The 227,123-nt window shown below is 68.8% G+C and carries 229 protein-coding genes, 3 pseudogenes and 1 riboswitch (2 of these 233 only partly in view); of the genes and pseudogenes, 113 read left to right on the forward strand and 119 right to left on the reverse strand.

Annotated elements, in window-relative coordinates; translation table 11 throughout:
* The 7 genes from HUN07_RS21630 to HUN07_RS21660 form a co-directional block, all read right to left on the reverse strand.
* Positions 1–441 carry the 5' portion of a WXG100-like domain-containing protein gene (locus tag HUN07_RS21630; protein ID WP_114718677.1) on the reverse strand. The gene continues 387 nt to the left of window position 1, outside the view, so only the first 441 of its 828 coding nucleotides appear in the window; the start codon lies at positions 439–441; its stop codon lies beyond the left edge, outside the window.
* On the reverse strand, positions 441–755 hold the full coding sequence (locus HUN07_RS21635; RefSeq protein ID WP_254622629.1) for a WXG100 family type VII secretion target: 315 nt from the start codon (positions 753–755) through the stop codon (positions 441–443). Before HUN07_RS21635 ends, HUN07_RS21630 begins: the two co-directional genes overlap by 1 nt.
* Positions 748–1,287: a YbaB/EbfC family nucleoid-associated protein gene (locus HUN07_RS21640; RefSeq protein WP_174912655.1), complete on the reverse strand. Its 540-nt coding sequence runs from the start codon at positions 1,285–1,287 to the stop codon at positions 748–750. The genes HUN07_RS21635 and HUN07_RS21640 overlap by 8 nt, the downstream gene beginning before the upstream one ends.
* 78 nt (positions 1,288–1,365) lie before the next feature.
* The gene (locus tag HUN07_RS21645; RefSeq protein WP_174912657.1) at positions 1,366–2,157 is read right to left on the reverse strand and encodes an ESX secretion-associated protein EspG; all 792 of its coding nucleotides are present in this window, start codon (positions 2,155–2,157) and stop codon (positions 1,366–1,368) included.
* Between the two features lie 164 nt (positions 2,158–2,321).
* Positions 2,322–3,134 (reverse strand): alpha/beta fold hydrolase, encoded by an 813-nt coding sequence (locus HUN07_RS21650; RefSeq protein ID WP_174912659.1) that lies wholly within the window; start codon positions 3,132–3,134, stop codon positions 2,322–2,324.
* Between the two features lie 102 nt (positions 3,135–3,236).
* Positions 3,237–4,421 carry a L,D-transpeptidase gene (locus tag HUN07_RS21655; protein ID WP_174912662.1) on the reverse strand — a complete coding sequence of 395 codons (1,185 nt, stop codon included), beginning with the start codon at positions 4,419–4,421 and terminating at the stop codon, positions 3,237–3,239.
* A 52-nt stretch (positions 4,422–4,473) separates the two neighbouring features.
* Positions 4,474–5,577, reverse strand: a complete 1,104-nt coding sequence (locus HUN07_RS21660) for a UDP-N-acetylmuramate dehydrogenase (RefSeq protein WP_441346784.1) — start codon at positions 5,575–5,577, stop codon at positions 4,474–4,476.
* Between the two features lie 23 nt (positions 5,578–5,600).
* Between HUN07_RS21660 and HUN07_RS21665 the strand changes: the two genes are divergently transcribed.
* From HUN07_RS21665 to HUN07_RS21675, 3 genes are read left to right on the forward strand one after another with little or no spacing between them, the layout of a single operon-like run.
* On the forward strand, positions 5,601–6,104 hold the full coding sequence (locus HUN07_RS21665; RefSeq protein ID WP_114718671.1) for a DUF2505 domain-containing protein: 504 nt from the start codon (positions 5,601–5,603) through the stop codon (positions 6,102–6,104).
* Positions 6,105–6,149: 45 nt separating this feature from the next.
* Positions 6,150–6,656: a DUF2505 domain-containing protein gene (locus HUN07_RS21670; RefSeq protein WP_114718670.1), complete on the forward strand. Its 507-nt coding sequence runs from the start codon at positions 6,150–6,152 to the stop codon at positions 6,654–6,656.
* Between the two features lie 5 nt (positions 6,657–6,661).
* Positions 6,662–7,441 (forward strand): class I SAM-dependent methyltransferase, encoded by a 780-nt coding sequence (locus HUN07_RS21675; protein ID WP_114718669.1) that lies wholly within the window; start codon positions 6,662–6,664, stop codon positions 7,439–7,441.
* Between the two features lie 89 nt (positions 7,442–7,530).
* Here HUN07_RS21675 and HUN07_RS21680 read toward each other — a convergent pair whose 3' ends face one another.
* A complete protein-coding gene (locus tag HUN07_RS21680; protein ID WP_174912665.1) occupies positions 7,531–8,142 on the reverse strand; it encodes a type IV toxin-antitoxin system AbiEi family antitoxin domain-containing protein in 612 nt (203 codons plus the stop codon).
* 140 nt (positions 8,143–8,282) lie between these two features.
* Here HUN07_RS21680 and HUN07_RS21685 point away from each other — a divergent pair, with 140 nt between their 5' ends.
* The gene (locus HUN07_RS21685; protein WP_174914946.1) at positions 8,283–9,026 is read left to right on the forward strand and encodes an LmeA family phospholipid-binding protein; all 744 of its coding nucleotides are present in this window, start codon (positions 8,283–8,285) and stop codon (positions 9,024–9,026) included.
* A gap of 7 nt (positions 9,027–9,033) precedes the next feature.
* Here HUN07_RS21685 and deoC read toward each other — a convergent pair whose 3' ends face one another.
* Positions 9,034–9,711, reverse strand: a complete 678-nt coding sequence (deoC, locus tag HUN07_RS21690; RefSeq protein WP_174912667.1) for a deoxyribose-phosphate aldolase — start codon at positions 9,709–9,711, stop codon at positions 9,034–9,036.
* Positions 9,712–9,748: 37 nt separating this feature from the next.
* Here deoC and HUN07_RS21695 point away from each other — a divergent pair, with 37 nt between their 5' ends.
* Both HUN07_RS21695 and purU read left to right on the forward strand, forming a co-directional pair.
* Complete coding sequence (locus HUN07_RS21695; protein ID WP_114718666.1) at positions 9,749–10,591, forward strand: class I SAM-dependent methyltransferase; 843 nt, start codon at positions 9,749–9,751, stop codon at positions 10,589–10,591.
* Positions 10,592–10,608: 17 nt separating this feature from the next.
* On the forward strand, positions 10,609–11,496 hold the full coding sequence (gene purU, locus HUN07_RS21700; RefSeq protein WP_174912669.1) for a formyltetrahydrofolate deformylase: 888 nt from the start codon (positions 10,609–10,611) through the stop codon (positions 11,494–11,496).
* Positions 11,497–11,518: 22 nt separating this feature from the next.
* Here the strand turns inward: purU and HUN07_RS21705 are convergent, their stop codons facing one another.
* From HUN07_RS21705 to HUN07_RS21725, 5 genes are all read right to left on the reverse strand, one after another.
* Positions 11,519–12,553, reverse strand: a complete 1,035-nt coding sequence (locus HUN07_RS21705) for an alpha/beta fold hydrolase (RefSeq protein WP_174912672.1) — start codon at positions 12,551–12,553, stop codon at positions 11,519–11,521.
* 12 nt (positions 12,554–12,565) lie between these two features.
* Complete coding sequence (locus HUN07_RS21710; protein WP_114718960.1) at positions 12,566–13,327, reverse strand: MerR family transcriptional regulator; 762 nt, start codon at positions 13,325–13,327, stop codon at positions 12,566–12,568.
* An 89-nt stretch (positions 13,328–13,416) separates the two neighbouring features.
* Positions 13,417–14,409: an IS481 family transposase gene (locus HUN07_RS21715; protein ID WP_174912675.1), complete on the reverse strand. Its 993-nt coding sequence runs from the start codon at positions 14,407–14,409 to the stop codon at positions 13,417–13,419.
* A 125-nt stretch (positions 14,410–14,534) separates the two neighbouring features.
* The gene (locus HUN07_RS21720) at positions 14,535–15,470 is read right to left on the reverse strand and encodes an AurF N-oxygenase family protein (protein ID WP_174912678.1); all 936 of its coding nucleotides are present in this window, start codon (positions 15,468–15,470) and stop codon (positions 14,535–14,537) included.
* Positions 15,471–15,650: 180 nt separating this feature from the next.
* Positions 15,651–15,944: a DUF2516 family protein gene (locus HUN07_RS21725; protein ID WP_114718662.1), complete on the reverse strand. Its 294-nt coding sequence runs from the start codon at positions 15,942–15,944 to the stop codon at positions 15,651–15,653.
* 155 nt (positions 15,945–16,099) lie between these two features.
* On the opposite strand from HUN07_RS21725, the gene HUN07_RS21730 reads away from it, so the two are divergent.
* Positions 16,100–17,497 carry a flavin-containing monooxygenase gene (locus HUN07_RS21730; RefSeq protein WP_174912680.1) on the forward strand — a complete coding sequence of 466 codons (1,398 nt, stop codon included), beginning with the start codon at positions 16,100–16,102 and terminating at the stop codon, positions 17,495–17,497.
* An 81-nt stretch (positions 17,498–17,578) separates the two neighbouring features.
* Here HUN07_RS21730 and HUN07_RS21735 read toward each other — a convergent pair whose 3' ends face one another.
* The 3 genes from HUN07_RS21735 to HUN07_RS21745 all read right to left on the reverse strand — a co-directional run bounded on the left by HUN07_RS21735 (position 17,579) and on the right by HUN07_RS21745 (position 20,249).
* The gene (locus HUN07_RS21735; RefSeq protein WP_114718660.1) at positions 17,579–18,457 is read right to left on the reverse strand and encodes a heparin-binding hemagglutinin; all 879 of its coding nucleotides are present in this window, start codon (positions 18,455–18,457) and stop codon (positions 17,579–17,581) included.
* Positions 18,450–18,932 carry a helix-turn-helix domain-containing protein gene (locus HUN07_RS21740; RefSeq protein WP_254622631.1) on the reverse strand — a complete coding sequence of 161 codons (483 nt, stop codon included), beginning with the start codon at positions 18,930–18,932 and terminating at the stop codon, positions 18,450–18,452. The genes HUN07_RS21735 and HUN07_RS21740 overlap by 8 nt, the downstream gene beginning before the upstream one ends.
* A 105-nt stretch (positions 18,933–19,037) precedes the next feature.
* A complete protein-coding gene (locus HUN07_RS21745) occupies positions 19,038–20,249 on the reverse strand; it encodes a DUF445 domain-containing protein (protein ID WP_174914948.1) in 1,212 nt (403 codons plus the stop codon).
* 234 nt (positions 20,250–20,483) lie between these two features.
* Between HUN07_RS21745 and HUN07_RS21750 the strand changes: the two genes are divergently transcribed.
* From HUN07_RS21750 to HUN07_RS21795, 10 genes and pseudogenes are all read left to right on the forward strand, one after another.
* Positions 20,484–21,230 carry a TetR/AcrR family transcriptional regulator gene (locus HUN07_RS21750; RefSeq protein ID WP_114718659.1) on the forward strand — a complete coding sequence of 249 codons (747 nt, stop codon included), beginning with the start codon at positions 20,484–20,486 and terminating at the stop codon, positions 21,228–21,230.
* A gap of 41 nt (positions 21,231–21,271) precedes the next feature.
* Entirely contained in the window at positions 21,272–21,625 is a 354-nt protein-coding gene (locus HUN07_RS21755) for a DUF4873 domain-containing protein (RefSeq protein ID WP_114718658.1), read from the forward strand.
* A 77-nt stretch (positions 21,626–21,702) separates the two neighbouring features.
* A complete protein-coding gene (locus HUN07_RS21760; RefSeq protein WP_114718657.1) occupies positions 21,703–23,076 on the forward strand; it encodes an ABC1 kinase family protein in 1,374 nt (457 codons plus the stop codon).
* Between the two features lie 131 nt (positions 23,077–23,207).
* Positions 23,208–24,068 carry a MurR/RpiR family transcriptional regulator gene (locus HUN07_RS21765; RefSeq protein ID WP_217487154.1) on the forward strand — a complete coding sequence of 287 codons (861 nt, stop codon included), beginning with the start codon at positions 23,208–23,210 and terminating at the stop codon, positions 24,066–24,068.
* A gap of 143 nt (positions 24,069–24,211) precedes the next feature.
* Positions 24,212–25,759 (forward strand): tyrosine-protein phosphatase, encoded by a 1,548-nt coding sequence (locus tag HUN07_RS27310; protein WP_302675463.1) that lies wholly within the window; start codon positions 24,212–24,214, stop codon positions 25,757–25,759.
* Positions 25,756–26,783 (forward strand): annotated as a pseudogene (locus HUN07_RS21775) (ABC transporter substrate-binding protein). The gene HUN07_RS27310 and the pseudogene HUN07_RS21775 overlap by 4 nt, the downstream one beginning before the upstream one ends.
* A complete protein-coding gene (locus tag HUN07_RS21780; RefSeq protein ID WP_174912686.1) occupies positions 26,767–28,431 on the forward strand; it encodes an ABC transporter permease in 1,665 nt (554 codons plus the stop codon). The pseudogene HUN07_RS21775 and the gene HUN07_RS21780 overlap by 17 nt, the downstream one beginning before the upstream one ends.
* Positions 28,432–28,463: 32 nt before the next feature.
* Positions 28,464–29,570, forward strand: a complete 1,107-nt coding sequence (locus tag HUN07_RS21785) for an ABC transporter ATP-binding protein (RefSeq protein WP_174912689.1) — start codon at positions 28,464–28,466, stop codon at positions 29,568–29,570.
* Positions 29,567–30,127 (forward strand): histidine phosphatase family protein, encoded by a 561-nt coding sequence (locus HUN07_RS21790; RefSeq protein ID WP_174912692.1) that lies wholly within the window; start codon positions 29,567–29,569, stop codon positions 30,125–30,127. Before HUN07_RS21785 ends, HUN07_RS21790 begins: the two co-directional genes overlap by 4 nt.
* Before the next feature lie 35 nt (positions 30,128–30,162).
* Positions 30,163–31,026 (forward strand): polyphosphate kinase 2 family protein, encoded by an 864-nt coding sequence (locus HUN07_RS21795; protein ID WP_174914949.1) that lies wholly within the window; start codon positions 30,163–30,165, stop codon positions 31,024–31,026.
* 7 nt (positions 31,027–31,033) lie between these two features.
* Here HUN07_RS21795 and HUN07_RS21800 read toward each other — a convergent pair whose 3' ends face one another.
* Together HUN07_RS21800 and HUN07_RS21805 are read right to left on the reverse strand one after the other, a co-directional pair.
* Positions 31,034–31,255, reverse strand: a complete 222-nt coding sequence (locus tag HUN07_RS21800; protein ID WP_114718651.1) for a hypothetical protein — start codon at positions 31,253–31,255, stop codon at positions 31,034–31,036.
* A gap of 86 nt (positions 31,256–31,341) precedes the next feature.
* Complete coding sequence (locus HUN07_RS21805; RefSeq protein ID WP_302675464.1) at positions 31,342–32,382, reverse strand: NAD(P)-dependent alcohol dehydrogenase; 1,041 nt, start codon at positions 32,380–32,382, stop codon at positions 31,342–31,344.
* 197 nt (positions 32,383–32,579) lie between these two features.
* On the opposite strand from HUN07_RS21805, the gene HUN07_RS21810 reads away from it, so the two are divergent.
* Positions 32,580–34,112, forward strand: coding sequence for an endoglycoceramidase I (locus HUN07_RS21810; RefSeq protein ID WP_174912697.1), 1,533 nt, complete (start codon positions 32,580–32,582; stop codon positions 34,110–34,112).
* Between the two features lie 84 nt (positions 34,113–34,196).
* On the opposite strand, the gene metE is transcribed toward HUN07_RS21810, so the two are convergent.
* The 5 genes from metE to HUN07_RS21835 form a co-directional block, all read right to left on the reverse strand.
* Positions 34,197–36,485 carry a 5-methyltetrahydropteroyltriglutamate--homocysteine S-methyltransferase gene (gene metE / locus HUN07_RS21815; RefSeq protein WP_114718648.1) on the reverse strand — a complete coding sequence of 763 codons (2,289 nt, stop codon included), beginning with the start codon at positions 36,483–36,485 and terminating at the stop codon, positions 34,197–34,199.
* Between the two features lie 115 nt (positions 36,486–36,600).
* A complete protein-coding gene (locus HUN07_RS21820) occupies positions 36,601–37,497 on the reverse strand; it encodes a 3-hydroxybutyryl-CoA dehydrogenase (protein ID WP_114718647.1) in 897 nt (298 codons plus the stop codon).
* Between the two features lie 90 nt (positions 37,498–37,587).
* Positions 37,588–38,877, reverse strand: coding sequence for an isocitrate lyase (aceA, locus tag HUN07_RS21825; RefSeq protein WP_114718956.1), 1,290 nt, complete (start codon positions 38,875–38,877; stop codon positions 37,588–37,590).
* Positions 38,878–39,347: 470 nt separating this feature from the next.
* On the reverse strand, positions 39,348–40,187 hold the full coding sequence (locus tag HUN07_RS21830) for a hypothetical protein (RefSeq protein ID WP_174912700.1): 840 nt from the start codon (positions 40,185–40,187) through the stop codon (positions 39,348–39,350).
* Between the two features lie 274 nt (positions 40,188–40,461).
* Positions 40,462–40,746 (reverse strand): hypothetical protein, encoded by a 285-nt coding sequence (locus HUN07_RS21835; protein ID WP_147283448.1) that lies wholly within the window; start codon positions 40,744–40,746, stop codon positions 40,462–40,464.
* A gap of 109 nt (positions 40,747–40,855) precedes the next feature.
* On the opposite strand from HUN07_RS21835, the gene HUN07_RS21840 reads away from it, so the two are divergent.
* The 11 genes from HUN07_RS21840 (at position 40,856) to uca (ending at position 53,809) form a co-directional block, all read left to right on the forward strand.
* Positions 40,856–41,530 carry a DUF998 domain-containing protein gene (locus tag HUN07_RS21840; RefSeq protein ID WP_174912702.1) on the forward strand — a complete coding sequence of 225 codons (675 nt, stop codon included), beginning with the start codon at positions 40,856–40,858 and terminating at the stop codon, positions 41,528–41,530.
* A gap of 53 nt (positions 41,531–41,583) precedes the next feature.
* Positions 41,584–42,033 (forward strand): hypothetical protein, encoded by a 450-nt coding sequence (locus tag HUN07_RS21845; RefSeq protein ID WP_254622632.1) that lies wholly within the window; start codon positions 41,584–41,586, stop codon positions 42,031–42,033.
* A gap of 40 nt (positions 42,034–42,073) precedes the next feature.
* Entirely contained in the window at positions 42,074–42,433 is a 360-nt protein-coding gene (locus HUN07_RS21850; RefSeq protein ID WP_254623039.1) for a YciI family protein, read from the forward strand.
* Positions 42,434–42,441: 8 nt separating this feature from the next.
* Positions 42,442–43,704: an RNA polymerase sigma factor gene (locus tag HUN07_RS21855; RefSeq protein ID WP_174912708.1), complete on the forward strand. Its 1,263-nt coding sequence runs from the start codon at positions 42,442–42,444 to the stop codon at positions 43,702–43,704.
* Between the two features lie 44 nt (positions 43,705–43,748).
* Positions 43,749–45,158, forward strand: coding sequence for an acetate metabolism transcriptional regulator RamB (gene ramB, locus HUN07_RS21860; RefSeq protein WP_114718641.1), 1,410 nt, complete (start codon positions 43,749–43,751; stop codon positions 45,156–45,158).
* 209 nt (positions 45,159–45,367) lie between these two features.
* Positions 45,368–46,636 (forward strand): urea ABC transporter substrate-binding protein, encoded by a 1,269-nt coding sequence (gene urtA / locus HUN07_RS21865; protein ID WP_174912710.1) that lies wholly within the window; start codon positions 45,368–45,370, stop codon positions 46,634–46,636.
* A gap of 39 nt (positions 46,637–46,675) precedes the next feature.
* Complete coding sequence (gene urtB, locus HUN07_RS21870) at positions 46,676–47,560, forward strand: urea ABC transporter permease subunit UrtB (protein WP_174912713.1); 885 nt, start codon at positions 46,676–46,678, stop codon at positions 47,558–47,560.
* Positions 47,557–48,654: an urea ABC transporter permease subunit UrtC gene (urtC, locus tag HUN07_RS21875; RefSeq protein ID WP_174912716.1), complete on the forward strand. Its 1,098-nt coding sequence runs from the start codon at positions 47,557–47,559 to the stop codon at positions 48,652–48,654. Before urtB ends, urtC begins: the two co-directional genes overlap by 4 nt.
* The gene (gene urtD, locus HUN07_RS21880; protein WP_174912718.1) at positions 48,651–49,478 is read left to right on the forward strand and encodes an urea ABC transporter ATP-binding protein UrtD; all 828 of its coding nucleotides are present in this window, start codon (positions 48,651–48,653) and stop codon (positions 49,476–49,478) included. The genes urtC and urtD overlap by 4 nt, the downstream gene beginning before the upstream one ends.
* A 2-nt stretch (positions 49,479–49,480) precedes the next feature.
* Positions 49,481–50,173: an urea ABC transporter ATP-binding subunit UrtE gene (urtE, locus tag HUN07_RS21885; protein WP_174912721.1), complete on the forward strand. Its 693-nt coding sequence runs from the start codon at positions 49,481–49,483 to the stop codon at positions 50,171–50,173.
* 48 nt (positions 50,174–50,221) lie between these two features.
* Entirely contained in the window at positions 50,222–53,809 is a 3,588-nt protein-coding gene (gene uca, locus HUN07_RS21890) for an urea carboxylase (protein ID WP_174912724.1), read from the forward strand.
* On the opposite strand, the gene HUN07_RS21895 is transcribed toward uca, so the two are convergent.
* The 7 genes from HUN07_RS21895 to HUN07_RS21925 form a co-directional block, all read right to left on the reverse strand.
* Positions 53,799–55,445, reverse strand: a complete 1,647-nt coding sequence (locus tag HUN07_RS21895) for a class I adenylate-forming enzyme family protein (RefSeq protein WP_174912727.1) — start codon at positions 55,443–55,445, stop codon at positions 53,799–53,801. The two genes, uca and HUN07_RS21895, sit on opposite strands and share 11 nt — an antisense overlap.
* 5 nt (positions 55,446–55,450) lie before the next feature.
* A complete protein-coding gene (locus HUN07_RS21900) occupies positions 55,451–56,164 on the reverse strand; it encodes an ABC transporter ATP-binding protein (protein ID WP_174912730.1) in 714 nt (237 codons plus the stop codon).
* The gene (locus tag HUN07_RS21905) at positions 56,161–56,937 is read right to left on the reverse strand and encodes an ABC transporter ATP-binding protein (RefSeq protein ID WP_174912733.1); all 777 of its coding nucleotides are present in this window, start codon (positions 56,935–56,937) and stop codon (positions 56,161–56,163) included. Before HUN07_RS21905 ends, HUN07_RS21900 begins: the two co-directional genes overlap by 4 nt.
* Positions 56,934–57,980: a branched-chain amino acid ABC transporter permease gene (locus HUN07_RS21910; RefSeq protein ID WP_174912735.1), complete on the reverse strand. Its 1,047-nt coding sequence runs from the start codon at positions 57,978–57,980 to the stop codon at positions 56,934–56,936. The genes HUN07_RS21905 and HUN07_RS21910 overlap by 4 nt, the downstream gene beginning before the upstream one ends.
* The gene (locus HUN07_RS21915; protein ID WP_174912738.1) at positions 57,980–58,855 is read right to left on the reverse strand and encodes a branched-chain amino acid ABC transporter permease; all 876 of its coding nucleotides are present in this window, start codon (positions 58,853–58,855) and stop codon (positions 57,980–57,982) included. The genes HUN07_RS21910 and HUN07_RS21915 overlap by 1 nt, the downstream gene beginning before the upstream one ends.
* A gap of 16 nt (positions 58,856–58,871) precedes the next feature.
* Positions 58,872–60,065, reverse strand: coding sequence for an ABC transporter substrate-binding protein (locus HUN07_RS21920; RefSeq protein ID WP_174912741.1), 1,194 nt, complete (start codon positions 60,063–60,065; stop codon positions 58,872–58,874).
* Positions 60,066–60,205: 140 nt separating this feature from the next.
* The gene (locus tag HUN07_RS21925; RefSeq protein WP_114718629.1) at positions 60,206–61,006 is read right to left on the reverse strand and encodes a TetR/AcrR family transcriptional regulator; all 801 of its coding nucleotides are present in this window, start codon (positions 61,004–61,006) and stop codon (positions 60,206–60,208) included.
* A gap of 169 nt (positions 61,007–61,175) precedes the next feature.
* On the opposite strand from HUN07_RS21925, the gene HUN07_RS21930 reads away from it, so the two are divergent.
* From HUN07_RS21930 to HUN07_RS21940, 3 genes are read left to right on the forward strand one after another with little or no spacing between them, the layout of a single operon-like run.
* A complete protein-coding gene (locus HUN07_RS21930; protein WP_174912744.1) occupies positions 61,176–62,060 on the forward strand; it encodes an SDR family NAD(P)-dependent oxidoreductase in 885 nt (294 codons plus the stop codon).
* Complete coding sequence (locus HUN07_RS21935; RefSeq protein WP_174912747.1) at positions 62,057–62,626, forward strand: carboxymuconolactone decarboxylase family protein; 570 nt, start codon at positions 62,057–62,059, stop codon at positions 62,624–62,626. The genes HUN07_RS21930 and HUN07_RS21935 overlap by 4 nt, the downstream gene beginning before the upstream one ends.
* Before the next feature lie 28 nt (positions 62,627–62,654).
* Positions 62,655–63,356: a GTP pyrophosphokinase gene (locus tag HUN07_RS21940; protein WP_114718953.1), complete on the forward strand. Its 702-nt coding sequence runs from the start codon at positions 62,655–62,657 to the stop codon at positions 63,354–63,356.
* An 8-nt stretch (positions 63,357–63,364) separates the two neighbouring features.
* Here HUN07_RS21940 and HUN07_RS21945 read toward each other — a convergent pair whose 3' ends face one another.
* On the reverse strand, positions 63,365–63,925 hold the full coding sequence (locus tag HUN07_RS21945; protein WP_174912750.1) for a sugar O-acetyltransferase: 561 nt from the start codon (positions 63,923–63,925) through the stop codon (positions 63,365–63,367).
* A gap of 207 nt (positions 63,926–64,132) precedes the next feature.
* On the opposite strand from HUN07_RS21945, the gene HUN07_RS21950 reads away from it, so the two are divergent.
* A complete protein-coding gene (locus HUN07_RS21950) occupies positions 64,133–65,752 on the forward strand; it encodes an MFS transporter (RefSeq protein WP_174912753.1) in 1,620 nt (539 codons plus the stop codon).
* 81 nt (positions 65,753–65,833) lie between these two features.
* Here HUN07_RS21950 and HUN07_RS21955 read toward each other — a convergent pair whose 3' ends face one another.
* Positions 65,834–66,691, reverse strand: a complete 858-nt coding sequence (locus tag HUN07_RS21955) for an SDR family oxidoreductase (protein WP_174912756.1) — start codon at positions 66,689–66,691, stop codon at positions 65,834–65,836.
* A gap of 118 nt (positions 66,692–66,809) precedes the next feature.
* On the opposite strand from HUN07_RS21955, the gene HUN07_RS21960 reads away from it, so the two are divergent.
* Positions 66,810–67,199 carry a winged helix-turn-helix transcriptional regulator gene (locus tag HUN07_RS21960; protein WP_114718623.1) on the forward strand — a complete coding sequence of 130 codons (390 nt, stop codon included), beginning with the start codon at positions 66,810–66,812 and terminating at the stop codon, positions 67,197–67,199.
* Between the two features lie 36 nt (positions 67,200–67,235).
* Positions 67,236–68,120 (forward strand): alpha/beta hydrolase fold domain-containing protein, encoded by an 885-nt coding sequence (locus HUN07_RS21965; RefSeq protein ID WP_174912759.1) that lies wholly within the window; start codon positions 67,236–67,238, stop codon positions 68,118–68,120.
* A gap of 20 nt (positions 68,121–68,140) precedes the next feature.
* Here the strand turns inward: HUN07_RS21965 and lpdA are convergent, their stop codons facing one another.
* Together lpdA and HUN07_RS21975 are read right to left on the reverse strand one after the other, a co-directional pair.
* The gene (gene lpdA / locus HUN07_RS21970; RefSeq protein WP_174912762.1) at positions 68,141–69,544 is read right to left on the reverse strand and encodes a dihydrolipoyl dehydrogenase; all 1,404 of its coding nucleotides are present in this window, start codon (positions 69,542–69,544) and stop codon (positions 68,141–68,143) included.
* 142 nt (positions 69,545–69,686) lie between these two features.
* Positions 69,687–69,839 carry a hypothetical protein gene (locus tag HUN07_RS21975; RefSeq protein WP_174912764.1) on the reverse strand — a complete coding sequence of 51 codons (153 nt, stop codon included), beginning with the start codon at positions 69,837–69,839 and terminating at the stop codon, positions 69,687–69,689.
* Positions 69,840–70,585: 746 nt separating this feature from the next.
* On the opposite strand from HUN07_RS21975, the gene HUN07_RS21980 reads away from it, so the two are divergent.
* Both HUN07_RS21980 and HUN07_RS21985 read left to right on the forward strand, forming a co-directional pair.
* Entirely contained in the window at positions 70,586–72,631 is a 2,046-nt protein-coding gene (locus HUN07_RS21980; RefSeq protein ID WP_174912767.1) for a prolyl oligopeptidase family serine peptidase, read from the forward strand.
* 67 nt (positions 72,632–72,698) lie between these two features.
* Positions 72,699–73,751 (forward strand): alpha/beta hydrolase, encoded by a 1,053-nt coding sequence (locus tag HUN07_RS21985; RefSeq protein WP_174912770.1) that lies wholly within the window; start codon positions 72,699–72,701, stop codon positions 73,749–73,751.
* A gap of 83 nt (positions 73,752–73,834) precedes the next feature.
* Here the strand turns inward: HUN07_RS21985 and HUN07_RS21990 are convergent, their stop codons facing one another.
* Positions 73,835–73,978 carry a hypothetical protein gene (locus tag HUN07_RS21990; protein ID WP_174912773.1) on the reverse strand — a complete coding sequence of 48 codons (144 nt, stop codon included), beginning with the start codon at positions 73,976–73,978 and terminating at the stop codon, positions 73,835–73,837.
* A 126-nt stretch (positions 73,979–74,104) separates the two neighbouring features.
* Positions 74,105–74,917, reverse strand: a complete 813-nt coding sequence (locus HUN07_RS21995; RefSeq protein ID WP_114718952.1) for an alpha/beta hydrolase family protein — start codon at positions 74,915–74,917, stop codon at positions 74,105–74,107.
* Positions 74,918–75,037: 120 nt separating this feature from the next.
* On the opposite strand from HUN07_RS21995, the gene HUN07_RS22000 reads away from it, so the two are divergent.
* Positions 75,038–75,988, forward strand: a complete 951-nt coding sequence (locus HUN07_RS22000) for a TIGR03621 family F420-dependent LLM class oxidoreductase (protein WP_174912776.1) — start codon at positions 75,038–75,040, stop codon at positions 75,986–75,988.
* Positions 75,989–76,067: 79 nt separating this feature from the next.
* Positions 76,068–76,268: a PspC domain-containing protein gene (locus tag HUN07_RS22005; protein WP_174912779.1), complete on the forward strand. Its 201-nt coding sequence runs from the start codon at positions 76,068–76,070 to the stop codon at positions 76,266–76,268.
* An 85-nt stretch (positions 76,269–76,353) separates the two neighbouring features.
* Here the strand turns inward: HUN07_RS22005 and groL are convergent, their stop codons facing one another.
* The 3 genes from groL to HUN07_RS22020 all read right to left on the reverse strand — a co-directional run bounded on the left by groL (position 76,354) and on the right by HUN07_RS22020 (position 79,671).
* Entirely contained in the window at positions 76,354–77,979 is a 1,626-nt protein-coding gene (gene groL / locus HUN07_RS22010) for a chaperonin GroEL (protein ID WP_114718616.1), read from the reverse strand.
* A 258-nt stretch (positions 77,980–78,237) separates the two neighbouring features.
* The gene (locus HUN07_RS22015; protein ID WP_174912782.1) at positions 78,238–78,759 is read right to left on the reverse strand and encodes a DUF6764 family protein; all 522 of its coding nucleotides are present in this window, start codon (positions 78,757–78,759) and stop codon (positions 78,238–78,240) included.
* A gap of 132 nt (positions 78,760–78,891) precedes the next feature.
* Positions 78,892–79,671, reverse strand: coding sequence for an HAD-IIA family hydrolase (locus HUN07_RS22020; protein ID WP_114718614.1), 780 nt, complete (start codon positions 79,669–79,671; stop codon positions 78,892–78,894).
* A gap of 155 nt (positions 79,672–79,826) precedes the next feature.
* On the opposite strand from HUN07_RS22020, the gene HUN07_RS22025 reads away from it, so the two are divergent.
* From HUN07_RS22025 to HUN07_RS22035, 3 genes are all read left to right on the forward strand, one after another.
* Positions 79,827–80,294, forward strand: a complete 468-nt coding sequence (locus HUN07_RS22025) for an SRPBCC family protein (RefSeq protein WP_114718613.1) — start codon at positions 79,827–79,829, stop codon at positions 80,292–80,294.
* 91 nt (positions 80,295–80,385) lie between these two features.
* Complete coding sequence (locus HUN07_RS22030; RefSeq protein WP_174912785.1) at positions 80,386–81,099, forward strand: phosphatidylserine decarboxylase; 714 nt, start codon at positions 80,386–80,388, stop codon at positions 81,097–81,099.
* Positions 81,100–81,146: 47 nt separating this feature from the next.
* Complete coding sequence (locus HUN07_RS22035; protein ID WP_114718611.1) at positions 81,147–81,935, forward strand: CDP-alcohol phosphatidyltransferase family protein; 789 nt, start codon at positions 81,147–81,149, stop codon at positions 81,933–81,935.
* A gap of 76 nt (positions 81,936–82,011) precedes the next feature.
* On the opposite strand, the gene HUN07_RS22040 is transcribed toward HUN07_RS22035, so the two are convergent.
* On the reverse strand, positions 82,012–82,881 hold the full coding sequence (locus tag HUN07_RS22040) for an endonuclease domain-containing protein (RefSeq protein WP_174912790.1): 870 nt from the start codon (positions 82,879–82,881) through the stop codon (positions 82,012–82,014).
* A 175-nt stretch (positions 82,882–83,056) separates the two neighbouring features.
* Between HUN07_RS22040 and HUN07_RS22045 the strand changes: the two genes are divergently transcribed.
* The 3 genes from HUN07_RS22045 to HUN07_RS22055 all read left to right on the forward strand — a co-directional run bounded on the left by HUN07_RS22045 (position 83,057) and on the right by HUN07_RS22055 (position 88,053).
* On the forward strand, positions 83,057–85,243 hold the full coding sequence (locus HUN07_RS22045) for an AAA family ATPase (protein ID WP_174912793.1): 2,187 nt from the start codon (positions 83,057–83,059) through the stop codon (positions 85,241–85,243).
* Between the two features lie 17 nt (positions 85,244–85,260).
* Positions 85,261–86,574 carry a hypothetical protein gene (locus tag HUN07_RS22050; RefSeq protein ID WP_174912795.1) on the forward strand — a complete coding sequence of 438 codons (1,314 nt, stop codon included), beginning with the start codon at positions 85,261–85,263 and terminating at the stop codon, positions 86,572–86,574.
* A gap of 96 nt (positions 86,575–86,670) precedes the next feature.
* Complete coding sequence (locus tag HUN07_RS22055; RefSeq protein ID WP_174912798.1) at positions 86,671–88,053, forward strand: hypothetical protein; 1,383 nt, start codon at positions 86,671–86,673, stop codon at positions 88,051–88,053.
* On the opposite strand, the gene HUN07_RS22060 is transcribed toward HUN07_RS22055, so the two are convergent.
* Positions 88,006–88,365: an NUDIX hydrolase gene (locus tag HUN07_RS22060; protein ID WP_254623040.1), complete on the reverse strand. Its 360-nt coding sequence runs from the start codon at positions 88,363–88,365 to the stop codon at positions 88,006–88,008. The two genes, HUN07_RS22055 and HUN07_RS22060, sit on opposite strands and share 48 nt — an antisense overlap.
* A gap of 260 nt (positions 88,366–88,625) precedes the next feature.
* On the opposite strand from HUN07_RS22060, the gene HUN07_RS22065 reads away from it, so the two are divergent.
* The 6 genes from HUN07_RS22065 to mnhG are packed head-to-tail and all read left to right on the forward strand — an operon-like array spanning position 88,626 to position 94,785.
* Positions 88,626–91,463, forward strand: coding sequence for a Na+/H+ antiporter subunit A (locus tag HUN07_RS22065; RefSeq protein WP_114718606.1), 2,838 nt, complete (start codon positions 88,626–88,628; stop codon positions 91,461–91,463).
* On the forward strand, positions 91,460–92,026 hold the full coding sequence (locus HUN07_RS22070; protein WP_174912804.1) for a Na(+)/H(+) antiporter subunit C: 567 nt from the start codon (positions 91,460–91,462) through the stop codon (positions 92,024–92,026). The genes HUN07_RS22065 and HUN07_RS22070 overlap by 4 nt, the downstream gene beginning before the upstream one ends.
* The gene (locus tag HUN07_RS22075; RefSeq protein WP_174912807.1) at positions 92,023–93,624 is read left to right on the forward strand and encodes a Na+/H+ antiporter subunit D; all 1,602 of its coding nucleotides are present in this window, start codon (positions 92,023–92,025) and stop codon (positions 93,622–93,624) included. The genes HUN07_RS22070 and HUN07_RS22075 overlap by 4 nt, the downstream gene beginning before the upstream one ends.
* Positions 93,621–94,193, forward strand: coding sequence for a Na+/H+ antiporter subunit E (locus HUN07_RS22080; RefSeq protein ID WP_114718603.1), 573 nt, complete (start codon positions 93,621–93,623; stop codon positions 94,191–94,193). The genes HUN07_RS22075 and HUN07_RS22080 overlap by 4 nt, the downstream gene beginning before the upstream one ends.
* Positions 94,190–94,450, forward strand: coding sequence for a monovalent cation/H+ antiporter complex subunit F (locus tag HUN07_RS22085; protein ID WP_114718602.1), 261 nt, complete (start codon positions 94,190–94,192; stop codon positions 94,448–94,450). Before HUN07_RS22080 ends, HUN07_RS22085 begins: the two co-directional genes overlap by 4 nt.
* Positions 94,447–94,785: a monovalent cation/H(+) antiporter subunit G gene (gene mnhG / locus HUN07_RS22090; RefSeq protein WP_114718601.1), complete on the forward strand. Its 339-nt coding sequence runs from the start codon at positions 94,447–94,449 to the stop codon at positions 94,783–94,785. The genes HUN07_RS22085 and mnhG overlap by 4 nt, the downstream gene beginning before the upstream one ends.
* A gap of 16 nt (positions 94,786–94,801) precedes the next feature.
* Here the strand turns inward: mnhG and HUN07_RS22095 are convergent, their stop codons facing one another.
* The 5 genes from HUN07_RS22095 to HUN07_RS22115 form a co-directional block, all read right to left on the reverse strand.
* On the reverse strand, positions 94,802–96,133 hold the full coding sequence (locus HUN07_RS22095; protein ID WP_174912810.1) for a phosphatase PAP2 family protein: 1,332 nt from the start codon (positions 96,131–96,133) through the stop codon (positions 94,802–94,804).
* 24 nt (positions 96,134–96,157) lie between these two features.
* Complete coding sequence (locus tag HUN07_RS22100) at positions 96,158–97,276, reverse strand: glutamate--cysteine ligase (RefSeq protein WP_114718599.1); 1,119 nt, start codon at positions 97,274–97,276, stop codon at positions 96,158–96,160.
* Between the two features lie 100 nt (positions 97,277–97,376).
* The gene (sodC, locus tag HUN07_RS22105) at positions 97,377–98,087 is read right to left on the reverse strand and encodes a superoxide dismutase[Cu-Zn] (protein ID WP_174912812.1); all 711 of its coding nucleotides are present in this window, start codon (positions 98,085–98,087) and stop codon (positions 97,377–97,379) included.
* Positions 98,088–98,149: 62 nt separating this feature from the next.
* Positions 98,150–98,734 carry a LytR C-terminal domain-containing protein gene (locus tag HUN07_RS22110; RefSeq protein ID WP_174912815.1) on the reverse strand — a complete coding sequence of 195 codons (585 nt, stop codon included), beginning with the start codon at positions 98,732–98,734 and terminating at the stop codon, positions 98,150–98,152.
* A 72-nt stretch (positions 98,735–98,806) separates the two neighbouring features.
* Complete coding sequence (locus HUN07_RS22115) at positions 98,807–99,133, reverse strand: DUF3263 domain-containing protein (RefSeq protein ID WP_174912818.1); 327 nt, start codon at positions 99,131–99,133, stop codon at positions 98,807–98,809.
* Positions 99,134–99,356: 223 nt separating this feature from the next.
* On the opposite strand from HUN07_RS22115, the gene HUN07_RS22120 reads away from it, so the two are divergent.
* The 3 genes from HUN07_RS22120 to HUN07_RS22130 are packed head-to-tail and all read left to right on the forward strand — an operon-like array spanning position 99,357 to position 101,024.
* On the forward strand, positions 99,357–99,962 hold the full coding sequence (locus HUN07_RS22120; protein WP_174912821.1) for a peptide deformylase: 606 nt from the start codon (positions 99,357–99,359) through the stop codon (positions 99,960–99,962).
* Entirely contained in the window at positions 99,949–100,209 is a 261-nt protein-coding gene (locus HUN07_RS22125) for a putative acetyltransferase (RefSeq protein WP_174912824.1), read from the forward strand. The genes HUN07_RS22120 and HUN07_RS22125 overlap by 14 nt, the downstream gene beginning before the upstream one ends.
* A gap of 14 nt (positions 100,210–100,223) precedes the next feature.
* Positions 100,224–101,024, forward strand: a complete 801-nt coding sequence (locus tag HUN07_RS22130; protein WP_174912827.1) for an exodeoxyribonuclease III — start codon at positions 100,224–100,226, stop codon at positions 101,022–101,024.
* On the opposite strand, the gene HUN07_RS22135 is transcribed toward HUN07_RS22130, so the two are convergent.
* Both HUN07_RS22135 and HUN07_RS22140 read right to left on the reverse strand, forming a co-directional pair.
* Positions 101,025–101,378, reverse strand: coding sequence for a GNAT family N-acetyltransferase (locus HUN07_RS22135; protein WP_114718592.1), 354 nt, complete (start codon positions 101,376–101,378; stop codon positions 101,025–101,027). It lies immediately after the preceding gene.
* 91 nt (positions 101,379–101,469) lie between these two features.
* A complete protein-coding gene (locus tag HUN07_RS22140; RefSeq protein WP_114718591.1) occupies positions 101,470–101,829 on the reverse strand; it encodes a GNAT family N-acetyltransferase in 360 nt (119 codons plus the stop codon).
* Positions 101,830–102,019: 190 nt separating this feature from the next.
* On the opposite strand from HUN07_RS22140, the gene HUN07_RS22145 reads away from it, so the two are divergent.
* From HUN07_RS22145 to thiD, 3 genes are all read left to right on the forward strand, one after another.
* Positions 102,020–102,976 (forward strand): alpha/beta hydrolase, encoded by a 957-nt coding sequence (locus HUN07_RS22145; protein ID WP_174912830.1) that lies wholly within the window; start codon positions 102,020–102,022, stop codon positions 102,974–102,976.
* A 47-nt stretch (positions 102,977–103,023) separates the two neighbouring features.
* Entirely contained in the window at positions 103,024–104,007 is a 984-nt protein-coding gene (pip, locus tag HUN07_RS22150; RefSeq protein ID WP_174912833.1) for a prolyl aminopeptidase, read from the forward strand.
* A 381-nt stretch (positions 104,008–104,388) separates the two neighbouring features.
* Entirely contained in the window at positions 104,389–105,240 is an 852-nt protein-coding gene (thiD, locus tag HUN07_RS22155; protein WP_174912836.1) for a bifunctional hydroxymethylpyrimidine kinase/phosphomethylpyrimidine kinase, read from the forward strand.
* Here thiD and HUN07_RS22160 read toward each other — a convergent pair whose 3' ends face one another.
* The 9 genes from HUN07_RS22160 to thiO all read right to left on the reverse strand — a co-directional run bounded on the left by HUN07_RS22160 (position 105,241) and on the right by thiO (position 112,513).
* Complete coding sequence (locus tag HUN07_RS22160; RefSeq protein WP_114718949.1) at positions 105,241–105,426, reverse strand: hypothetical protein; 186 nt, start codon at positions 105,424–105,426, stop codon at positions 105,241–105,243.
* Positions 105,427–105,500: 74 nt separating this feature from the next.
* Complete coding sequence (locus tag HUN07_RS22165) at positions 105,501–106,370, reverse strand: adenylate/guanylate cyclase domain-containing protein (protein ID WP_174912839.1); 870 nt, start codon at positions 106,368–106,370, stop codon at positions 105,501–105,503.
* Positions 106,371–106,434: 64 nt separating this feature from the next.
* Entirely contained in the window at positions 106,435–107,892 is a 1,458-nt protein-coding gene (locus HUN07_RS22170; protein WP_174912841.1) for a M20/M25/M40 family metallo-hydrolase, read from the reverse strand.
* Positions 107,893–107,990: 98 nt separating this feature from the next.
* Positions 107,991–108,743, reverse strand: a complete 753-nt coding sequence (locus tag HUN07_RS22175; RefSeq protein ID WP_174912844.1) for an ABC transporter permease — start codon at positions 108,741–108,743, stop codon at positions 107,991–107,993.
* Complete coding sequence (locus HUN07_RS22180) at positions 108,740–109,705, reverse strand: ABC transporter ATP-binding protein (RefSeq protein ID WP_174912847.1); 966 nt, start codon at positions 109,703–109,705, stop codon at positions 108,740–108,742. Before HUN07_RS22180 ends, HUN07_RS22175 begins: the two co-directional genes overlap by 4 nt.
* Positions 109,706–109,815: 110 nt before the next feature.
* Complete coding sequence (locus HUN07_RS22185; RefSeq protein ID WP_254622633.1) at positions 109,816–110,280, reverse strand: pentapeptide repeat-containing protein; 465 nt, start codon at positions 110,278–110,280, stop codon at positions 109,816–109,818.
* A gap of 184 nt (positions 110,281–110,464) precedes the next feature.
* Entirely contained in the window at positions 110,465–111,214 is a 750-nt protein-coding gene (locus HUN07_RS22190; protein WP_302675465.1) for a thiazole synthase, read from the reverse strand.
* 1 nt (position 111,215) lies between these two features.
* Entirely contained in the window at positions 111,216–111,425 is a 210-nt protein-coding gene (gene thiS, locus HUN07_RS22195) for a sulfur carrier protein ThiS (RefSeq protein WP_114721831.1), read from the reverse strand.
* An 11-nt stretch (positions 111,426–111,436) separates the two neighbouring features.
* Entirely contained in the window at positions 111,437–112,513 is a 1,077-nt protein-coding gene (gene thiO, locus HUN07_RS22200) for a glycine oxidase ThiO (protein ID WP_174912849.1), read from the reverse strand.
* A riboswitch (TPP riboswitch) is annotated at positions 112,513–112,634 on the reverse strand. (Overlaps the previous gene by 1 nt.)
* Positions 112,635–112,660: 26 nt before the next feature.
* Here thiO and thiE point away from each other — a divergent pair.
* A complete protein-coding gene (thiE, locus tag HUN07_RS22205; RefSeq protein ID WP_114721736.1) occupies positions 112,661–113,353 on the forward strand; it encodes a thiamine phosphate synthase in 693 nt (230 codons plus the stop codon).
* 19 nt (positions 113,354–113,372) lie between these two features.
* Here thiE and HUN07_RS22210 read toward each other — a convergent pair whose 3' ends face one another.
* Both HUN07_RS22210 and HUN07_RS22215 read right to left on the reverse strand, forming a co-directional pair.
* Positions 113,373–113,807 (reverse strand): hypothetical protein, encoded by a 435-nt coding sequence (locus tag HUN07_RS22210; RefSeq protein ID WP_114721830.1) that lies wholly within the window; start codon positions 113,805–113,807, stop codon positions 113,373–113,375.
* Positions 113,808–113,823: 16 nt separating this feature from the next.
* Positions 113,824–115,071, reverse strand: a complete 1,248-nt coding sequence (locus HUN07_RS22215; protein WP_174912851.1) for a glycosyltransferase 87 family protein — start codon at positions 115,069–115,071, stop codon at positions 113,824–113,826.
* Between the two features lie 206 nt (positions 115,072–115,277).
* On the opposite strand from HUN07_RS22215, the gene HUN07_RS22220 reads away from it, so the two are divergent.
* A complete protein-coding gene (locus HUN07_RS22220) occupies positions 115,278–115,667 on the forward strand; it encodes a phage holin family protein (protein WP_174912854.1) in 390 nt (129 codons plus the stop codon).
* 9 nt (positions 115,668–115,676) lie between these two features.
* On the opposite strand, the gene HUN07_RS22225 is transcribed toward HUN07_RS22220, so the two are convergent.
* Entirely contained in the window at positions 115,677–116,198 is a 522-nt protein-coding gene (locus tag HUN07_RS22225) for a winged helix-turn-helix transcriptional regulator (protein ID WP_174912856.1), read from the reverse strand.
* A 58-nt stretch (positions 116,199–116,256) separates the two neighbouring features.
* On the opposite strand from HUN07_RS22225, the gene HUN07_RS22230 reads away from it, so the two are divergent.
* The 3 genes from HUN07_RS22230 (at position 116,257) to HUN07_RS22240 (ending at position 118,886) form a co-directional block, all read left to right on the forward strand.
* On the forward strand, positions 116,257–117,645 hold the full coding sequence (locus HUN07_RS22230) for an MFS transporter (RefSeq protein WP_174912859.1): 1,389 nt from the start codon (positions 116,257–116,259) through the stop codon (positions 117,643–117,645).
* Positions 117,642–118,388: an acyl-CoA thioesterase gene (locus tag HUN07_RS22235; protein WP_174912862.1), complete on the forward strand. Its 747-nt coding sequence runs from the start codon at positions 117,642–117,644 to the stop codon at positions 118,386–118,388. Before HUN07_RS22230 ends, HUN07_RS22235 begins: the two co-directional genes overlap by 4 nt.
* 87 nt (positions 118,389–118,475) lie before the next feature.
* On the forward strand, positions 118,476–118,886 hold the full coding sequence (locus tag HUN07_RS22240) for a pyridoxamine 5'-phosphate oxidase family protein (protein ID WP_114721724.1): 411 nt from the start codon (positions 118,476–118,478) through the stop codon (positions 118,884–118,886).
* Positions 118,887–119,018: 132 nt separating this feature from the next.
* Here the strand turns inward: HUN07_RS22240 and HUN07_RS22245 are convergent, their stop codons facing one another.
* The 3 genes from HUN07_RS22245 to HUN07_RS22255 all read right to left on the reverse strand — a co-directional run bounded on the left by HUN07_RS22245 (position 119,019) and on the right by HUN07_RS22255 (position 124,015).
* Positions 119,019–119,756, reverse strand: coding sequence for a class F sortase (locus tag HUN07_RS22245; protein ID WP_254622634.1), 738 nt, complete (start codon positions 119,754–119,756; stop codon positions 119,019–119,021).
* Positions 119,757–119,876: 120 nt separating this feature from the next.
* On the reverse strand, positions 119,877–122,573 hold the full coding sequence (locus HUN07_RS22250) for an SdrD B-like domain-containing protein (RefSeq protein ID WP_174912865.1): 2,697 nt from the start codon (positions 122,571–122,573) through the stop codon (positions 119,877–119,879).
* A 602-nt stretch (positions 122,574–123,175) separates the two neighbouring features.
* On the reverse strand, positions 123,176–124,015 hold the full coding sequence (locus HUN07_RS22255) for an NUDIX hydrolase (protein ID WP_174912867.1): 840 nt from the start codon (positions 124,013–124,015) through the stop codon (positions 123,176–123,178).
* Positions 124,016–124,172: 157 nt separating this feature from the next.
* Between HUN07_RS22255 and HUN07_RS22260 the strand changes: the two genes are divergently transcribed.
* From HUN07_RS22260 to HUN07_RS22270, 3 genes are read left to right on the forward strand one after another with little or no spacing between them, the layout of a single operon-like run.
* Complete coding sequence (locus HUN07_RS22260) at positions 124,173–125,522, forward strand: hypothetical protein (protein WP_174912870.1); 1,350 nt, start codon at positions 124,173–124,175, stop codon at positions 125,520–125,522.
* Positions 125,522–126,502, forward strand: coding sequence for a glutamate ABC transporter substrate-binding protein (locus tag HUN07_RS22265; RefSeq protein WP_174912872.1), 981 nt, complete (start codon positions 125,522–125,524; stop codon positions 126,500–126,502). The genes HUN07_RS22260 and HUN07_RS22265 overlap by 1 nt, the downstream gene beginning before the upstream one ends.
* Positions 126,503–126,526: 24 nt before the next feature.
* On the forward strand, positions 126,527–128,776 hold the full coding sequence (locus HUN07_RS22270; RefSeq protein WP_174912875.1) for a serine/threonine-protein kinase: 2,250 nt from the start codon (positions 126,527–126,529) through the stop codon (positions 128,774–128,776).
* Here HUN07_RS22270 and HUN07_RS22275 read toward each other — a convergent pair.
* The 4 genes from HUN07_RS22275 to pta all read right to left on the reverse strand — a co-directional run bounded on the left by HUN07_RS22275 (position 128,709) and on the right by pta (position 134,129).
* The gene (locus HUN07_RS22275) at positions 128,709–129,002 is read right to left on the reverse strand and encodes a hypothetical protein (protein WP_114721716.1); all 294 of its coding nucleotides are present in this window, start codon (positions 129,000–129,002) and stop codon (positions 128,709–128,711) included. The genes HUN07_RS22270 and HUN07_RS22275 overlap by 68 nt on opposite strands.
* A gap of 2 nt (positions 129,003–129,004) precedes the next feature.
* Positions 129,005–130,774: an aa3-type cytochrome oxidase subunit I gene (gene ctaD, locus HUN07_RS22280; RefSeq protein WP_114721829.1), complete on the reverse strand. Its 1,770-nt coding sequence runs from the start codon at positions 130,772–130,774 to the stop codon at positions 129,005–129,007.
* Positions 130,775–130,860: 86 nt separating this feature from the next.
* Positions 130,861–132,051 carry an acetate kinase gene (locus tag HUN07_RS22285; RefSeq protein WP_174912878.1) on the reverse strand — a complete coding sequence of 397 codons (1,191 nt, stop codon included), beginning with the start codon at positions 132,049–132,051 and terminating at the stop codon, positions 130,861–130,863.
* Positions 132,048–134,129 carry a phosphate acetyltransferase gene (pta, locus tag HUN07_RS22290; RefSeq protein ID WP_114721712.1) on the reverse strand — a complete coding sequence of 694 codons (2,082 nt, stop codon included), beginning with the start codon at positions 134,127–134,129 and terminating at the stop codon, positions 132,048–132,050. Before pta ends, HUN07_RS22285 begins: the two co-directional genes overlap by 4 nt.
* Before the next feature lie 39 nt (positions 134,130–134,168).
* On the opposite strand from pta, the gene HUN07_RS22295 reads away from it, so the two are divergent.
* Positions 134,169–134,678, forward strand: coding sequence for a nitroreductase/quinone reductase family protein (locus tag HUN07_RS22295; RefSeq protein ID WP_114721710.1), 510 nt, complete (start codon positions 134,169–134,171; stop codon positions 134,676–134,678).
* Between the two features lie 75 nt (positions 134,679–134,753).
* On the opposite strand, the gene HUN07_RS22300 is transcribed toward HUN07_RS22295, so the two are convergent.
* The 4 genes from HUN07_RS22300 to HUN07_RS22315 all read right to left on the reverse strand — a co-directional run bounded on the left by HUN07_RS22300 (position 134,754) and on the right by HUN07_RS22315 (position 137,704).
* Entirely contained in the window at positions 134,754–135,356 is a 603-nt protein-coding gene (locus tag HUN07_RS22300) for a suppressor of fused domain protein (RefSeq protein ID WP_174912881.1), read from the reverse strand.
* Between the two features lie 48 nt (positions 135,357–135,404).
* Complete coding sequence (gene fgd / locus HUN07_RS22305) at positions 135,405–136,418, reverse strand: glucose-6-phosphate dehydrogenase (coenzyme-F420) (protein WP_114721706.1); 1,014 nt, start codon at positions 136,416–136,418, stop codon at positions 135,405–135,407.
* A 75-nt stretch (positions 136,419–136,493) separates the two neighbouring features.
* A complete protein-coding gene (locus HUN07_RS22310) occupies positions 136,494–136,979 on the reverse strand; it encodes an RDD family protein (RefSeq protein ID WP_174912884.1) in 486 nt (161 codons plus the stop codon).
* On the reverse strand, positions 136,976–137,704 hold the full coding sequence (locus HUN07_RS22315; protein ID WP_174912887.1) for a hypothetical protein: 729 nt from the start codon (positions 137,702–137,704) through the stop codon (positions 136,976–136,978). The genes HUN07_RS22310 and HUN07_RS22315 overlap by 4 nt, the downstream gene beginning before the upstream one ends.
* Before the next feature lie 152 nt (positions 137,705–137,856).
* Between HUN07_RS22315 and HUN07_RS22320 the strand changes: the two genes are divergently transcribed.
* Complete coding sequence (locus HUN07_RS22320; RefSeq protein WP_174912890.1) at positions 137,857–138,861, forward strand: alpha/beta hydrolase; 1,005 nt, start codon at positions 137,857–137,859, stop codon at positions 138,859–138,861.
* Positions 138,858–139,673 carry an HAD-IIA family hydrolase gene (locus tag HUN07_RS22325; RefSeq protein WP_114721828.1) on the forward strand — a complete coding sequence of 272 codons (816 nt, stop codon included), beginning with the start codon at positions 138,858–138,860 and terminating at the stop codon, positions 139,671–139,673. Before HUN07_RS22320 ends, HUN07_RS22325 begins: the two co-directional genes overlap by 4 nt.
* An 11-nt stretch (positions 139,674–139,684) precedes the next feature.
* Here HUN07_RS22325 and HUN07_RS22330 read toward each other — a convergent pair whose 3' ends face one another.
* The 5 genes from HUN07_RS22330 to HUN07_RS22350 form a co-directional block, all read right to left on the reverse strand.
* Positions 139,685–140,827 carry a serine hydrolase domain-containing protein gene (locus tag HUN07_RS22330; RefSeq protein ID WP_174912895.1) on the reverse strand — a complete coding sequence of 381 codons (1,143 nt, stop codon included), beginning with the start codon at positions 140,825–140,827 and terminating at the stop codon, positions 139,685–139,687.
* Between the two features lie 143 nt (positions 140,828–140,970).
* On the reverse strand, positions 140,971–142,320 hold the full coding sequence (locus tag HUN07_RS22335) for a bifunctional adenosylcobinamide kinase/adenosylcobinamide-phosphate guanylyltransferase (protein ID WP_174914956.1): 1,350 nt from the start codon (positions 142,318–142,320) through the stop codon (positions 140,971–140,973).
* 92 nt (positions 142,321–142,412) lie between these two features.
* A complete protein-coding gene (locus HUN07_RS22340) occupies positions 142,413–143,636 on the reverse strand; it encodes an O-succinylhomoserine sulfhydrylase (RefSeq protein WP_174912897.1) in 1,224 nt (407 codons plus the stop codon).
* Complete coding sequence (locus HUN07_RS22345; protein ID WP_174912900.1) at positions 143,633–144,064, reverse strand: rhodanese-like domain-containing protein; 432 nt, start codon at positions 144,062–144,064, stop codon at positions 143,633–143,635. The genes HUN07_RS22340 and HUN07_RS22345 overlap by 4 nt, the downstream gene beginning before the upstream one ends.
* 79 nt (positions 144,065–144,143) lie before the next feature.
* The gene (locus tag HUN07_RS22350) at positions 144,144–144,566 is read right to left on the reverse strand and encodes an Rv0361 family membrane protein (RefSeq protein WP_174912901.1); all 423 of its coding nucleotides are present in this window, start codon (positions 144,564–144,566) and stop codon (positions 144,144–144,146) included.
* A 312-nt stretch (positions 144,567–144,878) separates the two neighbouring features.
* Between HUN07_RS22350 and HUN07_RS22355 the strand changes: the two genes are divergently transcribed.
* Positions 144,879–146,258, forward strand: a complete 1,380-nt coding sequence (locus HUN07_RS22355) for an FAD-dependent oxidoreductase (protein WP_114721692.1) — start codon at positions 144,879–144,881, stop codon at positions 146,256–146,258.
* Between the two features lie 89 nt (positions 146,259–146,347).
* Positions 146,348–147,106: an amidohydrolase family protein gene (locus tag HUN07_RS22360; protein WP_174912904.1), complete on the forward strand. Its 759-nt coding sequence runs from the start codon at positions 146,348–146,350 to the stop codon at positions 147,104–147,106.
* Between the two features lie 23 nt (positions 147,107–147,129).
* Here the strand turns inward: HUN07_RS22360 and HUN07_RS22365 are convergent, their stop codons facing one another.
* A complete protein-coding gene (locus HUN07_RS22365; protein ID WP_254622635.1) occupies positions 147,130–147,840 on the reverse strand; it encodes a GAP family protein in 711 nt (236 codons plus the stop codon).
* A complete protein-coding gene (locus tag HUN07_RS22370; RefSeq protein WP_174912907.1) occupies positions 147,830–148,012 on the reverse strand; it encodes a hypothetical protein in 183 nt (60 codons plus the stop codon). The genes HUN07_RS22365 and HUN07_RS22370 overlap by 11 nt, the downstream gene beginning before the upstream one ends.
* A 109-nt stretch (positions 148,013–148,121) precedes the next feature.
* Here HUN07_RS22370 and HUN07_RS22375 point away from each other — a divergent pair, with 109 nt between their 5' ends.
* Positions 148,122–149,360 (forward strand): sensor histidine kinase, encoded by a 1,239-nt coding sequence (locus HUN07_RS22375; protein WP_174912910.1) that lies wholly within the window; start codon positions 148,122–148,124, stop codon positions 149,358–149,360.
* A pseudogene (locus HUN07_RS22380) lies at positions 149,357–150,012 on the forward strand (response regulator). Before HUN07_RS22375 ends, HUN07_RS22380 begins: the two are co-directional and overlap by 4 nt.
* Before the next feature lie 17 nt (positions 150,013–150,029).
* Here the strand turns inward: HUN07_RS22380 and HUN07_RS22385 are convergent.
* Positions 150,030–150,512, reverse strand: coding sequence for a DUF456 domain-containing protein (locus HUN07_RS22385; RefSeq protein ID WP_174912912.1), 483 nt, complete (start codon positions 150,510–150,512; stop codon positions 150,030–150,032).
* 1 nt (position 150,513) lies between these two features.
* Entirely contained in the window at positions 150,514–151,728 is a 1,215-nt protein-coding gene (purT, locus tag HUN07_RS22390) for a formate-dependent phosphoribosylglycinamide formyltransferase (protein ID WP_174912915.1), read from the reverse strand.
* A gap of 41 nt (positions 151,729–151,769) precedes the next feature.
* On the opposite strand from purT, the gene HUN07_RS22395 reads away from it, so the two are divergent.
* A complete protein-coding gene (locus HUN07_RS22395) occupies positions 151,770–152,195 on the forward strand; it encodes a hypothetical protein (RefSeq protein ID WP_174912918.1) in 426 nt (141 codons plus the stop codon).
* On the opposite strand, the gene HUN07_RS22400 is transcribed toward HUN07_RS22395, so the two are convergent.
* Entirely contained in the window at positions 152,192–152,908 is a 717-nt protein-coding gene (locus HUN07_RS22400) for an alpha/beta fold hydrolase (RefSeq protein ID WP_114721676.1), read from the reverse strand. The two genes, HUN07_RS22395 and HUN07_RS22400, sit on opposite strands and share 4 nt — an antisense overlap.
* A 4-nt stretch (positions 152,909–152,912) precedes the next feature.
* On the reverse strand, positions 152,913–153,293 hold the full coding sequence (locus HUN07_RS22405) for a VOC family protein (protein ID WP_114721674.1): 381 nt from the start codon (positions 153,291–153,293) through the stop codon (positions 152,913–152,915).
* A gap of 130 nt (positions 153,294–153,423) precedes the next feature.
* On the opposite strand from HUN07_RS22405, the gene HUN07_RS22410 reads away from it, so the two are divergent.
* The gene (locus tag HUN07_RS22410) at positions 153,424–154,524 is read left to right on the forward strand and encodes a CaiB/BaiF CoA transferase family protein (RefSeq protein ID WP_174912921.1); all 1,101 of its coding nucleotides are present in this window, start codon (positions 153,424–153,426) and stop codon (positions 154,522–154,524) included.
* Between the two features lie 60 nt (positions 154,525–154,584).
* On the opposite strand, the gene HUN07_RS22415 is transcribed toward HUN07_RS22410, so the two are convergent.
* The gene (locus tag HUN07_RS22415) at positions 154,585–155,460 is read right to left on the reverse strand and encodes an alpha/beta fold hydrolase (RefSeq protein ID WP_174912924.1); all 876 of its coding nucleotides are present in this window, start codon (positions 155,458–155,460) and stop codon (positions 154,585–154,587) included.
* Positions 155,461–155,528: 68 nt separating this feature from the next.
* Complete coding sequence (gene yczR, locus HUN07_RS22420; protein ID WP_174912926.1) at positions 155,529–157,010, reverse strand: MocR-like transcription factor YczR; 1,482 nt, start codon at positions 157,008–157,010, stop codon at positions 155,529–155,531.
* Positions 157,011–157,072: 62 nt separating this feature from the next.
* Here yczR and HUN07_RS22425 point away from each other — a divergent pair, with 62 nt between their 5' ends.
* From HUN07_RS22425 to HUN07_RS22445, 5 genes are all read left to right on the forward strand, one after another.
* Positions 157,073–157,294 carry a hypothetical protein gene (locus HUN07_RS22425; RefSeq protein ID WP_254622636.1) on the forward strand — a complete coding sequence of 74 codons (222 nt, stop codon included), beginning with the start codon at positions 157,073–157,075 and terminating at the stop codon, positions 157,292–157,294.
* 155 nt (positions 157,295–157,449) lie between these two features.
* Positions 157,450–157,629, forward strand: a complete 180-nt coding sequence (locus HUN07_RS22430) for a hypothetical protein (protein WP_174912931.1) — start codon at positions 157,450–157,452, stop codon at positions 157,627–157,629.
* Positions 157,630–157,697: 68 nt separating this feature from the next.
* Positions 157,698–158,960: a helix-turn-helix transcriptional regulator gene (locus tag HUN07_RS22435; protein ID WP_174912933.1), complete on the forward strand. Its 1,263-nt coding sequence runs from the start codon at positions 157,698–157,700 to the stop codon at positions 158,958–158,960.
* A 140-nt stretch (positions 158,961–159,100) separates the two neighbouring features.
* Positions 159,101–160,189: an S-(hydroxymethyl)mycothiol dehydrogenase gene (locus tag HUN07_RS22440; RefSeq protein WP_174912934.1), complete on the forward strand. Its 1,089-nt coding sequence runs from the start codon at positions 159,101–159,103 to the stop codon at positions 160,187–160,189.
* Positions 160,186–160,818, forward strand: a complete 633-nt coding sequence (locus tag HUN07_RS22445) for an MBL fold metallo-hydrolase (RefSeq protein ID WP_114721664.1) — start codon at positions 160,186–160,188, stop codon at positions 160,816–160,818. The genes HUN07_RS22440 and HUN07_RS22445 overlap by 4 nt, the downstream gene beginning before the upstream one ends.
* Positions 160,819–160,903: 85 nt before the next feature.
* Here the strand turns inward: HUN07_RS22445 and HUN07_RS22450 are convergent, their stop codons facing one another.
* The 5 genes from HUN07_RS22450 to HUN07_RS22470 all read right to left on the reverse strand — a co-directional run bounded on the left by HUN07_RS22450 (position 160,904) and on the right by HUN07_RS22470 (position 164,318).
* Positions 160,904–161,515, reverse strand: coding sequence for a CG0192-related protein (locus tag HUN07_RS22450; protein WP_174912936.1), 612 nt, complete (start codon positions 161,513–161,515; stop codon positions 160,904–160,906).
* Positions 161,516–161,586: 71 nt separating this feature from the next.
* A complete protein-coding gene (locus HUN07_RS22455; RefSeq protein WP_174914960.1) occupies positions 161,587–162,582 on the reverse strand; it encodes a heme-dependent oxidative N-demethylase family protein in 996 nt (331 codons plus the stop codon).
* An 8-nt stretch (positions 162,583–162,590) separates the two neighbouring features.
* On the reverse strand, positions 162,591–163,475 hold the full coding sequence (locus HUN07_RS22460) for a PDR/VanB family oxidoreductase (protein WP_174914962.1): 885 nt from the start codon (positions 163,473–163,475) through the stop codon (positions 162,591–162,593).
* A 2-nt stretch (positions 163,476–163,477) separates the two neighbouring features.
* The gene (locus HUN07_RS22465; RefSeq protein ID WP_174912938.1) at positions 163,478–163,921 is read right to left on the reverse strand and encodes a dimethylamine monooxygenase subunit DmmA family protein; all 444 of its coding nucleotides are present in this window, start codon (positions 163,919–163,921) and stop codon (positions 163,478–163,480) included.
* 19 nt (positions 163,922–163,940) lie between these two features.
* Complete coding sequence (locus HUN07_RS22470) at positions 163,941–164,318, reverse strand: cupin domain-containing protein (protein WP_174912940.1); 378 nt, start codon at positions 164,316–164,318, stop codon at positions 163,941–163,943.
* 289 nt (positions 164,319–164,607) lie between these two features.
* Here HUN07_RS22470 and glnT point away from each other — a divergent pair, with 289 nt between their 5' ends.
* The 7 genes from glnT to HUN07_RS22505 all read left to right on the forward strand — a co-directional run bounded on the left by glnT (position 164,608) and on the right by HUN07_RS22505 (position 171,337).
* Complete coding sequence (glnT, locus tag HUN07_RS22475; RefSeq protein ID WP_174912941.1) at positions 164,608–166,008, forward strand: type III glutamate--ammonia ligase; 1,401 nt, start codon at positions 164,608–164,610, stop codon at positions 166,006–166,008.
* Between the two features lie 36 nt (positions 166,009–166,044).
* Positions 166,045–166,941 (forward strand): class II glutamine amidotransferase, encoded by an 897-nt coding sequence (locus HUN07_RS22480; RefSeq protein ID WP_174912942.1) that lies wholly within the window; start codon positions 166,045–166,047, stop codon positions 166,939–166,941.
* Positions 166,929–167,624, forward strand: coding sequence for a protein glxC (locus HUN07_RS22485; RefSeq protein ID WP_174912945.1), 696 nt, complete (start codon positions 166,929–166,931; stop codon positions 167,622–167,624). Before HUN07_RS22480 ends, HUN07_RS22485 begins: the two co-directional genes overlap by 13 nt.
* A gap of 25 nt (positions 167,625–167,649) precedes the next feature.
* Entirely contained in the window at positions 167,650–168,999 is a 1,350-nt protein-coding gene (locus tag HUN07_RS22490) for an FMN-binding glutamate synthase family protein (RefSeq protein ID WP_174912948.1), read from the forward strand.
* A gap of 156 nt (positions 169,000–169,155) precedes the next feature.
* Positions 169,156–169,803 carry a helix-turn-helix domain-containing protein gene (locus tag HUN07_RS22495; protein WP_114721646.1) on the forward strand — a complete coding sequence of 216 codons (648 nt, stop codon included), beginning with the start codon at positions 169,156–169,158 and terminating at the stop codon, positions 169,801–169,803.
* Between the two features lie 16 nt (positions 169,804–169,819).
* Positions 169,820–170,197, forward strand: a complete 378-nt coding sequence (locus tag HUN07_RS22500; protein WP_114721644.1) for a VOC family protein — start codon at positions 169,820–169,822, stop codon at positions 170,195–170,197.
* Between the two features lie 90 nt (positions 170,198–170,287).
* Positions 170,288–171,337: an iron-siderophore ABC transporter substrate-binding protein gene (locus HUN07_RS22505; RefSeq protein ID WP_174912950.1), complete on the forward strand. Its 1,050-nt coding sequence runs from the start codon at positions 170,288–170,290 to the stop codon at positions 171,335–171,337.
* Here HUN07_RS22505 and HUN07_RS22510 read toward each other — a convergent pair whose 3' ends face one another.
* On the reverse strand, positions 171,338–171,889 hold the full coding sequence (locus tag HUN07_RS22510; RefSeq protein ID WP_174912953.1) for a GbsR/MarR family transcriptional regulator: 552 nt from the start codon (positions 171,887–171,889) through the stop codon (positions 171,338–171,340).
* 144 nt (positions 171,890–172,033) lie between these two features.
* Positions 172,034–173,398: an ammonium transporter gene (locus tag HUN07_RS22515; RefSeq protein ID WP_174912956.1), complete on the reverse strand. Its 1,365-nt coding sequence runs from the start codon at positions 173,396–173,398 to the stop codon at positions 172,034–172,036.
* Between the two features lie 194 nt (positions 173,399–173,592).
* Between HUN07_RS22515 and HUN07_RS22520 the strand changes: the two genes are divergently transcribed.
* The gene (locus tag HUN07_RS22520; RefSeq protein ID WP_174912959.1) at positions 173,593–174,795 is read left to right on the forward strand and encodes an NAD(P)/FAD-dependent oxidoreductase; all 1,203 of its coding nucleotides are present in this window, start codon (positions 173,593–173,595) and stop codon (positions 174,793–174,795) included.
* Between the two features lie 83 nt (positions 174,796–174,878).
* Here the strand turns inward: HUN07_RS22520 and HUN07_RS22525 are convergent, their stop codons facing one another.
* Positions 174,879–176,168 (reverse strand): adenylosuccinate synthase, encoded by a 1,290-nt coding sequence (locus HUN07_RS22525; RefSeq protein ID WP_174912962.1) that lies wholly within the window; start codon positions 176,166–176,168, stop codon positions 174,879–174,881.
* A 357-nt stretch (positions 176,169–176,525) separates the two neighbouring features.
* On the opposite strand from HUN07_RS22525, the gene HUN07_RS22530 reads away from it, so the two are divergent.
* Positions 176,526–177,200 carry a hypothetical protein gene (locus HUN07_RS22530; RefSeq protein ID WP_114721632.1) on the forward strand — a complete coding sequence of 225 codons (675 nt, stop codon included), beginning with the start codon at positions 176,526–176,528 and terminating at the stop codon, positions 177,198–177,200.
* 27 nt (positions 177,201–177,227) lie between these two features.
* Positions 177,228–178,007, forward strand: coding sequence for a site-2 protease family protein (locus HUN07_RS22535; RefSeq protein WP_174912965.1), 780 nt, complete (start codon positions 177,228–177,230; stop codon positions 178,005–178,007).
* Positions 178,008–178,070: 63 nt separating this feature from the next.
* Here HUN07_RS22535 and HUN07_RS22540 read toward each other — a convergent pair whose 3' ends face one another.
* A complete protein-coding gene (locus HUN07_RS22540; protein ID WP_114721628.1) occupies positions 178,071–178,376 on the reverse strand; it encodes a chorismate mutase in 306 nt (101 codons plus the stop codon).
* Positions 178,377–178,448: 72 nt separating this feature from the next.
* Positions 178,449–179,363 carry an aminotransferase class IV gene (locus HUN07_RS22545; protein ID WP_174912968.1) on the reverse strand — a complete coding sequence of 305 codons (915 nt, stop codon included), beginning with the start codon at positions 179,361–179,363 and terminating at the stop codon, positions 178,449–178,451.
* Between the two features lie 111 nt (positions 179,364–179,474).
* On the opposite strand from HUN07_RS22545, the gene HUN07_RS22550 reads away from it, so the two are divergent.
* The gene (locus tag HUN07_RS22550; protein ID WP_114721822.1) at positions 179,475–180,437 is read left to right on the forward strand and encodes a DUF389 domain-containing protein; all 963 of its coding nucleotides are present in this window, start codon (positions 179,475–179,477) and stop codon (positions 180,435–180,437) included.
* Positions 180,438–180,453: 16 nt separating this feature from the next.
* Here the strand turns inward: HUN07_RS22550 and HUN07_RS22555 are convergent, their stop codons facing one another.
* Positions 180,454–181,410 (reverse strand): helix-turn-helix transcriptional regulator, encoded by a 957-nt coding sequence (locus HUN07_RS22555; protein ID WP_174912970.1) that lies wholly within the window; start codon positions 181,408–181,410, stop codon positions 180,454–180,456.
* 62 nt (positions 181,411–181,472) lie between these two features.
* Here HUN07_RS22555 and HUN07_RS22560 point away from each other — a divergent pair, with 62 nt between their 5' ends.
* Both HUN07_RS22560 and HUN07_RS22565 read left to right on the forward strand, forming a co-directional pair.
* Entirely contained in the window at positions 181,473–181,937 is a 465-nt protein-coding gene (locus HUN07_RS22560; RefSeq protein WP_114721774.1) for a pyridoxamine 5'-phosphate oxidase family protein, read from the forward strand.
* Complete coding sequence (locus tag HUN07_RS22565; protein ID WP_174912973.1) at positions 181,934–182,857, forward strand: SDR family oxidoreductase; 924 nt, start codon at positions 181,934–181,936, stop codon at positions 182,855–182,857. The genes HUN07_RS22560 and HUN07_RS22565 overlap by 4 nt, the downstream gene beginning before the upstream one ends.
* 18 nt (positions 182,858–182,875) lie before the next feature.
* On the opposite strand, the gene HUN07_RS22570 is transcribed toward HUN07_RS22565, so the two are convergent.
* From HUN07_RS22570 to HUN07_RS22580, 3 genes are read right to left on the reverse strand one after another with little or no spacing between them, the layout of a single operon-like run.
* Positions 182,876–183,802: a cation diffusion facilitator family transporter gene (locus HUN07_RS22570; RefSeq protein WP_174912976.1), complete on the reverse strand. Its 927-nt coding sequence runs from the start codon at positions 183,800–183,802 to the stop codon at positions 182,876–182,878.
* Between the two features lie 60 nt (positions 183,803–183,862).
* Positions 183,863–185,008 carry an FUSC family protein gene (locus HUN07_RS22575; RefSeq protein WP_397484674.1) on the reverse strand — a complete coding sequence of 382 codons (1,146 nt, stop codon included), beginning with the start codon at positions 185,006–185,008 and terminating at the stop codon, positions 183,863–183,865.
* Positions 184,995–185,411: a DUF3151 domain-containing protein gene (locus tag HUN07_RS22580; RefSeq protein WP_114721620.1), complete on the reverse strand. Its 417-nt coding sequence runs from the start codon at positions 185,409–185,411 to the stop codon at positions 184,995–184,997. Before HUN07_RS22580 ends, HUN07_RS22575 begins: the two co-directional genes overlap by 14 nt.
* 92 nt (positions 185,412–185,503) lie before the next feature.
* Between HUN07_RS22580 and HUN07_RS22585 the strand changes: the two genes are divergently transcribed.
* Complete coding sequence (locus tag HUN07_RS22585; protein ID WP_114721618.1) at positions 185,504–186,028, forward strand: Rv0361 family membrane protein; 525 nt, start codon at positions 185,504–185,506, stop codon at positions 186,026–186,028.
* 96 nt (positions 186,029–186,124) lie between these two features.
* Here the strand turns inward: HUN07_RS22585 and fbaA are convergent, their stop codons facing one another.
* Positions 186,125–187,162 carry a class II fructose-bisphosphate aldolase gene (fbaA, locus tag HUN07_RS22590; protein WP_114721616.1) on the reverse strand — a complete coding sequence of 346 codons (1,038 nt, stop codon included), beginning with the start codon at positions 187,160–187,162 and terminating at the stop codon, positions 186,125–186,127.
* 183 nt (positions 187,163–187,345) lie between these two features.
* Here fbaA and HUN07_RS22595 point away from each other — a divergent pair, with 183 nt between their 5' ends.
* Together HUN07_RS22595 and HUN07_RS22600 are read left to right on the forward strand one after the other, a co-directional pair.
* Positions 187,346–188,077, forward strand: coding sequence for a VTT domain-containing protein (locus HUN07_RS22595; RefSeq protein WP_429516178.1), 732 nt, complete (start codon positions 187,346–187,348; stop codon positions 188,075–188,077).
* A 2-nt stretch (positions 188,078–188,079) separates the two neighbouring features.
* Positions 188,080–188,742, forward strand: a complete 663-nt coding sequence (locus HUN07_RS22600; RefSeq protein ID WP_114721614.1) for a DedA family protein — start codon at positions 188,080–188,082, stop codon at positions 188,740–188,742.
* Positions 188,743–188,749: 7 nt separating this feature from the next.
* Here HUN07_RS22600 and HUN07_RS22605 read toward each other — a convergent pair whose 3' ends face one another.
* From HUN07_RS22605 to HUN07_RS22620, 4 genes are read right to left on the reverse strand one after another with little or no spacing between them, the layout of a single operon-like run.
* Positions 188,750–189,871 carry a glycoside hydrolase family 76 protein gene (locus HUN07_RS22605; RefSeq protein WP_174912981.1) on the reverse strand — a complete coding sequence of 374 codons (1,122 nt, stop codon included), beginning with the start codon at positions 189,869–189,871 and terminating at the stop codon, positions 188,750–188,752.
* Between the two features lie 34 nt (positions 189,872–189,905).
* Positions 189,906–190,604, reverse strand: coding sequence for a TrmH family RNA methyltransferase (locus HUN07_RS22610; RefSeq protein ID WP_174912984.1), 699 nt, complete (start codon positions 190,602–190,604; stop codon positions 189,906–189,908).
* Complete coding sequence (locus HUN07_RS22615) at positions 190,601–191,248, reverse strand: DUF6636 domain-containing protein (RefSeq protein ID WP_174912987.1); 648 nt, start codon at positions 191,246–191,248, stop codon at positions 190,601–190,603. The genes HUN07_RS22610 and HUN07_RS22615 overlap by 4 nt, the downstream gene beginning before the upstream one ends.
* 32 nt (positions 191,249–191,280) lie before the next feature.
* Complete coding sequence (locus tag HUN07_RS22620; protein ID WP_174912990.1) at positions 191,281–192,075, reverse strand: SDR family oxidoreductase; 795 nt, start codon at positions 192,073–192,075, stop codon at positions 191,281–191,283.
* Between the two features lie 99 nt (positions 192,076–192,174).
* Here HUN07_RS22620 and HUN07_RS22625 point away from each other — a divergent pair, with 99 nt between their 5' ends.
* Positions 192,175–192,621: a hypothetical protein gene (locus HUN07_RS22625; protein ID WP_174912993.1), complete on the forward strand. Its 447-nt coding sequence runs from the start codon at positions 192,175–192,177 to the stop codon at positions 192,619–192,621.
* On the opposite strand, the gene HUN07_RS22630 is transcribed toward HUN07_RS22625, so the two are convergent.
* Positions 192,618–193,355: a lysoplasmalogenase family protein gene (locus tag HUN07_RS22630; protein ID WP_174912996.1), complete on the reverse strand. Its 738-nt coding sequence runs from the start codon at positions 193,353–193,355 to the stop codon at positions 192,618–192,620. The two genes, HUN07_RS22625 and HUN07_RS22630, sit on opposite strands and share 4 nt — an antisense overlap.
* A gap of 151 nt (positions 193,356–193,506) precedes the next feature.
* Here HUN07_RS22630 and HUN07_RS22635 point away from each other — a divergent pair, with 151 nt between their 5' ends.
* The gene (locus HUN07_RS22635) at positions 193,507–193,953 is read left to right on the forward strand and encodes a MarR family winged helix-turn-helix transcriptional regulator (protein ID WP_114721604.1); all 447 of its coding nucleotides are present in this window, start codon (positions 193,507–193,509) and stop codon (positions 193,951–193,953) included.
* 19 nt (positions 193,954–193,972) lie between these two features.
* Positions 193,973–195,220, forward strand: coding sequence for an MFS transporter (locus HUN07_RS22640; protein WP_114721602.1), 1,248 nt, complete (start codon positions 193,973–193,975; stop codon positions 195,218–195,220).
* Positions 195,221–195,413: 193 nt separating this feature from the next.
* Here the strand turns inward: HUN07_RS22640 and galK are convergent, their stop codons facing one another.
* Both galK and galT read right to left on the reverse strand, forming a co-directional pair.
* A complete protein-coding gene (gene galK / locus HUN07_RS22645) occupies positions 195,414–196,589 on the reverse strand; it encodes a galactokinase (protein WP_174912999.1) in 1,176 nt (391 codons plus the stop codon).
* Positions 196,586–197,701 (reverse strand): galactose-1-phosphate uridylyltransferase, encoded by a 1,116-nt coding sequence (gene galT, locus HUN07_RS22650; RefSeq protein WP_174913001.1) that lies wholly within the window; start codon positions 197,699–197,701, stop codon positions 196,586–196,588. Before galT ends, galK begins: the two co-directional genes overlap by 4 nt.
* Positions 197,702–197,854: 153 nt before the next feature.
* Between galT and HUN07_RS22655 the strand changes: the two genes are divergently transcribed.
* Together HUN07_RS22655 and HUN07_RS22660 are read left to right on the forward strand one after the other, a co-directional pair.
* Positions 197,855–198,364: a hypothetical protein gene (locus HUN07_RS22655; protein ID WP_174913004.1), complete on the forward strand. Its 510-nt coding sequence runs from the start codon at positions 197,855–197,857 to the stop codon at positions 198,362–198,364.
* Between the two features lie 358 nt (positions 198,365–198,722).
* The gene (locus HUN07_RS22660) at positions 198,723–199,889 is read left to right on the forward strand and encodes a DUF7927 domain-containing protein (RefSeq protein WP_174913007.1); all 1,167 of its coding nucleotides are present in this window, start codon (positions 198,723–198,725) and stop codon (positions 199,887–199,889) included.
* A gap of 191 nt (positions 199,890–200,080) precedes the next feature.
* On the opposite strand, the gene pyrE is transcribed toward HUN07_RS22660, so the two are convergent.
* The 7 genes from pyrE to HUN07_RS22695 all read right to left on the reverse strand — a co-directional run bounded on the left by pyrE (position 200,081) and on the right by HUN07_RS22695 (position 205,659).
* Entirely contained in the window at positions 200,081–200,614 is a 534-nt protein-coding gene (gene pyrE / locus HUN07_RS22665) for an orotate phosphoribosyltransferase (protein WP_114721592.1), read from the reverse strand.
* Between the two features lie 84 nt (positions 200,615–200,698).
* Positions 200,699–201,262, reverse strand: coding sequence for a LemA family protein (locus HUN07_RS22670; RefSeq protein WP_254622638.1), 564 nt, complete (start codon positions 201,260–201,262; stop codon positions 200,699–200,701).
* Between the two features lie 79 nt (positions 201,263–201,341).
* Positions 201,342–202,019, reverse strand: coding sequence for a hypothetical protein (locus HUN07_RS22675; RefSeq protein WP_174913010.1), 678 nt, complete (start codon positions 202,017–202,019; stop codon positions 201,342–201,344).
* Positions 202,020–202,072: 53 nt separating this feature from the next.
* Positions 202,073–202,960: a DUF5666 domain-containing protein gene (locus tag HUN07_RS22680; RefSeq protein WP_174913013.1), complete on the reverse strand. Its 888-nt coding sequence runs from the start codon at positions 202,958–202,960 to the stop codon at positions 202,073–202,075.
* Between the two features lie 70 nt (positions 202,961–203,030).
* Complete coding sequence (locus tag HUN07_RS22685) at positions 203,031–203,624, reverse strand: TetR family transcriptional regulator (RefSeq protein ID WP_254622639.1); 594 nt, start codon at positions 203,622–203,624, stop codon at positions 203,031–203,033.
* Positions 203,608–205,173, reverse strand: a complete 1,566-nt coding sequence (locus HUN07_RS22690; protein ID WP_174913016.1) for a DHA2 family efflux MFS transporter permease subunit — start codon at positions 205,171–205,173, stop codon at positions 203,608–203,610. Before HUN07_RS22690 ends, HUN07_RS22685 begins: the two co-directional genes overlap by 17 nt.
* A gap of 102 nt (positions 205,174–205,275) precedes the next feature.
* Positions 205,276–205,659, reverse strand: coding sequence for an RNA-binding S4 domain-containing protein (locus tag HUN07_RS22695; RefSeq protein ID WP_174913018.1), 384 nt, complete (start codon positions 205,657–205,659; stop codon positions 205,276–205,278).
* Between the two features lie 265 nt (positions 205,660–205,924).
* Here HUN07_RS22695 and HUN07_RS22700 point away from each other — a divergent pair, with 265 nt between their 5' ends.
* From HUN07_RS22700 to HUN07_RS22710, 3 genes are all read left to right on the forward strand, one after another.
* Positions 205,925–207,547 (forward strand): flavin-containing monooxygenase, encoded by a 1,623-nt coding sequence (locus tag HUN07_RS22700; RefSeq protein WP_174913021.1) that lies wholly within the window; start codon positions 205,925–205,927, stop codon positions 207,545–207,547.
* A gap of 178 nt (positions 207,548–207,725) precedes the next feature.
* On the forward strand, positions 207,726–208,670 hold the full coding sequence (locus HUN07_RS22705; RefSeq protein ID WP_114721576.1) for an esterase/lipase family protein: 945 nt from the start codon (positions 207,726–207,728) through the stop codon (positions 208,668–208,670).
* Between the two features lie 136 nt (positions 208,671–208,806).
* Entirely contained in the window at positions 208,807–209,385 is a 579-nt protein-coding gene (locus HUN07_RS22710; RefSeq protein ID WP_174913023.1) for a DUF1707 SHOCT-like domain-containing protein, read from the forward strand.
* Positions 209,386–209,444: 59 nt separating this feature from the next.
* Here the strand turns inward: HUN07_RS22710 and clpB are convergent, their stop codons facing one another.
* Positions 209,445–211,997 (reverse strand): ATP-dependent chaperone ClpB, encoded by a 2,553-nt coding sequence (gene clpB / locus HUN07_RS22715; RefSeq protein ID WP_174913026.1) that lies wholly within the window; start codon positions 211,995–211,997, stop codon positions 209,445–209,447.
* Positions 211,998–212,241: 244 nt separating this feature from the next.
* On the opposite strand from clpB, the gene HUN07_RS22720 reads away from it, so the two are divergent.
* The 5 genes and pseudogenes from HUN07_RS22720 to HUN07_RS22740 all read left to right on the forward strand — a co-directional run bounded on the left by HUN07_RS22720 (position 212,242) and on the right by HUN07_RS22740 (position 217,753).
* Entirely contained in the window at positions 212,242–213,405 is a 1,164-nt protein-coding gene (locus HUN07_RS22720) for an FAD-binding oxidoreductase (RefSeq protein ID WP_174913029.1), read from the forward strand.
* Positions 213,406–213,858: 453 nt separating this feature from the next.
* The gene (locus HUN07_RS22725; RefSeq protein ID WP_174913032.1) at positions 213,859–215,076 is read left to right on the forward strand and encodes an ABC transporter substrate-binding protein; all 1,218 of its coding nucleotides are present in this window, start codon (positions 213,859–213,861) and stop codon (positions 215,074–215,076) included.
* Positions 215,077–215,291: 215 nt separating this feature from the next.
* Positions 215,292–216,046 (forward strand): annotated as a pseudogene (locus HUN07_RS22730) (NmrA/HSCARG family protein).
* Positions 216,047–216,081: 35 nt separating this feature from the next.
* Complete coding sequence (locus HUN07_RS22735) at positions 216,082–216,852, forward strand: FAD-binding oxidoreductase (RefSeq protein ID WP_114721568.1); 771 nt, start codon at positions 216,082–216,084, stop codon at positions 216,850–216,852.
* Between the two features lie 172 nt (positions 216,853–217,024).
* Positions 217,025–217,753, forward strand: a complete 729-nt coding sequence (locus tag HUN07_RS22740) for a hypothetical protein (RefSeq protein WP_174913035.1) — start codon at positions 217,025–217,027, stop codon at positions 217,751–217,753.
* A 60-nt stretch (positions 217,754–217,813) separates the two neighbouring features.
* Here the strand turns inward: HUN07_RS22740 and HUN07_RS22745 are convergent, their stop codons facing one another.
* From HUN07_RS22745 to HUN07_RS22760, 4 genes are all read right to left on the reverse strand, one after another.
* On the reverse strand, positions 217,814–219,391 hold the full coding sequence (locus HUN07_RS22745) for an AMP-binding protein (RefSeq protein WP_174913038.1): 1,578 nt from the start codon (positions 219,389–219,391) through the stop codon (positions 217,814–217,816).
* Between the two features lie 145 nt (positions 219,392–219,536).
* On the reverse strand, positions 219,537–220,361 hold the full coding sequence (locus tag HUN07_RS22750; protein ID WP_174913041.1) for an SDR family NAD(P)-dependent oxidoreductase: 825 nt from the start codon (positions 220,359–220,361) through the stop codon (positions 219,537–219,539).
* Between the two features lie 25 nt (positions 220,362–220,386).
* A complete protein-coding gene (locus HUN07_RS22755) occupies positions 220,387–221,220 on the reverse strand; it encodes a mycofactocin-coupled SDR family oxidoreductase (RefSeq protein ID WP_174913044.1) in 834 nt (277 codons plus the stop codon).
* Positions 221,220–222,029, reverse strand: coding sequence for a mycofactocin-coupled SDR family oxidoreductase (locus tag HUN07_RS22760; RefSeq protein ID WP_174914968.1), 810 nt, complete (start codon positions 222,027–222,029; stop codon positions 221,220–221,222). The genes HUN07_RS22755 and HUN07_RS22760 overlap by 1 nt, the downstream gene beginning before the upstream one ends.
* A 253-nt stretch (positions 222,030–222,282) precedes the next feature.
* Between HUN07_RS22760 and HUN07_RS22765 the strand changes: the two genes are divergently transcribed.
* The 5 genes from HUN07_RS22765 to HUN07_RS22785 form a co-directional block, all read left to right on the forward strand.
* Positions 222,283–223,461 carry a Rieske 2Fe-2S domain-containing protein gene (locus HUN07_RS22765; RefSeq protein WP_174913047.1) on the forward strand — a complete coding sequence of 393 codons (1,179 nt, stop codon included), beginning with the start codon at positions 222,283–222,285 and terminating at the stop codon, positions 223,459–223,461.
* Positions 223,462–223,503: 42 nt separating this feature from the next.
* On the forward strand, positions 223,504–224,685 hold the full coding sequence (locus HUN07_RS22770; protein WP_114721560.1) for a hydroxylase: 1,182 nt from the start codon (positions 223,504–223,506) through the stop codon (positions 224,683–224,685).
* Positions 224,686–224,714: 29 nt separating this feature from the next.
* Entirely contained in the window at positions 224,715–225,647 is a 933-nt protein-coding gene (gene bphC, locus HUN07_RS22775) for a biphenyl-2,3-diol 1,2-dioxygenase (protein WP_174913050.1), read from the forward strand.
* Between the two features lie 201 nt (positions 225,648–225,848).
* On the forward strand, positions 225,849–226,640 hold the full coding sequence (locus tag HUN07_RS22780; protein WP_114721558.1) for an IclR family transcriptional regulator: 792 nt from the start codon (positions 225,849–225,851) through the stop codon (positions 226,638–226,640).
* A gap of 37 nt (positions 226,641–226,677) precedes the next feature.
* A protein-coding gene (locus HUN07_RS22785; RefSeq protein ID WP_174913052.1) for an alpha/beta hydrolase crosses the window boundary here: on the forward strand, positions 226,678–227,123 show its 5' portion. 490 nt of this gene lie beyond the right edge of the window; 446 of the gene's 936 nt are visible here — the first part of the coding sequence; it begins with the start codon at positions 226,678–226,680; its stop codon lies beyond the right edge, outside the window.

Raw genomic sequence — 227,123 nt, forward strand, 5'->3', positions numbered from 1 at the left:
GGTTACCTGGGTGGCTATCTCGGCTGCGGGGATGGCCGCCGCGCTCGCACCGAACGTTCCGGCCGCGGCCGCGAGGAGCGACGCAATCTCCACCGCGAGCAGGCCCAATGCGGCGATGATCGAGAGCTTCGCGTGTTCGACGTCGGCGGCGGTGCTCTCGCACGAGTCGGCGAGTTGACGGCACGCGGCGGCGAGTTCCTCGACCGAGGCCCCGACCTCGCGCCATCTACCGGCGACGGCGTCGTTCACGTCTCCGGTCAGGGCGTCCAACGCCGGCTGGATGGACCGAGCACCGTCGGCGCCGGCCCGATCGAGGCGGACGGCGGCGAGCTCCCACGCGTCGGACAGTCGACGCAGCGACGTCTCGTCGGCCTCCGGCCAGTCCTGCCCGACCGCGACCGAGGCGACGGTTCGCAGCGAACCGGGGATCTCGATGCCCATCAGTGACCGCCCCCCAGCGTGCCGGCGAGTCCGCTATCGGTCTGCTCGAACACCTCTGCGGTGTCCCGCAATCCGCCCGCGACGCCCGCGAACACCTCCGCGACGTGCCGCAGCGCGGATCGGGCACCGTCGGCGCCCGGAACGTACATGGACGCGAATGCCGTTCCGGGAGCATCCGTTCCCCAGCTCGCGCCCTCCGTGTCGAGAGTCGAGGCGAGCTCGCTCAGCGCATCCGTGAGCCGGTCGGCGAGGACGTCGAAGTGCGGCGCGGCACCGCGCAACTGCTGCGGGTCCACCCGCATCTCGTCAGCCACGGTGCGCCTCTCTCATGATCGGTTCCCGCCAGTCGTGGAGGTCATCGTCCTGGGCCGGAATACTCGGATGCTCGGTGCCGGCGGCGAACTCGGTCGCCACCGTCGGCACCAGGTTCCGGATACTCGGCGCCCCGGCGACCAGGTCGGGCAGGTCCGGGAAGTCAGCGGTCAGCGCAGCGACCGGCGCCATCAGTTCCGCGATGCGCGCTCGCACCTCGGCCACCGCGGTCCGGGCGGTGTCCGCGAGGACATCAGCGAGCCGTGCGGGCGTCGTTCGCGTGAACGTCGACGGATCGAAGTCCACCGCCACCACCGCCCCGGACGAGTCGACCGTCACCCGGACCAGCCCGTCGGGCGACTCCGCCTGGGCGGTGGTGTTCGCGACAGCCCCCTGCGCTGCCGCGAGTGCCTCCGTCTGCTCGTGCAGCCCCGCGAGCAGGGCATCGACCTGCTCCTGCAGCGCGGCGTTGCGCCCCCTCGACTGCTCGCGCGCGGTGCCTCGAGCGTCGGCCCGAATACCGTTGTCGGTCATTGCTTCCCTCCCGATCTTCCCCTTCGCTGTCTATAGACGCGGGCGTGAGGGAATCGGTTCCATCGGGCCGAGAAGTCGTCAGCGCACGGGCTCGCGGGTACGGATCGTCTCCACCAGGCGCTGTATCTCCCCCGCCAGATCCACGGTGGCTGCCGGTGCGACGACGACCGCACCGGTTTCGCGCATCGTGTAGCGGCCGTCGCCGTCGAAGTCGAGCCAGTGCAGCCCGATCCCGTCGGCCGTGGGACGACCGTCGTACGCGACGCCCGCAAACGCGGTGATCTCACCGATGCCGGTGCGGGGGCGTCGCAGCAGCCCCAGCGCCTCGTCACGTAGGCGGGTGGCGCCTGCCGAGACGAGAAGAGGACCACCGGCGGAATCGAGGTCGCTGCGACGGAAGCGCAGTTCGCTGCGGGATCCGGCCGGGACCGCGGGAAGTGCGGCCGCGACGGCATTGGGGATCTGTACCGATGAGGCCCCGTGGATCAGCACGTCGCCGCCGGTGTCGGCGTCGACACCCGGCAGCTGGATCGCCAGTGTTGCTCCGGTGCCGCGAATTCCGGCGTGCATGCGTATCCGGGTCGCGAGTCCGGCACCGGCGAACCCGGCCACTTCGAGCCGGATGTCGGGCTCGGCGAGCACCGTCAGGTGGTGGTGAAGGGTCTCGGTGACTCGCGGCGCCCAGCGCTGTGCGGCCGCGCGGCGCTGCCGATCCAGGTCGTCCCGGTCGTCCGCGGTCGGCCGGAACCGCAGCGGGTACGGCAGCCGGTCCCGCCCCAACTGTCTCCACAGGACCTCGAACTCGAGGCCGGTGAACCGCCAGCTCGAGTCACTCCCAGTCCGACCACCGGCAGATTCGCCGAATCCCACCCCGTCACCCCTCCCCGAGTGCACAAGCGTCGCCCACGGAAGACGTCGCCCACAGACAATAGACGCGCCGGTACCCGAGACGGTTCCACGCGATCGGCACGAGCCCACTCCTTCTCGTTGCGGGCGGGAATCCGCAGGATCGGCCGAGGAATGGGCACTCAGGCTCACAGCGCCGCCGCGGCCCGCTCGATCGCGTACGACACCTGTCCCGGCTGCGACACCAGCACCGCGTGTGAGGCGCCGGGGATGTCGGTGATCTGTGCACCCGCGCGTTCGGCCATGAATCGCTCGGACGCGGGTGGGATCACGCGGTCCTGGCCGGGGATCACCGCCCAGGTCGGCAGATGCTGCCACGACGGGTCCCGTGTCGGCTCGAGGTTCGCAGACAGTGCGATGGACCGCTGGTGGGCAATCATGTCGGCTGCGGTGGCGTCGGAGACGTCCTGGCAGAAGGCCTCGTGGAAGCGGCTCGGGTCGATGTACCCGTCGATGTTCTTGCCGATGGGGTTGGTCGTGTCGTCGACCACCTTCACCTGCAGCACCGGCGGCACCAGTTGACTACCGGGGAACGTGAGCGGGTTGAGCGCCGCCATCGCCGGTTCGCCCTGCGCCGGAATGAATCCGGACACGTAGACCATTCCGACCACGTTCGGCGAATGGGTGTTGGTGATGACGACACCGCCGTACGAGTGCCCGACCAACAGCACCGGGCCCGGGATGTCCGCGAGGGTCTTCTCGATCGCGGCCGAATCGTAGGCCGGTCCGCGCAGCGGATTCGACGGCACCACAACGTTGTACCCGCGCCCTCGCAGTTCGGCGGCGACCGGGTCCCAGCTCGTGGTGTCCGCGAACGCGCCGTGCACCAGCACGACGGTCGGCACGGGCTTGGCGGCAGCCGGCGACACCCCCACTGCCAGAACCGCTGCGAGTGCGAGCACGCACATCGCTGTCAACGTCCGAATCCTGCGCATTCTCACGGCGGATCTCCTCGCGTCGGAAGTCCTTCGACTTTCCCACGCCGCCAACACAGGTCAGGACGGTTCGGCCCAGCCGAGACTCAGCCGTGCCTCACCCGAGATTCAGGTGAGCGCCGACATCGACAGCCATGTCGGCCAGTCGATGGCCCAGTCGTAGACGTCGCCGTCCGCGGCCGAGAGGTCGATGCGGGTGCCGGTGACCTCCACCGGATCGCCGTACATCGCTGTGCCGAAGTACTCCTCGGCGTCCGACAGCGACAGGTTGATGCACCCGTTCGTCACGTTCGATGCGCCCTGGACCCCGACCGTGGCCGGATTCGCGTGAATGAACTCGCCGTTGTTGGAGATCCGTACCGCCCAGCGCTCACGGACGTTCTCGTAGTACGGCGGATTGGACATCAGGAAGTCCTCGTGCTTCTCGGTGACGACGTGGACGCCGCTGCGGGTGACGTTGCGGTCCTCGTTGCCCTCGCCGTAACTGACGGGAATGTCCATGATCGTGACACCGTCGCGGACCACCTGCATGCGATGGCTCGGGGCGTTCGCCTTGACGATCTGGCTGCGGCCGATGGAGAAGTTCAGGCTCACGTCGCCCGCGCCGTAGGCGCCCCCACCGAAGTCGACGCCGTACAGATCGGCATCGACGTTGACGGTCGTGCCGGGCACCCAGTAGTTCGCCGGCCGCCAGTGCGCCCGCGCGCCACGGTCGTCGGGCAGCCACGCCCACGCGCCGGGAGTCGGCGGATTCGTGGTCACCTTCAGTGCCTTCTCGACGGCGGCCTTGTCCGCAATCGGTCCGTCGAACTGGAGGATGATCGGAGCCCCGATGCCGACGACCTGACCGTCGGCGATATTGGTGCGCACCGACGTCGTCGTCACCGGGTCCACGGTCGTGAACGACCCGGCGACCGGGACGGACTTACCGTCCGAACCGACTGCGGTGCCTGTCCACGTGTAGGTGCTGCCGTAGCCGAGGGGTTCGGTCACGGTGAAGGACTGACCGTCGGGGCTCAGCGCACCCTGCACCACCTTGCCGGTGGCATTGGTGAGCGCGACGCCCTGCAGCGTGCCGCCGTCGACACGGATCGAGACCGGTTCGACGGGGTTGACGCCCTTCGCGCCGGAGGTCGGCGTCTGGACCACCTCCGCCACGGGGGCGGCCTCGGCCTTGCTGTCCGTGGCGCCACCCGTAGCGATGGTGCAGCCCGCGAGCAGCGTCACACCCAGCAGGACGGCGACCACCGCCAGCAAACGCGTCCGAATTGACCGAATCCCCTGATCATGCACGGATTCAACGGTACTCGCCGCACGGTAGTGGCTTTCGTCACTCAGACATCGATCAGATGACGACGCCCACCGTGACGGGCTCCGGTTCGAGGCGCACCCCGAACGCGGACTCGACACCGTCCCGGACAGTTCGGGCCAGGTCCACGAGGTCACCCGTGACGGCCTGCCCGCGGTTCGTCAGGGCCAGGGTGTGCTTGGTGGACAGGCGAACCCGCGACTCGGCACCCGGGTAGCCCTTGCCGAACCCGGCACGCTCGATGAGCCAACCCGCGGACAGCTTGGTCAGCTTGGTGCCGGCCGCCCCGGGGAACTGCGGGATCCGCACGTCCGCACCGACCTTCGCCCGGATCGCGTCGAGAATCGTGGGCAGGCTCACGTCCGGGACCACCGGATTGGTGAAGAACGACCCGGCGCTCCACGTGTCGTGGTCGTCGGCGTCGAGCACCATGCCCTTGCCGCGGCGCAGGCCGAGGACCACGTCGCGCACCTCGGCGGTGGGCCGTCGCTCGCCCTCCTCGGCGCCGAGAGACGACGCCAGTTCGCGGTACGCGAGCGGTGCGCTCGAGCCGTCGGGCCGGACGGTCATCTCGACGGCCAGGACCAGCGCGTCGTCGCGGTGCTTGAGGACGCTGGTGCGGTATCCGAGGCCCAGCTCGGACGGCTCCGCCCAGTGCACGTCGCCGGTGGTGCGATCCAGCAGCTGCACGCGTCGCAGCAGCGAGCCCACCTCGACGCCGTACGCGCCGACGTTCTGCACCGGAGTCGCCCCGGTCGAGCCGGGGATCCCGGACAGGCACTCGAGCCCGCCGAGGCCCGCGGCGACGGTCTTGGCGACGACGTCGTCCCACACGGCACCGGCCTGCGCGAGCACGGTCTCGTCACCGAGCTCCACCCCGGCGTCGGCGACGCGGACCACGACGCCGGCGAACCCGTCGTCGGAGATCACCAGGTTGGATCCGCCGCCGAGGATCAGCGTCGGCACCTGCGCGTCGTCGAGGGCGCGGACGACGTCGACGAGGGTCCGGGTGGACGGGCATTCGGCCAGTACCGCGGCGGGGCCGCCGAGCCGCAGGGTGGTCAGGGTCGACAGCGGCACCTGCTCGGACAGCTGGGCGCCGGCGTCGACGAGGCGCCCCCGGATGAGTGGATCCAACACGTGGAAACGGTAGCGTGCCGTCCATGGCCCGACACATCGAGCATTCCGCGCAATACCCCCAGCCCGTCGCGACGGTGCACGCCGCACTCACCGACGAGGGCTACTGGCACGCCCGTCTGCAGCAGGTCGGCGGGCCCGGCGCGAAGCTCGACAAGGTCACCGTCGGTGACGGCACCATCGACGTGGCGATGACGCAGGCCGTCCCCGCCCAACATCTGCCGTCCGTCGTCACCAAGATCCGTCCCGGTGACCTGATCATCACGCGTACCGAATCGTGGGGTGCACTACAGGGCGACCGGGCCGTGGGCACCTTCTCCGCCGAGGTCGAGGGCGCTCCCGGGCAGCTGCGCGGCACCATGACGCTCACCGCGGACGGCAGTGGATCGCTGCTGGTCATGGAGGGTGAGGTCGAGGTCAAGATGCCGCTGATCGGCGGCAAGATCGAGTCGGTCATCGCCGGTCAGGTCCTCGAACTCCTCGACGCCGAGGAGGACTTCACCGGCCAGTGGACATCCTCGGCCGGGTAGCCGCTTTCTCCAACGGACCGGGCACCAGCCGGTAATCTGCCGGTCATGGCCCGTCGTATCGACTACTCCGCCAGGTTCGACCACCCTGCCGAGCTGGTGTACGCCGCGCTGGGCAACCCGGACTACTGGGAAGCGCGGATGGAAGAGATGCGCAAGTACGCCGACAACGCAGGGAACCTCGTCTCACACGAGGTCCACGACGGCGGCATCGACCTGGTGCTGCACCACGTGCTGCCCCGCAAGGACCTGCCGGAGATCGCGCAGACCGTGCTGAAGAAGGACCTGATCATCACCCGCAAGGAGCGGTACACCCCGTTCGGTGACCCCGTGACCGGCACCTACGAGGCCTCCATTCCGGGCGGACCGGGCAGCCTCACCGGCACGATCGAACTGTTCGGCACCGACACCGGGTCCACGCTGCGCACGTCGTCGGAGGCGAAGGTGTTCATCCCGTTCGTCGGCGGCAAGCTCGAGCAGCTGATGCTGGTGAACCTGGTCGACCTGTTCCGCACGGAAGCCGAAGTCACGGCCACCTGGCTCGCCCGGCAGTAACCGGCGTGCGTGAAGGTAAACCCGTCGGCGTCATCACCCGCGGCACCACAGGTATCAATCGGCTGCGCCGAAGCGACCGCTGGCTCGTGCACAGCCCCGCCGTCACGAGGATGCTGCGTGACGCCCCCGACCCGCTGATCGTCGACCTCGGCTACGGCGCGATGCCGGTCACCACGTACGAGATGGCGTCCCGCCTGCGGACGGTGCGCCCCGACGTCCGCGTCGTGGGGCTCGAGATCGACCCGGACCGGGTGGTCGAGGGCCGCGACGGCGTGAGCTTCGCGCGCGGCGGCTTCGAACTCGCCGGCCTGCGACCCACCCTGATCCGCGCGTTCAACGTGCTGCGCCAGTACCCCGAGGACGCCGTCGACGAGGCGTGGGGCCGGTTGCGCGCCGGTCTCGCGCCCGGCGGTCTGATCGTGGACGGCACGTGCGACGAACTCGGGCGCCGCTGCGCGTGGGTGCTGCTCGACCGCGACGGCCCGCGCTCGCTGACGCTCGCCTGGGATCCGTTCGGCGTGGACCGGCCCAGCGACATCGCCGAGCGCCTGCCCAAGGCGTTGATCCACCGCAACGTCCCGGGCGAACGCATCCACGACCTGCTCGTCACCGCCGACCGCGCCTGGGCGACCGCCGCCGGGCTGGCGCCGTTCGGCCCACGGGTGCGGTGGCGGGAGACACTGCATCTGCTCGCCGACCTCGGCGTCCCCGTCGCACCCCAGCGCCGCCGCCTGCGGGACTGCGTCCTCACCGTGCCGTGGAGCTACGTCCGACCCGGGCGGTAGCGCGTACGGTTCACCCGCCGATCGCCGGCATCACCGATCGCGAGCTATGCAGACTCGCAACGGAACTCGCCGATCACGATGCCGCGACGCTACCGGCACGACCCCAGCGCGTGCTCGATCCGCTCGGCGACCTGTTCGGGCCGGCCGTCGCATTCGGCGCGCAGGCGTTCGGGGTCGATGCGGCCGATCGCGACGCCGTCGCTGACGACCTCGTCGAACAGGTCCTGCGCAATCCCGCCGGTCGCGAGGTCGAGTGCGGTGCACAGCGGGGTGGTGATGCCGAACGTCCCGGTCTGTTCAGTGTCCTCGGGTCGCAGTTCCCGGCGGTGCAGCGCAAGCCGGCGGGTGGGTGCGGGTGCCGAGCCCGTCGTCGACAGGTGCACGAAGCTGGGGTGCAGGTGGCCGAGGCCGTGCAGTTCTGCGGCGCTCTGATGCGAGACCACCGCGGCGCCCTCGAACCACGCACACCACTTGGCGTACTCCTCGAGGTCGGTGCGCGGGAATGAGGCGAGCCGGAACAGATCCCGTTCGATCCGCAACCAGGACCCCTCGGCCAGGCGGCCGCCGATATCCTCGGCAGTGCAACCAAGACGCAGCGCCTGCCCGGTCGTGAAATACCCCGCTTGCCGGAGCGCAAGACGACGCAGATCCTCACCCGCCTCAGGGGTGGGTTCTCGCCGCGGATCTGTCCAGCCCGCCATGCAGCAACAGTACTGCGCGGATATGCAGCGGATCACAGTTTTGGCGGAGCCGGTGTCCATACCGATCCCCCATTCACAGAAACCGTTCAGAGTCTTCGGGGAGAATCCTTCTCATGTCGGCACCAGTGAACGCACCCCAGATGCCCACGCCCCCGAAGCCCAAGCGGCGCAAGGCGGTCATGATCTCGCTGATCGTGGTCGCAGCGCTGGTCGTCGCACTCGTCGGCGGTGAGCTGTTCCTGAGGCAGCGCGCGACCAGTTGCATGGAGTCGCAGTTCCAAAGCCAGCTGGGCTCCGACGTGAACGTCAGCCTCAGCTGGAAGCCGGTGCTGTGGCAGATGGTGGGCAAGGACGTTCCGTACGTGAAGATCGACAGCTCCGGCTCGTCGTTCGGCCCCGCTCAGGGGATGGAGGTGCACGCCCGCGCCAACGACATCAAGATCACGGACTCCCCCGACAGCAGCGGCACCATCGGCAGTTCCAGCGCCGATGTCACGTGGTCGACGGCTGGGATCCTGGCAACCGTGCAGTCGCAATCGCTGGGCAACCTGGTCAGCTCGGTGACCTCCGATCCCACAGCGGGGACGCTGAAGTTCGCCGTCGGTCCGGCGGGACTAGCAGACCTGACGGTGCGCCCGTCGGTGCAGAACGGCGGGGTCGTCGTCGAGACGGTAGGCGCGGAGATCCTCGGACTCGGCCTGCCCACGGCGCTCGTCGACGGGATCGTGCAGACCCTGACGGACAGCCTGCAGCAGTACCCGCTGGGCATGGCCCCCACGTCGCTGACCGTCACGGACAACTCCGTCGACCTGAACCTCGAGGGCGGTCAGTACGTGATGCCGCCGCAGGACCCCAACGCGCAGAGCGGCTGCAGCCTGCTCTGACGTCCGGTCAGGACTGGTCCGGCAGCCCGTCGAGCACGGCGCGGGTACCGGACAGTCCCAGCCGGGTGGCGCCGGCCTCGATCATGGCCAGCGCCGCCTCGGCGGTGCGGATGCCGCCGCTGGCCTTGACGCCGAGCCGACCTCCGACCGTCTCGGCCATCAGGCGCACCGCCTCGACGCTCGCACCGCCCGCGGGGTGGAATCCGGTGGACGTCTTGACGAAGTCGGCGCCCGCCAACTGGGCGGCCCGGCAGCTTTCGACGATCGCCTCGTCCGACAGGGCGGCCGACTCGATGATCACCTTCAGCACGGGTCCCGGGCCGATGGCCTCACGAACGGTGAGGATGTCCGCGAGGACCGCGTTGTACTCGCCGGCGACGGCGGCCCCGATGTCGATCACCATGTCGACCTCCGCGGCACCCTGTTCGACCGCGAGGCGCGCCTCGGCGCCCTTGACCAGCGAATGATGCTTACCGGAAGGGAATCCGACGACGGTCGCGACCGCCGGTCCACCCCCCTCGGTCCGCAGCGGCAGCATCGACGGCGACACACACACCGCGTACGCGCCCAGTTCGCGGGCTTCCGCGACCAGCGCCCGGACATCGGCGTCGGACGCCTCCGGTTTGAGCAGCGTGTGGTCGACCATGGCGGCGACTCGGGACCGGCTGAGCGCGATGTCGGACATGCCCCGAAGCTTGGCACAGCTCGTTAGCATCGGTCGTATGGCAGGCACGCACGCCGAGGAGATAGCCGCGACGTTCGACGCGGCCGCCGCCGACTTCGACCTGGTGGCCCCCGATGTGTGGGGTCCGGCGGGGCAGGCGCTGGTGTTCCAGGCCCGACTGAGTCCGGGTGACACGGTCCTCGACGTCGGTAGCGGCACCGGTGCCTCCGCGCTGCCCGCGGCCCTCGCCGTCGGCCCCACCGGGCTGGTCCACGCGGTCGACCTCTCCGACGAGATGCTCGAGCGCGGCCGGGTGAAGGCGTCGGACCGGGCGCTGCTCAACATCGAGTTCGTGTGCGCCGACGCCACCACGTGGGAGCCGCCGAGCACCGTCCCCGACGTCGGCTACGACGCCCTGCTCAGCTCGTACGCGGTGTTCTTCCTGCCCGAGATGGATCAGGCGTTCGCACGGCTGTGCGGTCTGGTGCGTCCCGGGGGCACCGTCGGCGTCACGGCCTGGCAGGACACCGCGCTGCGCGAGTACGCGACGACGTTCCTCGACGCGCTCGGACGGCACCTGCCCGAGCCGCTCCCCGACCGCACCACCGAGATGGAGCCGGCGCAGCGGATCGACAGCACCGACAAGCTGGGCGCGTGGCTCACCGACGCCGGCACCGAGGCGGTCGAGGTGCGCGCACTGTCGAACCTGATCCCGGCGACCGAGGAGTTCTGTTGGAACTTCGTGCTGGGCAGCGGGTTACGCGCAACGCTCACCGGCCTGGCGCCCGACGTGGTCGACCGGGTGCGACGCGAGTTCATGAACCTGATCACCGACCGCGAACTGCACACCGTGGACGCCACGACGCTGGTCGGTACGGCGAAGGTCGTCGGGTTTCCCTGACCTGAGAGACTGGGCCCATGAGTTCAGCTGCCTCGACCGACGACCGTCGTTACGTCTTGTCTCTGGGTTGCCCCGACCGCACCGGCATCGTGGCCCGCATCTCCGCGTTCCTCGCCGAGATCGGCGGCTGGATCGTCGAGGCCGCGTACCACGCGGACGCCGATACCGGTTGGTTCTTCACCCGGCAGGCGGTGCGTGCGTCGTCGATCAGCCTGAGCCTCGAGGAGATGCGCGAGAAGTTCGCGGTGGTGGCCGCCGAGCTGGGTCCCGAGACCGAGTGGACGCTCACCGACACCGGCGAGCGCAAGCGCGTCGTGCTGCTGGTCAGCAAGGAGGGCCACTGCCTGCACGACATCCTCGGCCGCGTCGCCGCCGGTGAGCTGCAGTGCGAGATCGCTGCTGTGATCGGCAACCACCCGGACCTCGAGCGGGTCACCAAGCGCCACGGCGTCGACTTCCACTACGTGTCGTTCCCGAAGGATCCGGCCGAGCGCGGTCCCGCGTTCGAGCAGGTGCGCAAGCTGGTCGACGAGCACGACCCGCACGCGGTGGTGTTGGCCCGATTCATGCAGGTGCTACCCGCGGAACTGTGCGAGCACTGGGCCGGCCGCGCGATCAACATCCATCACAGCTTCCTGCCGTCGTTCGTCGGCGCCCGCCCGTACCACCAGGCGTTCACGCGCGGCGTCAAGCTGATCGGCGCCACGTGCCACTACGTGACGGCAGAGCTCGACGCCGGCCCGATCATCGAGCAGGACGTCATCCGCGTCGATCACACCGACGAGGTGGCGGACATGGTGCGTCAGGGCCGCGACATCGAGAAGCTGGTCCTCGCCCGCGGCCTGCGGTGGCACCTGGAGGACCGCGTCCAGGTGCACGGCCGCAAGACCGTCGTCTTCAGCTGACGGACGCCGGTTGACGCCGCAGTCAGTTCGAGTTGCGCAGGCGCTCGACCTCGGCGTTGAAGTCGGCGACGGCCTCGACCGACGTCATGTGACCGATGCCCTCGAGCACTATCAGCCGGTCGAGGTGCTCGGCGTCGTCGAGGGCCTGCGCCAGGCGGCGGGCGTGTGACGGCGGTGTGAGCCGGTCCGCGGTGCCGACCATGACCGTGGTCGGCACCGTCAGGTTCTTCAGGCCGTCCTTGATGTCGAGGGTGCTCAGCGCCGCGCCCCATCCACCGCGGGTGCGGGGATGACACCCGGTGACGATGCGTTCGCAGAACGCCACCTCGGCGGGTGTCGCGCCGGGCGCCATCGCGACGTACTTGATCGCGCGCGTGGTCATCGGGGACGCCGGCATCGGCATGGCCGATCCGAGGACCGCCCGGCCCACGGGCACCGGCATCCGCGGAAAGCGTTGCGGCAGTGGGATGACCGTGGTCTCGGCGACCAGGCTGTCGGTGCCGGTGCTGGCCAGCAGCACGGAACTGGCGTACCGATCCACCTGCTCGGGGTACTTGCCGGCCCATGCGACGATGCTCATGCCGCCCATGCTGTGCCCGACGATCTCGGCCTTGCGTCCGTCGCGCACCGTGGCGGCGAGGACGGCGGCCAGGTCGTCGGCGAGGACGTCGGGGCTCAGCGGAATCCGACCGATGTCACTGCGGCCGTGACCGCGCTGGTCGTAGGCGATGACGCGGTACTTCTCGGCGAGCGCGTTGATCTGCGGATTCCAGAAGTCGGACGAACACGTCCAGCCGTGGCTGAGCACGATCGGATCGGCGTCGGGCGATCCGTAGGCCCGCACGTGAAGCTCGGTGCCGTCGGCGCTGGTGACCGGGACGATCTCCGGTTCGATCCCCGGAGTGGCGAACAGCGCTGCCTCGTCTCCGGGATCTGCTGTCGCCGACGCGTTCCGCGCCCGCGCCGCAACCACGGCACCACCCGCGAGTGCTACCGCTCCCACGGCACCGATCGACGTCCACAGCGCCTTGTGCGACTTCCGTGCAGCCACTTCCACTCCCCTGTTCCTCTAGCCGGCGCGCGTCGAGTCCGACTCGGGCGCAACCTGTTCGAGCTGACTCGCGGCTTTCGCGAGCGCTTTCGAGATCTGTTCCTCCATCGCCTCGGCGAACAGCGCGTGCACCGCGTCGTGCGCGAGCGGGCGCACCTGGTTCACCAGGGCCGCAACCTCCGAGACCGTTGCCGGGTCGAGGTCGAGCGTGCCGCCCTCGGGGGCGAGGTACCGGTCGGAGACCAGTTCGACGAACCGGGCCGCGACATCACCGAGATCGCGGCGGACCGCCTCGGTCTGCTCGAGAATGTCGGCGAGTGGGACCCCGGCGTCGACGAGGACCTGGGCGGCCTCCATGAGCCGCGGGTTGGCGACGGAGTAGTCCTTGCCGGCCTTCGCGAGGACACCCAACTGGGTGCCGAGCGCGATGTTGGCCTCGGTGGTCTGCTCGCCGAACATCCGGCGCAGTTCCGACATCGTCAGTTTCGCGGCTCGACGGTACTTCTTCCACCGTCCGCCCGGGTCGTCGGTCTCGAGAACGTCGCGGACCTGCAGTCCGTACTGGGCGGCGGTGAGCAGTTCACTGATGGTGGCGAACGTGTATCCACGGTCGAGCATCCGGCTGATGAGATTGAGCCGCGCCAGGTGCGACTCGTTGTACCAACCGGCGCGCCCCTCCTTGCGCGGCGGCGGCAGCAGACCACGATCCTGGTAGACCCGCACATTCCGCACGCTGACACCGGCCTCGCGAGCGAGGTCGTCGATGCGGTATTCCTTCATGTTCCGCCTTCCCCACTGGGACCGCGACGGCGTCAGCGGTTCCGGCGCGGTCGACGGTGTGGGAAATTCTATCGCGGTGAGCGTGGGCACTAGATGTACTGCCCATGGACGTTGATCAACCTGCTGAAGGGAACGTTCCTGCCGATGGCGGAGTGCTGCCGGTGGTGATTGTAGGTGTGCAACCATCCCGGCAGTGCTGCCCGTCTGGCCTGTTCTGACTGGTAGTGGCGGGCGAAGGCCCATTCGGCGGCCATGGTGCGGTGGAAGCGTTCGATCTTGCCGTTGGTTTGAGGCCGGTACGGGCGGGTGCGTTTGTGGATGACCGCGAGCTCGGTGCAGGCCTGCTTCCACAGGTGCGAGCGGTAGCAGCCGCCGTTGTCCGACAGGACCCGTTCGACCGTGACGCCGCGGGCGGCGAACCACGACACTGCCCGTCGTAGCACTCCGACCGCGGTGGCGGCGGTCTCGTCGTCGTGGATCTCGGCGTAAGCGACGCGGGAATGGTCGTCGATCACGGTGTGCACGAATGCGTGCCCGAGGAGGACATCGCGATGGCGGCTGCGTTTCGTGCCGGGAGTGGTCTTGCGGTTCTGCCAGCCCTGTGGACGCCCGACGTAGCGCCAGCCACCACCGTTGGGGATGTTGCCGAGTTTCTTGACGTCGACGTGGATCATCGAACCCGGATACGGGTGTTCGTAGCGGCGGATCACTTCGCCGGTGCGGATGTCGATGTGGGACAGGCGATTGAGTCGGCAGCGGACCAGGACGGCGTGCACGGTCGAGGCCGGCATGTCCAGCCGCGACGCGATCGCTTGCGGGGACAGTCGGCGTCGCCACCGCAGATCGACGATCTTGCGTTTGGTCGGTTCCGGAGTGCGATTCGGGCTCCGGTGCGGCCGGCTGGATCGGTCGACCATGCCGGCCTCGCCCATCTCCTGATAGCGGCCCGCCCATCTCTTGGCGGTCGGCCAGGACACGTTGAAGTGTTCCGCGGCCGTGCTGATGGGCCAGCCCTCGTCGACGATGCGGCGGGCGAGCAGCAGTCGCCCGCGTGGGGTCAGTGGTGCGTTAGCGTGGACCACGAAGGTCTCCTGTCGGTGAGTGGGTGTCTAAGCAACTCCACTTCACGACAGGAGACCTTCTTCGTTCAACGACCGGCTACAGCGTGTCGTCGCAATCGTTCAACCAACCTGCCTGGGCAGTACAACTAGATGACGTGCGCCCGGCGCAGCAGCGCCTTCGACGGTCCGCCGATCAGCCCGCACTCGTCGAGGAACTCGACGGTCTTGCGGGAACCCTCGCGGATCATCTCGTGGTAGTGCGCGTTGTTCCTCGCCGCCAGCTTGGCTTCGTCGACATCGAGTCCGGCCGCCGCGTAGACCTGCTCGTTCACGAGGCACGTGACGATGAAGTACGCGGTGACACCCAGCACCAGACGCTGATAGGCGCGCTTGGGACGCGACAACGTCCTGACTCGTCGGACGGTCTCCTCGCGCGCGAACTTGATGTGCCGGGCCTCCTCGAGCACATGAATCTTGCTCACGGTCCGCGTGATCGGCTGCACCCGCTCGTCCTTCATGAAGTCGCGCTGCATCATGTCGAGGATCTCCTCGGCGAACAGCGTGCCGCCGTAGGCGAGTGATCCCGAGGCCGTCGACTTGAACAGCCGGGCGGAGTTGAGGATCCACCGCTTCGGCCGGTACGACGGGATACCGAAACGCTGCGCCGAGCGCGCGAACATCGTGGAGTGGCGGCACTCGTCGGCGATCTCGTTGAGCGCGAACTGCACGTGCGGGGTGGACGGATCGTGCGAGTAGATGTCACGCAGCAGCATCTGCATGAGGATCATCTCGAACCAGATCCCGGTGCCGGCGACGCTCGCCGCCTCGTGCTGGGTGAGGGTGATCCGCTGCTCCTCGGTCATCCGCTCCCACAATTCGGTGCCGTACAGGCTGCACCACTCGGGGGTCATGCCGTAGAGATCCTCGGGGACGGGCGCTTGCCAGTCGACCTCGACGAGCGGGTCGTACGACTTGCGCGCGGCCGACGCGAGCAGTCGCGCCGCGGTGTCCTGCCGATCCCCCACCCGCATGTGACGAGACTGCCAGGCTTCGGCGGACTCCCGGTGATGAGTGATCGACATCGTCAACTCCTGCTCGGGCCGGCGTTCGCACTCGTCGCGTTCACGCAGGTCATACGCTGGGAAAAGAGGCGGGACACGCCCGCATCCGGGCACGAATCGACGATAACACTGTCACAATGAGCATTGTCAAGGTTTATCTGTAACTTATCGTCAACAGATGGTTGGAGCGGGAGCGGACGGCTACCAGCGAGGTCCACGCTGGATGTCGTCGACCCGCGGGCGGACGTCGACGAGGTACACGCAGATGGCGACCACTCCGATGAGTCCGAGCATGTTGACTGGGCCGAACAGGAACACCACGAGCAGGGCGGCCACCAGGATGCCGAGCCAGATCGGCTTGCTCAACTTGTCCACCGCAGTGAACGCGTCCTTGCGCTGCCGCGCCGCATGAAAAATCGCGAAGGCAGCCCCGGCCAAGGCAACCAGCTTCAGCGCGAACAGGATCAGACCGATGAGACCGCCAGCGATAGTCACGATTCCATTCTACGGAGCCGTCGCCGCGCCGTCCCCCGCACCGTGAGGTACGAAATCGCGGGAGGCGGCCGGCCGATGACGAAGGCGCCCGCCGGATGCTGTGGCACATGACACACTGATGGGTACCGGCGCGACCAACAGGATCGGCAGGCGTCATGGCACCCACTCCACGCAGCGCGGCCACCGACAACTCCGCACAGACCTTCGACGCGGACGCCTGCGTCGTCGGGGCGGGTCCCGCGGGCCTGGCCGCAGGCAAGGCGATGGCCGACCGAGGCATCACATTCGACTGGTTCGAGAAGGGGTCGATGGTCGGCGGCCTGTGGCGCATCGACAACGACAACGACGACTCAGCGGCGTACGAGACCCTGCACCTCAACAGTTCGCGGCCGCTGACCCAGTACCCGTCGTACCCGATGCCCGAGCACTGGCCCGACTTCCCGCACCACACCCTGATGGCGCAGTACTTCCAGAAGTTCGCCGAGGACAACGGACTCGTGGAGCGCATCACGTTCCGATCGCCGGTGACGCGGATCGAACCGCTGCCCGGTGACGGACTCCCTGGCCGTCAGGGGTGGGCGGTCACGACCGACGGCGGTCGGACCCGCACCTACCGCTCCGTGTCGGTGGCGACCGGACACCACGGTGTGCCCAAGCAACCGCAGTTCGCCGGCTCGTTCTCGGGCCGGTCCCTGCACGCGCACGAGTACGTGGAACCGTCGATGTTCGAGGGCAGGGACGTCCTCGTCGTCGGCGTCGGCAACTCAGGGATGGACATCTCGTGCGAGGCGTCGCGGGTGGCCCGCAACGTGTACCTGTCGACGCGGCACGGGGTTCATGTGATCCCGAAGTACGCCTTCGGTCGGCCCATCGACCAGTTCACGTCCCCGCTCTTCGCGTACATCCCCTTTCCCGTGGAACGCAAGCTCTACGAGATGCTCATCCGGCTCAGCACCGGCCGGCCGCAGGACCGCGGGCTCCCGAAGCCGGACCACCGGCTACTGAGCGCGCACCCCACGGTGTCCTCGGAGCTGTACGACCGGGTCGGGCACGGCGACATCACGATCAAGCCCGACGTCGACCGTCTCGACGGCGACAGCGTTCGTTTCGTCGACGGCAGTCGCGAGCACGTCGACGTCGTCGTGTACGCGACCGGTTACCGGGTGTCGTTGCCGTTCCTCGCCCCGGACGTGTACGACCCCGCCGGAAACTCGATGCCGCTGTATCAACGGGTGCTGACGCCGGATCGGCCCGGCCTGTTCTTCATCGGCTTCATCCAGACGGTGGGATCGAACATTTCGCTGGTAGAGCTCCAGTCGGACTGGGTGGGCGATCTGATCACGGGAGCCTCGCAGCTCCCGTCCGACGCCGAGATGCGGGACTGGATCGCTACCGATCAGGCCGCGCTCGCGCACCGATACGTCCGGTCCGAGCGCCACACGATGCAGGTCGATTTCTGGCGCTATCGGCGCGCGCTGAAGGAAGCCCGGTCCCGGAAGAAGAACCCGACGCTGGTCGAACGTCTCACCCGCCCGCTCCTCGGCCTGCGTTGACGACGAACCCGGGGCGCCTCGACAGAGGCGCCCCGGGTTCGTTGCGAGAGTCCGGAGGGCGCGACGACCCCCGGAGAAATATCAGTCCGTGGTCTTCTTCGTCGGAGCCTTCTTGGCGGCCGGGGCCTTCTTCGCGGCGGCAGCCGGGGTGGTCTTGGCAGGGGCAGGCTTGGGAGCCGCAGCCTTGGCCGGCGCAGCCTTCTTCGCCGCGGGTGCGGGCGTGGCCTTCTTCGCGGGAGCCGGGGTGGCCTTCGGTGCTGCGGCCTCGACCCGCCCGGCGGCAGCCTCCGACGTGGCCTCCGCACGCTCACCGGCGCCCACGACGCGGCTGGCGACCGAGTCGCCGGTCTCGGACAGGCGTTCCGCGACGCTGTCGCTGGTCTCCGACAGCACCACGGCAGCCTCGTCGGCGGCGTCGCTGATGCGGCCGGCCGCGCGACCGGCGAGCTTGGCGGCCTGCTCTCCGAGTTCGCGGGTCTGACGAGCCACGGTGCCGAGTGCTTCCTCGGTCAGTTCGACGGCGTCGCCGAAGACGGCCTCGGCGCGCCCCAGCTGCTCCTCGACGGCCGGCTGCTTGCGGATGCGGTCGACAGTCTCCTCGCCGCGCTCGGCCAGAGAGACGTACAGGTCGGACGCCACCTTCAGGTACGCCTCGGCGACCTTGCGCAGCTCGTCGGCGGTGAAGCGCTCGCGCAGCTCGGCGAGCTCCTCGGGCAGCTCGGACGGCAGCGCGGCGAGCCGCTCGCGCAGCTGCTCGACGCCCTCGGACACCTCGCCGGGCAGGTTGGCCCAGCGCTCGCGGGCCTCCTCGATGCGCTCGGACATGTCGGTGTTGGTGTTCTCGGCGCGCGAGCGCACCTGGGACACGACGTCGGCGACGGCCTGGACCACGAGGTCACCGGTACCGACGGCGGCGTAGAACGGGGTCTTCACGTTTTCGATGATCTTCGGATCAGTCATTCTCGGATCTCCTGTCGAGTGGATCTGCGATCTCGTGCTCTTCGTCGTCCGAGTCGGCCACACCCCCCGGAGCCTGATCGGCGGATTCGGACTGTTTCGGGTCGTTCTCGCGACAGAACGACTCGTAGATCTCGAGGAGCACCTGCTTCTGCCGCTCGGTGATGGCACCGTCGGCCAGTAGCGCGTCCCGGACCGGGCTGTGTGGGCGTTGTTCGAGGAATCCGGCCTGCATGTACAGGACCTCGGACGACACCCGCAAACCCTTCGCGATCTGAGCGAGGACGTCGGCGGACGGCTTTCGCAGTCCGCGTTCGATCTGACTCAGATAGGGATTGCTGACGCCGGCGAGTTGTGCGAGCTGACGTAAGGACACCTGCGCCGCTTCCCGCTGTGAACGGATGAAGCTGCCGATGTCCTGAGCAGCGTTGCTCACGACTCGCGCGGCACCACTCATGTCGTCGGGCTCGTCGGCCATCAGTACTCCCTGTTCTGTGCGCAAACCCCACGGTAGAACAGGGTGCTAACAATTGCAAGCACTTTGCTAGCACTTGCCTCGAGGTGTGCCGGAGAGCGGCCCCGATCAGCCGAACATGAGCTGCGAGATCGTGTAGATCGCCAGGCCCGCGAGGGCACCGACCACGGTGCCGTTGATGCGGATGAACTGCAGATCCCGACCGACCTGCAGCTCGATCTTGCGGCTCGCCTCCTCGGCATCCCACCGCTGCACGGTCTCGGTGATGATCGCGGTGATCTCGTCGGTGTAGTTCTCGGCGACGTACCGGGTGCCGGAGAGCAACCAGCCGTCGACCTTGGCGCGCAGCGTGGCGTCGTCCCGGAGGCGCTCACCCAGGCTCGCGACGTTCTCGGCGACCTTGCGGCGCAGCGTGCTGTCGGGGTCGTCGACGGATTCCATGATGAGCCGCTTGGTGACCCGCCATGTCGCGGCGGCGAGTCCGGTGATCTCCTCGCGGCCCATGATCTCGGCCTTGATCGACTCGGCCTTCGCGATCGTGGCCGGGTCGTTCTGGAGGTCGTCCGCGAAGTCGATCAGGAAGCGGTTGGCCGCCAGCCGCACCTCGTGTTCGGGGTTGGACCGGACCTTCCACGTGAACTCGACGAGCTCGCGGTAGATCTTCTCGCCGAGCATCGCGTCGACGAACTTGGGCGACCACGACGGCGAATCCCGGCTGATGATGCGGTCGATCGTCTCCTGGCTGTTCAACGCCCACTGGTGCGCGCGCTCGGCCAGCAGGTCCAGCAGCGGCATCTGCCGGTTCTCGCGCAGCAGCTCGGCGAGGACCTTGCCGATCGGCGGCCCCCAGTCGGGCTCGGCGATCCGTCGGACGATGGTGTTGTCGATGATCGCGGTGACGTCGTCGTCGTTGAGGACCTCGACCACGCCGCGCAGCAGGGTCGCGGTTTCGGCCGCGACGCGCTGTGCGTGCGCGGGCTCGGCCATCCACGTGCCGACCCGCAGTGGGATCTGCGCGTTCTCGACCTTCGCCGACACCACCTCGGGGGCCAGGAAGTTGTCGCCGACGAAGTTGCTGAGGCTCTCCCCCAGCTGATCCTTCTTCCGTTTGATGATCGCGGTGTGCGGGATCTTCAGCCCCAGCGGATGCCGGAACAGCGCGGTCACCGCGAACCAGTCGGCGAGCGCGCCGACCATACCGGCCTCGGACGCCGCCCTGACGTACCCGACCCACGCGCCCGCACCGCGGGACTCCTGCCATCGGCAGAAGAGGTAGACGACGGTCGCGAACACCAGGAATCCGGTCGCGATCGCCTTCATCTTCCGGAGGTCGCGACGTTTGGCGTCGTCGTCGAAGACGCCGGCGAACGTGGACGCGGATGACGGCACCGGCCGCGGCCGCTTCTCGGACGGAAGCGGGGCCGGGGGCGACTGCACGGGCTGCACGGGCTGCACACTCGTCATTGTGCCGAAATCCGTGATCACACCGCGGAGATAGACGTCACTCCTACCTGTCGGCACATTAAGCTGACCTTCTGGATCAACCCCGAACGGATGTGGCGAAACCCAGTGCCGAAGCAAACCGCAGATCTACAGACAACCGAGTCCGAGACGACCGGCAAGAGCGAGAAGCCCGACGGGCGCAAGCGTCGTTGGCGCGAACACAAGATCGCGCGCCGCGAGGAACTCGTGGACGGCACGATCGCGGCCATCCGCTCCCGGGGCCGCGACATCGGCATGGACGACATCGCGTCGGAGATCGGCGTCTCCAAGACGGTGCTGTACCGCTACTTCACCGACAAGAACGACCTCACCAGCGCGACCATGATGCGATACGTCGAGACGATTCTCGCGCCGCGCATGTACGAGGCGATCGGCGAGGATCTCGACGAGTACGACCTCACTCGTGTCGCGATCTCGGCCTACGTCGAGACGGTCGCGGCGGACCCGGACGTCTATCTGTACGTGATGGCCAACAGCTCGGGGCCCAATCGCGATGTGGTCGCCGACTCCGAGCGGATGATCGCGGAGCTGCTCGCGACGGTGCTCGGCGAGCGGCTGCGGAGCATGGACATGGACTCCGGCGGATCCGTGCCGTGGGCGTACGGCGTGGTGGGTGCGGTCCAGCTGGCGACGCACTGGTGGATCTCGAACAAGTCGATGTCGACGGACGACCTCATCGACTACCTGGTGATGATGACGTGGGGCGGCATCGCGGGCATCGCGGCGTCCAACGGGTCGCCGGCGCGGTTCAAGTCGGTGCCGCATCCGCTACGCGAGAAGCCGGACCAGACCGACTGATCAGATCTTGTGTTACCGCCGGTAACAAGTATTCTGGCGGTGTGACCGACTTCACCGACCCGCGCGACGAGCACCACGACGACGAACCGGCCGGCTACCGGGGCCCCGCCCAGGTCACCGTCGGCGGGCATCGTCCCGTCATCGTCGACGTCGAACTCTCGGGCAACTTCGAGCCCATCAGCGGTCGGTTCGTGTGGCGCGGGCGCGTCCGCGAACTGACGGCCGCGCTCGGTGGCGACGTCGCCGTGCCCGCCGGGACGGAATTGACGATCGGCACCGCGGAGGGCACCGGCGTGGCCGCGGTCAGCGACCTGGACCTGTGGGGCAGCCACATGGTCGACGGGCTGACCCGGCCCCCTTTCCCCGTCATGGAGGACACCGAGGGGCTGCTCTAGTGTGACCTGTTGCACGCAGGCACAGCACCCGCCGAGGCACCCCTTCCGCCGTCGCTTCTCGCATCCGGAGGTCTTCGTTGGCCGACAAGGTTCCCACGTCCCGCCTCGTGCGGGGCTCGAAGTTAGGCCAGGTCGCCGCCGGTCGCGCCATCCGTAGCGCCGGCACCCGGGTGTCGATGGTCGGCCGGTCCGAGGAGGTCCGCGCGCGCCTGGCGGAGAAGTCCGCGATCGCCGCCGCCGACCAGCTCGTCACGGTCCTCGGGAGCATGAAGGGCGTGGCGATGAAGCTGGGCCAGATGCTGTCGATCCTCGATCTCGACCTCGTTCCCGAGGAGCACCGGGAGGAGTTCCAGCGCAAGCTCGCGGCACTGCGGGATCAGGCGCCGACGACGTCGTTCGAGACGATGCGCGATGTGATCGAGGCCGACTACGGACGCCCCCTCGGCGACGTCTTCGCGGAGTTCGACCCCGAGGCCGTGGCCGCCGCGTCGATCGGTCAGGTCTACCGGGCCCGGCTGCACGACGGCCGCGACGTCGCGGTCAAGGTGCAGTACCCGGGCATCGACGCCGCGATCCGCGCCGACATGAAGAACCTCACGATGTTCCTCAAGATCTGGAAGTCGACGGTTCCGACGTTGTCGACGCCCGCGCTGCTGAACGAGTTGCGCCTCAATTTCGAGGGCGAGCTGGACTACGAGCGCGAGGCACTCACCCAGCGCAAGATCGCGCAGTTGTACGCGAACCACCCCTTCATCGCGGTCCCGGACAGCGTTCCGGAGCTGAGCACCCACCGCGTGCTGGTGAGCGAGTTCTTCGGCGGCACCGGTTTCGCCGGCATCCGCGAACTCCCCCAGCGGGAGCGAAACCGGATCGGCGAGATCATCTTTCGCTTCTACATCGGTTCGCTGTACCGCTATCACGAGTTCTGCGGAGACCCGCATCCCGGAAACGTGCTGCTCGGGGACGACGGCCGTGTGGGGTTCGTGGACTTCGGACTGTTCAACAGCATGGACGCCGAGCACGTCGAGTTCGAGAAGAGCTGCCTGCGCGCGGCGACCGAGGGCCGCAAGGACGACCTGCACGCGCTGATGGTGCAGCGCGGTGTCATCTCTCCTGCGGCGGAGGTGACGCCGGACGAGTGCCTCGACTACGTCTACGCCGCTGCGGAATGGAACCTGGTGGACGCCGACATCGCGATCACCCCGGAAATGGCGAGCACGGGCTTCCTGCTGGCGATCGACCCGCGCGCGTCGGAGTTCTCGGGCATGAAGACCCAGAGCCTGCCTCCCGAGCATCTGTTCTCGAGGCGGGCCGATTTCCTCACGTTCGGGGTTCTGGGCCAACTCGACGCGAGCGCCAACTGGCACCGCATCGGCCGGGAGTGGGTGTACGACGATCCGGCGGCCACCGAACTCGGTGCGGCCGAGGAGCAGTGGAGACTCACCCTCTGACGCGTCCCGGCGGACGAACGTAGCACGAACGGAAGATTGCCTTCCGGTGAAGTCCGTCCACCGCTGCTCCGCGGCCCCACGGCGTCCACTAGCGTGACCAGTCGCTCGCAGCCGGACACACGGGAGGCCCAATGCTGCAACACATGTCGGGTGGCGTGGAGACGCCGCAGAGTCCCACCCTCGCACGGATCCGGGCAGGTCTGACGACCCTCGGCCCGCGCGAGCAACTCGTGGCCCGGGCGATCCTGTCCCGACCGCAGGCCGTGGTGGACATGTCGACAGCCGAGTTGGCCGCGCTGTCGGGGACGTCGCCGGCGACGGTGATCCGCGGGTGTCAGCGTCTGGGGTTCCGCGGATTCCAGCACCTGCGCCTCGAACTGGCGCGGGTGTCGTCCAGCGAGTCGGGGACTCCGTCGACACCGTTGGACGAGGCCTTCTCGGCGGCGAGCGACGCTCTGGTGGCAACTCGCGCGAACGTCGACGGCGACGCCTTCGACCGGGCCGTCACGTCGCTGATTCGCGCCGACCGGGTTCTCATGCTCGGAAACGGGTTCTCCTCCCCTCCCATCCAGGACGCGGCACTGCGCTTCGTCACCGCGGGTCGCAGTGTCGAGGCACCCGTCGACATTCTGGCCCAACAGTTCTCGGCTCGACTCCTCGCGGCCGGTGACACCTGCCTCGCGGTGAGCTACTCCGGCGCGAACACGCACACGCTGCGGGCCTGCACGGCGGCAGCCGACCGCGGCGCGACGGTGATCGCGGTGACCAGCTACGCGCATTCCCCCTTGACACGTCTCGCCGACCCCGTCCTATGGGCCGGAGCCGGTCTGCGCGAGAACGACGCCGATTCGTTCGCCAGCCGGATCAGCCAGTCCGTCATCCTGTACGCGCTGCACCGCGCGATCCTGTGCCACCCCGAGTCGAGGCCACTGGACTCCGCGGCGCGTGAGGTGGTCGCCGACGCACTGAGCGAAGATCTGCCGTCGGCGTGACGGGGGCCGCGGCCCATTGTTAATCGAGCCGACTCCGTCTCGTCGCACGACGCGCGTCGAGCGTTCAGCCCCGCCGACCAACATCACCTTCCGTGAAACGTCGTTCCAAACCTGTTGGAGCGATGGAAGAGGAAGGGTGGACATTGATTCCGATCGATGCGCCGGGCACGTACAACGTGCGCGACGCCGCTTGCGGCCCGGTGGGATCCGGCAGGCTTTTCCGCTCCGCAGCGCTCGACCGACTCGAGCCGGCCGGCGTGGACGCCCTGCTGTCGACGGGCATCCGCACCGTCGTGGATCTGCGTGACGAATCCGAGAAGAACCCGAGCTCGACCGCACGGTCCTGGAACGTCGTCGGGATCCCGTTGTACGACCCGGCGTTCGGCGCCCCGTCGCACGGGGACATCGATTCGGTGTATCGCGGACTTCTCCACGACCGCGGTCACCGGATCGTCGACGCGCTGCGGGCGATCGCCCAGTCACCCGGGCCAGTTCTGGTCCACTGCACGGCCGGCAAGGATCGCACCGGTCTGGTGGTGGCCGTCGCTCTCACCGCGGTCGGCTCACCTGAGGCGGACGTCCTCGCCGATTACGCGTTGTCCGGCAACCAGGTTCGTCCGCACCGCGAGAAGGCCGCGCGGCAGTTGCTGGCGCAGCGGGAACTCGACGAGCACGAACGGCAGCAGAGCCTGGAACTGCATCTCGAGTCACCTGCCCCCGCACTCGAACGCGCGCTGGCCGAACTCCGCGACGTGTACGGCTCGGTGGACGACTACCTGCGCGCCCACGGCTTCACGGACACCGATCTCGCGGCGCTGCGGGATCGCCTGTGCGGCGGGCAACGGCTGACCGTGCTCCACGTCTCCGACGTACACGCGACCGCGAGCGGTGCGCTGTACCGGCGCGTCGACGGCACCGACCGTCTCCGGCAGGTGACGGACACCGTCCTGGGCTCGGCTCTTCGGCCCGACGCGGTCGTGATCACCGGAGATCTCTGTCAGTCAGGAGAATTCGACGCCTATCCACGACTGGCCGAGGCCGTCGAGGACATGCGCGCACGACTCGGCTGCCCGGTCCTGCCGGTACCCGGAAACCACGATCACCCCGATCTGTTCGCAGCCACGTTCGGCGCCGACCGCGTCGTCGAGGCCCGCGGATATCGAATCGTGGGTCTCGACACCAGCACCGGGTCGCTTCCGGACAGCGAGATCGACTGGCTCGTCGCCACTCTCGCTGAACCCACTGCCGCGGGGACGGTCCTCGCGATGCACCATCCCCCGATCCGGGCCGCCGCGGCCGCGCTCGTGGGCCGCGAACTCGCCGCACCCGAGCGACTCGCATGCGCCCTGCGCGGCACCGACGTCCGGGTGATCCTCGCCGGGCACTTCCACCACCCGATGAGCGGGGCCCTCGGCGACATCCCGGTCTGGGTGGGAGGTTCCCTGGCCTACCTGCAGGACACCGGCGCCAGCGCAGGCACGGTGGTCGGCCTGGACTCGCCGTCGTTCTCGGTTCTGCGTCTCGACGACCAGGGTTCGAGTTGCGTGCCGATTCCCCTGACCGACCCGGACGTGCTGTTCCGGGCCGCACCCGGAACGACCGTCGTCCCCGAGCGTCGCCGTCGCCCCGTTCCCGCTGCACTGCCCTACGACCCACCGTTCCAGAAACAGCCGATCAGGAGTTCGAAATGACCCGTCTTCGTAAAGTTCTCGCCGGCGTCGCCCTCGGTGCGACCGTCGCCTCCGTCGCCGCCTGCTCGGAGCCCGAGGCGCCCGCCGCCGCGCCGTCCGAGTCCGGTTCGGGCAGTGGATCGCTCACTGTCTACACTTCCGAGCCTCAGGCCAAGATCGACGCGATCGCCGCGGCGTTCGAAGAGGAGAACCCGGGCATCGACGTCCAGATCTACCGCGCCGGGACGGGCGACCTGAACGCCCGGATCTCGTCCGAACGCGCCACCGGCAAGATCGGCGCGGACGTGCTCCTCGCCGCCGACGCCCCCACCTTCGAGGGGTTCAAGAAGGACGACCTTCTGCTGCAGTACACACCGGCGGACGCGTCGTCGCTCGACCCGAACGTCGTCGATCCCGACGGCTTCTACGTGGGTACCCGCATCATTCCGACGGTGATCGCGTACAACACCGGTGCGGTGTCCGCCCCACCCACCTCGTGGAAGGAGCTGGCCGATCCGCAGTACGCCGGCAAGATCACTCTCCCCAATCCGGACGTCTCGGGAGCCGCGGCGTTCAACACCGCGGTCTGGATGAGCACCGACTCCCTCGGCGAGGCCTGGATCGAGGGCCTCACCGCCAACGATCCGGTGGTGGCCGAGAGCAACGGCCCGGTGGCTCAGGCCGTCGCGGCCGGCACCCAACCGATCGGTGTCGTCGTCGACTACCTGGTGCGTGAACTCGCGGCGAAGGGCTCCCCCATCGCTGTGTCCTACCCCACCGACGGTGTCCCGTACATCACGCAGCCGGCCGGCATCTTCAAGGACTCCGACAACGCGGCCGCGGCGAAAAGTTCGTGGACTTCCTGGTCGGCAAGAAGGGCCAGGAACTCGCCGTCTCCCAGCAGTACCTGCCGGTCCGCGGTGACGTCGGCACGCCCGCGAACGCTCCGAGCCTGGACAGCCTCACGCTGCTGACCCCGAACCTGCAGCAGATCACCGAGATCCAGGCCGACGCCGTCAAGAAGTTCAATGCCCTCGTCAAGTAGTTCGACCAATGCCGTTGCCCGGACCCGTCCCGGGCAACGGTTCGATTCGACGACGGTACCGCGGATAGTCCTGTGGCTGTTCGCGGGCGCCCTCATCGTTGCGCCGCTCGTCGCTGTCGTCGCTCTCGGTCTCGGCGGCAACCACGTCGGTGAACTCGTCGACGGCGGCATCGTCACCGCGGCCCGCAACAGTGTCGTTTCCGCCGGCCTCTCTGCGGTGCTCGCCGTGCTGGTCGCGACGGCGATGGCACTGTCGCTGGATCGCACGGACCTGCCCGGCCGCCGGGTGCTGCGCCTGATCCTGTTGAGCCCGTTGCTCATTCCTCCCTTCGTGGGTGCGATCGCGTGGACCGGCCTGTTCGGGCCCAGTGGCACGATCAACAAGTTGTGGACCGGTGCGTTCGGTGGTCCGCTGTGGAACATCTACGGCGGCGACGGGGTGGTGTTCCTGCTGACCGTGCACTCGTATCCCATGGCCTACCTGATCATTTCCGCGGCGCTGCGCAAGGTGCCGGGCGACCTCGAGCAGGCCGCCCGCATCGCCGGCGCCTCGCCGTGGCGGGCAGCGCTCACGGTGACGCTGCCGTTGCTCCGCCCCGCGCTTCTCGCGGCGTTCACCCTCACCGCCGTGTCGAACCTGGCCGATTTCGGCATCCCGGCCCTCGTCGGCCTGCCCGAGCGCTATGTCACCCTCTCGACGATGGTGTACCGCTACATCCAGTCCGGCACCGTCGACAGTCCCCTCGAGGTGGTGTCGACCATCGGGATCGCGCTGCTCGTGCTCGCCGCCGCTGCCGTCTGCATCGACCGCCTGCTCTCGCGGCGCGCGCAACAGCTCGACGGCCCCGTGACCGAGGGACAGTTGCTGCCGTTGGGCGCCGCCCGGATCCCGACCACCGTCGCCGTGTGGGTGGCGGGCCTCGCCCTGACACTGCTGCCGATCGCGGCGCTCGCGACCCAGGCCCTCCTGCCCGCACCGGGAGTCCCACTGACCTGGGACAACCTCACGATCGACAACCTCGTCAACGCCGTCACCGCGCCGGGAACGTTGGTAGGGGTGCAGAACTCGGTGATGCTGGCAGTGGGAGCGGGTGTCGTGTGCGCGGTCGCCGGACTGGCCGTCGGAGTGCTCACGACGCGGACCCGCAACCGGAGCAACGTCGGCCTCGACCTCGTCGTGATGCTGCCGCAGGCTATGCCGGGACTCGTCATCGCGGTCGGCTGGCTGATCATCGCCCGCTACACCGGCCTCTTCGACACCGTCTGGGTGATCCTGTGCGCCTACGTGACAGCGTTCGTCGCGATCGTGGTCCAGGCGGTCCGGGGGCCGTTGACGTCGACCCCCACCGCGCTGGAGGAGGCCGCCCGGATCTCGGGGGCATCCCAGGTGCGGGCGCTGCACGACGTGCCGTGGAAGATGGCGGTGCCGGCCGCGATGACCGGTGGCGTCCTGGTGGCGTTGACCGCGGTCCGTGAACTCACCATGTCGGTCCTGCTCGTCGCGCCAGGAACCCAGACACTCGGAGTGTCGATCTTCAACCTGCAGCAGGCCGGCGACTACAACGCCGCGTCCGCGCTGTCCCTGATCGTGGTGGCCGTCGGTACCGCGGCCCTCGGTATCGCGGCGTCCACCCGCCATTCCCACTGACCCCGACCGACGAAAACGGAGGCCCCACAACCATGTCCGCGATCTCACTGAAGGGCGTCGAACTGGCGTACCCGAACGGCACCGTAGGACTGCGCGGCGTCGACCTCGACGTCGAGGACGGCGAGTTCGTCGCGCTGGTCGGGCCGTCCGGCTCCGGAAAGACCACGCTGTTGCGGACGATCGCCGGATTCCTCCGTCCCACTGCAGGCACGGTGCGATTGGGTTCGCAGGTCGTCGCCGGCGCCGGTCGTTCGGTGCCCCCGGAAGGACGTGGGCTGGGCATGGTCTTCCAGCAGCACGCGATCTGGCCGCACCGCAGCGTCGGCCGCAACGTCTCCTACCCTCTCGAGATGGCCGGCGTGCCGCGGTCCGACCGGTCCCGGAAGGTGGCGGGCGTGCTGGACATGGTGGGACTCTCCGGATACGAGAATCGTAATCCGGCAACACTTTCCGGTGGACAGCGGCAGCGGGTGGCACTCGCGCGGGCGCTGGCGTCCGAGCCTCACGCCCTGCTGCTCGACGAGGCACTGTCGGCGCTGGACGAGCCGCTGCGGGACCGCCTTCGACTGGAGCTGCGGACCCTGACCCGGGCGGCCTCGCTCACGGTCGTGCACGTGACCCACGACCGCGCCGAGGCCCTGGCGCTCGCCGATCGAGTCGTCGTCCTCGACGGTGGCGCCATCGCGCAGGTCGGGACACCCGAGGAGTTGGTCTCGCAGCCGGCCTCGACGTTCGTCGCGCGTTTCCTGTCCGACGCCAACCTCGTCGACGGACGGGTCGGCGACGGATGCTTCGACGCCGACGAGTTCCCGTTCCGGGTGGATCTCACCAGACTCGGGCCCACAACTCCCGGGCGCGGCACCCTTGCCGTCCTACCCGGCGACATCGATCTCACCCCCGCAACCACGGACGGCGCGGGCATCGTGATGTCCTCACTGTTCGGGCGGGACAGCTCCGATGTCATCGTCACCCAGCACGGCAAGGACTTCCGTTGCTCGGTCCGGGGTATCCGGCCGGCGGTGGGCGATCGGGTGTCGCTCGCGGTACGACGCGCGTTGTTCTACCCGGCACCGTCGGAGGTCGACGGCGAGCGCCCCACCGACATGTCGTGCGCCGACGCTCTGAAGGTCTCGGGATGAGCGGCACCGCCGTCGCGCTGGTGCGGCACGGCCGCACGGACTGGAACCGCACCGACAGACTGCAGGGGTCGAGCAATGTCCCACTCGACGATGTCGGCCGGCAGCAGGCACGCTCCGCCGCGCGCGTGCTCGGCGCCGACGGTTGGGGCGCGATACTCGCGTCGCCCCTGCGCCGGGCGGCCGAGACCGCCGCGATCATCGGGCTCGAACTCGGGCTGGGACGGGCCGAAACGAGCGAACTCCTCGTCGAGCGAACCTACGGTCTCGCCGAGGGCCTCACCCGGGAGCAGGCGCTGAGAGCGTGGCCGGACGGCGTGTTCCCCGGCCAGGAGTCGACGGAGTCGCTCACCGCCCGAGGCCTGTCCGCGCTCGACGCGATCGCGCGCACGCAGCGGGGCGAGCCGGTGATCGTCGTTGCGCACGGCGCGCTCATCCGTGCGACGCTCACCGCCCTGATGCCGGCCCCGGCACCGCGGATCCTCAACGGTTCGGTGACCACCCTGGCCCACACCGAGGGCCGATGGGCCGTGCGCGAGATCAACCTCGTCGAAGCGTGAGCCGCACACCCCTGCCTGTGGCACAGTTCGGATTCATGGGAGCGGACTCGCAGAGCGCACTGTGGACCACACCGGCGGCCGAGGCGCTTCGCGCCGGACCGCACACGAAGGTCGCGAAGATCGACGCCAAGACCACCCCGGGCTTCACCGGCAACAAGGCCGACGGCGAGCGGATGCTCGAGGAACGCGGCGCGGCGCTGTCGGCGCTGCAGGAGAAGCTGTACGCCAACGGCCGCTTGGGAGACAAGCGTTCGGTGCTGCTGATCCTGCAGGGCATGGACACCGCGGGCAAGGGCGGCATGGTCCGGCACGTCATCGGCCATGTCGATCCGCAGGGCGTCGACCATGCCGCGTTCGGGGTGCCGACGCCGGAGGAGAAGCGCCACCACTACCTGTGGCGGATCAACAAGGCCCTCCCCCGCGGCGGCCAGTTGGGGGTGTTCGACCGGTCCCACTACGAGGACGTCCTGGTGGTTCGTGTCCACGACCTCGTGCCACCGGAGGTGTGGCGCGGACGCTACGACGAGATCAACCAGTTCGAGCGCGAACTGGTCTACAGCGGCACGACGTTGGTGAAGGTCGCGATGTTCGTCTCGCTCGACGAGCAGAAGGCGCGACTCGCCGAGCGCCTGGAGCGTCGCGACAAGTACTGGAAGTACAACCCGGGCGACGTCACCGAGCGTGCGCTGTGGCCGCAGTACCAGCAGGCGTATCAGGCGCTGCTGGACAAGACGTCCACCGAGTACGCACCGTGGTACGTCGTGCCGTGTGATCGCAAGTGGTACAGCAGAATTGCGGTGACGGAACTGTTGATCGACGCACTGTCCCGGCTCGACCTGGACTGGCCCGAGGCAGAGTTCGACATCGACGTCGAGAAGGAGCGCCTGGCGCGCTCCTGACGACCGTCTACAGCATGTGCGGCGTGCTGTGGTGCACCTTGTGGTCGTGGTGGGTGACCCCGCCGAAGATCAATGCCGATCCGGCCAGGCACAGGAAGCTGACCAGCCCGGCGATCAGGGCCCATCCCGCGAATCCGCCGCCTGCGGCAACGAGGAACAGTCCGAGCGTGGCGATGCCGACCAGGGCCAGTGCGTATCCGGCCCACCCTGCGAAGTCGTTCAGAGTCATCTGATGCTCCCTCCTCGATGTCGGGCTTCGAGGTCTGTGACACGAAACTACGCCGCATCGAGGAGGGGCAACAGGTACGGCAAATATCAGAAAGTGGCCGCGTCGATCACGAACCGGTATCGCACATCGCTGGCGACGACGCGGTCGTAGGCCTCGTTGATCTTCTCGGCCGGGATCACCTCGATCTCCGCACCGATGCCGTGCGCGGCGCAGAAGTCGAGCATCTCCTGAGTCTGCGGGATGCCGCCGACGAGCGAGCCCGCGAGGCTGCGCCGGTTCTTGAGCAGCGAGAATCCGCGGACGCTGATCGGATTCTCGGGCAGCCCCAGCTCGACGAGGGTGCCGTCGACCGCGAGCATCGACAGGTACCGGTCCATGTCGAGGTTCACCGACACGGTGTTGAGGATCAGGTCGAACCGGCCGCGCAGCGTCTTGAAGGTCTCCTTCTCCGCGGTCGCGTAGTAGTGGTCGGCGCCGAAGCGCACGCCGTCGTCCTTCTTGCTCAGCGACTGACTGAGCACGGTCACCTCGGCGCCCATCGCGTGCGCGATCTTGACGCCGATGTGGCCGAGACCGCCCAGGCCGACGATCGCGACCTTCTTACCCGGGCCGGCACCCCAGTGGGCGAGCGGCGAGTACAGCGTGATGCCGGCGCACAGCAGCGGTGCCGCGACATCGAGCGCGAGGCCGTCGGGGATCGACAGAACGAACTCTTCGTTCACGACGACGTGCGTGGAATATCCACCGGCCGTGCGCTTTCCGTCACGACCGACGGTGTTGTAGGTGTCGACGACGCCGTTCTCGCAGTACTGCTCCTCACCGGCCTTACAGCTGGCGCAGGCGCGGCACGAGTCGACGAAGCAGCCGACGCCGACGCGGTCACCGACGGCGTGCCGGGTCACCTCGGATCCGACCTCGGTGACGATGCCGGCGATCTCGTGGCCCGGCACGACGGGATAGCTGGTCGCACCCCACTCGTTGCGCGCGGTGTGGATGTCCGAGTGACAGATACCCGCGTACTTGATCTCGATGAGGACGTCGTGCGGACCGACGTCACGACGTTCGATGGTGGTCTTCTCGAGGGGCGCGTCGGCAGAGTTCGCGGCGTAGGCGGAGACGGTAAGCATGCGTACATGCCTACCCGTCATCGGGGAGTGACACACATCGGGCGCCGCCGGAAATCCACTGACCTGCGCCGATACCCCGGGACCAATTCCACCGAAACGCCCCGCACGCGACTTCCGCCGCTCTAGCATCGCCACAACTGAACAGTTGTCCACATCTTGCCCGAGAGTTTCTCACCCAACGTGAACCGAGGGATCGAATGTGTAAACCTGGCTCAGCGTTCGCAGCGGTCATCGCGGCGTCCGCGCTCTTCCTCACCACGGGCGGCACGGCCGCCGCGCAACCACCGTCCACGCCCGCGACCGCATTGCACGCCGAGGGGACGCAACTCGTCGACGGCTACGGCCGGACGGTGCTGCTGCACGGTGTCAACAACGTCGACAAGGATGCCCCGTACCTGCCGCCGGGTGAGACCCTCACGTCCCGAGACGTGGACATGCTCGTCGAGCACGGCTTCAACACGGTAAGGCTCGGGACCTCATTCGACGCGCTCATGCCCGCCCGGGGGCAGATCGACGACGCCTACCTCGACCGGATCACCGGAGTGGTCGACGCACTCACCGCGCGCGGCATCCACGTTCTGCTCGACAATCATCAGGACGGGCTCTCGAAGCCGTGGGGCGGCAACGGATTCCCCGCGTGGGCGATCGAGTCGCGGCCGGAGGCATGGGAACCGAATCCCGGCTTCCCGCTGTACTACGTGATGCCGAGCATGAATGCCGGCTGGGACGAGGTCTGGAACAACACGCACGGCGCGCTCGACTATCTCGGCACCGCGCTCGGCGCACTGGCCGCGCGAGTGGAGGGCAAACCGGGCGTGATGGGCATAGAACTCATGAACGAACCCTGGCCCGGCTCGCCGTTCCTGACCTGCTTCCCCAACGGGTGCCCCGACTTCGACCGCAAGTACCAGGGCGCGATGCAGAAGCTGACGGATGCCGTCCGCGCCGAGAATCCGACGATCCCCGTGTACTGGGAGCCGAACGTCACGTGGAACCAGATGATGCCGTCGAATCTGTTCAACCCGCCTGTGACACCAGCTGTCGCCGGCCCCGACACGGTCTTCGCGCCGCACGACTACTGCATCCCCAGCCAACTTGCCATCTATCTCGGGCTGCCCGAGGCCCTGCGCAGCCTCTGCGTCCCACAACAGGACCTCACGTGGTCCCACATCGACGCGATCACTGCGCGCGCCGACATCCCGACCGTGGTCACCGAGTTCGGCGACGGCGACGCGACCGTCCTCCGGAACACCCTCGCGCGCGCCGACGAACGCTTCATCGGCTGGCAGTACTGGCATTTCGGGTCGAACAACGTCACCGACCCGTTCCTCGGCGACGTCGGCCGGCAGCTCGTTCGGACCTACCCGCAGGCCACGGCGGGCGATCCCGGTCGGATGATCTTCGACGCCGACAACGGCGACTTCGCCTACCGGTACACGCCGCGGGTGGCGACGCGGCCCACCGAGATCTACGTCTCCGACCTGCACTACCCCGACGGCTACGAGGTGCAGGTGGACGGCGGACACGTGACGTCCGCGGCCGGTGCCCGCATCGTCACCGTCGCCGCCGACGGCAGTGGACCGGTGACCGTGAAGGTCCACCGGCCCGGGTCGCCGGGGGCCGAGGTGCCGGACGGGCCGATCAGCACGGGATCGTCGGGCAGCACCGGGTCACTCGGTAGTTCCGGGTCATCCGGCAGCGCCGGGTCATCCAGCAGCGCCGGGTCCTAGCCGCAGCGTCACCGCAGAGAAGACAGCGCACCGGGACCGGACCCGCAGACGGTCCGGTCCCGGTGCACTGCTCGATCGGCGCGCCTACCCCTGCGCGGCACGCCGCCGCAAGCGCCGGGCCGCCGCAACCAGGTTGCGCAGCGACGGCTCGAGCTGCCAGTAGTGGCGGGTCTTGAGCCCGCCGTCGGGGTTCGCCCACAGCCGGTCGAGGTCCACCGATTCGGCGGCCTCGGTGAGCAGGGCGTCGAGTTCGTCGATGTCGGGGATCCGCGCCGAACGGCTCTCGTACACACCGGGTCCGACGCCGTGCGTGAGCGCCTTCTCCTTGATCGCGTCGAGTACCCAGCCGATCGAACGCGTCGCGACGATCGCGGTGACGTCGGCGTCGAGTCGCTCGATCGCGTCGACCACCGACCGCTGGCCCGAGTACGTCAGGTGCGTGTGGATCTGCGTTTCCGGCTTGGCACCGCCCGTCGCGAGACGGAACGCGTCGACCGCCCAGTCCAGGTACTCCTTGCGCCCGGTTTCCCGCAGCGGCAACAGTTCCCGGATGGCCGGCTCGTCGACCTGGATGATCGCGATGCCCGCGGCCTCGAGGTCGGCGATCTCGTCCCGGATCGCGAGCGCCAACTGGTCCGCGGTCTCGTGCAGCGGCTGGTCCTGGCGCACGAACGAGCGCGCCAGCATCGTGACCGGACCGGTGAGCATGCCCTTGACCGGCTTGTCGGTGAGCGACTGCGCGTACGAGATCCACTCCACCGTCATCGGCTCGGGCCGCCGGACGTCGCCGTACAGCACCGGCGGGCGCGTGCACCGCGAACCGTACGCCTGCACCCAGCCGTTGTGGGTGAACGCGTAGCCGTCGAGCAACTCCGCGAAGTACTGGATCATGTCGTTGCGCTCGTGCTCGCCGTGCACGAACACGTCCAGGCCGATGTCCTCCTGCAACGCGATGGTGCGGGCGATCTCGTCCTGGATGCGCTTGTAGTACTCGTCCCAGCCGAGACGCCCCTGGCCCAGGTCGTAGCGGGCCTGACGGATCGCATCGGTCTGCGGGAACGAGCCCAGTGTGGTCGCGGGCACCGACGGCAGGTTCAGCCGGGCCTGCTGCGCGACGCGACGCTCCTCGTATGGTGCGCGGACGCGGTGCGCGGACGTGATCGCATTGACCCGCGCCCGGACGTCGTGCTTCTGCTTGAAGTGCACCGAGGTCGGCTTCTTGCGCCAACGGTCCGACGGACCCTCGGTGAGCGCCTTCGCGAGCGAGACCACCTCGCCGACCTTCTGCTTCGCGAAGGCGAGGCGGTCGGCGACGTCACCGGGCATGTCGTACTCCATGAGCACGTCGTACGGGACGTGCAGCAGCGAGCACGACGTCGACACGACCAGATCCGGGACGACGTCCTTGATCTGGTTGAGGTAGGTCAGGGTGTTGAACCGGTCGACGCGCCACACGTTGCGGCCGTCGACGATGCCGGCGTAGATCCGCTTGCGCCTGATGCCGGGGATCTTCGCGAGTTCCTCGGCGGTGATGCGGCCGTTGATCAGGTCCAGGCCGAGCGCCTCGACGGGGGTGGCGGCCAGGATCGGCAGCGCGTCGCCGAGGTGTCCGTACGGTCCGGTGACGAGGATGCGCGGACGCAGCGGGGCGTGTGCGAGCGTCTCGTACGTGCGGCCGAGCGCTGCCAACTCCTCGGGGGACCGGTCCTCGGTGAAGCACGGCTCGTCGAGCTGGATGCACGTGGCACCGGCCTTGGCGAGCTGCGCGAACAGCTTCTCGTACTGCGGCAGGAGCTGATCGAGCAGATCGAGGGTCGTGAACCCCTCCTGGGTGGATCCGGGTGCGATCTTCGACAGCAGCAGCAGCGAGATCGGCCCGAGAACCACCGGTCGCAGCTCGATACCGAGCGCCTTGGCCCGCTCGAACTCGTCGAACAGCGTCTCCGAATGCAGTTCGAAGGTGGTGCGCTCGTCCAGCTCGGGCTGACGGTAGTGGTAGTTGGTGCCGAAGAAGCGCACCAGCTCGAGCGGCGGGAAGTCGGGCCGGCCGCGAGCCATCGTGAAGTAGAAGTCGAGTGGGTCGAGCTCACCCTGCAGCGGGGCGAAACGCTCCGGGACCGCACCGAACAGCAGCGCGTTGTCGAGCACGTGGTCGTAGTACGAGAACGTGTTGCCGGGAACCTGCGTCAGCCCGGTGGCGGCCAGCTCGCTCCACGTCTGCTCCTGCAGTTCCTGTGCGACGGAGACGAGTTCGGCCTTGGTGCCGGTCCCGTGCCAGTAGGCCTCGAGGGCCCGCTTGAGCTCGCGACGGGGCCCGATGCGGGGGTATCCGAGGACGCTGGATCCGTACCCGGCGGTGTTTGCGGCGGACATGCGGATCGACCTTTCCCTTCAAGCACCTTGCGCCCGTACGCCTTTTCCGCTGCCGAGAGTGCGGAGAAGGCGCACGGGCGCCGAGGAGCGGGCTGGTGTTGCCGTAAAGTGCTGTCTAGCTTGCCTTTTTGGTGACACGGCCGTTGTCGGCGTATTCGTAGAAGCCGGCACCCGACTTCTTGCCGACGAGCCCTGCCTCGACCATCCGCAGCAGCAGTGGCGGGGCCGAGTACAGCGGCTCCTTGAACTCCTCGTACATCGAGTCGGCGATCGACTTGACGGTGTCAAGTCCCACCAGATCGGTCAGCGCGAGCGGACCCATCGGGTGCGCACATCCGAGCACCATCGCCTTGTCGACGTCTTCCTTGGTGGCGAAGCCGGACTCCACCATGCGGATCGCGGAGAGCAGGTACGGCACCAGCAGGGCGTTGACGACGAAACCGGAACGGTCCGCCGAACGCACGACCTGCTTGCCGAGCAGCTCACTCGCGAACGCCTCCGCTCGCTCCGACACCGCGGGGCTGGTCTTGAGCGTGGTGACCAGCTCGACGAGCGGAAGGACGGGCACCGGGTTGAAGAAGTGCATGCCGATCACACGCTCCGGCGCCTTGGTGGCGATACCCAGCTTCATGATCGGGATGGACGACGTGTTCGACGCGAGCACCGCGTCCGGGTCCGTCACGATCGAGTCGAGTTCGGTGAAGATCTCACTCTTGATCTTCTCGTCCTCGACGACGGCCTCCACTACGAGCTGCCGGTCGGCGAAGTCGCCGAGATCGGAGGTGAAGCGCAGCCGCCAGGCGGCCTGCTCCCGCTCCCGCTCGGTGATCTTGCCACTGCTCACTCCGCGATCGAGCGAGCGCAGGATGCGCGAGCGTCCTGCCGCCGCGAGTTCGCGGGTCTGCTCGAACACCAGCACGTCGACGTGTGCACGGGCGCACACCTCGGCGATTCCGGAACCCATGATGCCGGCGCCGATCACGCCGACGCGCTGAATCTTTTCGCTGGTCACGTCAGCTCCTTTTCGGATAGTGGAGGTCGGGTCCCTCGGGAGGGATCAGCGTGGAGGACACCCCGCCGATCCCTCCCTCGGGGCGAGGGCCTAGTGGAACTGGCCCTCTTCGGTGGAGCCCTTCAGGGCAGCCGTGGAGGTGTTCGGGTCGACCGTGGTGGCGATGCTGTCGAAGTAGCCGGCGCCGACCTCACGCTGGTGCTTGATGGCGGTGAAGCCGCGCTCCTCGGCAGCCTTGAACTCGCGCTCCTGCAGGTCGACGAAGGCGGTCATGCCCTCGCGGGCGTAGCCGTGAGCCAGGTCGAACATGCCGTAGTTGAGCGAGTGGAAGCCGGCCAGCGTGATGAACTGGAACTTGAAGCCCATCGCGCCGAGCTCCTTCTGGAACTTCGCGATGGTCGAGTCGTCCAGGTGCGCCTTCCAGTTGAAAGACGGCGAGCAGTTGTAGGCGAGCAGCTGGTCCGGGAACTCGCTGCGGACGGCCTCGGCGAACTTCTTCGCGACCTCGAGGTCCGGCACACCGGTCTCCATCCAGATGAGGTCGGAGTACGGGGCGTAGGCCTTGGCGCGAGCGATGCAGGGCTCGATGCCGTTCTTGACGCCGTAGAAGCCCTCGGCCGTGCGGGTGCCGTCGAGGAACTCGCGGTCACGCTCGTCGACGTCGGAGGTCAGCAGCGTGGCGGCCTCGGCGTCGGTGCGGGCGATGACGACCGTCGGGACGTCGGCGACGTCGGCCGCGAGACGAGCCGAGGTCAGGGTGCGGATGTGCTGCTGGGTGGGGATGAGCACCTTGCCACCGAGGTGGCCGCACTTCTTCTCCGACGCGAGCTGGTCCTCCCAGTGCGAACCGGCGACACCGGCCGCGATCATGGCCTTCTGCAGCTCGTAGACGTTGAGCGCGCCACCGAAGCCGGCCTCGCCGTCCGCGACGATCGGAGCGAGCCAGTTGTCGACCGAGGTGTCACCCTCGACCTTGGCGATCTCGTCGGCGCGCAGCAGCGCGTTGTTGATGCGGCGGACGACCTGCGGCACGGAGTTGGCCGGGTACAGGCTCTGGTCCGGGTAGGTGTGGCCGGAGAGGTTCGCGTCGCCGGCGACCTGCCACCCGGAGAGGTAGATGGCCTTGAGGCCCGCACGGACCTGCTGGACCGCCTGGTTGCCGGTGAGGGCGCCCAGCGAGTTGATGTAGTCCTCGTTGTTCACGAGATCCCAGAGGATCTCGGAGCCGCGGCGGGCGAGGGTGGCCTCTTCGACCACGGTGCCCTGGAGCTTGACGACCTGCTCCGCGGTGTAGTTGCGGGTGACGCCCTTCCAGCGCGGGTTGGTGTCCCAGTCCTGCTGGATCTGCTCGGCGGTCTTCGGAGTACCGGTCGTCGACATCGAAAGCTCCACTTCTTCTCTGCTGCTTTGCCCGGTACGGATGTACTGCTTCACATCGTTGCCAGGCCGTTCGGATGTACAAACCGACAATGACACAGACGAAAACCGCCGTCTACCTGTTGCTAATGCCAATCTTCGCTAGCTTTTCATTTCAATCTGCAAAGCTTGCTAATTTTTGCAGAGCCAAGCAGTTGCTTGGGTTACCGCCGAGTAGGTACCGAAAGTTACCCGCAAGTAGGCATCTACCTCGGGGTTCGCCGGCGATTCCCGGCGGCAAGCGGAACGTGAAATCGGACACGTGGGCACCGACACAGACGGACGTCCCCGGCCGGGTTGCGAAGGATCCTGTGAGGGCAATCACAGGGTTGCGAAGATGTTCCGTACGTCGGAACGATCGAAAACGAGGGTTACAGATACTTTTCCGAGGGGGTCCGTGGGGTCGGTGGGGCCGGTGGGGAGCCCTCGAGGCCCTAGCGACCCGGTTCGCTGCCGACGATCGCAACTCTTGCGAAGCCGTAGCGGGCGTCGAGCGGCCTCGCCGACGGCGTCATCTCGTAGGCGTGGGGTCCGAACTCGGCACATTCGATGACGGCCGACCCCGACACGATCGGCGACAGGCGGGTCACCTTCCACCGGGTGTGGACGAGTTCGCCGGTATCCGCCGTGTCGGCGCCGGAGGCCGCGGCGTTCCGCAGAATCAACTGTTCGTTCCAGCTCTGGTGGGCGAGCCAATCGGGCGTCAACTGCGTCCTCTGCGATCCGCAGTCGGCGAGATCGACGGTGCCGACGATTCCTCGGCCGCCGCCGTCAGCCGGAGCGATCGCGAAACCCATCCCGCCGACACCGTTGACGAGCTCGAGTTGGGCCTGCGGAATGCTCGGCAGCCGGAAGATGTCCTGGCCCGCCTGATCCTCGATCGGCGTGCCGGCGAGGATGTCGGACGTGTAGGCGCTCTCCTCCCGGCTCCCGGGGTGGAGACAGCTGCACGACAGCCCGGCGAACAGGCGACCGAACGGGTCCTCGACGTCGTTCGAGTCGGTGGACAGCGGATCGACGATCCACACCGCGATCCGAGGCCGCTCCGGGACGATCAACGGTTCGGGCAGCAGCGCCCGTGCGAAACGCCGGTTGATGTCAGTGGTCAGAACGAGCCAGCGGGCCGTCACCGACGCCGCGCTGAGCTCCCCCGCCTCGTCGCCCGCTCCCGCCGCAGAGTCTGTCGGCGTGATGTCGTCCTCGCAGAACGGCGGGGCAAGGAGCGTCGGCTGGGCGAGCCCGCTCGGCGAGCGGCGCTTCGAGGTAAAGATCATCGTGACCTCAGACGAACCTGGTCGAGTGGCGGTCCCGCATCTGTGGAACCTCGGCCTCCGGACAGGGAGCAGCACACGCCCTGTTCAACGGGGGCGAACGTGAGCCGGCGACGCCCGTCGTGCGGCAGGCGTCCACATCGTTCCGCTCGGGACGTGCAGGCCCTCCCCGCGCGACCCAAACTGCCTCGCAACCAATGCTTTACGAAAACGTGCATTTGGCTGTCGCCCAGCATTTTCCAGGATCACCGAGATGTCAAGACTTGTTCCTGAAACGTCATAATCGGTCTGTTCGGGAGTCCCGGTCCGGTTTGTTCGGTTGCGCCGCGAGCGGGGTGTCCCCACGCCGAGCGGACGGCCCGGTCACGGCGCCGAAAGGTCGCTCGTCACGGATGTACCAGACCACCCACGTCACCGGGAAGAACAACCCGGACCCCGCCGCCGGAATCGGTCGTTGTCCGCGTCGGTGCGCGCCCGTCGACGTCAACCCGGCGAAGACGAGCCAGACGACGACTACGACGCCTGCCGCCGCCACCACACCTACAACCCCCGGAGCTCCCATGCGCCCACCCTACGAGTCTCCGCGAAGAAAAGTTGTCGAGTGATGTCGAAAGGCGGCGTCGTGCTCCGAGGTAGCAGCGAATGACGAGATACGAGGAGAGGAAAGAACGATGACCGCGATCGATCACGCGGCACCTGCCGCACATCCGACAGCCGGACAGAGCCGGCGCCTGCTCATGTGCGGCGTGGTGGCGGGGCCGCTGTACCTCACCGTGACAGCCGCCCAACTGCTCACCCGCGACGGCTTCGATTCGGCCCGACACCCACTGAGCCTGCTGAGCCTGGGCACGTTCGGGTGGATCCAGATCGCCAACTTCGTCGTGGCGGGTGTCTTGTTCTTCGCCGGTGCCCTCGGAATGCGACGAGTCATGGTCGGGGGTGTCGGCCGGACGTGGGGACCACGACTGATCGGATTCTTCGCCCTGACCCTGGTGTGGGCGGGAGTGTTCGTCCCGGATCCGTCCGACGGATTCCCGACGAATTCGTCTGTCGAGGCCGCGCCCACCATGCACGGGATCCTGCACAGCGTCGCACCGGTCCTCGCGTTCCTCGTGCTCATCGCCGCGTGTGTCGTGTTCGCGCGCAGGTTCTTTCGCCAGGGCCACCGCGGCTGGGCCGTGTACAGCGCCGGCGTCGCCCTCGCACTGCTCGCACCGGACGTCCTCATCGGCCGCACCGGATTCACCGTCGCCCTCGCTGCCGCCGCGGTCGTGGGTTGGACGTGGGTCTCTGCGATTGCCCTCCACCTGGCGCGATCCGCCGGCCACCACCGCGGTCGCGCATGACCGGTCACCCGCGACCCGATTTCCGTATCGACCGAACCCGAAAGGACACGACGATGACCGAGCAGGATATGACCCGGCAGGTGCCCCAGCCGTCTGCCGAACTGAACGCCCTCGACAGGCTCGTGGGCACGTGGCGCGTCACCGGCGGCGCCGAAGGAACCGTCACGTATTCATGGATGGAGGGCGGCTACTTCCTCGTGCAGAACGTCGATCTCGAGCAGTTCGGCGAAGCAGTCACCGGCACCGAATTCATCGGCAACCTGCGCCCCTTCGGCGAGGAGCGGAGTACGGACGTGGTGTCCCGCTTCTACGACAACCAGGGCAACACGCTCGACTATGTCTACGATCTTGTCGGTGACACGCTGACGATCTGGGGCGGGGCGAAGGGTTCGCCCGCGTACTTCCGTGGGACGTTCTCCGCCGACGATTCGGTCCTCGACGGCGGGTGGATCTACCCCGGAGGGGGCGGGTATCCGTCGACCATGACCCGGATCGCACGTTGAATCGATGCGCTTCGACGGAGGGGAGCCGATTGTGAAGTACATGCTTCTGGCCTACACCAACCAGGCCGACTGGGAATCCGTGGACGTCACGAGCACCGAGTTCCAGGAGATGTGCGCGTTCTACGAGAACCTCGAGAGGGAACTCACCGAGACTGGCGAACTGGTTATGACGCAGGGCCTTTCGGACCCTTCGCTGACCAAGACGGTGCGCAGGGTGAACGGGACTCCGGTCGCCTCCGACGGACCGTACGCCGAGTCCAAGGAGGTGCTGGCGAGCTTCTCGATCATCGAGTGTGAGTCGCACGACCGCGCACTCGCCATCACGGCCCACATCGTGGACGCCATCGGTGACACGGTCGAACTGCGACCGGTCATGGAGGGCGACCCGGCCGAGATCTGAGAACCCGGATGGCCGATCCGCGCATCGAGCACCTGCTGCGTGACCTCGCGCCGCAGGTGCTCGGCGCGCTGGTACGCCGCTACGGCCGCTTCGACGTCGCGGAGGACGCGGTGCAGGAGTCGTTGCTCGCCGCAGCGCTGCAGTGGCCGAGCGAGGGCATACCCACCGATCCCCGCCCCTGGTTGATCCGGGTCGCCTCGCGGCGGATGATCGACCAGCTCCGCAGCGACCAGGCACGTCGGCGACGGGAGGAGACCGCGGCACTGCAGACGACGGCACAGGACGTGCTCGCGCCACCGGCCGACGTCGGCCCATCGGCCGGCGAGGACGACTCGCTGACGGTGCTGTTCATGTGTTGTCACCCCGCGCTGAGCACCATGTCGCAGATCGCGCTCACGCTGCGGGCGGTGGGCGGTCTGACCACTGCCGAGATCGCTGCGGCGCTCCTCACTCCGGAATCCACCGTCGGCCAACGGATCAGTCGGGCCAAGACACAGATCAAGCGCTCCGGTACGCCGTTCGCGATGCCCGAGGACCACGAGCGAACCACGCGTCTCGGCACCGTCCTGCACGTGCTCTATCTGATCTTCAACGAGGGCTACACCAGTACCTCGGGCCCGAATCTGCAGCGAGTCGAGCTGTCGAGCGAGGCGATCCGGCTCACGCGCGTCGTGCATCGTGTGTTACCCGACGACGGTGAGGTGTCCGGGTTGCTCGCGCTGATGCTGCTCACCGACGCACGCCGGGCAGCACGCACCGGTGGCAACGGTCGCCTGATCCCGATGGCCGAACAGGACCGATCCCGGTGGGACCGCGAACTCGTGGACGAGGGCGTCTCGATCGTCACGACCGCGATGTCGCAGACCGCTGTCGGTCCCTACCAACTGCAGGCCGCCATCGCCGCGTTGCACGACGAGGCACCCACGGCGGAGGACACCGACTGGAAGCAGATCCTCGGCCTGTACGTGCTGCTCGAGTCGATGACGGACAACCCGGCGACAACCCTCAATCGGGCGGTTGCCACCGCGATGGTCCGTGGACCCGAAGCGGGCCTGCGCGTGCTCGACACTCTCGCCGACGACGCCCGCCTCGCGCGTTCGCACCGACCCGACGCGGTCCGCGCCCACCTGCTGGAACGTCTGGGTGACACCGTCGGGGCCGCGGTCCACTATCGGTCCGCCGCCCGCAAGACCACCAGCATCCCCGAGCAGGAATACCTGCGGGCACGTGCGGCTCGACTGGCGGAAACGCCCGATCCGGACATGTGTTAAGACGAACCTTTGCACGATTAGCAGCACGCTCGTACCCTGGCGTCATGTCCAAGACCTTCGTCGGCGCCCGTCTGCGACAGCTCCGGACCGAGCGCGGGCTCAGCCAAGCCGCGCTCGCGAAGACCCTGGACATCTCGGCCAGCTACCTCAACCAGATCGAGCACGACGTCCGCCCGCTGACGGTGCCGGTGCTGCTGCGGATCAGTGAGGTGTTCGGGGTCGACACCACGTTCTTCTCGTCGCAGGACGACACCCGTCTGATCGCCGAGCTGCGGGAGGTGGCGCTCGATGACGACATGGGCATCGACGCGGACGCGCAGGAGATCGCGGAGATGGTCTCGTCGCACCCGGGCCTGGCGAAGGCGATGGTCAACATGCACCGCCGATACCGCAACACCACCGCGCAGCTGGCCGCGGCGACCGAGGACCGGTACAGCGACGGTAGCGGCAGCGGCTCGATCACGATGCCGCACGAGGAGGTGCGCGACTACTTCTACCAACGGCAGAACTACATCCACGACCTCGACACCGCGGCCGAGGAGCTGACCGCCCGGATGCGGTTCCACCGCGGCGACATCGCCGAGGGCATCGCCCGCCGGCTCGAGAACATCCACGACGTCCAGATCGTGCGCCGCATCGATCTCGGCGAGAACGTGCTGCACCGGTACGACCCCGAGACCCGGCTGCTCGAGATCTCCCCCGCCCTGTCGGGCGGGCAGCAGGTGTTCAAGTTCGCGACCGAACTCGCGTATCTCGAGTGCGGCGACCTGCTGCGCAAGCTGGTGGACGAGGGCAACTTCACCTCCGACGAGGCCCGCTCGCTCGCGATGCTGGGCCTGGCGAACTACTTCGCGGCCGCGACGGTACTGCCGTACGGCCAGTTCCACGAGATCGCGGAGGACTTCCGCTACGACATCGAGCGGCTGTCGGCGTTCTACGCGATCAGCTACGAGACGATCTGCCACCGCCTGTCGACGCTGCAGCGGCCCAAGCAGCGTGGGGTGCCCTGGTCGTTCGTCCGGGTGGATCGCGCCGGCAACATGTCGAAGCGCCAGTCCGCCACCGGTTTCCACTTCTCCTCCAGTGGCGGCACGTGCCCGCTGTGGAACGTGTACGAGACCTTCGCGTATCCCGGCAAGATCATGACGCAGATCGCGCAGATGCCCGACGGCCGCAACTACCTGTGGGTGGCACGCACGGTGGAGCGTCGCGCGTCGCGCTACGGCCAGCCGGGCAAGACGTTCGCGATCGGCCTCGGCTGCGAACTGCGGCACGCGCCGCGCGTCGTCTACGCGGACGGCCTCGACCTCGGTGGCGAAACCGCGACACCGATCGGCGCGGGCTGCCGCGTGTGCGAGCGGATGAACTGTCCGCAGCGGGCGTTCCCTCCGCTCGGCAAGGATCTCGACATCAACGAGCACCGTAGCTCGGTGTCGCCGTACACGATTCGCTGATCTACCAGCGCACTTCCCGGCAGCACGGCCGCTTCCGTCAGGCCGCGTGAGCAGCTGTTCATGCGGGTGTAACAACCGACACGAACTCGTCACCGACAGACATTCCGGCGCAATAACTTCCGCATACCGTGTGCGATCACGGATACAGCGTTGTATTCGCACCTCTTCGGGACAGCTCGGCGTCACATCATCGACGGAAAGGCTCGTTCATGCCTACGTTCTCCAAGCGCACCCTCGCCGCCCCCGCTGCGCTCGCGGCGTTCGGTCTGGTTCTGACCGGCTGTGGCAGCAAGGCGTCGGACACCTCCGCCGGCGGCAGCACCTCCGCGGCCTCCTGCGTGGACACCTCCGGCAACACGGTCAAGGTCGGGTCGCTGAATTCACTGTCGGGCACCATGGCGATCAGCGAGGTCACCGTCCGAGACTCGATCGCCCTCGCCGTGGAGGAGATCAACAACGCCGGCGGCGTACTGGGCAAGAAGATCCAGATCGTCGCCGAGGACGGCGCGTCGGAGCCGACCGTGTTCGCCGAGAAGGCCGAGAAGCTCATCAGCAGCGACTGTGTCGCAGCGGTTTTCGGCGGTTGGACGTCGTCGAGCCGCAAGGCGATGCTGCCGGTGTTCGAGGACAACAACGCGCTGCTCTACTACCCCGTCCAGTACGAGGGCCTCGAGGACTCCCCCAACATCTTCTACACCGGCGCCACCACCAACCAGCAGATCGTGCCGGCGCTGGACTACCTGAAGGAGAAGGGCGTCAAGTCCCTCTACCTCGTGGGCAGCGACTACGTGTTCCCGCAGACCGCGAATCGCATCATCAAGGCCTACGCCGCGGCCAACGGCATCGAGATCAAGGGCGAGGACTACACCCCGCTCGGCTCCACCGACTTCTCCACCATCGTCAACAAGGTCCGCACCGCGAACGCCGACGCCGTGTTCAACACCCTCAACGGCGACTCCAACGTCGCGTTCTTCCGCGAGTACTCCAATGTGGGCCTGAAAGCCGCTGACATGCCGGTGGTCTCGGTGTCCATCGCCGAGGAGGAAGTGGGCGGCATCGGCGCCGCGAACGTCGAGGGCCAGCTGACGGCGTGGAACTACTACCAGACGGTGGACTCGCCGGAGAACAAGAAGTTCGTCGACGCCTACAAGGCCAAGTACGGCGCGAACAAGCCGACGTCCGATCCGATGGAGGCGGCCTACACGTCGGTGTACCTGTGGAAGAACACCGTGGAGAAGGCGAATTCGTTCGGTGTGGCCGACGTCCAGGCCGCCGCTGACGGCGTCACCTTCCAGGCGCCCGAGGGTCTCGTCACCATCGACGGCGACAACCACCACATCACCAAGACCGCCCGCATCGGCGAGATCCGCGACGACGGTCTGATCTACACCGTCTGGGAGTCCGACGGCCCGATCCAGCCCGACCCGTACCTCGCGAACTACGACTGGGCGAAGAGCCTGTCCGGCGCCGGTAGCTAGCTCGCAACGTACAACGACGACGAGGGAGGGCGGGCACCGATGGATGTCGTTATCGGGCAGCTGTTCACCGGCCTGAGTATCGGGTCGATCCTGCTACTGGCGGCATTGGGGCTGTCGCTGACGTTCGGCCAGATGGGCGTGATCAATATGGCCCACGGCGAGTTCATCATGGCCGGCTCCTACACCGCTTACGTGGTGCAGCAGGTCATTTCGAGCGCCGGAGCCTCACTGCTGATCTCGCTGGTGGTCGGCTTCGTGGTGGGCGGCCTGATGGGTGTCCTGCTCGAGGCCACGCTGATCCGGCGGATGTACCACCGTCCACTGGACACGCTGCTGGTGACGTTCGGCGTCGGGCTGGTGTTGCAGCAACTGGCGCGGGACATCTTCGGCGCCCCCGCCGTCAATGTGGTGGCGCCGTCGTGGCTGTCCGGTGGCGTCGAGATCCTCGGGGCGGTGGTACCCAAGACCCGCATCTTCATCCTGGTCCTCGCGATCGTCGCGGTCGCGGTCCTGTCGTTCGCGTTGGCGAAGACGTCGATGGGGCGGCGGATCCGCGCGGTGGTCCAGAACCGCGACCTCGCGGAGACCAGCGGAATCTCCTCACGCCGAACCGATGTCACGACCTTCTTCATCGGCTCCGGCCTGGCCGGCGTCGCCGGTGTGGCGTTGACGCTCATCGGCTCCACGAGCCCGACCATCGGCCAGTCGTACCTGATCGACGCGTTCCTCGTGGTCGTGATCGGCGGGCTCGGCCGGATCGCGGGCGCGGTGGTCGCGGCGTTCGCGCTGGGCATCCTCAACTCGTTCATCGAATACTCCACCACCGCGTCGATCGCGAAGGTGATCGTGTTCGTGCTCATCGTCATCTTCCTGCAGGTCCGCCCGCAGGGGCTGTTCGTGGCCAAGACTAGGAGCCTCGTATGACCGTGCTCAGTCGTTATCGGGCCTTGGTAGGGTTCGCCGTCGCGGCGGTGGCACTGTTCGCCGTCGCACCGGCCCTGCTCTCCGACTTCAGGCTCAACCTGCTGGCCAAGTTCCTGTGCTTCGCGATCGTCGCGGTCGGAATCGGATTGGCCTGGGGCCGTGGCGGAATGCTCACCCTGGGCCAGGGCGTGTTCTTCGGCCTCGGCGCGTACATCATGGCGATGCATCTCAAGATCGCCGACGCCGAACTGCGCGGCGATGCGGTACCGGACTTCATGCAGATCGCGGGCATCCGCGAACTGCCCGGCTACTGGCTGCCGTTCACGTCGCCGCTCACCACCATCGCCGCGATCCTCGTCGTCCCCGCCCTGGTCGCGTTCCTGCTGGGGATCGGGGTGTTCAAGCGCCGGGTCAAGGGCGCGTACTTCGCGATCCTGTCGCAGGCCCTCGCGGCGGCGTTCGCGATCCTGCTGATCGGACAGCAGTCGATCGGCGGTTCCAACGGACTCAACCGTTTCCGCACGTTCTTCGGCTTCAATCTGGCCGATCCGGCGAACAAGCGGATGCTGTTCTTCATCGCGGCCGCCGCGCTCCTGGTGGTGGTCGCCCTCACCAGGCAGCTGATGAACTCGCGCTACGGCGAACTGCTGGTCGCCGTCCGCGACCAGGAGGAGCGGGTCCGGTTCCTGGGCTACGACCCCGCCAACATCAAGGTCGTCGCGTACACGGTCGCCGCGTTCTTCGCAGGTATCGCGGGCGCGCTGTTCGTGCCGATCGTCGGCATCATCTCCCCCGCCGATGTCGGCATCGTGCCTTCGATCGCGTTCCTCATCGGCGTCGCGATCGGCGGTCGCACCACGCTGCTCGGCCCGGTGCTCGGCGCGATCGGCGTCGCGTGGGCCCAGACGACGCTGTCCGAGAACTTCCCGTCGGCATGGACGTATGCGCAGGGCCTGCTGTTCATCGTCGTGATCGGCTTCTTCCCCGCCGGGATCGCCGGTGTCGCGACGTTGCTGCGGCGCCGCACCCTCGTCACCACACCGCTACCGGACCCCGAATCCGAACCCGCCCGCGAGATGGAGGCCGCGCGATGAACCTCACCCGCCACCAGCCGGCACTCGGCGGCAACGCCGGAATGTCCAGCCAGTACCTCGAGATCCGCGACCTGCGGGTCACGTTCGACGGGTTCACCGCCGTCGACGGCGTGGATCTCACCCTCCTGCAGGGTGATCTGCGCTTCCTCATCGGCCCCAACGGTGCTGGCAAGACCACCCTGGTCGACGCCGTCACCGGGCTGGTCCCGGCCTCCGGTTCGGTCACCAAGTCCGGCGTCGAGTTGCTCGGGCAGAAGGTGCACAAGATCGCACGGCTGGGAGTGGGCCGAACCTTCCAGACGGCATCGGTGTTCGAGGAACTCACGGTGCTGCAGAACCTCGACATCGCCGCCGGGGCCGGACGTTCGGCGCTGACGCTGCTGCGCCGCCGCAAGTCCGTCCTGCCGCAGATCGAGGAGGCTCTCGAGACGATCGGCCTGACCCAGCTGCGTTACCGCAAGGCCGGGATCCTCGCGCACGGCCAGAAGCAGTGGCTCGAGATCGGCATGCTGCTGGTGCAGGACGCCGACGTGCTGCTGCTCGACGAACCGGTCGCCGGAATGAGCCACGACGAGCGTGAGGAGACCGGAAATCTGCTGCGCCGCATCGGCGGTGAACGGACCGTCGTGGTCGTCGAGCACGACATGGACTTCATGCGGGCGTTCGCGACATCGGTAACGGTGCTGGCCCGAGGCAAGGTGATCGCCGACGGCAGCGTCGAGGAGATCCAGGCCGATCCCATGGTGCAGCAGGTGTACCTGGGTACCACCGCTGCCGCAGCCCAAACCGCGTCCGCTGCCGCGAGAGTCCTCGAGGAGGCCTGATCATGCTGGAGCTCATCGATATCCACACCGGGTACGGCCGCACCGAGATCGTCCACGGCGCCTCGGTGTCGGTGCCCGCCGACGGCGTGGCCGCCGTGATGGGGCACAACGGCGCCGGCAAGACGACGCTGCTGCGGGCCGCCGTCGGGCTCGCGAAGATCGCGTCGGGCAAGGTCCTGCTGGACGGCGAGGACATCACGAGGCTGCGTCCGAGCGCCCGGGTGGCGCGCGGGCTCGCCTACGTCCCGCAGGGCCAGCAGTCGTTCGGACAGCTCACGTGCGCGGAGAACCTGCAGGTGGTGGCGGACGGCCGCAAACGGGGCAAGGCCCTGATCGACGAGCAGCTCGCGCTGTTCCCGGCGCTCGAATCGCTCCTGGGCCGCCGGGCCGGGCTGCTGTCCGGCGGCCAGCGACAGCAGCTCGCGATCGCCCGGTCCCTCATCACCGAGCCGCGGGTGCTGGTGCTCGACGAGCCGACCGAGGGCATCCAGCCGTCGGTGGTCGCCGAGATCGAGGCCGCGATCGTCGAACTCACCCGGCGGGGCAACCTCGGAGTCCTGCTGGTGGAGCAGCACATCGGGTTCGCGCTGCAGTCCGCCGAGCGCTACTACATCCTCGAGTCCGGCCGCATCACCTCCACCGGCGTCGGCGGTGCCGGCGCCGAATCCGTCGTGCGCACCGCCATGGCTATCTGACGAGCCCACCCGGAGCCACTCTCCCGAACCGATCGAAGGAGCCCTCCCGTGTCCCACGGCTTCGACACCCTTCTCGTCGCCAACCGCGGCGAGATCGTGTGCCGCATCATGCGATCCGCACGCACGCTCGGCCTCAAGACCGTGGCCGTGTACTCCGACGCCGATGCGTCCGCGATGCACGTCGAGATGGCCGACGCCGCCGTCCGACTCGGCCCAGCACCCGCCGCGGAGTCCTACCTGCGCACCGATCTGGTGATCGACGCCGCGCTCGCGAGCGGCGCCGGCGCCATCCACCCCGGCTACGGGTTCCTCTCGGAGAACGCCGAATTCGCGGCCGCCGCCGAACAGGCCGGAATCGCATTCGTCGGCCCCACCCCGGAGCAGTTGCGGGTGTTCGGCAACAAGCACACCGCCCGGGAGGCGGCGCGGGCCGTGGGCGTCCCCCTGGTGCCGGGCAGTGGACTGCTCGCGACGATGGACGACGCACTGGCCGAGGCCGACCGCATCGGATACCCGGTGATGCTCAAGGCCGTCGGCGGGGGCGGCGGCATCGGAATGCAGGCGTGTTTCACCCCGGCCGCACTCCGCGGGGCGTACGAGACGGTGCAGCGCCTGTCCGCGGCGAACTTCTCGTCGTCGGGAGTGTTCCTGGAGCGCTTCGTCGCCCGTGCCCGGCACGTCGAGGTCCAGGTGTTCGGCGACGGCGGCGGCCGCACGCTGAGCCTCGGCACCCGCGACTGCTCGCTGCAGCGACGCCACCAGAAGGTGGTCGAGGAGGCGCCGGCGTCGGGCCTGCCCGATCCCGTGGTGGACCACCTGCTGCGCTCGTCGCGCGAGCTCGCGTCGTCGGTGCACTACCGGTCCGCGGGCACCGTCGAGTTCGTGTACGACGTGGACCGCGGCGAGGCATCGTTCCTGGAGATGAACACCCGTCTACAGGTGGAACACCCGGTCACCGAGGAGGTCACCGGCATCGACCTGGTGGAGTGGATGCTGCGGCTGGCGGCCGGCGACACCCGGATGCTCGACGGCCTGCCCGACTCGGGCCCCGCAGTCACCGGGCACGCCGTCGAGGCCCGCGTGTACGCCGAGGATCCCGGTCACGACTACCGCCCGAGCGCCGGCACGCTCACCGCCGTCCGGTTCCCCGCCGCCGCGCGGATCGAGACGTGGGTCGACACCGGTACCGAGGTGAGCGCGCACTACGACCCGATGATCGCGAAGATCGTCACCCGGGGAGCCACCCGCGAGGACGCCTTCGCGAACCTGGGCGCCGCGTTGACCGAGACCCATCTGTACGGCGTGCAGACCAATCTGCCGCAACTGCGCCACGTCTGTGCGGGGCCGGTCACCGAGTACACCACCGCATCCCTCGCGGACCTGCCGTCGACCGGGCCGCGCATCGACGTGCTGCGCGCCGGGACGATGACCACGGTGCAGGACCTGCCGGGCCGGATCGGCCTGTGGGAGGTCGGTATTCCGCCGTCGGGTCCGATGGACGACCTGTCGCTTCGGCTCGCCAACACCGCGGTCGGCAATCCGGTCGGCGCGCCGGGCCTCGAGTGCACGCTGCGGGGTCCGCGTCTGGTGTTCTCCGCTCCGGCGACGGTGTGTGTCACCGGCGCCGACGTCCCGGTGACCGTCGACGGGCTTGCCGTGCCGATGTGGGAGCCCGTGACGATCACGGCGGGCGCGACCCTCGACATCGGCTCGCCCGCGGACACCGGCCTGCGCACCTACCTCGCGGTGCGCGGTGGCCTGGACGCCCCGCTGTTCCACGGCAGCGCCTCGACGTTCACGCTCGGCGGCTTCGGCGGCATCACCGGCAAGGCCGTCGCGACCGGGGACGTGCTGGGCATCCTCGATGCCACCGATGTCCTCGCCGACCCGGCACCGGTACCGTCCGACTCCCGCCCCGAGTTCACCCACACGTGGCACCTCGCGGTCACCGAGGGGCCGCAGCCGTCGCCGTCGTACTTCACCGACGCGGACATGACCCAGTTCTACGGGACCACCTGGACCGTCGCGAGTCACGCGAACCGCACCGGTATCCGTCTCGACGGCCCCAAGCCCACGTGGTCGCGCCCCGACGGCGGCGAGGCCGGGCTGCACCCGTCGAACCTGCATGACAACCCGTACAGCGTCGGCGCCCTCAACGTCTCGGGCGACACCCCGATCCTGCTGGGCCCGGACGGACCCAGTCTCGGCGGGTTCGCGTGCCCGCTCACCGTGGTGAGCGCGCACCGCTGGAAGATGGGCCAGATCCGGCCGGGCGACGCGGTGCGCTTCGTGCCGGTACCCGACGAGGCCGCCGATGCGCTGCGGCGATCGGATGCGGATCGGTCGAAGGATGTTCCCGCCGTGCGCATCTCACGCGGCGACGGCGGCGTCCTCGGTCGCACGCCGGAGGGCGAGGACCGCCCCGCCGTGGCGTATCTGCGGGGCGGCGACGACAACATCCTCGTCGAGTACGGACCGATGGCGCTCGACCTGGGCCTGCGGATGCGGGTGCACGCGCTGTCGGAGGCGCTGGCGCAGCTGAAGGTGTCGGGCCTGATCGACGTCACCCCGGGCGTGCGGTCGCTGCACCTGCACTTCGATCCCGATGTGCTGCCGCAGTACCGGGTCCTCGGGCTGCTCCGGGAACTCGAGGAGCAACTGCCCGCGACGCACGACCTGGTGGTCCCGAGCAGGACGGTGCGACTGCCGTTGTCGTTCGACGACCCGTCCATCGCCGAGGCCCTCGACCGCTACCGCAGCGGAGTGCGTGAGAGCGCTCCGTGGTTGCCGTCGAACACCGAGTTCATCCGGCGGATCAACGGACTCGACAGCGTCGACGCCGTGCGCGAGGCCGTGTTCGACGCCGAGTACCTGGTGCTCGGCCTCGGCGACGTGTATCTCGGTGCTCCGCTGGCGGTCCCGCTCGATCCACGGCACCGCCTGGTGACCACCAAGTACAACCCGGCCCGCACGTGGACGCCGTCGGACGCGGTGGGCATCGGCGGCAAGTATCTGTGCGTGTACGGCATGGAGTCGCCCGGCGGCTATCAGCTCATCGGGCGGACCGTCCCGATCTGGTCGGGCTACCGGCAGCACGCTCCGTTCGAGGCGGGCAAGCCGTGGCTGTTCCGGTTCTTCGACCGGATCGTGTGGGAGCCGGTCACATCCGAACAGCTCACGGAGGCCCGGGCCGAGTCGCGAGCGGGCCGGTTCGACGCCGACATCAGCGAGGGCACGTTCGCGCTCGCCGACCATCTGCGATTCCTGGAGGCGAACGCCGACTCGATCGCGCAGTTCGAGGCGCGGCAGAGCGCGGCCTTCGAGACGGAGAAGCGTGCGTGGCACGCGGCCGGCGAGTTCGACCGGACCGAGACCGCGCCGGCGCCCGAGCCGGAACCGGCCACCGTCGACGTCCCACCGGGTGCGGTGGTGGTGGAGGCGCCGATGGTCGGCAACGTGTGGCGGGTGGAACTGTCACCCGGACAGCAGGTCTCGGCCGGTCAGCCGGCGGTGATCCTCGAAGCGATGAAGCTGGAGATGCCGGTCCCCTGCCCCGGGTCGGGCACCGTCCTGCAGGTGCTCACGGTGCCGGGCGCCAAGGTGGCGCCCGGGACACCGCTGGCCGTCATCGGCTGAGCTGCTCCTCGGCCAGCACCTTGACCTCCCCCTTGGCGACCTTTCCGCCGGGCGCCAAGGGGAGATGGTCGACGGTGACGACGTGCTCGGGGATGTACTCGCGGGTCACGCCCTGCTCGGCGAGCCAGGACGACAGCTCGGTCGCGGCGAGCGCGCTGCCGTCGGCGGTGACCACCACGGCACACACCTTCTCGCCGAACAGCGCGTCGTGCACACCGACCACGGCCACCATCACGATCGCCGGGTGGGCGCGCACGAACTCCTCGACCTCGACCGCCGAGATGTTCTTGCCGCCGCGGATGATGATGTCCGCCTTGCGACCCACGACCCGGACCCGTCTGGTGGCATCGATCTCGACGATGTCGCCCAGCAGCATCCAGCCGTCGTCGGTGTACAGCTCGGTGTTGGCCGCGTCGTCGTCCCAGTAGCCGTGGCACATGAGCGGACCGTTCACGCCGGGCTGGCCGCGTCGCTCGTCGCCCAGCACCTCGACGCCGGCGTCGTCGAATACCCGGACCTGCATGTTGTCCAGCAGGTGCCCGCAGGTGCGCAGGCGGGTGTCGGCGTCGTCGTCGACGGTGGTGACGCTCACCGCGCCGGTCTCGTTGGAGCCGTAGAACTGCAGTACCGCCGCCCCGGTGCGCTCCTCGAACGCCAGGGCCTCCGAGTACGGCACCGCCTCACCGCCGGTGAACATCGCCCGCAGTGCGCTCAGGTCCGCCTCGCGGCCGCGGTCGGAGCGCAGCAGCATCTTGAACTGCGTACTGACACAGTTCAAGACGGTCACCCGTTCCCGCTCGAGCAGGTCGATCATGGTGTCCGCGTTGAACCGCTCGAGCACCACATTGGGTGCGCCGAGCAGCGTCGGCAGGAAGTGCGACGTCCACAGTCCGAATCCGAACGGCGCCGGGACCGCCCCGAAGAAGACGTCGTCGCCGGTGATGTTGCCGGCGCGCCCCGCCACCTCCGAGAACGCGATCCAGCGGTGTTCGGTCTGCGTCACCAGCTTGGGCAGACCGGTCGTGCCGGACGTGGAGTTGAGCATCGACACGTCCCGGATGCCGAAACGCGGACTGGTGGCGTCGAACCGGCGTTCGCCCACCGCGATCGGGCGCCCGGCGGCGTCCTCGACCACCACCGATCCCAGATCGTCGACGTAGACGACATACTCGGGCCCGCCGGTGCGCTCGCGCAGTTCGGTGACGAGCGGGGCGATGTCCTGGCCGCGCATCGTGCGCGCGGTGACGAGGACCCGGCAGTCGGCGCGGGTCGTCAGGTGCGCCACTTCCTTGATCCCCGAACGCGATCCGATGCCCACGGCGATCCGGCCGGTCCGGTACGCGGCGCACAGCGCGGCGTGGAACACCATGGTGTCGGGCAGGTACAGCGCGACCGCGCCTGGTTCGCCGTCGCTGTCACGGTCGGCCAGCGCCGCCAGCGCGGACGCGATCCGGTCGGCCGTCGCGTCGTAGCTGGCCCACGAGATGCGGGCGTCGGGTGTGATGAACGCGAGGTGGTCGGGGATGGTGAGCGCCCAGTGCCGCACGAGCTCACTGACGCTGAGGTCGGCGAACTTCTCGGGAGCGGTGGCGAATTCGCCGACCGCGATGTCGAGTGTCGTGGTGATGTTCCCCATCGGACTCACTTTCCCACCGTCGTTTCCAGGAGGCCCATCGACTGCTTGTAGGCGGCGTCGAGCGAGTCCGCATCGGACCGGGTGTCGATGATCCGGCCGCGCTGCATCACGTAGCCGCGCTGCACCACCGACTCGAGCGCGGCGAGCGCGGGCTCGGCGACCAGCACCGTGACGCCGTCCGCTGCGAGATCGCCCACGAGCGACCGCAGTTCGGCGACGATCTTCGGAGCGAGACCGGTCATCATCTCGTCGAGCAGCAGGACCTTCGGCGTCGACAGCAGTGCCCGGCCGAGCACCAGCATCTGCTGCTCGCCGCCGCTGAGCACACCCGCGTAGCTGCGCGCACGTTCACGCAGCACCGGGAACCGCTCGAACGCCGACTCGATTGCGTCCTTCTTCAGGCCCTGCAGGTCGGCGCCCACCTGGAGGTTCTCGAGCACCGACATCTTCATGAACAGCTGCCGGCCCTGCGGGACGTACGCGAAGCCCTCCCGCACCCGCTGCAGCGCCGACATCGAGTCGACCCGGCGACCGTCCACCGCCACCTCACCGGTCCCGCCCACCGAGCCGTAGACGGCCCCGAACAGGCTGGACTTGCCGGCACCGTTGGGTCCGACGATCGCGGTCACCGTGCCGGGCGTGGCCGTGAACGAGACGCCGTCGACCGCGACGGCCGACCCGTACCGGACCCGCAGGTCCTTCACGTCGAGCGTGGTCATGAGTTTTCCTCTCCTGCCCCGAAGTACACCTCACGCATCGCGTCGCTCGCGAGACATTCGGCGGGTGCGCCGTGGAAGGCGACCGAGCCGAAGTCCAGCAGCACGACGGTGGTCGCGAGTTCGGCGATGAGATCGACGTTGTGGTCGACCAGCACCACGCCGCGGCCCTGCGCCTGGATCTTGCGCACCGCGCCGGCGATTGCGGCGATACCGGTGTGGTCTGCACCCGCGAACGGCTCGTCGAGCAGCAGGACCTGCGGGTCGGTCGCCATCGCGCGTGCCACCTCGACCAGACGCTGGCCGCCCAGGCTCAGTTCGCCGCACGCACTGGTGGTGTCGTCGATCGCGTATTCGTGCGCAACGGCGCGGGCACGGTCGCCGGTGGCGTCCCAGTTCTCGAACGGACCCTTGAGCGCCCACCACAGCGAGTGCAGCGGCGTGCGCATCCGCCGCCCGTACAGCGCGGGCACGATGTTCTCGACCGCGCTCAACTCCAGGGCCAACTGCGGGTGCTGGAAGGTGCGCGACAGTCCCTGCCGCGCCCGCTTCTCACTGGCACCGGTCAGCGTCCGACCTGCCAGCGTGACGGTGCCGGCGTCGGCCCTCTGCGTGCCGAAGATGCAGTCCACCAGCGTGGTCTTGCCGGCGCCGTTGGGGCCGACGAGCCCGACGACCTCACCGGGCGCGACGGTGAACGAGACGTTGTCGACGGCGCGGACGCCGCCGTAGTTCTTGGTGAGCCCGGAGACCTCGAGCAGCGCGCTGCCGGTCATGAGCGATCACTTCCTTCCTCGACCGAGCCGGACTTCGTGGAACCGGTGAGACGACCGAATGCAGCGGAGACCCAACCGATCACGCCGCCGGGGGCGATGACGAGGATCAGCAGCACGGCGATCGCCAGCAGCAGCTCGCCACTGCCCTGGTAGCCGGGCATGTTGAGAGTCACGATCACCACGATCAGCGCACCGAGCGGGGCACCCCACGCGCTGTTGCGACCGCCGATGATCGGCATGAAGATCGCGAGGAACACGATGCTCAGCGTGAACGTCTCGGGCGTGACCGCCTGCACCGAGACGGTGAACAGCGAGCCGCCAGTCGACGCGATGGCGGCACCGATCGCCAGCGCGATCACCGTCAGGTGTGCCGGATTGACGCCGGACGAGCGCGCCGCGTTCTTGTTGTCGCGCGCCGCGCGCAGCGTCAGACCCCACACCGACTTGCGAAGTCGGTCGACGATCACCGCGATCGCGCAGACGAACAGGATCGCGAGCACCACCAAGGTGTACCGCGGCGGCTGCCAGCCGAACAGCGTGACCGCCTCCACACCCGAGATGCCGGCGGAGCCGCCGGTGAAGCTGGGCCTGTCGATCAGCCAGTGCTCGAACGCGATTCCGAACAGCAGCGTCACGGCGGCGAGGTAGAAGCCGGACAGCTTCTGCGTCGCGAGCGCCAGGATCACCGCGACCACCGCGGCCACCAGGGACCCGATCACCCAGCCCCACCACATCGACAGCCCGGTCTTCACCGAGATCAGCGCGACGGCGTACGCGCCGATCGCGGCGTACGCGCTGTAGGCCATCGACAGCGAGCCGGCCATCACGAACGGGATGTACATGCCCAGTGCGATCAGCGAGTACGTCGCGGCGAGGAACACCAGGTCCTGCCGGTACAGGCTCGGGCCCATCCACAGCAGGACGCCGGCGACCACCGCGAGGGTGATGCCCACTTCGACGGCAATGTTCTTCAGTGAGCGGTTGGTCCGCGCGGATCGGGCCGGCGCGGCCGATTCCGACTTCCGTGACGTGTCGGTCAGCATCAGACGCGCACCTTCCTCGAGAGCATGCCCTCCGGCCGGAAGGCGAAGAACACCAACGCGATCAGCAGGATCGCGGTCTGTGCGGCGCTGGCACCGAAGTAGTACGGCGCGAACACCTGGACGAAGCCCAGCAGCATGCCGCCGATCAGCGGCGCCCAACTGCGGCCCGTACCGCCGATCACCAGGGCGATGAACGCCGTCAGCGTCCACGACAGACCGCTGGTGAACTGCACACCGGCCTTGGACGCGAACAACAGTCCGGCGATCGCAGCGATCAGGCCCGCGACGGTGAACGCCACCAGACGCACCCGGTTGACCGGCAGCCCCAGCACGCGAGCCGCCTCCGGGTTGTCGCCCACCGCGCGCAGCAGCCGTCCGGTCTGCGAGGTCTGCAGCCACACACCGACCGCGACGAACACGATCGCGGTGCCGGCGATCAGCACGATCGACGAGCTGTCGACGGTGGCGCCGGCGACAGTGACGGCCTGGAAGTCGAAGAGCTTCTGCCCCGGCAGCGGGGTGCGGCCGAAGATGGTGCCGGCCAGCTGCTGCACCGCGAACAGCACCGCGGTGACAGCGACCAGTGCGGGCAGTTCACCTCGGCCGGACCGCTTCTGGACCTGCTGGACCACGAGCTTCTCGGTGATCACCGACAGCGCCATGCCGACTGCAAGGCCGAGCAGCAGCGCGAGCCACAGCGGGACACCGTAGTCGACCACCACGAAGCTGCAGGCCATGGCGGCGGCCATCGCGTACGGGCCCATCGCGAAGTTGAAGAAGTCCGCCCCCACCACCACGAGATACATACCCAGGGCGATGAGTGAGAAGAACGCGCCGATCTCGAGAGCGGCGAGCCAGAGTTGTGCGTCAGTCATGCTTGTGTCTCCTTCGTCAGCCGCACGGAGGCTGGTAGGACGCCCACGGCCCGTCGGGCTTGTTGTCGGGCCCGAACTCGACGAGCACCAGGCCGCACAGGCTGTCGGGCGCGAGGTGGTCGTCGGGGCCGTACGACAGCGTCAGGCCCTCCTGGCCGAACGTCGCGGGGATCCCCGACACCTGCTGCAGTGCGTCGCGCACCTTGTTGCGGTCGGTGTGGTCGCCGGCGATCTCGAACGCGCTCTCGAGCATCATCACGGCGTCGTACGCCTGTGCGTCGTACGCGGTGAGCTGATAGTCGGCGCCCTTGACCCTGCGCACCTGCTCGGTGAACGCGGCTGTGCGCGTGTTGTTCTCGCTGAGGCTGCCCATGTAGACCATGCCGGTGAGCGCACCGGGGTCGGCCAGCGCCCACGACTTGGGCTGGTTGCCGATCGACGCGAGCGAGAAGCGCTGCGCCTGCGGATAGATCTTCGCGAGCGTGTTGTGCGCGAGGATCTCGAAGTGCCCGCCGATGCTGGCGACGAGGATCGCGTCGGGCTTGGTCCCGGTCACGCGCGAGGCTTGTGCGGTGAGGTCGGCGGCGTCGACCGGCGCCTTCTCGACGGCGGTGACGTCGGCGCACTTCTCGAGCGCGGGCCGCAGCGTCTTGATGATGCCGTCGATCGAGGCGCTGGCGTCGCCGATGATGCCGAGCGTCTTGTAGCCCATCGTCTCGAACGCGCCGCAGTACACCTCGGCGTACTGCTTGAGAGAGTTCGGGATCATGAACGCGTAGCCGTTGTCCGGCGCGTTCGCGAACGCGTCGGACAGGACGACGGGCGCGATGGCCGGGATCTCGGACTGCTGCAGCACCGACTTGGCCTGGATCACCGAGCCGGAGCCGGTGGCGAGGAGCACCGCGCTCGCGCCCTGGTCGACCAGCTTGCGGATGATCGACGGCGTCTTGGTGGGGCTGGACTCGTCGTTCTCGACCACCAGCCGGACCGGCTTGCCGTTGATGCCGCCTGCGGCATTGATGAGGTCGACGGTGAGCCGGACCGTGCTGCCGGCGATGGTGCTGTACGACGCACCCGGACCCGTCGAATCCTCGTCGAGGCCGATCACGATCTCGTCGGGCGACATCTCACCCGCGGACGCGCACCCCGCCACGCCCAGCGTTCCCACTGCGGCGGCCACCGCCAACGCGACGACCCTTCCGATTCTCACAACCGACTCCCGTCTCGCCCGCCAGACCTTCAAGCGTTTGGTCAATCAAGCAAGTGCTTGATTGACGATTCGGGGCAGAAGTATGCCCCGGGTCACATTCGGAAGTCAATGCGGGGAGATCCCCCTGATGGAGACCGAGGTCAGTTGCCCCGCAGCAGACGCAGTTCGCGGATCGCTTCCTTGAGCTCGTCGACGTCGCGCTGCAGGTCGGCCAGCTCCGAGACGTTCACCGCATCCACCGCATCCACCGCATCGACGGCGGCCGCGGTGCCCGCAGCCCCCGCCGAGGCCACCGCAGCCCGCTCCGCAACCTCCGACGAGCGGACCGGGCCCGGGGCGGCCTTGGCCGACGCCGAACCGGCGGGCCCGCCGGCGGCGAAGCCGTCGAGGAACACCGCGATCAGGTCGTGGCGCAACCGCTCGGCATCCTGCGCCAGCGAGGCGCGGTTGAATCGCACCGTGGACCACACGGATTCGCGGAGCATGCGATGGAAATGCCGGGGGTCGATGTCGGTGCGGAACTCTCCGGACTCCACGCCGAACGCGATGGCCTCGGCCCAGTAGTTGTGGGCGCGGCGCACCGCGGTGGAGATCGGACTGTCCGCCGGCTGCGACGACAGCGCGCTCTCGTTCTGGTAGATCTCCGTGGCGAACGGGTGGTCGGCGGCGGCCTCGAACGAGACCGCGACCATGTGGTCGAGGCGCTCACGTCCGGTCTCGCCTGGAACCATCGCCGCCTCGTAGCGTTCGTTGAGGTCGTCGACGAACGCGATCACGATCTCGAAGACGATCGCGTCCTTGGAGCCGAAGTAGTGGTAGAGGCTGCCGGAGAGGATGCCGACCTCGTCGGCGATGTCCCGTACGGTGGTTCCCGCGACGCCACGCTCGCTGAACAGCTTCGCCGCGTGGAACAGAATCTCTTCCCGTCGGGTCGATGCCACCTGACGTCTCCCCTCTTCGCGGCACGGATGCAGTCCTCATCCGACACCGATCGAACGCTTGCTTGACGCCGGTATGGTACACGGCCGGTCGTATTGCCGAACAGATCCGACCGGCGATGTTAGCTTTTTCCTACCGAGCAGTAACCGAGGGTGGGGTTGGGCGGTCACGATGATCAGTGCAGGTGAGCGGCGGGGACTGGAAGAGCAGCTGACGGGTCGTCGGGTGCTCATCACCGGCGCGGCCCGCGGCATCGGGGCGTCCCTGGCCCGGCGGCTGCACGGGCGCGGCGCCCGCGTCGCACTCCTGGGCCTGGAACCCGAACTCCTCGAACAGGTCGCGACCATGTGCGGCGGGGCGCCGTGGCGGGTCTGCGACGTCCGCGACCGCGAGCAGATGGAGGCGTCCGTCGCCGCGCTCGTCGACGAGCTGGGCGGACTGGACGTCGTCGTCGTCAACGCCGGTGTCGCGGCGCAACTCCCCCTGCTCGGCGGCGATCCCGCCGTCATGGACCGGACCGTCGAGGTCAATCTGCTGGGCGCGTACAACACGGTGCGTGCCGCCGGCCCGCACGTCGCGCATCCCGGCGGGTATGCCCTGTTGGTGGCATCCGCCGCCGCCGGCGTGCAACTGCCGATGATGGGCGCGTACGCGGCCTCGAAGGCGGCGGTGGAGGCGCTCGGCAACACGCTGCGGATCGAGACGCGACACCTCGGGATGCGGGTCGGCGTCGCGTATCTCGCCGAGATCGACACCGACATGACGGCGATCGGGTTCGGCACCGAGGCCGCCCGCAGCGTCGGACAGCTGGGTCCGTTCACCCGCGTGGTGCCTCTGTCGGTGGCGGTCGACGCGTTCGAGCGCGGCATCGCCGGGCGTCGCCGCCGCGTCTACGCGCCGCGTTGGGTGGCGACGACGATGCGGCTTCGTATGCTCGTCCAGAGATTGATCGAACTGCGCCCCCAGCCGCGGATCGCGCAGGCCCTGGACATGGCCCGCACCGAGCACGCACGGCTGACCACCGAACTACCGGACCGAGCCGGGGAGGCCGAGTGACCGCATACGACGAGAAGACGGGCAAGAACACCGCACCGCGGGTACCGCCGGGACGGTTCCGGGAACTCGGGCCGGCCAACTGGGCGGTGTGGCGAGTCCTGTCGCTCGGCTCCGGCACGAAGGACGCCAAGCTCTTCAGCACCCTCGGCCGCACCGGCGGGCTGTTCCGCGGCTGGCTGCACTACTCGGGTGTCCTGATGCTGCTGCCCGGCACCAAACTGTCGCGGTTCGAGATCGAGTTGGTGGTGCTGCGCGTCGCACACCTGCGGGAGTCCCGGTACGAGATGGATCACCACATCCGGCTCGGCCGCAAGGCCGGGATCACCCCGCAGATCCTCGACCGCATCCTCGTCGGCCCCACCGACCCGGACTGGTCGCCGCGGTACCGAGCAATGCTCGCGGCCACAGATCAGCTCCTGACCAGCAAGAACCTGGACGAGCCGACCTGGGCGGCGCTGGCCGCGCACCTCGACGACCGCCGGCTCGTCGAGTTCTGTCTGCTCGTGACGCAGTACGACGGCCTGGCCACCACGATCGACGCCCTGCGGATCCAACCAGACTTCTGACCACCCGACCGGTGGCACACTGGTGTCCGTGGACCCTGAGCAACTACGGACCGATTTCTCCCGCTTCATGATGTCGTACCGATTCGGTATCGCTCAGCTGATGACGAGGGTCAAGGTTCTCGAGGACGAGTTCACCCACATCAATCGATACAACCCCATCGAGCACGTCACGTCCCGCGTCAAGACGCCGGAGAGCATCATCCGCAAGGCGCAGCGCATCGAGTGCCCGCTCACCCTCGACGACGTCCGCGCGAACATCCTCGACATCGCGGGGGTGCGGATCACGTGCAGCTTCATCTCCGACACCTACCGGATCGCCGACATGATCACGAGCCAGCCGGACATCGAGGTGCGCGAGGTCGAGGACTACATCGCCAACCCCAAGCCCAACGGCTACAAGAGCCTGCATCTCATCGTCGAGGTGCCGGTGTATCTGAGCGACCGGGTGCAGACGGTTCCGATCGAACTTCAGATCCGCACGATCGCGATGGATTTCTGGGCCAGCCTCGAGCACAAGATCTACTACAAGTTCAACCGCGAGGTGCCGGCCGAACTGCTCGCCGAGCTCACCGAGGCCGCCGAGACCGCGCACCGGCTCGACGTGAAGATGGAACGGCTCAACGACGAGTTCGCCAACCTCCGGGCCCAGCAGGGTGTCGCCGACGAGCCCCCGGAGCTGACCGTGCCGCCACAGTTGCTCGACGCACTCGATCTGCGACTGCAGAACTAGCGTCCGCCCTACGGCAGCGGCCGGACGACTCGACAGGGGTTCCCGGCGGCGAAGACGTGTGCCGGCACATCCTTGGTCACGACACTCCCGGCGCCGATCACCGTGTTGTCGCCGATCGTCACACCGGGGCACACGATGACACCGCCTCCCATCCAGACGTTGTTGCCGATCGTGATGGGTGCCGCGGTCTCCCAACGCTGTCGACGCGCCTCATGGTCTGCCATCGGGTGCAGCGCGGTCAGGAGCTGCGCTCGGGGACCGATCGAGACGTCGTCGCCGATCGTGATCGGTGCGCAGTCCATCAGAATCGCGTCGTAGTTGAGGAAGCTGTTCGATCCGATGCGGATGTAGGTCCCGTAGTCGCACTGGAACCGCGGCATGATCCACGATCCCTCGCCCACTCCCCCGAGGAGCTCGTCCAACAGGTCACGACGCACCGCGTCGTCGTCCGCCAGGGTCGCGTTGAACCGATCGAGGAGTCGTTGACAGGACTTGCGGCTCTCGACCAGGTCGATGTCGTTGTCCCGGTACAGGTCTCCCCGCAGCATTCGTTCACGCTGTTCGCTCATGGTGGCCGACGGTACCGATCGCGACTGCGACCGGCGGACGAAACTCCCGTCGGGCTCACAGATCCGCGGCCGCGGCAAGCCGCTGACCTCCCGTTGTGATGATTCCGACGATGGTCGCGAACTCGATTGCCGCGGGCCCGCGGACGCCGGTAACGTCGCCCCGTTCGGCCGTGACAGTCGTCCGTGCCCCGATCCGGTAGGAACCGCATGTCCCAAGACGTCCAGGTGACCTCGAGTCCCGACGCACCCCTCAGCAGCAATCCGACTGACAACCCCAATCACGAGCGCCGTTGGCTCGTGCTGTGCATCGTCGCGCTGGCGCAGCTGACCGTCGTCCTCGACGGCACGATCGTCAGCATCGCACTGCCCGACGCCCAGAAGGAACTGGGCATCAGCAACCTCGACCGCCAGTGGGTCGTCACCGGCTACGCGCTCGCGTTCGGCGCGCTGCTGCTCCTGGGCGGACGCATCGCCGACTACTGGGGTCGCAAGCGTTCGTTCATGGTCGGCATGGCCGGCTTCGCGGTGGCGTCGGCCGTCGGCGGTTTCGCGCAGAACGGGATGCAGCTGTTCGCCGCGCGCGCCGGTCAGGGCGTCTTCGCGGCTCTCCTCGCGCCGGCCGCGCTGGCGATCCTCACCACGACGTTCGTCGGGGAGAAGGAACGCGCCAAGGCGTTCGCGGTGTTCGGTGCAATCTCCGGCGGCGGCGCCGCGATCGGCCTGCTGCTCGGCGGCGTGCTCACCCAGTACGTCGACTGGCGCTGGTGCCTGCTGGTGAACGTGCCCGTCGCGCTCTTCGCGATCGCGGTCACGCTGCCGATCGTCAAGGAGACCAAGGCGCACGGCGACACCAGCTACGACCTGCCGGGCACCGTCCTGGTCGCGATCGGCCTGGGCTCGCTGGTGTACGGCTTCACCAAGGCCGAGCACGGCTGGCTCGAGACCCAGACCCTGCTGTTCATCGGCATCGGCCTGGTCGCGCTCGTCGCGTTCGTACTGGTCGAGCGGCGCACCGCGAATCCGCTGCTGCCGCTGAGTGTTCCGTGGCACCGGGACCGCGGCGCCGCGTTCATCGGATCGGCGCTGGTGGGGTCTGCACTCCTCGGCGGCACGCTGTACCTCACGTTCTACCTGCAGATCGTGATGGGTCTGAGCCCGGTGATGGCAGGTGTCGGCTCGCTGCCCATGGCCGTCTTCATCGTCATCGCGTCCACCATTGCGGCTCAGCTCACCACCCGCATCGGCCCCAAGCCGCTGATGACCGTCGGCCCGCTGGTCGCGGCCGTCGGCCTGCTGATGCTCACCCAGATCGAGGTGCACACCTCGTACTGGACCCACGTGTTCCCCGGTCTGGCGATCTTCGGCTTCGGCCTGGGCCTGCTGATGGTGCCGATGCAGAACCTGGCGCTGCTCGGCGTCCCCAACCACGACGCCGGTGCCGCCAGCGCCCTGGCGAACGCGACGCTGCAGGTGGGTGGCGCGCTGGGCACGGCCCTGTTCACCACGGTGTACGCGTCCGCGAAGAGTGCGTTCCAGGCCGACAACCCGGCACCCACTCCGCCGCCCGGCTTCCCGGCCGACGCCATCCCGACGGACCTGTCGAACGCGACGCCGCTCACGCCCGAGCAGATCGCGGCCCTGCCGCAGCCCGCGCAGGACTTCGTCGGCAAGGTGATGGACTGGGTGTTCGGCACCGAGGTGTCGGGCTACGCGCACGCCTTCGGCTGGGCCGCTGTGCTGATCGCGATCATCAGCCCGCTGGTCGTGATCCTGGTGCGCGCCAAGAAGGGCGACCTGCCCACCGAGGGCGCCGTCGGGATGCACTGACCTCCCCGCCCCGAAGCTGAAGGGTCCCTTCACGCGCTGCCGGCGCGCGCGAAGGGACCCTTCAGCCGTTGAGCGGGCGGCTCAGAGCGCCGCGCGCAGCACGGTCTCGAGCGGGGTGGAGGCGCGGCCGATGAGCCGCTGCAGGTCGCCGCCGGTGACATCGAGGACACCGGTCGCGACGCCGGCGTCGGCGTCGGCGAGGACCGCCGCGACGGGCGCGGGCAGCCCGGCCGACTCGAGGATCCCCCGGTACTGCTCCACAGGCAGGTCCCGGTACTCGACGGGCTTGCCGGTGACGTCCGAGATGGCCCGGGCCAGTTCGGGATACGTCAGGTGCTCGTCGCCGCCGAGCTCGTACACCTTGCCGGCCTGGTTCTCGTCGGACGCGAGGACGGCCGCGGCGGCGTCGGCATAGTCGGCACGCGCGGCACCCGCGACCCGGCCGTCTCCCGCGCTGCCGGCGAGGACACCGCGCTCGGCGGTGCCGGCGAGATCGTTGGTGTAGTTCTCCCAGTACCAGCCGTTGCGGAGCAGCACGTGGTTCAGACCCGACTCGGCGAGCAGACGCTCGGTGACCTGATGCTCCTGCGCCAGCTGGAGCGTGTTGTTCGGCGCGTCCGGGATGGAGGTGTACGCGACGAGGCCGACACCGGCGGCCTTCGCCGCGTCGATGATGTTGATGTGTTGAGGCACGCGGCTGCCCACCTCGCTGCCCGAGATCAGCAGCAGCTTGTCGACGCCGGCGAGTGCGGTCTCGAGCGCGGCACGGTCGGCGTAGTCGGCGGTCCGGACCTGCACTCCCTGTCCGGCGAGTTCGGCGGCCTTGGCCGGATTACGGACGACGGCGACGACGTCGGACGCCGGGACGCCGCGGCGCAGAAGGGCGTCGATGGTCAGCCGGCCGAGGTGTCCGGTGGCGCCTGTGACGGCAATGGTCATGAGAACTCCCAGGGTTGAACCTTCAATGATTTGTTCACCCACCATGATGCACTTATTTTTCGTAAGTGCAAGCGTTTTTGTCAGCACTGAGGTTCGGGCTGGTAGTAACCTCGACGTCGTGAGTACCGCCGACCAGCCCTTCGACGACCCGACCCTCGAGGCCGACGTCTTCGCGCGCGGCTGCCATTCGCGCGGCGCACTGCTCAACGTCACCGGGCGGTGGGGAACGCTCGCGCTGGCCGCGCTCGCGGAGGGTCCGTACCGGTTCGGGGCCCTGCGCCGCCGGGTGGACGGGGTGAGCGAACGGATGCTGGCGCAGACGCTGCAACAGCTCGAGCGCGACGGCCTGGTACACCGGGAGGTACGCGAGACCATCCCCCCGAACGTCGAATACAGCCTCACCCCCCTGGGCGAGCAGATCGCCGAACGCCTCACCGGTCTCATCGATCTGCTCGAATCGCACTTGCCGGACATCACCGCGGCCCAGAATCGGTACGACGCGCGCTGATTCGACGACACTGAGCTCGAGACCAAGGGGTGGCCGATGCCGAGCCTGACCAGCAGGGCCATGCCGCTGGCGATCGCGCTGCTGGGCCGACGTCGCCCGAGCGCCGACGACATCTGCCGGGAGATCGCGGCGCTGCAGGCCCAGCCGAAGCCGTTCGCGCCCCCGTCGTCGCTGGGACGCACACTCGACGTCGCCGCCTCCACCTCGATGGCGGGCTGGCCGATGTTCACGGTGGCGCCGCGCGGCCGGGCGCCGTCGGCGCGGGTGCTGTATCTGCACGGCGGCGCCTACATCCGGGAGATCACCCGGCACCACTGGAAACTGGTGGGCCAGTTGGCGTCCGCGGGGGCGTCGGTGACGGTGCCGATCTACCCGCTCGCGCCGCGGGGGACAGCGGAGCACGTGGTGTCGGCGTCGGCGGACCTGGCCGAACTGCTCGCGGCGCGGGGCGAGCCGGTGATCGTGGCCGGCGACTCGGCGGGCGGCGGGCTCGCGTTGGCGGTCGCCCTCGCGCTGCGTGACCGCGGCGTGGATTCCCCCGCCCACACCGCGCTGATCTCCCCGTGGCTCGACGCGACCGGCTCGCACCCGGAGATCCTCGAGGTGGCGCCGCGGGACCCGTGGCTGCATCCGGACGGGCTCACCGTGGCCGCCGACGCCTACCGCGGCGACCTGGACCGCGACCATCCGTGGGTGAGCCCACTCGGCGGGGATCTCACCGGCCTCGGCCCGATCACGCTGTTCACCGGCACCCGCGACATCCTCAACGTCGACGCGCGACGCTTCGCCCCGCTCGCTGCGAACGCCGGGCTGTCACTGGACTTCCACGAGGAGCCGGAGATGATCCACGTCTACCCGCTGCTCCCGATCCCGGAGGGCAAGAAAGCCCGCACAATCCTGTGCGGGCTTCTCGCGGACTAGCTTCTGCGGCGGGTGAACCGTCAGAAGTTGATCATGTGGCCGGCGAGGCCGTGGATGGCCTCCTGCAGCGCCTCGCTGAGCGTGGGGTGCGTGTGCACGTTGCGCGCGAGCTCGTTGACCGTGAGGTCCCACTTCTGGGCCAGGGTCAGCTCGGGCAGCAGCTCGGAGACGTCGGGGCCGATGAGGTGGCCGCCCAGCAGCTCGCCGTACTTCTTGTCGGCGATCAGCTTGACGAAGCCGTTGGGATCGGCCAGGCCGTGCGCCTTGCCGTTCGCGGTGAACGGGAAGGTGGCGACCTTGACGTCGTAGCCCTCAGCCTTGGCCTGCGCCTCGGTGAGACCGAAGCTGGCGACCTGCGGCTGGCAGAACGTGGCGCGCGGCATCATCCGGTAGTCGCCCAGCTCCATCGTCTCGGCGTTGCCGATGGTCTCGGCGGCGACGACGCCCTGCGCCTCGGCGACGTGCGCGAGCTGCAGCTTGGCGGTGACGTCACCGATGGCGTAGACGCCGGGGACGTTGGTGCGCATGCGCTCGTCGATCGCGATGGCACCGCGCTCGAGCTGGACGCCGGTGTTCTCGAGGCCGAAGCCCTCGATCTGCGGGGCGAAGCCGATGGCCTGCAGGACCTTGTCGACGACGACGGTCTCGACCTGGTCGCTGCCGTTCTTGGCCATGGTGACGGTGACGCCGGCAGCGCCGTTGTCGGTGATCGTCTGGACCCCGGTGGAGGTCTTGATGTCGATCCCGTACTTCTTGTAGCGCTTGGCGATCTCCTTGGAGACGTCCTCGTCCTCGTTGGGCAGGGCCCGGTCGAGGAACTCGACGATGGTCACCTTGACGCCGTAGTTGTGCAGGACGTAGGCGAACTCCATGCCGATGGCGCCGGCACCGACGATGAGGATCGAGCCCGGCAGGTCCTTGGTGAGGATCTGCTCTTCGTAGGTGACGACGTTCTCGCTGAGCGAGGTGCCCGGCAGCAGCCGGGTCTTGGTGCCGGTGGCGATGATGACGTTGTCGAAGGTGACGGTGTCGGTGGACCCGTCGGCCTTGCTCACCACGATGGTCTTGGCGTCGGTGAAGCTGCCGCGACCCTCGTACTCGGTGATCTTGTTCTTCTTCATCAGGAAGTGAACGCCCTTGACGCGGCCGTCCGCGACCTGGCGGCTGCGGTCGAACGCAGCGCCGAAGTCGAAGGTCACGTCTCCCGAGATGCCGAAGGTCTTGGCATCGTTATGGAAGATGTGTGCCAGCTCCGCGTTGCGGAGGAGCGCCTTGGACGGGATGCAGCCCACGTTCAGGCAGACACCGCCCCAGTACTTCTCTTCGATGATGGCGGTCTTGAGGCCCAGTTGTGCCGCGCGGATAGCAGCGACGTACCCACCGGGACCGGCTCCGAGGACAACGACGTCATAGTGTGAGGTCACGAGGCCCTAGCCTAGTCCCGCCCCGAATCCGTGTCCCGGAATGGTGCTTACTCCGAAGTAAGTTCACTATCTGCGGGGGATGACCCCGAACACACCTGCGACCCCAGCCGCCGGTGGCGACTGGGGTCGAAGATGCGAATGCTCAGCTGAACGAGATAGCGCTCCCGAGGTCCCCGATGGTGCTTCCGCCGAAGACACTGCCCCGGCTGAGGCTCAGGAGAACGTCGAGCAGGCCCGACATGGAACCCGTGGCCGCCCCGGCCAGCGAGCCGAGGTCGATTGCGTCCAGATTCATTGCAGTCGCCTTTCTTGGTTCTCTCGGAACTTCAGCGTCAGCTGAGGTTGGTGACCGAACCGAAGTTCACGATGTTGCCGATGAAGAGGGTGATGGCGGAGAGGATCTGCTCGAGGTTCATTCTGTTTCCTTACTTTCGTGGTGGTTGTGTGACAGCTAGTGCGACGAACTAGCTGATGTCGGTGACCGAGCCGGCGTTCACAACGTTGCCGATGAAGCCGGTGATCAGGGCGATGATCTGCTCGAGGTTCATTCTCAGTGCCTTTCGAGGGAGTTTGTGTCTTGCATTGTGATTGGTGCGTGATCTTGTTCAGATCGGGGTTGGGACTTCGCCGGCGCCGGGGGACCCCGCTACCCCGGACCTTCGAACTCCCAAGACAACCCGCCCATTGCGACTCCGTCGGCGGCGCGGCCGTGGTGTGCCGCCCCTCCTGGCGTCTGGCCGGGAAGACGATCGCTTTTATTCGACCGTGATCGAAAGATAAACTAGGAGGCATCGTTCTGTACGCGTTTTCGTTACCTCATCTGGTCAGCCGTCCAGGATGTCTGAAAATTCACCCCCCCGGTCACCCCCCGGGCGTGCCAGGTCCAGGACGTCCGCCAGCTGCGGTCACGTCGTAATCCGATCAGCTCCGAGCCGCCGTCCGACCCGCCACCGGTCCACCGACAAGGCCGCTGGCAGGCACTTCGGGAGCGACCGCTCGTCGTCGCGCAGAGCACGTCGCAGTACCGATCACAATGGACCCATGACGCACTCCCCTTCCACGCCCGAGCCGGCCGACGACCCAAACCTGTGGCTCGAGGACGTCACCGGCGACGACGCACTCTCGTGGGTCCGCGAACACAACGACAAGACCGTCGCCGAATTCTCCGGCACCACCGAATTCGAGCAACTTGAATCAAACATTCGATCAATTCTCGACACCGATGCGCGCATTCCGTATTCCCGCCGACGCGGCGAGTACCTCTACAACTTCTGGCGCGACGCCGAACACGTCCGTGGCCTGTGGCGCCGCACGACGATGGACCGATACCGCAGCGACACAACGGAATGGGAGATCCTCGTCGATGTCGACGAACTCGCCGCGCGAGAGGGTGAGAACTGGGTGTGGTCCGGTGCGCAGGTGCTGCGGCCCGAACAGAACCTGGCACTGATCAGTCTGTCCCGCGGCGGCGCCGACGCCGTCGTCGTCCGCGAATTCGACCTCACCACCCTCGCCTTCGACGACACCGCCGACGGATTCCGGGTGGAGGAGGCCAAGACCGACATCGGGTGGATCGACGCCGAGCGCGTCTACGTCGGAACCGACTTCGGTGACAGAACCCTCACCGATTCCGGCTACCCCCGCCTCGCGAAGCGGTGGCACCGCGGCACCCCCCTGGCCGACGCCGTCACGATCTTCGAGGGTGAGCAGTCCGACGTCGCGATCTCCGCGTGGCACGACAGCACGCCGGGATTCGAGCGCAGCTTCGTCGAGCGGGCGATCGACTTCTACACGTCGCAGCGCTTCCAGGTGCGCGGCGACGACACCCTCGTCCGCATCGACACCCCCGAGGACGCGCGGATCTCGGCGTACCGGGAGTGGCTGCTGATCCGTACCCGCTCCGAGTGGACCGTCGGCGATGTCACCTACCCGGCCGGCGCACTACTGGCCGCGAAGTACGACGACTATCTCGCCGGCTCGCGTGAGCTCACCACGCTGTTCCTGCCCGACGACCACACGTCGCTCGAGCAGTACGCATGGACGCGGCACCACCTGCTGATGGTGACGCTCTCCGACGTCCAGTCGCACGTGTACGTGCTCACCCCGGGCGAGAGCGGTTGGGTGAACACCCCGCTCGAAGGTCTCCCAGAGCTCACGTCCACTGAGATCATCGACACCGACCCGCGCGAGAGTGACGACTTCTTCCTCAACTCCAGCGGCTATCTCACCCCTGCCACCCTGTTCTCCGGCACCGTCGGCAGCCCGCTCGAGGCCCTCAAGTCGGCGCCCGCGTTCTTCGATCCCACCGGACTGACTGTCGCGCAGCACTTCGCCGAGTCCGCCGACGGCACCCGCATCCCCTACTTCGTGGTGCGCCGCGACGGGACGCCCGCCGGCCCGACACTGCTGTACGGCTACGGCGGCTTCGAGAACTCCATGACACCCGGCTACAGCGGCATCAACGGCACCGCGTGGCTCCAGCGCGGTGGGACATACGTGGTCGCGAACATCCGAGGCGGCGGCGAGTACGGCCCGCAGTGGCACACCCAGGCGGTGCGCGACGGCCGGCACAAGGTGCACGAGGACTTCGCCGCGGTGGCCCGCGACCTCGTCGCTCGGGGCATCACCACCGCCGACCGGCTCGGCGCGCAGGGCGGCAGCAACGGCGGACTACTGATGGGCATCATGCTCACCAAGTACCCGGAGCTGTTCGGCGCCATCGTCTGTCAGGTGCCGTTGCTGGACATGAAGCGCTACCACCTGCTGCTCGCGGGCGCGTCGTGGATGGCCGAGTACGGCGACCCCGACAACCCGGACGACTGGGCCTTCATCTCCGAGTACTCGCCGTACCAGAACACCGAGGCCGACCGGTCGTACCCGCCGATCCTCATCGCCACCTCCACCCGCGACGATCGCGTCCATCCCGGGCACGCCCGCAAGATGACGGCCCGACTCGAGGCGGAGGGCCACGACGTCCACTACTACGAGAACATCGAGGGCGGACACGGCGGCGCCGCCGACAACGCGCAGGCCGCATTCAAGTCGGCCCTCACGTACACGTTCCTGTGGGACAGGCTTGCCCGATGACCTCCGAACGTTTCCCTTCCTCGGCTACCATGCGCCCGGAATCGAACAACCGGAAGTGAGCTGCCACATGAGATCCGACGCGATCACACGCCCGTCGCTGCGGCAACTGGGAGCAGGGGCCCTCGTCACCGCCACGGTCGTGGGCGCACTGCTGGGCGTCGCGCCGACCGCGACGGCCGGAGGCATTCCGAATCCGGCTGCGGCGCAGACGGATCCAGCGTCCGCCGATCGGTCCGACGGCGCCTACATCACCCGCATCGAGAACATCACCGATCGCTGGGTGCGGGTGTTCGTGTACTCCCCGGCGATGCAGTCCGAGCAGGAGGTGCAGGTGCTGTTGCCCCGCGATACCTCCGCGTCCCGGCCCACCCTGTACATGCTCGACGGACGGTCCGCCGCACCCGGAACGAGCAACTGGACCACACAGGGCAACGCGGTCGAGTTCTTCGAGGACAAGCCGGTGAACGTCGTCCTGACCACCGGCGGCCGCGCCAGCTACTTCACCGACTGGGACCAGCCCGACCCCGCCCTCGGCAACTACAAGTGGGAGACGTTCCTGACCGAGGAACTTCCCCCACTGATCGACGATCGGTTCGACGGCAACGGCATCCAGTCCATCGCCGGACTGTCGATGGGTGCGCAGTCCGCGATGATGCTCGCGATGCGGTCGCCCGGCCTGTACCGCGGAGTGGCCGCCTACAGCGGTTGCTACGAGACCACCGGTGATCTCGGCCAGACCCAGATGAGGCTCGTCGTCTCCAGCTACGGCGGCGACATCACGAACATGTGGGGCCCGTTCACCGATCCGAAGTGGGCCGAGCACGACGTCGTCATCAATGCCGAGAAGCTGCGTGGCACCACGATGTACGTCTCGACGGCCACCGGGCTGCCCGGCCCCAACGAGAACCTGGGCAACCCCGACCTGATCCCGCTCGTCACACAGGGCGGACCGATCGAGGCGGTCACCAACTTCTGTACCCACCAACTCGACGACCGGCTGCGTTCCCTCGGGATCCCGGCCACCTTCGTCTACAACCCGGTGGGAGTCCACACCTGGGCGTACTGGCGCGACGAACTACCCAAGTCGTGGCCGACGCTCGCAGCCTCGCTCGGGGTCTGAGCCGCCGCGACACTCCGAACACGAAGAAGGCGGCGACGGTGCGTATGCACCGTCGCCGCCTTCTCGACGTTCGAGAGCGAAACTCAGGCGCTGAGCGAGCTGAGCGAGGCGGTGTCGAGCGAGCCGGAGGCGCCGGTGCCAGAGGAGCTGGCCGTGCCGAGCGAGTTCAGAGCCTTCACGATCGAGGTGACGGCATTGAGGACGGTGAGGATCTCAGTCGAGCCCATGGAAAACTCCCTGCGGTTCTTGTGGTGTGGCGCCCCCGGAGCGAAAGCGCTGCGGTCAATATAACGGTCGGGACACGGCAACAGCACCACATTGACACATACCCGGGATGAAATATGAGGGTGAAATCAAGAGTGATCCCGAATCCACCGCGCGATCCGCTCGGAAGTGCTGTCCGGCGTCCGAATCCACCCGTTATGTCCCAGTTCTTCCGGCTGGTGCCAGGTCGTGACGTCGGAGCCGGACAGTTTGTCCAACAGGTTCTTCGAGGAACTGCGCGGCGCCAGTTCGTCACCCTCGATCGAAATGGACAGCACCGGCAGCTTCAATCGTCCGATACGTTCCTCGTAGTCGATATCCGACCCTGACGGTTCGATTCGTCCGGTGCGCGCGAAGCGTGACCAGTCCGAGATCAGCACCCGCGACTGCCGCCCGAACCCCCCGACGTCCAAGCGGTCGCCGGGCCAGAACCCGGCCACGCTCGCGGTGAGGGACATGGCCGTCGACCCCAGCAGCACACCCGGCGACCGGGTTCCGGGAAATCCCCGATAGTAGGGCGAACCGGACGCCACGAGGATCAGCCCGCCGAGGCGTCCCCGTATCCGCGCCGCATACATCACCCCGAGCTGCCCGCCCATGCTGTGGCCCAACAGGAACGGCGTGCTCTCGTCGAACCGCTCGCGCACCACCTCGAACATCGCCGGCAGATCGACCGCCACCAATTCCTGGTAACCGAACGTGCTCGACGCGCTCGGCCGCGGCCGACTGTCGCCCTGGCCCCGCAGCTCGCACGTCGCGGCGCAGAAGCCCTGCTCCACCAGAGAATTCGCAAACCGGTCGTAGAACGCGCCGGGAATGCCGAGACCCGGCACGATCACCACCACCGGCGCACCCTCCGGTCCGGGAAACAGCCGCACCGGCGTCGTCGTCCCGTCGGGCATCTGGATCGGCACGGTCTCCGCCACGAGTCCGAGCCTATGCCCCCTCGGCCCGCGGGGCCCGGCAAACGGATCTCCCGCGGGTCCGGCCCGCGAACGACTGCGCGCTGGCATCCTGACGAGATGACCGGGTTTCGGTTTTCGCACAACGTCTTCGGCATCGCTTCACGGGACGAGTTCGTGGCCACGTGCCGGCGCGCCGAGCACAACGGCTACGACGCCATCTTCGCCGCGGACCATCTGGGGGCGCCGTCACCGTTCCCGCTCCTGGTCGCCGCCGCTGCCGCCACCGACCGGCTCCGGGTGGGCACCCTCGTGCTCAATGTCGGCTTCTGGAATCCCACGTTGCTCGCACGCGAGATCGCGACCACCGACATCCTCACCGGTGGCCGGCTCGAGGTGGGGCTCGGGGCCGGGCACATGAAGTGGGAGTTCGACGAGGCCGGCATCGCGTGGGAGCCGTTCGGAGTCCGCACCGAACGGCTGGCCGGCACGGTCGAGGAACTGCGTCGCCGGTTCCGGTCCGACGGCTTCGAGCAGCAGGCCGCGATGCGGGCGAACTTCGGCATGCCCGTGCTGCGGCCCGTGCAGCGCCGCGGATTCGACGGCTCCGGGCCACCGCTGATCGTCGGAGGTACCGGCGATCGTGTCCTGCGTCTGGCGGCGCAGCAGGCCGACGTCGTCGGGGTCGCCGGGGCCTTCCAGATCGCCGGGCAACCACCCGGCACGTTCCGGATCGCGACCGCCGCCGAGACCGACGAGCGCGTCCGCTACGCGCGTGGATGCGCCGGCGACCGGGCTGCCCGGATCGAATGGCAGATCCTGGTGCAGGTGGTGATCGAGACCGACGACCGGGCCTCGGCCGCAGCCGAACTCGCCCGGAGGTTCGGGGACGTCATGGCGGTGGAGGACATCCTCGAGACGCCCTTCGTCCTGCTGGGGACCGTCGACGAGATGGCCCGGCAGGTCGCGGCGAACCGCGACCGCTACGGCTTCAACCACTTCACCGTCCACGAACCCCACGCCGACACGTTCGCACCGGTCATCGCCGCGATCCGGGCCCACCGGGGGTGACCCCGAGAGCAAAGATCAGGGTGCAGATCCGGGGGAATCCCGATGGTTTCCGGCGCCTGCGCGAACCAGACTCGATGTCATGACCTACAGCGACTCGCCCCGACAGTTCGTCCGTTCCAGCAGCCAGCGCATGCTCTCCGGCGTGTGCGGCGGCGTTGCCGAGTACTTCGGCATCGACGTCAACCTCGTTCGCGTTGCCGCCGTCGTCGGCGCGTTCATCTCGTTCGGCACCGTCGCCCTGATCTACCTCGCGGCGTGGATGCTCATGCCGGGCGAGTGATCGAGAAATGCGAGAAGCCCGGGACACCGTGAAGGTGTCCCGGGCTTCTTCGTCTTACCTGAGCTCAGGCTTTCCGATCGTCAGATCAGAAGTCCATGCCGCCCATGCCACCGGTCGGGTCGCCCATGGGAGCAGCGGCCTTCTCCGGCTTGTCGGCGACGACAGCCTCGGTGGTCAGGAACAGAGCCGCGATCGACGCAGCGTTCTGCAGCGCCGAGCGGGTGACCTTGACCGGGTCGTTGATGCCCGCAGCGAGCAGGTCCTCGTACTCACCGGTGGCGGCGTTCAGGCCGCTGCCGGCGGGCAGGTTGCGGACCTTCTCCGCGACGACGCCGGGCTCGAGGCCGGCGTTGAACGCGATCTGCTTGAGCGGAGCCTCGAGGGCAACCTTGACGATGTTGGCACCGGTGGCCTCGTCGCCCTCCAGCTTCAGGTCGTCCAGGACCGGAGCGGACTGCAGCAGAGCCACGCCACCACCGGCGACGATGCCCTCCTCGACGGCAGCCTTCGCGTTGCGGACGGCGTCCTCGATGCGGTGCTTGCGCTCCTTGAGCTCGACCTCGGTCGCAGCGCCGGCCTTGATGACAGCAACGCCACCGGCCAGCTTGGCCAGGCGCTCCTGCAGCTTCTCGCGGTCGTAATCCGAATCCGACGCCTCGATCTCGGCGCGGATCTGGTTGACGCGACCGGCGATGGCGTCGGCGTCGCCGGCACCCTCGACGATGGTGGTCTCGTCCTTGGTGACGACGACCTTGCGGGCGCGGCCCAGCAGCTCGATGCCGGCGGTCTCCAGGGACAGGCCGACCTCTTCGCTGACGACCTCGCCACCGGTGAGGATGGCGATGTCGGCGAGCTGCGCCTTGCGGCGGTCACCGAAGCCCGGAGCCTTGACGGCGACGGACTTGAAGGTGCCGCGGATCTTGTTGACGACCAGGGTCGAGAGGGCCTCGCCCTCGACGTCCTCGGCGATGATCAGCAGCGGCTTACCGGCCTGGATGACCTTCTCCAGCAGCGGCAGCAGGTCCTTGACCGTGGAGATCTTGGAGCTGACCAGCAGGATGTACGGATCCTCGAGGACCGCTTCCTGACGCTCGGCGTCGGTCGCGAAGTACAGCGAGATGTAGCCCTTGTCGAAGCGCATACCCTCGGTGAGCTCGAGCTGCAGGCCGAAGGAGTTGGACTCCTCGACGGTGATGACGCCTTCCTTGCCGACCTTGTCCATGGCCTCGGCGATGAGCTCACCGATGGTGGAGTCGCCAGCCGAGATACCGGCGGTGGCAGCGATCTGCTCCTTGGTCTCGACCTCCTTGGCGGTGTCGAGCAGCTTGGCGGTGACGGCCTCGACGGCCTTCTCGATGCCGCGCTTCAGACCCAGCGGGTTGGCGCCGGCAGCGACGTTGCGCAGACCCTCACGGACGAGCGCCTGAGCGAGGACGGTGGCGGTGGTGGTGCCGTCGCCAGCGACGTCGTCGGTCTTCTTGGCGACCTCCTTGACCAGCTCGGCGCCGATCTTCTCGTAGGGGTCCTCGAGCTCGATCTCCTTGGCGATGGAAACACCGTCGTTGGTGATCGTGGGGGCGCCCCACTTCTTCTCGAGCACGACGTTGCGACCCTTGGGTCCCAGCGTCACCTTGACGGCGTCAGCGAGGCTGTTCAGGCCACGCTCGAGGCCGCGACGTGCCTCTTCGTCGAACGCGATGATCTTGGCCATTGCGAAGTGATCCTCCGGATTGGGGGTGACACACAGGACGATCGCTCGTCGGATCGCCCTATTTACGCTTCCGGCCAGGCTCGGTGCCCGCGACGGACGACCAGGGGTGTCTAGGTTCCCGGTCTCACCGTCCCGACCTGGCACTCACGAGTCGCGAGTGCCAAGTGCATTCTTAGCACTCGAGGGGGGTGAGTGCAACGTCGCGGGGAGGTCTCCGCCGACGGCGAACACCACCCGCCCGTCACCCCTGCGTCGCGTCTACCCCAGGCAGGTCTGGCCGGTCTTCAGATTCCACGCGAACGACAGCGGTCCGACGCAGTTGACGCCGCCCTGTTCGGCCGTCGCGCCCGAGCCCCAACCGGCGACCGCGAAGGTCGCGTAGCCGTCGTCGGCCCACGAGTGCGCGATGCCGCCGCCGATCGCCAGCGCAAGCGACTGACCGTTGCCGCGCGAGGCGCTGAGCGCGGTGCCGAAACCGGTCGCGAGGCTGTTCGACGAACCGAGGTCCTGCGCGACGGAGACCGCCGTGCCGCTGTCCATCGCGGCGGAGCGGGCCACGCCCTGCTCGAACGCCTGGGCGCCACAGCTCGCGTAGTCCGAGACCTGGATGTCGTTGGGCGTGCCCGGCGACAGGCATGCCACCGGCGCCGCCGCAGCCGTACCCGCGCCGATCATCGAAACACCCGCTGCCACACCGATTCCCGCTGCAGCGATCACCGCAGACCGGGTCATCCGGCGACCGAGATCGGAAATTGCACGCAGGCGGGAAACGGTCGACATCGAGACTCCTTCACGAACGGAAAAGGGAGCGCCGGGCAGGCTCCGGGAGTGCCGCCGGGCGTGCCCGAGACAGTACCCGTTCACGTCCCGGATGCCAGGGATTTCGATAGCGAACCGAAGTAGGTCGGCGCGTCACCCGAATTCGGTCAGCAGCGCCGGCAGATCGGCCACCGAATCGATCACATGGTCGGGCCGATCGACCGCCAGATCGAGGACCGGCTGCCGAAACTTCCCCGTCCGCACCAACACCCCCGCCATGCCCACCCGCTGCGCCGGCAGCACGTCGCCGCGGAAGTCGTCACCGACCATCACCGTCGCCGCCGGATCCGCACCCATCAGTTCCGCCGCGGTGAGGAAGCCCGTGAGCGACGGCTTGCCGACCGCCACGATCCGCGAGCCCGACGCCTCCTCCAGCCCCGGCAGATACGCGCCCGTGTCCAGCCGCAGGCCGTCGGACTCCGACCACATCAGCGCGCGATGCATCGCCACGACCGGCACGCCCGCGACCATGAAGTCCAGCACCCGACTGAGGGCCTCGTGCGTGAATTCGGCTCCGGCCCCGCCGAGGACGATCACCTCGGGATCGACGTCGTCGAACTCGACGCCTTCCATGTCGGCACGGATGTCGCCGTGATTGAGCAGCATCACGCGGGCACCCGGATAGGTCGACCGCAGGTACTCCGTCGTGAGCCGGACCGCGGTCACGATCTCGTCGGGCCGCACGTCGAACCCCGCGGTCGCGAGCTCGGATGCGATCTCGTCGCACGTCCTCGATGTGGTGTTCGTGAGGAAGGCACGAACACCTCCGCGGCGACGCAGCTCGTCGAGCGCCTCGACGGCACCGGGCACCGGTTGCCACGAGGTGACGAGCACACCGTCGATGTCGAACAGAACGCCCTCGACACGGCTCATGGATTCGAGGGTATCGGCCGAGCGCCGGGCCGCGCCGGGGATGCGAAATCCAGGCCCGTGAGTGACCTGCCGCACACACCGCCGGTGTCAGGGCCTAGGATCCACGGGTACGCGTGACCTCCTGTACCACCTAATTCGAACTGGAGAGCCGGACCGTGACGAACACCCTCGAAGCAACCATCGAGATCGCCGCCACCCCGCAGGACGTGTGGACGATCGTCTCCGACCTGAAGCGCATGGGCGAGTGGAGCCCGCAGTGCCGCAAGATGCGCGTCTCCGGCGAGGTCCGCGAGGGCACCAAGACGTTCAACCTCAACCGCAAGGGCTTCCTGGTGTGGCCCACCACCGCCAAGGTCATCCGGTTCGAGCCCAACAAGGCCATCGCGTTCCGGATCGCCGAGAACCGCACCATCTGGTCGTACACCCTCGAGGCCACCGAGACCGGCACCCGCGTCGTCGAGCGCCGCGAAGCCCCCACCGGCACGAGCCAGCTGTCGCAGTTCCTGATCAAGACCGTCCTCGGCGGCGCGGAGGCCTTCGAGGCCGACATGATCGTCGGCATGAACACCACGCTCGCGCGCATCAAGAGCGAGGCCGAGGCAATCGCCGTCGGGCCCCGCTAGCACATCGCGACCCACCGGTTCGCGGCACTCACGTAGCCTGTACCAGCACGTGCGGCGAACGCCGCATCACCCGAACAGGTAAGAGGAGCTCGTGGCACGTCGACCGACACCCCCTGGTACCCCCCAGCCCACCGGCGTCGGCCACGTCATCGGCCTCGTCAAGGCTGCCGTCCCGCCGCTGCACCCCGCCGGCCTGCCGTTCGTGCTCGCCCCGCTCGCGGTCGCAGCGGTGGGGCGCAACCGCAAGTGGGTGCGCCGCGCCGGCCTCGCCTCCGCGGCAGCGTGCGCCACGTTCTTCCGTCACCCGCACCGAGTGCCGCCCAACCGGCCCGGTGTCGTCGTCGCCCCCGCCGACGGTGAGGTCGCGCTCGTCGACAGCGCGGTTCCGCCCGCCGAACTCGGCATGGGTGACCAGCCGCTGCCCCGCGTCAGCATCTTCCTGTCGGTGCTCGACGTCCACGTCCAGCGCACGCCCGTCGCCGGACTCGTGAAGAAGGTCGTCCACCAGCGCGGACAGTTCCTGTCCGCGGACCTGGCCGACGCCAGCGAGGTCAACGAGCGCAACAGCATGCTCCTCGAGACCGCCGACGGCCACGACGTCGCCGTCGTGCAGATCGCCGGCCTGCTCGCCCGCCGCATCGTGTGCGACGCCAAGGAAGGCGACAAGCTCACCATCGGCGACACGTACGGACTCATCCGTTTCGGTTCGCGGGTCGACACGTACTTCCCGGCCGGCACCACGCTGCTCGTCGAGCGCGGCCAGCGCACCGTGGGCGCCGAGACCGTCCTCGCGCAACTGTCGTGAGACCGCCCCGCCCCAGCGGACGGAACGCGGTCCGATTACTGCCGAGCATGATCACGATCCTCGCGCTCTGCAGCGGGTTGTCCGCGGTCAAGTTCGCGCTCGACGGCGAACTCGGCACCGCGCTCGCGATGATCGGGGCGGCCGCCGTCCTCGACTCGCTCGACGGACGCATCGCCCGGATGCTCGACGCCACCAGCAAGATCGGCGCCGAACTGGACTCGCTGGCCGACGCCATCTCCTTCGGCGTCGCCCCCGCCCTGGTGCTGTACGTGACACTGCTCGACGGCAACAACTTCGGCTGGATCATCGCGCTGCTGTACGCGGTGAGCATCGTGCTGCGCCTGGCACGGTTCAACACCCTGCTCGACGACGACACCGTGCCCGCGTACACGAAGGACTTCTTCGTCGGCGTCCCCGCACCGGCCGGTGCGCTGATCGCCCTCACCCCGCTCGCCGCCTACATCCAGTGGGGCGACGGCTGGTGGTCGTCGATCGGTGTCGTCACGGTGTGGACCCTGTTGTCGGCGGCCCTGATCGTCAGCCGCATCCCCACCCTGGCGATGAAGTCCGTATCGGTGCCGGGCCGCATGGCCGCCGGACTGCTCGCGCTCGTCGCCCTCGCCGCAGCCGCCCTGGTCACCTACCCGTACATGCTGCTGATGGTCCTCGTCGCCGTCTACCTCGTGCACATCCCCTTCGCGGTCCGGTCCAAGCGCTGGGTCGCCGCGCGCCCCGAAACCTGGGACATCAAGCCGTCCGAGCGCCGCGCCATCCGCCGCGCCCCCGGCGGCAACCGCCGCTCCGCCGCCCGCCTGGGCCTGCGCCGGCCGCGGTAGTCGCCTCCGCGTTTTGCGCACTTATCGGTCTCGGGCAGGCCCCGGGAAGACCGATAAGTGCGCAAAACGTAGGCCGTCAGTGCCGCCGACGTGCACGACGCAGGGCGCCGTCGACGAGGTCGACGACCGCGACCGGATCCACGAGCATCTCGGCGGTGACGAACACGATCTCCCATCCGGCCGCGCGCAGCCGGTTCTGACGGTCGCGATCCCGAGCGAGGGCGAACTTCTCGCCGTGCCAGCGCCCGTCGTACTCGACGGCCACCCGCTCCTCCTCGAAGCCGAGATCGACACGCGCGACGAACCGCCCGTCTACGTGGATCTCCACCTGCGGAGTCGGTGTCAGACCGGCCAGACACAGGCGGACCCGCAACTCCGATTCCTTGGGCGACTCGGCGCGCGGGTCGGTGAGGGCCAGCGCCTCACGCGCTCGGACGACGCCGTGGTCGCGTCGGCCGTCCAGGTAGCGCTCCATGCCCGTGCGGGACGTCATCCCGGCGCCCAGGATCCGGTCCGCGTCCGCCACCGCGCGGACCAGCGCACCGGTCGCGAGGACGTCGAACGTCATCCGCTCGGGCCGGGCGATCGCGATGCGATCCCACGGTTCGTGGTCGGACGGATCGATGGCGACGCGGCGCACCTGCAGCCCCGGACGCCGGTTGACACGGTGCCCCGGCAGCGCGATCACCTCCACCGGGTCCGACGTCGAGGCGAGCGGCACGCCCCGCACGACCGCCGCGGACCGTCCGGTCAGCACCAGCGTCCCCTCCCCGGTGAGCGCGGCCGCCCGGCACCGGAGCTCGTGGCTGTCGCGGACGACGCTCGGGCAGTACACGCCGCGAAACAGCCGCCGCACGCGCGGGCCGCGAAGCTCCATCGCCGTCAGGGCCCCGTCGCGGACCGCGTCCACGCCCAGGAACACCTCGGGCAGTTCCGGTCTCCTCATGTTCGGACACCCTGCCGGACCGACCGGGCCCGAATCCGTCCTCGCACCGACTTATCCACAACCGCCGTCCCGCGATTCGCGCACTTATCGGTGTTCCCGGGGCCCCGACGGCACCGATAAGTGCGCAAATCGCGGGGAGGGAGGGGACGCGTCGGGCCGCACTAGGCTGGCAGACGTGACCTCCCCCGAACTGACGCTCACGGTCCGACTCAACACGTCCGCCGCGGACGCCCGACGCGGTGTGGTGCGACTGCACCCCGAGGCCCTCGCGGCGCTGGGGCTGCGGGAGTGGGACGCGATCGCCCTCGTCGGGGCCCGGCGCACGGCCGCGGTCGCGGGACGAGCACCGGCCGGAACACCCACCGGCACCGCGTTACTCGACGACGTCACGCTCTCCAACGTCGGGCTACGCGAGAACGCGACGGTGGTGGTCACCCCCGTCACGGTGTACGGCGCACGGACGGTCACCGTCAGCGGTTCCTCGATGGCGCAGCATTCCGTCTCCGACACCACACTGCGACAGGCGCTGCTCGGCAAGGTCCTCACCGTGGGTGACGCCGTGTCGCTGCTGCCGCGCGACCTGGGCCCCGGCACCAGCACCGCGTCGGCGACACAGGCGCTGTCGCGCACGTTCGCGGTGACGTGGACGTCGGAGCTGCTGACGGTCACCGGCGTCGACCCGTCGGGCGGACCGGTGAGCGTGCAACCGAATTCGGCGGTGAGCTGGGGGTCCGGGGTGCCGGACGCGACACCGGCGCCGGTCTCGGGCACGCCGACCGCGGCGCCGACCGTCACCGAACCGCGAACCGGCTCGACGGTCCCCGTCGGGGACCTGGTGGGCGCCCACGCCCAGGCCGCGAAGCTCACCGAGTGGCTGGGACTCGCACTCGACGAGCCCGAACTTCTCCACACCCTCGGCGCCTCACCGCACCTCGGGGTCCTCGTCACCGGACCGGCCGGGGTCGGCAAGTCGATGTTGGCCCGCTCGGTGCTGGCGTCGCGTCGGGTCGTGGAACTCGACGGTCCGGGAGCTGGTGCGGCCGAAGCGCAGTCGCGGCTCCAGCAGGTCACGGCGGCAGTCGACGCCGTCCGGTCCGGTGGCGTGCTGCTCATCACCGACATCGATGCGCTGCTGCCCGCCGTGCGCGAACCGGTCTCGACGATGATCATCGACCAACTGCGCCGCGCCATCGACACCGAGTCGGTCGCGTTCGTCGCCACCACCGCACACCCCGAGAGCCTCGACGACCGACTGCGCGGACCGGACCTGTGCGACCGCGAGCTGTCGCTGTCACTGCCCGACGGTGCCGGGCGCCGGCAACTGCTGGAACTGCTGCTCCGCAAGGTTCCCACCGCCGATCTCGATCTCACCGAGATAGCATCACGCACTCCAGGTTTCGTCGTCGCGGACCTGGCCGCCCTGTGCCGGGAGGCGGCACTGCGCGCGGCGTCGCGGGCGAGCAGCGCCAAGGCCGAGCCCCGGCTGACGCAGGACGACCTGGTGGGCGCCCTCGAGGTGATCCGGCCGCTGTCGCGGTCGGGCACCGAGGAACTCGCGATCGGCAGCGTCACCCTCGACGACGTCGGCGACATGGTCGAGACCAAGCAAGCCCTCACCGAGGCGGTGCTGTGGCCGCTGCAGCACCCGGATTCGTTCGCACGCCTGGGCGTCGACCCGCCGCGCGGCGTCCTGCTGTACGGGCCGCCCGGCTGCGGCAAGACGTATCTCGTTCGCGCCCTTGCCAGTTCGGGTCAACTCAGCGTTCACGCCGTCAAGGGCGCCGAGCTGATGGACAAGTGGGTGGGCTCGTCGGAGAAGGCGGTGCGCGAATTGTTCCAGCGCGCCCGCGATTCGGCGCCGTCGCTGATCTTCCTCGACGAGGTGGACGCCCTCGCCCCACGCCGCGGGCAGAGTTCCGACTCGGGTGTCTCCGACCGGGTCGTGGCCGCGCTGCTCACCGAACTCGACGGCGTCGAACCGCTCCGCGACGTCGTGGTGCTCGGTGCCACCAACCGTCCCGACCTGATCGACCCCGCCCTGCTGCGTCCCGGCCGGCTCGAGCGGCTGGTGTTCGTGCCGCCGCCGGACGCGGACGCGCGCAAGGAGATTCTGCGGACGTCGGGCAAGTCGGTGCCGCTCGCGGACGATGTCGACCTGGACGCGCTGGCACAGGACCTCGACGGCTACTCGGCCGCCGACTGTGCGGCGCTACTGCGCGAGGCCGCCCTCGCGGCCATGCGACGCAGTGTCGATGCCGCCGACGTGACCGCCGACGACGTCGCGGCGGCGCGGGAGAAGGTGCGGCCGTCCCTGGACCCCGATCAGGTCGCGCACCTCAAGGCCTACGCGGAGAACCGGTGAGGGGCTAGCGTCGAGGCGTGGCCCCGACCGTCCGCGTGTGGGTGCCCGCCGTAGCCGCATGGTTCGCGGGCACCCTGGCCACGTTCGTGCTCGCAAACCCGCCCGAGTGGCGCGGGACGATCAACGTGACCGGCCGCCAGCTGGAGTGGTGGCTCGACGCCCTGCCCACCGGATCCGTGATCGGCGCGGCCCTCGCGGTACCGGCATACGTGGCCCTGCGACGCGCGCATTCGCTGCGGCCGGCCTGGGCCGCGGCCGTCGTAGCAGCGAGCACGCTGATCGCGGCCCGGATCGCGGTCCCGGGCGTACGCGGGTTGGTCGAGGTGACGACCCTGCACTACGCCAAGTGCGTAGCCGCTGGGCTGCTGCTCGGTGCGGCCGTCGCCGCAGTGTGGATGCGCCCCTTCGCACGATTCGTCCTCGCCACCGCGGTCGCCTCGACACTCGTCGTCGCACACACCGCGCACGCCACCAATGAACCCAGCGTGTCGACACTGGGTCCGCCGTTCTGGTGGTTGCTCATCCCGGCGCTCGTCCTCGCCGCGGTGTGCGTGGTGATCGATACGGCCCACGTAACGACCGCCGGGACCGGCCGGATCATGATCCAGGCGATCGCCGCCGCCACCACCCTCGCGTTCGCCCACCGAACGCTCGGGGCATGGATCGACGGTCAGACCACCAACTCCGAACTGCTGGTGTGGGTCTTCATCGGTGTCTGCCTCGTGCTGGTGACGGCCCTCACCGAATTCTGGGCACGACGCGTCGACAGCCCGTTCCTGCTCGCGGCGACCGCGGTGGCCGCGGCCGCCGCGCTGGTCACACCGCAGATTGCTCGACAGTTCACGCTCGAACCGTGGCTGATGGTCTCGGTCGGCGTCGCAGCGGTGGCCGGCGGGTTGGCGGTCGCGGTGCGACGTTCGTCGCCCCCACTCGGGTTCGCGCTGCTCGCGCTGATCCCGCTCTCGACCGCGATCGATCCGGACGTCGGCGACGGCCGCGCCTGGCTCCTGGCACGACTTGCGGTTCTCGGACTCGGCATCGGCCTCGCCCTCGGCTCGACCCTGCCCGACGACGGTGCCCTCGCATCGCTCGGTCTCGCGGTGCCGCTCCTGTCGCTGGTGTTCACGTACGTCGCACAGTCCGACGGCGCGATCGCGATCTACAGCGGCACGCACGAACGGCCCCCGCACACCGAGGGCGGCCTGTTCGGAGCCGTCGAGCCCTACGCGCCCGTCAGCCACCTCGCCGGAGTCGCGCTCCTGATCGTCGTGCTCTACTGCGCCGTCGCGATCCGCAGGCTGCGCACCCGTCCCGCCTCCCGAGCGGAATGACGCCGCGCGTCAGTCCACGAGGCGGTCGCCGCCGGACCGGGTGGGCACCCGAAGGCCTGCACCGAGAACCGCTGAGCTGCAGGTAACGTCGGGCCGATGACCACGAACGCCCGCTTGTCGCTGACGGCCGTCGCCACCGCGTTCGCGGGAGTGCTGGGGACGTTCGTCCTCATCAGCCGCCCCCAGTGGGGACCGCTGTTCAGTGCGTCCGAGCGCCAGTTGGACGACTGGAACGCCGCCCTGCCGACCGGTGTCGCCGTCGGCTGCGTCGTCGCCGTACTCGCGTACGGGGCGCTCCAGCGCGCCGGTTCGGCTCGACCCCCGTGGATCACGGCGGTCGTGGCGACGGCCGTCCTGATCGCGGCGCGCCTGGCGGTGTCGGGCGTGAGCGATCTCGACCAGCTGACGGTGCTGTACTACACCAAGTGCGTGGCCGGCGGCGTCCTGCTGGGTGCCGTCGTGGCCGCGGCGTGGTCGCGGGCCCTCCCCCGGCTTGCCCTCACGATCGCCGTCGCCGCGACGTTCGTCGTCGCCCACACCGCGCACTCCGACTGGACACCGAGCACGTCGATGCTCGGCGAGCCGTTCTGGTGGGTGCTGGTTCCCGCGATCGTCCTCGCGGCCGTGTGTGCGGCGGTCGACACCGACACACCCGCACGCGCCGACGCCGGGACTGTGCGCGAGGCGATCGCGGCGGTGTCGACGCTCGCCGTCGGGCACCGCCTCCTCAGCGCGTGGATCGACGGCCAGAGCGGGTCACGGTTCCGGCTGTGGATCGTCGTCGGGCTGTGCCTCGTGCTGGTCGTCGCGCTCACCGAGTTCTGGGCGCGGCGCCTCGACTCGCCGTTCCTGCTCGCCGCCACCGCCGTCGCGGCGACCGCACCGATGGTCACGACGCTCCTCGCCGACGATCATCTCCGGCTGCAGCCCTGGCTGCCAGTAGCCGTCGGAGTCACGGCGGTGGCCGCGGGCGTCGCGATCGCGCTGCGCCGACCGTCGCCGCTGATCGGCCTATGCCTGCTCGCGGTGATCCCGCTGTGGACCGCCGTCGACCCGACGGCGACCGACAGCCGAGCGTGGTTCCTCGTCGAACTCGCGGTCCTCGGTGTCGGGATCGGACTCGCCCTCGGCTCGACCCTGCCCGACGGCGGAGCCGTCGCCGCGCTGGGCCTGGTCGTGCCGCTACTGTCGCTGGTGTTCACGACGCTGGTGGGCGTCACGACCTCGTTCGTGGTCTACAGCGGAAGCTACGAGCCGCTGCCGGACGTCCCGTTCAACATGCCCAACGGGTTGTCCACGTCGGAGGCAATCGAGATTTTCGTCGACAGCGATCCGTGGCCGTCGAACGTCACTTTCGACCGCCTCGCCGGCGTCGCGCTGCTGCTGGTCGTGGTGTTCTGCGCGCTCGCGATTCGGGGACTCCGGGCGCGACTAGTCGACCAGATCCAGTTCCCGGAGCCGCGCGAAGACGAGCCGTGAACCGGGCGCGGTCTCGGGCATCGCGGCGTACTCGGCCTCGGTGAACCAGCGGATCTCGGCGACCTCGCTGGTGGCCTGCGGCTCGTCGGTGAGGTCGGCGAGGAAGCACGTCATGTGCAGGCGGGTACCGGGCTGGTGCCCGAAGGCCTCCGCCTCGAACACACCCAACCGAATGAGCGTCCCGTCCACGATCCCCGCGTCGAGTTCCTCACGGACCTCCCGGTGCAGGGCCTGTTCCGGGGTCTCACCCGGGTCGATCTTGCCGCCGGCCATGTAGAAGGCGGTCTTGCCGGCGGATCGGGCCTGCAGCATGCGGCGGTCCCGGATATGCGCGAGGGCGGCGGTTCGGATCACGGTGGGGTTCTCGTCGGACACCTGTCGCAACGTACCCCCGTCGAGGTTCGACCACCCATCTACCACGGTTTGTCCGCTTTGTACCGATTGAAACTTCGATTTGGACACTTAGTAAGATAGACCCCGTAGTCCCCTTCGCTAGCTAAGCGAACGGTCTACCCGACTCTCGGTTCTACCGATTCGTCACCCCGCCGCCCGACAACCCGACGGAGTGCCATTTGCTAGTCGTATTGATCGCCCACGCGATAGCCGCCGTTCTGGCTCCGCTCGTCGTGCGATCAATAGGACGCAACGCGTTCTTCCCGCTCGCGCTGGTACCGCTCGCGAGCCTCGGCTGGGTCATCGCGAACTGGGGCACCGAGCAGTCCCTGCACATCCAGTGGGCGCCCGGCCTGTCCATGGACATCGACATGCGGTTCGATTCGCTGGCCGCCATCATGTCGGTGCTGGTCCTGGGTGTCGGCGCACTGATCCTGGTCTACTGCGCGCGGTACTTCAAGGACGACGAACCCCGCCTCGGCATCTTCGCCGCGGAGATGGTCGCCTTCGCCGGCGCCATGTTCGGCCTCGTGACCAGCGACAACATGCTGATCCTCTACACGTTCTGGGAACTGACGACGGTCCTGTCGTTCCTGCTCGTCGGCCACTACGCCGAGCGCGCCACCAGTCGCCGCGCGGCGACCCAGGCGCTGCTGGTGACCACGGCGGGCGGACTGGCGATGCTGGTCGGCATCATCATGCTCGGCCAGCAGGTGGGCAGCTACAACCTGTCCGACGTGGTCGCGAACCCGGCGAGCGGCTGGCTTGCGAGCGTCGCGATCGTGCTGGTGCTGATCGGCGCGCTGTCGAAGTCGGCGATCGTGCCGCTGCACTTCTGGCTGCCCGGTGCGATGGCCGCACCCACCCCGGTCAGCGGGTACTTGCACGCGGCCGCGATGGTCAAGGCCGGCATCTACCTGGTGGCCCGCCTGGCCCCCGGCTACGCGGACTCGCCGCCGTGGCGGGTCACGATCATCACGCTCGGGCTGGCGTCGATGCTGCTCGCCGGCTGGCGCGCGCTCCGCTCGTTCGACCTCAAACTCGTGCTCGCGTTCGGCACCGTCAGCCAGCTCGGCTTCCTCATGGTGCTCGTCGGCGTCGGCTCCCGCGACGCCGCGCTGGCCGGCATGACGATGGTCGTCGCGCACGCGATGTTCAAGGCCGCACTGTTCATGGTGGTCGGCATCATCGACCACACCACCGGCACCCGCGACATCCGCAAGCTCGCCCGGCTCGGCCCCAGCGCGCCGTGGCTGGCGACGATCGCGGCGCTGGCGGCGGCGTCGATGGCCGGCCTGCCACCGTTCCTCGGCTTCGTCGGCAAGGAAGCCGCCCTCGAATCGATCCTCGACGCGAGCGTGCTCGAGCCGTGGGCAAGCACCACGATCGTGGTCGCGATGGTGCTCGGCTCGATCCTCACCGTCGCGTACAGCATCCGATTCGTGTGGGGCGCGTTCGGTCGCAAGCGGCTGCGCAAGCCCAGCGCCGCGGTCGCGAACATGCACGCCCCGGGCGCCCTGTTCCTGGCGCCGCCCGCGCTGCTCGCGGTCGCGGGTCTGGCCGCCGGTCCGCTGTCGCCGCAGCTCGAGAAGCTGCTCACGCCGTACTCGACGACGCTGCCCGCCGGCCCGCACGCCGACTACCACCTCGCGCTGTGGCACGGCTTCAACCTGCCGCTGCTGCTGACGTGTGTCGTGATCGTGGTCGGTGCCCTGCTGTTCGTGGCGCACCGCTGGGCCGTCGCGCGGCTGCGGTTCCAGCATCCGCCGCTCGGCAACGCCGACCGCGTGTACGACGCCACCCTGCGTGGCATGGACACGCTGTCGATGCGTCTGACCGGTTTCACCCAGCGCGGTTCGCTGCCGCTGACGCAGTCGACGATCCTCGCGACGCTGGTGCTGCTGCCGGTGATCCTGCTGGCCCTGCGCACCGATGTGTGGGCGGACATCCGGCTGTGGGAATCGCCGCTGCAGCTCACCGTCGGCCTGATGATGATGGCGGCCGCGCTGGCCGCCACCGTGCTGCGCAACCGCCTGGCCGCGGTGATCCTCGTCGGGCTCAGCGGCTACGGCTGCGGCGTCATCTTCGCGCTGCACGGCGCCCCCGACCTCGCGCTCACCCAGTTCCTCGTCGAGACCCTCACCCTGGTGATCTTCGTGCTGGTGCTGCGCAAGCTGCCCGCCGAGGTGGACGAGCGGCAGGCCATCGGCTTCAAGCTGCCGCGCGCGATCCTCGCGGTGGGCGTCGGCGCCGCGGTCACCACCATCGCCGCGTACGCGATGAACGCCCGGAACTCGGTGCCGATCTACCACCAACTGCCCGACGCCGCGTACCTGCTCGGCAACGGCCGCAACGTGGTCAACGTGCTGCTCGTCGACATCCGCGCGTGGGACACCCTGGGCGAGATCTCGGTGCTGCTGGTCGCGGCCACCGGCGTCGCGAGCCTGGTGTTCCGGCACCGCCGGTTCGGTACCGCACCGCGGGTCGCCGACGCCCCGTCCATCGTGCTCGACGCCGCGTCGGCGAGCACGGAGACGACGTGGCTGCGCGGCGGCGACCTCATCGATCCGCGACACCGTTCGCTGGTGCTCGAGGTGACCACGCGCCTGATCTTCCCGACGATCATGGTGCTGTCGGTGTACTTCTTCTTCTCCGGCCACAACGCCCCCGGCGGCGGGTTCGCGGGCGGTCTGACCGCGGGCCTGGCGCTGGTGCTGCGTTATCTCGCCGGCGGCCGCTACGAACTCGGTGAGACCGTGCCCATCGACGCCGGCAAGATCCTCGGCCTGGGCCTCGCGCTCGCCGCCGGTACCGCGCTGACGTCGCTGTTCCTGGGCGCGCCGCCGCTGTCGTCGGCAGTGTTCGAGGTGACGCTGCCGCTGCTCGGCCACATCAAAATCGTCACCGCACTGTTCTTCGACCTGGGGGTGTACCTGATCGTGGTGGGTCTCGTGCTCGACGTGCTCCGCAGCCTCGGAGCCCGACTCGACGCACAGGTCGAGGTGAACGCCCGATGAGCGCCGACCTCGCCACCCTGATCGTCATCGGCGTGCTGACCGCCGCCGGTGTGTACCTGCTGATCGAGCGCAGCATCATGCGGATGCTGCTGGGTCTGCTGCTGGTCGGCAACGCCGTCAACCTGCTGATCCTCACGGTCGGCGGACGCTCCGGCAACCCGCCGATCGTGGGTCGCGAGTCGGTGCACGAGGAGATGGCCGACCCGCTGGCGCAGGCGATGATCCTGACCGCGATCGTCATCACGATGGGCATCGCCGCGTTCGTGCTGGCCCTCGCCTACCGATCGTTCAAGATCAATACCGCGGACCGGGTCGAGGACGACCCCGAGGACACCAAGGTCTCCAAGCGGCGCACCCCGGCCGAGGCGCCGGACCGCGACCGCTCCGACGACCCGGTCACCGGCGCGCCCAGCAAGAGCGGCGACGCCTTCGACTCGGAAGGCAACCCGATCCCCGTCGACCAGCTCGAGGATCCCGAGGACTACGAGTCGTTCGAGGACCTCCTCGAAGGGGACGGCGACGCCGAGACCGTGGACGCCGAGACGCCGGGAGGTCGGCGATGACGCTCTCCCCCGCACTCATCGGCACCCTCGCCCCACTGCCGGTCCTCATCCCGATGATCGCCGCGGCGGTCACGCTCATCCTCGGCCGCCGGCCCACCGCGCAGCGCTGGGTCACCCTGGCCGCGCTCACCGCGGTCACCGGCGTCTCGGCGATGCTGCTGTATCTCGCCGACCGGCACGGCACCACCGCGATCCAGGTGGGCGGCTGGGACACCCCGATCGGTATCACGCTGGTCGTGGACCGGTTGTCGGCGCTGATGCTGCTGGTGTCGTCGATCGTGCTGCTCGCCGTCATGATCTATTCGATCGGTCAGGGCATCCGGGACGGGCACGAACACCAGCCGGTGTCGATCTTCCTGCCCACGTACCTGGCGCTGACGGCCGGTGTGTGCAACGCGTTCCTCGCGGGCGACCTGTTCAATCTGTACGTCGGCTTCGAGGTGCTGCTGGCCGCGAGCTTCGTGCTGCTGACGCTCGGTGCCAGCGCCGACCGCGTCCGGGCGGGCGTCTCGTACGTCATGGTGTCGATGGTGTCGTCGCTGATCTTCCTGTGCGGTATCGCGTTCGCGTACGCCGCGACGGGCACCCTCAACCTCGCGCAGATGGCGTTGCGGTTCGACGACATCCCCGCCGGCACCCGGATGGCGATCTTCGGTGTGCTGCTGGTGGCGTTCGGCATCAAGGCGGCGGTGTTTCCGCTGTCGACGTGGCTGCCCGACTCCTACCCCACCGCCCCGGCCCCGGTCACCGCGGTGTTCGCGGGCCTGCTCACCAAGGTCGGTGTGTACGCGATCATCCGCGCGCACACGCTGCTGTTCCCGCAGGGCGAGCTCGACAACGTCCTGATGGTGTGCGGCCTGTTGACGATGATCGTCGGCATCCTCGGCGCCATCGCGCAGAGCGACATCAAACGTCTGCTCTCGTTCACCCTGGTCAGCCACATCGGCTACATGATCTTCGGTGTCGCGCTGTCCACCCAGTCGGGTCTGTCCGGGGCGGTGTACTACGTGGCGCACCACATCATCGTGCAGACCACGCTGTTCCTGGTGGTGGGTCTGATCGAACGACAGGCCGGGTCGTCGTCGCTGCGCCGCCTCGGCGGTCTCGCCGCCGCCAGCCCGGTGCTCGCGATCGTGTTCCTGGTGCCGGCGCTGAACCTCGGCGGCATCCCGCCGTTCTCCGGGTTCATCGGCAAGATCGCGCTGCTGCAGGCCGGTGTCGCGCACCCGAGTGTGCTGTCGTGGCTGCTGGTCGCCGGTGGCACGGTCACCAGCCTCCTGACGCTGTACGTCGTGGGCCGCGTGTGGACCAAGGCGTTCTGGCGGGCCCGCGCCGACGCCCCCGAGGGCGAGCTCGCCGACGTGAGCCCGTCGGCACTGATCGACGAGTCCGAGGAGGACATCGCGTTCGTCGACCGCGAGGACGTGGGCCGGATGCCGGTGTTCATGCTGGTGCCGACGATCGGACTGGTCTGCGTCGGTCTGGCGCTGACGCTCTTCGCCGGCCCGATGATCGGGATCAGTGACCGCGCGGCGCAGGACCTGCAGAATCGGGATGTCTACATCACCGCCGTACTGGGCGAGGGAGGTGACCGATGACCCGCGAACGCGTACTCCGCGTCGGCGTCCTCGCGTGGCTGACGGTGGTGTGGATCCTGCTGTGGGGCACGTTCAGCATCGCGAACGTGCTCGGCGGGCTCGTGGTGGGGCTGCTGATCATGTGGCTGCTGCCGCTTCCCCGGGTGCCCGTCGAGGGCCGGGTGCATCTGCTGTCGATGATCAAGCTGGTCTGGATGATCATCTTCTACGCGGCGCAGTCGAGCGCGCAGGTGGCATGGCTGGCGATCCGGCCGGGGCCGCCGCCGGTGACCGGCGTGCTGCGCTGCAAGCTCGGCATCAAGTCCGACCTGGTGCTGACACTGTGCGTCGACGTGCTCAACCTGATCCCCGGCACGATGGTGCTCGAGGTGGACCAGGCCCGGCGCGCGGTGTACGTGCACGTCCTCGACGTCGGCACCACCAAGGCCGTCGACCAGTTCTACCGATCGGTGCGGGAGCTCGAGCGGTTGTTCATCGCGTCGTTCGAGCGTGATTCGGAATGGCAGCCGGCTCCGTGGCACCTGCGGGACTACGAGTACCACGAAGAGGGCAGGGAGGATCGAGCATGACAGCCGTGATGATCATCGCCGGAGTGATGCTGGTGGTGGCGGCGTTGCTCACCACCTACCGGCTGCTCGCCGGGCCCGGCAGCCTCGACCGCCTGGTCGCGATGGACACCCTCATCGCCACCGCGATCTGCGGACTGTCGGTGTGGGCGGCCTACAGCGGCGACACCACGATCGTGCCCGCCATCGTCGCGCTCGCCCTGGTCGGCTTCGTCGGCTCGGTGAGTGTGGCCCGATTCCGGGTGAGTGACGACTCGTGAACACCTTCCTCGACGTCCTCGCGGCGATCTGCATCCTCACCGGATCGTTCCTGGCGCTCACCGCCGCGATCGGCATCGTCCGATTCCCCGACACCCTCTCCCGCATGCACGCGGCCACCAAACCGCAGGTCGTCGGCCTGGTGCTGGTGCTCGTCGGCGCGGTGATCCGGCTGCACGGCAACGTCGACATCTGGATGCTCGTGCTCATCGGCCTGTTCACGCTGCTGACGGCCCCGGTGATCGCGCACAGCGTCGGCCGCGTCGCCTACCGCGAACAGCGCGGGCGCGACGGGCTGCTGATCAACCGCGACGAGGATCCGGGGACCTTCCGCTAGCTCGCGTTTTGCGCACTTATCGCGCGGGCGGGCCGTCCTCCGACAGCGACAAGTGCGCAGAACGCGGGGAGGAGGGGTCCCGGTAGAACGTGCGCCAGTAGCCGTAGGCGAAGAGCGCGGGGACGCCGAGGAGCAGCGGCGCCGAGACGGCCGGGTACTCCGCGATCTCCACGGCCAGGAATCGGTAGCTGAGCAGCAGGGCGGCGATCAGGACGGCGCCGGACGCGACGAGCCGCAGCCGGAACCAGCCCCAGCCGCGTTCGGGGGCGCGCAGCGCGGATTCGAGGGTGAGGGTCAGGACGGCGCCGGCGATGAGGTCGACGCCGTAGTGGTAGCCGAAGCCGAGGGTCGCGGTGAGGGTGCACAGCAGCCAGAACATGCCGCCCCAGCGCAGCCACCACGGGCCCTGCCGGGAGTGCAGGAAGATGGCGAGCGCCCACGCGGTGTGCAGGCTGGGCATGCAGTTGCGCGGGGTGGCGTCGTCGAACGGCATCGCCGACGGCGTCAGGTCGAACGGGACGACGGACGGCCAGAAATCGCCGACCTGGAAGCCGTTGCCGTCGGCGCCGAACGCGAAGATCGGTCCGACGACGGGGAACAGGATGTAGAAGACCGGCCCGACGAGTCCGATCAGCAGGAACGTCCGGACCAGGTGGTGTGACGGCCAGCCCTTGCGCAGCTGGTACAGCGCGACGACGATCGCGGCGACGGGCAGTTCGATGTACACCCAGTGCAGGACGCCGTAGCCGACGGAGCCGAGGGCGTCGACCACCTCACCCATCACCCAGGACGGGTTGCCGAGGGCGTGGTCGGCGAGCTGGACGTACTGGTCGAGGACCTGAGGTCCGGCGAGGATGGTGATGTGCAGCCACACGTCGCCGAACTTGGTGGCGACGATCAGCAGTGCGCCGAGGCCGACGCCCATGAGGGCGCTGCGGCGCTGTTCGCCCTGCCACTTCGCACCGGCGTACACGCCGATCGCGGTCAGCACGATCACCGCGCCGTTGCCGACGGTGAGGGGCCCGCCGGCGAGGTAGCGGATCGCGGCGATCACGACGTCGAGAGCCACGGCGCTCGACAGCGCCAGCACCCGCTGCCGGTTGGTCAGCCCCACCATCGCGAGGGCGAGCCCGGCCCACGGCACGGACGCCGACTTGGGGGTGCCCGCAAAATCGTTGAAGAGGCTCGTCAGCGGCCCCTCGAAGCCGCGTGACGACGCGAAGATCTGCAGCGCGATCAGAATGGCGAGACCTGCCGCAACGACGCCGCCGAGCAGGAGACTTCGGGTTCGTCCGTCGAGCCGTCTCGGCTCCGTCCGCGCGCCACCGTCCACTAACACGCCGTTCATAGTAAACGGCGGGTGAATTCGCGCTTACGTGTCCAGTTCCTCGACGAGCGAGCGGACCACGGCGCGCAGGTCGCCACCGGTCGCGGCGGCCACCTTGCGCTGCCGCTGGTACGACGCCCCGCGGCGCGGGATGTCGGCGACGCGGGCCAGTTCGTCGGCGCAGCCGAGCCTCACCGCGGTGGGGGTGAGTTGCTCGAGCAGGTCGTCGAGGTCGTCGGTGACGAGCCGTTCACGGTTGTCGGCGCCGAGGATCACTTCGGCGTCGAGGCCGTATCGGGCTGCGCGCCACTTGTTCTCCTGCACGTGCCACGGCGGCATGGACGGCAGCGTCTCCCCCGCCTCGAGACGGGTGTCGAGGTCGACGATGAGACAGTGGATGAGCGCGACGAGGGCGCTCAGTTCGGTGCGGGAGGAGACGCCGTCGCACACGCGGACCTCGATGGTGCCCCAGCGCGGCGCGGGCCGGATGTCCCAGTGCAGGCCGCCGAGGTTCTCGATGACGCCGGTGGTGAGCTGGTCGTGGACGTAGCCCTCGAACTGCGTCCAGTCGTCGAACTGGAACGGCAGGCCGGCGGTGGGCAGCTGCTGGAACATCAGCGCGCGGTTGCTGGCGTAGCCGGTGTCGACGCCGGTCCACATCGGCGACGACGACGAAAGAGCAAGCAGGTGAGGATATTTCAGCAGCAGCGCGTTGAGAATGGGGAAAACCTTCTCCTTCGTCGAGATCCCGACGTGCACGTGCACACCCCAGATGAGCATCTGCCGGCCCCACCACTGCGTGCGTTCGATCAGCTCGTCGTAGTGGGGGGTGCGGGTGAGCAGCTGCGTGGACCACTGTGCGAACGGATGGGTGCCTGCGCACATCAGGTCGACCCCGAGCGGATCAGCTGCCCGGCGCACCAGCGACATGGTCTCGGACAGGTCGTCCATGGCCTCGCCGACGTTGTCGCAGATGCCGGTCACGAACTCGACGGTGTTGCGCAGCAACTCCTTGGTGACCCGAGGTTTCTCGGCGAGTTCACCGACGCCGTCGAGGACGGCTGCGGCGGTGTTGGACAGATCGCGAGTGGTCCGGTCGACCAGCGCGATTTCCCATTCCACCCCGAGGGTCGGACGCGGCGAACCGGCGAAAGGGACTCCCACATCACCGATCCAACCACAGCGTCCGAGCGCCCGCAGGACGCGAAACGGCGGGGGCCGTGATGGCCCCGCCGTTGTCAGTTCTCGCGTCGGTCGGACGTGATCAGCCGCCGATGACGCCGCAGGCGACGCGGCCGCCGGCGTCGCCGGTCGCCAGGGTGGCCTGGTCCGGCACCGGAGCGTTGTCCGGCAGCGTGTAGCGGGTGGGGATGTTGGCGAAGTTGTCGGCGCCCGCGTGGATCATCAGCGCGGTGCCCTTGCCGCCGTTCTTCAGGTCCGCGAGGGTGAAGGCGTTGGTGGTGGTGACGAGGTAGCCCTTGCCGTCCTCGCGGACCTCGAGGGAGGTGAGATCGCCGCTGGCCGGGTGCCCGGTGTGGCCCTCGACCTGGAAGTGGCCGCCGGCGGATAGGAAGTTGCCGGGCTCGCCGCCGGTGGGGGCGACGGAGTTGGGCTCGCACTTGCCGACCGAGTGCACGTGCAGGCCGTGGAAGCCTGGCTCGAGGCCCTGCGCGTCGACGGTGATCTCGACGTAGCCGGCGGTCTCCGCGAGGGTGGCGGTGCCGACCGAGGTGCCCTTCGCGTCCTTGAGCTGCACCGAGACGGTGTCGGACACGGCGGGGCCGGAGGTGTTCTCGGAGCCGCTCTCGGCGTGCGAGCCGCTGGGGGCAGCGGAACCGGTCCACACCGGCGGGGTGGTGCCGGGGACGTCGGTGGGCTCCTCGTTGTTGGAGCACGCGGTCAGCCCCAGAGCGGCGATCGCGACCAACGGGGTCACGACGCGCCAGGACTTGCGACGGGTGGAATGCGAGGCCATCGAACCGCTCCTTCGAGATGGTTGAAATCTGCCGATGATCATAACCAGCGGGTTTTCGCGGGCTAGTTGGAGGTGACGATCACGATCACGCCGGGCGAGGCGCTGGAGATGCCGGCGAAACGCGGTTCCGCGGTGACGCCCAGTTCCGCCGCGATGGCCTGTGCGGCCTGCTTCTCGGCGGCGGTGTCGCCGTAGTAGACGGTGGTGTTCTGGATCAGGCCGTAGCTGTAGTTGCCGGTCTCGGAGACGTTCCAGCCGCTCGACGTGAGTTCGCTCGCGGTCTGGCCGGCGAGACCGGAGACGGTGCTGTTGTTGAACACCCGCACCGGAATCGACTTGTCGACGCGGGCGGACGTGGCCGACGCGGAGGTGGTGGCGGACCCGGACGGCGCGGAACTGGTGGCCGTCGTCGTCGTGGCCTCGGCCGCCGAGGTGGTGGCGGGCGCGGCAGTGGTGGTACGCACGGCGGCGGGGGCCGCGGCGGGCGCAGAGGTCGTGGTGGCCACGGTCTCGGGTGCGGCCTCGTCGGAGTCCGAGCCACCCAGGGAGGCGGCGCCCAGCCCGGCGAAGAGGATCGCGAGGGCGATCAGCACCATCGCGAGGGCTCGCAGCGGGGGGCCTGACGACTCTGGGTTCGGGGTGGTCACTGTTCCGACCTTAATCGGCACGTCGGACTGTTCTCGTAACGAGGTGACGACGACCGGGGGTTGAATGGCGGCTTACGTGGAGATGTCGAAGCCCAGGCGGCGGGCGGCGCGGGCCTTCTGTCGGCTGGCCCGCAGGCGACGCAGGCGCTTGACCAGCATCGGGTCGGCCGCGAGAGCCTCGGGACGATCGACGAGCGCGTTGAGCACCTGGTAGTAGCGAGTGGCCGACATGGAGAAGAGCTCCTTGATGGCCTCTTCCTTGGCACCGGCGTACTTCCACCACTGCCGCTCGAAGGAGAGAATGTCGTGCTCGCGTCGGGTGAGGCCGTCCTCGCCGACGTCGTTGCTCGACGCGCCGTCGCTGCGTTCAGACTGGTTCCGGGCTGCTGCGCCGTCCATCTCACTCCTCGACTGCTGTCTCGCCCGGCCTCGGCGAACCTCGTGCCCCCTGGTGGGCCCGATCGGATCAGGCCGAACGTCGTGTTCGGGCGCTCGGCCGAACGACCCCCCGATCACGAATTACACCGATGTTCTTCCTGGTCATTGAACCACGATCGCGGCGGCGGCGGCCGGGTTCCGCCGGGGCGCGCCGCGATTCGCACGCCCATTATCCTTGGTGACCATGGCAATTCTTCCGATCCGGATCGTCGGCGACCCGGTACTGCACGAGCCGACCAAGCCGGTGACCCAGTCGCCGGCCGAACTCGCCGAACTCATCGGCGACATGTACGACACGATGGACGCCGCCAACGGCGTCGGCCTGGCCGCGAACCAGGTGGGTGTGCCGCTGCGCCTGTTCGTCTACGACTGCCCCGACGTCGACACGACCGGCAAGGCGATCCGCCGCCGCGGCGAGGTGATCAACCCGGTGCTCGAGACGTCGGAGATTCCGGAGACCATGCCGGACGAGGACGACGACGTCGAGGGCTGTCTGTCGGTGCCCGGCGAGCAGTTCCCGACGGGCCGTGCCGACTGGGCGAAGGTCACCGGCACGGACGCCGAGGGCAACGCCATCGAGATCGAGGGCCACGGTTTCTTCGCGCGCATGCTGCAGCACGAGACGGGACACCTGGACGGCTTCCTGTACGTGGACGTGCTGATCGGCCGCAACGCCCGGGCCGCGAAGAAGACGATCAAGCGCGCGGGCTGGGGTGTGCCGGACCTGAGCTGGACGCCGGGCACGGTGGACGACCCGTTCGGTCACGACGAGGACGATGACGAGGACTGACCCACCTCGGGGTCAGCCGACGCTCGGAGGCCGGGTGGTGGTGCGGTATCGCCTGCCACCCGGTGGCACCCACCCGCTCACCGACGTGATCGGCACCCTCGAGCAGCTCGAGCCGACGGTGGTGGTCCGCACCGCCGACGACCGGGTCGTCGAGGTGGATCGGGGCGATGTGGTGCGCCTGAAGGCCCTCGGCCCCAAGCCGGTGCGCCGGTCCGGGACCGGGTCCGACGACTGTCGGGGCAGCTGACTACCCTCACGGGTGTGCGACTCGCGACGTGGAATGTGAACTCGGTCCGTGCCCGAACCGACCGGATCGTGGACTGGCTGGCCCGCACCGACACCGACGTGTTGGCGATGCAGGAAACCAAGTGCAAGGACGAGCAGTTCCCGTACGAGCGGTTCACCGAGGCCGGCTACGAGGTGGCGCACGTCGGGTTGAGCCAGTGGAACGGCGTGGCGATCGCGTCGCGCATCGGGCTCGAGGACGTGCAGATCGGGTTCGCGGACCAGCCCGGGTTCAACAAGGATCCGGAGGCGGAGGCCGCGCAGGAGGCGCGCGCGATCGGTGCGACGGTGGGCGGGGTGCGGGTGTGGAGCCTGTACGTGCCCAACGGCCGTGAGCTGACGGATCCGCACTACGTCTACAAGCTGGAGTGGCTGGCGAAGCTGCGCGCGGACGCGGAAGGCTGGCTGGCCGGCAACCCGGACGCGCAGATCGCCCTGGTCGGCGACTGGAATGTCGCGCCCACCGACGAGGACGTGTGGGACCCGGCGTTCTTCGAGGGCAAGACGCACACGTCGCAGCCGGAGCGGGACGCGTTCGACGCGTTCGCCGAGGCCGGGTTCGCGGATGTGGTGCGCCCGCACGCGCCCGGTCCGGGCGTCTACACGTACTGGGATTACACGCAGTTGCGGTTCCCGAAGCGTCAGGGCATGCGCATCGACTACGTGCTGGGTTCGGCGGCGTTCGCGGCGCGGGTCACCGGCGCGCACATCGATCGGGACGAGCGCAAGGGCAAAGGCGCGAGCGATCACGCGCCGGTCGTGGTCGACCTGGACTGATCAGGCTGGCCGCTCGTCGAGCAGGTCCAGGTACTCGGTGTGGGTGCCGAGGAACCGCGTGACGTAGGTGCACACCGGGCGGATCCGGGTGCCCTCACTGCGGGCCCGGTCGAGCACGGCCCGCACCAGTACCGCCGCCCAGCCGCGACCGCTTCGATCCTCTCGGACGACGGTGTGCAGCAGGGTGAGCACGTCACCGGACGGCCCGGCACTGTCGCGGTGATAGCCGAGGATGCCGACGAGGTCGTCGCGCACCCACAGCTCGTAGCGCTCGTGCGGCGGGCTGTCGACGATGCGGACGGCGTCGGCGACGGCACCCGCAGTTCGTGGGGATTCGGTGTTCACGTTCCCCATGAAACCGGCCGAACCGCCGGCACCGGGTCCGTTTCGGGACGGGTGTGGCGGTTCGATGCAGTTCCTTGACCGCGCCGTGGCCGGAGGTCGATCAGTTGAGGGAGATCGAGTCGAGCGGAACCATGAGGTCCCGATACTCGGGGTTGGCCTCGACGAACCTCTGCACGTACGTGCACACCGGCCGGACCTGCCAGCCGTAGTTCCGCGCCTGGTCGAGCGCGCGCCGGACCATGACGGCGGCGAGGCCGCGGTGACCGAAGTCCTCCACGACGACGGTGTGCATGAACGACACGACCGGGGAGACGGCGCGGCGTCCGCCGGCGCGTTTCTTGGCGACCGGCGAGGTGTCGTAGTAGCCGACGATTCCCACCAGATCCCCGTTGAGCCACAGCTCGAAACGGTTCTGGTCGGCATTGTCGGTCACGTCGGCACGGGGCGAATCCGCGAACACGACACCTCCTCGGGACGCTTTCGGAGCAATAATGTGATCCACGCCACTATTAGTACAGCTGGGCCGGCCCACCTGTCAGGCGTTTGACCGAAAGTTTTGCGATCGGATTCCCGGCAAATGCCGTTGGCCGCCGGTGCGCCCGGGCAGACAATCGAGGGACACCGCGTTGCACGCCGGAAGGGATGTTCCGATGCCGCTCGAACCGGTCCTCGAACCCGCCGCGCAGGAGTTCGCCGACGCCACCGCCGAACCCCCGTTCCTGTACGAGCTCCCGGTCGAGGAGGGCCGGGCCCAGTTCGACGAGGTGCAGTCCGGCGACATCGCCAAGCCGTCCGTGGAGATCGAGGACCGGGTGGTGGACGGCGGTCCGTCCGGGCAGATCCCGATCCGGATCGTGCGCCCGCGCGCCGCGGCCGGCCCGCTGCCGGTGATCCAGTACAACCACGGGGCCGGGTGGGTGTTCGGCGATGCCGACATCTACGACCGGCTGATCCGCGAGCTGGCCGTGGGATCCAATGCAGCCGTGGTGTTTCCGAGCTTCACCCGCTCGCCGGAGGCGAAGTATCCGACGGCGATCGAGGAGCTCTACGCCACCTCGATCTGGATCGCGGACCACGGCACGGACGCCGACCTGGATCCGACGCGGATCGCGGTGGCCGGCGACAGCGTGGGTGGGAACATGACGATCGCGCTGACGCTGCTGGCCAAGCAGCGCGGCGGCCCGCAGTTCCGCCACCAGGTGCTGTTCTATCCGGTCACCAACGCCGAGTTCGACACCGACTCGTACCGCCAGTTCGCGCACGGCTACTTCCTCACCGTGGAGGCGATGCGCTGGTTCTGGGATCAGTACACCACCGACCCGGCGCATCGGGCCGAGATCACGTGCTCGCCGCTGCGGGCCACCACCGAGCAGTTGGCGGGGCTGCCCCCGGCTCTGGTGATCAACGGCGAGGCCGACGTGCTGCGCGACGAGGGCGAGGCGTACGCGAACAAGCTACGCGCCGCGGGCGTCCCGGTGACCGCGGTGCGGTTCCAGGGGATGATCCACGACTTCATGATGCTCAACGCCCTCGCCGACACCCACGCCGCGCGGACCGCACTGCTACTCGCGACCACGGCTCTCGAGCGTGCCCTCTACGGCGCCTGAAAGAACGCGGAGTCCCGAACACGCAGTGGCCCTGTACCTTCAGAGGCATGACGGCCCTGTATCCACGGATCGAACCGTACGTGCACGGCATGCTCGAGGTCGGTGACGGCAACCGGATCTACTGGGAGTGCTGCGGCAATCCGGACGGCATTCCGGCGGTGGTCCTGCACGGCGGCCCCGGTTCGGGATGTGCACCGGGGTGGCGGCGCTTCTTCGATCCGTCGGCCTACCGGATCGTGTTGTTCGACCAGCGAGGTTGCGGCCGCAGTCTTCCGCACGCGAGCGACCCCGCAACGAGTCTGCACGGCAACACGACCCAGCATCTGATCGCCGATATCGAGCGGTTGCGGACCCACCTCGGCATCGACCGCTGGCTGGTGTTCGGCTGGTCGTGGGGTTCGACGCTGGGATTGACGTACGCCCAGAGTCACCCCGGACATGTCCGTGGGATCGTCCTCGGTGCCGTCGCCACCACCTCGCACACGGAGGTCGAATGGGTCACCCGCGGTGTAGGCGTGCACTTTCCGGAGCAGTGGGCGCGCTATCGCGACGGCGTGCCCGCCGAGTGGCGTGACGGCGACCTCGCCGCCGCCTACAGCCGGCTGCTCGAGAGCTCCGATCCGGCCGTGCGCGAGCAGGCGGCACGGGACTGGTGCGCGTGGGAGGATGCCCATGTGCGGGTGCGTCCCGAGCACCGCGCCGATCCGCGCTACGACGACCCGACGTTCCGAATGTGCTTCGCGCGCCTGGTCACCCACTACTGGAGCAATGCGGCTTTCCTCCCCGACGGGCAGATCCTGCGCGACGCGCACCGACTCCACGGCATCCCCGGCGTCCTGGTGCACGGCATGCGCGATATCAGCTGCCCCGCGGACAGCGTCCGCGCGCTGGCCGCAGCGTGGCCCGATGCCGAGTTGCATCTCGTGGACGAGGCCGGCCACTTCTCCGGCGATCCGGGCATGACAGACCTGGCCGTGGCCGGCACGGACCGATTCGCCCGGGCACACACGTATGCCGATCCGCTCCAATAGTTGTACTGCAGTTCATTTTTGAGCCTGACCCGAGCGACCCCAAATCCCCGCCGAAACCATCACCGACTTCGCCGTTCCCGGCGCCACCGGTTGCGGATCGCTCGGCTCGCTGAACTGGGCCGTCAACCTGCGGGCGGGTCTGCCCTCCGCTGGTACGGGCAACTCCCTGTCCACCACGAGCGCCGTCTACAACGTGGCCGACTGGGAGCTGGTCGAACCCTGATCCACCCGCATCATCTGATCCACCGCTGACCTCGTCCCGGTGCCGGCATCCCTCCGGCACCGGGACGAGTCACGTCGTGGACGTCCCAGCACTCGAGCTTCACCGCGCCCCTCACACCACCGTCCGTCGCACCCGGTCACATGGGTAGGCTCGAGGCCGTGAACTACCTGCCCCTGACGCCGACCGGCCAGACCCCGATCCGCGCCCTCACCATCGCCGGCACCGACTCCGGCGGCGGCGCGGGCATCCAGGCCGATTCGCGCACCATGGCGATGTGCGGGGTACACGCGTGCGTCGCGGTCGCCGCGGTCACGGTGCAGAACTCGGTGGGCGTCAGCGGATTTCACGAGATCCCGCCCGAGACGGTGGCCGCACAGGTGCGCTGCGTCGCCCTGGACATCGGCGTCTCCGCCGCCAAGACCGGCATGCTCGCGTCCACCGCGATCATCGAGGCCGTCGCGCAGGTGTGCACCGAGGTCGGAATCGGCCGCGACGGCTCCATCCCGCTGGTGGTGGACCCGGTGTGCGCGTCCATGCACGGCGATCCGCTGCTGCACGCCGAGGCGCTCGACGCCGTCCGCAACACCCTCATCCCCATCGCGTCGCTCGTGACACCGAATCTCGACGAGGTGCGCCTCATCACCGGCATCGAGGTGGTCGACGACGCCAGCGCCCGCCGCGCCGCCGAGGCCCTGCACGCACTCGGCGCGCAGTGGTCGATGGTCAAGGGCGGGCACCTGCGCTCGTCGACGTCGAGCACCGACCTGCTGTTCGACGGCGACACCTTCCACGAGTTCACCAGCCCGCGGATCGATACCGGCAACGACCACGGCGGCGGCGACACCCTCGCCGCGGCCGTCGCGTGCGCGCTCGCCAACGGCTACGCGATGCCCGACGCGGTCGCATTCGGCAAGGAGTGGGTCACCAAGTGCCTCGAGGCGTCGTACGACCTCGGCGCCGGGCACGGGCCGGTCTCGCCGCTGTGGCGACTGGATCCGAAAAACGCCTGATCAGCGCGAATAGTCGCGCAAAGTCATGACGAAACCGACCGCCACCACCGGCACCGCGAGGATGTAGACGGTAATCCGGAACCACGTGGGCCCGTAGTAGCTCACCGCGATCGCCGCCGCTAACGCCGCGATGATCATCAGCACCCCGTAGAAGGGTGTTCGCTGTGGATGCTCGGACTCGGCCACGTCCTCAGTGTGCGCGCCGGGTGACGGGGGCGGCAACCGTTTCCCGAACTCGTCGGAATCGTCCGGCTGCGGCGTCACCGCGGTGCGGGCGCCGGTCGCAGCACGAACACCCGCAGGTCCTCCGGCACCCCACGCTGCGGCGCCGCCAGCAGACCGCGGCGGTACCGCTTGGCCACCAGGCCCAGCTCGGCGAGCCGCTCCTCCCCGATCGCGTCGTAGGTGTTGCCGGACATCACGACGTTCCCGTTGCCGCCGAGCTCCATCATCCGGGCTGCGACATTGACGTCCACGCCGAACCAGTCCGCGCCGATGGGCTGCGGCAGCCCGGTGTGCAGGCCGACGCGCATGCGCGGGCGGTAACCGTGGTGGTCCAGCGTCGCGAGCGCCGCGCGGGCCGCGAACACCGCCTCCATCGCCTTGTCCGGATGGTCGAACACCACCATCAGCCCGTCGCCGAGCCGCTTGACCACCTGGCCGCCGCGTTCGATCATCGGCGGCTCCACCGTGGCCGCCACTTCCCGCAGCAGACCCAGGGTGGCGCCGTCACCGGCGCCCAGCGACCAGCTCGAGAACCCCACCAGATCCGTGAAGACGATCGTGACCTCGCCGTTCGCCGGACCGCCCCATGCCTTCTCGAGCATCGCCTGCAGCACCTGGAGTGCCGCCATGCTCACCTCGCGGGACGCACCCGGCCCGGTGTCGATCATGCGGGCCGCCGCCCGGGCCCCGCCCGGACCGGCCGTCGACAGCGGATCACCGAACGCGGGATCCCCGGGAAGCGCCTGCCGGATCCGCCGGACGGCATCGACCAGCTGGGGCTGCCGGTCGGCGTCACGGACCCATTTCGCGACCGAGCCCGTCACCTTGGCATGCCCACTCACGGCGCCGGAATCGGTCTCGACCGGTTCCGGTGTGGCGCCGTCTCCCTGAGGGTCGTCACTCACCCCGGCAAGAATAATCGCGGGCCGGTCATCTCGCAGAACTGCCGCGTGACGCCGCTTTCGGCGCCTACTTCCCGGCATCGGCACGGGCCGCCGTCCGCGCGTCACCGGCCGCCGGCACCCCGTTCGGACCGTCGATCGACTGTGCGTAGTGCCCGACGCCGTACCCCACGGCCTCGGCGTTGAGGGCCAGCGCCCGACGATCGACGTTCGCGAGCGTGTCCTGTGACGTGTGGTAGTTCGGGTCGAACATAGTGTCGGCCTCACCGCCCCACTTCTCGGCCTGAGCTGTGGTCTTGTTCTCGTCGGCGCCGGTGAACAACCCGCCCGCCGGGATTCCGACAGCGATGAACGGCCCGTAGTCGGAGCGGCCGTCGAAGTCGGTGCCGTCCGGCGAGATGCCCAGTTGCAGCAGGATCGCGTCGAACGTGCGCTCGATGCCCGGCGACCCCTCCGGCCCCGGGCCCTCGCCCGCCTTGTCGGAGTTGTCGCCGTCGTACGCGAGGTAGCCGGCATTGTGCGAGCCGACCATGTCGAAGTTCAAGTACATCGCGATGTCGCCGCGTGCGGCGGCGTCGAGACCGTTCACGTACGCCTCCGAGCCGAGCAGTCCGATCTCCTCACCGCCCCAGAACGCGAACCGCACCGCGTTGTCGACGTTCGGCGTCGCGCCGAGCTGCCGCGCCGTCTCGAGCAGCGCCGCGACGCCCGAACCGTTGTCGTTGACACCCGGCCCCTCCCGGACGCTGTCCAGGTGCGCCCCCACCATGACGACGTTGTCGTCGGCGCCGGTCTTCGTCTGCGCAATCACGTTGCGGGACTTGGAGGATTCGACGGTGGCGTCGATCGTCAGCGTCGCGTCGCCGCCCTGACGCAGTGCCGCCCCGTCGGCCTTGCCGATGCCACCGGCGGGGATCCGCGCGGCGTCCTTGTCGCCCAACGTGCCACCGGTCAGCGGGCCGTCCTCGTTGTTGACCACCAGGATCGCCGCCGCACCCCGATCGGCCGCCACCTGCTGCTTCTGCGCGAACGGGCACGACCCGCGATCCACCAGCGCCACCGCGCCCGTGACATCGAGACCGTCGTAGTCGGTGGCCTCACAGCCCGGGGTGTCGTCCGACGGCACCGGCACCAGCCGGGCCTGCAGTCCCCCGGGCGGGGTGGCCGGCGAGTACGTCAGCGCCTTCACCGGCACGTCCCGGCCCGACACCTGCAGTGTCTGCGTGGTCACCTGAAAGATGTCGACGTCGAATTCCGGTGTCTCCACATCGAATCCGGCCTGCTCGAGCTGCCCCACCACGTAGTCGACGCTCGCGCCGTAGCCGGGTGTGCCGGCCGCGCGGTTGCCGCCGCTCTCGGTGGCGATCAGCTCGAGCTGTTCGAGGTCGCCGATCACCGCGTCGGTGTCGATCGCTGCCGCCAGCCCGGGGCCGTCGATCGGAGAGCTCAGGTCGTCGGGATCGCTGCACCCCGACAGCATCAGCACACCGGCCAGGCCCGTCACGAACGCCGCCCTCATTCGCATGCGGCGAAGCGTAACCGCCGCGGCCGCCCCGTGCCGCCGAACGCGACGAAGGTCCCGCACCGGTATCGGTGCGGGACCCTCGTCGTAGGCGGGAACGGTCAGGCGTCGCGCTTGTTCACCAGGAACAGGGCCGCGCCGAACACGATCGCGACGAATGCCGCGAAGTAGAGCAGCGAACCCCACGGACCCCAGTGGAAGTCAACGCTGCCACCGTTTCCGAGGAAGTGGTTCATGTTGTTGAACGGGCCGAACTCGCTGATGTACTTGCCCACCTTGGGAATCAGCGTCGCCATACTCTCGATCACCAGCGGCCACAGCAGTAGCAGCGAGATCGCGCCCGCCGACTGGCGGATCAGCGTTCCAACGCCCACCGCGAGCACCGAGACCAGCGCGAAGTAGATCGGCACCCCGAACAGTTCGCGAGCATTGTCGCCCTCACTGATCGACAAGCTCACGCCGGAGGTGGCCTGCCCTAGATAGAAGGACGCCAGCGCGATGACCAGGCCCAGCACCGCCGCGAACCCCGCCAGCAGGAGCGCCTTGCCGGCGATCACCTGCGTCCGGTTCGGGATCGCCTGGAACGTGGTGCGGATGACGCCGAAGCGGTACTCGGTGGTGACGGCGAGGGCCGCCATGATCATCACCAGCATCGAACCGAACTGGACGGCTCCGACCTGGGTGGCGGAGGCGGTGAACTCGCCGAACGGGTTGTCGCCCGAGTCGGTGGACGACTTGTACCCGACACCGACCAACGCAGCGAAACCGATGCTGGCGGCGACAGCGATGAGGCTGCACCACATCGGCGACTTCGTGGTCGTCAGCTTGATGCGTTCTGCATTCAACACGCTCATCGGAGCGCACCTCCCATGTTCTGCGCAGCGCCGGCGGGCTGTCCGGCGACCTGAGCGTGGTACTGCACGTCGTCACCGGTGAGCTTCATGAACGCGTCCTCGAGCGAGCCCTGCTGAGACGACAGCTCGTGCAGGACGATTCCGTTGGAGCCGGCGAGCACACCGATGTCGTCGGTCGCGACGCCCGACACCAGCAGTGCCGGCTGGTGATCGAGACCGGCGTCCTCGCGGACCGCGAACCCCTGCGCGGTGAGCAGACTGCGCAGCGCGTCGAGCTGCGGGCTGCGCACCCGAACCGACGCATCCGACGAGCGGTCGACGAAGTCCCGGACGCTGGTGTCCGCGATCAGCCGTCCGCGGCCGATCACCACCAGATGCTCTGCGGTGAGCGACATCTCGGACAGCAGATGGCTCGACACCAGAACGGTGCGCCCCTCCGCCGCGAGGCTCTGCATGAACTTGCGGATCCACACGATGCCCTCGGGGTCGAGACCGTTGACCGGCTCGTCGAACAGCAGCACCTTCGGGTCGCCCAGCAGCGCGCCGGCCAGGCCGAGCCGCTGCGACATGCCGAGCGAGAATCCGCCGGCCTTCTTGTTCGCGACCTCGCTCAGGCCCACCAGGCGCAGCACCTCGTCGACGCGCGACGCGGGCAGCGAGTTGGCCGCCGCCATCCACTGCAGGTGTGCCTTGGCCGACCGGTTGGGGTGCACCCACTTTGCGTCGAGCAGCGCGCCGACGGTGCGCAGCGGCTGCTTCAGCTGGTGGTACGGCACCCCCTCGATCAGTGCGGTGCCCGACGTCGGCTTGTCGAGGCCCAGGATCATCCGCATGGTCGTCGACTTACCGGCACCGTTCGGGCCGAGGAAGCCGGTGACGATGCCCGGCTTCACGGAGAACGTGAGATCGTCCACCGCTTTCGTCGACCCGTAGGTCTTCGTCAGTCCCCTCACTTCAATCATGGGGACCACAATGCCCGATGAGGGGACCTCCGCGCATCGGTCGCAGGTCTACATCCGTGTCATACCCAGGGATGACACGAACCCTGAGACAGAGTCGGGGACTACCCGGATCAGGCCCGGACGGCGCCGTCCGGCATCGTCACGTCGGTGAGATCTGCGCCACTCACGTCGGCCGTGGCGAGCACCGCGCCGGTCAGATCCGCGTGCGCGAGGTACGCGCCCGCCAATCTGGCGCCCGTCAGGTCGGCGTCCTCGAGGTGCGCCCCGGTCATGTACGCGCCCGAGAGGTCCGCCCCGGCGAGGATCGCGTGCGCCAGGTACGTCGATGTGAGGAACGAGAGCGTCAGCACCGCACCCGACAGGTTGGCGTTCGTCAGATACGCCTTGCTGAAGTCGGCGTCCGCCGCGACGGCGCCGGCGAGATTGGCTCCCGTCAGGTTGGCGCCGCCGAGTTCCGCGGACGTGAGGTCCGCTCCCGACAGGTCGATACCCGCCATGTTGGCGCCCGTCAGGTTGGCACCGGCGAGGTCGGCACCCGACAGATCCATCCCGTGAAGATCCGGAGCGTCGGGCATTTTGTCACGTCGGGCGTTCCACGCCACGACATCCGAACGGAGGAGTTGAAGAAGATCTGCATTCAGCGTCGACATGGCATGTCCTATCCCGGCACTGGAACCAACGGAGCAGTCGCTGCCGAGCCTATGTCGCCCGCGCGCGTTCGGCCAGGTATTTCGACCAATCCGTGATCCGCGTGTCTCCCTACATCGGCGACGACGCCTGCGCCCAGAACCGCTTCGGAATGCGGCCGGCATGCCGGGCCTCGTAGCCGGCGGTGACCGCGCCGCGCATCGCCGACGCCATCAGCGCCGGGTCCTTCGCGCGCGTGACGGCCGTTGCGAGCAGCACCGCGTCACAGCCCAGCTCCATCGCGAGCACCGCGTCGCTCGCGGTGCCGATGCCGGCGTCCAGGATCACCGGCACGTTCGCGGCATCGACGATCATCTCGATGTTGTGCGGGTTCGAGATGCCCAGACCGGTGCCGATCGGCGAGCCCAGTGGCATCACCGCGGCACAGCCCACGTCCTCGAGGCGCTTCGCGAGCACCGGGTCGTCCGTGGTGTACGGCAGCACCGTGAATCCATCGTCCACCAATTGCTCTGCGGCGCTGACCAACTCGATAGCGTCGGGCAGCAGTGTGCGCTCGTCGGCGATCACCTCGAGCTTCACCCAATCGGTCTCGAGCGCCTCGCGCGCGAGCTGCGCGGTGAGCACGGCCTCGGCCGCGCCGCGGCAGCCGGCGGTGTTCGGAAGTAGCGCGATGTCGAGGCGGCGCAGCAGGTCGAGGACCCCGGTGCCGCCCGCGGCATCGACGCGGCGCATCGCGACGGTGGTCAGTTCCGTGCCCGACGCCACCAACGCCTCCTCGAGCACCGCGAGGTTCGCGGCGCCGCCGGTGCCCATGATCAGGCGGGAGCCGAACGTGCGGTCGGCGATCGTCAGCTTGCCCATCTCAGCCACCCTGCACCGCCGTGAGGATCTCGATCTCCCAGCCGCGACCCACCGACTCGGTCCACCGGCCGCGCGGGAACACCGCACCGTCCACCGCGACCGCGATGCCGCGCTGCGGCAGTTCCAGCCGGTCCAACAACTCGGCCACCGTCAGCGGCCCGTCGAATTCGTGGTCCTCACCGTTGACGGTGATACCGATCAACTCACTCATCCAAACCTCACTCATGCCCGCTCATACGTCTGCTGTGAAAATCGTTCGGCGGCGGCACTTTCCGCCTCCGCCAGGGGGTTGCCGTCGAGAATCGCGACAGTCGCGTCCGCGGTGACCGGGGTCATCAGGATTCCGTTGCGCCCGTGCCCGGTCGCGAGCACCACCCGATCCGAGACGCGGCCGATGATCGGCATGTTGTCCGGACTCATCGGGCGCAGACCGGCTTTCGCCTCGTACAGCTCGTACTCGCCGATCGCGGGCATCAGTGCCTCCGCATCGGCGATGAGGTCCCGCACCCCGGCGACGGTGACCTGGGTGTCGTGGCCCGACTCGTACTGCGTCGCACCGACGACGATGCCGTCGGCGCGCGGCACCAGGTACGACGGCCGGCCGTGCACACTGCCGCGGATAGTGCGCCGGGGCGCCGGCGTCACGCCCGGCCGGGCCCGAAGGCGCAGGATCTCGCCCTTCACCGGACGCACAGGCAGATCCGGCCACAGCTGCGCCGAGTTCGATCCCGCCGACAGCACCACCTGATCGGTGGTGAGCGTTTCCAGGTCGGTCACCGACTGCTCGATCAGCTCCACACCGGCCGCGACGGCGGCCGTCCGCAGCGCCTGCACCAGTAGCCGGTTGTCGACGGCCAACTCGGTGGGCGCCTGCAGCGCCAGGCGGATGCCGCGGCCCAGCGACGGCTCCAACTCCCGGATCTGCGCGCGGTTCAAGATCTTCAGCTCGTGCCCCTGCGTTGCCACCCACTCGGCGATGGTGTGCAGGTCCGCGGCGTCGGCGGCGTCCAGCGCGACGGTCAGCGAGTCGTCGGACGTGAACAGTGTCACCCCCGCGACGGCTTCCAGTTCGGCGCCGAATTCCGGCCACCGCTGCAGCGACGACGCCCCCAGCGCCAGCGCCTTCTCCTCACCGGGCCAGCCCTCCGACAGCGGGGCCAGCATGCCGCCGGCCACCCACGACGCACCGCTTCCCGGTGCCGGGTCGTGCAGCTTCACCGTCCAGCCGCGCTGCGCCGCACGCCAGGCGATCGACAGGCCGATGACACCGCCACCCACGACGGAAACCGATCGGGTCAACTTTTCTCCACCTCACTCCCTGCGCCGGCATGATCCGGGTCAGGTATGACGGTCGGGGCCGGCAGGCCCCCTCTCAGCCCCGCGCACAGTCTGCGCTCCTGGGACTCCCGTGTTGATTCGTCCGCATTAGAGACTACCGTTCCAGGTGTGCATGCCTCCCAGTCCGTCAAGCGCCTGACGCCCCGCGAGCGACTCGCAGACGCGCGCCTCTATCTCTGCACCGACGCCCGCCGCGACAAGGGCGATCTGGCCCACTTCGTCGAAGCGGCACTCGCCGGCGGCGTCGACATCGTCCAGCTCCGCGACAAGGGCTCGGCGGGCGAACGCGAACTCGGGCCGATGGAGGTCAAGGAGGAGCTGGCCGCGCTCGCGGTGATCGGTGCCGCGGCCCGCCGGCACGGCGCGCTGCTCGCCGTCAACGACCGCGCCGACCTCGCGCTCGCCGCGGGCGCCGACGTCCTGCACCTGGGCCAGAACGACCTGCCGGTACACTACGCGCGCCGGATCGTCGGCCCCGACGTCGTGATCGGACGCTCCACCAACAACCGCGCGCAGGCCAGCCTCGCCGCGATCGAAGAGGACGTCGACTACTTCTGCACCGGGCCGGTGTGGGCCACCCCCACCAAGCCGGGCCGGACGGCGTCCGGCATCGAACTGGTCCGCAGCACGGCCGACGCCGCTCCGACGCGGCCGTGGTTCGCCATCGGCGGCGTCGACCAGGAGCGGCTGCCGCAGATCCTCGAAGCCGGCGCCACCCGGATCGTCGTCGTGCGCGCCATCACTGCCGCCGACGACCCGGAGGCCGCCGCGCGGGCGCTGTCCGACGCGCTGCGCGGCTGACCACCGCTCGGCGCCTCGGTCAGCAGGTTCCGGAGACGGCGCCGTCGACCGAGTCCTCGATCATTGCGCGGCTCGCCTCGGGCATGTCCTCCCAGGTGGCGGTACTCGGGTCGAGCGGCGGCGCGCCCACCGCTTCGGCCTGCATGTTGTAGGAGGCGACCCAGACGGCCGAGTTCGCCTTCAGCTGATCGAGGAACGCCTGCCCCTGGGCCGCACGGTCGAACGACTCGCCAGTCCCCTTCGCCTGGGCCTCGGAACTGTCGAGGAAGGCGGTCACCTGGCTGCACATCTCCTTGACCGCGGCGTCGAGCGCGGCAGAGTCGTCCTGAGCGGCCGTCCCCTGCACGGAGGTGGTCGCCGACGGGCCGGACGCGGAGGTCTCCTCGCTGTCACTGCAACCCGTCAGGAGCAGCAGTGCGGCGGGGACGAGGGCGATCACATGTCGAATACGCATGCCCGACATGGTGACACTATGTCCGGTTCGCATCGGCGGCCGGTACCTGGTCGTGCACTCCGTCGGGTGTGCATCGGGCCGCGACAATGCCGGCCCCGATCAACACTCCGACGTAGAGGAGGATGTAGATGTTCATCAGGACGTCGGCGACGGTCCACCACGGCGGGAACAGGAACAGCCCCACCACCACGACGTACTCGTCCCACCGGTAGGGCCAGGCCCCGGTCGCGACCGCGATCACGAGCGCCGCGAGCCACCACCACCAGTTCGTCAGTGCCCGGTGCACGATGTAGACGAGCAGCGGCACGAACCACACCCAGTGGTGGCTCCACGAGAAGGGCGAGACTGCCGCGGCGCTCAGCCCTGCGACCGTGACCGCGAGGAGATGCTCGCCGCCGCGGTGCAGACGCAGCACGATCCACATGCTGACCACCACGACGATCGCCGCGAGCACCACCCACAGCACCGTCGGCGCGGGCTTCCCGGTCAGGTGCGCGATCACGCCGCGGATCGACTGGTTCGACGGGTGCTCGTCCTGCGCGATGCGGGTGGACTCGAAGAACGTCTTGGTCCAGTACTGCCACGAATCGTTCGGGAGCACCAGCCAACTCGCGCCGATGGTGGCCGCGATGGTCCCCACGGCCACGGCCGCGGCCCGCCACTGCCTCAGCACCAGGTAGTAGAGGACGAAGTACGCCGGCGTCAGCTTGATCCCGGCGGCGATACCGACACCGACACCCTTGAGCTTGCTGTTCTCGCCGCGCGAGACGTCCCACAGCACCAACGCCATCAGGACCAGGTTGATCTGGCCGTAGAACAGCGTCGTGCGAACTGGTTCGAGGAACGTACACGCCACCGCCAGCAGCGCCGAGACACCCACCAGGTACGGCGTGATCCGATACCCGAGCATCCGCCAGCACAGCGCGACGATGGCAACCAGCAGGACTAGGTTGGCCCCCATCCAGATGTACTTGTCGATCCCGCCCGGCAACAGTCCGAACGGGATGAACATCAGCGTCGAGAACGGCGTGTACGTGTAGAGCAGGCCGTGGATCACCGGTTCGGTGTAGAGCGGCAGATCCTCCATGACGTGCCGCGCGCCGTCGCGGTAGACGTCCAGGTCGGCTCCGCCGGCGAAGATTCCGATCGTCGGCATCCACGGACGCACGGTCGTGAACACCAACACCACCGACGCGATCGCCCACAGGACGAGCACCGCGAGATGGCCCCGCCGACGCGGTAGTTCACCTGCCTCGGGCCCCATTCTCCGCAACACCCGCCTGGCCCCCTCACCGATCTGCCCGGATTGATCTACATACCAAGCCTAAGCAATGAAGCGTCTCGATCCCGCATCCGTTCTTACCGGCCACCCCCTCCCCTGAGAGGTCGCCACGGCCGTTCGGCCACGTTACCCGCCGCACGGCGCCGCTGATCGATACACTCGCCCGAACTACACGAAAGGGCCGGAACATGATTCGCCTTCTGATCAGGTGTGCGTTCTTCCTGGGCTCGGCCGCGGTCGGGATCCTGGCCGCCGTGTGGTTGCTGCCCGAGGTGTCGGTCAGCGCCGCCGGGTTCGTGACCGCCGTCGTGATCTTCGCGATCGCGCAGAGCGTGCTGTCACCGTTCATCACGAAGATCGCGGCCAAGAATGCACCCGCATTCCTGGGCGGGATCGGACTGGTGTCGACCTTCGTCGCCCTGGTGATCGCGTCCGCCTTCGGCGGCCTGTCGATCTCCGGTTGGCGCACGTGGGTTCTCGCGACGCTCGTCGTGTGGCTGGTGACCGCTCTCACCACGCTCGTTCTGCCGCTGGTCTTCCTCCGCAACCGGCGGGAAGAGAAGAAGGCCGAGGGCTGACGCCCCGCCCTACCGCTCCCCGTCCCGTCCCATCGCCCTCCGCGCCTGTTCGGCGGTGACGTTCGGGACCACCCGCAGCTCGCCCAGTGGGACCCGACGACCGGATTCGCTGCGCACCTCGACGTGGACGGGTTCGCCGGAGGTGTCGTCCGCGAGGTCCAGCGGCCCACCGCGCTCGCCCTGCAGGTACTTGTCCCCCCACTGCATCAGCGCCAGCACAGCGGGCATCACATCCCGCCCCTTCTCGGTCAGGACGTACTCGTGCCGGGTGCGCTGCCCCGGCTCCTTGTAGGGCTGCCGCTCGAACAGTCCCTCGGCGGTGAGTTCCCGCAACCGTGCGGCCGCCACCGCCTCGGTGATCCCGACACGTTCCGCGAAGTGGTCGAAACGGGTTGTGCCGTAGTACGCCTCGCGCAAGATCAGCATCGCCGAGCGCGTACCGATCACGTCCATCGCCTTCGCGATCGAACACTGCGTGGCCCGCCACGCGTCGCGGTCCGCGAGAAACCCGTCGAGCCGTGCCGTCTCCATGCACCCAGATTACTCCCTGGCTTGCTAAATCCATAGCCAGGGTCCACACTCCCTGACTATGCAAAACAAAAGTCAGAATCCGGGTGCGCTCATCGCCATCCTGTCCGGGGCGCCGTTCGTCGCGGCCCTGGACCTGTTCGTCGTCAACGTCGCCCTCGACGACATCGCCACCGACTTCGCCGGCACATCGCTCTCCCAGCTGAGCTGGGTCCTCAGCGCCTACGCGATCGTCTACGCGGCCCTGCTGATCCCGGCCGGCCGCTGGGCCGACCGCGTCGGACGCCGACGCGCGTTCCTGGCAGGCCTGGCGCTGTTCACGATCGCGAGCGCCGCGTGCGCCCTGGCCCCGTCACTGTGGCTGCTCGTCCTGTTCCGCCTGGCGCAGGCCGCGGGCGCCGCCGCGCTCACCCCTGCCAGCCTGGGCCTGCTCATCGCGGCCCTGCCCGATGCCCGACGCGCGCTCGGGGTGCGCCTGTGGGCCGCGACCGGCGCCGCCGCGTCGGCCCTCGGCCCCGTACTCGGCGGACTGCTGGTGTCCGCGTCGTGGCGCTGGATCTTCCTGATCAACGTGCCGATCGGCGTGGTGCTGCTGTGGGCGGCCGCGCGCATCGTGCCCGAGTCCCGCGATCCGCACCCCACCGATGTCGACCTTCCCGGCGCGGGTCTGCTTGCGGTCGGTCTCGGCGCGGTGTCGCTGGCGTTGGTGCAGGGCCCCGACTGGGGATGGACACACGCCGGCACGCTGGCCGCCGCCGCCGTCGGGGTCCTCGCGCTGGCCTGGTTCGCTCGGCGCACGGTGCGTCACCGCAATCCGTTGGTCGACCCGGCGTTGCTGCGGGTGCGCCCGTTCGCGTGGTCCAACGTCACCGCGGTCGCGTTCAGCGCGTCGTTCGCCGCCGGCCTGCTCGCGAACATCCTGTGGATGCAGACCGAGTGGGGCTACTCGGCACTGCGCACCGGTCTCGCGGTGGCGCCCGGCCCGCTGCTGGTCCCGGTCTTCGCGATCGTCGGCCAGGTCCTCGGCCGGCGCCTGCCATCCGGCGTCGTCGCCGGTCTCGGCAGTGCACTGTGGGGCGCCGGCACCGTGCTCATCCTCGCGAGCGTCCACACCGAACCGAACTACGCGACGGGCCTGCTTCCCGGGTGGCTGATCGCCGGCGCCGGTGTCGGACTCGCCCTGCCGACGATTCTCTCGACCGCCACCGCGACGCTGCCGCCCGCCCAGGGCGCCACCGGCAGCGCGGTCGTCAATACCAGCCGCCAACTCGGCAGCGTCCTGGGTATCGCAATCCTCGTCGCCGTTCTCGCGGCGTCCGACTTCACCGCCGCGTGGTGGACCATCGCCGCCCTCGCCGCGCTCGGGGCCGTCACCGCGCTCGCGATGTCGCCCCGGCCGACCGCACAGATTCCCCCGCAAACCGTTACCGCACAGGAGTTCTCGTCATGACTACGACCTTCGATCCTTTCCCCACCCGATTCGACGACACCTGGCGCGCTTTCGACGGCATCCACGGCGGCATGGTGCTCGCGGCGATGCTGCGGGCCGCTTCCGTCGAGACCGGCGCCGTCCCCGCCGCCGCCACCGCGCACTTCTACGCCCCGGTGCGCCCCGGCCCGATCGACATGACGGTGCAGCGAGGACCGGCAGGCCGGTCACCGGGCGTGCAGGTGCGCGCCGGCACCGCCGCGACGGCACTGGTCCGTCTGTCGCGAGGTGCTGCTGCTGCCGCCCGGCACGCACCGTCGATAGAGACGGTCGTCGACCCGGACAGTCTTGCGGGACTGGATATCCCGATCGACTTCGTGCCTTTCTCGCAGCACCTCGACATCCGTCCGATCAACGCCGCACGTCCCTTCGCGGGCGGACCGGACCCGAAGTTCGACGTGTGGATCCGGCTGCGCCCGGGGTTGGAGTTCACCGGTGTCGAGCGCGCCGCGATCCTGCTCGACGCGCTTCCTCCGGGACTGTTCGCGATACGCACTGCGCCGGCACCGATCCCGACCGTCGAGTTGACGGCGCACTTCGCTCCCGCCGCCGGGTCTGCCACCGGACCGTGGCATCGACTGCGCCACCGCACGGTGTGGTGGACATCCGACGAGTGCGTCGACGAAACCGAACTGTTCACCACCGACGGCGAACTCGCCGCCCAGGCGCGACAGCTCCGCCGCATTCTGGACACCTCACGGTGATGCGCAGCTCACACCCGAACCTTGTGGCACGAGCGTGCCGCAGCGGGCAGAGTCGAGGGTGAAGGCTCACCGAGGATCGGAGCAGACATGCAGGACCGGACAAACCCCGTCGCCGCTCTCACCGAACAGGACGCGCTGGACCTGTTGTCCACCGAACGCCTCGGTCGGCTCATCCTCGTCACCGACGACCGGCCGGATGTTTACCCGGTCAACTACGTGGTGCACGACGGCAAGATCTACTTCCGTACCGCCGAGGGCGACAAGCTCACCGAGCTCACACTCAAGCCGATGACCACGTTCCAGGTCGATCACGCCGACGCGACGTCGGCGTGGAGCATCGTGGTCCACGGCATCGCGCGCACCCTCGTGCGGTTCGACGAGATCAACGCCGCCGAGGAGTTCGCTCTGCAGTCTTGGGTGCCGACCGCGAAGTACAACTTCGTCGAGATCCGTCCGACGGAGATCCACGGCCGCCGCTTCGTGCTCGACCGGGGTTAGCTTGCTGGGTCCCGGATCGAGAGACGCCGAAAGGCGACTACCGACCGTGACACCGCCGTCACTGGATCGTCGACGGGAACATCGTCAGCGCTCCGGTGAAGTTCGCCGTTCTCGAAGCCCTGCCGCGCAGGGTCAGAACGGGACAGCCGTGACCACAACGTTCTCGAGATAGGTACCGTGCCCGTTGGAGTCCTTGACGACCTCTCCCCCGCACGTCACCAGGTGCAGTTCCCTCGGACCACCCGCTCCCTGGAACGCCCACTCTGGCAACGCCTGCTTGACGAACCGCTCCATCCGGGTGATCTTCCAACGGGTGACCACACCCTCCTTCGTCAGGTAGACGGCGTCACCCGGGTAGAGGGTGTGCATCCAATACAGTGCTCCCTCACCCTGATTCGCGTTGTCCACATGCCCGGCCACCAGGATCCCGCCGTCCGGCGCGGTTATCGGCGCCGACCCGGTCCAGTACGTCACCTGACTCACCTCGCGCGGCAACAACAGACTCCCGTCCGACGCCAAGCCCAGCGGATCCAACGCGGTCTCCACCCCGATCGCCGGGATCACCAGATGGTTGTCCGGCAGCGGACCGACCGGAACCTGCGGCCGACCCGCGGGGTTCGCCGATGCCGGACCCGGCTTGTGTGCCATGCTGCCGGCGCCGATCGCCGGCGCCGCACCGTCGACAGGGTCCGCCACACCGTCAGGTGACAGATCGAACGTCAATTCCGGCACCGGCGCGGCCGATGCCGACTCGGGCTGCATCCCCCGAAAAACCAGCAGACCACCGCCGATGAGCAGTACCAACGCGATCACAATCATCGCGACCGAACCGGTCCGACCCGACTCTCTTTGTGCGGTATGTCTGCTCACGATGGAATCCCTCCGGTCACAAAGAGTTTGGCGGACAACCGAGTGGCCCGAGACGGTTCACGTCCCGGGCCACCCGATCACTCATCAGAGCGCGTCACATGTGTTCTGTGACATCACTCGTCACTGATTGCCCTGATTGCGCCGGCGCAGTGCCACGAACAGCACACCACCCGCAGCGACCAGCAGCGCCAGACCACCGGCGACCAGTCCGGCGTTCATGCCACCGTCACTGTCGGCGCCCAGACCGGAGTCGATCAGTGCACCCTTCCCGGAGTCCGAGTTGCCGGTCGTTCCCTGATTCCCGGAGTTGTCCGGGGTTCCGGGAGTACCCGGGGTTCCGGGAGTACCCGGGGTTCCGGGAGTACCCGGGGTTCCGGGAGTACCCGGGGTTCCGGGAGTACCCGGGGTTCCGGGAGTACCCGGGGTTCCGGGAGTACCCGGGGTTCCGGGAGTACCCGGGGTTCCGGGAGTACCCGAGCCCAACGAGCCAGCCGAACCGGCCGCAAGGGAACCCGCCGCAAGGGAGCCAGCGCCCAGCGCCAGCGAGCCGGCGCCCAGCGAGCCGAGGCTACCGGTTCCGATTGCGCCGCAGTCGTCGCTGCCCGAACCACCGGTGCTGCCCAGGCTGCCCAGGCTGCCGGTCGAGCCCGTACCGAGGCTGCAATCGGCCTGCTTGACGAACCCGAAGTCGAGCGTCAGATCCTCGTCACCGATGTTCGGCAGGTTCTCCGACGTCGCCTCCCACGTGTTCGACCATCCGGAGCGATCACCCTCGTGCTCCTTGGTCGGCTCGAAGCCCTTCAGCGCCTTCTCGGTGGATTCGTCATCGCGGACGATCTTCACCATGTACTTCTGGGCGGGTGCCAAGTCCGTGAAGATGTACTTGCCGTTCGAATCGGTCGTGGTCGTGTTGGTGTAGGGCTCACCCAGGTAGTTCTGCGTCACCGGGGTTCCGTCCTCGTTGAGGACCTGCAGCACCACACCACCGATGCCCGGCTCGCCGTCGTCCTGGCGCCCGTTCTTGTTCTTGTCGAACCAGACGTAGTCGCCCACGGTCACCGCGCCGAGCTTGGTGTACTTGTTGTTCGCCACCAAGTCGGTGCTCTTGTCGGAGACGGTGAACTCCACCGGAGAGCTGGCAATCTCCCCGTCGATGGTCCAGGTCGTCGTCAACACGGTGCCTGAGACCTCGTGGGCCTTCTCCGCGACGGTGCATTTGGTACCGGCCGGGATCTCACCGATGGTGAAGGATTCTCCACCCTTGATCTCCCGCGACCCCAAGATGTCGCCACACACGTACTCGAACGTGAACTTCACGTCCCCGACCAGGCCGGCCCCGTCACCCGAGACCGCCTTGCCGACCGTGAACGCACCCAGCACCGGCTTCTTGACGAAGCCGAAGTCGAGGGTCAGATCCTCGGCGCCGGCCTTCGGCAAGTTCTCCGAGGTCGCCTCCCACGTATTCGACCATCCGGCGCGATCACCCTCGTGCTCGCGCGTCGGTTCGAGGCCGGCGAGGGCCTTCTTCGTGGATTCGTCTTCCCGATCGATCTTGACGACGTACTTGTGGCCGGGCTTCAGGCCGGTGAACAGGTACAAGCCGGTCGCATCGGTCGTGGTCGTGTTGTCGAACGGCTGATCTCGGTAGTCCTTGGTAACCAAGGTGCCGTCCTCGTTGTAGACCTTCAGCACAACGCCGGGGATCCCGGGCTCGCTGGGATCCTGTCGTCCGTCCTTGTTCTCGTCGAGCCACACCAGGTCGCCGACAGTCGCCGACTTGCTGCCGACACCGTCGCCGCCAGAGCCGGCACGCTTGATCTCGGCGGACTTGTCGACGCCGTTGATGCTCACGGTGTTCTTCAGCGGATCCCGCTTGTTCCACTCCGCGGTGAGGTCGCCGTCGAACGAGATGACGAAGTTCTCGTCCTTCGCGAGCGTCGGCCGACCGCCGACCGGCTGGAACGTGACCGTCACACCGCTCGCGCTGCAGTCGACGATGTACCGGTTCGTATCCACATCGACGTACCTCGACGACCTGAAGTCGTAGCTCGTGACCTTGACGGTGCTGCAGTTCGGGACCCATCCATGCTGAGACTCGTCCTTAATGACGAAGTTCCCGCTGGTGAAGTCCTGCTTCTGCGTCTCGACGGTGATCGTCCAACCGATCTGCTTCTCGAGCGACTCCGAACCCTGGTTGGGGTCCTTCCAGGAGCCGAACTTGTTGTTGTCGACCCGGGTCGCCGTACCCCCGGTTTCGCCCAGGACGACGCCGGGCAGCTGGCCCTGTCCGCACCCGCCGAACTGCAGGTTGTAGCGGGTATCGGCGCTCGGGCGGCCGACGACGGTCTCGTCCCACGCGACCGATGCCCACGCCGTGCCGTGAACATTGGAATGCGTGTCGGCGTAGTCGGTCAGGGTGAATGCGAGCGTGTTACCCGTCCACACACCCGTGGCAACCAACTTGCCGTCCGGCGATTTCAGGTCGATATCCTGCCGGTTGACGGGCTTGAGCTGCGGTGGCAGGGCGAAGTCGAAGGACGTCCCGGCCTTCGCGCCATTGGCGACATGCCAGTCGAACTCGAGCTCGGTACCGAACTGCCCGGTCCCGTACTCGGTGTACGCGCCGTCCTTGATGTTCGGGGCGCCCTGTCGCCACTTGACGTCCGACCAACCACCGCTTCCACAACTGGCGGGCTCGGCCTGTGCAACTCCCTGAGCGCCAGGCAAGATCACGAGCCCGGAGAAAGCAAGTACCAGTGCGAACACACCAAGGAGGAGCCTCCGAGCCGCGCTGTACGCAGCTGTGAAGCCAGTCATGTGGTTCCTTCCTTGTCATCGACCATGTCCCACACCTGAGCGCTGAACGGCCGCCCCCGCGACCCATCGCGTCCTTCAGATCCCCACGAATATCGGACATTCCGCCTTTTGGCGGACAAAGCGGAGCGTAACTTGAGCCTTCTTCCATTAATAGTTCAGCAGTACGCGAAACCCCTGTTCGCGCGAATTTCACCCTGACGTTCACCCTTTCCAGTGGGCGAACACCCTCACCGACGGGGCCGAATGTGTTCGGGGACACAGCAATAACGTGTGCGGGGTCACAGAAGTAGCGTCGCCGTCGTCGGCAGGCAACCTCCGAGGCGCCGGCATCTCACGCTTGAGGCCCCGGAATCCATTGGCGTGATCCATGACTCATCGCAAGACCGATTGGTCGCGTTCCTGCGGGAGATTCGAGGGGGATCCTGGAAGGCCGAGATCAATCCGCAGGGAAGAGCACTGCGGCGCAGCCACTTTCGAACCAGGTCCCCCGAATGTCACATCGCCACAATCGAACTCGCATATCCCATCAAGTCCGATCTGGCGTAGACGACGTCCTCCCGATGAACGGATGACCGACGTCGGATGAGCGGTACTGCCGGAAGTCAGTCCAGCCAGGTCAGCACGGTCGACGGCGGCAGTGCGAGCACCGACTCGGGCAGCCGGTCGCGCAGTCCGCGGTCGGCGGTCACGACGGCGGTGAGTGCCCCGCCGCCGGCCGCGAGCCGCGCCAGTTCGTCGTCGCCGCTGCCGGCGGCGGTGTGCACCGGGATCCGCGTGTCGACGTAGCCGGCGGCGCGGGCCTGTCCCTCGAGCACCGCCTCGATGCGCGGCAGCCACCCGAATCCGCCGTCGGGCAGTTCGATCGTGCGGGGCAGGACCTGGGCGATCCGGTCCAGCAACTCCGTCGTGGCGCCCGGCCGATCGCGCCACCAACCGTTGGGCCGGGATCCGAGCACGTTCGCGGTGTCGAGCAGCACCCGCACCTCGGTGGTCCGCAGGCCCGGCCACGCGGTGGCGAAACCCGGATGCAGCGGCATGTGCTCCACCTGGGCCTCGGGCACCCAGCGCAGCTCGGTGCTCTCCCCGTTCGGGACCAGTGCCAGCGTCTTGTCGGCGTCGGCGATCACCGTCGTGTACGTCCAGCCGCCGGCGACACTCGCCGTCACCCGCTCGGTGCGCACATGGACCGCACCGACGTCGATACCGGTCTCCTCCTGCGCCTCGCGCACCGCGGCGTGGATCGTAGTCTCGTGGCTGTCCCGCGCGCCGCCCGGCAGCGCCCACGTCCCGCCCTGGTGACTCCACGCGGCACGGTGTTGCAACAGCACCCCGGCCGAACCGTCGGCCAACGGGGCACGCAGCAACAGCCCCGCCGCACCGTGCCGGCCCCAATGCCGTACCCCGTCGGGGGTCGTCGCCCAACCGTCTCCGTCACCGCGCATGGAGTGCCTCTCACCTGCCCTGTCCGCCGAGCCGCTCACCTGTCCCCACAGTATTCCCCGCCGCATCACGAATCGGCGGAACAACCTGCCGGTGCTGCTTATATGCTCGGCACTACGGAACGGCGAACCAAACGGACGGCGAACCGAGGTATGAGCCGTGGCAGTGCCGGAGACGACGACGGAGTCGACGCACGCGGCGGACGCGAGGTGGGAGGACGCGCCGCCGAACCGCGCCGCCCGCGTCCACGTGCGCCCACACGCCGCGCGTGACCTGCTGCGATCGACACCCGCCCGCCTGCTCGCCGTCGGCGTCGCACTGCTGCTCGGCACCGTGGCGGCGGGTCTGATCGCCTCCATGGTGGCCGGCGAGCGCAAGCAGGACATCGACACCCTGTTGTCCACCACCGAGCCGCTGGCCCGATCGTCACAGAACCTGTACGCGTCGCTGTCGGTCGCCGATGCCGCCGCGGCCACCGCCTTCCTGTCCGGTGGCGTGGAACCGAGCGAGGACAGGGACCGCTATTCGCAGGCCATCGGGACCGCGGCCGCGGAGTTGGTCGCGACGTCGGACGGGCTGCCGGGCGACGACCAGGGCCGACGGCTGCTCACCGAGATCGCGACGAAGCTCCCGGTGTACACGGGGCTGGTCGAGACCGCACGCACCAACAACCGCGCCGGCAACCCGGTCGGCACCGCGTACCTGGCGGAGGCGTCGGCGCTGATGCAGACGGACCTGCTGCCGTTGGCACAGGCCCTGCACACCGAACGTGCGGCCGCATCGCTGGCGCCGCAGTCCGGGTTCGCCCGCCCGCCGTGGTTCGCGATCGGGCTGCTCGTGGCATTGCTGGCCGCGCTGGTGGCGACGCAGGTGGTGCTGTCGAGGCGGACCAGGCGCACGTTCAACGCCGGGCTCCTGTTGACGACCACGGCCATGGCTGCGCTGCTGGTGTGGATGCTGGTCGCGGGGATCATCTCCGCGGTGTCGGCGCACGAAGCGGTCCGGCAGGGCTCCGAGCCGCTCTCGACGTTCGCGGCGGCGCGCATCCTCGCGCAGCAGGCCCGCACCCAGGAGATCCTGCAACTGGTCCGCCGCGACGAGAAGGCCGAGCACGCGCAGGTGTTCGTCGACGACACCGACCAACTGCGCAATCTGCTGGACAACTACTCGGTGGACGTCGGACGCGACGACGCCGACCGGGCGGTGCAGGCGCTGGACGGCTGGACCGCGTCGCACCAACGCATGATCGACGCGCTCACGGTGGGCGACTGGACGGCCGCCGCCATGACGACGGTCGGTTCCGATCCCGCGACGGCGGCCTCGCAGTTCGACATCGTCGACGCCGCTCTGTCGGACGGCACCGAGGCCGCCCGCGCCGAACTGAGAGGCGACATCTCCCGTTCGTCGACGGTGCTGTCGGCTCTCGGGCCCGGCGCGCTGGTGCTCACGGTGGTCGCGGCCATCGGTATACCGGTGGGCCTGTGGCCCCGCCTGCGGGAGTACCAGTGATGCCGCTTCGGCACCTTGCGACAACCGTCGTGGTCGTCGGGGTGGTGGCCGCGGTCGCCGCCGGGTGCTCGACGCCACCCGACCCGTACACCCTCCCGCCCACCGAGACGTACAGCGTTGCGCCGCTACCGGAGGGGGCGTCGATCGTGACCTCGGTGCCGACCCCGACACCGCCGGTGGACTGTGGAGACCCGACCGCCAGCCTGCGACCGTTCCCGGCCGGCGAGATACCGCCCAGCGCGTCGCTCGACGCCATCCGCGAACGCGGTCGGCTCGTCGTCGGGCTGGACACCGGCAGCAACCTGATGAGCTTCCGCAATCCCGCGACCGGGGACATCGAGGGCTTCGACGTCGACGTCGCCCGGGAGATCGCCCGCGACCTGCTGGGCAGCCCCGACAAGGTGGAGTTCCGGATCCTCACCTCATCCGAACGTGAACAGGCCCTGAAGGATTCGAGAGTCGATATCGTCGCCCGGACGATGAGCATCACGTGCGACCGGCGACAGCGGGTGGACTTCTCCACGGTGTACTACCAAGCGCAGCAGCGGATCCTGGTGATGGCGGGCTCCCCCGTCACCGACGTCGCGGACCTCGCCGGCAAACGGGTGTGCGCGGTCGCCGGCACCCGCTCCCTCGAACGCATCGTCCGGGCGCAACCCGACGCCACCGTCGTCACGGTCCCGACGTGGTCGGACTGCCTGGTGATGCTGCAGCAACGCCAGGTCGACGCGATCAGCACCGACGACACGCTGCTGGCCGGGATGTCGACGCAGGATCCGTATCTGCGGATGGTCGGACCGAGTCTGGGGCCGGAACCCTACGGCATCGGAATCACCAAGGGCAATGATGATCTGGTGCGATTCGTCAACGGCACACTGGAAAGGATCCGCAACGACGGCACGTGGGAGAGGATCTATCAGAGATGGCTCTCCGGACTGGGCCCCTCACCGGGACCACCACCCCCCACCTACCGGGACTGACGAGGCAACGAGAACGGAGGATAGATGGCGGGAAAGGATGCGGCAGAAGAGCATACGGTCGACACGGGCGAGATCGCGCAGACGCGCGCCACACAGCACGCGGACGAGCCGATGTCGACCCAGGAGAGCGCACCCACCACCGGGCGCCGGGCCCGCACGCAACGCACCCGGACGGTCTCACGACGTCGACTCGGAGACGGACTGGTGGAGGTGCCACCCGTCCCGCTGCGCGGTCCCGCGTCCGCAGTCCTCACCGATCCGCACGTCCCGGAGCGCAAACGGTTCTGCTGGAAATGCAACAAGCCGGTGGGACGGTCCACCGACGGCGAACCGGGCCCGACGTCCGGTATCTGCGCCAACTGCGGGTCCCGCTTCGAGTTCGCGCCACTACTCGCCCCCGGCATGGTGATCGCCGGCCAGTACGAGGTGCAGGGGTGTATCGCCCACGGCGGCCTCGGGTGGATCTACCTCGCGATCGACCGCAACGTCGACGACCGGTGGGTGGTCCTCAAGGGTCTTCTCCAACTCGGCGACGCCGAGTCCCGCGCCGTCGCCGCATCCGAACGACAGTTCCTCGCCGAGGTGGAGCACCCGAGCATCGTCAAGATCTACAACTTCGTCGAATTCCAGAAGGAAGGCTCCCCGCCGGCCGGATACCTGGTGATGGAGTACGTGGGCGGTAACTCGTTGCGCGACATCCTGTCCACCTACCGGCGACCCGACCGGTTGCCCGTCGATCAGGCCGTCGCGTACATCCTCGAGATCCTGCCTGCCCTCGAGTACCTGCACTCCATCGGCCTGGCGTACAACGACCTCAAGCCCGACAACATCATGGTCACCGACGAACAGGTCAAGCTGATCGACCTGGGCGCCGTCGCACCCCTCGAGAGCTACGGCTACCTGTACGGCACCCCCGGTTTCCAGGCACCCGAGATCACCGAGACCGGGCCCACCGTCGCGTCCGACATCTACACCGTCGGCCGCACTCTCGCCGCACTCACGCTCGATCTGCCGTCCGAGAACGGCCGCTACGTGGACGGACTGCCGTCCCCCGAGCGGGCCCCGCTGCTCGCCGAGTACGACTCGTACCGACGGCTGCTGCTGCGCGCGATCGATCCCGACCCGGACCGTCGATTCGGTTCCGCCCGCGAGTTGTCCGCTCAGCTCACCGGGGTCCTGCGAGAGATCGTCTCCCGCCAGGACGACCAGGAGCATCCCGCCCTGTCCACCGTCTTCAGCCGCCAACGCGCGACGTTCGGCGCGGACGGGTTCGTGGAACAGACCGACGTGTTCGTGGACGGCGTCGAGCGCGCACGAAAACTCGACGCCCACAAGGTTGCCCAGGCTCTCGCGGTGCCGCTGGTGGACTCCGACGATCCCGGTGCCGCACTGGTCAACGCCGCGGCGCACAGCGATCCGCAGTTGATGCTGGACGTCCTCGATCGGGCGCGGGAGGGCCGCTCCGGCGAGGTGCTGAAGTCGGTGGAACTGCCGCTCGCGGAGGTGCGCTCGTACCTCGATCTCGGCGAGGCGAGCCGGGCCCGGCAACTGCTGCGGCCGCTGGCCCTGACGCACCCGCACGACTGGCGCATCGAGTGGTACCGAGGGCTCGCGTCGTTGTTGTCGAACGAACTGACCTCCGCCTACGCATCTTTCGACGCCGTGTACTCGGCACTGCCCGGCGAGGTGGCGCCCAAACTCGCCCTCGGTGCGACCGCCGAGCTGCTGCTCGATCACAGCGACGAGGAGGGAGTCGACCGCTGGCGGATTCCGGCCGTCTCCTACTACGAGACGGTGTGGCGGATCGATCGCAACGTCGTCAGTGCCGCCTTCGGATCGGCCCGACGCCGCGCCGCCGACGGCGACGTCCACGGCGCGGTCACCGCCCTCGACCAGGTGCCGACCGGCTCGCGCAGCTACGGCCTCGCCCGGATGACGGCGGTCCTAACGTACCTCGCGGTGCGGCCGATCCGCAAGATCACCGAAGCCACGTTGCGAGAATCGGCTCGGCGCGTGCAGGCCCTGCCGCGGGCCGAGAGCCGCGGGCCGCAGATGCGGACCGTGGTGCTCGGCACCGCGCTCCAATGGCTCCTCGAGGGGCACACCCCCACCACCGCGCGCGAGCCGCTGCTCGGTGTTCCCTTCACCGAACGCGGCCTGCGCGCGGGGACGGAGTCCTCACTGCGAGCGATGGCGCGCAGTGCGCCTACGCCCACTCACCGCTATACGCTCGTGGATCTTGCGAACGCCGTCCGTCCGCGAAGCCTGTTCTGAGCGCCCCGTCGGCCCGGCTCGAACTGCCGGACTCCTGGATTCGCGCACCGAACCAGGACAGCGCCGCGAGGACGAGGACGACGGCGACGGGGATCGGCAGGACGAGCGGAGTCGCCAGCGCCAGCACCACGGTGAGCAGCGGTGCCAGCAGTCGGCGCGGTTCGGGCCGCGTCTCGGCCGGAGCCGGCTCGACCATCCAGTTGCGGTACCTCGTGCCGTCGTCCACCGTCAGACCCTCGTCTCGTGCTGCAGTTCGGCGACCGTGTCCGCGTTCTTGTCCTTGCCGTGCCCCAGTCCCACGTGGGCCTCGTCGCGCATGCGGTCGACCATGTGCGGGTAGTGCAGCTCGAACGCCGGACGCTCCGAACGGATCCGGGGCAGCTCGGTGAAGTTGTGGCGCGGCGGCGGGCAGGTGGTGGCCCACTCGAGCGAGTTGCCGTAGCCCCACGGGTCGTCGACGGTGACTATCTGCCCGTAGCGGTAGCTCTTGAAGACGTTCCACAGGAACGGCAGCGTCGAGGCACCGAGGATGAACGAGCCGACCGTCGAGATCGTGTTCAGCGTGGTGAAGCCGTCGGTGGGCAGGTAGTCCGCGTAGCGACGCGGCATGCCCGACGCACCGAGCCAGTGCTGGACCAGGAAGGTGAGGTGAAAGCCGACCAGCGTGGTCCAGAAGTGCCACTTCGCGAGGCGCTCGTCCATCATGCGGCCGGTCATCTTCGGGAACCAGAAGTAGATGCCGGCATAGGTCGCGAACACGATGGTGCCGAAGAGCACGTAGTGGAAGTGCGCGACGACGAAATACGTGTCGGTGACGTGGAAGTCGAGCGGCGGGCTCGCCAGCAGGACGCCCGACAGGCCGCCGAAGAGGAAGGTCACGAGGAAGCCGACCGAGAACAGCATCGGCGACTCGAACGTGAGCTGTCCACGCCACATGGTGCCGATCCAGTTGAAGAACTTCACACCGGTCGGGACAGCGATGAGGAACGTCATGAAGGAGAAGAACGGCAGCAGCACCGCACCGGTGGCGTACATGTGGTGCGCCCACACCGCGATCGACAGGGCCGCGATGCCCATGGTCGCGTACACCAGGCCGCTGTAACCGAAGATCGGCTTACGCGAGAAGACCGGGAAGATCTCCGAGACGATGCCGAAGAACGGCAGCGCGATCACGTACACCTCGGGGTGACCGAAGAACCAGAACAGGTGCTGCCACAACATCACTCCGCCGGTCGCCGGGTCGAACAGGTGCGCACCGAGGTGACGATCCACCCACAGACCGATCAGCGCGGCAGCGAGCAGCGGGAACACCAGCAGGATCAGCAGCGACGTGATGAGGATGTTCCACGTGAAGATCGGCATCCGGAACATGGTCATACCGGGGGCACGCAGGCACACGATGGTGGTGATGAAGTTGACGCCACCGAGGATGGTGCCGACACCACCGAGCGCCAATCCGATGATCCACAGGTCCGCGCCGACCCCCGGTGTGTGCACCGCATTCGACAGCGGCACGTAGGCCGTCCAGCCGAAGTCGGCGGCACCACCCGGGGTGATGAAACCGGCCGTCGCGATCAGGCCACCGAACAGGTAGAACCAGTAGCTCAGCGCGTTCAGGCGCGGGAAGCTGACATCCGGCGCGCCGATCTGCAGCGGAACGATGTAGTTGGCGAAGCCGAACACGACCGGGGTCGCGTACAGCAGCAGCATGATCGTGCCGTGCATCGTGAACAGCTGGTTGAACTGCTCGTTCGACAGGAACTGCAGACCCGGGATCGCCAACTCGCTCCGCATCAGCAGCGCCATGAGGCCACCGATGAGGAAGAACGCGAACGCGGTGACGAGGTACATGATCCCGAGCACCTTGGGATCGGTGGTCGTGATCATCTTGTAGATGAACGACCCCTTGGAACCTGTTGCCGCACGACCTGCCGTCGTCGGCCGCGACGGTGTCAGCGTGCGTGGTGGAGCTGTGTCGATCTCGGGGTTGGCAACCATACCGGACATAGTCGGACGTCCGAGGGTTCCGCCACGAGGGTCGAAGGTCCCGACAGTTCCCGCCGACGGACACCGATCTTCCCGATTCAGGTCAACGCGATCGCCTTCCGTGCAATCGCGAGCTCCTCGTTGGTGGGAACGACGAGCACCTCGACCGAGGAACCCTCTGTGCTGATGCGGCGCTCGCCCCGATCGGGCGACTGGTTGAGGGTCTCGTCGACCACGATACCGAGACGGTCGAGACCCGCAAGGGCGTCGCGCCGGACGTCGACGTTGTTCTCCCCCACCCCACCGGTGAACGTGATGACGTCGACGCCGCCGAGTTCGACGAGGTACGCGCCGATGTAGCGGCGCAGCCGGTGCACGTACACGTCGTAGGCGAGCTTCGCGGCCCCGTCCCCGTCGGCGACGAGCCCCAGCAACGCGCGAAAGTCGTTCACACCGCACAGGCCCTTGAGCCCCGAGTGCCGGTTGAGCAGGTCGTCGATCTCGTCCACCTTCATCCCGGCGTTGCGGGCCAGATGCAGGATGACGCCGGGATCCAGGTCGCCGCTGCGGGTGCCCATCACCAGACCCTCGAGCGGTGTCATGCCCATCGACGTGTCGATCGCACGCCCTCCGCGGATCGCGGACGCCGACGCCCCGTTGCCGAGGTGCAGGACGATCTGGTTCAGCTCCGCGTCGTCGCGGCCGACGAACGCCGCCGCCCGCCCGCTCACGTACTCGTGCGAGGTTCCGTGGAACCCGTAGCGCCTCACTCGATTCGCGCGCGCCACCTCCGCGTCGATCGCATACGTCGCGGCCGCGTCGGGCAGCGTGTGGAAGAACGCGGTATCGAACACCGCGACGTGCGGGACGTCCGGCAACAGCTTGCGCGCCACCTCGATCCCGACCACGTTCGGCGGATTGTGCAGCGGCGCGAGGGGCGACAGCCGCCGCAACTCCTTCAGAACCGCGTCGTCGATCAGGACGGGCTCGTGGAACACCGCGCCGCCGTGGACCACCCGGTGACCGACGGCGACGATGCCGCGCTCGCGCAGCGGCGGGCCGGTCTCGGCGATCACCTCTTCGGCAGCGCGCAGGCCCGCCGCATGATCTGGAATGTAGAGCACGCGTTCGATCACGCCGCCCGGGTGGCGGTAGACGATCCGTCCCACCGGCTCCCCGATCCGCTCCACCAGACCCGAGCCCACAGCATCACCCGCCACCGGGTGGACCAGTTGGAACTTGATCGACGACGACCCCGAATTGATCACCAGCACAATACGTTCGGTCACGACGACACCCCCTGCGCCTGGATCGCCGTGATCGCGACGGTGTTGACGATGTCCTGGACCAGCGCGCCGCGGGACAGATCGTTCACCGGCTTGTTCAGACCCTGCAGGACCGGCCCCACCGCGACGGCGCCCGCGCTGCGTTGCACCGCCTTGTACGTGTTGTTGCCGGTGTTGAGGTCCGGGAAGACGAACACCGTGGCCCGGCCCGCCACCGCCGAACCGGGCAGCTTCGCGCTCGCGACCGTGGGCTCCACCGCGGCGTCGTACTGAATGGGGCCTTCCACCGGCAGGTCGGGGCGCCGCTCGCGCACTAGGGCGGTCGCGGTACGCACCTTGTCCACGCCGATGCCCGTACCGGATTCTCCCGTCGAATACGACAGCATCGCGACGCGCGACTCGATCCCGAATCGGGCGGCCGTGTCGGCCGACGAGATCGCGATGTCGGCCAGCTGCTCGGCTGTCGGATCCGGCACCACCGCGCAGTCCCCGTACGCCAGGACCCGGTCCGACAGGCACATCAGGAACACGCTCGACACAGTCGACACCCCTGGCTGGGTCTTGATGATCTCGAGCGACGGCCGAATCGTGTGCGCCGTCGTGTGCGCCGCACCGGACACCATCCCGTCGGCAATCCCCTTGTGCACCATCATCGTTCCGAAGTACGAGATGTCGGCCATGATCTCCCGGGCCCGTTCGATCGTCATGCCGCGGTGCGCCCGCAGCCGGGCGTACTCGGCCGCGAACGCGGAGACGTACTCGGACGTGTGCGGGTCCAGGACGGTGGCCGACGACAGGTCCACACCCAGCTCGGCGGCCCGCCCACGCACCTTCGCCTCGTCACCGAGGATCGTCAGATCCACCACCTGCCGGCGCAGCAGCCTGCCCGCGGCGCGCAGGATCCGATCGTCGTCGCCCTCGGGCAGAACGATGCGCTTGCGGTCGGCACGAGCGCGGTCGATCAACTGGTACTCGAACATCTGCGGGGTCATCACCGACGGGATCTCGAGCTTCAGGAGATCCGTCAGGGTCCGCGAGTCCACCCGCCGCTCCATCAGGCTCAGTGCGGTGTCGACCTTGCGCAGCGAGGCGACCCCGACCCGGCCGCGGGTCTGCGCCGCGGTGCTCGCGGTGTCGAACGTGCCCATCGCGGTGGTGAGGATCGGCAGCCGTGGGTTCAGTCCGTCGATCAGCTTCGCCACGGCGGGATGCGGCGCGATCCCGCCGTTCATGATGATTCCGGCCAGCGACGGAAACCCCTGTGCATCATGGGCATTGACGAGAGCGAGCAGCACGTCGGACCTGTCGCCCGGCGCGATGACGACGGTGCCCTCGGACAGCCGCTCGAGGATGTGCTCGGCAGTCATGCCGCCTACCATCACCCGCAGCGCCTCACGCTGTAGGAGCGCGGTGTCACCGCTGTACAGCTCGCCGTCGATGGCGTCGAGCAGTTCGGCCATCGTCGGGGCGACCAGCAGCGGAATCTCCGGCAGGCTCCACACCGGCACCCCGGCCGCGTCCGGCGCGGCCGCGTACTCCTCGAGCCGATCGGGATCGCAGCGGTTGACGACTATCGCGACGAGATGCGCGTGCTGGGTCGCCAGCTCGGCGGTGCACAGGTTCGCGAGCTGCGCCACCTCGTGCGGCGTGCGGCGGGCCCCGCGCAACGTCAGCAGCACCGGCGCCTCGAGGTTGGCCGCGATCCGCGCGTTGTAGCCGAGCTCGCTGGGGCTCGCGACGTCGGTGTAGTCGCTGCCGACGATCACGACTGCGTCGCACTGCTCGGCCACCTGGTGGTAGCGGGAGACGATCTCACTGAGGGCGCCGTCCGGGTCGGCGTGCACCTGCTCGTACGTCACGCCCAGGCACTGCTCGTAGCTCAGGTCCGCGGTGGTGTGCTCGACGAGCAGTTCGTGAATGTGGTCGGTCTCGTCGGTGCCGCGCGCGATCGGCCGGAACACCCCCACTCGCGCAGTGGACGCGCACAGCATGTGCAGCACACCCAACGCGACCGTGGACTTCCCGGTATCGCCCTCCGGCGAGGCAATGTAGACGCTCGACACGGTGCCCGAATCAGCCATGAGCGACAGCCTAGTGACGATCGCGCATAATCGGCGCCCATGAGCGAATCGTCATTCCCGGACGTCCGGTGGGGTTCGGAGAACAGCATCCTGCGCGGGCCGGGCACCGCGTTCGCGGCGACCGGGCTGGGGTCGTGGACCATCCGCCGGCTCGCCGGGGTGGACCGTCGACTGCTCCTGCGCAGCAAGGGCCGCTACACGATCCTCGGCCCCATCGGCGCGCCGACGGTCCTGCTCAACACGGTCGGGCGCAAGTCCGGGCAGCGCCGCACCAGCCCGCTGCTGTACATCCGTGACGGCGACCGTCTGGTGGTCGTGGGCAGCAACTTCGGGCAGGCGCACCACCCGGCGTGGACGTCGAACCTGCTCGCGCAGCCCGAGGCGAGCGTGACGATGGCCGGACGCGACATCCCCGTCCTCGCGGAGCAGGTCGACGGCGAGGAGAAGGACCGGCTGTACAAGCAGTTCGTCGAACTGGCCGGCGCGTACGCCGTCTACCAGGGCCGCACCGACCGGAACCTGCGGATGTTCGCCCTCACCCGCCGCTGACCGTCCCCGCCCCTGTGGCCGAATGTCACATGCGTTCAGTTGGACTGGACGTATGTGACATTCGGCCAGCGGGGGTCAGACCACGGAGGGGCGGTCGATGTCGGACACGTCGGCGCCCGCCGATTCGAGTCGTGTGAACAGCTCGTCGGCGCCCAACCGGGAGGCGAACTGCAACTCGGCGTCGGTGATCGGCACCGCCTGCAACCATGTGGTCACATCCTCGTCTCGTTCGACGAGGATCTCGAGCGCAGACCAGATGAACGGGACGACGAGCAGCACGTGCCGGGTGGAACGGTCCGGATCCGCTGCGTGAACGGCGTTGGGAACGATGGTGTTCGGGGTGACGTGCAGGGATCCGGACGCGATCTGGAACGCGCACTGGGCGAGGACGTCGGACAGGAGCCGATAGTCGGCGCGTCCGACGGTGATCAGCTCGGTGCGAATCGGGCGGCCGTCCCCGGTGGTGACGTTCGTCGGGAACCGCTCCATGTCGAGAGTCGCGTAGGACGCGTAGCCCGGGGCGGGGCATCCGTCGCCGACCGCGATCGACACCTCGGGCGGTTCCTCGCCGTCTCCGTCCGGATCGACCGCCGCCCGGAACCGCAACACCTGCGGCGGCACGCCGAATACGTCACCGATTCGGCGTGCCGCGGCCCGGACTTCCTCGCTGGCTTCCATGGGAACGAGCCTAGATGCCGGTCCCGAGCGAACCGGCGTCGGCGCCCGTCAGGCCAGGGCGCGCAGGCGCGGGGCGAGGTCGCGCTCGAAGAGGTCCAGGAACCGCTTCTGGTCGTGACCGGGCGCGTGGAACACCAGGTGGTTGAGGCCCGCGTCGATGTACGGCTTGATCTGCGCGACGGCCTCGTCCGGATCCGACGCCACGATCCACCGCTTGGCGACCTGCTCGATGGGCAGCGCGTCGGCGGCCGCCTCCATCTCGATCGGATCGTCGATGGAGTGCTTCTGCTCCGCCGTCAGCGACAGCGGCGCCCAGAACCGGGTGTTCTCGAGCGCGGCGTCGGCGTCGGTGTCGTACGAGATCTTGATCTCGATCATCCGGTCGATGTCCGCGAAGTTGCGGGCCGCCTTCTCGGCCCCCTCCTTGACGGCGGGGATCAGCTTCTCGGTATATAGGTCCATGCCCTTGCCGGACGTGCAGATGAAGCCGTCGCCGGCGCGGCCCGCGTAGCGCGCCACGACGGGGCCACCGGCCGCCACGTACACCGGGATGCCGCCCTCGGGAACGTCGTAGATCGAGGCGCCCTTGGTGCTGTAGTACTCGCCCTCGAAGTCGACCCGGTCGCCGGTCCACAGGTCGCGCATCAGCTGCACCGACTCGCGCAGGCGCGCGAAACGCTCCTTGAACTCGGGCCATTCGCCCTTGAAACCGGTCGCGATCTCGTTGAGCGCCTCACCGGTGCCGACACCGAGCATGACGCGCCCCGGGTACAGGCAGCCCATCGTCGCGAACGCCTGCGCGACGACCGCCGGGTTGTAGCGGAACGTCGGCGTCATCACCGAGGTGCCGAGCTGCAGGCGCTGGGTGCGCTCGCCGACCGCCGTCATCCAGGCGATCGAGAACGGTGCGTGGCCACCGTTGTGCCGCCACGGCTGGAAGTGGTCGCTGACGGTGACACTGTCGAGGCCGTGTTCCTCGGCCATCACGCCCAGTTCCACCAGGTCACGCGGTCCGAACTGCTCCGCGGACGCCTTCAAACCCAACTTCAGTCCCTGTACCACCGGTTCTCCGATCGTCTACCTGATTCGATTGGGTTCGAGTATGCCCCGACCACTGGGCGCGGAGTAACCCCCGTCTCAGTCGCGCAGGGCGCCGTGCTCGACGATCGTGGGGTCGGCGCGCCAGTCGTAGACCACCGACGTCCGCAGCGCGATGTCCTGCAGCGAGCGGCGCCGCGGGTCGACGGCCACCCAGAGCAGCCCGAACCCGAACAGCACACACAGCACCGCACGCGCGGCGCACCGCGGCCACCGCACGAGGCGACCGTCGCGGCTGACCATCCGCAAACCCATCGCGACGGCACCGACCGTCCGGCCGCTGGTGGCCCAGCACGCCGTCAGATACAGGACCGACAGTGTCAGAAACGTCGTCACCGACAGGATCGCCCGGACCTGCGGGAAGTGAAAGTCCTGCGGCGAGAACAACAACCGCGCGAACATCAGAGCCAGATAGACGCCGACCAGCATGAACAGCACGATGCCGATGTCGATCACCGCCGCCAGACCGCGGGTGACAATACCGGCCGGACGATGTGGCGGGTCCGCGCGGACGGTGCCGGTCACCGATCACCACCGGTGCCGGGATCCTGCGCATCCGACTCGCCCCGGCCGAACAGTCGGCCGACGAAGCCCGCGACCGCGTCGTCCGCCTGCATGCCCTGACTGCGCGCACCGCGGACCGCCTCGGTGGACATCGACCCCGTCGACTCGCGGATGATCCGCGGCAGGTCGACGCCGTCGATCACGCTGTTGGACAGATCCACCAGATCGACCCGTTCGATCACCGCGTCCACGTCCACCTTCGCGGCGATTGCATCCACGTCCACCCGCGCCGCGATCGCATCCACGTCCACCCGGTCGATGATCCGGTCGATGTCGACGCGCGCGGCGACGTCGTCGACGTCGACCCGGTCCAGAATCGGCGCGATGTCCACCCGCGCCGCGATGGCGTCGACATCCACGCGGTCGACGATCCGTTCGATGTCGATGCCTTCCGCGATGGTGTCGAGGTCGACGTGGTCGCGGACGACGGCCGTGATGTCCACCTCCGCCAGCGCGGCCGCCACCACTCGGCGCAGCACGACCCGCAGCACGCGGTCGGAGAGCTCGTCCGCCGCCCGCAGCGTCTCGGCGCCACGCGACTCGAGCACGGCCAGACCGGCCTCCAACCCGGGCACGCGGCGCGCGAGATCCAGCGTGGTGCCCGCCGCGAAGCGCAGAGCGTCGCCGAGGAATGCGACGGATCCGGCCACGACGCGGACCGGATCGGGAGTTCGGTTGCCGTCCATACCGAACATCCAAGACCGATCGGGCGGAAAATGCACGCTCCCGGGTCCGACGCCGTCCGGAAGCGCCACCCCGGCACGACTCCCGCGGATATGCTGGCGTGAGCTTCATTCAGCCAGAATGCAATTCAGGCCGATTCGGCCGGAGGTGCGCGATGAGAAGCTCTGGGGCGAGCGTCGGTGCACGGCACTGGTTCCTCCACTCGATCACTCTCGTCGGGGTGCTGGTGGTCTCCCTGCTCGGCGGGGCGCTCACCGCGCGGGCCGCTCCGTCGGGCGTCGCGTACGTGGCGGGGACGGTCCAGGTGAGCGACCGCGTCACCCGCATCTCGGTGTACTCGCCGTCGATGGACCGAGTGGTCTCGAGCGACGTCATCCATCCCGTCGGTGGCGGGCCGGCACCCACGTTCTACCTGCTCACGGGCATCACCGGCGGCGAGGACGGCGTCTCCTGGTACAACAACACCGACGTGACGCAGTTCTTCGCGGACAAGCACGTCAACGTGGTGCTGCCGGTGGGCGGCAAGTTCTCCATGTACACCGACTGGGCCGACGACGATCCGGTGCTGGGCCGCAACAAGTGGCAGACCTTCCTCACCCGGGAACTGCCGCCGGTGATCGATCGTCAGTTCGGGACCACCGGCGTCAACGCCCTCGGCGGGGTGTCGATGGCAGCCGGCCCGGTGCTCGACCTCGCGATCCAGGCACCCGACGTCTACCGCGCCGTCGGCTCGTACAGCGGGTGCGCGGGAACCAGCGACTTCAACGGGCAGGCGATGGTCCGCTCCATGGTCGAACTGCGTGGCGGCGGCAATGTCAACAACATGTGGGGTCCCGGCGGCGGGCCGCAGTGGATCGAGCACGACCCGGTGGTGCAGGCAGAAAGGTTGCGCGGCAAGGTGTTGTACCTGTCCGCCGCGTCCGGTATGCCCGGCGCCATCGACCGCCTCGACCCGCTGATCGCCATCCCGCAGGGCGTTGTGGGCGGTCTGCTGGAGTCGGTCACGAAGCGATGCACGGTCGTGATGGACGCCCGCCTGCGGTCGCTCGGGATCCCCGCGACCGTCGTCTACCGGGACGTGGGCAGCCACACCTGGGGTGTGTTCGAGGCCGAGATGCAGGACTCGTGGGCGGTGCTCGGACCGGCGATCGGGGCATGACGGATACTGGTGGTGTGAGTACCGACGAGCGGAACCCCGGTTGGACCTATCTCATGGACATGGACGGCGTGCTCGTCCACGAGGAACACATGATTCCCGGCGCCGACGCCTTCCTCGCCGAACTGCAGGAGGCGGGAACGCCGTTCATCGTCCTGACCAACAACTCGATCCGGACGCCGCGGGATCTGCGGGCACGCCTGCTGCGCAGCGGCCTGGACATCCCGGAGAAGTCGATCTGGACCTCCGCGCTGGCCACCGCGACGTTCCTGAAGAACCAGCGTCCCGGCGGAAGTGCTTACGTGGTGGGCGAATCCGGCCTCACGACGGCGCTGCACGAGATCGGCTACGTGCTCACCGACAACGACCCGGACTACGTGGTGCTCGGTGAGACCCGCACGTACTCGTTCGAGGCGATCACCACCGCGATCCGCCTCGTCGAGCGCGGCGCGCGGTTCATCGCCACCAACCCGGACGCCACCGGCCCGTCCCGCGACGGGTCGCTGCCGGCGACCGGTTCGGTCGCGGCCCTGATCACCCGCGCGACCGGCCGTGAGCCGTACTACGTGGGCAAGCCGAATCCACTGATGATGCGGTCGGCGCTGCGCGCGATCGGGGCGCACTCGGAGAACACGCTGATGATCGGCGACCGGATGGACACCGACGTCGTGTCCGGGCTCGAGGCCGGGCTGCAGACCATCCTGGTGCTCACCGGAATCTCCACCCGCGCAACCGTCGAGACGTTCCCGTACCGTCCGACACTCGTCCTCGAATCCGTGGCCGATCTGGTGGGGCGAACCGCGAACCCGTTCTGAAAGAGAATGTTTCACGCGATCGAGGCGTACGCGGCCTCGATCAGCCGGTACGCGCGACGGTCACCGGCGAAGTAGTCGCGCTTGAGGTTCGGCACGAACGCGACCGTCAGTCCGTGGTCGGGGTCGCCGAGGCCGACGGCCCCGCCCGCGCCCGGGTGACCGAACGCGGTGTCACGGGCCACCTCGGGTAGCTCGAAACTCTGCGCCGGACGCATGAAGCCGAGGCCGTACGCGCTGTCGGTGAGCAGCACCCGGTCCGGGCCGCGGACCCGTTCGCGCAGCGCGTCGTCCAGCGTCTCATGGCTCAACGACACGCCGTGCACGAGGTCGCGATAGAACCGGGCCAGCGCGCGGGCCGTCGTCACCATCCCGGCGGCCGGCCATCCGCCGCCGAGCACTGCCGGATCGTTGTACGACGCAACCGGATTCGTGGTGGCCCGGAAGATCGGCGAGCCGGGCTCGGCGTAGGCCGAGTCGATCCGTGTCTGTGTCGCGACGTCCGTCAGCGGCGACGACGGCTCCCCGCGGCGCGGGACGCTGATCCGGGCCGAGCGGGCGATCGTCCCCGCCGGCGCCCCGATCCACAGGTCGGTGCCGAACTCCTCGTGGACGAACTGTCCCACCGTCTTCCCGGTGTGCCGCCGGACCAGTTCGCCGACCAGCCACCCGAAGGTCAGGGCGTGGTAGCCGTGATCGGTGCCGGGTTCCCACTCCGGGGCCTGCCGTGCGAGCCGCTCCGCCATCGCCGCCGGGTCGGCCGCCTGTGCCACCGACACCTGTTCGTCGAACGCCGGCAGTCCGGCCTGGTGTGTGAGCAGATGTTCGACGGTGACGCCGCCCTTGCCGTTCTGCGCGAACTCCGGCCACCACTGCGCGACCGGCGCGTCCACCGTCACGTAACCGCGTTCGGCGAGCAGCAGCGCCGCCGCCGCGGTCACGGCCTTGGTGCAGGAGAACACCACGCACGGGGTGTCCCAGGCCCACGCCCGTCCGGTGCGCCGGTCCGCCACGCCGCCCCACAGGTCCACCACGGGTCGGCCGTCGGCGTAGACGGCGACCGCGGCACCCAGGTTCGTGCCGTCCGCGAAGCTGTCCTCGAAGACATCGCGGACAGCCGAGAACGCCGAATCACATTGACCCTGTACCGATGTCATGAACACCTCGAACCGGACACCCCCGCCGCGGCCCCACCTGACAGCCTAGGCCGCCGCCGACTCCCGCAGGAATGATTCGGCGTCAGCACCCATTCCTCGAGCGCCGGCGCGGGTTCCCGTGCGCAGAGGCCCGGAGTGGGCGCTCAGCGCAGCGGTGTCGCCACGCCCGCAACCACCAGCACGACGCTCTCCGACTCCCCCGCGACCGCCGAGTTCACCCGCCCCAGCAGGTCCCGGAACCGTCGACCCGCCGACGTCGGCGGCACCACACCGCTGCCCACCTCGTTGCTGACCACCACGACCGGCACCGTCACCGCCCGCATCGCGTCCAGCAGATCGCTCACATCGGCATCCACAGCGGCCCAATCGCCGCCCGTCCAGACGCCGTGGTGATCGAGGCGTCCGGTGAGCCAGGTGCCGAGGCAGTCCAGCAGGACGGGTTCGCGGGCGGACCGCAGCACCGCGGACGCGTCCGCCGTCTCGACGGTGGTCCACCCCGCCGGGCGTCGGGCCCGGTGCAGCGCGATCCGCTCCGCCCACTCCCGATCCCCCTCGTGCACCCCGCCGGTCGCCACGTACGTGACCCGCGGATGCGCCGCCAGCAGCGCCTCGGCGTACGTGGACTTGCCGGCGCGGGCGCCGCCGAGGACGAGGGTGCGCCGGAGCCCCGGCGTATCGGTCACAGTCTGCGCCCCTACGGTCACCGTCGCCCCGTCGTCCACCACCCGGGCACCCCACGGCGCCAGGCGCTCCGTCAGTTCCGGGGTGGGCGGGTTGTAGTGGCTCAGGTGCACGGCCACCACGTCGGTGGCGTCGGTGATCGCGCCGGATTCGCGCAGTGCGGCCAGCGTGCGCGGGAACGTCGTCAGGTCGTGGTGTCCGGCGCAGAGGTCGGTGCGGGTCCCGAAGGTCTCCTCGAGGAACACCGCGTCGTATCCCGCATCCTGGACGGCGTCCAGCGTCGACGACGGCAGCGGCCCGGTGTCGGTGGCCCACAGCATCCGCGCGCCCTCCGGGGCGGCGACGTCGTAGAGCACGCTGTCGCCGTCACGTATCGCGGTGTGTGCGGCCTCGAGCACGCGAATCGTGTAGCCGTCCAGGTCGATTCGGTCACCGGCGGCAACCGGGACGAACCGCACCGGGTCGTCGGGGCCCACCCAGTCGCGGCACAGGTCCAGCGCCTCGGGCGGCCCGATCACGTCGAGGGGTTCGTCCCGCCGCACCCACGCGCGGAACAGCAGCGCCGCCGGACCGACATGGTCGGGGTGCGCGTGGGTGAACAGGATGTGGCGGACGCCGGCGAGGGAACGTCCGGCGTGCACCGCAGCCCGCGGGATCTCCGGTCCGCAGTCGAGCAGGATCGTGCCGTCGACGAGGGCGGCCGTCTGACCGCGGATCTCGCCGCGCGCGGCGGCGGTGCGGCAGGACGCGCACACGCAGAAGGGGTTGGGCCACCCGTCGGCGCTGCCGGTGCCCAGCAGTACGACGTCGATGACCCAACCCCTCCCGTTCGCGCTCCGGCCGAATGTCACATGCGTTCAGTCGGACCGAACGTGTGTGACATTCGGCCACTACACAGCGAGCGTCAGCGCAGTGCCTGCGCCAGATCCTCCAGCAGATCCTCGGGATCCTCCAGGCCGACGGACAGGCGCACCACGCCGTCGGACAGGCCGATCGCGGCGCGCCCCTCCGGTCCCATCGCGCGGTGCGTGGTGGTGGCCGGGTGGGTGATGAGCGACTTGGAGTCACCGAGGTTGTTGGAGATGTCGATGACCTGCAGCTTGTTCAGCAGCTCGAAGGCACGCTTCTTCCCCTCGCCCTCGGCCGAGTCCAGCTCGAACGTGACGACCGTGCCGCCACCGCTCATCTGCGACTTCGCGAGCTCGTGCTGCGGGTGCGATTCGAGGTACGGGTACTTGACCCAACGGATCGCGTCCTCGGCCTCGAGGAACTGCGCGATACGCAGGGCGCTGTCCACCGAATGGTTCACGCGCAGCGGCATCGTCTCGAGCCCCTTGAGCAGGGTGTGCGCGTTGAACGGGCTCAGCGCCGGACCGGTGTGCCGGATCAGCTGCTGCACCGGGCCGTCGATGTAGTCCTTGGGACCCAGGATCGCGCCGCCGAGGACACGCCCCTGGCCGTCGATGTGCTTGGTGCCCGAGTACACGATCACGTCGGCGCCGAGATCCAGGCTGCGCTGCAGCAGCGGGGTCGCGAAGACGTTGTCGAGCACCACCTTGGCACCGGCGGCGTGCGCCATCTCCGACACCTTGCGGACGTCCACGAGGGTCTGCATCGGGTTGGACGGCGTCTCGAAGAACACGGCCGTGGTGGGCACCGACAGCGCCTGCTCCCACTGGTCGAGGTCCTCGCCGTCGACGAACACGGTCTCCACGCCCCAGCGGGGCAGGATCTCGTTGCACACCACGAAGCACGAGCCGAACAGGCTGCGTGCGGCCACCAGCCGGTCGCCCTTGCCGAGCAGCGCGGCCAGCGCGGTGAACACCGCGGACATGCCCGACGCGGTGGCGTAGCAGCCCTCGGCGCCGTCGAGCAGACGCAGCCGCTCCTCGAACATCTTCACCGTGGGGTTGCCGTAGCGGGAGTACACGAAGTGGTCGACCTCCCCGGTGAACGCCTGCTCGGCCGCCTCGGCGGACTCGTAGACGAAGCCGGAGTTGAGGTAGATCGCCTCGGACGTCTCCTCGAAGCCGGACCGCATCGTGCCGCCGCGGACACCGAGGGTGGCCGGACGCACGGAGTCGGGCAACGTCTTGCGGAAGGACCCGCCCTGCGGGATGGCGCTCACGACTGCCTCCACGGCAGGCCCACGGCGCGCCAGCCGGTGGTGCCGCGACGGTTGTCGGACCCGAGCCCGCCCTCGAACCCGTCGAGCACGTTGTACGACGGTCCGATACCGGCGGCGGTCGCGGCCTCGGCCGCACCGATGGAGCGTTGCCCGGAGCGACACAGGAAAATCACCGGACGCGCTGCTTCCGCGTCGGCGCCACCGACGATGCCCGCCTCGACCAACTGGTCGACGAAGGACTCGTTGCGCGCACCCGTGGGATAGCTCACCCATTCGATGAGCACGGTCCGGCGGTCGATCGACGACGTGTCGGGCAACCCGACGTATCGCCATTCGGCGTCGGTCCGCACATCCACGAGCACGGCTTCCGGATGCTCGCGCAGCAGCTCCCAGGCTTGCTGCGGCGTTATGTCACCTGCGTAGCTCACCGTCCCAGCTTTCCACAGTGCCCGGTGGGGCGTAGCACGCGGAGGGTCGAGAACGCGAGAACTGTGCAGGTGCGGCGGGTCAGTTACAGACGAGCCAGATGCCGTCGCCCTGGACGAACTGCCACGTCGAGGTGGCGGCGCCCTTGCCGTCGCCCGCGTCGATCCGAACGTCCGCGGTGGCGGCGGTGCCGTTCACGGCCGCATTGGTGACTTCTTCGATCTTGATCTCGCCCTCACGGCCGGCGATCGGGGAGCGTTCCTCGGCAAATCCCTGGCACACCATGTGGTCGATCGCGTCCGCATCGTCGTTGTTGCTCGCGCGGACGAAATCACTGACGGACGCGTTGATCCGATCGGCATCGGATCGACTCTCCTCGGCCGGTCGCAGCAGCGCGGAGACGATAATTCCGATCATCAAGATCGCCACTATTGACACGGCGAGAATGAAGGGCTTCGCCGTCGTGCGCGAGGGGTCGTCGAGGGGCTCCTGCTGATCGGTCATACCTGCGATTTTCCCCTGACGGCCCGGGTCCTCTCCAACCGGGTCGCGAACAGTCCAAGGCACAATCGCTGTTTGTGACCTCCCAAACAACGGCGTACTACCCGGGGGTAGAACACACCGGGAGTATCGGGTGCGGTCGCCGTGCGAGTTCTAGCATGAAGGCGGGGGACGGTGGGTTCGGGGGAATCCACCGCCCGCGACAGTCCGACAGCACCGCGTGTTAGGTAGGGCTTAGTTTAAGCTGGAGCTTCACACACGGCTGTCGCACAACCACCAGCACGTCCGTCCAATCGAAAAGGTAGTTCGCCTCAGATGACTGACCAGACTCGTCCACTGCGCGTGGCCATCGTCGGTGCCGGCCCGGCCGGAATCTATGCCGCCGATGCGCTCATGAAGTCCGACACCGAGGTGAGCATCGACCTGTTCGAGCGGATGCCGGCGCCCTTCGGCCTCATCCGATACGGCGTCGCGCCGGACCACCCCCGCATCAAGGGCATCATCACCGCCCTGCACAAGGTGCTGGACAAGGACGCTGTGCGTCTGCTGGGCAACATCGACTACGGCAACGACATCACCCTCGACGATCTGCGCCGCTACTACGACGCCGTGATCTTCTCGACCGGCGCCAACGCCGACCGCGCCCTGAACATCCCGGGCATCGACCTGGAGGGCAGCTACGGCGCCGCCGACTTCGTCTCCTGGTACGACGGCCACCCGGACGTCCCGCGCACGTGGCCGCTCGAGGCCGAGAAGGTTGCCGTGCTGGGCGTCGGCAACGTCGCGCTCGACATCGCCCGCGTCCTGGCGAAGACCGGCGATGAACTGCTGCCCACCGAGATCCCCGCGAACGTGTACGAGGGCCTCAAGAACAACAAGGCCGTCGAGGTCCACGTGTTCGGCCGTCGCGGCCCGGCGCAGGCCAAGTTCACGCCGCTCGAGCTGCGCGAGCTGGACCACTCCCCCACCATCGAGGTCATCGTCGACCCCGAGGACATCGACTACGACGAGGGCTCCGAGGCTGCGCGTCGCGGCTCCAAGCAGGTCGACATGGTCGCGAACACGCTGCAGGACTGGGCCATCCGTGACCAGGGCGATCGCCCGCACAAGCTGTTCCTGCACTTCTTCGAGTCGCCGCACGAGGTTCTCGGCGAGGACGGCAAGGTCGTCGGCCTGCGCACCGAGCGCACCGAGCTGGACGGCACCGGAAACGTCCGCGGTACCGGCAAGTTCAACGACTGGGACGTCCAGGCCGTGTACCGCGCCGTCGGCTACCTGTCGCAGAACATCGCCAAGCTGCCGTTCGACGAGCAGGCCGGCACCGTCCCCAACGAGGCTGGGCGTGTCCTCGCGGACGACACTGCGGACGGCGCGTCACGCTTCATGGACGCCACCTACGTCACCGGCTGGATCAAGCGTGGCCCGGTCGGCCTGATCGGCCACACCAAGGGCGACGCGAACGAGACCATCGCATGCCTGCTCGAGGACTCCCCGAACTTCGCGGGTGCCGCCGAGCCGGGCGAGGACGCGATCATCGAGTTCCTCGAGGGCAAGGGTGTTCCGTACACCACGTGGCAGGGCTGGTACCGCCTCGACGCCCACGAGCGTTCCCTCGGTGAGCCCGAGGGCCGCGAACGCGTCAAGGTCGTCGAGCGCGAGGACATGCTGCGCGCCAGCGAGCCGCACAAGGCCTGACGCACTCCGTCACCCGGCTGAAGGGGCCCTTCACGCGCCGTCAGCGCGTGAAGGGCCCCTTCAGCTGTTTCGGGAGGCATGATGAACACGTGTTTGACGCGCACGTGCACATCATCGATCCGCGGTTCCCGCTGGTGGAGAACAACGGGTATCTACCCGATCCGTTCACGATCGACGACTACCGCCGCCGCATGGCGGGCTTCGGCGTCGACGGTGGTGCGGTGGTGACCGCGTCGTACCAGGGCACGCTCGGTGGGCCTGGCCTGCTGGCCGCGCTCGAGGAACTCGGCGAGGGCTGGGTGGGGGTCACGCACCTCGACCCCGACGCCACCGACGACGACATCCTCGCGCTCGACCGCGTCGGGGTCCGCGGGGTGCGCTTCAATCTGCGGCGCAGCGCCACCGACGTCCAGGTCCTCACGACGCAGGCCCTGCGGGCGTACGAACTGGTGGGCTGGCACGCCGAGTTCTACGTGGACGCGACGCTGCTGCTGTCGCTCGAACCGGTGTTCGCGAAGCTGCCCGCAGTCAGCATCGACCACCTGGGCATGTCGACGCGCGGGCTGCGGTACCTGCTCAACCTCGTCGACCGGGGCGCCAAGGTGAAGGCCACCGGCTTCGGGCGGACCTCGATCGACGACGTCGGCAGCGTCATCCGGCAGATCCACGCCGTCAACCCGAAGGCCCTCATGTTCGGCACCGACCTGCCCGGCACCCGTGCCCGCCGCGCGTTCGAGGCCGCCGACGTCGACGTCATCGCCGACGCCGTCGGGGACGACCTCGAGGCCGTCCTCGGCGGCAACGCGCGAGAGTGGTACCGCTGCCCGGGCGGACCTTCTCGGCAATGACCGATCCTGGGCGCGACGATGACTCATAGCGCGAACAGGGCGCTCGCGGCGTCCATCGCGAGCAGAAAGCCCGCGATTCCCAACGCCCAACCCACGGCGCTGTCCGCGTTGCGAGTGAAGAAGTCGTCGATCCGGTGCAGGACGCCGTCGGCGCGCTGCCCGACCAATATCCGCAACCCCAGCAGGGTCACGGCCGGGACGATCATCACCAGACAGTAGGCGGCCAGCAGGGGGATCGACAGAGCAGCGGGCGCTCCCACGGAGACGATCAGCGCGATGGCCGCGAGGTAGGGGACCATCGTGACCAACTCCAGCGTTCCCGCCGTGAGCGCCAGTGTGGCGACACCGCCGGACCCGCCCTTCGTGAGGGCCCGATCGCGCCAGCGGATGACCCGACTCGACTCGCCACGTTCGCGGCGCTTCTTCGAGTCGAAGCGGAAGCTCAGCACGAACAATGCCGCGCCGACGGCCAACTGGACCGCCTTTGCCACAGGCGAATCCAACATCCGGCCTCCGACGTCGAGGCCCATCCGCCCCGCGGTAAGGAGGGCCGCGCCGATGACGAGGTAGAACACGGCGATGACGATCAGGTAGCGGACGATGCGACCGACGGGTGGGCGCCCGGGCGCGAGCAGCATCCACACCGGCAGTACCAGCGTTCCGATGCTCGTACTGTCCACGAGCGCAAGGCCTGCCAGCGACGCCAGCAGCACCACGTTCACGTCAACGGCCACTGGTGTCGGTCCTACGCGCGCTGACGACGTCGATCACCCCGACCGCCACGAGTGCTACGCCGAGCGGTCCGCCCCGGAACCAGAAGAACTCCGCGTCGCGTGCGAACAACCACAACGCCGCCCCGGCGACGATCAGGAACACTCCGAACATTGCCGCAAGTCGTAGCCGCATGCCACGAATACTGCTGGCCCCCTGCGGAGTGACACATCGGCCGCCGGGCGGCTGCGACGTCATCACTTGGTATGACAGGTCCGGCTGTCCACTGTGCTGTGATGGAGTGATGGCGTATCCGTTGCAACCGTCGCGGGGCGGCCTGCGGATGCGCCGGCACGTGAACACCGCCCGGTCACGCCGCCGTGATGACATCCTGATCGCGGGCGGGATGCTCGTCATCGGGTTGGTCCTGTATGCCGTCGGCGCATTTCAACTCGGCACCGGGCCGAGCAGCACCCCCGCCGGTGTTCGGGTCGCGCTGCTCGTCGCGATCGCCGCTGCGGACACCTTCCGCAGCACGTACCCGGCCGCCGCCCTGACCGTGGGGGCGGTCCTGACCGCCATCGACCTCGCACTCGGACCCACCGTCCCCGTGTGGCTGGTTCTCTCCGATCTCGTCTACGCCGCGGTGTTGTACGGGCGGCCCCGCGTCAGCCGGGCGGTCTGCTACTCCACCGGGGCGGCGGTCGTCGTCCTCACTGCTGCCGCCTACGTCGGATGGCAGGACGGCCGTGCGGCCGCGGCGGCGGGGATCGTCCTCGCACTGTTCTTCACGACGCCCGTGTGGTGGGCGCTCGCGATCCGTCGTCACCAGGAGGTCGCGGCCGCCGAACGGGCACGGGCAGAGTCGATGCGGGCCCTCGCGGAGGCGGACCGGGCGGCCGCGGTCGCCCACGAACGGAATCGCATGGCTCGGGATCTGCACGACGTGATCGCGAGTCACCTGTCGGCGATCGCGATTCAATCGGAGGCCGCGCTGTCTCGAGGGACGACCGGGACCGATCCAACTCTCGACAACGTCCTGACCGCCATCCGGGCGGGGAGCGTCGCCGCGCTTGACGAGATGCGCTCGATGATCGATCTACTCCGCGCCGAGAGCGATCCGGATGATCCTGGCGCCCCGCTACGCCTGAGCGACCTCGACATGCTGATCGTCGGTGCGCGCGCGGCCGGAAGCGCCGTGGAAGCCAGCGTCGCGACGAATCCCGATACGTTGACCAGCGTCGTGGACCACGCCACGTACCGAATAGCGCAAGAATCGATCACCAATGCGGTCAAACATGCTCCCCGTCAGAAGATCTCGATCACGATCCAGCAGGATGCCGATGCCGTTCGGCTGCGCGTGCACAACCCGATACCACGCGGCCCGGGCGACGAGCCCTCCGCTGCGTCCGGAGGACAGGGACTGCGCAACATGACAGAACGCGCCCAGTTGCTGGGTGGCCGACTCCACGCCGGCGCGACACAGGACGGCTGGATCGTCGATTCGGTGCTGCCGCTCGAGTCACGAGGAGCGTCCGAATGAACGAGCGCGATGGACTGCCGATCCGCGTGGTGCTGGCAGACGATCACGCGGCCATCCGCGCGGGACTCGCGATGATCCTCGATGGCCAACCGGACATCGACGTGGTGGCCGAGGCGGATTCGGGTACATCGGCGGTGACCCTCGCCCGCACCCATCGCCCGGACGTCGTCCTGATGGACGTGCGGATGCCCGGCACGGACGGCATCACGGCCACGCGTGCGATTACCGACACCACCGACAGTCGGGTGGTCGTACTCACCACGTTCGACCTCGACGAGTACGTGTTCGGGGCGCTGCGCGCCGGCGCGTCGGGGTTCCTCGTGAAACCGCGACTGCGGATGAACTGACCGCTGCGGTGCGCACGGTCGCGGCCGGAGAGTCCGTGCTGGCTCCGCGTGCTGCGTCCGCGTTGATCGACCAGTTCGTTCGAGTCCCCGCACGCCGCACCCCACCGACGGCACTCGCCGACCTGACCGACCGGGAGCTCGAGGTGCTGCGACTGCTGGGGCAGGGCCTGTCCAACGCCGGGTTATCCCGGGAACTGGGGGTGGGAGCTCCCACGATCAAGACGCACGTGTCGCGGGTACTCTGCAAGCTCGGATTGGCGTCGCGGGTCCAGGCCGCGTTGCTCGCCCGCGAACTCGACTTGTGACTGGCCCGACCGGGCGGTCAGACGAACAGCACCGCGCCCAGCCACAGGCCTACCGCGAGGAGCGCGCCGAACAGTTCGACCAGGATCGACAGTCCGACGGCCTTGGTGGCGTGCACGGTCGAGCCCCACGCGTCGCGGTGCGTGCGGTGCCGGGCCGCCTCGGCCGCGTACGTGCCGAGCAGGAACCCGAGCAGCAGTCCCACCACCGGCACCACGAAGAAGCCGACGATCCCGACCAACCCGCCGAACATCACCGAGCGGTTGGGGACGCCGGCGTCGCGCATCCGGCGTCCGGGCCACGTGTACTTGATGATCCCCGCGCCCACCATCAGCGCGGTCCCGGCCACGAAGACGCCCCACCCGGCAGCGCTGGCGTCGACGATCGCCCACACCAGCAGCGCACCGGCGATCAGCAGCGTGCCGGGCAGGATCGGCACCACGACGCCGACCAACCCGACGAGCATCACCAGGCCGAGCAGAACCTCGACCCCGGCGCTCACGTCACTCCGGCACGACGATGCGCACCCGGGACGCCGCCTCACGGGCCCGTTCGCGCGCCGTCTCGACATCCGGCCCGGTGGACACCGCGACGCCCATGCGACGACGCGCGAACGCCTCGGGCTTGCCGAACAGGCGCAGATCGGTCTCCGGCACCGCCAGGGCGTCGGCGACGCCCTCGAACGCGACACCGACCGACTCGACGCCGCCGTAGATCACCGCGGACGCGCCGGGGGCAGCCAACGTCGTGTCGACGGGCAGGCCGAGGATCGCGCGGGCGTGCAACTCGAACTCCGAGAACCGCTGCGAGCGCAGCGTCACCAGTCCGGTGTCGTGCGGGCGGGGGCTCACCTCGGAGAAGTAGACGGCGTCGCCCTTGACGAACAGTTCGACGCCGAAGATGCCACGTCCGCCCAGCGCGGTGGTCACCTTCTCCGCGACGTCACGTGCAGCGGCGAGCGCGGCTGGGGTCATCGCCTGCGGCTGCCACGACTCGATGTAGTCGCCGGCGTCCTGCAGGTGGCCGATCGGCTCGCAGAAGTGCGTGCCGTCCACGGCGCGGACGGTGAGCTGGGTGATCTCGTAGTCGAAGTCGACGAAGCCCTCGACGATCACCCGCCCCTTGTTGACCCGTCCGCCGGAAAGCGCGTATTCCCAAGAGCTTTCGAGATCGTCCGCACTGCGCGCGACGGACTGCCCCTTGCCGGACGACGACATCACCGGCTTGATGACGCACGGGAACCCGATCTGCTCGGCGGCGGCACGCACCTGGTCCAGCGAATCGGCGAACGCGTACGGCGACGTCGGCAGGCCCAGCTCCTCGGCGGCGAGACGGCGGATGCCTTCCCGGTTCATCGTCAGCTGCGTCGCCCGCGCGGTGGGGATGACGACGGCCAGTCCGCGCTCCTCCACCTCGGCGAGGGCCTCGGTGGCGATGGCCTCGATCTCGGGCACCACGAAGTGCGGGCGCTCGTCCTCGATGACGCGCAGCAGTTGTTCGCGGTCGCCCATGTCGACGGTGTGCGCGCGGTGCGCCACCTGGTGACCGGGGGCGTCGGCGTAGCGATCGACGGCGATCACCTCGACGCCCAGGCGCTGCAGGGCCATTATCACCTCCTTGCCGAGTTCGCCGGAGCCCAGCAGCATCACGCGGGTGGCGCTCGGGCTCAGCGGGGTACCGATCCGGGTGGGAATGTCAGCGGAAGTGTCGGGACGCATGCGTCGGACTATATGCGGTTGCCGCAGGTCATACTGTCGCGATGGAACTCGGCCTCGACACCCGCCTGACGCTGCTCGCGGCGGGGCTCATCTTCCTGCTGGCCCTGCTCCTCGGGGTGTGGAAGTACCACCAGATGCACACGTCGCCGAATCATCTCGCGCACCCGTACGTCGACATCGCGCACCGCTCGGCGCTCCTGTACTCGTTTGCGACGCTTCTCGTTTCGGCGTTCGTCGAGCTCAGCGACTGGCCGACGGCGGCGAATGCGACGTGCGCGGGGATCCTGGTGTTCTTCTTCGTCGCGGCCATCGGCAGCTACATCGTGCACGGCGCCCGCCGCGACACCACCAACCAGTTCGAGCGCCCCGATGCGGCACTGCGTGTGGCGATGATCGCACTGGTCGTCGGCGAGATCGGCGCGTTCGCGGTGCTGCTCGCCGGGTTCGTCTCGGCGCAGATCCTCTAGCCGCGCGCCTCCACGCGGGCCAGGAAGTCCAGCACCGCGGCGTTGAACAGATCGGGTCGCTCCTCGGCGGACGCGTGGCCCGCGCCGGGGAGGACCACCAGTTCGGCACCCGGGATCGAGCGCGTGATCAGGTCGGTGTGGCGCCGGGGGATCACGTCGCGCTCCCCCACGATCACCAGCGTCGGAACGTCGATCGCGGCGAGCGCGGCCGGCGCGATGTGGGGATGCCGCACCATCAGGCCCAGCATTTCGCGTCTCCGCGCGAGGCCTCGCGACAGCGGCGCCACCAGACCGCCGAGCATCCAGGCCGCCGTCGCGGGAATCCGGAACATCGGCCCCAGTCCGGCCGGATCGAGGTTGGCGGCGTTGACGATCAGCGATCGCACCCGCGCCGGGTGCCGCAGCGCGAGCGTGAGGGCGGTGTTGCCGCCGTCGCTGTAGCCCAGGACGTGCGCGCTCTCGACACCGGTCGCGTCGAGTACCGCGCACACGTCGTCGGCGAAGCGCTCGAAGTCCAGTGGGCCGTCGCCCCGGGTCGATTCACCGTGCGCGCGGGTGTCGAGCGCGAGCACACGGTAGGTCGCGGCGAACGCGGGAACCTGCCCGGCGAAATAGCCGAGGTTCTCGCTGTTGCCGTGCAACAGCACCAGCGGCTCGCCGTCTCCGTGCACCTCGTAGTGCAGCCGCGCACCCGCGGCCAGGGCGAATCCCACCGGATCAGGCCGGCGGCTGGTGGATCGAGAGCACGTTGGCGTGCGGATCGTGGAACCACGCGACCCGGGTGCCGTCGGGCGCCGTCCACGCGTCGTGCTCGTCCTGGTCCATCCCCTGGTAGCGCAGGAAGTCGACGCCTCTGGCCCGCAGGTCGTCGACCGTCGCCGACAGATCCTTCGTGCGCCACCCCAACACCGTGTACCCGGTGTCGGCCTTCGACTGGACGAGGGTGATGCGGAGTTCGGTGCCGCCACCGCCGTCGACGACGAGCGCGAACGGCGTGCGCTCGGTGACGGCCAGGCCCAGCGTGTCGACGTAGAACATCGACGAGACGTCCAGGTCGGTGCTGGCCAGGAACGCGACGAGTTCTCCGGGGAAGGCCATGCCATCCACTGTGCGCCCCGATCAGTGCCGGAGACAAGTGGCCGGTTTCCCGTGACCCGCGACACAAAGTCGCATCCGCAGGGGTTACGGTCACAGGAAATGAGGTCGACCATCCAGAAAGAGGTATGCCGTGACTGCTGCAGGGACCGAGCGTAAGGGCCCGCTGACCGGGATCCGCGTCGTCGAGTTCGCCGGAATCGGACCGGGTCCGCACGCCGCGACACTGCTGGCCGATCTGGGTGCGGACGTGGTGCGCGTGCAGCGTGCCGGGCAGATCCCGCCCGAGGGCACGGTCGGGGATCAGACCGCGCGCAACCGCCGGGTCGTCGAGGCCGACCTGAAGAACCCCACCGACGTCGAGAAGGTCCTCGACTTGCTCGGTCGCGCCGACATCCTGATCGAGGGCTTCCGCCCCGGCGTGATGGAACGCATGGGTCTCGGTCCCGACGTGGTGCTCGCGCGCTGCCCCCGCGTCGTCTACGGCCGCATGACCGGCTGGGGGCAGGACGGACCGCTCGCCCACTCCGCGGGTCACGACATCAACTACATCTCGCTGACCGGCGTCCTGCATGCGATCGGCCGCAAGGGCGAGCGTCCGGTGCCGCCGCTGAACATGGTGGGCGACTTCGGCGGTGGCTCGATGTTCCTGCTGTTCGGCATCCTCGCGGCGATCATCGAGCGGCAGACCTCGGGCAAGGGCCAGGTCGTCGATGCCGCGATGGTCGACGGCACACTCGCGCTGTCGCACATCATCTGGAACTTCCGCCGCATCGGCATGTGGTCGGACGAGCGTGGGGTGAACATGCTCGACGGTGGCGCCCCGTACTACGACACCTACGAGACCTCCGACGGCAAGTACATGGCCGTCGGCGCGATCGAGCCGCAGTTCTATGCCGTGCTGTTGAAGGGCCTCGAACTGGATCCCGCGGAGCTGCCGGGCCAGAACGACGCCGCCCGCTGGCCCGAACTGCGCCAGATCCTCACCGACCGGTTCCTGTCGAAGTCCCGCGACGAATGGACCAAGATCTTCGACGGCACCGACGCCTGCACCACCCCGGTGCTCACGTTCGCCGAGGCCCCGCAGGATCCGCACGTCGCGGCTCGCGGCGGGATCATCGAGATCGAGGGCGTGCCGCAGCACGCCCCGGCGCCGCGCTTCTCGCGCACGCCCAACCGCACGCCCGAGCCGCCCGCCCACAGCGCGACCGACGTCGACACGCTCTGGCGCTGAGCCGCTCCACGGCAGTCTGCACGCGACGCTCGGCGGGGAGGCCCCAGCCGAGCGTCGCCGTCAGTGCCCGGCGAGGAACTCCACGATCCGGGCGTTGACCGCCGCCGGCTGCTCGAGTTGGAGGAAGTGGCCCGCCCCTTCGATCACGTGGGTCTCGCTGCCCGGCGGGAGTCCGGGCCCCACCAGCACGGCGAGCCGCGGATCGAGGCAGCCGTCGCCGCCGCCGTGGAGATAGAGCGTCGGGACCGCCGGCAGCCGCATCTCGGCTCCGGCCCAGCGCCGGTAACGCGCGGGCGGACGCGGGAACGGCCGGAGCATGTTCCGGTAGTAGCCGAATACAGCACGGCGGTGCGCCGAATCGGCGATCGCCTCCAGCACGGCCGGCAGGTCCTCACCGGCGTCGTACCCGGGTGACCAGTCGGCCCACAGCCGGCGAACCAGCCGTTCCGCGTGGCGTTCGGGCAGCAGCGGGAGCTGGTTGAACAGGACGTACCAACTGTTGCACAGTTGGCGGGGCAGCACGCGGACCGCCGCCGGCGTCCGCAGGGCCGCGAACGGCGGGACCGAGAGCGACGCCACCGCGACGAACGGGTTCTCGGCGTGGGCGGCCAGAGCGTTCGCAGTGGTGGCGCCCCAGTCGTGTCCCACCAGCACGGCGTCGGACCCGCCGCCCAGTCGTGCGTGGATCGCGACGGCGTCGTCCATCAGTGCGGCGACATGACCGCTGTGGTCCTCCGGCACCGCCGACGGTGCGTACCCGCGGGTGAACGGCGCGACCACTCGCCAGCCCTCGTCCGCCAGCGCGGGCCCCAGGTGCCGCCAGGTGTGCGCGGTGTCCGGGAAGCCGTGCAGCAGCACTGCCAGCCGCCCGGTCTCCGGTCCCCAGGTCAGGGCTTGAAGGCGTACCGCATCGAGGTCGAGGGTGATCTCACGCATGCGGATCATCCTGGCGGAAGGAGGACGCGCCGAGCGGGTGATCCGCCGTTACGGGTGCGGCGACTCGTTCACACCACCAGCGCGGGCTCGGCGGGCTCGCGCGCCACGCCGAGCGCGTCGTAGGCCGCCGCGACGCCGGCCACCGCGCGCCGGAGTTCGTCGACCGGTCGCGCGTAAGGCAGCCGGACGAACCGTTCGAACGCGCCCTCTACACCGAAACGCGTTCCGGCCGCCAGGATCACACCATGGCTCGGCGCGGTCGCGGCCAGCGCCGTCGATACCGGTTCGGGCATCCGCAGCCACAGCGACATCCCCCCGGTGCCGACCGTGGGAACCCAGTCCGGTAGGCGGGCCGACAGCTCGTCGAGCAGTGCGGCGCGCTGTGTGCGCAACTGTTCCCGGCGGACCTCGATCGGGGCGTCGCCCCGTTGGAGCAGGCGCACGGCGGCCAACTGGTCCATGACCGGGGTTCCCAGATCCAGCGCAGACCGCGAACCCACCAGGCGCGTGATGAGTTCCGGATTGGCCCGGATCCAGCCGACCCGCAATCCGCCCCAGTGCGATTTGGAGACGGAGCCGACCGTCACGACGTCGGAGTCCCCGGCGCCGCGCGCGAACGACGCGACCGGGGGTGGCGGTGGCGCATCCAGCCAGACGTCGACCATCGTCTCGTCGACGACGAGGGTCATCCGGGTCTCGTGGGCGATCCGGGCCAGTTCGGCCCGGCCCGGCGCGTCCAGACACAGACCTGTCGGATTGTGGAAGTCCGGCAGCAGGTACGCCATCCGGGCGGCGGTCTGCCGTGCGGCGCTTCGGATCCCGCCCAGATCCCAGGCGCGGGCCGCACCTCCCTCCGGTCGCACCGGCACCGGAACCGGGCGTGCACCCACCCGCCGGATCGCCTCGAGCGCATTGGGGTACGTCGGATGGTCGACCAGCACCCGCTCCCCCGGAGCGGTGAGGACGCCCAGCAGGAGCCGCAGGGCGTGCTGGGCACCCGAGGTGATCATGATCTGTGAGACGTCGGTGTCGAGGCCCCGGGCGCGGTAGCGTGCCGCGACCGCCTCCCGCAGCACCGTTATCCCCACCGGCTCCATGCCGTGGGTCTCGAGGAACGGCGGAAGAGACTGCAGCGCAGCGCTGTAAGCCTCACTGATCTCCTCCGCCGGAGCCACCATGGCGGCGTAGCTGAGGTCCACCCCGACACCCTCGGGCACCGGCAGATGGGCGTGGACCCTCCTCCGGTCCGAGTCGACGGCGGCCGGCAGGGTCACGGTGCTGCGCGATCCCTGCCGGCTCACCAGATAGCCCTCGTCGCGCAGCACCGCGTACGCCGTGGTGATCGTCGTGCGACTCACGTTCAACTCCGACGCGAATTCACGTTCGCTCGGCAGCGCCGTCCCCAACGGAACGCGACCGTCGTGCACGAGCAGTCGGATGCCGTCGGCCAGGGCCCGGTACGCGGGGCGCGACGTGCGCCGTCCGGACTCGTCCTGCCAGGCGCCGAGGTCGCGCGCCACCGCCCGGGCACCGAGTGCATGCGTCATCATGCGGTCCAGTATTCGCATACTGGCCGTTCATTTCAACGCCACTTCTTCCCAGAATCGTGCTCATGAGCACTCTGATCACCTTCCTCTGCATCGCTGTCCTGGCCGCGTTCGTCTACCGGTACGCACCCGGGGAGCACGAGAGGGGCCCGTTTCGGCCCGAACAGTTCCGCCCCGCAGCACCTTTGGCAGGCATCCTCGACACCGCCGAAGCTCGGCGACCCGACGAACCGCGCCCCGAGCCCTCCTCCAGCATCGATCAGTCCAGTATTTCGAGACTGGACTGATCGGGCCGAGGCCCGACCGACTCGACATGTCGGTAGCCACACCAGTACCGATCAATCAGGCCACTCACCCCGATTCCCTGAAACCACGTTTCCGGTGGCACCGTTCGGTTCTCGATCAACGGCACTCCGGCACCATCACCGCCACGACGCAGGACGTGGCGACCACAGTGGCGGTCACCGTGCCCAGCACGCTCGCCGAGACGGGAGTGAAGGCATCGCTCAGCGCCGCCGTGTCCTTGGCTGCGGGCGGGATTCTTCCGGTCACGGTCGGCACCGTCCTCGGATCGCTCGAGCTGCCGTCGTTCGGCTCGCTGCAGTGGCCCTTCGGTTCCTGACCCACCCTGGTGGGGACAGCGGCGGGTGGGTCGGGACGGCCCACCCGCCGTCCCGATATCGTGGCCAGGTGAGCGAGACCGGAACCGAAACCCTGCTGGACGGCCTGCGCGATGTTCTGGTGGGGCGGCTCTCCGACATCGGACGCCGGTTCTCGACGCTGCTCACCGAGACGGTTCCCCACACGGCCCTGGTGATCTTCACGCGCGAGTGCACGGGCCGTCCCCGCAAGATTGCCGGCGACCCGAACATCGTCGATCGGGTGACGATCGCCGAATTGGATTCCCTGCGAGCCGATCTCGAACACGGTCAGATCCACCGCGGCCGCGCAACCATCGCGGGGAGCTCCCGCGACGTGTACGCGATCCTCGACCACACCGACACCCTGCTGGTCGTGGTTCCGCGCGGCCCGCTGTCCCGGACGGTGCCACTCGAGTCCGTCCGAGCCATGTTCGGGCTGGTCGCGACCGGTATCCAGTTGCAGGTGCAGGGCGCCAGCCCCGCCTACCTCGCCGAGTCCCGGGCGGCCTCCGCCGAGCGGGCCCGCACCATCGCCGAACTCACCGAGGTGCACGCGACCACGCTCGAGACGCTGCTCTCGACGCTGCGGTCCGACGACCTCGACGACACCCGCGCCCGCGCGGCGGCGCGCGAAACGGCGTCGGCGGCCCTGATCGGTCTGCGGACCTCGGTGGACACGCACCGGGAGTTCGCCGAGGAATCCGTCGTCACCGCGTTCGCCCGCCTCCGCGGTGAACTGCGCGGACTACTGCGCCACCGGAACCTCGACCTGGACCTGGTGGAGCCGCCGGTGGCCGGATGCGCCGTCCCCGGCGAGGTGGCCCACGCGGCCCGCGCCGTCGTCCGCGGCGCGGTACTCGCGTTGTCCGCGCAGGGAGACGTCGGCCGGATCCGGGTCGCCTGGACCTGCCCGGAGACCGAACTGGTGGTGGACATCCGCGACGACGGCCACGGCCTGGCCGACATCGCAGACCTGGACAGGCAACTGCGTCCCCGCGTCGAAACCCTGGGCGGGACCGTGGAGATCGAGTCGACGCCCGGCTGGGGTTCGCGGGTGGTCGCGGCACTGCCGCTGCACGCGCCGACGGCACCCACCGGGCACCATGCGCTCACCGACCTCGGCCCCCGCGAACTCGAGGTACTGGGGCACCTGGTGGCGGGACGTCGCAACCGGGTCATCGCCGATCGGCTCGGCGTCAGCGAGAGCACGGTGAAGTTCCACGTCGCGGGCGTTCTGCGCAAGCTCGACGTCGCAACCAGGGCCGAGGCCGCCGCCCTCGGTGGCGAGGCCGGTATTCGGCCGATCCCCTGACCGACCTGACCGTTCGGCCAGGTTCACCCCTCCGCTCGACCAGTCCCGGGGCCGCCCGCTCATGACTAGCCTCGTAGTGGGATGCGCACCCCACCATGTGTGCGCCCGTGTTCACGTCGACCGAATGGAGTGGAGAAACCATGCCGCAGCAGGTACGGGGCGTCATCGCCCGCTCGAAGGATGCGCCCGTCGAACTCGTGAACATCACGATTCCGGATCCCGGACCGGGTGAGGCCGTCGTCGCGATCGCGGCGTGCGGCGTGTGCCACACCGACCTCACCTACCGTGACGGCGGCATCAACGACGAGTTCCCGTTCCTCCTCGGACACGAGGCAGCGGGCATCGTCGAGGCCGTCGGCGAGGGTGTCGACACCGTCGAGGTCGGCGACTTCGTCGTACTCAACTGGCGTGCGGTGTGCGGAAAGTGCCGCGCCTGCAAGCGCGGTCGCCCGCAGTACTGTTTCGACACGCACAACGCCAAGCAGAAGATGACCCTCGAGGACGGCACCGAACTGACGCCGGCCCTGGGCATCGGTGCGTTCGCCGACAAGACCCTCGTCCATGCCGCGCAGTGCACCAAGGTCGATCCCACCGCCGATCCGGCCGTCGTCGGCCTGCTCGGCTGCGGCGTCATGGCCGGCATGGGTGCCGCCATGAACACCGGCAACGTCACCCGCGGCGACTCGGTGGCCGTGATCGGCTGCGGCGGCGTCGGCGACGCCGCGATCATGGGGTCGCGTCTGGCCGGCGCGAACAAGATCATCGCGATCGACCGTGATGCCAAGAAGCTCGAGTGGGCCGTCGAACTCGGCGCCACCCACACCGTCGACGCGTCGAAGGTCGACGACGTCGTCGAGGCGATCCAGGAACTCACCGACGGCTTCGGCACCGACGTCGTGGTCGACGCCGTCGGCCGCCCCGAGACCTGGAAGCAGGCGTTCTACGCGCGCGATCTCGCCGGCACCGTCGTCCTCGTCGGCGTGCCCACCCCGGACATGACGCTCGAGATGCCGCTGGTCGACTTCTTCTCGCGCGGCGGCTCACTCAAGTCGTCGTGGTACGGCGACTGCCTGCCCGAGCGCGACTTCCCGATGCTCGTCGACCTGTACCAGCAGGGTCGCCTGCCGCTCGAGAAGTTCGTGACCGAGCGGATCAAGCTCGAGGACGTCGAGCAGGCGTTCGAGACGATGCACCGCGGCGAGGTGCTGCGCTCGGTGGTGGTCCTGTGAGCGGCGCGTTGCGCGTCGACCGCGTCGTCACGTCGGGAACGTTCGAACTCGACGGCGGCACCTGGGATGTCGACAACAACATCTGGCTCGTCGGTGACGACGACGAGGTGGTGGTGATCGACGCCGCGCACACCGCGCAGCCGATCATCGACGCCGTCGGCGGCCGCAAGGTGGTCGGGATCGTGTGCACGCACGGTCACAACGACCACGTCACCGTCGCACCGGAGCTGGCCGAGAAGCTGGACGCCCCGATCCTGCTGAACCCGGCCGACGACGTCCTGTGGCAGATGACCCACCCGGGTGTCCGACACCAGGCGCTCGAGGACGGTCAGCGGATCGCCGTGGCGGGCACCGAAATCCAGGCCATCCACACCCCGGGCCACTCTCCCGGCTCGACGTGCCTGTACCTGCCCGAGGCCGGCGAGCTGTTCTCCGGCGACACCCTGTTCTCCGGGGGTCCGGGCGCCACCGGCCGCTCGTTCTCGGACTTCCCGACGATCATCGGGTCGATCCGCGACAAGCTGTTCGCGCTGCCCGCCGAGACCCGCGTGCACACCGGGCACGGCGACGGCACCACCCTCGGCACCGAGTCGCCGCACCTCGAGGAGTGGATCGCGCGGGGCAACTGACCGCCCCTCGCGTGACCGAATGTCACATACGTTCAGTCCAACTGAACGTATGTGACATTCTGCTATCCGGGGGGGGGAGCCGGTGTCAGCGCACCGACGCGAAAACTCCTCGGCCGCCGTCCCATTCGCCCTGCAGGACCGGCCCGCCTGGCTCGACATCGAGCGGGCGGTGGTGCACCACGACGGTGGTCCCACCCGCACTGATCACGGTGTCCGGGCCGTCCGCGGCGACGCCGACACCGGTGACGGTGGGCGTCGGGGCGCCGGTCACACCGCTGCCCGACGCGTAGGCGGTGTTGTCGATCAGCCTCGGCTCGGAGCCCTCGACCTCGACGTACTGTTCCACCTCACGGCCACCGCCGTAGATCGTCGCGAGCAACTGCTGCACGTAGACGGGGTCGGTGGTGGCGTCGTACACGTAGCGGTGCCCGAGCACCGAGTGCTCCATCTCGCCCGCCAGCCGTGCCCCCGCGAGCGGTGCCGAGCGGTAGGTCAGGGGCACCTGGTAGATCGTGCCGTCGGCGTCGCGCACCAGGTGCGTCTCGATGCCGACCTCGCCGGCGGGATCGTCGAAGCGGTACGCACCGACCGGCGTGAGCGTGGGCGCCCCGCCCGAGTAGTAGGGCGCCGCCAGCATCCAGGCTGCGATCAGTTCGGGCTTGGAGGGCGACAGCTGTGCGGCATGCAGGATGGCCATGTGGCCGATCGTAACCGCCGCCCCTGGCTGGAAGGGTCCGTTCGTGCGCGCGCAGCGTACGAACGGTCCCTTCAGCTCCCGAATCGGACGCCGTAGCGCGCCAGCCAGTCGATGCCGGGCTGCCGGATCCGGGTGATGCCCTTGTACTCGGCCATGTCGTCGGGCAGCTCGGACAGGACGGCGTGCAGCCGCTGCGCCCACTCGGGGACCAGCACGATGTCGGTGAACGGCAGCATGTGGGTGCGGACCAGGAACATGATCGCGCCCGAGGCGCCGAGGCGGATCAGGTGCTGCACCTCCACCCGCAGGTGCAGCCGCTCCCCCACCTCTGCGAGCGGACCGTCCGCGAGCGCCCGCCGGTCCCGCCCCCACTCCGGGTACGTCTCGGTGGAGGTGTCGAGCCGGCCGTCGACCGTGAGCGTCCAGTTGGTCCGCCGGAACTGCTGTCCCGTCTCGAGCCGCATCAGGAAGCTCTGCGCTCGCGTGACAACGCCCTCGGCGTGGATCCGTGGGACGGGGCCGTGGATCTGCAGGAAGCTCATGCCGACGTCGAACCGTAGCGACCAGTCCGCCGCGAACGTCACCAGGCCCGCGTCGCCCCACAGCTGCCCCTCGCGCTGGTCGAGCAGCACGACGTCCTCCTGGATCTGCCGGCCGATGAACCGCAGCGGCGGCTCCGGCAGCGTCGCCCGTTCCCCGTGCACGAACGCCTGCTCGAGGTCGATGGCGTGGTTGGTCCACCGCCAGATCCCGCCGTCACGCTCGAGCGACATCACCCTCGGATACGACGCCGCCAGCGACCGCATGATCGTGAGCATCGCGTCCCACTGCGCGATCTCCATGTGCGGCAACGCCTGGAACCGGGCGGGATCCGCCGCCAGGATGCGGTCGCGTTCGGCGAGTTCGGTCAGATAGCGCTCGTCGACGTCGACGACGTGCTCGCCCCAGCCACCCGCGGCGGTCACCGCGCGGCCGCCGGCGGGCTCGACGTTGGTGCTGTACCGGTAGGTGTCGCGGGGGAACGGGAACGGGAAGGCGGCCACCCGCGGCGGCACCCGGGAATCCATTGCGGTACTCACAGTTCCAGCTCCAATCGGGGTCCTCCGGCACCGGACACGCACGGCATCACACAGTCACCGGCAGCCTTCTCGGCGTCGGTCAGATAGAGATCGCGGTGTGCGACGGCACCCGCGGCAACCGGGACACGGCATTCGCCGCACACACCCTGACGGCACAGGCTCGGCACCGCCACCCCGCGCCGTTCCAGCGCGTCGAGCATGCTCGTCCCGGACGGAACGTCGACGTCGACGCCGGTGCGCCGCAACCGGACGGTGAACGCCGTTCCCGGATCGAGGTCGGCGAACCCGAAGTGTTCGTGATGGATTCGCTGCGGCGGCCAGCCCACGGCGCGCGCACGACGGCTCACCTCGTCGATCAGCGGCGCGGGACCGCACGTGTAGAGGTGGGTGCCGAGCGGGCGGTCGAGCAGGGCCGGCCCCAGCGCCGACCACAGCTCGTCCGCGCCCCGATAGGCCCGTAAACGTTTGCCGCACAGCCTGCCGAGATCGTCGAGGTGTGGACCGTCGCCGTCCCGGAACACATAGTGCACCTCGAACGAGCGTCCCCACCGCGCGGCCGCCCGGGCGTGCGAGAGGATCGGCGTGACCCCGATCCCGCCCGCGACCAGCACGTGATGCCGGGCGGTCGACACCGGCGCGAACGCGCTGCGCGGACGACTCACCTCGACGCTCTCGCCGAGACTCAGGGCGTGGATCCACAGCGACCCGCCGCGGCCGGCGTCGTCACGGCGAACCGAGATCGAGTAGGCGCCGGGCTCTACCCCGGACCCGGTGAGCGAGTACGAGTTCCGCCGCGGACGTCCGTCCGCCCCGGCAGGGTCGACGAGACGCACGTGCCGGACGTCGTCGGTGAGGTCGGCGAGCGAGCCGACTACGAGCATCGTCAAGGGCGTTCCTCCGCATCGCACATGTATCCGAGATAGGCGCCGTGACGGCGCGAGACGTGGTGGTAGACGACGAGCGTGGCACCGCAGGTGAGGCACGTGCAGCGCTCGCCCGGCGCCGAGTCCGTGGCGTGCACCTGATGGCAGTGCGCGCAGTACACGCGCCGCAGGTCGGTGCCGACCACGTCGGAGAGGATCTCCTGGTCCAGCGCGCCGGCGGCGGTGGCCAGCGCCCGCGCCTGCAGCACCGTCACCTCGTCGCCGACCAGGACCAGGCGCCATCCGACGCGGGCCGCCGCCAACTCGCGACCCAGGACGGCCTCGGCGCCCGCCGTCCACCCGGGCGGCATTCGCAGCCAACTGACGCGCCGTCCGGCGAAGCCCGCGACTAGCACCCGCGCCCGCGCCTCGACGTCCCACCGCGGCACGCTGGTGGTTTCCATGCAGACACTCATGTCGCGCCTAGGGTGCGAACGAGCGCAGGCCGACGTAGAACGCCAATGCGCGGTCGGGGGTGGTGAACCGGATCCGGGAGCCCGCCGGGAAGAAGATCGCATCGCGTGGCCCCGCCTCCTCCACCTGGCCGGTGTCGAGGTTCTCGAGCCGGAACCGGCCGTCGAGCACCACCTTCATCTCGTCGTAGTCGTAGACGTAGTCGAGCGGCGCGTCGGTGTGGACCAGCTCGAAGTAGCCGGCGGCCATCGCCGACCCGTCGGGGTTGGGGTAGACGTCGGCGATGTAGCCCTCGGTGCCGGGGAACTCCGTCCGGGGCATCTGCGGCAGCGACTTCCAGAAGTCCGGGGTGACCCGGAACGCGGGCGTGGTGGCGGTGTCGGACATGTCTGCTCCTCGTGGTGCGGCGACAGTAGTAGGGGGCGCCGATCGCTGGCGTGAAACGCACAGTAATGAGATGAAACCCGGAAGCGATTACATGCCGGTTAACCCTTGTAACCGAATCCTCCTTCGTCACAACAGTTCCCAGCCCGCCATCCCCGTACGCACCGCCCCGACCCGGCCGTCACGACAACCTCACTCACCCGTAACGTGGCCGTCATCGACGGCATGTTTCCTGACATGCGACACCGATTCACCTAATGAAACACTCGTCGTCGAATCCCGAGGAGTCCACATGGCGCTCGACCCCGCCGATCTGACCGTGATGCGCCTGCCGGCCACCGCGACGCCGGACGCCCCCGCACACTCCGACCTCGCCGCGCTGGCCCGGGCCACCGACACCCGCTTCATCCTCGCGGTGTTCACCAACCTCACCGGCAAGCCGTGCGCCAAGCTCGTCCCGGTCGAAGCGGCCGACGAACTCCAGTACGACGGCGTCGGATTCGCCGGCTACGCCGCCGCGGCGATGGGCCAGCAGCCACAAGACCCCGATCTGGTCGCGATCCCCGACCTCACGTCCTTCACCCCGATCCCGTTCGTCCGGCCCGGTCTCGCGCTGGTGCACTGCGACCCGCATGTCGAGGGCACACCCTGGCCGTTCGCGCCGCGGGTGATTCTGCGAAAGGTGCTCGCGCAGGCCGCCGAACTGGGCCTGGACGTCAAGATCGGCACCGAGATCGAATACTTCCTCGTCGACCGCGACGAGCACGGGGTGCTGCGCACCGCCGACGCCCTCGACACCTCCCGCCGACCCTGCTACGACGCCCGCGACGTCACCCGCATGTACGAACACCTCACCGCGATCTCGGCCGCGATGAACCAGCTGGGCTGGGGCAACTACGCCAACGACCACGAGGACGGCAACGGCCAGTTCGAACAGAACTTCCAGTACGCCGACGCCCTCACCACCGCCGACCGCGTCATGACCCTGCGCTACCTCATCTCGGTGCTTGCCGAACAGCGCGGCATGACGGCGACATTCATGCCCAAGCCGTTCGCCGACCGCACCGGCAGCGGCATGCACATGCACCTGTCGCTGTGGCGCGACGGCTCCCCGGTGTTCCCGGACGCCGCCGACCCCCGCGGCCTGGGCCTGTCGAGCACCGCGTACTCGTTCATCGGCGGTCTCCTCGACCACGCCTGCGCGCTGCAGGGCGTGCTGGCGCCGACGGTGAACTCCTACAAGCGGACCGGTGCGCTGTCCACCAGCGGCGGCGCGACGTGGTCGCCACGGCGGCCCACGTACGGCGGCAACGACCGCACCCACTACCTGCGCGTGCCCGACGGCAACCGGGTGGAGCTGCGCGGCGGCGACGGCTCCGCCAACCCGTACCTCGCGTCCGCCGCGACCGTCGCGGCCGGGCTCGACGGGATCCGCCGCGGCATCGACCCCGGCGAGCCGGGCAGTGGCATCGACCCCGGCCCGGCGGGGAGCGGCTCCGGCGCCGACGTCCTGCCGATGACGCTGCTACACGCGATGGACGCCCTCGCCGCGGACACCGTCGTGACCGGCGCGCTCGACGCGGCCGGGGCGGGTGTCGCCGACTACTTCACTGCCCTCAAGCGTGACGAGTTCTTCGACTGGCACAACACGGTGACGCCGTGGGAGGTGGACAGCTACCTGACCGCGTTCTGACCACCGCCAGCATCTGACATCCAAGGGAGACAACATATGTGCGGAATCGTCGGGCTCCATCTGCGGGAGCCCTCGCTGTACCCGAAACTCGGTGAGCTACTCACGGGGATGCTGGGCCAGATGGTGGACCGCGGGCCGGACTCGGCCGGGATGGCCATCTACGGTGACCCCACGTGGTCGCCGCCCGGGCACGCGACTGTGACCCTGCTCGACGCCGGCGTCACTGCGGAGGCGTTGGCCGCCGCGGTCGGGAGCGCGCTCGGCACCACGGTCGTCGGCATCGGCGCCGGACCGAACGCGGTGCTGCACGCGCCGGTTCCGGCCTCGGCACTGGCCGACGCGGCACTGGGTGAGGCCCCCGGCGCCATCCTCATCGGGTTCGGCGACGCCGTCGCGGTGCTCAAGGGCATGGGCGACCCCGTCGATCTCGCGCACCGGTTCGGACTGCCGCAGGCATCCGGCTGGCAGGGCGTCGCGCACACCCGGATGGCCACCGAATCCGCTGTCACCGCAGCGGGTTCGCACCCGTTCGCCGTCGGCTCCGACCAGTGCCTGGTCCACAACGGCTCGTTCTCCAATCACCTGAGCGTCAAGCGCGAGCTCGAGGCCGAGGGCGTCGCGTTCGACAGCGAGAACGACACCGAGGTCGGTGCCCGCTTCGTCGCGAAGCAACTCGCCGAGGGCGTCGACCTCGAGAAGGCACTGCGCCTGCTCGGCGAGCGCTTCGACGGCTTCTACACCCTGCTGGTGTCCACCGAGGACTCCTTCGCCGTCGTCCGCGATCCCATCGCGTGCAAGCCCGCGATCATCGCCGAGCACGACCGGTACGTCGCGATGGCGTCCGAGTACCGCGCCCTGGCCGGCCTGCCCGGCATCGCCGACGCCCGCATCTTCGAACCCGAGCCGGAAGAGGTTTACGTATGGCACCGCTGACCGCCACCCCGACCACGTACGACGTGTCGGAGATCGGCACCCGCGAACTCAACGCCGCACTGCAGTCGACCGCGGCCCCCGCGGCCGTCGCCGTCGTCGAACCCGCCGGCGCGCATGCCCTGGCATGCGGTCTGGACGCTCCGATCGACGTCCGCATCGAGGGCCACGTCGGCTACTACGCGGCCGGGATGAACCAGCAGGCGAACGTCGTCGTCGACGGGAACTCGGGCGTCGGTGTCGCCGAGAACATGATGTCCGGCACCGTCCGCGTCACCGGCGACGCGTCCCAGTCCGCGGGTGCCACCGCGCACGGCGGGCTGCTGGTGATCGAGGGCAACGCCGCCGCCCGGTGCGGCATCTCGATGAAGGGCGTCGACATCGTCGTCGGCGGCAGCATCGGCCACATGAGCGCGTTCATGGGACAGGCCGGACGCCTCGTCGTCCTCGGCGACGCCGGTGAGGCCCTGGGCGATTCGCTGTACGAGGCCCGCATCTACGTGCGCGGCACCGTCGCCTCGCTCGGCGCCGATTGCATCAAGAAGGAAATGCGCGACGAGCACCTCACCGAACTGCGAGAACTACTGGGCGCGGCCGGATTCGACGCCGACCCCACCGAATTCAGCCGGTACGGCTCGGCCCGCCGGCTCTACAACTTCCACGTCGACAACGCCTCGTCCTACTGACGCGCGCCACCCCCAGGAGGCCCGAATGACCACGCACACCCCCGGCCTGCGCGAATCCGCGACGTTCGACCGCGACGTCATCCACGAGATCCAGCGCGCCGCCGACACCGGCATCTACGACATCCGCGGTTGGGGTGCCAAGCGCAAGCTCCCCCACTTCGACGACCTGCTGTTCCTCGGCGCCTCGATGTCGCGCTATCCGCTCGAGGGCTACCGCGAACGCTGCGACACCGACGTGGTGCTCGGCGATCGGCACGCGAAGTTCCCTCTGCACCTCGACATCCCGATCACCATCGCGGGCATGAGCTTCGGCGCGCTGTCCGGGCGGGCGAAGGAGGCCCTGGGCCGTGGGGCCAGCGAGGTCGGCACCTCCACCACCACCGGCGACGGCGGCATGACGCCCGAGGAACGCGGCCAGTCCAAGAACCTGGTGTACCAGTACCTGCCGTCGCGGTACGGCATGAATCCCGACGACCTGCGCAAGGCCGACGCGATCGAGGTCGTCCTCGGGCAGGGCGCCAAGCCGGGCGGTGGCGGAATGCTGCTGGGGCAGAAGATCACCGACCGCGTCGCGGGGATGCGGACGCTGCCCGTCGGCGTCGACCAGCGCAGCGCGTGCCGGCACCCGGACTGGACCGGGCCGGACGACCTCGCCATCAAGATCATCGAACTCCGCGAGATCACCGGCTGGGAGAAGCCGATCTACGTCAAGGTCGGCGCCACCCGCACGTACTACGACGTCAAGCTCGCGGTGAAGGCCGGAGCCGACGTCATCGTCGTCGACGGCATGCAGGGCGGCACCGCCGCGACGCAGGACGTGTTCATCGAGCACGTCGGCATCCCGACGCTCGCCGCGATCCCGCAGGCCGTGCAGGCGCTGCAGGAGATGGACGTCCATCGGCGCGGGGCGAACGGAGCGACGGGGGAATCCGGCGGGGTGCAGTTGATCGTGTCGGGCGGCATCCGCTCGGGCGCCGACGTCGCGAAGGCGATGGCCCTCGGCGCGGACGCCGTCGCGATCGGCACCGCCGCGCTGATCGCGTTGGGCGACAACCATCCCCGCTTCCAGAAGCAGTACGAGGCGATCGGGTCGTCGGCGGGCTTCTACGACGACTTCCAGGCCGGCCGCGACCCTGCCGGGATCACCACGCAGGATCCCGAGCTACAGCAGAACTTCGACCCCGTCGAGGGCGGACGCCGGCTCGCGAACTACCTGCGAGTGCTCACGATGGAGGCGCAGACCCTCGCCCGCGCGTGCGGGAAGTCGCACCTGCGCAACCTCGAACCGCAGGACCTCGTCGCACTCACCATCGAGGCGTCGGCGATGGCCCGCGTGCCGCTGGCCGGGACGAGCTGGATTCCCGGTCAGCTCTGACGTCGCACACCTTTTCCCGGCGTCGCATAGGTATTCAGTACTGAAAAGGTGTGCGATGCCGACAGAACCTTTGCGGTGCCGGCACCCTCCACAACGCTCACCGCCCGACCACCGCGCCCCGTCCACCGACAGTGGACGGGGCGCTACTGTGAGGCAATGAGCCCGTCCCAGCGCCCCGTGCACCGCGACACCACCGAGCGCGAGGTGCCGGCCGACACTCCCACCGGCGTCGACCTCGAACGCGTCATCGCGGCGCAGGTCCGCAAGCTGCGCCTGGCGAGCGGGCTGTCGGTGGGCGACATGGCCGCGCGGGTCGGCATCTCGAAGGCGATGCTGTCGAAGATCGAGAACGCGCAGACCTCCTGCAGTCTCTCGACCCTCGCACGTCTGGCCGCGGGACTGGATGTGCCGGTGACGTCCTTGTTCCGCGGCGCCGACACCACGCGGGACGCGGTGTTCGTCGAGTCCGGCAACGGCGCGGTGATCGTCGGCCGCGGCACGCGGGTCGGGCATCATTACGAACTGCTCGGCGCCCTGCGCGGGCAGCACAAGCGCCTCGAACCGGTGCTCGTCACGCTCACCAACGCCAGCGAGGTGTTCCCGCTCTTCCAGCACCCCGGCACCGAACTGATCTACATGCTCGAGGGCGAGATGGTCTACGGGCACGGCGAGAGCGAGTACCGACTGCGTCCGGGTGACTCGCTGCTGCTCGACGGCGAGGGCCTGCACGGCCCGAACGAACTGGCGCAGTTGCCGATCCGCTTCCTGGCCGTCACCGCGTACCCGGACAATCACCAGGAGTGACGGGTAGCGTCGCCCCATGGCGATAGCGCGAATGGGTTCGATCACTCTGGACTGTTCCGACCCTCCGACTCTGGCTGCCTTCTGGCGAGACCTACTCGGCGGAGAGATCTCCCGCTCGGGCGAGAGATACGTCAGCGTCCGGTTCGCAGGCGGCCTGCTCACCGCCATGCGCGTGCCGGGTTACCGGCCGCCCACCTGGCCGGGCGGCGAACTTCCCAAGCAGATTCACCTCGACGTGGTCGTCGACGATCTGGATGCCGCAGTAGTCGAGTCCGTGAAACTCGGCGCACGGCTCGCGCCCGAGCAGTACGCACCCGCGGTGAGCCGTGTCCTGATCGACCCGGCCGGACATCCGTTCTGCGTCTGTCTGCCCGTGGGCCCGTTGAGCGAGTGATCACAGCACGAACTTTCAATTGAGTTGAAATTTCGATGAAGGTAAGCCTATGCTCACCGACGCATCGTCGACGCGTCGGAAGGCTCCTCCATGAGATTCGCTCGATCCGGGACCGCACGCCGGTCCGGACTGTTGTCCGGCCTGGTGGCCGCGGCCCTCGTCCTGGCGGGCTGCAGTTCGAGCGAGTCGCCGGCCGAGTCCGGCAGCACCGACTTCGAGACCGTCACGATCGAACACGCCCTCGGCAAGGCTGTCATCACCGAGCAGCCCGAGCGCATCGTCGCCCTCGGCATGGGCTCGGCCGAGACCGCCATCGCGCTCGGCACCGTGCCGGTCGGCGTCGAGGAATACAAGTGGGGCAGCGACGAGACCGGCTACCTGCCGTGGATCCGCGAGGCGGTCACCGAGCGTGGCGCGGAGCTTCCCGTACAGCTGACCGGCGGCAGCGAGATCGACATCGAGGCGGTCGCCACGCTCGATCCGGACCTCATCCTCGCGCCGTGGTCGGGCATCACGCAGCAGCAGTACGACTCACTCAGCACCCTCGCCCCCACCGTCGCCTACGCCGAGAAGGCGTGGACGATCACGTGGGAGGACCAGATGAAGATGATCGGCAAGGCCATGGGCAAGTCAGCCGAGGCCGAACAGGAGATCGCGAAGATCAAGTCCCAGTTCGCCGACAGCATTGCCGCGCACCCCGAGTACGCCGACGTCTCGTTCTCGTTCATCTACAACACCGGCCCCGGCACGCTGGGCGTGTTCTTCCCGAACGAGCAGCGGGTCGCGATGGTGCGCGGCCTCGGCCTGCAGGTCGATCCGATCGTGAACACCCTGCCGGAGACCGACGGCACCGACTCGTCGGTGATCGGGCTCGAGAACGCGCACCTGCTGAAGGACTCGGACCTGCTGTTCACGTTCTACTCGGACCCGGCGAACCGCGCCGAGACCGAGGCACAGCCGGTGTACGCCCAGATTCCGGCCGTCGCGCGCGGGTCCGTCGTGGCCCCGACGAACCAACCGTTCGTCACCGGCTCGTCGATGATCAATCCGCTGACTGTGCCGTGGTCGCTCGAACGCTACGTGCCGATGATCGACGAGGCGGTCGCCAAGCTCGACCAGCCCGCCGCCCAGGCCAACTAGTCAGGCCGTTCCGGCATTCTCGCCACCGGATGCTCCGCCGTCGCGTGCTCCCCCATCGCGTTCGGCCTTGAAGCGGTTCCACTCGCTGCGGAGCATCCGGTTGTCGATGATCCACCCCATGTAGTCCCGCATGTTCAGCACCCGGATGTGCGCCGGCCCCTTCGGGTCGGTGTGCGCAAGCGCCTCGGTCGCGAGGCGGCGCTGGTTCTCCAGGTACGCGTGCTCGTTCTCGAGGAATCCGCCCCACACGTCCGAATCCATTGCGTAGTAATGGGTTCGGTCTCGCGGCTTGCGGATCACTTTGACGAACCCGCGGTCGATCAACCGCCGGACGTACGTCGAGACAGAACCGCGACTGGCACCGAGTTCGGTGGCCAGCTCCTCGGCGGTCACCCCGGGCGACTCGTCGATGAGCAGGTACCCGGCGATGCGGCCCTCGATCCGTGACGCTCCGGCCGACTGCCAGTAGTCGGCGAAACTCCCGACGAACCAGTGCGAGAAGTCCTCTCCCTCCGCGGGACCTCCGCGTCCGGTGTTCCTGCCCTCGCTCATGCCGCCTCGAAATCCCGATTCATCGAAGTACCTTGCCGTCGAACATTATGCCGACGTCCGGGCCGAGACTCACGACACGGCAGGGCGACCGCTGCCCGCCTCGGAGAGGACGGGCAGCGGTCGCCCTGATCGTGCGATGCGCCGCTACGTGCGCTGTTCGGTGTTCGCAGCGCGTGTCACGAGCGCCTCGGCCGCATCCGCGACGGCCGCCGGATCCACCGGACCCGACCCGGACACCGTCACCGACACCGTCTCGGTCACGTACGCGGTCTCGCCGTGCTCGGTGACGTCGAGACCCTCGTGCTCGTCCTCGGGCCGCACCCGCAGGCCCAGCGTGAGGTCGATGCCCTTCGCGATGATCCACGTCACCGCGAACGAGTAGGCCAGCACCACACCCACTGCCAGCACCTGCTTGCCCAGCAGTGCGAAGCCACCTCCGTAGAACAGTCCGGCGACGCCGTTCGGGGCGTCCTCGGTGGCGAGCAGACCGATCAGCAGCGTGCCGAGGATGCCGCCGACGAGGTGGATGCCGACCACGTCGAGGGCGTCGTCGTAGCCCAGGCGGAACTTCAGCGACACCGCGAAGCAGCACAACGCGCCGGCGGCCGCGCCGATCAGCAGGGCACCGATCGGCGACACCGCACCACAGGCCGGGGTGATCGCGACCAGCGCCGCGATGAGACCCGACGCCGCACCGAGCGAGGTCGGCCGGCCCTCACGCAGACGCTCGACGAGCAGCCAGCCACAGATCCCGGCGCACGCCGCGGACACCGTGTTGAGGACGACGACGGACGCCGCATTGTCGGCCGCGAGCGCGGAGCCGCCGTTGAAGCCGAACCAACCGAACAGCAGGATGCCCGCGCCGAGCAGGGTCAGCGGAAGGTTGTGCGGGCGTGGCATGTTCGGGAATGCGTACCGCTTGCCCAGCACCAGCACCATCGCCAGCGCCGCGATGCCGGCGTTGATGTGGACCGCCGTGCCGCCCGCGAAGTCGATCGCCCCCAGCTTGTTCGCGATCCAGCCACCGATGACGCTGCCGTCGTCGGAGTCGAACGCGAACACCCAGTGCGCCACCGGGAAGTACACGAGGCTGACCCACAATCCGGCGAACAGCATCCAGGAACCGAACTTGATCCGGTCGGCGAGTGCGCCGGAGATCAACGCGACCGTGATGGCCGCGAACAGCATCTGGAATCCCGCCACCAGGGCCGGCGGCAGAGCGGGCTCCGCGGCCGGTTCGAGCAACTGCCCCAGCCCGACGAACTCGAGCGGATCGCCGAGAATGCCCAAGCCGCCCAAGGAGTTACCGAGGACGGCCGAGTAGCCGAAGAGCACCCACAGCACACCGACGACGGCGAACGAGCCGAACGTCATCATCATCATGTTGAGCGAGTTGCGAATGCTCACCATGCCGCCGTAGAACAGCGCGAGCCCGGGGATCATCAACGCAACAGCAGTGAAGGCTGCCAGTAACCATGCGGTATCGGCCGCCGCGAGAGCCTGCTCCATATCTGCCCACCTTGTGTCGGCCCGTTTTACACGGGGAATCGAGGTCATCCGAGAGTGAACGGCGGCTGTAAGGGCTGCGAGTAGCTCCGGTGAACAGTGCGTAACAGGGTTCGCACAGCAAATCCGGGGTTGCGTCTGTTTCATTTCATGCAACACTGTCCATCACCAAGAAACACCGGTGACCGGAGGTCGAGATGACAGACAGCACGACGGAGCACGCACGAATCGTGATCGTGGGCGGCGGACTCGAGGGACTGGCCATCGCGTGGTCCCTGGCCGAACGCGGCGAGACCGACGTCATCGTCCTCGAACGCGACACGCTGTGCTCGGGCATGACGGGCAAGTCCAGCGGAATCGTCCGGTGCCACTACGGAGTTCCGTCACTCGCCGCGATGGCGTGGCACGGCGTCGACGTGTTCTCCCGCGCCGAGGACATCTTCGGAACCGACATCGGCTTCCGGCAGACCGGATACGTCGTCGGCGTCGACGCGGCCAACCTGACGCCACTGCACGCCAACGTCGAGATGCACCGCGGCCTCGGCGTCCCGGTGGAACTGATCGACGCCGACGCCGTCGGCACGATGTGGCCGGGACTCCACCTCGACGACTTCGCCGGGTTCGCCTACGAACCGCTCGGCGGGCACGGCGACGCGTACATGACGGGCATGGCGTACGGCGCCCGCGCCCGCGCACTGGGCGTCCGAATCCGGCAGTCCACCAGCGTTGTTCGACTGATCCAGGACGAGACCGAGCGCGTGGTGGGCGTCGCGTGCGGCGACGGCTCCGAGATCCTCTGCGACACCGTCGTACTGGCGACCGGGGTGTGGAGTCCCGCACTGGCGGCGACCGCCGGCGTGCATGTGCCGATCCGCGCGCAGCGCGAGCAACTGGTCCTGGTGGACCAGGGCGAACCCACCCCCGATGTACCGACGTTCTCGGATCTGGTCAATCTGCAATACATTCGACGCGAGCCGAACGGGCACCTGCTGGTCGGCAACAGCGACCACTCCGCACCGGAGTTCGCCGATCCGGACAACTACCTCAACCGCGCCACCGACGGGTTCGTCGAGACCGCGATCGGCAAACTCGACCGGATCCTGCCCCACATGCCCGACGCGCGGCTCGCGTCGTCGTACGCGGGTTGCTACGACATCACGCCCGACTACAACCCGATCATCGGCCCCTCCCCCGCCGAGGGCCTGTTCCTCGCGGTGGGCTTCAGCGGCCACGGCTTCAAGATCTCCCCGGCCGTGGGACGCCTGGCCGCGGACCTGCTACTCGACGGCATCAGCAGCGACCCCGCCGTCGACGGGAACGACTTCCGCTACAGCCGTTTCGACGAGGGCAAACCCCTCGCCAGCCTGCACCCGTACGCCGGCGCGGGCGAGATGCGCTGAGCCCGAGAAGACCCCCGAAACGCCGAATGTCACATGCGTTCAGTCGAACTGAACGCATGTGACATTCGGTCACACGGGGAGGGTCAGGCCAGGATGTCGCGGCGGACGATGGTCTCGTCACGGCCCGGGCCCACGCCGATGCACGACATGAACGCGCCCGAGAGCTCCTCGAGCCGCAGCACGTAGTTCTGTGCCGCGACCGGCAGCTCCTCGAAGGTGCGGGCGCCGGAGATGTCCTCGGACCAGCCCGGCATCTCCTCGTAGATCGGCTTCGCGTGGTGGATGTCGGTCTGCGTCATCGGCATCTCGTCGACACGCACACCGTCCACGTCGTACGCGACGCAGATCGGGATGGTCTCCAGGCTCGACAGCACGTCGAGCTTGGTGAGGAAGTAGTCGGTGATGCCGTTGACGCGGGTCGCGTAGCGGGCGATCACGGCGTCGAACCAGCCGGTGCGGCGCGCGCGACCGGTGGTGACACCCACCTCGCCGCCCTTGACCGCGAGGTACTCACCGGACTCGTCGAACAGCTCGGTCGGGAACGGACCCGAGCCGACGCGCGTCGTGTACGCCTTGAGGATGCCGAGCACCGTCTCGATCTTGGTGGGGCCGATGCCCGAACCGACCGACGCGCCACCGGACGTCGGGTTCGACGACGTCACATACGGGTAGGTGCCGTGGTCCACGTCGAGCAGCGTGCCCTGCGAACCCTCGAGCAGCACGGTCTCGCCGCGCTCGAGTGCCAGGTTGAGCTGCAGACGGGTGTCGGCGATCCGGTGCTTGAAGCCGGCGGCCTGCGTCAGGACCTCGTCGACCACCTGCTGCGGGTCGAGGGCCTTGCGGTTGTAGATCTTGACGAGCACCTGGTTCTTGAATTCCAGGGCGGCCTCGACCTTCTGGGTGAGGATCTTCTCGTCCAGGACGTCGGCGACGCGGACACCGACACGCGCGATCTTGTCCTGGTAGCAGGGGCCGATTCCGCGGCCCGTGGTACCGATCTTCTTGGCGCCCAGGAAGCGTTCGGTGACCTTGTCGATGGCCACGTGGTACGGCATGATCAGGTGCGCATCGGCGCTGATCAGCAGCCCGCTGGTGTCGACGCCACGCTCCTCGAGCCCGGCGAGTTCCTCGAGCAGCACGCCCGGGTCCACCACCACGCCGTTGCCGATCACATTCGTGACGCCCGGCGTGAGGATGCCCGACGGAATCAGATGGAGTGCGAACTTGTCACCGTTCGGCAGGACCACGGTGTGTCCCGCGTTGTTGCCGCCCTGGTACCGCACGACCCACTGCAGGCTTCCGCCCAGTAGATCGGTAGCTTTGCCCTTACCTTCGTCGCCCCACTGGGCACCGATGAGGACGATTGCCGGCATTTCCCTGTCTCCTACGGTCGACGTGCAGACGTATCCGACTGCATGGTCCTGCCGTGGTGTAGGCAGTGGCCGGACGCACAGTCTAGCCGAGACCGACCGTCGTCCAGCCCACTAGCCCTCCGAACCCGCCCAAAACGGGCAGCGAAGCGGCCCGACCGTTTGCGACGCCCGCCCGCGTTCGGGTAGACATCGAAATGCCTTTGCGCGCGACGGATGCTCCGTCGCCGCTGCCGTGGCGTGGCGACGAACGTGAGAAGACGGGCGGTTCGTGGCTCCAGGTTCGAACTGCTCACCCACACGCCCATCCTCCGAATCGCCGGATCCGAACCGCAGCGTCGGGGACAAGCAAGGAGTGTCATGACCCCGGTAGTGCTCAAGTGCGGCGACGGGCCGCTACCGCTGGCGCTGCGGTCGCTCGACGTGTTCAACGCGCCCGCCCTCCCCGAGAAGGACGACTTCGACGAGGCGTTCGCCAAGCTCGAGACGGTCGAGAAGCCCCGACTGGTCATCGTCGGCGACGACGGCGCGTTCGCGGCCGCGCTGACCCGGCTGATGCGCACCGAGCGCCTGCACATCGAACTCGCCTACGTTCCGGAGGAGCGGACCGACGCCACCCACGCGTACGGACTGCGGACCGGATCCAAGGCGGCCTCGATCGCCGTCTCCGGTGTGGCGCGGCCGCTGCCCCTGATCCGCGACGACGCCGGCATCGCCCTCGTCGGTGAGGCCCGCATCTACGGATCCGAGCATGCGGGCGAGTTGATCGGCGAGGCGTACGTCGACGACACCCGGCTGTTCTCCGGCACCGTCCCCGGAATGCGCATCGTTCCGATTCCCGAACTGCCCGGCGTGCGCGCGACGGTCGACAAGCGACGCTGGTTCGGCGGGCACCGCTGGCTCACCGGACGCGCCGTCCAACTCGGATCGCCGGCGGCGGTACTGACCCGCGACGGTGTCCGCACCCCGCGGGCGGTCAAACGCTCGACCTTCTACCGCCACCACGAGGACTGGCTTCTCGTCTACGGCGCCTGAACCACGCTCGCCTGGATACTGGGAGGCATGTATCCCGACTCGCGTACCCGCTCCTCCGCGGTCCGGCCGAGCCCCGTGTTCCTCGGCATCGTGGCGGTCGCCGTGCTGGGTGGTGTCCTCGCGTGGCGGTCCACGGACTACGCGACGTCGGGCCGGATCGGCGTGTTCCTGCTGGTCGTCGCGGGCTGGGTGGTCACGCTGTGCCTGCACGAGTTCGCCCATGCGTTCGTCGCGTGGCGACACGGCGACCACGACGTCGTCATGCGCGGCTACCTCACCCTCGATCCACGCAAGTACACCCAGCCGCTGCTGTCGATCGGCCTGCCGGTGCTGTTCCTTGCGATCGGCGGTATCGGACTGCCCGGCGGCGCGGTGTACCTGAGGACCGGGTCGATGCCGCCCCGCGTACAGACGCGGATCTCCCTGGCCGGGCCCGCGGTGAACGCGGCGGCCGCGGTCGTGCTGCTGGTGGTGATCCGGCTGTTCGGACTGGACGGGCACAACCAGATGTTCTGGAGTGGGCTGAGCTTCCTGGCGTTCCTACAGGTGATGGCCACCGTGCTGAACCTGCTGCCGGTGCCGGGGCTCGACGGATACGGCGCCCTCGAACCGCATCTACGGTCACGCACGCGCGAATCGCTCGACAAGATCAAACCGTACGGGCTGCTCCTGCTGATCGCGCTGCTGTTCGTCCCGCAGATCAATTCCGCGTTCTTCGACGCGATCTACTGGCTGTTCGGACTGTCGGGCATCCCCGACTACTACGCCGCCTTCGGCAGCTACCTGATGCAGTTCTGGCGGAGCTGACCCGCACAGTTCATCGCACGTGACCGCGCCGACCCCGGTCGGTTCCTGACCGGGGTCAGCCGGTCACATGGCATGACCCAGACGCCCCCGCCCGAGCCGCAGCAGCAGCAACGCAAGCGTGTGCCCCTCCGGCCCCAGGTCGTCGAAACGCGACAGCACACTCATTTCTCGGGTGTGCACCAAACGAGTACCGCCGCCGAGCATTCGCACCTCACCGATCAGACGGGAGATCTCGGTGCGCCGCTGGATCGCCGCGAGGATCTGTGAATCCAGACGGTCGATCTCGCCCCGGAGTTGCTCGATGTCGACGTCCGGTCGGCGGTCCGCCTCCCGGTTCGTCGACATGTTCGTCACCTGTGCGCTGGTCATGCCAACAACGCTAGGTACGCGGTCGCGCGGACACGTAGGTAGTTCACTACCCGATCTCGCCGGCGCCGGCCGTCAGGCGAGGACGGTGACCCAACCGTGCAGGGCGTCCGAACGCAGCGCCGCCGTGTGCCGCTTCCGCAGCGCCTCGCAGATCGGGCCCGTCGTGCCGTCGCCGACGATGCGGCCGTCCACCTCGGTCACCGGAGCCACACCGGCCGAGGTGCCGGTGGCGAAGACCTCGTCCGCGATGTACAGCTCGGTGAGATCGACCGTGCGCTCCACGACTGGGATGCCGTCCTCCGCGGCAAGTGTGAGCAGCGTGCGCCGGTTGATGCCGTCGAGGATGTCGCACGAGACGTCGGGCGTGATCAGGGTCCCGCCGCGGACCAGGAAGATGTTCGCGGCGCTGAGCTCACACACGTGCCCGGCGCCGTCGAGGAAGATCGCGTCGTCGTAGCCGGCATCGATCGCGTCCTGCTTGGCCAGCACCGAGTTCACGTACGCGCCGTTGACCTTGGCACGCGAGGGGATCGCGAAGTCGGGGATACGCCGCCACGTGCTGGTCTTCAGTCGCATGCCGTCCTGCGGGACGATCGGGACCGCGTCGTACACGAACATCGACACGACGGTCCGGCAACCACGCACCCGGGTGCCGGGAATCGACTCGTCGACGTGCACGGTGGCCCGCACGAAGACGTCCGAGCCGGGCGCGTTGGCGTCGACGAGTTCGGTTGCGGCCGAGACGAAACGGTCGAAACTCCACTCGTCGGCGAACCGGTCGATGCCGATGATCTTGCAGGACTCGACGAGACGTCGGTAGTGCTCGGCCAGGCGGAAGGCCGAGCGGACACCACCGTCGGCGTGCACCGGGAAGACGGTGTAGACACTCAGGCCGTACAGGACGGCGGACGTGGCGACTCCCAGAGTGGCCTCGGACGCGGGAACGAGTCGGTCGCCGTAGTACACGTGCGGATGCGGGATAGCCATGGCCGGGAATGCTATCGACGCCGCGCCCCGGCGGAAAGCGAATTCGGGCCCGCCCGGCCGCCGCGGCATCCCACCGTCACCGCGCCCGGCCCGGCCCGGCACACTGTGCGCATGCTCCATCTGCGGATCCTCTCGCCCACCGATCTCACGGACGACGCGGTCCGCATCCTGGAGGACGAACCGGCCGTCAGCGGGCTCGCCGTCCTCCGTGGCGCGGCGGTGCGCCCGACCGGCGACCTCGTCCACGCCGACATCGCCCGCGAGGTCGCGAACGACGTGATCGAGAAGCTCCGCGCCACCGACCTGCACCACCGCGGCAGCATCGAGATCGAGCCGGTGACGACCTGGCTGTCCCGGAGCGGACTCGACGCCGAGCTCAGCAGCCCGGGCAGCAGCGCCGACGCCGTGGTGTGGGCGGAGGTCGCGCAGCGGTCCTACGAGGACGTCGAACTGAACTGGACGTACCTGAGCTTCATGACGATGGCGACGCTGCTGGCGGGGATCGCGATCATCACCGACTCGCAGATCCTCGTCATCGGTGCGATGGTCCTCGGCCCCGAGTTCGGCGCGATCGCCGCGCTCGGTGTCGCCCTGGTCAAGCGCCGCTTCGTGCTGCTCGCGACCGCCGTGCGGACCCTTCTGGTCGGATTCGCCGTCGCGATCGGGGTGACCGCGCTGGCCGCCGTGGGCGGACGGATGCTCGGCTGGATGACGATCGACGACGTCACCGGACCCCGCCCGGACACCGCGTTCATCTATTCGCCCGACAAGTGGTCGTTCATCGTTGCCGTCATCGCGGCGGCCGCGGGGGTGCTGTCGATCACCTCGGCGAAGCTCGGCGGGCTGTCCGGTGTGTTCATCTCGGTGACAACGGTTCCCGCGGCCGGCAACATCGGCCTCGCACTGGCCTTCGGCGCCTGGCACGAGGTCTGGGGCAGCACCCAGCAGCTGCTGCTGAACCTGTCCGGGATGGCGCTGGCCGGGTGGGCGACACTGGCGATCCAGCAGGCCGTGTGGTCTCGGGTGTCGGTGCGCCGAGCCCGCGCGCTGGACCGGCGGCGCCGCATGCTGTGACGGCCGGCAGCGCGGATCACCGATTGCGGCGCGCCACCTCCTCGGCGACCGCCCGCAACCCGGCGCGCAACGAAGCGGGCTCCAGCACCTCGATGCCGCCGCCGAGCGCGGTGAGCTGATCGAGCGCCACCTCCTCGGCCTCGAGCATCAGATCGACAGTCACCCAGCCCTGCTCGTCCGCCTCGGACGGTTCGACACGCGCCGCCTCCTCCCCCACGACGTCCGGCAGCCGTCGCCACGCGTACGGCGACAGCCGCAGCCGGCACGGGTACCGCAGCAACGCCCGGTCGAACTCCGCCATCGACGCCGCCCACCACGCGGCCAGGTCGAAGTCGTCCGGGCGCGCGGCCTGCGCATCCAGCACCTGCGCGCCGTCGATCCGCGAGACCCGGTACGACAACGTCCGATCCCGGTGCCGCGCCACGAGGTACCAGACACCCGCCTTCGCGACCAGGCCGAGAGGATCGAGGGTGCGGGTGGCCTCGCCACCCCGACGCCGGTACCGGATGCGGAGCCGTCGCCCCTCGAACACCGCGGCCGCCACCGCCGGCAGGTGCTCCCCCGACGGCGTCGACTCGAACCAGCCCGGCGCGTCCACGTGCAGGCGCTCGCGCCACAGCAGGGCGCCGGCCCGGAGCGGAAGCGGCAGCGCCCCCAGCAGTTTCGACTCCGCGCGGGCCGCGACGTCGGCGAGCCCGAGGTCCTGCGCGACGTCCGGGATACCGAGCAGCATGAGCGCGGAGGTCTCCGCGCCCGTCATGCCGCTGAGCTTGGACTGCCAGCCGTCGAGCAGACGGATCCCACCGCCGGGCCCGCTCTCGGTCCACACCGGAACCCCGGCGGCCTGTAGCGCCGCGACGTCGCGATAGACCGTCCGCACCGAGACGCCGAGTTGCTCGGCCAGCCGGGCGGCAGTGGTGCCGGGGCCACCCTGCAAGCGCAGCATCAGATTGAGCAGTCGGGAGGAGCGCACCCGGAAAGTCTACGAATAATCACTGACACAAGATGTCAGTGATCGGCGCGCACACTGACGGCATGACAACCTGGCAGGAGTTCTCCGAGCAGGCCCCGGCGCTGGCCGAGGCAGTCCGTGCGCGACTGACCGCGCACAAGCACCACGTGATCGCGACGCTGCGCGCCGACGGCTCACCGCGCGTGAGCGGCACCGAGGTCGAGATCTTCCGGGGGCTGCTCGTGCTCGGCTCGATGCCCGGCGCCCGCAAGGTCCGGGACCTGCAACGGGATCCGCGGTACTCGTTGCACTCGAATCCGGGCCACCACTCGATGGAGGGCGGCGACGCCAAGATCTCCGGTCGCGCCCGCGAACTGACCGGCACCGAGAAGCAGGCGATCCTCGACTCCTATCCCGAGAACCCCGGCGACGACGCACAGATCTTCGAACTGAGCGTCGACGAGGTGGTGCTGACCACGGTGTCGGAGGATCGCCTGCACGTCGACCTGTGGCGGCCCGGCGCCGACGTCACCAGGACCAGCCGGTGACCGCGCCGGACCTGACCGGGCGGGTCGCCCTCGTCGCCGGTGCGACACGGGGTGCCGGCCGGGCCATCGCGGTCGAATTGGCGCGGGCCGGAGCCACCGTCTACGCGACCGGCCGCAGCAGCCGGGTGGCCGGGCCGTCGGAGATCGAGCGACCCGAGACCATCGAGGAGACCGGCGAACTCATCGCTGCCGCCGGCGGCGGCGGTGTGGCGCTGCGCGTCGACCATCTCGAACCCGACCAGGTGCGCGCACTGATCGACCGGATCGACTCCGAACACGGCCGCCTCGACATCCTGGTCAACGACATCTTCGGCGGCGACCGTTACGCCCAGTTCGGCACCACACTGTGGGAGCATGACCTCGACGGCGGCCTGCGCATGCTGCGTATGGGCATCGACACCCATGTGATCACCAGCCACTTCGCGCTGCCCCTGCTGATCCGCCGGCCGGGCGGGCTGGTCGTCGAGATGACCGACGGCACCGCCGACTACAACGTCGCCTACCGGCACCAGGTCGGGTTCTACTACGACCTGGTCAAGGCGGCGGTGCAGCGGATGACGACCGCGCAGGCGTACGAGCTCGCCCCGCACGGTGGCGCCGCCGTCGCGGTGACCCCCGGCTGGCTGCGGTCGGAGATGATGCTGGAGGTGTTCGGCGTCACCGAGGACAACTGGCGCGACGCCCTCGATCGAGTACCGCACTTCGCGATCTCGGAGTCCCCGACATTCGTCGGCCGGGCGGTCGCGGCGCTGGCGGCGGCGCCGGATGCAGGCGGATACAGCGGCCAGGTCGTCTCGAGCGGCCAACTGGCCGCGCGATACGGCTTCACCGACGTGGACGGCTCCCGCCCCGACTGCTGGCGGTACATCGTCGAGGTGCAGGACCGGGACCTGCCCGCGAACACGGAGGGCTATCGGTGACCGCTCCGCGTCACCGCGTCACCAAGTGAGGTCCTCCTGGCAGCGCGAGCCCTCGGCCCCGGACTCCACCTGAACGGTGGCGTGGCTCAGGCCGTGCGTGTCCAGCACGGTCTTGGCCGACGCCAGCACCCGCTGCGAGTCCGAATCGGTGGTCAGATGCACCGTCGCGACGTCCATGCCGGTGGTCAGGGTCCACACGTGCAGGTCGTGGACGTCCGACACCCCGGGCACCGCACACAGATCCGCCCGGACTGCGTCGACGTCGATATTGGCGGGCGATGCCTGCGTGAGGATCCGCAGCGCCGAACCGGCGAGCTTGAGTGCGCGCGGCACCACCCACAGGGAGATCAGCACACCGACGACGACGTCGGCGTAGGTCCAGTCGAACAACACCAGCGCGGCGCCGGCGATCAGGACGCCGACGCTGCCGACCGCGTCGGCGAGCACCTCGAGGTACGCGCCGCGGACGGCGATGGAGTCCTTCGCGTCGCCGCGCAGCATCAGCATCACCACGACGTTGGCGGCCAGGCCCGCGGCCGCGGTGACCATCAGCGGGACGCCGGGGATCTCGGGGACGTCACCGATCCGGCCGATGGCCTCGTACATCACGAACGCGGCCACGCCCAGCAGCAGCACGGCGTTGGCCATCGCCGTGAGAACCTCGGCACGGTGCCAGCCGAACGTGCGGGCCGCGGCCTTGGACCCCTGCTTCGCGAGCAACAGCGCCACGAGCCCCATCGACATGCCGACGACGTCGGTGAGCATGTGCCCGGCGTCGGCGAGCAGCGCCAGGGATCCGATCGCGAGGCCGACGACCACCTCGAGGATCAGGAACGCGATCAGAATCCCGAGCGCGATCACCATCTTGCGGATCCGTGTATGCGACGGACCGGCGGCGCCGACGCCCGAAGTGTTGCCGTGGCTGTGCCCGTGACCGGCTCCCATGATCACCCTCCTCGTAAGTCCGGCCCATCATATGCATACATTCGCATATATGAAAAGGAGTCAGAGTTCGGGCTTGTAGGCGGGGTTGGGAACCGTCGGCGGCAGCGTCGCGATCGCCGAGATCCGCTCGAGTCCCGCGACCTGCAGAAGATCCACGATGAGCGACCGGATCTGCGCGAACACCACGGTCGCGGAGATGCCGGCCCTCTCGACGAGCTCGGGCTTCATGCCCGACGCGACGGTCCGCAGCACCCGGGCCGCCTCCGCCTGATCCGGTTGCTCCCCCGGTTCGGCGAGAATCATCCGGCGCAGCACGTCGAGGGCGTGCGAGAGCTTCTCGATCTCGTCGACGAGACGTGGGTCGAGGATCTCGTCGTCGCGCACCAGCGAGAGCGACCGGCGCGAGAGCACCCGAATGTTGCGCATCGCGTTGTCGATCGGATCGGCTGTCGCCGTGAGCCGGGCCAGGCGGGCGCGACTGCCCCAGTACAGCGGTGAGATCCGGCTGATCTCCTTGCCACCCGACAGATTGCTGCGCAGCGAATCGATCGCCGACTGCGTCGCGCGGGCCTTGCGCAGGGCCTTCTCGATCGGCTTGGGATCGTTCTCGATGAGCCCGTCGGCGACCAGTTGCAGCACCTCGGCCGCGGTCGCGAGGATGCCGGCGGCGTCCCGCCGGGCCCGGCGCACGGGATGCGTGGGCACGATCGCGACCACCGCGATACCCACCAGTCCGCCGACCAGGGCGTCGACCATCCGGTCGACGCCGGCGGCGTCGCCCGGCGGCAGCAGCGTCGCGACCAGCACGGCGGACGTGCCTGCCTGCATCGAGAAGATGGGCCCGCTGCCGATCAGCACCGCCGTGGACATCGCCAAGGCGACGACGAGCGTGATCTGCCACGCTCCGGTGCCGATCAGCGAGATCAGCAGGTCGCCGACACCGATGCCGACCGTCACACCGCAGACCAACTCCACCGATCGGCGCAGGCGTGCACCGAGCGACAGGCCCAGCGAGACCACCGCCGCGATCGGCGCGAAGAACGGTCGGGTGTGTCCGACGATCTCGGTGGCGAACCACCACGCGAGGCCCGCCGCCAGGGCGCATTGCAGCACCGGCAGCGCCGACGCGCGCAGGCGACGGACCGACGCCTGCGCGCGCTCCTTACCCGCTGCCGGGCGGGGAACGAAGCGGCTAGCCGAGACCAAGTGCTTCTGCGGCCCGCGGATCGCAGTCCTCGAGCAGGTCCAGGCAGCGTGCGTACTCGTCGTTCTCACCGATTGCCTGGGCGGCCTTCGCCAGGACCGCGACGCAGCGCAGGAAGCCGCGGTTGGGCTCGTGGCTGAACGGGACCGGACCGAAGCCCTTCCACCCGTTGCGGCGCAACTGGTCGAGCCCGCGGTGGTAGCCGGTGCGCGCGTACGCGTACGCGGTGATGGTCTGCCCCTGCTCGAGAGCCGCCTCCGCCAGGTACGCCCACGCGATCGACGCGGTGGGGTGCGCCGCGGCGACCTTCGCCGGGTCCTCGTGGTTGAGCAGGTCCGACTCCGCGTCCTCGTCACCGGGGAGCAGGGTGGGCTGCGGGCCGAGAAGATCACCGAAAGACGTCATGGCGTCCAGGTTACGTCCACCGTGCCCGGCGTCGTACGCGGGCCGATAGGCTGCCCACCAGTCGATCCCACTCCCGGACCGAGAGGCGTCCCGTGCCCGACCCGAACGACAACCAGTCTCGCGCCACACCGGCCGGCGCCGGCCCGCAGCGCATCGATCCGGTCGCCCCGGCCACGAAGCCCGGTGGGCGGCGCGGCTGGATCATCGCGTCGACTGTCGCAGTCGTCGGCGTGCTCGCCGCTCTCGGGGTCACCGGCTTCGTCATCGCCCGCGGCGGCGCGCACGGGGCCGACGAGTCCAAGGTCCGCGACGCCGTCGACACGTTCGTCGGCGCCCTCGGGTCCGGCGACCTGGCGACCCTGCAGTCGTCGACCTGCGGCACGCTCGCCGACTTCTACCGCGACATCCCGCCCACCGAGTTCGCGAGCGTGCACCGCGACGCCGTCGCGCAGGGGAACGTCCCGGTCGTCACGGGCATCGACACGGTCCAGATCACCGGCGACTCCGCCATCGCGCAGGTCACCGCACACACGCAGGCCAACCCGACGGACGCCTCGCCGCGCACGTTCGACCTCGAACGCGTCGACGGCACCTGGAAGGTCTGCGACCCCGACTGAGGCACCCGCGCCCCGTCGGGCCCCCGCAACGCATTCTGCGCACCTGCCACTCGGTGGCAGGTGCGCAGAATGCGATGGTGAGGAAGAAGCCTCGGACTAGCCGGCGGAGACGGAACGTCCCGCGGACTTGAGGTCGTTGCAGGCCTCGATGACGCGGGCGGTCATGCCGGCCTCGGCCTTCTTGAGGTAGCTGCGCGGGTCGTAGACCTTCTTGTTGCCGACCTCGCCGTCGATCTTCAGGACGCCGTCGTAGTTGGCGAACATGTGGCCGGCGATGGGGCGCGAGAACGCGTACTGGGTGTCGGTGTCGACGTTCATCTTCACGACGCCGTAGCGCAGCGAGTCCTCGATCTCCGACTTCAGCGAGCCCGAGCCGCCGTGGAAGACGAAGTCGAACGGCTTGGAGCCGTCCGCGAGGCCCAGCTTCGCGACGGCCGCGGCCTGGCCCTCGGCCAGCACCTCCGGCTTGAGGACGACGTTGCCCGGCTTGTAGACACCGTGCACGTTGCCGAACGTCGCGGCCAGCAGGTACTTGCCGTTCTCGCCGACACCGAGGGCGTCGACAGTCTTCTCGAAGTCCTCGCGCGACGTGTACAGCTTGTCGTTGATCTCGGCCTCGACGCCGTCCTCTTCACCGCCGACGACGCCGATCTCGACCTCGAGGATGATGTTCGCGGCCTTCGACAGCTTCAGCAGATCCTGGGCGATCTCCAGGTTCTCGTCGATGTGGATGGCCGAGCCGTCCCACATGTGCGACTGGAACAGCGGGTTCTGGCCCTTGTTGACGCGCTCCTGCGAGATCGCGAGCAGCGGACGGACGAAGGTGTCCAGCTTGTCCTTGGGGCAGTGGTCGGTGTGCAGCGCGATCGTCACGTCGTACTTGGCGGCGATGACGTGCGCGAACTCGGCGAGCGCGACCGCACCGGTCACCATGTCCTTGACGCCGAGGCCCGAACCGAACTCCGCGCCACCGGTCGAGAACTGGATGATGCCGTCACTGCCGGCGTCCGCGAAGCCCTTGATGGCCGCGTTGATGGTCTCGGACGAGGTGCAGTTGATGGCGGGGAAGGCGAAGGAGTGCTCCTTGGCCCGACCGAGCATCTCGGCGTAGACCTCGGGAGTTGCGATAGGCACGGCGGCTGTCCTCCATGTGACGGTTCGGGGGCGCGGCCGACTGTGACGGCGCGCCGGTGGTCTATGCAGTATGGCAACCCTGGCGCGTAAGCGCCTCCCCTGGTGTCGGCTCGGTGTCGGCTCGCCGGGCACGGTCGACTCAGCGCGCTCTCAGCGGCCGCCGGTAGTCTTGTGCGCGTGAATGTGCTGGCAGCCTCGGAGTCCGTGACCACGAATCTGGCATTGCTGCCGGGATTCCTCGATCCCGTCAACCTGTTGAACTCGTTCGGCACCTGGATGCTGGTCGGCCTCCTGCTGGTCGTCTTCATCGAGTCCGGCCTGCTGTTCCCGCTGCTGCCGGGCGATTCGCTGCTCTTCACCGCGGGCCTCATCGCGGCGTCGAAGTCCGCCGAGGTCGAGCCGTTCGCCCCGCTGTGGGTGCTGATGGTGACCATTCCCATCGCCGCCATCCTCGGCGACCAGGTGGGGTACTTCATCGGCACGAAGGGCGGCGCGGCCCTCTTCAAGTCCGACGACGCGAAGTTCTTCAAGAAGAGCTACATCGACGAGTCCCACGCGTTCTTCGAGAAGCACGGCCCGATCACGATCTTCCTGGCCCGCTTCGTGCCGATCGTGCGCACGTTCGCACCGCTGGTCGCCGGCGCCTCGAAGATGAAGTACTCGACGTTCATCACGTACAACATCGTCGGCGGCATCGTGTGGGGCGCGGGCGTCACCCTCCTCGGCTTCTGGCTCGGACAGTTCCAGTTCATCGCCGACAACATCGACTACATCTTCATCGGAATCGTCCTCGTGTCGGTCATCCCGATCATCGTCGAGATCGGCAAGCGCTTCTTCTCGTCCCGTAAGTCCCGGCCCGCCGAGACCGCCACCGAGCCCGATCGGGTCAGCGCTCCCCAAGACCCGACCGTTTGACGATGATCACTGCGGCCGGATCATTCGGACCGCTCGAATCCGCCGGTCCCGCACTGGTGTGGATCGTCGTACTCACCTTCGTCTTCCTCGAATGCGCTCTCCTCGTCGGGCTGTTCCTGCCCGGCGACTCCATGCTGGTCACCGCCGGCATCGTGCTGGCCACGCACGGGTCCGGCGCCCAGCACACGTGGGCGCTGTCCGTCGGTGCGATGGGTGCCGCGATCGCCGGCAACCAGGTGGGCTACGCGATCGGCAAACGCAGCGGCCATCACCTCGTGGCCCGGCGCAACGGCAAGTACGTCAACGCGAAGAACCTGCACAAGGTCAACGTCCTGCTGGACCGGCACGGGTTCTGGGCGGTGCTGGTGGCGCGCTGGATCCCGTGGGTCCGCACGCTGTGTCCGATGGTCGCCGGCGCGGCGAACATGGACCATCGCCGCTACACCACGGCCAGCAGCATCGGCGCGGTCATCTGGGCGCCGGTGCTGCTGCTCCTCGGCTACTACTTCGGTTCCGTGCTCGAGCGCGTGCCGTGGCTGATGCCGGTCGTGCTCGGCACCATGGTGGCCCTGCTGGTGATCGCCACCGGGCTGGGCGTGTGGGGGTACCGACGCGAGATGTCCAAGCCCGCCGAGGACGTGCTCGTCGACGAGGTGCACGACTGACCGGCCGTCACCGCCGTTTCGGATATCCCGCCGCCGAGACCAGATAGGCCGACTCCATCAGCAGCCACCCGCTGAGCTGCACCGAGAAATCCCGTTCCGCGATGTCGGACGAGTGCACCGATCCAGCGGAGACGGTCGCGATTCCCGCTCCCAGCCCCGGCAGCAACGCGGGCTGGCTCCAGTCCTTGCCGAACAGGGGCAGCTCCTCGACCTGCAGTCGGTTCTCCCACGCGGCCTCGGCCGAACCGAGCACCAGCTGCGCCGCGATGCGCCGCGCCCGCAGGTCCTCCGGGGCGTCCCCCGGCAGCATGAGCGCGACCAGTGCCAGATACCGGGCGAGGAGCCCGTTGAACAATCCGCCGTCGCCGCCGCCCCCGCCGCGGATGACACCACCCTTGGTGAGCCGCTCGTCGATGGCGTCGACCAACCGATGCACCCGCAGCCGATGACGTGGCGAGCCCATGCGGACCGCGAGCTCCGTCTCGAGGCTGAGCACCGTCCCCTGGCAGTACGAGTAGATGTTGCGCTCGATCGTCCCGTCGCTGCGGATTCCGTCGAAGATCAGACCCGTCTCCGGATCCCGGAGCGTGTCGTCGATCCAATCGGCCATCGCCTGCGCCCGCCACAACCGACCGCTCCGGGCGAGCATCAACCCGGCCGGGCCGTTCGCGGGAGTGTTGAAGAAATCCGAGTGCTTGCGCCACGGGATACCGCCGCCCTCGTCGGGCGACCAGGCGTCGAACAGCTGCGATTCGAGCGTTGCCAGGGCCTTGCGATTGTCGATCAGCTGCATCCGCTGGGCACGCTCGAGTGCGAGCCCGAGCCACGCCATGTCGTCGTAGTAGCTGTTGGTCCACCCGGAGAAGTTCCGGATGCGGTGACCGCGAATGAGTCTCGTCAACCGGCGCCGACGTCGCGTGGTGGGATTTCGTTCGGCGGCGTCGACGGTGCAGTTGATGAGGTGTGCCTGCCACCAGTAGTGCCAGTGCACGAACACTCGTTCCCGCCGCACCGCGGGCCACGCGACAACTGCGAGTGCAGTACCCGGTATCCCCCAGACGCGGCGAATGTGCCGAGTGATCACCGCGTTCTCCGCGGCGTCCGCACGAGCGGACCATTCGCGCTGCATGCCTACCGATCTTGCCCGGACGTGGACACTTCCGCTACCAGGCGCGGCCGAGATTCGCGTGCTGACGTATCCAGGTGTGCATCGCGATGCCCGCCGCGACGCCCGCGTTGATGCTGCGGGTGGACCCGAACTGCGCGATCGACACCGTCATCGACGCCACCGCGTGCCCCTGTTCGGTGACGCCGGGGCCCTCCTGCCCGAACAACAGCAGGCAGTCGCGTGGCAGCTCCACCGTCTCGATCGGGACCGAGCCGGGAGTGTTGTCGACCGCGACGACCGTCAGCCCGTTGTCCCTTGCGAACACGGCGAGTTCGTCCAGGTCGGCATGGTGCACCAGGTGCTGATAGCGGTCGGTGACCATGGCGCCGCGCCGGTTCCAGCGTCGTCGGCCGACGATGTGCACGGCCGCCGCCGCGAACGCGTTCGCGGTCCGCACGACGGTGCCGATGTTGGCGTCGTGCGCGAAGTTCTCGATCGCGACGTGCAGCGGATGCCGCCGGACGTCGATGTCGGCGACGATGGCCTCCCGCGTCCAGTAGCGGTAGGCATCGACGACATTGCGGCGGTCCCCCTCGGCCAGCAGTTGCGGGTCGTACCGCGGATCGTCGGGCAGCGGCGCCCCGTGCTCCTCGAGCCACGGGCCGACGCCGTACGGATGCTCACCCCATTCGGTGGGGCCGGGTGCGTCGGCCTCGTCGGTGACGGCGGTCGGTTTCGTGTCGTCAGTGCTCAAAACGTCTCGTTCGAATCGGGGGCGACGGTGAAGCCGTGGCCGGTCTCGTCATTGGTGCATGTCACCGAGGTCGCCGTGGTCGTGCACGTGAAGCCGAGCTGGGCTAGTTCGACGCCGGGCGCCAGCACCGGATCGGCGCCCGCCCCGGACGTGTAGACCCGTCCGCCCGAGCACATGAACCCGCCACGACCGACGTTCTCGACGCGGATCCCGTTGCCCCAGCTGACGATGCAGTCGTCGGGCCGGGGCGGGATCGGGCTCGTCGGCCCCTCGCAGCCCGCCTCGGTGCGGCTCGGCAGCCTCACGATGCCGCAGCTGAAAGTGCCGTCGGGCGAGGTGAAGAAATACGACTCGTTGCGCTGGAACTGCACGTCGGTGAGCGTCGTGGTGGCCGCCGCGGACGTCGTGGTGCTCTCCGTCGTCGTGGTGACCGGCACCGTCGTCGTGGTGGGCGCAGGGGCGGTCGTCGTCGTGGTCGGCGCCACGGCGGTGCTGGTCGCCTCGGCCTGCGCCGGGGTGTCCGGCGATCCGCCGCACCCGCTCAGAGTCAGAACCGCGGCCACGGCGGCGCAGGCCCCCACACCCAGCAGCGATACCCGACGCACAGTGCACTCCTGACGAATTCCCGACCGATCGACCGACATCGAACTCTAGTCGCCGCCCCGGGCGACTGTTCTCAACTGCGGGTGAGCAGCCGGTTCGTCATCCGGGTGAGCCACTGCGGGGAGAACTGCGCGGCCGCCGACATCACCTTCGCCTGCCGGCCGACGGGATAATGCACCTTGGGCAGCAGGCGACGGCGGCCCCGTGTCGCGTCGAAGATCGCGTCGGCGACCTCCTCCGCGTTGAGTCGGACACCGAGCGATCGGGTACTGCCGATGGACATTCCGCGCACCATCCCCGTCCCGACGAACAACGGCCACATGTCGATCACCCGGATGTCGTGGGCGCGCCATTCCAGGTCGAGCGCTTCGGTGAGACCGCGTACCGCGAACTTGGTGGCACTGTAGGTCGCCAGTTCGGGCTGACCGTAGATGGCCGACGCCGAACACAGGTTCACCACCTGGGCGCCCGGCGTCTCCTTCAGGTACTCGAACGCCGCGAGCGTCCCGTTCACGGTGCCGCCGACGTTGATGTCGATCATCCGACGGTGCGCCTCGGTGGGAATGTCCTGGAAGCGCCCCGACGACAGCACTCCGGCGTTGTTGACGAGGATGTCGAGCCGCCTGTCGTCGGACGTGAACTCGGCCAGACGGTCCTTCCACTCGTCCGGAGCGGTGACGTCGAGGACACCGGTCCGCGCTCGTCCACCACGGCCGGCGATCTCCGCGCGGAGCGACTCGAGACCGTCCTCGTCGATGTCGTAGGCGCCGACGACATAACCGGAGTCGGCGAACTTCAGGGCCGTCGCGCGGCCGATGCCAGCGGCCGCGCCGGTGATGAACACGGTGCGTCGTGATGTGGGAGGCATGCCGACAGGCTAGGCGCCGGATGGATAGGCTGGAGGCGATCGGAGAGAGTGACGTTCGCGCGGTCGACTTCCGGCGTCGGCCCCCGGACGAAGAAGGCCATGAACCACCCACGCATTGTTCGCACCGTCTGCTTCATCAGCGTCAGCTACGTTATCGTCCTGTCGATCTGGCTGGGATGGCTGATCGATCACACCGCTCCCGGGACCATCCCGTACCAGGTCGGCGGGCTCCTCGCGGCCTACGGCTCGGCGCTGGGGCTGGGCATGATGTGGGCCGACCGCCCCACGCGTTCCGAGCGCAGACTCGCCCGGCACGGCCTCGAGGGCTGGGCGAAGATCAAGCATGCCCAGCCCATCCGGCGCACCGCCGACAACGGCGAACTCACCGAGCTGGATCTGGCGCTGACGGTGCCCGGATCGGAGTCGTACACCGGCAAGGTCCTCTACGAGGTGCTCCCGGAGAACCGGGACCGGTTCGTCGCGGGCGAGACCATCTCGATCCGCGTCGATCCGCGCAACCGTGACCGCATCCTGATCTGCCCCTAGCGGTTCCGCGCCGTGGCGCGACGCCCGAGCTCGATCATCCCCTCGACGAGCAACAGCTGGGCCGCGGCATACGACGCGAGGATGGCGCCTTCCGCGACGGCACGCGGCTTCTCGCCGCGCAGGAACAGCTTCCGCACCACGATCAGGCCGTCGGAGCCGGTGAACAGCAGCCCACCGAGGCCGAGCCAGCTGCGTCGATCGCGACGGTTCGGCACCGGCAGCCCCGCGACGTCGGAGGCGCCCGGCGCGAGAGCCGGATCGGCGGCGAGCGTCGCGGTGGTGCCGAGCAGGAATCCGTAGCCGGTGAGCGTCTTCGCCACCGTCGGTGCCTTGGCGTGCAGCAGTCCCGATGCCCCCGCCCACGCCCCGAGCCGCGGCAGGGCGGTGGCGCGGTGAGGCCTGGCGCCGCGGCGGAGCAGCAGCGACGAGTAGCTGGTCTGCATGACGCCGAACGACGTCGCACCGCGACGCAGGCGGGCGTCGACGTCGGGGTCGATCATGAACACGTCGCCGACGGTGGCCGCGGCCAGTCCGGCGACGAGCAGGACGGTGTCGGCGGTGTCCAGGTCGTCGCGCCGACGCAGCACCCGCGTCGCGAGGGCCGGTGCCATGAGCGGCTTGGCGACCTGCTGGACGCGTTCGCTCCCGGTCACCGCGCCGTACACCGTGGCCGCGGTGGCGCCCACGAACACCGCATGCTCGATTCCCCACTTCTTGATGCTCGCGAACGCCATACCCACTCCCTCGTGTCCGGATTCGGGCTCGACCGTACCGCCGCACCGCCGGCTTCTGCGGACATGTCGCAGCGCGGGTCGCCGGGGATTCGCGCGAGCACCCCGAATCGAGAGGGTTTACATAGATAGTTAGCTTATGTAATCTTTTGGAGTGAGTTCGCCAGATCCCCAGCTTCGCGACCTACTCGTCGATCTCGTCAGCAATGCGCACCGCTTCACCCGCCTCGCGTCGGCCCTCGCGACCGACGACCACCCGCGTCCGTGGATGCGGGCACTGTCACTGCTCGAGGAACAGGGCGCGGTGCGGGTCAGCACGTTCGCGCGCCTGGACCGCTGCTCCCAACCGTCCGCCACGGCACTGCTCAAACGGCTCGGCGAGGAGGGACTGGTCTCACGGGAGCCCGACCCCGACGACTGCCGCGCCGTGTTGGTCGGCATCACCGACGACGGCCGACGCTGGCTCACCGAGGCCCGCCGGGCCGTCGCCGCCGACCTGGCCCCGCACTTCGCGCACCTCGAGCCGGTGCAGTTGCAGCGACTGGCCGAGGGTCTCGGCGAACTCAGGGCGATCATCCGGACCGCCGCCACCGACAACTGACACACCCGAGGAGGGGCATGTGAGCACCGCGACCGTCGCCGCCGGAACCGAGAAGCCCGGCATTCTGCAGCAACCGAAGGCGGTGTGGGCCGTCGCCTTCGCCAGCGTCATCGCCTTCATGGGCATCGGCCTGGTCGACCCCATCCTCAAGCCCATCGCCGAACAGCTCGACGCGACCCCGTCGCAGGTGTCGCTGCTGTTCACCAGCTACATGCTGGTCACGGGCGTCGCGATGCTGTTCACCGGCGTGATCTCCAGCCGCATCGGCGCCAAGAAGACGCTGCTGTGGGGCCTGGCGATCATCGTGGTGTTCGCGGCTGCGGCCGGCGCCTCGGACACCATCAACCAGATCGTCGGCTTCCGCGCCGGCTGGGGCCTGGGCAACGCGCTGTTCATCGCGACCGCGCTGGCCGCGATCGTCGGGGCCGCGAGTGGCGGTGTGGCGCAAGCGATCATCCTGTACGAGGCCGCGCTCGGCATCGGCATCGCCGTCGGCCCGCTCGTGGGCGGCGTGCTGGGCAACATCAGCTGGCGCGCACCGTTCTTCGGCGTCGCGACGCTGATGGCCATCGCGTTCATCCTCATCTCGGTGATGCTGCCGAAAGCGCCCAAGCCGCAGCACCGGACATCGCTGGCCGCACCGTTCCTGGCCCTTCGCCACCGCGGTCTCCTGACGGTCGCGATCACCGCGCTGCTCTACAACTACGGGTTCTTCACGCTGCTCGCGTACACCCCGTTCCCGCTGGACATGGGCGCGTACTCGATCGGCTTCATCTTCTTCGGCTGGGGCGTGATGCTGGCGATCTCGTCGGTGTTCCTCGCACCGCGCCTGCAGCGCCGGTTCGGCACGCTGCCGATGATGATGGCGTCGCTCGCCCTCTTCGCGGTCGACCTCGCCGCGATGGGCCTGTTCACCGATTCGAAGCCGGCCCTCGTCGTGTGCGTCGTCCTCGCCGGACTCTTCCTGGGCGTCAACAACACCCTCATCACCGAGACCGTCATGATCTCCGCGCCCGTCGAACGTTCGACCGCGTCGGCCGCGTACAGCTTCGTCCGCTTCGTCGGCGGCGCCGCCGCCCCGTACGTCGCCGGCAAGCTCGGCGAGCACAACGTCCACGCTCCGTTCTGGCTCGGCGCACTGCTTACCGTCGCCGCGATCGTCGTCCTGTCGACCGGACGAAAGGTGTTGGCGCACGTCGACGATCACGATCCGGAGCCGCACAGCATCGAGGAGGCCACGGCCGTCACGGTCGGCGACGCGGACTGAGCTTCTGGCCGTTCCCGCCTATCAGTTGAAGGGTCCCTTCACACGCTCGCAGCGTCGTGCCCGGAGCATGACGCGGCGGTGCCGCCCCACGGACCCGCTCGTCCCGATCCACGGGAACCCACCCCGCGTTGTGCGCACTTATCGGTCCCGCGGAGGCCCTCGCAACACCGATAAGTGCGCGAATCGCGAGAGGTCAGTGCAGCCGGCGCGCCGGGGACGACGCGGCGACGGTCGCGAAGGCCGGCTCGGTCAGGCCCCGCTCCCGTCCACGGCGCAGGATCGTCTCGGTCGCCTCGTCCACGCGGTCGGTCGGCATCAGCGCGATCGCCGATCCACCGAACCCGCCGCCGGTCATCCGTGCACCCAGCGCCCCGGCGATCATGGCGCTCTCGACGGCGTTGTCGAGTTCGGGGCACGACACCTCGAAGTCCCGGGCGAGCGACATGTGCGACGCGTAGAGCAGGCGCCCGAACTCGGCGAAGTCGCCGGACTCCAACGCCTCCACGGCGAGCCGGACGCGCGCGATCTCACTGATCACGTGCCACGCCCGGCGGCGCAGCACGTCGTCCCTCAACCCCCGCACCGCGTCCATGCCGTCGCGGCCGCGGTCGGCGAGATCACGCAGCGGGGCTCCGAGCCGTCGGGCCGCGCGCTCCACCGCGGCCCGACGTTTCGCGTACTGCCCGTCGACGAGGCGGTGCGGGGCGCGGGTGTCGACGACCAGCAGCGACAGGCCCTCGGGCGCGAACGGCACGTGCGAGATCGCACCCGAATCCGAATCCAGCAGCAGCGCATGACCTTCCGATGCCCGCAGCGACGCCGCCTGGTCCATGCCACCCGTCGGAGCCAACGCGATGTCGTTCTCGGCGCGGACGCACACTGCGGCCAGGTCCGCGCGGTCCGCGTCGGGTGCCAGCGCGAGCGCCAGCGAACACTCCAGCGCCGCCGAACTCGACAGTCCCGCCCCGATCGGCACCGTCGACACGAATGCCGCGTCGACGCCGCCGAATCCGTCCGGCAGCAGCCCACTCTCGTGCAGCGACCACACCACGCCGGCCGGATACGACGCCCAGCCGTGCGGGCGGCCGGGTCCGACGTCGTCGAGGCGCCCCTCCCACCCGGCGCCGTCGGTGGAGCGCACCCGGATCAGCCCGTCCGTTCGCGGCGAAACCGCCACAACCGTGCTGTGCGGCAGCGCGATCGGCAGGCACAGACCGCCCGCGTAGTCGACGTGCTCGCCGATCAGGTTCACCCGGCCGGGGGCCGCCCAGGCACCGGCCGGGTCTGCCCCGAACTCGACCCGGAAGAACTCACCCGCCGCCGCGGACAGCGCGCCGTCGGTCTCCGCACGGAACCATGAGGCGGTCACGGAGCAACCTCACGGAATCGTGCCGCGATGCGTTCGGGTGTGGTGTCGCTGATCCACGCGCCCATCCCCGACTCGGAGCCGGCGAGGAACTTCATCCGGTGCGGTGAGCGCATCAGCGAGAAGACCTGCAGGTACAGCCTTCCCAGTGCGCGCCCCTCGCCGACCGGCGCCTGGTGCCAGCCGGCGATGTACGGCAGACGGTCGACACCGTCGAAGAACCGGTCGAGGCGGCCCAGCAGGTCGAGGTACAGGTGCGAGAGTTCGTCGAGTTCGGCGTCGTCGAGTTCAGTGAGGTCCGCGACGTCCCGGTGCGGCGCCACGTGCAACTCCACCGGCCAGCGCGCGGCTGCCGGCACGTACGCCGTCCAGCGCTCCCCCTCCACGACCACCCGGGTGCCGGCGCGGCGTTCGGCGTCGAGGACGTCGCGCAGAAGCGAACGTCCCGTGCGGGTGCGGTGCTGCTCCGCCTGTCGCAGCAGCGCCGCGGTGCGCGGCGGCAGCGTCGGATAGGCGTAGATCTGCCCGTGCGGGTGCGCCAGCGTCACCCCGATCTCCTCGCCGCGATTCTCGAAGCAGTAGACCTGCGCGATACCCGGCAGCGCCGACAGTTCGCGTGTCCGGTCCCGGAGGGCGTCGAGCACCGTGCGCACACGGGACAGCGGCAACTGGGCGAACGCACGGTCGTGGTCACTGGTGAAGCAGACCACCTCGCATCGACCGTCCGCAGGCCGCTGCGGCCAGAGCGATTCTCCGTCAACGTGATCGGAGTCGAGCACCGCACCGGGTGCCAGGGACGGGAAGCGGTTCTCGAACACCGCGACGTCGTAGTCGTCGGCGGGAATCTCGGTCGCCGGATGTCCGGGCCGGGTGGGGCACAGCGGACACTCGTCGGCCGCCGGCAGGAACGTGCGGTCCATCCGGTGCGCCGCGAGCGTCACCCACTCCCCCGAGAGCACGTCGTAGCGCATCGTCGACAGCGCGGTGACCGGCGTCAGGCCGCGCCCGTCGTGCAGTTCACGGGTCGCGTCCCCGCCGACATACGGCTCGGTGTCGTCGAAGTAGATCAGCTCGCGCCCGTCGGACAGGGTCGTCCGCGTCTTCCGGATCGGCATCGGATCACGATATGCGACCTCCCCCGATTCCCCACCCACCACCCGGTTTGGCGTCGGAACGCGTTCTGTGTGAGCATGCTCGAGGCTGTCGCGGCGTCTCGGACGACCCGGCAGCCGGGGGAACGAAACACATCGAAACAACGGGGGATTCACATGAAGCTTCGTAGCTTTGCCGTGCGCGCATTCGGCGCCGCGGCTGTCGCGGCGGCCGCAATCACGGGCGTCGCCGGAACCGCGAGCGCCGCACCGGCGCCCGCGCCGCTCGTGCACGCGACGTTCAACGGGCCCACTCTGCCGGTGCTCGGGCAGAACGACTTCTGCAACGGCCTCATCGACACCGTCGTCGAGACCGATCCCGCACGCCGGGGACTCGCAACCATCGCCTTCACGCCGCGCGGCATGAACGGCATCGGCCCGGGCTGGGCCCAGAATCCGGTCTGCAAGGTGAAGGTCAGCGTCGGATGGAACTTCGGACGCCTCGCCGGGCAGGTCAAGGACGTCGAACTTCTCGCGGTCTCGGGCCAGACCGTCCGGGCCGAGATCAATCCCGGTTCCGGGGTCGCGTCGCTGACGATGGGGGTGAGCCCGGTCAGCCCGTGGTACAACGAACTCCGCCCGCAGGCGGGCTACGGGACGGTCAGCGCCTTCTTCCTCGTCCCGTGACCCTGAACGACTGACGGGACCCTTCGCACGCTCGGGTTCACACGGTCGCCGCAACACTCTCGATCCGAGAGGTTGCGGCGACCGTGTCGTTTTCGGAGGTCTGTGTCCGGTTCGGTGATCGATTGGGCGGGTTGGTCGATGCCGGGGCGTCCAGTGGGCGCGCCGCGTCGTGCGGTTGACTCCAGTGGACGGCGCACCGTAGTGCGGTAACGCGAACGACGGGTGCGGGATCGCGCACTCTTCACCCTGCGCGTGCCGCCCACCGCCAGCGCGATCCCTATTCTGCGAAGGTCGAATTCAGTGGCAGTGCAGCGCGTTCCATGCGCACATGACGCCGTATGAGAATGGAGCGAACTTCGTGAAGGTGAATTCGTTGGTCCGGCGCATGGTCGGTGCGACGCTCGTTGCCGTGACAGCAGGTGCGGCAGGAATGCTGACAGCAGCCCCGTCGAGCGCAGTACCCCTGGAGACCTTCCCCGGGGAACTGGTGGTCAACGGCGACGGCGAGGGCGGCGGGGGTTGGTTCAAGAACACGAACATTGTCGGCGCGCCTTATGCCGACATCGGTGTGTCGCCGACGGTGGTGGACAGCACCGGAGCCCAGGTCGGAACATTCGACGGAGGCAACAACGCCATGACCTATGCAGGATCCCAACCCACAGCGAGCGCGCTACAGACGTTCAATCTGCCGGCCGCAGCCCTGACCCAGATCGACGCCGGAATTGTGAGTGTGAAGCTGTCGGCCTACTTCGGTGGTACCGCAGATTCCGACGACAGCATGAGATTGCGCTTCAGGTTCGGACAAGCGGGCATGCTCAATATCCTGGGACCATTCGGTGCCGCGGCGGAGCGTGGCAACACCGCCGGGTTCACTCTCCAGTCCATCGCCGTTCCGGTACCCCCCGGCAGTCGCAGCGTCAATATTTTTCTCGATGGCCTGAGGACCGGGACGACGTTCGATTCATACATCGACAACGTCTCCATGAAGCTCGAGACTCCCTCTGCCGGTGCACTCGAGGTGACCCACACCTCGGACGCATCAGGTCCGGTCACCGACGGCCAGGTCGTGAACTACACCTCGACGTTCACCAACACCGGTGAGCAACCCATTGCGGTGGATCGCGCCCTGACGCTTTCCGGTCTGCTCGACGACGCGGACCTGGTGTCCGGTCCGACGAGCGAGAATGCGGCTCTGTCCGTGACTGATTCAGGCTCCGGAGTGCACGGTATCGCGGGGACCTTGGCTCCGGGCCAGTCGGTGACAGTGACCTACGCGGTCGCGGTCAAGCCGTACGCAAGTCAGGGTGACCACAACCTCGTCACGGTGATGTCGGAGCGTGCGGACATTCCTGCCGGAGTCCCCGCTTCGTGTGCGGGCGGTCCACTGTGCCTCGAGAACCCGGCCGCCGAGACCGCAGCCGTACCCATGATCAACCCGGCCGTCGCCGGCGCCGCCGGCGCAGTGCTGGCACTCGGGGCGGGCGGATTCGTCATGATCCGTCGTCGCAATGCTGTAGCGAGCTGACCGAGAAGAACGACTGAACCAGACCGTCGCCGGTGTGGGATCGCGCAAACCTGTGCGTGATCCCGCACCGGCGGTCGGCCGCCACCGGCACGGCCCGTGGGGGCCTGACGTGAACAGCCAGTGCATTGCCGGGTACCGCACTACCGAGCCCGGGGGCCCGCTACGAGTGCCGTTGCAGTACTAGCTCAGAACTAGCTCAGACCCAGGTCGTCGAGACCCAGGAGCGAGCGGTACTCGAGCCCCTCGGCGGCGATGATCGCGTCGGCGCCGGTGGCCCGGTCGACGACGGTGGCGACACCCACGACGATGGCGCCCGCGTCACGCAGCGCCTTGACGGCGGTGAGCGGCGAATTGCCGGTGGTGGTGGTGTCCTCGACGACCAGGACGCGCTTGCCGACGACGTCGGGGCCCTCGATCTGGCGCTGCATGCCGTGCGCCTTGGCGGCCTTGCGGACCACGAACGCGTCGATCGGGCGTCCCTCCGCATGCATGACGGCCATCGCGACCGGGTCGGCGCCCATCGTCAGACCGCCGACGGAGACGAAGTCCCAGTCGGCGACCAGTTCGCGCAGCAGCTTGCCGATCAGCGGGCCGGCGCGGTGGTGCAGCGTCGCACGGCGCAGGTCCACGTAGTAGTCGGCTTCCTTGCCCGAGGACAAGGTCACCTTTCCGTGCACCACCGCCAGCTCGCGCACCAGCGCAGCGAGCTCGTCGCGATCCGTCATCGGCCGCTCCCATCACCTTTGAAGTCAGACATATTTCGTCGGGTCGAGCCTAGCGAGGGGGCCCGGTCACAGTGCCTGCGGCCCTCAGGCCGCGACATCGGCGACGCCGTCGTCCCCGGCGTCCGCATCCTTCGTTCCCGACGTGGGCACCTCGAGGATCGTCGCCTCGAACGGCTGCGCCCCCACGATCCCGATTCTGCGCGCGATCAGCCCTGTCGGGAACGTCGTGAGCGAGCGGTCGAGGCGTCCGGCCATGTCGTTGTAGACCTGGATCGCGCCGGCCAGCCGCGCCTCGGTCTGTTCGATCTCGTGGCTCGGCCGCGTGAACGCCCAGTCGTTGCGCAGCGCCGGGTAACGGTTGGCGGTGGCGAGCAGGGACTGCAGCGCCTCGGACAACGCATTCTCGGCGCCAGCCTGCCGGCGCGGGTCGAGGTCCTCCTCGCGGATCCGCATGGCCAGGCTGCGGGCCCCCGACACGGTGTTCACGAGCTCACGGCCCACCGTCTCCGCGGCGGCCAGGACCAGGCCGGGGATGTATTGGTACCGGCGATCGAGCTCGACGTGGACCAACCCGAGGGCCGCACGCACGCTGGCGTCGGTCCGGCGGAGCTGCCGGACGGAGACCGTCACCCAGACCGCAGCACTCACTACAGCCACAACAAGAACAAGAACAACACCCGACACAACAACCACAGATGCGGAATCTACTGGGACGGGGCGGAGGCCGCTATTCGACGGGCTCCTGCGCCACCGGGCGACCCGGATCGTGCGCGGCGGGCTCCATGGCCGGCGGTTCGGTGGCGGGCGGTAGCACCCGGAGCATTCCCGACAGCCGGGCCACGGCCTCGATCGCCGCGTCCCAGTCCCGCCCGGAGCTGCCTACCGGCAACGAGCCCAGCGTCCACTGGCCCTCGCTCCACAGCATCTGCAGCTGCGGCGGCACCGTCTCGGTGAACGCCACCATGCGCTGGTCGCACACCCGGCGCGCGATCTCGAGATCGGTCGCGAACACCACGCGCGGCCCGATCGCCCCGAGCAGGTTCAGGTCGGTGTCGCGCGGCGGCGGGGTCGACTTCAGACGCAGGTCGATGTCGACGTCCGAGCCCACCTCGCGGTGCACCGCGACGATCGTGGCGGTGTCCTCGAGGTCGAAGAGCACGAACTGCTCACCCCGGCGGATACCCCGCACGACGTCCACCGCACCGAGATACTCCTGCTTGGACAGGGCCGCACGATGCCACTCCGACGGCAGATGGTCGTCGGAGGAGTTGTACGTGTATCCCTGCGCCTTCGCCCAGATCTGCCGGACTCGACCGGTCTGGTCGCGTCGCGAACGATCGACATAGAGCAGCGCGACAGCACCCGCGAGCGCTATCACTGCCAATCCGAACCACATAGCCGTCATCGAGGGTCAGCCTAGCCACTCCCGGGCCTGATCCGGGCATCCGGTGCCGCGCGTCAGTTACCGAAGTTGGGAAGTGTCGTGCCGATGATCAACTTCGCGGTGACGGCGCCGCCCTCGACCTTGTCACCCTGCACCAGCACCGATTCGCCGGGCTTCAGATCGGCGATGGTGTTCGCGGTGAGGGAGATCAGCGTGGTGTCGGCAGTGGTGAACACGGTGACCTTGGTTCCGCCGATCGAGTCGACGGTGAGCGTGCCGCCGTCGTTGGCGGTGATGGTGCCCATCGCCGTGCCCGCCTTGCCGATCAATTCGCCGACACCGCCGGGAATGCTCTCGAGCGGGGACGTCGTGTCGGGCGCCGACGTGGGTGGCGCGGTGCTGCGTGGCTGCCCGGGCACCGTCGGTGCCGACGTGCGGATCGACGGGGCCGAGGCGGTGGTCGAGTTGTCGGGGCCGCCGCTGTTCAGCAGGAACCCGATGCCCAGGCCGAGCGCCAGCAGCACGGCGCCGGCGCCGACGGCCGCCCACAGGCCCACCCTGCGGCCGGGCTTGTGCTCGGGCGTGGTCTCGATGGACGGCACCTCACCGGTCGGCGGCTGGCCGGGCGGCGGATAGCCGGGCGGCGGGTACCCGCCCTGCGCGTAGTACGTCGGGTACGCCTGCGTCGGATTCGACAGCGGAGCCTGCGGATCGAGGCGCGGGTCGTACGTGGGATACGCCTGGGTCGCATTCGGCGGCGGCGAACCGTACGCCTGGTAGGGATCGGCCGTGTAGTACTGCTCGGTGGGCTGGTCCGGGGCAACCGGCGGAATCTGCTGTGTGCTGTCGTCGCCGGTACGTGCCCACTGGACGGTCTCGTCCGACGGCCGCGCCTGTTCGGCTGGGTCGTACGCGCGTTCCTGCGGGGTGCGGGGATCGCGCGGATCCTCGGGGTTCGTCATGGTGCGAGACACCTACTCTCTTCGGCCGACAGTTCAGGGTAGAGCCGGATTCTGAGATGCGTCTGAAACCTCACGAGAGGGGCATACCTTGCTCGAGGAATTCGATCGCCCGCACGAATACGGCCAGATCCGGCGGATCTGCGGCATCACCGCCGACGGCGCCCAGCACGGCGCCCGCGATGACACCGGCGAGAACCCGAACCTCGAACTCGTCGGCGGGTCGGCCGACGCGAGAACCGATCGCGTCCGCGAGGACGCCGATCGATCGGGTGAGCTCACCGATCATCGCCGCGCGCAGTTCGGGCACACCGAACAGCAACCGCTGCCGGGTGCGTTCCGCCTCTCGCTCCTCCGCCGAGAGCGCCGACAGGACCTGCTCGAAGGCCTGCCGACACGCAGTCAGCGGGGGCACCTCCGGCGGCTGCGCGGCGACGGCCTCGAGGATCGGCGCATCGAGGTCGTCGATGAGGATCAACTGCTCCTTGCTCGGGAAGTAGCGGAAGAACGTGCTCGGTGAGACTTCCGCGGCGGCCGCGATCTGCTCGACGGTGGTCGCGGCGTAACCCTGTTCGGTGAACAGCCGCATCGCGTGCTCGCGAATCTGGGCCCGCGTCCGGAGCTTCTTCCGTTCGCGCAGTCCCAACTGCTCAGTCGACGTGCTCATGCGCCCAGTGTTCCTCATCGACGGACGAGTCGGCCTCGGTCTCGAGCCGCCGGCGCACGGGCAGGCCGATGATCGCGATCACCCCGCCGACGACCGCGAGCGCGGCACTGACCCACAGCGCCGAGACCATGCCGTGCACGAAAGCCGCCTGTACCTGCTCCTCGAGCGTGGGCAGATTCAGCGACCGGGCCACGGCCACACCACTGCTCACCGAATCCGAGACCGCGGACTGCGCGGGCTCCGGCAGCGCCGTGGACGGCAGGTGCGAGTGATAGCCGGCGGCGAGGACGGTGCCCAGCACGGCGACGCCGATGGTTCCGCCGGCCTGCCGAAGTGCTTGCACCAGAGCAGATCCCGCCCCGGATCGTTCGGGCGACAGCGCGCCGATCGCGGCAGCCATCGCGGTGGGCATCACCAGTCCCAGCCCCACACCGGCGATCGTCAGCCACGTCGCGGCCGGCCCGTAGCCGGAGTCGACGGTCATGGTGGTGCCGAGCAGGCACGCTCCGACCAGCGCCGCGAATCCGAGGGCGATGAGCGTGCCCGGGCCCAGAATTCGGGCCAGCAGGTCGGCGAGTCGAGTGCCCAGGACCAGTCCGGCGATCATCGGCAGCAACCGCACCCCGATACCGAGCGCGTCGGCCCCCAACACCGAGCCCAGATACAGCGGCAGCGAGAACAGCAGGCCGAACATCACGAAGTTCACGAGCGTCGTCAGCCCCGCGCCGAACGCGTAGTCCCGATCGGCGAGCAGCGCGAGGTCGACGAGCGGGTTCCCGGACCGGCTCTGCCACAACAGGAACGCCGCCAACAGCACGACACCCGCACCGAGGGACACCAGGACCTGGTCGGTACCCCAGCCGTCGCTGCCGGCGGTGATGAAGCCGTAGGTCAGGGCCAGCAGTCCGGTGGAGGAGAGCAGCGCGCCGGCGACGTCGAAACGTCCGGGCGCACTGCTGCGCGACTCGGGCACCAGGAGCGCGACCGAGACGAGGCCGACGCACACCAGCGGGACGTTCACGAGAAACACCGAACCCCACCAGAAGTGCCCGAGCAGCCACCCACCGAGGATCGGACCGAGCGGCAACCCGAGCGCGGTGGCGGTGACCCAGATCGTCAGCGCCCGCTGCTGCTCCGCCTTGTCGGGGAACAGGATCGGCAGCACCGCCATCGACATCGGCATGATCGCGGCAGCGGCGAGTCCGAGCACCGCACGGGCGCCGATCAGCTGCGCACCGGTCTGTGAGTAGGCGCACGCGAGCGACGCGAGACCGAACAGCGCCATCGCGATCAGCAGCAACTTCCGTCGTCCGATCCGGTCCCCGAAACTGCCGGCGGGCAGCAGGGCCGCGGCGAGCACCAGGGTGTAGGACGTCGAGAACCACTGCAGCGACGACGTGGTCGCGGCGAGGTCCCGGGCGAGCGTGGGCAGCGCGACCGTGAGCACCATCAGGTCGATGCCGATCGCGAAGACCGCGACCGACAGCGCCGTCAGGGCCCACCAGCGGCGGCGGGACGTGGCAGAAACAGAACCCGAGGTCGAAATCATGAGAGAACCTCCGAATTGGCACCTCATTCCTTTTGAAAGTGTCTGCCACTTTCTCGGGGGTGTCAACGGCCCCTGGGGTCTCGATAGGATCGCGGATCCGGCCTACAACCCGCGGAGTTTCTCCAGGTCGCGCCGCTCGCGCTTGGTGGGGCGGCCCGCACCGCGATCGCGGCGGGGCTGCGACGCCATCACCTCGGGCGAGGGCGGCGGCGGGCTGTTGTCCTGCATGCACTCGGTGGCGACCGGCGGGCCGACCCGCTTCGCGATGGGCCGCACCACGACGACGATCCGCTCGACACCGGAGACCCGCACGCGCACCTCGTCGCCGGGCTTGACCTGCACGGACGCCTTCGCCGGTGTGCCGTTCACCCGGACATGACCGGACCGGCACGCGGTGGCCGCCTGGGACCGGGTCTTGAACAGCCGCACCGCCCAGGTCCAACTGTCCACGCGGGCGCTCGTCGCGTCAGGAGTAGGGGTAGGCACGACGCCAGGTTACCGAGGTCGCGGAGGGCCCCCTTGCGTCCCTCGTGGTGGGAACCTTCCCCGCCCCGGCTCGGGACACATCCGCCCTGCAAGACGCCGTTTTCGTCGAGCGCCGAAGGTCCCTGTTCCGCCGAAACGACCCGCTGGGCGGGATGGTCCGCTGCCCAGGCATGCCACCCCGCCATAGCGTGGATTCATCGCAGGGACCGCGGGGTCTGGTCCATCTTCAGGGTCGGGCACCTCGCGCTCATGGAAGGACTCTTCAGTGAACGGACAGGATTCGGCACCCATCACCGCCTCGTACGACGCCGTGGTCGTGGGCGCGGGCATCGCCGGCGTGTACGCCGTCTACCGGCTCCGCAAGCAGGGCTTGACGGTGCGCGCGTTCGAGGCCGCCAGCGGCGTGGGCGGGGTGTGGTTCTGGAATCGCTACCCGGGCGCCCGCTGCGACGTCGAATCCGTCGACTACTCGTACTCCTTCTCCCCCGAACTCGAGCAGGAGTGGGACTGGAGCGAGAAGTACGCCACCCAGCCCGAGATCCTCCGGTACATCAACCACGTCGCGGATCGTTTCGACATCCGTCGTGACATCCAGTTCGAAACCCGGCTCACCTCAGCGGTTCTCGACGAGGACACGCTGCGGTGGACGGTGAGCACCGACCGCGGCGACGTCGTGTCGGCCCGTTTCTTCGTCGTCGCCGCCGGCCCGCTGTCGAACGCCAACACCCCCGACTTCGCCGGTCTGGACACGTTCACCGGCGACGTCTTCCACACCGCGTACTGGCCGCACGAGGGCGTCGACTTCACCGGCAAGCGTGTCGGTGTGATCGGCACCGGATCGTCCGGGATCCAGTCGATCCCGCACATCGCCGAGCAGGCCGAGCGCCTGTTCGTATTCCAGCGGTCCGCGAACTACTCCGTGCCCGCGGGCAACGCCCCGCTCGACGACGCCACCCGCGCCGAGCAGAAGGCGACCTACGCCGAGCGTCGCCGGTTGTCGCGGGAGTCCGGCGGCGGATCCCCGCACCGCGCGATCCCCCACTCCGCCCTCGAGCTGTCCGAGGAGGAGCGCCGCGCCGCCTACGAGGAGCGCTGGCAACTCGGCGGCGTCCTGTACTCCAAGACGTTCCCCGACCAGCTCACCGACCTCGCCGCGAACGACACCGCTCGGCAGTTCTGGGAGGAGAAGGTCCGCGCCGTCATCGACGATCCGGCGATCGCGGAACTGCTGATTCCCACCGATCACGCGATCGGCGCCAAGCGCATCGTCACCGACAGCGGCTACTACGAGACCTACAACCGCGGCAACGTCGAACTGGTGAACCTCAGGGCCGCGCCGATCGTCGGCATGGACGAGCACGGCATCGACACCACCGACGCGCACTACGACCTCGACGCGATCGTCCTCGCCACCGGATTCGACGCGATGACCGGCTCGCTCGAGAAGCTCGAGATCGTCGGACGCGGCGGCCGCAGCCTGAAGGAGAAGTGGGCCGCGGGCCCCCAGACCTACCTCGGTCTCGGCATCGACGGCTTCCCGAACTTCTTCAACCTCACCGGCCCCGGCAGCCCGTCGGTGCTCGCGAACATGGTGCTGCACTCCGAACTCCACGTCGACTGGGTGGCCGACGCCATCGCCTACCTCGACGACCGCGGCGCCGCCGGCATCGAGGGCACCCCCGAGTCCGTCGCCGACTGGGTCGCGGAATGCCGCACCCGCGCCGAGGCGTCCCTGCTCAACACCGCGAACTCCTGGTACCTCGGCGCCAACATCCCCGGCCGTCCGCGGGTGTTCATGCCGTTCCTCGGCGGTTTCTCCGCCTACCGCGAGATCATCACCGAGGTCGCCGAATCCGGCTACAAGGGCTTCGCGATCCTCGAGGCCTGAGTCGCACCGCTCCATGCGCGGCCCGGCACCTCATCGAAGGTGTCGGGCCGACGTGCATCGCGAGGTGTCGGCGACAGGAGCACATGTGTTTCAGTCCACGATTTTCACGTTACGGGCGGTACCGCCTGTGTTAGGTTCCCGAGCGGTCGGGACGGCACACCGGACGAAGGGACACTACGTGCGAAAGTTGTTCGCAGGGCTGGTAATCGCGGTTTCGGGAGCACTACTGATCGGCGGCACGGCCGGGGCGGCTCCCGCTCCCCCGTTGCCGGTGCCGGACGGATTCTTCTCCGGCATCCTGCCGGAGTTGACCAATCCCGCCGGATCGCTGCCCGGTTCCAACGACTTCTCGTGCAAGCCGACGGCCGAGCACCCCGAACCGGTGATCCTGGTGCACGGCACCGGCGGCGGACAGCAGACCAACTGGGGCAAGTACGCACCCCTGCTCGCGAACGAGGGGTACTGCGTCTTCTCCCTGACGTACGGCGGCGTGCCGGGCATGCCGTGGCCGGTCAGCGCGATCGGCGGGATGCTGCCGATCGAGCAGAGTGCGCAGCAGTTCGGCGACTTCGTCGACCGCGTGCTCGCGTCGACCGGCGCGACGAAGGTGAACCTCGTCGGGCACTCGCAGGGCACGCTGATGCCCAGCTACTACCTGAAGTTCCTCGGCGGTGCCGACAAGGTCGACAAGTACGTCTCGCTGGCGCCGCTGTGGAAGGGCATCGACGCCCTCGGCGTCTCCCAACTGGCTCCGACGGTCAAACGCTTGGGACTGCAAGAGGTTCAGGCGCAGACGGTCGAGCAGCTGTGCGGGGCGTGCTTCCAGATGGCGGCCGGCACCGACTTCATGAACAAGATGAACGAGGGCGGGCCCTACGTCCCGCAGGTGACGTACACCAACATCATGACCCGCTACGACGAGGCCGTCGTGCCGTATACGGCCGGCTTCGTCGAGGCCCCGAACGCCACCAACATCGTCGTACAGGACGCCTGTTCACTGGACTACGCCGAACACGCGGGCATCGCCGCGGATCCGATCGCCGCGACGCACGTCCTCAACGCACTCGACCCGGAGCATCCGCGGCCGGTCCCGTGCTTCTTCGTCCCGCCGTTCACGGGCTGACCAGGCCTGTACGTCGACCGGGTCGTCGAATCCGGCTGCAAGGGTTTCACGACCGAGTAGGCGACCCCGAGACGGTGTGTGACCGGCGGCTACCATCGAACCCACACGATTCGGGTCCGACTGGGAGGTGACGGCGGTGACCGGCACATCCGGCGACGGTGGTCTGCGACTGAGTGACGACGAGCGCCTGCACGCGCTGAATGCGATCGGCGAGCACTACGCGGCAGGACGATTGGACGTCGACGAGTTCTACGAGCGCACCGGCAGCATCGCGGACGCACGCACGCTCGACGGCGTGCAGCAATCGTTCCGGGATCTGCCCGGCGGCGTACCCCTGCGCGCGGACGGCGGCGCAATCGTCAAGGTGCCGTTCACCGTCAGCGGTACAGCCGACGCCGCCATGCCGGCACCGCAGCAGAGCACGGAGACCGAGCTCGCGTCACTGCTGCGGCGCGGCAAGTGGATCGAATCGCTCGACTGGCTCGTACTCGGCCTCACCCTGGTGGCGTTCCTGATCCTGAACAACGTCGTCGACTGGGACTACGCGTGGGTGGTGTGGCCCAGCCTGATCGTCACACTCGGCCTACCGCGGATGATCCTGGGGTTCAGCGACTCGGACGAGGAGCTCTACGGCGAGCTCAAGGAGTCCGAGGACGAGGCACGCAAGAAGCGGTTACGCGAGGCCGCGGAGCGAATCAAGGAACTCGAGGCCTGACGGCCCGTGCGCCTTGTCGGTAGCTGCTACTACCGACAAGGCGCACGGGCGCGCAGCGCCTAGCCGAGCACCAGGTGATCGCCGTCCTCGGAGACGGTCACCGGCACGGTGTCGCCGTCGCGGACGGTACCCGCGAGCAGCAGCTTCGCCAGCTGGTCGCCGATGGCCTGCTGGATGAGGCGGCGCAGCGGACGCGCGCCGTACAGCGGGTCGTAGCCGCGCACGGCGAGCCAGAACCGGGCCGAGTCCGCCACCTCGAGCGTGAGCCGTCGGGCCGCGAGCCGGGCCGCCAGCTGATCCAGCTGGATGTCGACGATCGACTCGAGCTGCTCCTCCGACAGCGGGTCGAAGACGACGACGTCGTCGAGCCGGTTGACGAACTCCGGCTTGAACGCCGAACGCACCGCCGCCATCACCTGCTCACGGTCGCCGCCCGCACCCAGGTTGGAGGTGAGGATCAGGATCGTGTTCCGGAAGTCGACCGTGCGGCCCTGACCGTCGGTGAGCCGGCCGTCGTCGAGCACCTGGAGCAGGATGTCGAACACGTCCGGGTGTGCCTTCTCGACCTCGTCGAACAGCACGACGGTGTACGGCCGTCGGCGCACCGCCTCGGTGAGCTGGCCACCCGATTCGTAACCGACGTAGCCGGGGGGCGCACCGACGAGCCGCGCGACCGAGTGCTTCTCGCTGTACTCGGACATGTCGATCCGCACCATCGCGCGTTCGTCGTCGAACAGGAACTCGGCCAACGCCTTCGCGAGCTCGGTCTTGCCGACGCCGGTGGGACCGAGGAACAGGAACGAGCCGGTGGGCCGGTTGGGGTCGGCGACGCCGGCCCGGGCGCGGCGCACCGCGTCGGACACCGCCTGCACCGCGTCCGCCTGTCCGACCACGCGCTTGCCGAGTTCGGTCTCCATGCGCAGCAGCTTGGCGGTCTCGCCCTCCATCATGCGGCCGGCGGGGATGCCGGTCCACGCGGACACGACGTCGGCGACGTCGTCGGGACCCACCTCCTCCTTGAGCATGACGGCACCGTCGGACGCCCCGTCCGACACGGCCGCGGCGGCCTCGAGTTGCTTCTCCAGCTCGGGAATCCGGCCGTACCGCAGTTCGGCGACCTTGCCGAGGTCGCCGTCGCGTTCGGCGCGATCCTCCTCGCCGCGCAGCGCCTCGAGCTGTTCCTTGACCTCGCGCACCGAGTCGATGGCGTTCTTCTCGTTCTGCCACCGGGCGGTGAGCTGGCGCAGCTTCTCCCGATCGTCGGCGAGTTCCTCGCGCAGCTTCTCGAGCCGGTCCTGGGAGGCCGCGTCGGTCTCCTTGGTCAGCGCCATCTCCTCGATCTCGAGACGACGCACGACGCGCTCCACCTCGTCGATCTCGACGGGCCGCGAGTCGATCTCCATGCGCAGCCGCGACGCGGCCTCGTCGACGAGGTCGATGGCCTTGTCCGGCAGGAAGCGCGAGGTGATGTAGCGGTCCGACAGGGTCGCGGCGGCAACGAGCGCCGAGTCGGTGATGCGCACGCCGTGGTGCACCTCGTACCGCTCCTTGAGTCCGCGAAGAATGCCGACGGTGTCCTCCACCGACGGCTCGCCCACGAGGACCTGCTGGAAGCGTCGTTCGAGCGCGGCGTCCTTCTCGATGTACTGGCGGTACTCGTCGAGCGTGGTGGCGCCGACCAGCCGCAGCTCACCGCGGGCGAGCATCGGCTTGATCATGTTGCCGGCGTCCATCGCCGACTCGCCGGTCGCACCGGCGCCGACGATGGTGTGCAGCTCGTCGATGAACGTGATGACCTGGCCGGCCGAGTTCTTGATGTCGTCGAGCACGGCCTTGAGCCGTTCCTCGAACTCGCCGCGGTACTTGGCACCGGCCACCATCGATCCGAGGTCGAGCGAGATGACGGTCTTGCCGCGCAGGGACTCCGGGACGTCCCCGGCGACGATGCGCTGCGCGAGACCCTCGACGATCGCGGTCTTGCCGACGCCCGGCTCGCCGATGAGCACCGGGTTGTTCTTGGTGCGACGGCTCAGCACCTGCACCACGCGCCGGATCTCGGTGTCCCGCCCGATCACCGGGTCGAGCTTGCCCTCGCGGGCCTGCGCGGTGAGGTCGGTCGAGTACTTCTCGAGCGCCTGATAGCTGCCCTCCGGGTCCGGGCTGGTGACGCGCGCGCTGCCGCGGACGGCGGTGAACGCGTCCCGCAGCGCCTCGGGGGTGGCGCCGTGCCCGACGAGGAGCTTGGCGACATCGGAATCTCCGGACGCGAGACCCACCATGACGTGCTCGGTGGAGACGTACTCGTCGTCGAGTTCGGTGGCGAGGTGCTGCGCGGCGGTGATCGCGGCGATCGCCTCGCGGCCGAGTTGCGGCTGGGTGGTGGCGCCGGTGGCGCGCGGCAGCCGGTCCACCATCACCTGGGCCTCACGTCGAACCACGGTGGGATCGACGCCGACGGCCTTGAGCAGCGGTGCGGCGATGCCGTCGGTCTGGTCGAGCAGCGCCACCAGCAGGTGCGCGGGACGGATGTCCGGGTTGCCTGCTGCGGACGCCGACTGCAACGCAGCCGTCAGCGCGGCCTGGGTCTTGGTGGTGGGGGAGAATGAGTCCACTGGTCACCTTCCTTGCGACGAACGAACAAGATCATTGTGCCGTGCCGGAGGATTCCGATCGGCTGTCGTTCTCCTCAACGAACGAAATGTTGAGTCTGTTCCGCTCAACTTCGGAATTCTTCGGGAATTCTCACCCGGGTTAGGCGAGGCCCACAACCGGACGGTCTCGTCGGCGGTGCACACTGGTAACCGGCTCCGATCCTCGACTGCGGTCGGAGCCGATCCGCATGCAAGGGAGGACGACGTGGAACCGGCCGAGATCAGTCTCATTCGTGCACAATTTGCGGCCGTCACCTCGTCTACCGACACCCGCGACCGCTTCGCCCACACCTTCTACACCCAGTTCTTCGGCCGCATCCCGCAGAGCCGCTCGCTGTTCCCGGCCGGGATGGACGGCCAGCGGGTCAAGCTCGTCGCGGCGGTCGAGTTCATCGTCCGCGGGCTCGACGACACCGACCGACTGCTGCCGTTCCTCGCGCAGCTGGGCCGCGATCATCGCAAGTACGGGGTGCAGCGCGAGCACTACGCGGCCGCCGGCAACGCACTGCTCGACGCGATGCGCGACGCCGACTCCGACGGGCCGTGGGGCCCGCACAGCGATGCCGCGTGGCGCGAGCTGATCGCCCTGATCACCACCACGATGTCCGATGCCGCCGACGCCGACGACTTCCCCGCGCTGTGGGAGGCGACCGTCGTCAGCCACGAGCGGGTGCTGCGGGACCTCGCGATCATCCGGCTCGAGTCCGACTCCCCGATCCCCTACTCCGCCGGGCAGTACCTCAGCGTCCAGATCCCGCAGCGGCCCCAGATGTGGCGATACCTGTCGCCGGCGATGCCCACCAACCCGTTCGGCCAGCTCGAGTTCCACGTCCGGCGCGTGTCCGGCGGTTGGGTGAGCCCCGCGATGGTCAACGAGACCGCGGTCGGCGACCGCTGGCAGCTCAGTTCCCCGCTCGGCGGTCTGCACGTGGACCGCGACTCCGGCCAGGACGTCCTGATGATCGCCGGCGGCACCGGACTCGCGCCGCTGCGCGCACAGATCATGGACATGGCCCATCGCGGCATCAACCCGCGGGTGCACCTGTTCGTCGGCGGCACGTACCCGTGCGACCTGTACGACATCGAGACGCTGTGGCACCTGTCGCTGAGCAACCCTTGGCTCACGGTCGTGCCCGTCACCGAGGAAGACGAGAACCCCTGGTGGCACCCGTACCCCAGCCCCGAACCGCCGCCGGGAATGCACCAGCGCCTGCTCGGCCCGCTGGGCCGAGTGGTGGGGCAGTTCGGAACCTGGGCCGACCGGCAGGTGCAGATCTGCGGTTCCCCGGCGATGGTGAAGACCACCGCATACGCGCTACAGCGGACCGGCACACCGGCGTCGTCGATCTCCCACGACCCACTGCGCTGACGGGGCACAGTCGAGGCATGGACGACCTCCCACCGATGCCACCGGTCGACAACACCGACCCCGACTCGTCCGACACGACGTCCGGCTGGGTGATCGCAACATGGTTGACGACGATCGTGGCCGCAGGCACTCCACAACCATCGCGTCACCACCGGCATACGCCCGGGAACCTGAATCCGCCTGCGCCGAGAAAACCGACCAGTCAGCGGGAGACTCCGTAGGCGCTGCGCCGCACCCGCTCTAGCGTCGATCCCAACGAGCACGAGCCGGACCCGACACCGGGTTCCGGCCCGCTCCTGCACGCTCACATGCATCCAATAATGTTGCCTCACAAAGCTTTCTCCACTTCCTAGAGGCGGAACAGGCTATTGACGTAATCCACGTCACACCCTTAGCGTCAGCGCGCCCAGGCAATCGCCTGGCATCGGCCGTGCCCATTCGGAGGGATCCTGCATGAAGATTCGGCATTCTGCGTTCATCGCGGCACTGGCGGCCTCCGCCGTCGCCGTCGCCGGCTGCTCCGGCTCGGCGTCTGGAGAGGACGCCTCGGACAGCGGCCCCTACCGTGTCCTGGTCACCGGGGCGATCAGTGGCCAGGGTTCGTTGGCGGCGAATGCCCAGACCTCGATCCTGGCCGCGAAGGCCGGCGTCGAGGAGGTCAACAAGAACGGCGGAATCGCCGGGCGCACGGTGGAACTCACCGTCGTCGACGACGGCGGTGACGCCACCAAGGCGGTGTCCAACCTGCGCGACGCGGTGAACTCCGGCAAGAAGCCGGACCTCTACCTCAACTCGGGCCCGTCCACGGTCTCGGCGGCGACGCTGCCGATCCTGAAACAGAACAAGATCCTGTCGTTCAACGTCGGCCCCACCGACAACTCGTCCGATCCGAGCGAGTTCCCCCTCAACTTCGACCTGTCGCCCTCACCCACCGAGTACGCCGTCTCCCTCGCCCGGTACGCGAAGAGCAAGGGCTACCAGCAGGTGGGTGTCATCCACGGAAGCAGCGCCTACGGTGAGGCATTCGGTAAGGCGATGGACTCCGCCCTCTCCGACGAGGGCGTCAGCATGTCGGCCACCGAGGAGTACGACGTGGCCGCACTGGACATGACCGCCCAGTTGCAGGCGCTGAAGAACAAGGGCACGCAGGCGCTGGTCATCGACGCGTACGGCGCGCCACTGGGTTACCTGCTCACGAGCCTCGAGCGACTGGACTGGAACATCCCGTTGATCGGCAACACCTCGGTCTCCGGCACTGCCCTGATCGCGAGGCCCGCGCCGGACGGGGCTCTGGGCACGCGGGCCGCCTCCAACCTGGTGATGCAGGTGTTCCCGAGCACCGTCTACGACGCCGCGGACACGACGGTGAACACGATGGTGTCGTCGATGGCATCGATGGGGTCGATTCCTTCGACGCTCATCCTCGCCGACAACTACGACCCGTTCGGGCTCGTTGCGGCCGCGGCCGACAAGGTCGGCTCCGCCGCAGATCCGCAGAAGCTCGCCGAGGCGCTCGAGACCCAGGAAGTTCTCGACAACGCGCGAACGGCGTTCCTCCCGCGCTACCACTACTCGCCGGAATCGCACGCGCCCAACCTGGCCGACGACGGGTACCGGTTCGTGCCGCCGAGCAAGCTGCTCAACGGCCAGTACGGCAATCCCGCCGCGTGATCGAGGAGACGCCATGACGATCCAGCCACTGCACGCGCCGCCGGCATCCATCTGCGGTCCGCCGAGACCGCGGCTTCTTCTACTCGTACTGACACCCACCGGGGCCGTGTTCGGGCGCTTCGCCCGGACACGGCCCCGGTCCGTCGTGTCCACGCCGTTTCCGGGGGTACGCTCGCGGCGGGAAGCACCCCGTGTCACCGACCGGAGGAGATCCGATGGCCACCCATCCGATACTGGTTCTCGCCGCCACGGGCGGACAGGGGCGAGCGGTCAGCACGGCCCTCCTCGACCGGGGCGCGCCGGTGCGTGCCCTGGTGCGCAACCCGACGTCGGCCGGGGCACGATCCCTCGCCGACCGGGGCGCCGACATCGTCACCGGATCGCTGGACGACGGAGAGTCGTTGGCGGCGGCCATGCGCGACGTGGCGGCCGTCTTCGCCATGACGACGCCGTTCGAGGGCGGGGTCGAGGAGGAGATCACCCAGGGCCGCACGATCGTCGCGGCCGCCGGTCGGGCCCGGGTACCGCACCTGGTGTTCAGCTCGGTGGCCGGCGCCGACCAGCACAGCGGTGTTCCGCACTTCGAGAGCAAGGCCGTCATCGAGGCCGAGCTGACGTCCAGCGGGCTCGCCCACACGATCCTGGGGCCGACGTACTTCTTCGACAATGCACTCGGCGGCGCCGATCGGATCCGCACGGAGGGCGTGCTCGACCTGCCGCTGCCGCGGGATCGCCCACTGCAACAACTCGATCGCAGGGATCTCGGGGCGTTCGCGGCCCACGTCCTGCTCTCCCCCGAGCGCTTCGCCGGCGAGCGGATCGAACTGGCAAGTGACGCACCCACTCCCGACACCATGGCCGCGGCCCCGGCTACCGGGTCGACCTCGAGCGGCTGCATTCCAGGTTCCCGGACGTGGGGTGGACGTCGTTCGCGGATTGGGCCGGTAGCACGTTCGGCGCGGCGCGATAGCAGCGGCGGACCCGATCACCGGGAACAATGGTCGTATGCAACAGCAGGATTCCTGGACCGCGACCGTCGTCGAACACCACCGCCTGCGCCGCGATGTCGCGGTGGTGCGCCTGATCGGTGAGGCCGTGCCGTTCCGCGCCGGCCAGTACGTGGATGTGAGCGTGCCGGGGCATCCGCGCCTGCCCCGGCGCCTCTCCCCCGCGCTGCCGCCGTCGCTCGACGGCAAGCTCGAGTTCCACGTCCGCACCGTCCCCGGCGGCTGGGTGAGCCGCAGCATCGTCGAGGACACACGCCCCGGCGATCAGTGGCAGATCTCCGCTCCGCGCGGTGATCTCACGGTCGACGAGGAGGGACCGACGGTCGTCATGGTCGGCGGCGGCACCGGCCTCGCCCCGCTGCGCTCGATCATTCTCGACCTGGTGCAGGTGCCGAACCCGCCTCAGGTGTATCTGTTCGTGGGCGGGCGGACGGTCGCGGACCTGTACGCGTCGGACATGCTCTGGCTGCTCACGCAGCAGTTGCCGTGGCTCACCACGATTCCCGTCGTCGAGGACGTGACCGACCCCGGCGCCCCCGACGATTGGTACGAGCGCATCCGCGACCACGTGGGCGACAGTGCGCTGGCCGGCTTCGGCGACGACCACCTGCTCGAGGGCACGCTCGGCGACGTCGTCGCGGCGCATGGCGCGTTCGTCGACCACCAGGTCCTCGTGTGCGGTTCCCCTGCCATGGTGCGAACCACCCGGGATCGGTTGATCGCCACCGGAACCCCCGCCGACGCCATCCGGTTCGACCCGCTCGACTAGCAGTTCGTCGGGTCCGCCGGGCATGAAATGAACGAATCTCCTGCAGGTCTGGACGGGCGTCCATATAGTCAGCGAGGACGCGTTCGGGGGTACGGCTCCAGGTGATGCGGTGCGGTACGCGTCCTGATGGCTGCAGTAGCCGACACCACTTCCGACCGAATGGAGCTCTTCCGTGAACCGTACGACGCTACGACGAGTTGCCGCCGCCGGCGCCAGTGCCGCCATGATCGCCACCGGCATGACCGTCTCTCTCGGCGCCGGAACCGCCGCTGCCCAGGAGTCCGCCTGCCAGCCGACCAAGAACTTCAACAGTGACGGCATCGTCGTCGAGCAGACCGCCGACAAGGCCGAGGTCGCACCCGGCGGCACCGTCACTTACCAGACCAAGGTGAGCCGCGGCAGCGGAATCTGGATGCTCAAGGAAATCGGGCAGTTCCACGACCCGGCACTGACGCTGGACAGCTCCAAGCTGAACGTCTGGTACCTGGCCGGAGGCCAGAAGTGGGGCGCCACCCACCTGAACAACGACCCCGCAAAGAATCTGTACTGGGAGAGCGGCAGCGGCTGGGACATGACCGGCGGCAACTACGCGGTCCTCGAAATGACCTACCGCGTCGCCGACGACGCCCAGGCCGGTAGCGAACTGGTCAGCGGCGTGCAGGCCAAGCCCCTCGGCTGGAGCACCAGTCAGGAATGGCCGACGACCGGCGCCTGCGTGAAGGTGCGGGCCAAGAACCCGGTCGAGTCGGCGAACGGCAGCCTGGATTCCGCCGGCCTCGGCTCGGTCAGCACGGCCAGTACCTCGATGTTCGGGTCGCTGACCAATCCGACCGGGTCCGTCAGCGACGTGATCAACGGCATCGACTTCGGCAAGATCTTCGGCGCGGTGGCCGGTAGCTGACCGACGAACACCGACACGGAAACGCCCGGCCGACGGATTCTCGTCGGCCGGGCGTTCTTGTCACACCGAGCGCGCGGCCCCTGCCCAGAACTGCGCGCGCAGGGCCTTCTTGTCAAGCTTGCCGAGCGGGGTGAGCGGCAGCGCGTCGACGAAGTCGACCGACTTGGGTGCGTGCACCGAACCCTTTGCGGCGCGGACTCGTTCGGCCAACTCGGCCGCCTCCACCGTTTGGCCGTCACGCAGCACGACGCATGCCTTGACGGCCTCACCCCACTTCTCGTCGGGCACTCCGACGACCGCGACGCTCGCGACGGCCGGGTGCCCCGAGATGACGTCCTCGATCTCGCGCGGGAAGACGTTGAACCCACCCGTGACGATCATGTCCTTCTTGCGATCGACGATGAACAGGAATCCGTCCTTGTCGGCGCGGGCGATGTCGCCAGTGTGCAGCCAGCCACCGCGCAGCGCCTCGGCGGTCTCGTCCGGCTTCTTCCAGTACTCCTTCATCACCAAGGGTCCACGAACGCAGATCTCGCCGAGTTCACCGCGCGGCACCTCGTCGAGGTCGTCGTCGAGCAGGCGCACGTCGAGCCACGGCACGGGGCGCCCGCACGACGCGAGCCGCTCGATGTTCTCCGGGTCGTGCTCCTCCTTGCGCATGACGGTGATCGTCATGCCGCACTCGCTCTGGCCGAAGTACTGGAAGAAGATCGGGCCGAGCTTGGCGATGCCCTCCTGGAGCCGGGTCGGAGACATCGCGGCGGCGCCGTAGAACAGCGTCTCCAGACTGGAGACGTCGCGGGTCTTCAGGTCCGGATGGTCGAGCAGCATGTAGATCATGGTGGGCACCAGCATCGTCGAGGTGATCTTGTACTTCTCGATCGCCTCGAGCACCGCACCCGGCTCGAACGCCGGCAGCACCACGAGCGAACCGCCGCGCATCAGCGTCGGCACGAAGAAAGCCATGCCCGCGTGCGAGAGCGGGGTGCATGCCAGGAACCGCATCTCGTCGGGGAACTGCCACTCCGCCATCTGGATCTGCGGCAGCGTCACACCCGATCGGAAGGTGTTGACCACGCCCTTCGGCTTGCCGGTGGTGCCGCCCGTGTAGACCATGCTCGACGGATCGTCGCCGTCGACGTCCGCGGCCACCAGCGGTTCCGGCGTGAACATCGCCGCCAGCGCGAGCACGTCGACGCCCACCTCGGACGGCCCGAGGGAGAACAGATTCTTCAGCGACGGCACCGCGGCCTTCAGGTCGGCCGCACGGCCCTCGAACGCGGTCGGGTCGAAGATCAGGGTCTCGATCTCGGCGTCGCCCAAGATGTAGCTGTGGTCGTCGACCGAGCCCATCGGCGCCAGCGCGGTGTTGCGGCAGCCCTGGATCATCTGCGCGCCGACGCTGATGAGGACCTCGGGGCGGTTCTTCGACAGCATCGCGACGGTGGAGCCCTTGCCGATGCCGAGGGACTCGAGCGCCTGGATGAAACAGCTGATCTGGTCGCGCATCTGGCCGCCGGTCAGCACGACGTCGCCGAGGTAGAGCGCCGGCCGGTCGGCGTTGCGATCCAGCGCGGTGATGAGCAGGTCCGCCAGGAAGCGGGGGCGGTGGAGAACGTCGGTGAACTCGTCGGTCATGTGTGTTCCTTCTACGCGCGCGGACGCGGACACGGACACGGCGCTGCGAGCGCCGGTCGCGCCACGGTCGGCCAGTGTGGTCCGGGTCACCGACACGATAACCGGATTTGCGCAGAACTGGAACCTGTTACACCGAGAGGATCGGTCAGTTCCGGCCGTCGAACAGCGCGTCGGGCCGCAGTTTCTCGCTCAGCACCCGGGCGCGCTTGGACGCGAGCCGTTCGAACGCGTCGGGGTGCGTGAGGATCCAGAACTCGTCCCGCGCGATCCCGTCGAACAGTAGTTTCGCGGCCTCGTCCGGGGTCATCCCCTCCCGGATCTGGTCACGCCAGAAGCCGGCGTCCGCCGCGGTCGCGTCGTGCACCGGGGCGTCCTCGAAGATCCGCGTCGCGACCTGCCCCGGACTGAACACCGACACCCGGATCTGTGGGAACGCCTCCGCGCATTCGAGGTAGACGCACTCGGTGAGCGCCTGCACACCGTGCTTCGTCGCCGCGTACGCCGTCATCCGCGGGGTGATCGCGATGCCGCCCACCGAGCAGGTGTTGACGATGTGCGACGGCCGCGGATCGGCGCCCATCCGCGGCACGAACGAGCGGATGCCGTGGAAGACCCCGTTGAGATTCACGTCGATCACGCGCTGCCACTCGTCGGCAGGCACCTCCCACGTGAAACCCAGCGACTCGAGTCCGGCATTGTTCAGCAGCACTGTCACCGAACCGAACTCGTCGTATGCGGCGTCGGCGAGGACATCCACGGCGGCCGCGTCCCGAACGTCGGTGGGTACCGCGAGCACCGCGTGACCGTCGGCGCGCAGGTCGCCGGCGACCGCGTCGATGCGCTCGGCCGAGATGTCGGCGAGGACCACGTTCATGCCGAGCGACGCGGCGTACCGGGCCGCGCTCTCCCCGATGCCGCTGCCGGCGCCGGTCACGACGGCGGTGCCGCCCCTCAGTTCTTCGAATCGCATGGTGCTGTCCCTGCTTTCCGCGGTTCTACTTGACGCAGTGGCCGGCGTCGACGGGCAGTGTGACACCGGTGATGTAGCGGGCCTCGTCGGACGCGAGGAACAGACTCGCGTTGGCGATGTCCTCGGGCTCGATCATCGCAACCGGCAGCAGGTGCATCGACTGCGTTCCCGCCTCGAACTGCTCCTGCGTCGGTTCCTCGACGCCCGGGCAGAACGTCCGCATCGTGGACGGGTTCTGGATCATCGGGGTCCGCGTGTTCGCCGGGTGGATCGTGTTGACCCGCACACTGTGCGGCGCAAGCTCGTTCGCGAGCGACTTCATCAGCCCGACGACGCCGTGCTTGGCCGCGGTGTAGTGCCCGACGCTCACCAGGCCGCGCAGGCCCGCGATGGAGCTGATCAGCACGATCGAGCCGCCGCGGCCACCGTCGATGACGTGTGGGATGCCGGCCTTGCACGTGTGCCACACGCCGGTGAGGTTGACATCCAGCATCGTCTGCCAGCGCTCGGAGCCCATCTCGACGGCCGCACTGGACGAGCTGATCCCGGCGGTCGCGCAGATGACGTCGAGGCGTCCGAGTGCCTCCACACCGGCGTCGACCGCGGCCGAGAGCGCCTGCTGGTCACGCACGTCGGCCTCGAACGCACAGATCTTGCGGCCGAGCGACTCCACCAGCCGGACCGTCTCTGCCAGATCCTCGGGCGACGCACCGGGCGTGGTCGAATGTTCGACGGGCGCGCACACGTCGACGGCGATGATGTCGGCACCCTCCTGCGCGAACCGCACCGCCTGGGCCCGGCCCATGCCCCGCGCCGCGCCGGTGATCAGCGCGACCCTGCCTTCGAGACGTCCGCTCATCACGCCACCTTCTGGGTCTGGCCGGCGTCGATGACCATCTGCAGGCCCGTGACGTACCGGGATTCGTCCGATGCCAGGAACAGCACCGCGTTGCTCACGTCGATCGACTCCACCCACGGCACCGGCAGCAGCATCTTGGTGGCCAGCACCTCGGCGACGTCGTCGGCGGTGGGATTCTCGAGATCGGGCCGCAGCCGCGCGAACGTCGCGGGATTGAGGGTCATCGCGGTGGCGACGGCACCGGGATGAACGGTGTTGACGCGGATCGCTCTCGGACCGAGTTCGTTCGCGAGGGTCTTGGCCAGACCGGTGATCGCGTGCTTGGCCGCGGAGTAGTGCGACGCGCCGGGCACCGCCTTGATCGCGGCCGTCGAACTGACGATGACCACCGAACCACCGGACGGATCCATCTCCGCGACACCGGCCTTGACGGTGTGCCACGTGCCGGTCACGTTGACGTCGATGGACCGGTTCCACACGGCGTCGTCGATCTCCCACGACGGGCCGGGGTTGTCGCTGATGCCGGCGTTCGCGACGACGACGTCGAGCGGTCCGAGTTCGCGCGCACCGGCCCGCACCGCGGCGGTGAGCGCGTCGAAGTCCCGGATGTCGGCGGTGCCGGTGACGACGCGTCGGCCCTGTTGCTCGACCAGGCGCGCGGTCTCGGCGAGGTCCGTCTCCGACTCGCGTCCGGGCAGGTCGAGCGCGACGATGTCGGCCCCCTCCTCGGCCAGGCGGACCGCGTGCACGCGCCCCATCCCCTTGCCGGCGCCCGTGACGAGCACCGTCTTACCGGCCATCCGCATCATGATCATTCCTTTCACCGTGAGGCGACGCTAGCCAGCCGATCCGGCGACCCGGCAGTAGTCCTCCCGCGTGGTGGGAGGACCCGACCGACCCGGTGCCGCCGCCGTCGAAACCGCACGACGACCGCTCCGACCTGCCGCTATACCACGACCTCCGGGGTGTTCCATCCAGCGGGAGAACCCCTTCCCGCGCGACACGCCGCCGAGTTCTATGAGGCGCATCACAGGACAGCCCCCTGACGGCACGGAGGAACACATGTCACTCGACACGGCGCCCACCAACGGCTCGACGACCGACACCGACGAGATCCGCGAGATCGAGGCCGCGGCAGCGCCCACCCGCTTCGCGCGCGGCTGGCACTGCATCGGTCTCACCCGGGACTTCAAGGACGGCAAGCCGCACCCCATCGAGGCATTCGGTACCAAGCTCGTCGTGTTCGCCGACAGCAAGGGCGATCTGAAGGTCCTCGACGCGTACTGCCGCCACATGGGCGGTGACCTGAGCCAGGGCGAGATCAAGGGCGACTCGATCGCCTGTCCGTTCCACGACTGGCGCTGGGGCGGAAACGGCAAGTGCACCGACATTCCCTACGCCCGGCGCGTGCCCCCGCTCGCGAAGACCCGCGCGTGGACGACGCTCGAGAAGAACGGCCAGCTCTACGTCTGGAACGATCCGCAGGGCAACAAGCCGCCGGCCGACGTGACCATCCCGGACATCGCGGGGTACGGATCCGACGAGTGGACCGACTGGAGCTGGAAGACCCTGCGCATCAAGGGTTCGCACTGCCGCGAGATCGTGGACAACGTCGTCGACATGGCGCACTTCTTCTACATCCACTACTCGTTCCCGCGCTACTTCAAGAACGTCTTCGAGGGCCACACCGCGACGCAGTTCATGAAGTCCACGGGCCGCGAGGACATCGTGAGCGGTACCAACTACGACGACCCGAACGCCGAACTGCGCTCGGAGGCCACGTACTTCGGCCCGTCGTACATGATCGACTGGCTCGAGTCCGACGCCAACGGTCAGACGATCGAGACGGTCCTCATCAACTGCCACTACCCGGTGAGCAACAACGAGTTCGTGCTGCAGTACGGCGCGATCGTCAAGAAGCTCCCGGGACTGTCGGACGAGGACGCCGCCGACATGGCCGCGAAGTTCGCCGAGGGCGTCGAGATGGGCTTCGAGCAGGACGTCGAGATCTGGAAGAACAAGGCGCCCATCGACAACCCGCTGCTGTCCGAGGAGGACGGCCCGGTCTACCAGCTGCGCCGCTGGTACCAGCAGTTCTACGTCGACGTCGAGGACATCACCGACGACATGACCAAGCGCTTCGAGTTCGAGATCGACACCACCCGGGCGGTCGTGAGCTGGCAGCAGGAAGTCGCGGAGAACATCGCGAAAAAGGCCGAGAACTCGGCCCCGACCTCCTAGTCTCCGCTTCATAGAACACCCCGACTCGAAGAGGAAATACACATGAGTTACGAAGTCCTGGCCCGCATCGAGGCAGCCGCCGACGACATCTTCGTCGAGGGCATCGAGGCGGAGCGGATCGGCAAGGTCGCCGACGCCACCGCCAAGCGGATGAAGGACGCCGGGTCCATCCGGATGCTCCAGCCCAAGGAGCACGGCGGCCTCGAGGTCCACCCGCGCGAGTTCGCCGAGACCGTGATGCGGATGGCGTCGCTGAACCCGTCCGCGGGCTGGGTCCACGGCATCGTCGGCGTGCACCCGTGGCAGCTCGCGTTCGCCGACCCCAAGGTGCAGCAGGAGGTCTGGGGCAACGACCAGGACACCTGGATGGCGTCGCCCTACATGCCGGGCGGCATGTGTATCCCGGTCGACGGCGGCTACAAGTTCGCCGGCAAGTGGTCGTTCTCCTCCGGAACCGACCACTGCGACTGGGCCTTCCTCGGCGCGATGGCGTGCAACCCGGACGGCAGCATGGAGATGCCGCCCCGCATGCTCCACGTCATCATTCCGCGCAGCGACTACGAGATCATCGAGGACTCGTGGGACGTCGTGGGCCTGCGCGGCACGGGTTCGAAGGACGTCGTCGTCAAGGACGCCTTCGTGCCGGACTACCGGGTCATGGACTGCGACGAGGTCATCGACGGCACCGCGGTCCGCAAGTACGGGCGCACCGAGACGCTGTACCTGATGCCGTGGTCCAACATGTTCCCGCTGGGCATCACCTCGGCCACGATCGGCATCTGCGAAGGCCTGCTGCACCACGCCAACGAGTACCAGCGTGAGCGGATCAACCCGCAGGGCACCGCCGTCAAGGACGACCCGTACTCGATGTTCGCCATCGGCGAGGCCACCGCGAAGCTGCAGTCGGCCCGGGATTCGCTGCTGGCCAACGTCGATCGCATGTGGGACCTGGTCGATGCCGGCAAGACGCCGACGTTCGAGCAGCGCGCCCTCGGCCGCGAGACCCAGGTCAACGCCGCCTGGCAGGCCGTCCAGGCCATCGACGCGGTGTACGCCCGCTGCGGCGGCAATGCCCTGCGCATGGACAAGCCGATGCAGCGCTTCTGGCGTGACGCGCACGCCGGCCTGCACCACGCGATCCACGTGCCGGGCACGGTGTACCACGCGGCGACGCTGAGCGGTCTGGGCGTCGACCCGCAGGGTCCGCTGCGCGCGATGATCTGACCACCATTCGAAATCACAACGGAGACAACATGACGAACCCCAATGTCGGCGGCTTCGGCACCGACATCCGCGGCCTGGGCTACGTGAAGGTCCAGACCAACGACATGGACCGCTGGCGCACGTTCGCCTTCGACGTGCTCGGCTTCGCGAAGGGCAGCGGACCCGACGAGAACGCCCTTTACCTGCGGATGGACGAGCGCGCGGCACGCATCATCGTCGTCCCCGGTGAGACCGACGAGGTTGTCACCATCGGCTGGGAGGTCCGCGACCACAACGCCCTGGTGCGCGTGACCGAGGCCGTCGAGCGGGTCGGCATCGCCGTCAAGCCGCTCTCGGTCGAGGAGGCCGACGCCCGCCGTGTCGAGGAGGTGGTGACCTTCCAGGATCCCGCCGGCGCGACGCTCGAGATCTTCCACGGCGCGGTCCTCGACCACAGCCCGGTCGTCACCCCGTTCGGCTCCAAGTTCGTCACCGGTGCGCAGGGCCTCGGCCACGTCGTGCTGCCGACGATGGATCCGAACGGCACGTTCGAGTTCTACACCGACGTCCTCGGCTTCCTGCCGCGCGGCGCGTTCCGGATCCCGGCCCCGCCGGAGTTCGGCCCGCTGCGGGTGCGCTTCCTGGGCGTGAACGAGCGCCACCACAGCCTCGCGCTGTGCCCGGCACCGCACAGCGGCGCCCCGGGCCTGGTGCACATCATGGTCGAGGTCGACACGCTCGACGCCGTCGGCCAGGCCCTCGATCGCGTCGTCAAGGACGGCTTCTCGGTGTCCTCGACGCTGGGCCGCCACACCAACGACAAGATGGTGTCCTTCTACGTCCGTGCACCCGGCGGCTGGGACATCGAGTTCGGCACCGAGGGCCAGAAGGTCGACGAGCGGTACTACTCCGCCGAGGAGATCACCGCCGACAGCTACTGGGGCCACGACTGGTCCGGCAGCGAGCCGCTCGCCGCGATGTAGCAGCGGGACCCACTCCAACCGAACAATCCGCCGTCAGGGGGAACCCCGTCCTACCAGGGACGATCGGGTTCCCCCTTTCGGCGTATGTCGATCTTGGTGATCCACTTCACAAAATGTGGATCCTGTGTCATTATTTCTAATCGAAATACCCACGTCAGATGGGTCTCACGGCGATGCTCGACAGAAGTGAGGGAGACATCGATGACCGCACCAGCGACTGCAGACTCCACCCCGACCGCGATCCTCGAACGGGTTTCGCTCGTCCTGGACACCTTCGACGGCCCCGGCCGCCTCACCCTCGCCCAGGTCGTCAAGCGCACCGGGCTGCCCCGGTCGTCGGCGCATCGCATGCTCGAGCGTCTCGTCGAGATGCGCTGGCTGCGCCGCGACGGCCGCGACTACGAGCTCGGCACCCGGCTGATGGAACTCGGCTCGATCGCCGTCCACCAGAATCGCCTGCACTCCGCTGCGGCACCGATCCTGCAGGAACTGCACCGCGTCACCGGCTACGTCGTACACCTCGGCGTCCTCGACGGCACCGACGTTCTCTACCTCGACAAGGTCGGCGGACGGCTCGCCGCCGAGCTGCCCACCCGCGTGGGCAGCCGCTACCCGGCCCGCAACTCCGCGATCGGCAAGGCCCTGCTCGCGTACACGCCGAACGGCACCGACAGCCTCGCCGAGTTCACGCCCGAACTGCACAAGGTCCGCGAGATGGGCGTCGCGTACGAGGTCAGCCAGATCTCCGGCGGCATCGGCATCATCGCCGTCCCGATCGGTCCGGTCGGGGGCGTCACCGCCGCGCTGTCGATCTGCGGACCCACCAGTCACCTCAAGTTCGACCACCGTCACTCCGCGCCGGTCCGCATGGCCGCCAACGCGATCCTGCAGTCCCTCACCGGACGCAGCCACGGCGCGGCGCCGATCGCGCACCGCAACCGCCTGCAGAGCATGCCCACCGCGGCGCCCCGCGCCCGCCTCCAGTACGCCTGATCCCAGACACTCCTGACCCCAGACTTCTAGGAGCACCATGCAGATCGATCCCGAGGTCGAGTCGATGCTCACCCTGCTCGACGCAGGGTTTCCCCCCGTCGAGGAGATGACCGGCGCCGATGCGCGGGCCGCGATCCGGGCCCGGCTACAGCCCGTCGCGAATCCCGAGGAGGTGGCGTCGGTCCGGAACCTCGAGATCGCCGGACCCGCCGGACCGATCCCGGTCCGCGTCTACGAGCCGGCCGCGAACTCCACGCAGCCGCGGCCCGTGGTCGTCTTCGCGCACGGTGGCGGCTTCGTGTTCTGCGACCTCGACACCCACGACGGAATCTGCCGTGCGGCCGCGAACGGACTGGGCGCCGTGGTGATCTCGGTGGACTACCGACTCGCCCCGGAGCATCCGGCCCCGGCCGCACTCGAGGACGTCTACGCGGCGCTCGTCTGGGCCGCGGACAACTGCGCCGACCTGAACGCAGATCCGGC

Source organism: Rhodococcus sp. W8901, from assembly GCF_013348805.1.
GTDB lineage: Bacteria > Actinomycetota > Actinomycetes > Mycobacteriales > Mycobacteriaceae > Prescottella.

Coding starts and splice junctions, on each gene's coding strand:
- ramB (WP_114718641.1), top strand. CDS start 43,749: ATGTCCAAGACCTTCGTCGGCGCCCGTCTGCGACAGCTCCGGACCGAG.
- urtC (WP_174912716.1), top strand. CDS start 47,557: ATGACCGTGCTCAGTCGTTATCGGGCCTTGGTAGGGTTCGCCGTCGCG.
- HUN07_RS22405 (WP_114721674.1), bottom strand. CDS start 153,293: ATGGCCTTCCCCGGAGAACTCGTCGCGTTCCTGGCCAGCACCGACCTG.
- HUN07_RS21785 (WP_174912689.1), top strand. CDS start 28,464: ATGTCCGCGATCTCACTGAAGGGCGTCGAACTGGCGTACCCGAACGGC.
- HUN07_RS22210 (WP_114721830.1), bottom strand. CDS start 113,807: ATGCGTATTCGACATGTGATCGCCCTCGTCCCCGCCGCACTGCTGCTC.
- HUN07_RS22215 (WP_174912851.1), bottom strand. CDS start 115,071: ATGGGGCCCGAGGCAGGTGAACTACCGCGTCGGCGGGGCCATCTCGCG.
- HUN07_RS22490 (WP_174912948.1), top strand. CDS start 167,650: ATGACCACGCACACCCCCGGCCTGCGCGAATCCGCGACGTTCGACCGC.
- HUN07_RS21695 (WP_114718666.1), top strand. CDS start 9,749: ATGGCAGGCACGCACGCCGAGGAGATAGCCGCGACGTTCGACGCGGCC.
- HUN07_RS22120 (WP_174912821.1), top strand. CDS start 99,357: ATGGCAATTCTTCCGATCCGGATCGTCGGCGACCCGGTACTGCACGAG.
- HUN07_RS22545 (WP_174912968.1), bottom strand. CDS start 179,363: ATGGCTATCCCGCATCCGCACGTGTACTACGGCGACCGACTCGTTCCC.
- HUN07_RS22080 (WP_114718603.1), top strand. CDS start 93,621: ATGACCCGCGAACGCGTACTCCGCGTCGGCGTCCTCGCGTGGCTGACG.
- HUN07_RS22625 (WP_174912993.1), top strand. CDS start 192,175: ATGAACCACCCACGCATTGTTCGCACCGTCTGCTTCATCAGCGTCAGC.
- HUN07_RS22770 (WP_114721560.1), top strand. CDS start 223,504: ATGAGTTACGAAGTCCTGGCCCGCATCGAGGCAGCCGCCGACGACATC.
- thiS (WP_114721831.1), bottom strand. CDS start 111,425: ATGAGTGAGTTGATCGGTATCACCGTCAACGGTGAGGACCACGAATTC.
- HUN07_RS22515 (WP_174912956.1), bottom strand. CDS start 173,398: ATGGAGCAGGCTCTCGCGGCGGCCGATACCGCATGGTTACTGGCAGCC.
- HUN07_RS22540 (WP_114721628.1), bottom strand. CDS start 178,376: ATGACCAGCGCACAGGTGACGAACATGTCGACGAACCGGGAGGCGGAC.
- HUN07_RS21830 (WP_174912700.1), bottom strand. CDS start 40,187: ATGATCTTTACCTCGAAGCGCCGCTCGCCGAGCGGGCTCGCCCAGCCG.
- urtE (WP_174912721.1), top strand. CDS start 49,481: ATGCTGGAGCTCATCGATATCCACACCGGGTACGGCCGCACCGAGATC.
- HUN07_RS21990 (WP_174912773.1), bottom strand. CDS start 73,978: ATGGGCTCGACTGAGATCCTCACCGTCCTCAATGCCGTCACCTCGATC.
- HUN07_RS22225 (WP_174912856.1), bottom strand. CDS start 116,198: ATGGAGACGGCACGGCTCGACGGGTTTCTCGCGGACCGCGACGCGTGG.
- HUN07_RS21710 (WP_114718960.1), bottom strand. CDS start 13,327: ATGAAGGAATACCGCATCGACGACCTCGCTCGCGAGGCCGGTGTCAGC.
- pyrE (WP_114721592.1), bottom strand. CDS start 200,614: ATGACGGATCGCGACGAGCTCGCTGCGCTGGTGCGCGAGCTGGCGGTG.
- HUN07_RS21855 (WP_174912708.1), top strand. CDS start 42,442: ATGGCCGATCCGCGCATCGAGCACCTGCTGCGTGACCTCGCGCCGCAG.
- purU (WP_174912669.1), top strand. CDS start 10,609: ATGAGTTCAGCTGCCTCGACCGACGACCGTCGTTACGTCTTGTCTCTG.
- HUN07_RS22355 (WP_114721692.1), top strand. CDS start 144,879: ATGACTGACCAGACTCGTCCACTGCGCGTGGCCATCGTCGGTGCCGGC.
- HUN07_RS22240 (WP_114721724.1), top strand. CDS start 118,476: ATGCAGGACCGGACAAACCCCGTCGCCGCTCTCACCGAACAGGACGCG.
- HUN07_RS22070 (WP_174912804.1), top strand. CDS start 91,460: ATGAGCGCCGACCTCGCCACCCTGATCGTCATCGGCGTGCTGACCGCC.
- HUN07_RS22300 (WP_174912881.1), bottom strand. CDS start 135,356: ATGGAAGCCAGCGAGGAAGTCCGGGCCGCGGCACGCCGAATCGGTGAC.
- HUN07_RS22525 (WP_174912962.1), bottom strand. CDS start 176,168: ATGCCGGCAATCGTCCTCATCGGTGCCCAGTGGGGCGACGAAGGTAAG.
- HUN07_RS22005 (WP_174912779.1), top strand. CDS start 76,068: ATGACCTACAGCGACTCGCCCCGACAGTTCGTCCGTTCCAGCAGCCAG.
- HUN07_RS21995 (WP_114718952.1), bottom strand. CDS start 74,917: ATGCCCGACGGGACGACGACGCCGGTGCGGCTGTTTCCCGGACCGGAG.
- HUN07_RS21670 (WP_114718670.1), top strand. CDS start 6,150: ATGGCCCGTCGTATCGACTACTCCGCCAGGTTCGACCACCCTGCCGAG.
- HUN07_RS22265 (WP_174912872.1), top strand. CDS start 125,522: ATGCCGCTTCGGCACCTTGCGACAACCGTCGTGGTCGTCGGGGTGGTG.
- HUN07_RS22615 (WP_174912987.1), bottom strand. CDS start 191,248: ATGTCGGTCGATCGGTCGGGAATTCGTCAGGAGTGCACTGTGCGTCGG.
- HUN07_RS22750 (WP_174913041.1), bottom strand. CDS start 220,361: ATGCGATTCGAAGAACTGAGGGGCGGCACCGCCGTCGTGACCGGCGCC.
- HUN07_RS22560 (WP_114721774.1), top strand. CDS start 181,473: ATGACAACCTGGCAGGAGTTCTCCGAGCAGGCCCCGGCGCTGGCCGAG.
- HUN07_RS22230 (WP_174912859.1), top strand. CDS start 116,257: ATGCAAAACAAAAGTCAGAATCCGGGTGCGCTCATCGCCATCCTGTCC.
- HUN07_RS22725 (WP_174913032.1), top strand. CDS start 213,859: ATGAAGATTCGGCATTCTGCGTTCATCGCGGCACTGGCGGCCTCCGCC.
- HUN07_RS21805 (WP_302675464.1), bottom strand. CDS start 32,382: ATGCTTACCGTCTCCGCCTACGCCGCGAACTCTGCCGACGCGCCCCTC.
- HUN07_RS22375 (WP_174912910.1), top strand. CDS start 148,122: ATGGCGTATCCGTTGCAACCGTCGCGGGGCGGCCTGCGGATGCGCCGG.
- HUN07_RS21810 (WP_174912697.1), top strand. CDS start 32,580: ATGTGTAAACCTGGCTCAGCGTTCGCAGCGGTCATCGCGGCGTCCGCG.
- HUN07_RS21950 (WP_174912753.1), top strand. CDS start 64,133: ATGTCCCAAGACGTCCAGGTGACCTCGAGTCCCGACGCACCCCTCAGC.
- HUN07_RS22115 (WP_174912818.1), bottom strand. CDS start 99,133: ATGGACGGCGCAGCAGCCCGGAACCAGTCTGAACGCAGCGACGGCGCG.
- HUN07_RS22255 (WP_174912867.1), bottom strand. CDS start 124,015: ATGCGCGGTGACGGAGACGGTTGGGCGACGACCCCCGACGGGGTACGG.
- HUN07_RS22465 (WP_174912938.1), bottom strand. CDS start 163,921: ATGGAAACCACCAGCGTGCCGCGGTGGGACGTCGAGGCGCGGGCGCGG.
- HUN07_RS22315 (WP_174912887.1), bottom strand. CDS start 137,704: ATGGACGGCAACCGAACTCCCGATCCGGTCCGCGTCGTGGCCGGATCC.
- HUN07_RS22500 (WP_114721644.1), top strand. CDS start 169,820: ATGGCGATAGCGCGAATGGGTTCGATCACTCTGGACTGTTCCGACCCT.
- HUN07_RS21665 (WP_114718671.1), top strand. CDS start 5,601: ATGGCCCGACACATCGAGCATTCCGCGCAATACCCCCAGCCCGTCGCG.
- HUN07_RS22325 (WP_114721828.1), top strand. CDS start 138,858: ATGACGGATACTGGTGGTGTGAGTACCGACGAGCGGAACCCCGGTTGG.
- HUN07_RS22620 (WP_174912990.1), bottom strand. CDS start 192,075: ATGCCTCCCACATCACGACGCACCGTGTTCATCACCGGCGCGGCCGCT.
- HUN07_RS21735 (WP_114718660.1), bottom strand. CDS start 18,457: ATGACTGATCCGAAGATCATCGAAAACGTGAAGACCCCGTTCTACGCC.
- HUN07_RS22495 (WP_114721646.1), top strand. CDS start 169,156: ATGAGCCCGTCCCAGCGCCCCGTGCACCGCGACACCACCGAGCGCGAG.
- HUN07_RS21915 (WP_174912738.1), bottom strand. CDS start 58,855: ATGACTGACGCACAACTCTGGCTCGCCGCTCTCGAGATCGGCGCGTTC.
- HUN07_RS22550 (WP_114721822.1), top strand. CDS start 179,475: ATGCTCCATCTGCGGATCCTCTCGCCCACCGATCTCACGGACGACGCG.
- HUN07_RS22745 (WP_174913038.1), bottom strand. CDS start 219,391: ATGACCGACGAGTTCACCGACGTTCTCCACCGCCCCCGCTTCCTGGCG.
- HUN07_RS22455 (WP_174914960.1), bottom strand. CDS start 162,582: ATGGATTCCCGGGTGCCGCCGCGGGTGGCCGCCTTCCCGTTCCCGTTC.
- HUN07_RS22135 (WP_114718592.1), bottom strand. CDS start 101,378: ATGGGGAACGTGAACACCGAATCCCCACGAACTGCGGGTGCCGTCGCC.
- HUN07_RS22630 (WP_174912996.1), bottom strand. CDS start 193,355: ATGGCGTTCGCGAGCATCAAGAAGTGGGGAATCGAGCATGCGGTGTTC.
- HUN07_RS21790 (WP_174912692.1), top strand. CDS start 29,567: ATGAGCGGCACCGCCGTCGCGCTGGTGCGGCACGGCCGCACGGACTGG.
- HUN07_RS22755 (WP_174913044.1), bottom strand. CDS start 221,220: ATGAGCGGACGTCTCGAAGGCAGGGTCGCGCTGATCACCGGCGCGGCG.
- sodC (WP_174912812.1), bottom strand. CDS start 98,087: ATGGCCTCGCATTCCACCCGTCGCAAGTCCTGGCGCGTCGTGACCCCG.
- HUN07_RS22095 (WP_174912810.1), bottom strand. CDS start 96,133: ATGAACGGCGTGTTAGTGGACGGTGGCGCGCGGACGGAGCCGAGACGG.
- HUN07_RS22735 (WP_114721568.1), top strand. CDS start 216,082: ATGCAACAGCAGGATTCCTGGACCGCGACCGTCGTCGAACACCACCGC.
- HUN07_RS22370 (WP_174912907.1), bottom strand. CDS start 148,012: ATGCGGCTACGACTTGCGGCAATGTTCGGAGTGTTCCTGATCGTCGCC.
- HUN07_RS22425 (WP_254622636.1), top strand. CDS start 157,073: ATGAGCACTCTGATCACCTTCCTCTGCATCGCTGTCCTGGCCGCGTTC.
- HUN07_RS22675 (WP_174913010.1), bottom strand. CDS start 202,019: ATGACGGCTATGTGGTTCGGATTGGCAGTGATAGCGCTCGCGGGTGCT.
- HUN07_RS21800 (WP_114718651.1), bottom strand. CDS start 31,255: ATGACTCTGAACGACTTCGCAGGGTGGGCCGGATACGCACTGGCCCTG.
- HUN07_RS22015 (WP_174912782.1), bottom strand. CDS start 78,759: ATGTCGACCGTTTCCCGCCTGCGTGCAATTTCCGATCTCGGTCGCCGG.
- HUN07_RS21900 (WP_174912730.1), bottom strand. CDS start 56,164: ATGACCACGCTCGACGTGAAGGACCTGCGGGTCCGGTACGGGTCGGCC.
- HUN07_RS22690 (WP_174913016.1), bottom strand. CDS start 205,173: ATGATTTCGACCTCGGGTTCTGTTTCTGCCACGTCCCGCCGCCGCTGG.
- HUN07_RS21910 (WP_174912735.1), bottom strand. CDS start 57,980: ATGCTGACCGACACGTCACGGAAGTCGGAATCGGCCGCGCCGGCCCGA.
- HUN07_RS22520 (WP_174912959.1), top strand. CDS start 173,593: ATGACAGACAGCACGACGGAGCACGCACGAATCGTGATCGTGGGCGGC.
- HUN07_RS21955 (WP_174912756.1), bottom strand. CDS start 66,691: ATGACCATTGCCGTCACAGGCGCCACCGGACACCTCGGCCGGCTGACC.
- HUN07_RS22685 (WP_254622639.1), bottom strand. CDS start 203,624: ATGAGCACGTCGACTGAGCAGTTGGGACTGCGCGAACGGAAGAAGCTC.
- HUN07_RS22605 (WP_174912981.1), bottom strand. CDS start 189,871: ATGCAGCGCGAATGGTCCGCTCGTGCGGACGCCGCGGAGAACGCGGTG.
- HUN07_RS22235 (WP_174912862.1), top strand. CDS start 117,642: ATGACTACGACCTTCGATCCTTTCCCCACCCGATTCGACGACACCTGG.
- HUN07_RS22180 (WP_174912847.1), bottom strand. CDS start 109,705: ATGATTGAAGTGAGGGGACTGACGAAGACCTACGGGTCGACGAAAGCG.
- HUN07_RS21840 (WP_174912702.1), top strand. CDS start 40,856: ATGACCGCGATCGATCACGCGGCACCTGCCGCACATCCGACAGCCGGA.
- HUN07_RS21730 (WP_174912680.1), top strand. CDS start 16,100: ATGGCACCCACTCCACGCAGCGCGGCCACCGACAACTCCGCACAGACC.
- pta (WP_114721712.1), bottom strand. CDS start 134,129: ATGGCTGATTCGGGCACCGTGTCGAGCGTCTACATTGCCTCGCCGGAG.
- HUN07_RS21680 (WP_174912665.1), bottom strand. CDS start 8,142: ATGGCGGGCTGGACAGATCCGCGGCGAGAACCCACCCCTGAGGCGGGT.
- HUN07_RS22125 (WP_174912824.1), top strand. CDS start 99,949: ATGACGAGGACTGACCCACCTCGGGGTCAGCCGACGCTCGGAGGCCGG.
- HUN07_RS22330 (WP_174912895.1), bottom strand. CDS start 140,827: ATGACATCGGTACAGGGTCAATGTGATTCGGCGTTCTCGGCTGTCCGC.
- pip (WP_174912833.1), top strand. CDS start 103,024: ATGACGGCCCTGTATCCACGGATCGAACCGTACGTGCACGGCATGCTC.
- HUN07_RS22535 (WP_174912965.1), top strand. CDS start 177,228: ATGTATCCCGACTCGCGTACCCGCTCCTCCGCGGTCCGGCCGAGCCCC.
- HUN07_RS21740 (WP_254622631.1), bottom strand. CDS start 18,932: ATGGCCGACGAGCCCGACGACATGAGTGGTGCCGCGCGAGTCGTGAGC.
- HUN07_RS22530 (WP_114721632.1), top strand. CDS start 176,526: ATGACCCCGGTAGTGCTCAAGTGCGGCGACGGGCCGCTACCGCTGGCG.
- HUN07_RS22395 (WP_174912918.1), top strand. CDS start 151,770: ATGGAACTCGGCCTCGACACCCGCCTGACGCTGCTCGCGGCGGGGCTC.
- HUN07_RS21965 (WP_174912759.1), top strand. CDS start 67,236: ATGCCGAGCCTGACCAGCAGGGCCATGCCGCTGGCGATCGCGCTGCTG.
- urtA (WP_174912710.1), top strand. CDS start 45,368: ATGCCTACGTTCTCCAAGCGCACCCTCGCCGCCCCCGCTGCGCTCGCG.
- HUN07_RS22185 (WP_254622633.1), bottom strand. CDS start 110,280: ATGCCCGACGCTCCGGATCTTCACGGGATGGATCTGTCGGGTGCCGAC.
- HUN07_RS22570 (WP_174912976.1), bottom strand. CDS start 183,802: ATGGGAGCCGGTCACGGGCACAGCCACGGCAACACTTCGGGCGTCGGC.
- HUN07_RS21845 (WP_254622632.1), top strand. CDS start 41,584: ATGACCGAGCAGGATATGACCCGGCAGGTGCCCCAGCCGTCTGCCGAA.
- HUN07_RS21945 (WP_174912750.1), bottom strand. CDS start 63,925: ATGAGCGAACAGCGTGAACGAATGCTGCGGGGAGACCTGTACCGGGAC.
- HUN07_RS22040 (WP_174912790.1), bottom strand. CDS start 82,881: ATGAGGAGACCGGAACTGCCCGAGGTGTTCCTGGGCGTGGACGCGGTC.
- HUN07_RS22250 (WP_174912865.1), bottom strand. CDS start 122,573: ATGACTGGCTTCACAGCTGCGTACAGCGCGGCTCGGAGGCTCCTCCTT.
- HUN07_RS21980 (WP_174912767.1), top strand. CDS start 70,586: ATGACGCACTCCCCTTCCACGCCCGAGCCGGCCGACGACCCAAACCTG.
- metE (WP_114718648.1), bottom strand. CDS start 36,485: ATGTCCGCCGCAAACACCGCCGGGTACGGATCCAGCGTCCTCGGATAC.
- HUN07_RS22415 (WP_174912924.1), bottom strand. CDS start 155,460: ATGCGTGAGATCACCCTCGACCTCGATGCGGTACGCCTTCAAGCCCTG.
- galT (WP_174913001.1), bottom strand. CDS start 197,701: ATGCCGATCCGGAAGACGCGGACGACCCTGTCCGACGGGCGCGAGCTG.
- HUN07_RS21795 (WP_174914949.1), top strand. CDS start 30,163: ATGGGAGCGGACTCGCAGAGCGCACTGTGGACCACACCGGCGGCCGAG.
- HUN07_RS22190 (WP_302675465.1), bottom strand. CDS start 111,214: ATGGGCAAGCTGACGATCGCCGACCGCACGTTCGGCTCCCGCCTGATC.
- HUN07_RS22510 (WP_174912953.1), bottom strand. CDS start 171,889: ATGAGCGAGGGCAGGAACACCGGACGCGGAGGTCCCGCGGAGGGAGAG.
- HUN07_RS22580 (WP_114721620.1), bottom strand. CDS start 185,411: ATGACGTCTTTCGGTGATCTTCTCGGCCCGCAGCCCACCCTGCTCCCC.
- purT (WP_174912915.1), bottom strand. CDS start 151,728: ATGCGTCCCGACACTTCCGCTGACATTCCCACCCGGATCGGTACCCCG.
- HUN07_RS22320 (WP_174912890.1), top strand. CDS start 137,857: ATGAGAAGCTCTGGGGCGAGCGTCGGTGCACGGCACTGGTTCCTCCAC.
- HUN07_RS21745 (WP_174914948.1), bottom strand. CDS start 20,249: ATGAAGGCGATCGCGACCGGATTCCTGGTGTTCGCGACCGTCGTCTAC.
- HUN07_RS21640 (WP_174912655.1), bottom strand. CDS start 1,287: ATGACCGACAACGGTATTCGGGCCGACGCTCGAGGCACCGCGCGCGAG.
- HUN07_RS22505 (WP_174912950.1), top strand. CDS start 170,288: ATGAGATTCGCTCGATCCGGGACCGCACGCCGGTCCGGACTGTTGTCC.
- HUN07_RS22170 (WP_174912841.1), bottom strand. CDS start 107,892: ATGCGAATGAGGGCGGCGTTCGTGACGGGCCTGGCCGGTGTGCTGATG.
- aceA (WP_114718956.1), bottom strand. CDS start 38,877: ATGTCGACGACCGGTACTCCGAAGACCGCCGAGCAGATCCAGCAGGAC.
- HUN07_RS22085 (WP_114718602.1), top strand. CDS start 94,190: ATGACAGCCGTGATGATCATCGCCGGAGTGATGCTGGTGGTGGCGGCG.
- HUN07_RS22480 (WP_174912942.1), top strand. CDS start 166,045: ATGTGCGGAATCGTCGGGCTCCATCTGCGGGAGCCCTCGCTGTACCCG.
- HUN07_RS21930 (WP_174912744.1), top strand. CDS start 61,176: ATGATCAGTGCAGGTGAGCGGCGGGGACTGGAAGAGCAGCTGACGGGT.
- HUN07_RS22175 (WP_174912844.1), bottom strand. CDS start 108,743: ATGAGCGTGTTGAATGCAGAACGCATCAAGCTGACGACCACGAAGTCG.
- HUN07_RS22295 (WP_114721710.1), top strand. CDS start 134,169: ATGAGCGAATCGTCATTCCCGGACGTCCGGTGGGGTTCGGAGAACAGC.
- ctaD (WP_114721829.1), bottom strand. CDS start 130,774: ATGGTTGCCAACCCCGAGATCGACACAGCTCCACCACGCACGCTGACA.
- HUN07_RS22450 (WP_174912936.1), bottom strand. CDS start 161,515: ATGGCCATCCTGCATGCCGCACAGCTGTCGCCCTCCAAGCCCGAACTG.
- HUN07_RS22765 (WP_174913047.1), top strand. CDS start 222,283: ATGTCACTCGACACGGCGCCCACCAACGGCTCGACGACCGACACCGAC.
- HUN07_RS21835 (WP_147283448.1), bottom strand. CDS start 40,746: ATGGGAGCTCCGGGGGTTGTAGGTGTGGTGGCGGCGGCAGGCGTCGTA.
- HUN07_RS21685 (WP_174914946.1), top strand. CDS start 8,283: ATGCCCACGCCCCCGAAGCCCAAGCGGCGCAAGGCGGTCATGATCTCG.
- groL (WP_114718616.1), bottom strand. CDS start 77,979: ATGGCCAAGATCATCGCGTTCGACGAAGAGGCACGTCGCGGCCTCGAG.
- HUN07_RS22000 (WP_174912776.1), top strand. CDS start 75,038: ATGACCGGGTTTCGGTTTTCGCACAACGTCTTCGGCATCGCTTCACGG.
- HUN07_RS22270 (WP_174912875.1), top strand. CDS start 126,527: ATGGCGGGAAAGGATGCGGCAGAAGAGCATACGGTCGACACGGGCGAG.
- HUN07_RS21850 (WP_254623039.1), top strand. CDS start 42,074: ATGCTTCTGGCCTACACCAACCAGGCCGACTGGGAATCCGTGGACGTC.
- HUN07_RS21895 (WP_174912727.1), bottom strand. CDS start 55,445: ATGGGGAACATCACCACGACACTCGACATCGCGGTCGGCGAATTCGCC.
- urtD (WP_174912718.1), top strand. CDS start 48,651: ATGAACCTCACCCGCCACCAGCCGGCACTCGGCGGCAACGCCGGAATG.
- HUN07_RS22460 (WP_174914962.1), bottom strand. CDS start 163,475: ATGCTCGTAGTCGGCTCGCTCGCCGACCTCACCGACGACGTCCGGCAC.
- HUN07_RS22220 (WP_174912854.1), top strand. CDS start 115,278: ATGATTCGCCTTCTGATCAGGTGTGCGTTCTTCCTGGGCTCGGCCGCG.
- bphC (WP_174913050.1), top strand. CDS start 224,715: ATGACGAACCCCAATGTCGGCGGCTTCGGCACCGACATCCGCGGCCTG.
- deoC (WP_174912667.1), bottom strand. CDS start 9,711: ATGTCCGACATCGCGCTCAGCCGGTCCCGAGTCGCCGCCATGGTCGAC.
- HUN07_RS21985 (WP_174912770.1), top strand. CDS start 72,699: ATGAGATCCGACGCGATCACACGCCCGTCGCTGCGGCAACTGGGAGCA.
- HUN07_RS22680 (WP_174913013.1), bottom strand. CDS start 202,960: ATGACGAACCCCGAGGATCCGCGCGATCCCCGCACCCCGCAGGAACGC.
- HUN07_RS22060 (WP_254623040.1), bottom strand. CDS start 88,365: ATGCTGCAGGCCCGATCCGCCGGCAAGACCGCCTTCTACATGGCCGGC.
- glnT (WP_174912941.1), top strand. CDS start 164,608: ATGGCGCTCGACCCCGCCGATCTGACCGTGATGCGCCTGCCGGCCACC.
- HUN07_RS21975 (WP_174912764.1), bottom strand. CDS start 69,839: ATGAATCTGGACGCAATCGACCTCGGCTCGCTGGCCGGGGCGGCCACG.
- HUN07_RS22035 (WP_114718611.1), top strand. CDS start 81,147: ATGATCACGATCCTCGCGCTCTGCAGCGGGTTGTCCGCGGTCAAGTTC.
- HUN07_RS21720 (WP_174912678.1), bottom strand. CDS start 15,470: ATGTCGATCACTCATCACCGGGAGTCCGCCGAAGCCTGGCAGTCTCGT.
- HUN07_RS22075 (WP_174912807.1), top strand. CDS start 92,023: ATGACGCTCTCCCCCGCACTCATCGGCACCCTCGCCCCACTGCCGGTC.
- HUN07_RS22600 (WP_114721614.1), top strand. CDS start 188,080: ATGATCACTGCGGCCGGATCATTCGGACCGCTCGAATCCGCCGGTCCC.
- HUN07_RS21765 (WP_217487154.1), top strand. CDS start 23,208: ATGCTGCAACACATGTCGGGTGGCGTGGAGACGCCGCAGAGTCCCACC.
- yczR (WP_174912926.1), bottom strand. CDS start 157,010: ATGATGACGCATGCACTCGGTGCCCGGGCGGTGGCGCGCGACCTCGGC.
- HUN07_RS22440 (WP_174912934.1), top strand. CDS start 159,101: ATGCCGCAGCAGGTACGGGGCGTCATCGCCCGCTCGAAGGATGCGCCC.
- HUN07_RS22655 (WP_174913004.1), top strand. CDS start 197,855: ATGAAGCTTCGTAGCTTTGCCGTGCGCGCATTCGGCGCCGCGGCTGTC.
- HUN07_RS22760 (WP_174914968.1), bottom strand. CDS start 222,029: ATGATGCGGATGGCCGGTAAGACGGTGCTCGTCACGGGCGCCGGCAAG.
- HUN07_RS21905 (WP_174912733.1), bottom strand. CDS start 56,937: ATGACCGGCAGCGCGCTGCTCGAGGTCTCCGGGCTCACCAAGAACTAC.
- HUN07_RS21780 (WP_174912686.1), top strand. CDS start 26,767: ATGCCCTCGTCAAGTAGTTCGACCAATGCCGTTGCCCGGACCCGTCCC.
- HUN07_RS22145 (WP_174912830.1), top strand. CDS start 102,020: ATGCCGCTCGAACCGGTCCTCGAACCCGCCGCGCAGGAGTTCGCCGAC.
- urtB (WP_174912713.1), top strand. CDS start 46,676: ATGGATGTCGTTATCGGGCAGCTGTTCACCGGCCTGAGTATCGGGTCG.
- HUN07_RS22055 (WP_174912798.1), top strand. CDS start 86,671: ATGACCACGAACGCCCGCTTGTCGCTGACGGCCGTCGCCACCGCGTTC.
- HUN07_RS22020 (WP_114718614.1), bottom strand. CDS start 79,671: ATGAGCCGTGTCGAGGGCGTTCTGTTCGACATCGACGGTGTGCTCGTC.
- HUN07_RS22485 (WP_174912945.1), top strand. CDS start 166,929: ATGGCACCGCTGACCGCCACCCCGACCACGTACGACGTGTCGGAGATC.
- HUN07_RS22470 (WP_174912940.1), bottom strand. CDS start 164,318: ATGTCCGACACCGCCACCACGCCCGCGTTCCGGGTCACCCCGGACTTC.
- HUN07_RS21750 (WP_114718659.1), top strand. CDS start 20,484: ATGTGGCGAAACCCAGTGCCGAAGCAAACCGCAGATCTACAGACAACC.
- HUN07_RS22780 (WP_114721558.1), top strand. CDS start 225,849: ATGACCGCACCAGCGACTGCAGACTCCACCCCGACCGCGATCCTCGAA.
- HUN07_RS22350 (WP_174912901.1), bottom strand. CDS start 144,566: ATGACCGATCAGCAGGAGCCCCTCGACGACCCCTCGCGCACGACGGCG.